The following is a 230686-nucleotide window of genomic DNA, read 5'->3' as shown; positions in this document are numbered from 1 at the left end:
TGGATCTCCGGAGCCCAGATATTGCTGTGGTTCCAGCCCTGTTCGGGAGCTTTCCAGATTTGGATCGTTTCACCCCAGTCTGTCAATTTATCAGACTTTGAGATTCCGATTCCCTTTCCAGATACGGCGCAGGTATAATAGAATCCATCTTTTTGATATACCCAGGGATCTGCCCCGTTGCGAATCGGGTTTGTAAAGATATTGGACTGTGCAACTGCTGACTGAACTTCGAAGTAGAAAGAGGAGACGACAAGCAAAAAAGTGTAAAAGCTGAAATAGCGATTGATAGGTTGAACGGTCGAAAAAAGGTTTTTTGGTTTAAATTGTTTCATTGTCGGCTTTAACGGTCTGAATGGGGAAGCTTACGTCTTTCATGCTTATTTAATTCAACCAAAAGAAATTGAAAAGAAGGCAGCCAATAAGAAGAAGTAACAAGAAAATCAGGTGAGATTTCCAGAAAAATCCTGGGGGATATAGATTATACATGGGTTTATCGGGTTATTACATTAATAAACCTAAAATACCAACTTCATCGGAATGATCCAAATGGTTTTAACTACGCATTGGAAATTCTATAGCATTTTGCAGACTAAAAACGGCAAATTTAAAGGCCGATTGACATTTTGAAACAAAAAAAAGAGGAAAACAAAACTGCTTTCCTCCCTTTGTTAATATTAAACGATTCCTATTGCTTATATACCACAGGATCCGCTATTCCATTCAGGTCATAAACTATTTTCCCGTCTTTGATGGTCATTTGGTTTTCAAAGCGTTTATTCCCCGGTATCTTGTATCCGTTTCTGTCCCAGAATCCAAACTCACCCTCTCGTAGCTGAAGGATGGCGACATCCGCAATGCCTCCTTCTGATAAATTGCCCAACATTTCCCGCTGTATGACTTTTGCAGGCTCCCAGGTAGATGCCTCTATGATTTTGTTTAAATCCGCACCCATAGCCAAGAAGGTTGACATGATATTTAGCATATCTTTCATAGCTGCATTCATACTTCCCTTGTGCAAATCCGTACTAATGGTATTGGGGAAAAATCCTGCTTCCAATGAAGGGATAGCCTGTCTGAAATCAAAACTAGCTCCACCATACCCGACGTCGAATATAATTCCTCTTTCTTGAGCTTCCTTGACAAAGGGCTTAAATTCCCGGGATTCATAATCCACAACGGGCTCTCTGGCACCACCTAACTCAGCAAAGACGTGGGTGTAGATATCCCCAGGACGGAGGTGGTCAAAAAACAATTCTCTTAACCTGAGCGGTGCAAATGACATTGATCCACCGAAATCTATGATTACAGGCATTCCTGCAATATTGCCTGCCTCTACGGCCCGATCCACGGGAACCCAATCCCTTTTGCCATAATGGGCTACTTTAAAGCCTACCACATGTTCTTTGTAGTTGATTGCGGCTTGTGCTGTTTTTTGTGCATTCATGTCGGAGGTGTCCTGTTCATAGGCTCCCCCTCTCATTCCCTCACCTACTATATTCATAAAAGCCAACACCCTTGTTTTGGATGGATCTATGATGTTTTCCTTAAAAACATGCATATTTTTCCATCCCGGACCTCCACAATCCACGATGGTGGTCACTCCTACCCGAAATGTATACCCATCCGGATCCACCGCCGTAAGTCCATCGCTCAGGTAACTGTTTGGCCGAGTTCCCGCAAAGTTATGCCCATGTATGTCAATAAGCCCCGGAACCACAAGCATTCCTGCGGCTTTTACCACTTGCTTGGTGCCCGTAGTAGGGATATTGGGTCCGATTTTGGAAACCTTTCCCGCAGTAATAGCGACATCCATGATCCCATCCAGGCCATTTTTCGCATCAATTACATGACCACCTTTGATTACTAAGTCATAATCTTGCGCATGAAGAAGTCCTGTATATAGCAGAGCTACAAATAACAATATAAGGTTAATTTTTTTCATCATAGTGCTTTTATTTGGGCAATTAGTTAAACTTTTGCGGCATTTAATTCTTCAAGTATTCTCTTGGCCACAATTTTTTCTTCTCCGGGATTCAACATAAAAACTGTGATGCTGATAGAATTGTCAGTACTACCCATGACTTCAATCGAAGGATTTCCAGCACGTAGTTTTTCCTGAAGTTGCTGACGAGTGATATTAAAATAGCTTTTATCCCATTCAATTTGAAGGTACGGAGTGTGGTTGGCAATGGGCGGCACAGTAACGTCAGTTGTTATATTTCCAGCTTTTTTGGCAGTTTCGGAAATATGAAAGACTTTGTCTTCCCACGATTTCCATTCTTTGGCATGGTCTTTTTTGATATACATTTCCAAAGCCACATACATCCCCAAAATTTCCTCCTTGTTGACTTTCATGCCCCGTCCAATTGTTCCACCCCGTGGAGGCGCACTTAATCTTGCGGCCTCGATGAGATCTTTTCTTCCCATAAGAATGCCGGCACTCTGAGGACCCTTCATGGCTTTTCCTCCGGAGACACAGACCAGATCGAAACCCATATCATTATATTTCCATAGGTTTTCCACGGGAGGCACATCTGCAGCCATATCTATCATCGTGGGTATATTGTGCTTTTTGCCCAACGCTACCCATTCTTCGTGCTGAATTTGGCCATCAGGGGCCTGATAATTTAAAAACCACATCATAGCCGTCCGACTGTTAATCGCTTTTTCGACGTCGGCGACAGTTTCAACGGGTATAATTGTAACCCCAGTGTTAGTAAGGGCATGTACATAACCCACATTGTGACTTTTTTGGACGATGACTTCATTTTTCATCCTTTCCAAATTGGGAAGTTGGGAGATCTTTTTTCTGTCCGTTCCTGTAAGCACTCCCGCCAGTCCCAACACCATGGCTGACCAGCATCCCGCAGTCACGGTGGCGGCTTCTGCATGGCAGAGTTCAGCTATTTTGGCACCTACTTTATCCTGTACCTCATCTAGCATGGCGAAGCGTTGACTGGAGGTGACGATTGTATCCATTACTTCCTTGGGCATCAAAGATGCCGTCATTGCGGTGTAAGTCCCAGCGGCGTTGATAAATGTCCTGACGCCTAATTCTTTCAGTACATCCCTTTTTGCTACGGCTTCAGGCAAAGTTTCGGCAAATGATCCACTGAGTGGTATTCCTGAACCAACCAACCCGCCGATTAACGGTAGGGCTGACAGTCTTTTAAGTAAATTTCTTCTTGTAATCATAATACAGTTTCGGAGTGATTGAATCGGGGTTAATCCTCGATTTCTACGATCATTTCAATTTCTACGGCGATGCCGTTCGGAAGGGACACCATGCTCACGGCAGATCGGGCATGCTTCCCCTTTTTTTCACCAAAGACCTCTAGCATAAGATCGGTGAAGCCGTTGATAACAGCCGGAGATTGGACAAAATCCGGGGTGCTGTTTACCATTCCCAATACTTTGACCACTCGTTTTACTTTGTTTAGGTCTCCGATTTCGGCTTTAAGGGAGGTCAATAGTTGGATGCCGGTAAGTCGGGCCGCTTCTTGGCCCTGCTCTACGGTCAGGTCTGCTCCCAATTTGCCTACTACATTGGTTCCGTCGGGTCGGGTAGGACCATGGCCTGACAGAAACACTAAATTACCAGTCCGTACCGCTGAGACAATTTTACTTACGCTTGGAGCCGGCGGTTTTATTTCTATGCCCATTTCTTTCAATTTTTTTTCAGGGTTATAAGACTCCTGTGCCATTGTGGAAAAGGAAATTGTGAGGGCGAGCAAAGCGATGAATGAGTGTGTTAGTGATTTCATAGACGTTTGGTATTAAAGTAAAGTTGATTTAATCGAATATTAAATTGCCAAAAAATTGTGGCAAATGAAAATCTGGCCTTGGGTTTTCCACCAAATTCCAGGTAAAATAATTTGGGTTGCTGGTTCTGCTTCCGGTTTTGTAGAAATTTGCCTTCCATTTCACGCCAGGTGTTGGCGTGGTAACTGGACCAAACTCACGCAACATGTCCAAGGGCACCTTAAACTCAATGGTCCAAACGGTTTCCTCGGTTAGTTCTGGAAATACCTCTCTGGGAAGTGAATGGGCTATTTCTATTTTTTTTATGGCTTCCGGTGCTATGACTTCATAATTCTGCCGTGGTTGCTTGACATAATGCAGTAAAGGAATACCTCCCGCATTTATTTCCAAGTTGAAATACTTTAACGGATTATCGGTGTCGGGAGAAAAGAAGAATTCCACACAGGAGTCGCCGGATACATTTCCGTTTATTTCGAGGACTTTACTTTGCACAAATTTATCCTGTACTCGGAAGATCCCATAGATATGATCTTTGTCGTACATCAGTTTGGCGTGGGTCACCGGGCTAAAGGCAGGCTTTTCACCCATATAGTAAGTCAGTTCCACAGGCTCCACAGATGCCCATATTGGCTTTTCCCAATCGGCATCTATAGTAATAGTGCCGGAAATTGGTTTGACATGGTAAGTATTGTCTGTTTTTTGTGTCATTGCCGTTTCAGGTTGTTTGATAAATGTGCCTAGGACCAAGGCAGTGGCCAAAAACAAATGTGAGGAAAGCGAATAAGCCATGTAAATTGGGATTTAAGGGATGTTAATTTTCCTGCTCGGTCTCAAGTTGTGCTCTGATCCTACTGACCTCAGCGGAAGAAACACTATTTGCTTCATTTCCAAAGCTCTTTCGGATATAGGTCAATACCGAAGCCACGTCTTCATCACTGAGGAAGTTATGAGCAGGCATTATTTGATTATAAGCAACTTCATTGACTACGATTGGACCTTCCATGCCATTAAGCACGAGTTCAATCAGCCTTCTCTTATTTCCAGTCACCCAATCCGTACTGGCCAAGGGTGGGAACCGAGTACCGTCACCTTTGCCATCCCGTTGATGGCAGGTACTGCAATATAGGTTGTAAATTTTTGCTCCTGACTCAATCATTCCGACTTCCAAATTATCTTTTTCAGGGTCTGGATTTTTGATATTTGTACGGGTATTTTTCCGTTCTTCCAACTTCGCCAATGCACGCTCGTCGAAATCACTCTTTTTACCTTTATACATCACACGCCAGACTTTTCCCTGCACACTTTCGGTAATATAAAGAGAGCCGTCAGGTCCCATTGACAAGCCCATAGGCCTTGCCGCAGCATCGCCTGTATTTACGATCGTATCTAGCATGGAGAATCCATCCGCAAATACTTCCCAAGGACCTGAGGGTGTTCCGTTTTCGAAAGGCACAAACCCCACAAAGTATCCTCCCTGCGGATAAGGTCCCCGGATGGTCGATCCGTGGAAAGCCACAAACGCTCCATTTTTATAGCGTTCTGGAAATTGGTCTCCCTGGTAAAAGTGCAAGTCATTCGGGGCAAAGTGTCCGGGAAATCCTACAATAGGAAGGGTAATTTTGTCTGGATCTGCCTCAATAGACTTATCTCCTCCGTACTCCGGGTTTAGCAATTTTTTCCCCTGAAGCTGATCATAATAGTAATAGGGCCAACCGCCATCCGTTCCTTCCTCGACTCTTAGAAACTCCTCAGAAGGCAATAAAGCGCTTTCCCATGGACTATACATTTCTGGCCAAGTCCGGCTAAAATTATCCCTCCCATGTTGCACCACATAGAGTGTATTTTCCGCTTTATTCCATTCCATGGCTACTACACTTCGGATACCGGTGGCGTATCGATAGCCATCCTCAGCTTGAGTTTGGTTCAATTTGTTGGCATCAAAGCGCCAAATTCCCCCATGCCACTCCAACTGGGGGCAGGGGTCCATTCCAGGAGCTCCAGGTCTCCGGTTAAATTCTTGGCAGACATCGCCCGGTGATCCGAATGCTACATAAATATGTCCCTCCCCATCAAAAGCCAACGGTTTGGCAATATGTTCATACCCATAGGTGGCGTTTTTATAATCATCCTTTACAATCAGTTCGGCATCTCCTTCTGGTATCAGTTTATCCATGTTCATTTTCATACGGTACACCTCACCTGCCGTGCTGAAGTATAGATATCCGTTGTAGATTCGCATTCCCGTACCGTAATTACCTGTATCGGGATAATCCCCAAAGTAGACGACGCTATCGGCTTTGCCATCGCTGTTTGTGTCTCTAAGGGCTACCAGGCCCTGTCCTGCTTCATTGGGGACTCGGAGTTTCATGTAAATATCTCCTTTTTCATCTACGGTTAGGTGGCGGGCTCTTCCGACGCTATCGATTACGACAACTGCTTCAAATCCGTCGGGCAAAAAAAGCCCTCCGTTGTCAGGATCTCCATCTGGAAGGGAAGGGGATGTGTTACAAGATGCGGTCAAAAATCCGACTGCGAATAGGAATGTACTTATACGGATAAGTATCTTTAATTTTTGAACGAATTGACTGGTCATTAATGTGCCAAAGTGGTGGAAAGGAATTTAATTTGGGGTGTGCCAAAGGACAAGATAAGCATGTTTTTTACTGGTTAAAGATAACAAACTTTCAATTAACTCCTTAAATTTTGTGATTAGTTCCCTAAAAAAATGTTGAATGGATGTGGCAATACTTTTTTGGAAAAAAATGTAAATCTGAATAGTTCAAAAAATAGCCTATGCCAAACACAGAATTCGTTTAAGCAACATGAGACTTTGTCTGTAGGTATTCCTTAATATCCTTTAGGTAATGCATGACATGTATGTTGGGAGGAAGTTTTAAATCTTTCCCGATGACTTGGTACCCGGATATTAAAACCATGCTGGCCGGAAATCTGGCTCCCAGGGAATTGATATAATCCTGAAGATCTTCTGACGGGGGTGAGGTGGTAATTACTGTCAACAGATATTCCGGCTTATGGACTTGATAGACGGCATTTAAGTCTTCATCCGGTGTGTTTTGCCCTAAGTAAATGACTTGATACCCGTGGGATTTAAGGATGTAGGAGGAAAATAATAAGGAGATTTCGTGCAATTCGCCTTGGGGAAGATATAGGAGAAACTTTTTCCCGTTACTTGGGCTTATCTGACCGTCAATGGCGACAATGAGTTTTTGACGGATAAGGTTGCTGATAAAATGTTCCTGCCCGGGGTATATGGAACCCGTCTGCCATAAAATTCCAATTTTAGAAAGAAAGGGATAGATGATGTTGATCATCGTCATTTCAAACCCGATTTTCAAAATGTTTGTGGAGATGATTTTGTCAAAGCGTGCTTCGTCAAATTCCACCATGGCTATTGTAAGCGCATGAATTTGATCATCATAGGTAAAGGAACGTTCAGTTAAATCGATCACCTCTTGACTTACTTCTTCGCAGGTCATTTTAGCAATTTTACTAATTTTAAATCCGTTTTCGTTCAGCAAGGCGACATTTAAAATAAGCCTCAGGTCTGCGTCATCATAATACCGAATGTTGGTGTCTGTACGCTTTGGTGAAAGTAAATTATAGCGCTGTTCCCATATTCTGAGGGTGTGGGCTTTGATGCCGGACAGCTGTTCTAAATCTTTTATAGAATAATTTCTCACCGTTATCTTTTAGAGTTAAAATATTTTTTAGGCACTACGAATAAACCAAAAGAGACACTTCCGTCCCGTTTGTTAGTAGCGTGGTGTGCTTGATGTGCTTTGAATATCCCCGCCAAATAGCCGTTTTTGGGCTTTTTGAAGAATTTGATACGACGATGAATCAGCATATCGTGCAGAAAGAAGTAACTTAATCCATATACACTAATTCCTATGCCCATCCAGAATCTATAATCCAGCGAACCAACACCCAGGAAAATCAAAATCACAGCAATGGACCCGAAGAACAATGAAAACAAGTCATTTAACTCAAATGGTCCATCTGTATGCTGATGGTGGGTTTTGTGAATGCTCCAAAGTGGTCCATGCATGATAAATTTATGAATAAACCATCCTGAGATCTCCATGATCCCAAATCCCAAAATTGAAAACAAAATTGCACTCATAACCATAAGGCTAACTTTTTGCGTCTGAATTTGTTTATTGTTTATAAAATCACTGACAATATTGCAAAAAAGAGGATTAAGTTCAATAGTAAAAACGCCGATAGCCTGTTTTGCTTTTTGAAATGAAAATGTCTGTAGGCGACTTGCAGTACCAAAGCAATGAAGAACCAGCCCAAATAATTTTCAAGGGGAATGGCTTCTGAAGTCCATGTCCAAAATCCTAGCGAAATAGCTACAGGTTCAATAACAAAATCAATTCCAACCATCAACAAAGCTCCCGAGGCAGCGGCAATCCAATGATTTTCGATTTTTCCGTGGAGCCATTCCCCCGTTAGATATACTAATAAAAACCAGTTAAGGCCAATTATCAGAGGTACTCCCCAAATCTTCGTACCTAAAACCGTTCCGTAATAATAATCCCCGAAAATCAAACCTGTTTGGACACCGACGATTTCAGAAATCATGCCGGTAAAAAAGGCAAGGGCGGAAAATCCTATAAATGATAAATTCCATCCACGATGGAAATACATTAACAGCCCCGTGGACATAAGTAAATGAAAAGGGGTAAGCTGTTGGAATATCGGTTTGCTGATTGGCAGTGCAAGACCAACAATTCCTACTGCATGGAACAAGCTCACCCAGACTTTAAAAAAAGTAAGTTTATTTATAGTCAATGTACCCAGTTGGATTGTTTGATTTTCTTGCATTAGTTTTGTCATTACATCCCAATCCAAAACTGCCGTCTTTTGTTTCGAATCGGAATGGGTTAGTTTTGCATCTTAATTGGGCGCAAAAGTAAGCAATAACTGGTAAATTTATGATTGTATATAATGTTACTGTAAATATCCTAGCGGAGAAAGAAGCTGAGTTTGTGGCTTGGATGAAGCAAACATATATTCCCAGAGTAATGGAAACAGGCTTTTTCGTCGAACATCGCTTTTTAAAGCTTCTTCAAGAACAGGAGGATGGGATAAATTTTGCCGCTCAGTTCCATGCAGAGACTATGGAAAAAATGCTTCATTTTGACAAAGTCCATGCGAAAGAAATTGATGATTTGCTGCATGCAACCTTTCAGAACGAATATATTTCATTCAGGTCCTTACTGGAGACTATAGAATGAACAAGAAAGTTGGAGAAGTGATTAGGCCAATTTCAGTTTTAAATCGCCATTTCTTTTGACAATCTTCACATCGAAGAATTCATTGATCAAACTTTTGCACCTGTTTTCCGCAAATGCGGCTCTTGAAGGGCCGTCATAAAGAAGAGACATCCGCAGCATGGTCTTCACATAAGAATCAATCATTCCTAGTTCCCTTGACCAAAGTTGTAACTGTCTCAACCAGTCATCTCCATATTTTTCCAGATGTGTGCGGCCGTCAAACAAGATTTCCAGCTGATTCGATCCATATTTATAGCGGTAAATTCCACAGAGTTGCTGATAAATGATGGAAACGCTTTCTTTTGGGAAGGAATGCCTTGTCAGGATTTGCCGATAGGTGTCATCCTCCAAGCCCAGGGGATTGTAGATACTGGTATAGGAAAGTTTTAATTCCCCTATCATTAACTTTATTCCCCTTTCTTGCAGTGCAGTTTGGGACTGCCTTAGCATGTAATTCTTGTCTAAAGGGAATAATTTTTTGATCATGACAGTTACATTATGTCACAAAAGTAGTGTTTTAAGTCTGATTTCTAAACCAATCTTAAACAACAATAGTTAAAAAAACAATTTTTTACCTCAATGAAAATGATATATTTGTAAAGATTCACGACTGGTGAACAGTACCGTTGATGCGGATTTAATTTTATTTTTCCAGACAATGAAAGATCTGAACAGATACTTGGAACATACCTTACTGAAAGCAACCACTACGCAAAAAGAAGTTGAAGAACTCATTCTGGATGCCGAGAAATACAATTTTGCTGCAGTCTGTGTACCACCATTTTGGGTAACTAAGGTGAAAAGAGAGCTCTTGGATACAGAAACTCAGGTGGTGACTGTAGTTGGGTTTCCTTTGGGGAATACAACCACCGAATCCAAGGTTTTCGAGGCCCAACAGGCCATTCGGGACGGGGCGGATGAATTAGATATGGTTTGGTCATTGACAGCCTTCAAATCAGGAATGAATTGGCCAAAAATCGAATTGGCTAAAATGGCTTCTGTTTGTCATGAATCCGAGAGAATTTTAAAGGTAATCATTGAGACGGCTTATTTAAATGACGAAGAAATAATCAAGGCCTGTCAAATTTGTGCGAATGCCGGGGTCGATTTTGTGAAAACTTCGACGGGGTTTTCTCCAGAAGGAGCGCGGGTAAGCCACATCAAATTGATGCGGGAACATCTTCCCAGTCAGGTAGGCATTAAGGCTAGCGGTGGTATCCGAGAGCTGGAAAAGGCCTTGCAGATGATTCAAGCCGGAGCCGATCGGATAGGGACGAGTTCTGGTCCGGCCATCATGGAGGCCTTTCTAAACCCTTAGGGTTTTATGGAAATGGCTTTTTTCTAAGTATTTCAATATCATTAATATCGGACATCTCCCATTCCTGGATTTTTTATCATAAGCAGGTAAGTACAGGTAGGTTTATTTGAAAAAAATAAATAGTATTGTATCCATACGCCCTCCGGATATTTCTGGAGGAGAAACGATTAGTTGCATAATTTTGTTTCTAATTACAGCTTGAATGCCCATCGAAAGATTAATATGATGAAATCGAGCATGACGTAGCCGTCACACACTGGGATGACTATCAACCATGCGAGATTCCATGTGACCGCTGAAAAACAATTATAGACACATGAAAAATAACCTCTGCAGATACCCATTTCTTTCTGCCAGCATACTTCCTTTCTTACTTATTTTGAGCATACCTGCACTCGGAGCAACCGAGCAGTCTGGAAGTGATGAAGTTTTTTGGTTGTGGAAGTTTTTGGGGCGATTACACCCGCTTGCCGTTCATTTTCCTGTTGGACTTCTGGTCTTTGCGGCTTTTTTGGAATTGTTTACGATCGGTAAGTTTAATTCCAAACTGAGGCCTGGTATCAATCTATTGATTTTGGCTGGAGTAGGAGGAGCAGTTGTTTCTGTGGCTTTTGGCCTGTTGTTGGCCAATTTGGAAGGATATGGCGGAGATACGCTTTCCATTCACCAATGGACAGGTATAGGAACCGCAGTTTTGGGGCTGGGTTTGCTGTTTATGCTTCACCAAGTATCCAACCGTAATAAATTAAACCACATTGTACCCTTTCGGGCACTTCTATTCGTCACAGGTCTTGGGGTCTCTATAGCGGGACACTTTGGTGCTTCCCTCACCCATGGAGAGGAATATTTAACCAGCGTTTTACCCTGGAATGAAGACGAAGCTTATGCGGCTGTAGATATGGATATTGATTTGGTCTCTTTTCAAACTGAAGAACTAAGTGAAGAAAAACAGATTAAACTTGTGGGGCAGGTAAGAGCGATTTTTGCCCACAACTGTTACAATTGCCACAGTACAGCCAAGATTAAGGGTGATTTGAGGTTAGACGATAAAGAGCATGTATTTAAAGGAGGCGAGTCGGGGGCAGTCATCATTCCGGGTGACCCGAAAAATAGTGACTTGGTTCGCCGAATTAACCTCCCGAAAAATCATAAAGACGCCATGCCGTCGAAAGGGAAAACGCTCTCCAAAGATGAAATTTCCGTCATCACCCTATGGATTGACAAGGGGGCACCTTGGCCCGAGGGAGTCGAAAACCAAAGCGTCTACCGTGTAGCTGAATTGGCTCCCCGACGGCCAGACCTTCCAAGAGCGAAGGCAGGCCTTGACAATCCTGTCGATCTGTTGGTGGATGATTATTATCTACAAAAAAGCCAATCGTGGAAAGATCCGGTAGATGATAAGACTTTTTTGAGAAGAATTTATCTGGATCTGTTGGGTATATTACCTTCACCTCAGGAGTACGAAGCATTTGCATCGGATTCTCAATCCGATAAGCGGGAATTATGGGTGGAAAAGCTGTTAGCCCGGAATGATGATTATGCTATCCATTGGATGACGTTCTGGAATGATGCCCTCCGAAATGATTATACCGGAACGGGATACATTACCAAGGGTAGGTTTGCCATTACTGACTGGTTGTATGCTTCTCTCAAAGAGAACAAACCTTACGATCAGTTTGTAAAGCAGCTTCTCAATCCGGATGAAAAGTCTAAAGGATTTATTGAAGGAATCCGGTGGCGAGGAGATGTCAATGCCAGTCAGGTAACAGAAATGCAGGCTGCCCAAAATGTGGGGCAGGTTATATTGGGACTTAATCTGAAATGTGCATCCTGTCACGACAGCTTTATCAGTGATTGGAAGCTGGAAGAAGCCTATGCTTTTGCCAACATATTTGCCGATACTACACTGGAAGTGAGCCGATGTGAAACGCCCATTGGAAAGAAAGCCAGTACGAAATTGCTATGGGAAGAACTGGGGGAAATTGACAGCACTGCTAATCGCTCTGAAAAGCTGCAACAACTGGCTGAATATCTCGTTCAACCGGCAAACGGGAGGATGTATCGGACCATAGTAAACAGGGTCTGGAAACAACTGATGGGACGGGGACTGGTAGAGCCTGCAGATGAAATGGACAACGAGCCATGGAGTCAAGACCTTTTGGATTGGTTGGCTTCGGATTTTGCGGATAACGGGTACGATCTCAAAGATCTAATTAGAACCATCGCTACCTCTAAGGCCTATCAGCAGCCTTCCATAGGATTCGATGATCCACTCGCTTTGATTGATGAAAATTTCGTATTTGAAGGTATGGTGAGAAGAAGGCTCACGGCGGAGCAATTTTCCGATGCGGTAAGCAGAATCATTTACCCGCTGTTTGAGGAGAAACAAATCAAATATGATCCGTTCCAACTTGTGGCCTCAGAACAGCAACAGTTGGAATATCCCCGCGCGTCTTTGGTAGCCAATAACGATTTTCTGAAAGCCCTAGGCCGACCAAACAGGGAAATCGTATCTACGAACAGAGATTCCCAGGCGAGCTTACTTCAAGCGCTCGAGCTCACTAATGGAGAGACGCTAAACAGTGCGCTTAGAGACGGGGCCAAACGCTGGAAGGAAAAATACCCTGACGGAGATATATTGATCCATGAGATTTACAGACAGCTTTACGGTCGGGATCCGCAGCAAAATGAGTTTAATATCTCCAGTGAAGTGTTGGGTGATACCCCTTCGGAAGAGCAAATTCAGGACTTCTTCTGGGCTCTGCTACTATTACCGGAGTTTCAATTGATTTATTAAGATAATATATAGGTTATGAAAACGGATTGGAAGAGAAGAGAATTTCTTAAAAAGACCAGCGCAGCGGCTATTGCCACTATGGGGCTGGGTACTCCTTTTACAGGGTTGCTATCCTCTTGTTCCGGTAATCAAGGGATGCCCTCTACCGCAGACAGCGTCATTTTGTTGTATATGGCAGGAGGTATGGCCCATACCGAGACATTTGATCCGAAAAAATACACTCCTTTTCGCAAAGGAATGGAATCCAATGAAGTGTTGAGTACGTTCCCCTCTGTGCCGACTGTCTTGGATGGTATTCATTTTTCGGAAGGATTGGAAAAGATTGGACAGATTATAGACCGGGGGGCTTTAATTCGATCCTACGTGGCGGCGGACTTAGGCCATATCCTTCATACCCGTCATCAGTACCATTGGCACACCTGTTATGAGCCACCGCAGTCCGTCTTAGTTCCCCATATGGGTTCATGGGTAGCTAAAGAGCTCGGCCCCTTGAATCCGGTCATCCCGCCGTTTATCAACATCAATCAGCGCTTTACCGTAGGCGAAGGCGAAGAACTTAAAGCATTTCACAGTGCAGGCTTTTTAGGCAGTGAGTATGGCCCTTTTTTGATACCAGACCCTACTGGGGGTCTTGAAAGTGTACGACCCCCGGAGGGAATGAACACCAAGCGCTTTGAATCCAGAAACCAGCTTTATGAAAGACTGGTACAGGAGAGTGCATTGGGTGAATATGGAAGCGATTACCAGAAGGAATCGCTAAAACGCTCAATGGAACAGGCCTATATTTTGCTGAATTCTCCTGAGGCAAAGGCCTTTGACTTGACCGAAGAGCCAAAAGAAAAATACGATATCTACAATACCGGCCGGTTTGGATTGGGTTGCCTGATGGCTAGGAGGCTGGTAGATGAGGGTGCTAGGTTTATTAGTGTAACGACTGAATATGAGCCTTTCTTTGGCTGGGATACACATGAAAATGGACACACCCGACTGGTGGATATGAAAAAGATGATTGATTCCCCCATCGCGCAACTAATTAAGGATCTTGATGAAAGTGGTCGGTTGGAAAGGACCTTGGTAATTGTAGCCAGTGAGTTTAGCCGGGACATGATGACCGAAGGCCGCCCGGATCTGAAGGTTAAGGACCAGGTGGAGGTACCGGATTTTATAGAGGACATGAAGAATTATGGCATGCACCGTCATTTTACGGACGGATGTTCCATGTTGATGTTTGGCGGGGGGATTAAGCGGGGCCACGTTTTTGGCAAAACTGCCGATGAGCGTCCTTGTAAAACCGTGGAAAATCCAATCAAAATTGACAGCGTACATCAGACCATGTATCATGCCCTGGGTATTGATCCTGAAAAGCATTATGAAATTGAAAAAAGGCCCTTTTACACTACTCCCGACGGCTTAGGGAAGCCTGTGATGGATTTACTTGTGTAGTTTTAAGCTAAAATTCCCTAAGAAATTGATTTCGGTACACAAAAAAAAACTATTCAAATTTTGTGTTTTTAAAGATTTTAAGAATATAATTGTTAAACCGTTAAGACTTATTTGGTTATTTGATATGTCTATCAACGTTTCGCCTACACTATTAGCATACAAAATAATCCCAGCTTACTAGCATATGAAAAACGAAAATAAATCCAGAAGAGCGTTTATAAAGAAAACCGGTGTTGCAGTTCTCGCAGGTGCTGTTGCGCCAACGATAATTATCAATAAATCCCACGCTATGAAAAAAGAAACGATATTAGGCCACGGATCGCACCAATACCGAGTCATTGAAGGTTGGGGGATACTGGATGCAGGTAAAAATCCAGTCAATGATTGCCACGAAATGGTGGAGGATGCCAAGGGCAGGCTTATAATGCTTACCAACGAAACAAAAAACAATATTTTAATCTACGACAAATCAGGTAAATTGTTGGATTCATGGGGCACCACCTATCCAGGAGCACATGGTTTGACATTGAGTAAGGAAGGTGGCGAGGAGTTTTTGTTCATTACTGATACCAATAGAAACCAGGTTATCAAGACGGATTTGAAAGGTAAAGAAGTAATGAAACTCGATTATCCTCGGGAAACGGGTAAATATGATTTTCCCAATCAGTTTGTACCGACAGAGACTGCTATCAATTCGGCTAATGGAGATATCTATGTCGTGGATGGTTATGGTAGAAATTATGTAATGCAATACAATGTAAAGGGAGAGCTTATCCGTCATTTTGGTGGTCCGGGAACTACGGATGATACGTTTAACTGCTGTCATGGAATCGTAGTGGATACCAGGGTAAAAAATAATCCTACCTTAATGATTACCGACCGTGCTAATATGCAATACAAGCGGTTCACCCTAGATGGAAAGCACATCAAAACCATTCCCATGCCTGGATCCTTCGTATGTAGACCAGTGCTTAAAGGTGACAACATCTATGCGGCGGTCTATCGCAGTACCACGCAGGAATATCCAAATTCCGGTTACATTACCATTTTGGATGCCAACGATAAGGTAATTTCAACTCCAGGGGGCTCTGCTCCGGAGTACGTAGGCGGAAAATTGCAGGAGCAGCATAAAGACCGGTCCTTTATGGGTTTTATGCATCCGCATGATGTCTGTGTAGATGGGGATGGAAGTATATATGTGCCTCAATGGGCTTCTAAGAAAACCTATCCGGTGAAGTTGGAACGCATCTGAGACTGCTTAAAACAACTTGATCTAAGTCCCCCGATTCCACAGTGAGTCTGGGGATTTTTTTATATAATAGGCTTTTTATGTTTATATAAGGCAAATATTAAATAATATTATGTTTTTAGTTTTAAATGACTGTTTTTTGTTTGACCTATAATTATTTTGCAGTAGGAAATATTGCTGAAGCAGGATAGTGCAGGATAGTCTTTAAATAAATTGTTTGTTTCTTGATCGATAATTGTATCCATTAATTAAATTAACAAACTCAAATTAATTGCAATATGAAAAAAATTTACGAACAGCGTATACGAAGGCTGCTAGGTCTTTGCTGTATGTTTTTGCTTACTGTAACACCCCTCCTTGCACAGCAAGCCGGACAGATTACCGGTAAAATCGTTTCTGAGGAGGATTCAGAACCAATTCCTGGGGTATCTATACTGGTCACTGGAACCAATAGGGGGACAGTAACCAATATGGACGGGGACTTTACTATTCAAGCAAGTTCCGGAGAAACACTCACCATCAGTTTCATTGGTTTTCAAACCAAAGTGGTACCCGTAACTGCCGGACAGACAGTGTACCAAATTCCCTTAGTTTCATCGATAGGCGACTTGGGTGAAGTTGTCGTAGTAGGCTACGGTTCACAGCGTAGGGCAGATATTACCTCCGCCGTATCCGTCATCAATATGGAGAATATTGGTGATGTGCCAACAACCAACGCTACCAGGCTCATTCAGGGGCAGGCTGCCGGTGTCCAGGTTAGGCAGCGTTCAGGTAGACCGGGTGAAGAAATGGAAATTACCATCCGTGGTCTTGGTTCCTTAGGTGCGGGCAGTCAACCTCTGTTTGTTGTCGATGGCTTTCCTATAGGTACCTCCTTAGGTCAAAATCTGAACCCAGCCGATATTGAAAGTATCACTGTGTTAAAAGATGCGGCATCGACCGCTATTTACGGGGCACGCGGATCGAACGGAGTAATTTTGATAACCACTAAATCGGCCAAGGAAGGTCAGGTGGGAATCGATTTTGTGGTAAACCAAGGATTTGCAAACATCCCCGATTCGAGAAGGACTAAAATGATGAACGGAGTGGAATTTGCACAGTTCAAAAAGGATAGTTTTGAAGACAGAATCCGGTATTTCGACCAAAGAGAGCCTTCACTTGAAGAAGTTCCGTTGGAATTCCGATTTCCTGAGCAAACACAACACAATACAGACTGGTTTCAGGAAATCATGAATCAGAATGCCAGATTCTCCAATTACAATGCCACGTTGACGGCGGGTAAAGGAGATATTCGTTCCTTAGTGTCCGTAGGATACATCAACCAGGAAGGAGCTGTTTTAAATACCAATTTTGACAGGTTTAACGTTCGGGCTAATTTGGATGGAAAAGTAACTGAGTGGCTCAGCATGGGCTGGAACATCGCCGCTTCCCATTCCCGCGAAAATTATGCTTCCACGGATGGAAGGGATGCATTGATAGGCCGGGCTTTATGGGCCGATCCTCGGTATCCGGTTTACAATGAAGACGGTTCCTACAATTCCTACATTGGCGGGACGAACGGTGTTTTTGGGACAGCTAACATTGTGCAGGAACTGAATGAAATGGAGCGTACCTTAAATACCAACAATATCCTTTCCAATGGATACCTGGAATTCAGCTTTCTCAAGGATTTCAAATTCCGTACTTCGGTAAACGCAACGTTAATAGGCACGGAACAAAAGGAATACCGCCCCTCCACACTTGCGGGAACTGGATTTAACCAACCACCACCAAGGGAAGCAAGTTTAATTCAGCGGGCAGACAACGTAATTAATATTGCAGCTGATCAATTGCTCTCCTATTCCAAAGTTTTGGGAAACCATCGGATTGATGGCTTGTTGGGGTATTCTGCACAGGAAGAAACCTTTAAGAGACTGCAGGGAAATGCAAACGAATTTCCAAACGATGTAACACGCTATCTGAATTCAGCTATACGGCAGGTATCCAGTTCAGGAGAAAATTCATGGAGCTTGATGGCTTATTTTGCAAGAGCCAATTACTCCTTTATGGACAGATATCTATTTTCTGCCTCTATGCGAAGAGAAGGAAGTTCCCGATTTGGAGCCAACAACAAATGGGGAAATTTCCCGGCATTCTCTGCGGGATGGAGGATATCAGAGGAATCCTTTATGCCTCAGACCACTTGGATTACCGATTTGAAAGTTAGGGGTAGTTATGGGATTACGGGCAACAACGCCATTGGAAATTATTCCAGCTTGTCCAACATGGCAATATCTAACTATGTATTGGGAGGAAATATTGCCAATGGGCAGCGTCTGGCAAATTTTGCCAATGCCAATTTGGGATGGGAGCAGTCCGAGCAGACAGATATTGGTTTGGATTTAGCCATGTTTGACAACCGGCTGATATTTACCGCTGAATATTACAACCGGCTGACAAATAACATGCTCCTATCCGTAGAGATGCCTATTGTGTCTGGATTTGGTTCTTCATTGGATAACGTGGGACAGGTTAGAAACCGCGGAGTGGAATTGGCCTTGGACTATCGTACCCGAATTAGTCAGGTAAACCTGAGAAGTAACCTAAATTTCACCTTGAATAGAAATAAAGTATTGGAAATCAGAGGCGATAACGATGAAATCTGGGCTGGCGGTTTTTATAGTGTGTACAATGTCTCCAAGGCAGGCCGCCCTATGGCCATGCTACATGGATTTAAGATGATGGGAATTTTCAATACGGAGGAAGAGATTCTTGCTTGGCCCACGCAAGATGGTGCCATTCCCGGGACATATAAATATTTTGACGCAAACGGGGACGGGGTTATCTCCTACGATCAACAAGATATGGTTGAAATAGGCAATCCGCACCCGGATTATATTATTAACATGACGATTGGAGGAGATTACAGAAAATTTGATTTTAATGTCCTCTTTACTGGAGCTTTTAACTACGACGTGATGCGGAATATCGAAGCCACCACTATGAACATGGACGGGGTGTTTAATATTCTTCACTCCGGTATAAACCGCTGGAGGTCCGCTGAGAATCCAGGCGATGGAGTAGGAGCAACCACCAATACATGGAAATGGCAGCGTGAGTCTAATTCCAGATACATTTACGACGCCTCCCACGTGTGGCTCCGAAACGTCAGTTTAGGATATGCCATACCGAATAATCCGGTCATCCCCAATGCGAGGTTGTTTGTAAGTGCGGAAAACCTGTTCCTGATTACTTCTTATCCCGGATCCAATCCGGAAGTGAACCAACGCGGTGGGATCAATATCGGTGTGGATGATGAGCGTTATCCTGTGCCACGTACCTTCACTTTAGGCGCAACCATCAAGTTTTAATTCCAATCCTAGCTATCATGAAATCGAGCATGACGAGTACGTCACACACTGGGATGATTATCATGGCGAGATTCCATCCCGATGAATCGGGACAAGTCATGGCCGCTAAAAGACAATTGTAAACATATGAAAAATACAAAAATATATTCCATACTTGCGGGGATCATGTTAATAATGAGCTCTTGCGGAGAAGATTTCCTGAATAAAACGGATCCGACGGTGCTCGTTGCCGAAGGGTTTTATTCCAACGAGAAAGAAATAGAACAAGCTGTTGCCGGAGTTTATGGCATGTTAAGAAATCATTTTAACAGTGAATGGCAGTTCAATGAGTACATTTCGGATAACACCACACTTCATTTTAATGTGGGAAACAGAGGCAACGGTCCAGCCTTAGAAGCCATTGAGTTTTGGCAATACAATGCTGCTACACCAAATGTAGCCAACCTGTACAATACGATTTATAGTATAATGGTCAACATCAACACCACTTTAAAGCGACTTCCGGATTCAAATGCCAGCGATGAGGTGAAAAGAAGAGCAGAGGGGGAAATGAAGATGATTCGTGCCTACCTGTATTTCCAACTGGTTCAGCATTTCGGAGATGTTATCATCGTGACAGAACCTGTCACCACTCCTTCGGAGGCATTTCTTTTGGAAAGACAACCTGTTGAAACTGTCTATGCGCAAATCATTTCCGATTTGGATCAGGCTATTACAGCACTTCCTCCATCCCATCCAGCAAACCAATTGGGCAGAGTTACCAAAGGAGCTGCGTTATCCTTAATGGGAAAAGTGAGGTTGACCAGAAAGGAATACTCGCAAGCAATAACTGCCCTAAATCAAGTTACTGCCTTAAATTACGAATTGCTGAACAATTACGCTGACATTTTCCTTCCTGCCAATAAAAATCACCGCGAGTCAATCTGGGATATTCAATATCAAGGTGATAATCTGTTTGGCGTGCATAGTAGTTTTATTTATACCTTTGCTCCTAGAGAGTCGGGGGGAGCTGTGATAAACTTTCCCGGACAAGAGGGAGGGGGATGGAATACACCAACCAAGGATATAATCGAGGCCTATGAGGCCGGCGATTTGAGGAAAGATGCATCCTTGAAGGAAGGATATTTTGACCTCCAAGGTAATTGGGTTCCCGTCCCCTTCATTAATAAATATAATCATCCGCACAGTATTCGGGGCATAACAAATGACAACTGGCCGGTAATTCGATATGCAGATGTGCTCCTGATGCTCGCAGAAGCCATAAATGAAGAGAGCGGTCCGACAGGAGATGCCTATAACCATCTGAACAAAATTCGTGAAAGAGCGGGATTGGATCCGGTTAGCGGTTTAAGTAAAGATGCATTCAGGACGGCAGTCCTCAATGAAAGAAGATTAGAGCTTGCTTTCGAAAATCACCGTTGGTTGGATCTAAAGCGTACCATGACGGTACCGGAGTTAGTCAGCTTTCTAAATGCTTACGGCCTTAGGGAAAGAGCGGACCCGACTACATCAAGGGGAGGAATTCCGTTCTCCAACGATGATTTTATCTTCGAGGCCTATCAGGTACTTTTTCCAATGCCGGAAGTACAGATGCGGATCAATTCTTCGCTAAGACAAAATCCGGGATATTAAAGTTTTCTACTAAAGTCAATAAACTTAAAATAATGCCATAGATAGTTTTGTAAATAGGTTATCTATGGCATTATTATTTTTTTAATGTTAATTTTTCCGTCATGCAGTACAGTACAGGATGGTATATATATAATAATATATTTAAATTGAGCCAAAGTTATTGGTCAGTAAAGGTCAATACCAAAATTATCTATTACTCATATAACCAAATCATTATGAATCGAACTCATTACTTAAAAATGGGAAGTAAGTCATTGCTTCTTAGTACGCTGGCTATGCTCCTAGCAATAGGCAGCTGGGCGCAATCTACGATATCTGGGGTTGTCCGTTCCGAAGGGGACATGGAAACCATACCGGGAGTGTCGGTATTGGTGAAAGGTACTACCAGAGGTAGTGTGACAGACCTCGACGGAAGGTTTGAAGTAAATGCTTCTCCTGGAGAAGTTTTGTCAGTTAGCTACATAGGCTATACCACAAAGGAAGTGACGGTACAGTCAGGTTTGACTTCCTATGAAATTGTATTGGCATCTTCCATGAGCGACCTGACAGAGGTCGTAGTTGTGGGTTATGGTAGCCAGCTCAAGAAAGAGATTACAGGAGCCGTTCAAACTATCTCCGGTGATGATCTGATCGATATACCAGTACCATTAATGGCTCAAAAACTACAGGGTCAATTGGCTGGTGTCCAAATCAATCAGACTACTGGTAGGCCTGGGCAAGGCATGAATGTCCGGATTAGAGGGCAGCTATCCGTATCAGCGGGAAGTGAACCATTGTATGTAATTGATGGCTTTCCCATTACCGGAAATATAAATACATTGAACCCGGATGAAATTCAAGACATCACGGTTCTAAAAGATGCCGCATCTACTTCCCTTTATGGATCAAGAGCTGCAAATGGCGTAGTTCTAATTACTACCAAAAGAGGAAAAGCTGGACAATCTTCAGTATCCTTGAATGTTTATCGAGGTGTACAAAATGTACCCCATTATAACCGATTGGAAATGATGGATGCGGTAGAATTTGCTCAGTTTAAGAAGGAATATTTTGAAGATGCAGGGCGGCCTGTTCCAGATATGTTCCAAAACCCCTCGCAGTATGAAGGTCAGACCCAGGATTGGTACGATGCTTTGCTTCAAAGCGCTCCTATTTCCAACTATAACCTAACAATAAATTCCAACACGGAAAAAATGAGAACCTCCGTGGTTTTGGGTTATTTTGATCAGGAAGGTGTTGTGTTGAATACCGACTACGAGCGTTTTTCACTCCGAATCAATTCCGATTACAAAGCTTCTGATAAGTTAACATTGGGATTTAATTTGGCTCCCACTTACATTCGGGACAATACTCCCAGAACAGATGGGTCCAGAGGTACAGGTATTTTATTTAATGCACTGCATACTTGGCCAAATATGCCTATTTACGATGAAGCTGGAGAATTGACCTATTTTAACCGATTTCCGGGGGAAACTGGAAATATTTTCGCATATCCAAATTACGTAAGATCTGCTTTAGAAATTACAAATGAAACCAAGCAAACCAATTTGCTTTCCAACGCCTATGTGCAGTACGAGCCAATAAAAGGACTGGAATTCAAATCGACATTCAATGCTGAAATTCGAAATAGTAAGTATTTCTATTTCAACCCTTCGACTGCCACTCCCGGTATGAATCAGGCTATACCTACTGTTGCTTCATCGGTTCGGGATAGCAGGGAAGATTTTAGCTGGTTGAATGAAAATACAGTTACTTACACCAAATCCTTCAACGATCACAATTTTCAATTACTTGGAGGATTCACCAATCAGAAGTTCCGTATGGATCGGACACAAATTGCAGCCAATACCTATGCGGATGATCGACTTCCAACTGTTCAGGCGGCTATTAATTTAAATAGAGGATCCACCATTTCTGATGTTCAGGAATGGGCACTTACTTCCTTCCTTAGCCGACTGACGTACAATTTCCAAGGTAAGTATTTGTTGACTGCTGCCATACGTGCCGATGGGTCTTCCCGTTTCGGGTTTGAAAACCGTTGGGGGGTGTTCCCTTCTGTATCCGCAGGATGGGTCATGTCTGACGAAGGATTTTTGAACACCAGCGATAAAGTATCCTTTATGAAACTAAGAGGTAGCTACGGTGTGACCGGTAACAACAATATAGGTAACTATACCCAATATGCGTTGGTAAATAACACGGTAAACCACGTTTTCAACAACTCAGTGGTTCCAGGTGCAGCCATTACGTCATTGGCTAATCCATTTCTGGGATGGGAAACTACGCAGCAGTTTGATATAGGACTTGACTTGGGATTGCTTGAAGACCGCATTCAGTTTGTCTACGATTTCTATACCAAAAATACTTCCAACCTATTGTATAATGTCCAGATTCCGCAGGAAGCCGGATTTGGTAGTTTCACCGACAACATTGGAGAGATTAAATTCTGGGGACATGAGTTTTCAATCATTACCCGGAATACACAGGGCAAACTATTGTGGACAACGAACGCAAACATTTCCTTTAATCGGAATAAGGTTATGGCACTTGCAGAAGGCATTGATCGTGTTTATGGTCAATTCCATATCACGCAGGTCGGTCAGCCCTTTGGACAGTTCTACGGGTTGAAAAAACTCGGGAATTATATGAACGAAGAAGATTTGAACAGTTCTCCACAGGTACCCGGCCGATCTACGGTAGGTTCCATTAAGTTTGAAGACATCAATGAAGATGGAATCATTACTATAGGCGGAGATAATGACGATCGAACAATTATTGGAAACCCATTTCCTGATTTTACTTACGGTATTACCAATAATTTCCGTTATGGAAAATGGGATATGAACATTATCGGATCCGGATCCCATGGAAATCAGCTATACATGAGGCACCTCTTTAGTACCGCAAACCTAGACGGTGTTTTTAACATGGTGAGAAAAGCCAACGACCGATTCCGTTCTCCCGAGAATCCAGGTGACGGTATATTTGGTACGACTGTAGGTGGAGGAAACGTGACGGGTATAGAAAGAGACTGGGCAAACAGTAACTTTGTCTACGACGCATCCTTCTTTAGCATCAAAAACATTACCTTGGGTTTTAATGCTGGAGCAATTGCAAATGTCGTGAAGTCCGCCAGATTCTACGCATCCGTACAGAATGTATATATTTTTACCAAATACTGGGGAGGACCCAATCCTGAGGTTAGCCAACAGGATAATGGTCAAGGAGACGGAGGCAACTTAAGCCCTGGAATAGACTTAACGGGTTACCCCGTTCCACGTACTTTCACATTAGGAGCCAACTTTACGTTCTAAAGAATCTTTTCATCTATAATTGACTGAAAAATGAAAAAAATAAATATCCTCATAGCATTTCTGGGAATCATGCTTTCAAGCTGCGAAGACTTCTTGACCATAGCCCCTGAAACCGCCCTTAGTTCTGCTACCTTCTATAAGACGGAAACTGATTTTCAACAAGCTGTAAATGCGGCCTATGCTCCATTGAGAACCATTACCAACGACCGGTCCTGGTTATTGACCGAAATGCGTTCTGATAATACAATCTATGCACGGAACATCAATTTTGGAGCTACCGAGCAGCAGGAAGATCTATCAGATCACGCATTACCAGAAGCACAAGGGATTACCACCAATACCCACGTGTTGAATCAATACCGACAGGATTATCTGATTATTGCGAGAACAAACCAAATTCTGACGTTAATTGATGATGTGGAGTTCAACCAGGCTAGTAAAGACAATCTGAAGGGGCAAGCACTTTTCCTTCGTGGTTACGCGTATTATGAACTGGCCCGTTACTTCGGAAGTGTGCCGCTACACCTTACTCCTGTAACAACTAGGGAAGAAGCTGCTTTGCCATTGACGCCGGAAGCGGATATATACAATCAATTAATTGGGGATATCCAGGCTGCTATTAATTTATTACCCGTGCGGTCTCAGCAGGGAGTTGGCAGGGCATCCAAAGGAGCAGCACAAATGTTATTGGCGGACGTATTTATGACCCAAAAGAGATGGGCTGAAGCAGAAACGTTACTTAAGGCGATCGTCAGTAGCGGAGAGTATGAATTAATTGCAAATTACGAAGATGTGTTTTCAGAAAGTGTTGGAAATAAGAATACGAAGGAATCCCTTTTTGAAATACAATACTTGGAAGGCCCGGAAGGCTTACAAAGTAGTTTCTTGTATGCCTTTATGCCTAGACCCATTTCCCTTCAGGAGTTGCAGCCCATTACAGGAACTTCCAATCCTCAACCGCTAGACGGAGAAGGGAACAATATCCCTACTCCAGATATAATTGCGGCTTATGAAGAAGGTGATTTGAGAAAGGACGCTTCCATCGACTATGTGGAAATCTCCGGAAGTGACAGGGCTAATAAGGTATATCCGTACATTAAAAAATATGCCAAGCATCACGATTTACATGGAGTTCACGGGATTAACTGGCCTATTTATAGGTATGCCGAGGTCTTACTTTTCCTAGCAGAAGCACTTAATGAGCAGGGTAAAACAACAGAGGCTGTAGGACACCTGAATGAAATTAGAAACAGGGCTGGATTAGCAAATACCACGGCATCGGGACAGGCGGAAATGCGAGAAGCCATATTCAAGGAAAGAAGGGTAGAGCTTGCTTTTGAAAACAAAAGGTGGTTTGATTTAACCCGAACTGACAGGGTGCAGGAAATCATTGGGGCTTTTGGGGCTAGGGCTTTGGCTAATCCGTTGGATTATTACTATCCTGCTGGAAATACGTTCCGGTCAATTGCCTTTACCAATATAACCAAATATTATGCGCTTCCTGCTGCAGAAGCGGAAATTACACCTCACTTCTAATTCTATGGGTTCGGCATAAATTAAATTTGAAAACCATAAGCACCGAAAAGATCGAACACCTCCTTCTTTCGGTGCTTATTTGTATTCAAGCTGATTCTGGCATTTTAGGCCTCCTTTATTATGACTAAAGGTCCATTTACCATATATTTGGTTTTAATATTCCCGTAAAAAAGGGTAACTTTAATGGTTAATTAAAAACCTAATTTGATTTATCCACCTTTCTTTGCTTCAATTAAAAAAACCATGAATTATAAAATTTCACTAAGAAAATTTCTCTTACTACCGCTTTTAGCTGGCCTCCTTTTTGGCTGTGCTAAAGAGGAAGCTAAAGAGCCCAATCCCAAAGTAGACAAATTAAAGCTGCCGACAGGTTTCGAGGCCGAACACCTATACAGTCCTGGAGAAAACGACCAAGGTTCTTGGGTAGCTATGACCTTTGATCCAAAGGGCCGCATGTTAACCGCTGACCAATATGGGTCCATTTATCGGTTGGAAATACCTGAAATCGGAGCTGACTCGCTTACACCCAAAATAGAAAAACTAAAAATAGGCCCTAATGGCGAAAGCAAAATCGGTATGGGCTTTGCCCAAGCTCTGTTATATGCCCATAATAGCGTTTATGTGATGGTCAATCATAGGGCTAACGATGAGTTTGATAAGGATACCGGCCTTTATCGGATTATCGATACCAACGGAGACGATCAGTTTGATGAGGTGATTGAAATAAGAACATTTACAGGAAGCCCCGGAGAGCACGGTCCCCATAGTATTGTACCTTCTCCGGATGGTAAATCACTCTATATAGCAGTAGGTAACCATATCGATGTTCCAGAAATGAACCGATATCGCATACCCCGAGTATGGCAGGATGACAATGTTTTTCCTGAAATCAAGGATCCTAGAGGTCATGCCAACAACAGGGGCGCACCAGGCGGATGGATAGCCAAAATCGATCCCGAAGGAAAAGACTGGGAATTGATCAGCGTTGGATTTAGGAATGAATTTGATCTTGCCTTCAATGAAGTTGGAGATATCTTTACTTATGATTCGGATATGGAATGGGATTTCGGGATGCCTTGGTACCGTCCTACCCGAATCAACCATGTCACCAGCGGCAGTGAGTTTGGCTGGAGAACGGGTAACCAAAAATGGTCACCCGATTACACCGACAACCTTCCTGCAATATTAAATATTGGACAAGGTTCGCCTACCAACGTGGTTTCCGGTGCAAATGCCAATTTCCCCGACAAATACAAACGATCCATCTATGCCTTTGACTGGAGTTTTGGCATTATCTACGCCATGCAAATGACGCCTGAGGGAGGAACCTATAAAGTGACTGCCGAAGAATTTATTTCCGGTTCTCCACTTCCTCTTACAGACGGAGTATTCGGACCGGACGGCGCCTTTTATTTTCTTACAGGTGGAAGGAGATTGGAATCCGATCTATATCGGGTTCATTTCACCGGTGATCTTAGCAAGGAATCCGGAAATGGGCTAACAGAAGCTGGCCTTCCTGAGGAACACAAAATTCGAAGGAATTTGGAAGCTTTGCACGTCGGACCTAAAGCTGGCGCATTAGACATAGCTTGGCCTCAGTTGAGCCATGCAGACAGATTTGTCCAATATGCAGCTCGGATTGCCGTAGAGCATCAACCCGTAAGCGAGTGGCAGGCAAAAGCACTGAGTGAAGAAAACCCACGGGCAATTGCTCAGGCAATGATTGCACTGGCGCGACATGGGAACAAATCCCAACTAAATGCCATGGTCAATACGCTTACTAGACCTGATTTTGGCTCTTTAAATGAAGAAGACCAAATGAACCTTACCCGAGCAATAGAAGTAACGATCTATAGAATGGGAAACCCTTCTGGAGCTGCGAAAGCCAAGTTAATTTCCTATTTGGATGATCATTTCCCTGCATCCACCAACAGGCTTAACCGTATCATGGGTAAAGTATTGTCTCGATTGGAGGCACCTTCGGCTGTGCCCAAATTACTTGCCCTGCTTGAGGATGCAGCTGATGACCCCGAGTACCAGAAGACCTTTACTTCTTCCTCTGACTTGATCATGAGAAACCCCCAATACGGGTTGGATATCGCAGGCATGCTGGCAAACGTACCGCCAGCTCAGCAAACCTATTATGCTACCATTCTTGGAGGGGCAAAAGCGGGATGGTCCGATGAGAATTATGACAGATACTTTACATGGATAAACAATGCCTTTCAATATAAAGGAGGTAGAAGTTATGTCGGATTTATCGACCGAGCCAGGAAGATGGCACTTGAAACGGTCCCCAAAAGCAAATTTGACCACTACAATGCACTTTCCGGTGCAGATAGGCTGACTGGAACAGGAAATGACCTCGTCGTTGCAACAGTTCAGCCCGAAGGCCCTGGGAAAAGATGGACAGTGGAGGAAGCTTTACCCGTGGTTGAAACACTTGCAGGCAGGGATTTCGAAAAAGGCCATGCCATGTATCAGGCAACCCTTTGTCAGTCATGTCACGCAATGGCGGGCGACGGAGGGGCGGTAGGACCGGATTTAACCCAACTGGGAAGCCGATTCTCACACAAAGATATTCTTGATGCAACGATTAATCCCAGTGCTGAGATATCTGACCAATATGAGGCTACCGTTTTTACCATGAAAGATGAGTCTTCCGTAGTAGGTAGGTTGATCAGCGAGGATGACGGGAAGTATTTTGTGTCCCAAAATCCATTTGCACCGGATGTGTTGAGGGAAATTCCAAAAGCAGATGTAAAAAGCACGAAAGTTTCTGATGTCTCAGTGATGCTTCCGGGATTGATAAACCGATTGAATGAAGAAGAACTGAAAGACCTGATGGCCTACCTTGTATCAGGAGGTAATCCGGATCACGAGGTATTCAAATAATACATATTATAAGTCAGGTGATATCCTGGTTGGTGGATTGAGGCATTTACTGTCTTTCTAGACTCCAATAGGGTTTTCTCCTGACTTTTTTTATTTTATATAAACCAGCACCATGAAGAATATATCTAGTATCCTATTAATGGCCTTAGCGGCAATCTTTTATAGTTGTGGGGAATCCAAAACGACGGAGGAAACTGACTTGGGTTCGGAAACATCAGCAGCCGGAGACGGATTTGTGTCCATCTTTGACGGAAGTACCCTCGATGGATGGGAAGGTGATCCAGCTTATTGGCGCGTAGAAGGGGGTAATATTGTTGGAGAATTAACGGCAGAAACCCCCCTCAAAACAAATACCTTTCTAATTTGGACAGGAGGTCAGCCGGCGGATTTTGAATTGAAAGGAGATTATAAAATTACAGAAAGTGGGAATTCTGGTATCCAATACCGTAGTGAAAGGTTGGATGACGTTCCCTATGCGTTGAGGGGATATCAGGCAGATATTGACGGAAAAAACTCCTATACAGGCCAAAACTATGAGGAAAGAAAACGTACTACGCTTGCTTACCGAGGACAGAAAACCACCATTCGTCCGCAGGAAGGCACGGGAAGTTTACGGGATAATATTGAACGCAACGCATGGAAAGGACTTGAAGTTACGGCAGAATTGGGTGATAGAGATGAGCTGAAGACCAAAATTAAAGCCGAAGATTGGAATTCATTCCGACTTGTAATCAAAGGGAATCGGCTGCAACACTATATCAATGATGTTCTGATGAGTGATGTTACGGACGAAGATGAGGTGAATAGGGCCATGTCTGGTTATCTGGGCGTTCAGGTTCACGTAGGTCCGCCCATGAAAGTGGAACTCAAGAATTTATATTTAAAAGAGCTATAATCCAAAGCGAGGTATAAAAATTTACCCGACACAGCAGGACAGTGATTCCCCCTTCATTCCGTATATTGGGGATTGAAATTGAATGCATTCATGGCAGATTTAACCGAAGAACTACAACAAAGGCTAAAAGGCAAGGTAGGTAACCGCGCCCAAGTTGGTGGAATTGAAATTTCCGTATTGGACAACGGTCCCGGAAAAGGAAGCCGTATTGCCTGGATCGATACGGGCGGAGGGTTGCGCTACAAAATATTGATAGATCGGGGAATGGATATAGGAGAGGCGTTTTATCTTCAACATTCCCTTGCTTGGATTGGCCATTCTGGAGTGGTAAGCCCCCAACCTATGTCAGACCGGGGGATCGATTGGCTGCGTACTTTCGGTGGCGGTCTGCTTACGACTTGTGGACTTAGTCATACCGGAGGTCCGGAGGAGGATTCCCACGGAAGCCGTGGACTTCACGGACGGATCAGTAACACCCCTGCCGAAGTGATCCAAATCGATCAGCCTGACCCGCAACTAGGGAAAATGGATTTCTCCATTACGGGAGTCATGCTGGAAACTCAGGTTTTCGGACCCCACCTACGACTCAAACGAAAAATAAGCGGTGCCTTAGGAAATCCCCATCTTCGGATAGAGGATACAGTAGTCAATCGAGGAAACGCGGTTGCCCCGCATATGTTGCTATACCATGTGAATTTCGGCTGGCCTTTGATTGATGAGGGAACAGACTTGATATGGTCTGGGAATTGGACTTCCCGGGATCAAGATCCGAATAACCGCATTTTCAATGCGTCTAACAATTATAAGAAATGTCCTGCACCTCTTCCGGCGCACCGTGCAACAGGAGAGGATGTTGCCTTTATTGATCCATCTACAGATTCGGATGGGATATACACAGCTGGGGTTTACAACTCCAAACTTTCTTTTGGTCTCTCCATGGAAGCAGTTAAGAGCCAACTTCCTTGGCTTATCAATTGGCAACATTGTGGTGAAAATGAATACGTGGTAGCTTTGGAGCCGGGAACCAACCCGCCGATTGGGCAGGCGAAGGCCCGGGAAGAAGGCGTTTTGATTCAAATGGAGCCGGGCGAAAGCAAGGAATACCAACTTGACTTTCGGATTGTGACTTCCGAAGAAGATGTGAAAAAATTACTTTCAATAAATACTATCTAACAAATAATCAACAATAAATCAAATACTACCTATGAGTTTGGCAAAAAAAGCGTTAGAAGAAGGTCAGGGAATATTGCGCCTGGCTCCTACTTGGGTTCCAAGATCTTTTTGTGTTCCCGGAAGAAGAATTAAACTTCATCCGGACGATTACTACGTACTGGGGGGAGAACGTGGAGGTATTGACGAACGATGGTTTTCTTCAACCACCCCTGCCCAAAACGGCCCGCTTACAGGCAAAAACGAAGGGTTAAGCCAAGTCGTGGTAGGTGCCGACGGAAAAGAAGAGCAGATCTTGCTTCGGGATGTTATCGACGAGCTGCAAGGAGACATCATCGGCGGTCGGATATGGGATGAGCATAAAAGCTGGCCCATGTATTCCAAATTTTTTGATAATATGGGACCACTTCCCCATCACATCCATCACAATGACGAGCACGCAGCCCTAATTGGCCAAAAAGGCAAACCAGAAGCTTATTATTTCCCGCCTCAGGTAAACAACCACGGAGGAGATTTTCCATATACCTTTTTTGGAATTGCCCCAGGCACGACAAAAGAGCAGATTAAAACCTGCTTGATGAACTTCTCTAAAGGGGATAACAAAATCACCAATTATTCCCAAGCATTCAGATTACAGCCCGGCACCGGTTGGGATGTTCCTCCGGGAATGCTCCATGCACCGGGTAGTTTATGTACCTATGAGCCCCAGAAAGCGTCGGATGTGTTTGCTATGTATCAGTCCTTGGTAAACGAAGCCATTATCCCCGAGGAGCTGCTATGGAACGGAACGCCAAAAGACAGAATGGGAGATTTCGACCAACTGATGGAAGTAATCGACTGGGAACTTAACGTTAACCCCAATTTACTTGAAACCCGATTTATGGAGCCATTACCAGTGAGTCCTTTGGAGGAAATGGAAGCTGCAGGCTATATAGATAAATGGATTTGCTATCGGTCCGCTGACTTTTCTGCTAAGGAACTAACTGTCCTTCCCGGTCAGACGGTAACGATAAAAGACAGCGCAGCCTACGGCATGATAATGATGCAGGGTCATGGTACCATGGGTGTATGGGATATTGAAACCCCTTCGCTGATCCGTTATGGACAGTTGACCCATGATGAATACTTCGTGACCGAGAAAGCTGCGATGGAAGGGGTGAAAATTACCAATCTTTCCAAAACTGACCCTATCGTGATGCTTAAACACTTCGGTCCAAATAATCCGGACCTAAAACTTTAATCGACAATGTAGCTAAAAAAAGCACTAAAGTATTCATTGGTTCTGAATTAAATGATTTATTTTAGTGCTACTAGCTATCGTCGCAATCAATCTATTTATAAACATAAAACCTAACAAAGTTATGTCCCAAAATAATTTTCCAAAATTACACAATGCTACCTGGCCTGGAATAGTTGGAAAAGGTCCCGATTCCGAGCCGGTAATTTCTTTTGACGAAATGCTTCAGTTTACCTCAAAAGCCGAAGTAAACGGAGTTAAGTTTGACGGGGTGGACGTAGGTCTTTTTGATCCGCATATCAACTTGGATGGCGGCGATGAGGAAGCCAAAAAGCTTGCCGACAAAGTATCCGGACTTGGCCTCTCCATAGGAAGTGTCGTAGCTCCGATTTGGGCTGGCCCTATCTTGGGTTCAAAAGAAGACCGAGCTACTTACCTAGATCTCCTAGAAAAATCCTGCAAGTTTGCCAAAAAGCTTAGAGAGTTGGGTGTAAGACCTTATGGCATAGTACGTATAGACACCGCCAGTAGTCCTGAGGCGTGGTCAAAGGATCCGGCAGGAAGCCAGAAAATAATTGTTGAAACCCTAAAAGAAGCCTGTAAGATCGCTGCGGACAACGGCGAGCGATTGGCGGCAGAAGGTGAAATTTGCTGGGGCGGTATGCATAGCTGGAAGACCATGCTGGACACGCTGGAGTCAGTAGACAGTCCACAACTTGGATTCCAAGCGGATATGGCCCATACGCTTTTGTACACAATGGGATATAACTTCCCCGAACATCGTATTCTGCCTGAAGGGTATGACTGGGAAGACAGGGAAGTCTTCAAGTCTGCGCTGAAAACAATGACGGATGCCCTTCGTCCTTGGACGATTGACTTCCATGTGGCTCAAAATGATGCCACCGTATTTGGATCTGGATCCCATGACAAGACCGGACGCCATTGCTTGGCCAATGATCCTAACGGCAAGCTTCATATAGCCGAAGACGCTGGCTATTGGTTGCGTGACGGTAGCGGTGAATTGACCAAAGCTTTCAAGCATATCTGCTGGGACGGCTGTATGTTCCCCAATGCCGTGATGGGCAAGCAGGAGACGTGGAACAATATTCTGGCAGCCTTGATCAGTGTGCGGGATGCACACGGATGGAGCGAGTAGGAAAGCGGTAGCTGTCCAATTCATTCATTTTATCATCAATTAAAACCTTAAAATATACCATGAGCGAAAAAAAGCCAATACGAATAGCCATGATAGGCACCGGCCTGATGGGAAGGATACACACCAACGGGTATAAGCGTTTGGGGGATTTTTTCCCGGAATATGAATATAGACCTGTCCTGCAAGTCGCTTGCTCCCGTAGGGAAGATAAGATCAAAGCCTTTGCCGAACAGTGGGGCTATGCATCCTATGAGACAGACTGGAAGAAAGTAATAGAACGTGACGATGTGGATGCCATAGACATCTGTACGCCCAATGATACCCATGCGGAAATTGCCATTGCCGCCGCCGCTGCGGGTAAAATGATTCTATGCGAAAAGCCACTCGCCCGAACGCTGGATGAAGCCAAGGAAATGGTGGAGGCCATTGAGAAAGCAGGTGTTAAAAATACAGTATGGTATAACTACCGAAGGATTCCGGCTGTAACGCTAGCAAAGCAAGTGATAGATTCAGGAAAACTCGGTAAAATATTCCATTACAGAGCCAATTTCTTGCAGGACTGGACCATCAGTCCGGACTTGCCTCAAGGAGGTGATGCTTTGTGGAGACTTGATGTAGATGCCGCCGGTTCCGGAGTTACCGGAGATTTGTTGGCTCATTGTATCGACACAGCCATGTGGCTTAACGGAGGCATTAAGGATGTTTCCGCTATGACCGAAACCTTTATCAAGGAGCGGGTTCATCAGGGAAGTGGAGAAAAGAAAAAGGTTGGTATAGACGATGCCTGTCTCTTCCATTGCCATTTCGACAACGGATCTTTGGGACTCTTTGAAGCTACCCGGTACGCCCGAGGTCATAAGGCTTTATATACCTTTGAAATTAACGGGGAACACGCTTCCCTGCGCTGGGATTTGCACGATATGAACCGGTTGGAATACTTTGACCACAGCGATGAGTCTATTGTAAGGGGTTGGAGGTCTATCCATGTCACAGACGGAGACCAGCCTTACATGGGTCGTTGGTGGATACCAGGTACCAGTGTGGGTTATGAGCATTCCTTTATCCATCAGGTGGCGGATTTCTTCAAGAGTTTAGAAGGAGATGCACCATGCCACCCTACCTTCCGCGACGCCTACGAAACCCAAAAGGTGTGTCAGGCGGTCTTGGATTCGGCTTCATCCAGAAGCTGGAAAGATACCGGCGTGGACTGGGTGGAAAAGTAAAAATTTAAGTAGAATGGCCGATAGGATCGGTTTGTTTTAATAGATATAGGCCCGGGACAGTGTTCCGGGTTTTTTTGTGGGAAATTAATTGGAGTTTTGCTGTAATGGTTATGTACTTTTATCCGACTGGCAGGCCCTAGAAGTTCGTGGAATGATTATATTCACCCTTTAATCAACGAAAAGGTAGTCCAGAAATTCCAGATAGAACGTAGCGTCCACTGTCAACTTAGGGGCGTAGCCCTGACATCATAGTAGCAACGAGCGTGAAATTATAGCTCTAGGGGCGTTAGCCCTGACATCTATATAACAGCATTCAAAGATCAAAAAAACAAGGACAAAGGAACAGCAAAGTTTTGATCGAATCTGCCCTGGATTGGAAATGAATTGTTGATTTTATCCGTAGAACAGCGGATGATTTATACCGTTTTTAGTCGAATGTTAGGACAGGGAGATTTCAGGGCTACGCCCCTCACGATCAATCAAGAACGGTCTTGATGCTACTAAGATTATAGGGCTACGCCCCTGGGATTTGGTAGTAAGATTTTATATTTTCGTTTTAATCAATAATATTGTAAAAGGACCGTAGCCCAGAAACTCTAATAGAACATATAAATCCAACGAGAATCTATTGCCAAATTATGGGCAAAGCATTGAAATCTTATTTGCGGCACTGTAGGATTAACATAAAAAAAATTAAAACAAAGTCCTAATCCCAAACTCAATTCCCATGGCAAACACTTATACGCAATTATATGTTCAATTCGTTTTCTCTGTCCAAGGACGTGGAAATTTCATCCGGGAGTCATTCCGTGACGAATTGGAAAAGGTGATGTGTGGCATCGTTGCTAACCATAAATCTAAATGTTACGCTATCTACTGTAATCCTGACCATACACACCTTTTCGCAAGCATACACCCGACCATTTCTCCGTCCAAATTAATGGAACAGGTCAAATCGGGCTCTTCAAAATGGCTAAACGACAAAAAATATTACCAAGGGAAATTTGTTTGGCAGGATGGGTTCGGCGCATTTACCTATTCGAAGTCGCATATTGACAAGGTGGTGAAATATATTTTGAACCAACCTGAACACCATAATGTATAGGCCCCCTAAATAGTCGGACGTAATTATAGTTAGAATCTGTAAATTTACGTCGATGAAAAAGAGAAGATTTGTCAAAGAAGAGAAAATTAAGATCCTGGAGGAGGCTAAGAAAAACGGAGTTCAGCCCACCCTGGACAAGCATGGGATTTATCCGGCAACCTATTACAGCTGGAGAAAGAAATTCGAAAGTATGGGCGATTCCGGTTTCCAACACGGAATGACTCCGGCTCATTTGAAGGAGATCAGACGGCTTGAGAAGGAAAATGACCTGCTCAAGAAACTTCTTGCCGAAAAGGAGATAGAATCACACCTCAAGGACGAACTGATAAAAAAGAAGTATCCCTGGCCGAACGGAAAGAACTAGCCGCGGTTTATATTGGTCAGGGACTTACAAGGGACAGGTCACTTGAGTTGTTGGGGATCAGCAGGCATCAGTATTATTACAAGCCCAAGGCAGGCAGGAGGGGCCGGAAGAAGACCCCCACCACCGCCAGATGGACCGCCGGGGGAATGGTGGACTGTGGCAACAGGGAAGTAATCGAGCATATAACAGTGATCCAAAAAGATCCCGATACCGACTACGGCTACCGGAAGATGACCGTTCAGCTTATGATACTTGGCTTCCTTATCAACCACAAGAAGGTTTACAGACTCATGCAGGCCGCACAGCTCCTAAAAGCCAGGCACAAGGGTTCCGAAAGGGAATTCGCCAAGTTCAGAACTGTAAACCCCTCAGCGCCGCTGGAGGTCCTTGAGATGGACATAAAGCAGGTCTGGATAGTCAGGGACAGAAGATATGCCTACATTCTCACCATACTGGACACATTTACCAGGGCCGTGCTCTACTGGGGAATGGGGTTCCACATGAAGAAAGGCCAGGTAAAGTCGGCATGGGAGCATGTCGTGATAACGCACCTTCAGCCTGCCGACCTGCTCGCCAGGGGGATACACGTGGAGGTGAGAAACGACAACGGGCCACAGTTTTTGGCCAAGTTGATCCAGGCGTTTTTCCTTGAAAACCACATCAACCAGGTGTTTACACATCCGTATACACCCCAGGAAAACGGACACGTGGAGAGCTTCCACAGCATACTGAACCATGCGGTGGGAAAGCAGGTTTTCTGGTCCTTTGAAGAGCTGGAAAAAAGGCTGGAAACCTTCTATGACGCATACAACAACAAGCGTCTACATGCGTCCATAGCTTACCTTTGGCCCATGAAATTCTGGGAGCTGTGGAATGGGGGAAAGATCACAAGAGTTGAAAAAGGAAAAAATAAAGTTAGATTTACACTCAACATCCCTTACCATACCATATCGGGTAATGGGAATCTGAGGGAAGTTTCCTGCTCAAATTTGAACCCCCTAGATGGGGGTGAAAATTTGGAAAACCAAGAAGTGAATGGGCCCAAACGGGACGCCGGGCCCAACACTCCAATATTAACGCCATCGGTTCAAAGGTCACCTTCGGTCGTTTCCTGCTGATGCAAAGATACATGCCGTTGGACCCATTATACAATACCAAAATTAAAATTGTCCGATTAATAGGGGGCTAGACCAATAAGAAGCAATCGTTCAGAGATGAATATCTGCTGCTGCTTGAGAAATTTGACGTCGAGTATGACCCTAAATATTTATTTGAGTGGTATGATTAAGCAGGAATTCATTTGAGGAGTTAGGGGCGTTAGCCCTTATATCTTTATGGACTGGTATGTTGAATCGAGCGGTTCAATCGGTTGGAGAGGAACATTTGTGCGTTTTTGGTAGGCCGGGAGATGGTATGTTGTTTTTTATGGGCAGGGCAGTAAAGATTTCAGGGCTACGCCCCTCAATTTTACGGACACCTACTTTTACTACTAAGATTACAGGGCTACGCCCCTGGATTTCTTTTGGAGAAGACTATCTGAACGAACCGGACTAATCCATTGAAGTCAACTTCAAAAGAATAGAGTATCAATACAATACATTAGTAAAAAACGATTATATAATCGAAGCAATAGGGGCGCAGCCCTGATATCTTAGTAGAAACGAGCATGTAATTAGAGATCTAGGGGCATTAGCCCTGATATCTTTATGTACTTGTATGTTGAATCGAGCGGTTCAACTGGTTGGAGAGGAATATTGTGGCGTTTTTGAAAGGCCGGGCAATGGTTATTTGCTTTTATCCGACTGGCAGTGCAGTTAAGATTTCACGGCTACGCCGCTCATTGTTAACCAGACCTATTTGTTTCTACTAAGATCACAGGGCTACGCCCCTGGGTTTCGTCAATGTTACTCAACTATTACCTCCTTATTTACATAATCTTACCAAGATTAAAAATAGTCTAAAATTAACTTTTTAATTCAATTTTAATTTTTTAGTTTTAGCGTAATCGTAAAATCAGTTCCTGTTTAGCAACTACTGGTTAATAACATCAATAGCGCATATTGTTCAGTTTTGGCATTTACTCCCCTATAGATGAGAGATATTTTGGTTTCCCTTTTTTGTTTATCGGCTTTCCTTTCCTGCGATACAGAGAAAGGATTGGATCCGGAACCTAGAACGTATACCGAAAGCATGACGTTGGTTCCCACCGACACGCTTACATTCCCAATGGGTTACAGGTCAAATGTATACAGCAGGTACGTCAAGAAATGTGAAATAAACGGAAGCAGTTACCTCGGTGTGGTCAATCAAAACACCAATGAAATTGAATTCTATTCCTTGACTAGACGTGAAGACGACTTCAAAATCCACTTTCAGGAAGAAGGTCCGAATGGCGTAGGTTCGATAAGGGCCTTTGAACTTATATCTGATTCAACGGTGCTAATCGGAAGTTCCTATCGGATTCGGCTTTATGTTACCGATTTGGAGGGAAATCTTCAAAAAACATTAAATACACATCATGCAGAACGAACCGGTTTTCCTGCTATACAGCTTTACTATACCCAACAGCCTTTGATGGTTGACAAGATAAAAGGGGATCTCTACATATTTGTTAGAGGGAATTCGGATTATAATGAGCCTGGGAAATGGTCAGGAACCATGTTTTTGAAAATATCGGATATGGATGAGGAATCCGCAATGCATATGTTTGAACTTCCAGCCCATTTGTACAAGTATGTCCACGGGGCTTATTTTAGCCACAGTTCTCATGTAATGAAGGATAATCGGTACATAGTCTTTGGAATTCCCTTTTACAACAATGTGTTAATTTATGATTTGGAAACAGGGGAAATGGGGGAAAAAGCAGCCGGAAGCAAGTACTTTGGAGATGCCTTACCTTGGGACAATCCGCAGATGGATGGGCATGAGGAATTCTACGTCACCTCCAACTCCTACCGGGAACTGGCCTACGATGAGGAAAATCAATTGATCTACCGCCTGGCTTACCGTAAAGTGGATTACGCAGGACCGGGTGGGAAAAACCGGACTTGGGATAATAAGATCCCTTCCGTAATCATATTAAACAGTGATTTCGAAAAAGTCGGGGAAGTGGATTTGCCTGTAAATACCATTTATACCCGTATGTTTTTTACGCATGACGGCAAACTGTACCTTTCCCTCAACCATCCCGACAACAACCCCTCAGAAGATCAGATGGTATTTGTGGGGTTTAAGCCGGAGAAGATAAAATAAGAAGATTGAGAAGACATAATTTATTTAGCACTAAACTAGGTGGATTGGTGATCGTTGTATTTACTTTAATTTTTCCCTTTTCTGGTGTTTTCTTACTGAAATATTCTTAGTCTTCCTTTTCTTGGCAAAATAATCACGCAGTAAGACTTTTTCGACTTCGGTAAGTTCCTCACCGCCAATAAAGTCTACCTTTAATTGATTTTTGTTGTTTTCCTTATCCATTATGAAAGTATCTATTTATAAGTTTAACGGCAGCATTTGTTTCAATGATCATCAATCGGCCTCCAAAGTGAATTGCTCCTAATGTTTTTACGTAGTGGGCTATAAGTTGGGTTTTCGATATAAATGCTACGTTGCCTTCATGTCCCCTTTGAAAGGAAAGCTTGCATGCGAACGCCACCAAGTTTCCTGCTACTCCTGAATATACTTTATTTTCCCCTTTGTTGAACGGGGCATTTTCCACAAGGTGCATGTAGACATGATCTTCTTTGACTTCAAGGCTAATTAATCCCTGAATAACAAGAGGATTATTAACGATGGTAAGTTTAAAAACATCTCTTTCCTTATTTCCGAACTCCGTTTTCCAATTAAAAAGCCATCCTTTTTTTTTGGTTACAATTTCAAGGTCTTGTGAACTGATTAAACTAATTTCTGTTGGAAAACTGTCGCCAGTAATGATATTCTCAATTGAACGAGTTAGTTTATCAATTAAAAACTCAAGTCCAATTTCTCCAGTTTTTTTCATTAATCCTAAAATACGCAAATTTCACTTAATTCACCTTTCGTTTTGAATTTTTTGGGCAAATAGTTTTGCGCAATTACAGAAGGTACTTCGATGTTTACCACATGATTGGGAGAATCTGCTTCAAGATGCCGTTAGGTCAATCCACTACTTTAAGATATATTCCAAAATCAAAATAACCTACAATTAACTTTTTAATTCAATTTTAATTTTTTAGTTTTAGTACAAGTATAAAACCAGTTCTTGTTTAGCAACAACTGCTTATTATCACCAATGGCGCATATTGTTCTGTTTTGGCATTAACTCCTGTATAGATGAGAGATATTTTGGTTTTCCTTTTTTGCTTATTGGCTTTCCTGTCTTGCGATACGGAAAAAGGACTGGATCCGGATCCGAGAGCATACACTGAGAGCATGACGTTGGTTCCCACCGACACACTTACATTTCCAATGGGATACAGGTCAAATGTATACAGCAGGTACATCAAAAAATGTGAGATAAACGGAAGCAGTTACCTCGGTGTCGTCAACCTAAACACCAACGAAATTGAATTCTATTCATTGACTAGACGTGAAGACGACTTCAAGATTCACTTTCAGGAAGAAGGCCCAAACGGGGTAGGTTCTATCAGGGCATTTGAACTGCTATCCGACTCAACCCTACTTATCGGAAGTTCCTATCGAGTCCGGCTATATGTTAATGATTTGAAAGGAAATCTTCAAAAAACCTTAAATACACATCATGTGGAGCGAAAGGATTTTCCTGCTATACAGCTTTACTATACGCAACAGCCTTTGATGGTTGATAAGATAAAAGGGGATCTCTACATATTTGTTAGAGGGAATTCGGATTATAGTGCGCCAGGGAAATGGTCAGGAACCATGTTTTTGAAAATATCGGATATGGATGAGGAATCCGCAATGCATATGTTTGAACTTCCAGCCCATTTGTACAAGTATGTCCACGGGGCTTATTTTAGCCACAGTTCTCATGTAATGAAGGATAATCGGTACATAGTCTTTGGAATTCCCTTTTACAACAATGTGTTAATTTATGATTTGGAAACAGGGGAAATGGGGGAAAAAGCAGCCGGAAGCAAGTACTTTGGAGATGCCTTACCTTGGGACAATCCGCAGATGGATGGGCATGAGGAATTCTACGTCACCTCCAACTCCTACCGGGAACTGGCCTACGATGAGGAAAATCAATTGATCTACCGCCTGGCTTACCGTAAAGTGGATTACGCAGGACCGGGTGGGAAAAACCGGACTTGGGATAATAAGATCCCTTCCGTAATCATATTAAACAGTGATTTCGAAAAAGTCGGGGAAGTGGATTTGCCTGTAAATACCATTTATACCCGTATGTTTTTTACGCATGACGGCAAACTGTACCTTTCCCTCAACCATCCCGACAACAACCCCTCAGAAGATCAGATGGTGTTTGTTGGGTTTAAGCCGGAGAATATTTAACTTGGATGATGAACAGATTTAAGAAATCATGCACCAAATTCTGTTAATCAGTTGGTTTTTGTCTTTGATTGTGAATATGGGTTCGCCAGTCAATTTTCCATCTGACGAAAATATAGAAATCAAAATCCCGGTATTTTTTGACTACAATAATCCCAAAAAGGGTAAATCTGACATATCAGTGATAAGTCTCATGCAGTTTGATGCAGAAAAGGAGACAATTGTAGTCGTTACGGATGTTTTTTCCGACTATGCTGAAAAGACAAGTTATTTTGACAGCTATTCTGAAAACTTCAATTTCTTGATTGTCAAAAACCGGGGAGCTCATAAATCCTTTGAAGAAAAGGCTAGGGGAGAAGCTGAAAGAGATTTGTGTAGTGCATACACCCTATTTTCAGCATTTCAGTATGTGAATGACATTGAGTCTATCCGAAAATCACTGCTTAACGATAAAAAAGTCTATCTCTTTGCAGCTGGTTCGGCAGCATCATTAGTTCACCAGTATGTTACGCTTTTTGGAGATCATGTGGGTAAGTTTGTCACGTTGGATCCTATCATCGTAGACCTTAACTCAGCTATTGGATACTACAAGAGTTTTGAAAGTTTCAATGAGCTGTTTAAGCAGTTACCTCAAAATAACATATCCTATCAAAGCACTCCATCCCAGATTTCGGATCACAACGACAATACGTTTTCAAACAATTACCAGAACGATGTCGAAGATTTTGACAACCTGTCCCTAAAAATCCGATTTTATGAACTTGTCTTTCCCTATATACGGGATGTTGGTTTGGATGAATCTGTTGGGAAATTTGCGTTTGACGTTTCAACATTGATAACCAAGGTGGATTGTCCCCATTTTACTTTTTCCGGTACAAACTATGATAAGTTGTTACAATATATAGGAAAGGGGGTTATCGTTAGTTCTATTGAAAGTGCCACAGCAGATCACCGGGTTTCCCAGATTCTGGCCGAATACTACCAGAATTGCTCGCTGCTGTTATTGAACGATGTGAGCACGATCTCTCTATTAAAAAACAGCAATGATCTGGCTAATTACCTGCATGCGTTTTTTGCCGGAGATATTGATGCGATGGTGTTCCTATACGATAAGTTGCTCGAAGCGAAAATAATTTATACGGATTATGGAGGGTGAAACATTTTTTCGTTGACGATAAACCTAATCACTGACCCAGGCCTAAAGGGCCTGAACAACAATAACCGTGGGTGCCAACCCTCGGCAACGTGGCAATCTCGAACTCCCAACCCCGTATGGGGTTGAACCTGACGTGCCCAATAGCAGCTCAACTAATATGGAAATGAACTCATTTTCTCGGACTTATAGCAGAGGTGATCATATTCTTAAAGTGGATACATAATCTGAAGGACTTGTTCAACCCGCTATGGGGTTGCGGGCAGGATGTATGTTCCTGCTATCCCCGGGTTTCACCACGGGGTTATTGTTGTTGAAGCCCTACAGGCTTCGGTGGCGAAGAAGCATATAACTTGGATAAAAAATTCTATTGTTAGTGCAAATGATTGAAATGCAATCATATTTTATTTCTCAGATATGCTTTCGACTGGGATAAATCTGTTGGCCACCCCAGGTCTAAAGGGCCTGAACAACAGTAACGGTGGGTGCCAACCCACGTCAACGTGACAATCTCGAACTCCCAACCCCGAGAGGGGTTGAACATGGATAGATCATTTAAAACAGATACCGCTCATCGAATTCAATTCCATTTTCTACCAACAACCGTTTATATTCGTCCAAAAAGGATTCCTTTTTGTGATGTTCTTTTTGGCCTTTTATATAGGAAATGAGTCTGCCTTTGTCTTTATAAACATTTTTCTTTTAGGGTACTGGTTTAAGCCATATTTGATTAGAAAAATGAACTCATTGCCTCGGTCTGATGGCAGAGGTGATCACATTCTTAGAGTGGATACGTGATCTGCAGGACTTGTTCAACCCACTACGGGGTTGTGGGCGGTGGGGATGTTTCCTGAATCCCCGGGTTTCACCACGGGGTTATTGTTGTTGAAGCCCTATAGGCTTCGGTATCGAAGCAGTATATAATTGGAATAGCGAAACAGACATCAATTTATGCGATAGAATTGGAAACAAATGTGATTTCCCGTAGTCACAATTTCGGACGGAATAAATTGGTCTTTCTACCCAGGCCTGAAGGGCCTGAACAACAATAACCGTGGGTGCCAACCCGCGGCACCGGGACAAATCTCGAACTCCCAACCCCGTATGGGGTTGAACATTGTCCGCTTGTCAAAAACCCCTTTCTTTTGTCCCAACCAAGACAAAATAATGCTAACTTTACACATTAGTTACCAGTACACCGAAATTGATGGAAAGCGTATTTGATTATACCCGGATAACCGCCTACTTGCTTGAAATTATAAAAAAGCAGGCTGATGCAACTGCTTTTGAGTGGCTGCAAAGGCAAGCTGAAAAGATTGCTGGAGGTGAAAAGAGTACTAGCTTGTTTCTCTCCTTTAGCCAAGCCTCCCGCTTTTTCCCAAAAGATAATCTCACACTTAGTGACAGTGATATAGCTAGAAGTTTGAGAAAAGATTGGCGACCGGAGACATGGAATCTGTTGGTGGCGGCAAGGGCCTATTTGGCCATGCATGTGCCTGCCGAACCTGTAGAAAACTGGCGTAAACAACTCAGCCGGCTATTTGAAACCGGGGATATATATGAGCAGGAAGCGTTGTATTCAGCCTTGTGCATTCTCCCCCATCAGGAACTGCTTGCCTCCCGTGCTTCCGAAGGTCTAAGATCAAATATGACCACCATATTCGATGCAGTGGCATTAAACAATCCATTTCCTGCGGAACAACTTAACGAAATGGCTTGGAACCAGTTAGTTTTAAAAGCCATTTTTCTCCAGCGTCCCATGTACCAGATTATCGGTATAGATGCCCGCAATAATAGGGGGTTGGCCGAAACACTTTTGGATGCCGTGCGGGAGCGGTGGTCAGCCCACCGAAGTGTAATGCCCGAGTTGTGGAGGTTTGTGTCTCCCTTTATTGACGACACGAATGTACATCTGATCAAAAAGCTTTTCCAAAACGGAAATAGTCTTGAAATTCAAGCAGGAATGCTTGCTTGTAAGGCAAGCAAACACCCCGAAGTAATGGAGCTTGTAAATAGCCATCCAGATGTAAAGGAGAAAATTGAAACGGGTGAAATCACTTGGGAGACGGTGGGTAAACAATATGTGCCGTTTCAATAGTTACATAAGATAAATACCAATTAATTGAACCTGAAACCTACTAATCTCGGTTGTTTTTGTATTGATGCAGAAAATAACTAGGTTAGCAAAAACAACAAAGCGATGCAATATATAGATCCACACATACATATGATTTCCCGGACTACGGATGATTATGTGGCCATGAAAGCGGCAGGAATTGTTGCCGTCATTGAACCGGCTTTTTGGCTGGGTCAGCCACGTACTACCGTTGGCAGCTTCCAGGACTATTTTAGCAGCCTTGTAGGCTGGGAACGATTCCGTGCCAAGCAGTTTGGCATTGTCCACTACTGTACCATTGGCCTCAACAGCAAGGAAGCCAACAACGTGGCCTTGGCAGAGGAGGTCATGGAATTGCTCCCCCTCTATGCCGGCAAGGAAGGCGTAGTAGCCATAGGAGAGATAGGCTATGACGATCAGACGGAGGCGGAAGATCGCTTCTTTCGGCTTCAACTCGAATTAGCGAAAGAAATAAATCTGCCGGTAATGATCCATACACCCCACCGCGACAAGCGGAAAGGGACACTTAGAAGTATGGACGTGTGCATGGAACATGGACTTGATCCCAGCATGGTGGTCATCGATCATAATAACGAGGAGACCGTAAAAGATGTGCTGGACCGTGGATTTTGGGCGGGATTTACTATTTACCCTCATTCCAAGATGGATAGTGAGCGGATGGCTGTGGTCGTGCAGCAATACGGCCCCGAGCGAATTATAGTAGACAGTTCTGCTGATTGGGGAGTAAGTGATCCGCTTTCTGTACCGAAGACGGCCAATATCATGCGCCAAAGAGGTATCCCGGAGGAACACATTCACACCACCTGTTATCAAAATGCCCTTAGCATCTACGGAAAAAGTGGTCAGATCAAGGAAGAGCATTGGTTACAGCGGGAAGCTATCAATCAGACAGAGCTATTGGAAGGAAACTCCGTATTGCGGGGTCAGACTCCATTGGTAGAAAGCAGCACCGCCGAATCGGTGAAGCGATAATTCCTCCATGGAAAAACTTCTGGCATACCTGCGGCTAACCCGGCCTGCAAACATAGTCACCGCCATTTCGGATATTTGGGCCGGATTTGCCATAGCAGGTGCGACAGCCTTTCTACTAGCTGGTCAAACAGAGGAATATCTGGCTCCTTTTCTTTGGTTGACCCTTGCTACTATTGGTTTGTATGGGGGTGGGGTTGCATTTAACGATGTCTTTGATGCGGAGTTGGATAAGGTAGAAAGGCCCGAACGTCCCATCCCAAGTGGTCAAGTCCCCTTGGGAAGAGCTATTTTACTGTCATTGTCCTTGCTTTTGATGGGAATTATTGCCGGGTTTAAGGTGTCCTATTGGAGCGGGGAATTGGCCGTTTTCGTTGCTGCGTTCGCTGTATTATATGATGCATGGGGGAAACACCAAAGGATATTTGGCCCCATAAATATGGGGCTTTGCCGTAGTGCAAACCTGCTCCTAGGTATGAGCGTCATTCCCGAATCTATTGGTGATTATTGGTATGTTGCCTTAATTCCACTTGCCTATATATCAGCTATCACGATGATAAGCCGAGGGGAGGTACACGGTCAAAATAAAATAGCCCTACAAGCAGGATTTGGGTTATATTTGCTTATACTGGTTTCTATATTGACCATTTCCTTACGTGAAAATGGAATGGGTGCTTGGCAGGTACTTCCTTTGATCGTCCTCTTTGGCTATATGATCTTGCCGCCACTTTGGAAAGCGATGCAGCGAGAGGAACCTGCCCTAATTGGGAAAGCGGTCAAATCCGGCGTCATCGCACTAATCGTCATGAATGCGGCATTAGCGGCTGCTTTTGCCGGAATTTGGATCGGGTTGGCAATTTTGCCATTACTTCCCATTTCGCTGTGGCTTGCGAAAAAGTTTGCCGTAACTTAATCTATCCATATTGAGTTAATTTAAATAGTATATTAGAAAACGATCACCCCTGCTATTCCGGTCACCGGAAGTCTAAACCTATGAAAAAAGGGAACCATACCGTACTTAATCAGACATTCAGCGTACCCTTTAGGTACCCTGTCTATTTTGATGAAAATATTTTTGACAAGGAAAACACCCTTCTTGCCGATACCTTGAAGGGAGATAAGATTCCCAAAATCTATGTAGTCATTGATCAGGGTGTGAGTGACGCCCACCCTGATCTCCTGGATAAAATACATACCTATGCATCCGCCTTTTCGGATCTGTTCGTGTTGGCTACCGACCCGCTTATCGTACCTGGCGGCGAGCAAAGTAAAAACGACCAGAAATCCTTCCAGCAAATCTTGGACGCTACCAGCGAATTCGGCATTGACCGCCATTCATTTATTATCGGGATAGGCGGTGGGGCTGTATTGGACATGGTAGGATTTGCTGCTGCTATTGCCCATAGAGGTATAAGGCATATCCGTATACCTACCACAGTGCTTTCCCAGAATGATTCTGGTGTAGGTGTAAAAAACGGAATCAATGCCTACGGGAAAAAAAATTACTTGGGGACATTCGTTCCTCCCTATGCGGTAATCAACGATTTTACTTTCTTACAAACCCTTGATGACAGAGATTGGCGTTCGGGAATATCAGAGGCGATTAAAGTAGGGCTGATAAAGGACGCTACATTTTTTGCTTGGATTGCGTCAAACGCCAAGGCATTGGCCAATAGAGAGCAAGCACCAATGGAAACCTTAATTATAAAATGTGCTGAGATGCATTTGGCGCATATTGGCGGTAAGGATCCTTTTGAAACGGGTTCATCCCGTCCCTTGGATTTTGGACACTGGGCAGCCCATAAGCTTGAGCACCTGACGGGCTACCAAGTTAGGCATGGAGAGGCTGTAGCCATAGGGATCGCTCTTGATTCTACCTACTCCTACCTGAAGGATATGATAAGCCAGGAGGATCTCCATCAAATCGTTTCCGTTATCGACACCTTGGGTTTTGAACTATATGTGCCTGAGTTATCGGGCGAAATGCTATTAAAAGGTCTGGAGGAATTTCGGGAGCACCTGGGCGGAGAGCTTACCATTATGTTGTTGGAAGAATTAGGTAAAGGCGTAGAGGTACATGAGATGGATACGGAGTTAATACTTCAGGCTGTCGAAAAATTAAAAATGTTCCAATTGAAACGTCAAGGGGCTTAATTGATTTAGAAAGGACTATTCGAGAAATAAAATATACCCGAAATAAGCATGCAGATCAACAACCACCATTTAACCTACTGTTCAAATATTCATCCCGGAGAAAGCTGGAAAGAGACTTTTGAAAACCTAGAAAAATATATTCCGGAAATAAAGAAAAATCTTAATATAAAAGCCCCTTTCGCCATTGGCTTAAGACTATCTAATGAAGCTTCTCTAGTTATACAGGATAAAGAAAAGTTGGTAGCTTTTAAAAAATGGTTGGATGATCAAAACTGCTATATTTTTACATTCAATGGCTTTCCTTATGGAAGTTTTCACCGAGAAGTAGTCAAGGATGACGTACATTCTCCAGACTGGACTACTGAGGATAGAAAGGCATACACCCTCCGTCTGTTTGATATATTAGCCTTTCTACTTAGAGAAGGCATGGACGGAGGTATATCTACTTCCCCACTTTCTTACCGGCATTGGCATTCTCAACCAAAAGATTGGGAATATGCGATGACGAAAAGCACCGAGCAAATGGTGGAGGTAGCTATTCGGCTGTATGAAATCAAGCTATCGCAGGGCAAAACACTACACCTGGACATCGAGCCAGAGCCTGACGGAATGCTGGAAAACTGTCAGGAAACCTTGGATTTCTACAGAAACTGGCTTTTGCCCATTGGTATTCCGGCATTTATGGAGCGTTTTGATCTCACAGAAAAAGATGCTGCCCTTGCGTTAAAAGACCATATCCGGATTTGTTATGATGTATGTCACTTTGCGGTGGTTTACGAGAATCACGGGCAGGTTTTCAAAGCGTTTGAAAATGAAGGCATCAAAATTGGTAAAATACAAATCAGTGCTGCCCTAAAAATTCCCATACCAAAAACACCTAAGGCAAGGAAGGAAGTTGAAAAAACACTGTTTCCTTTCGTGGAATCCACCTATCTTCATCAGGTAGTAGGTAGAAATTCAGCTAATGAGCTTTTCTCTTACCGGGATTTACCAGATGCGCTGGTCTCATTGGCTAACACGGACCAAGTGGAGTGGAGGATTCATTTCCATGTACCCATATTTTTGGATACTTATGGGCAGCTTTCCTCCACACAAGACGATATTTTAAATGTACTAGGGCTGATTAAGAAAAAATCAGTCACCCCCCACCTGGAAATTGAAACCTATACTTGGGAGGTATTGCCAGAAGATATCCACCTGACGCTGGGAGAATCCATTTCCCGGGAAATTCAGTGGACGATCGAAAATATGTAAACATGAAGAAAACTGTTGTATTGGATGTGGTGGCGCTATCCGCCCGGCTTGTGGGAACTGACACTCCCTTTTTAAGTGATTGGATCAGCAAAGGTACCCAAGCTGCTATCAAGCCGGTTTTACCCGCTGTCACTTGTTCCTCCCAGTCAGTCTACTTGACCGGAAAGAGGCCTTCAGAAAACGGAATCGTGGGAAATGGCTGGTATTTTAGAGATGAATGCGAGGTCAAATTTTGGAGACAATCCAACAAGCTGGTACAGGGATCAAAGGTTTGGGATGAGCTAAAGGCCAAAGACAGCAGCTTTACCTGTGCCAATATGTTTTGGTGGTACAATATGTATTCCTCAGTCGACTACGCAGTAACTCCCCGGCCCCTCTATCCCTCTGACGGGCGAAAACTTCCTGATGTCCACTCACAACCAATGGAACTCAGAGACAGGCTACAGCAGGAATTGGGACAATTCCCCCTATTCTCATTTTGGGGACCGAATGCCAATATCGCATCCACCCGCTGGATCGCAGACGCATCCATGAAAGTGGACGAATGGTACGATCCCACCCTTACCCTGATCTACCTGCCGCACTTGGATTACGGTTTGCAAAAACATGGGCTGGATTTTGACAAAATAGGAAAGGACTTGCGGGAAGTAGATGCGGTTTGTAAAGATTTGATCACCTATTATGAAAGAAAAGGCGCAGAGGTGCTTTTGTTATCAGAGTACGGAATCACTTCAGTAAATCAACCCATCCATATCAACCGGATGCTTCGCCAAGAAGGGTTCATTGAGGTGAAAAATGAATTGGGTCTGGAAACCTTGGATGCGGGTACTTGCCGAGCTTTTGCGGTTTCAGACCATCAGTTGGCGCACGTATATGTGGAGGATAAAAATGATATTCCGCTGCTCAAGAACCTACTGGAAAAACTTCCAGGCGTAGAAAGAGTGCTTGATGCAATTGACAAGGAGGCCTTTCACATCAATCATGAAAGGGCTGGTGATTTGATTGCGGTGGCGGATAAGAACTCCTGGTTTACCTATTATTATTGGTTGGACGATGCGAAAGCTCCTGACTATGCCCGAACGGTAGATATACACCGTAAACCGGGATATGACCCGGTGGAGATGTTTGCCAATCCGGATATTAAGTTCCTGAAAGCAACCATTGGTTGGAAACTGATTCAAAAGAAACTGGGCTTCAGATATATGATGGACGTGATACCGCTCGATCCGAGCCTGGTGAAAGGTTCTCATGGAAGGATTCCGGAAGATAGCTTGGATTGGCCTATACTGGTTGTAAAGGATTCCACTTTGATAAAGGATGCCCAGGTAGACCCTACCCATATTTTTGAATTAATTATGCAACTTGTGGAAAGACCCTAAGTAGGGTGGAGGGTTGTTTTTAGAGTATTGATTCATTTTGTATGAAATCTTATGATTTAAATATCTACAAAAATAAATATGAACGCTAAATTGAAAAATTAATCATCTGTAAAGGTTATTTCTGTGGATATCGAAAGACTACACCATATTGCCATTATATGCTCTAACTACGAAAAGTCTAAGAAGTTTTACACCGGGATTTTGGGGTTTAAAGTTGAAAGGGAAGTCTATCGGGAGGACAGGCAGTCGTATAAGCTTGACCTTTCGCTGAACGGAACCTATTTAATTGAATTGTTTTCCTTTCCAAACCCTTCCAAAAGACCATCCCGGCCGGAGTCAACTGGGTTAAGGCATATTTGCTTTGGAGTTGCTTCTATTGAAAAATCAATCGAATTCTTGGAATCAAATCAAGTAAGTGTGGAACCCGTTCGAATAGACGAATACACCGGAAAAAAATTTACATTTTTTTCTGACCCGGACAATTTGCCTATTGAGATTTACGAATTATGATGACTATAGACCGATACGTTCAGGGATTTCCCGATATATTTTTGCAGGAAGCTTCCTTACACCCCTGGGAAATAACCGACACGCTTGAAGAAATTATCTTTCGGAAATTGGGGGAATTAGGTGAAGATTATAATATAGAAAACAAAGTGGCTATTCATAAAACGGCAATAATAGAACAGGGAGTAGCGCTAAAAGGGTCAATAATTATATCTGAAAACTGTTTTATTGGCGCTAACGCGTATTTACGTGGCCCGATATTTTTAGGATCTTCCGTAAAAATTGGACCAAGCTCTGAAATCAAACAATCTATAGTTTTTAGCCATTCTGCTATCGCACACTTTAACTATGTAGGAAACAGTATTTTGGGAAGCCAGGTAAATCTAGAGGCAGGTTCAATCTGTGCCAATCATTATAATGAAAGACAGGATAAAAGAATATTTGTTTCGTTGGGAGGCATAGTCATTGATACTAAAACGGAGAAATTCGGTTCCATTATTGGTGACAACTCAAGGGTAGGTGCGAATGCAGTGCTTTCACCGGGAACGATATTGGAAAAAAACAGCGTGGTTAAGCGGCTCGAATTGATTGAACAGGTAAAATGACATAGCGAGAGTTAGGTGCCATCCTCGTTGAAACCTCAACAGCTTACTTTTATCAGTATAAATTAAGTACAAAGACAATGGATGAAGGAACCTAGGCGAAAAACTGACTGCTGCAAAACTTTTGTTCAATCTCTATGAATTTATTAAATTCGAGAAAAAATTCTTAAGATAAGTTCAATATGAAAAAAGGATGGAAAATATTCTTTGGGCTTTGGTGCTTGCTGTTTCTTTTGTTTGCCTTTTGGCAGATCAATGATCCCGACCCGGAATGGTGGGTTCCTGCTTATATTGGAGGCGCTATGGTTTGCGGATTGGCTGCGGTAAACAGGTTTCCTTTACAAATTATAGCCGCATTGGCAGCAGCCTATTTGATCGCCTCCTTTTTCTTTTGGCCCCAAGAGATCTTTGGGTGGGTGTCTCAGGAAGTAGAGCAAAAAGACTTGACTATGAAAACCCCGGAAATGGAAACAAACCGGGAGTTCTTTGGCTTGTTACTTTTGGCCCTGGTGACAGGCTTGGCTTTTTGGCAGGGAAGGATACAAATTTTGACAAAAAAATAACTGATAATGATCAAAAAATACAACGTTACAGGGATAGGAAATGCTTTGGTGGATATAGAATTTACAGTTTTGGATTCCTTTCTGGCTGATTTTGGTATAGAAAAAGGACTTATGACGCTCGTAGATGAGGAACGTCAGACAACCCTGATGAAGGAAATTAACAAGGCTACGGCCAAGATGCAGTGTGGCGGATCGGCAGCGAATACGGTTATCGCATTAAGCCAGTTCGGGGGAAATGCCTATTATTGTTGCAAAGTCGGGGATGACGAATTGGGAAGGTTTTTTATGGAGGACCTACAGGAAGCCGGAGTTTCCAATAATCTTCTGGCAGATCGGCTGGAAGCGGGCATTACCGGTAAATGCCTTGTCATGGTGACGGATGATGCAGAGCGCACCATGAACACTTTTCTTGGAATTACCCAGAATTTTTCAGTTCAGGAAGTGAACGAAGCTGCTATTAAAGATTCCAGTTACCTCTATATTGAAGGTTATTTGATTCCTTCTCCCAATGGAAAAGAAGCCATGCTACATGCCAAGAAAGTGGCAGAATCCAATGGAACAAAGGTGGCATTGACCTTTTCAGATCCGGCAATGGTCAAGTATTTTGGTCCAGCATTTGACGATGTCATTGGGCCGAGTGTGGATTTGCTTTTCGCCAATGAAGAGGAGGCTATGCTGTTTACAAAGAAAAGTAGCTTGTCCGAAGCGAGAGAAGAGCTAAAAAAATCAGCCCGCCATTTTGTGATCACACAGGGAAAGAACGGTGCCATGGTATTTGACGGAGATACGTTCATTGACATAGAACCCTATGCTACGAAAGCAATCGATACCAATGGAGCAGGAGATATGTTTGCCGGGGCATTTCTATACGGCATCACAAATGGACATTCCTATGCATCCAGTGCCAAACTGGCGAGTATGGCTTCGTCTAAAGTTGTCAGTCAATTTGGCCCACGATTGAAATGGCATGAAGCCAAGGAAATATTAAATAGGCTGCATCCCTAAGAATTTAATTTGACAAAGCGGGTATTTTTAGGATCAATTAGTTGGTTATCAGTTGAAATAGTGGTAAATTATCAGCTTATTGTTAAACCCAAAAAAATACTATTATGAAAAATTCAACTTCCTTGTATAGCCGTTTAGGGGTAATGCTCTTGGCGGTTCTTTGTTTTGCTTATTTCTCTACGCATGCCAGTGAAACCAATGGAGATGGTGAAGAAATTAATGTAAGCGGAGAAGTATTGGACATGTCCTGTTTTATGGCAAGTGGTGCCAAAGGAGAGGGGCATAAAGGCTGTGCTGAAAAATGCATCAACAACGGGATGCCAATTGGGTTGCTTGGTACTGACGGCAAGGTTTACCTTCTCGTGGAGGACCACAAAAATGCAGATCCCTATCAATCCCTAAAGGCATTGGCGGCTGAGAATGTCTCTGTTACAGGAAAATATTTTGTAAGAAACGGCATGCCTGCCATTGTAATAGGTAAGGTAAAGAAAGCTTAGGTATTTGAAATAGAACTACTGTATATTTTTAAAAGTTAAAGCCCCTTATAGGGGCTTTTTTTATTTTGATAGACTACATTATAATGTTTCTTAAAAGATTGCCAGTCTTTTGTTTAGGGCTATAATCTTTAAATGCCATTTCTTTCTTCTTTTTTGCTGCAGGTATGTCAACTTCAAAACGATTGAATAGCAACCTGATGGTTTTTAGGGATTTTTATTTTCACAGAAGATACATTAATTCAGAAAATGGTTATCTTTGAAGTTTATAAAAATAGGGTGGAGGATATTCGAGATTTCTGGGTCGAATTATGAACAATGGCGGCAAACAAAAATCACCTATTTAAGCTGGTTGTTTAACTTTTCCATATCCTGGCATTATTATTTTCCGTAGAATGCAAGTCTTGGTTGAATAGAAAACTAATTTCGTGAATGAAAAATTTTGGAGTTATAATTACTTGCTGTGAAACAGATTATTGTTTTGCAAAGGGGACCTGTGCGAGTGTGAAGTATTTTATGCCCAATACACCTATTTGCTTCCTAGTAGATGGGGAGTTTGATCTGGGCGAATTCCCAGAGGATTATGATATCACTGTTCTGAAAAAAGAAAATTTAAAAAACGATTTTCTGAAGGCAAATAGTTGGGGTTGGGGATTGACTAAGATGAATGCGTTTTGGGAAAGCCCTTTTGAGACATTTTTGTTGTTGGATGCTGATACCGCATTGTATGGGGATATGAGCAGATATGCTGACTTTTCGAAGTTTGATTTTATAATTGACGATCCGAAGGTCGAGTACACGGTAGACAAATTGAGACGTTTCTTCTTCAACCCGGACCACATTGAAAAATACTTTCCTGGATTTTCCTATCTATCAAATCCATATGTTTGTACTGGAGTACTTTTTGGCAAAAGAGACATTTTGAGAATTGAGGATTACGAAAGGTATTTTGAGATTAAAGCATTGCAGCCTGATTTTTTCGTTCTAGCTGAACAAGGATTTTTAAATGTCCTTCTTTTTCAAATGGCTCAAAAAGGTGATATTAGGTTGGGGAGTCATGATTTTCAATATGTTATTCCTGATTTCTCTTACGAGGAAAGTAAGAAAAATTTCCCTGTCCCGTTAATCAAGGATGTCTCACCCCAAGTAATTCATTGGGCAGGAAGTATTAAGCCTCTACTGCAAAACAGGAAGAATAGATATGGTGAGCCTCTGATATTTTTCAGGGAGAAATATTTAAAAGATTTAGGCATTACAGATCCAGCTGCGATAGAGAGGATTTTAACTGAGGAAGACAATTTCCATGTAGCAAATGTCAACAGTAGAACCTTGAAGGGGAGAATTAAAAATCATATTAAAAAATTTAAAAATATATTTTCATAATCAGGGATAAATAATTACCCTACGAATATAGAAATATAAACCGGATCAGATTCAACTCTGGAAGGGATTAGGCAACTGGAAGAGCCGTGTTTTTTTGAGAAAAATATGCAGTTTTTTTTATTTTGCTCCCCCAGCCAGTCACGCTTTTATTCGCAGATACCGATAGAATTAAATCGGACCTTGAATTTTTGGTGAAACTTCAACAACCAACCAATAAACCAAATTTACCCCCCTTCCATAATCACATAAGAATACGAAAAAGTTGTTTCAATTAAGGTGTCAGCAGCTGCCGGTTCGTAGTGAAACCTAAAATCCACCCGGTTTAAGTCCAAGGCATGGTTGATCACCACCTGATATTTTTGGTCTTCAACAGACGTAATCACATATTCAGGGTCATTTTCCAGCTCAATGTTCATTTTTCCCTGATAGGGAAAAGGAAAGTAAACTTTCAAGTAGTATTTATCTTCAAAGAGAAAAGAGTCCTGAATCCTAGGTAGAAGCCTATTGTCGATTTTCCGCTGATCTTTATAAGTAGCCTCGTAGATAGATCGGCCGTCTTTCACCAACGTATGGATTGTAAGATTTCCCTCCTCGTCCACAAGGATGTTATTTCCTTCCTCTAGAATTGTCGGTTTCTCTTCTGCGGGAATCTCTAGTGCTGTTCGGCTTTCTATACTTTTAAGCTTTTGCTCCTTATTGGAAGTGTCAGGAGCAGACTTTTGCCCACATCCAAAAATGACGGCTAAGAATAAAAAAGCACATTTTGATTTTAGGACAGTTTCCATGCCCGTATCATTTCTTTCTTTCCCGGCGGGCCCGGTACTACATCCAACGTAAGCCCCAAGTCTTGCAAGTACTTTTTTACTTTTGCTGCCGCACAATATGTCACAAATACCGCATTCGGATTCATAGCACCCACCACCTTGGCGAGAAGTTCTTTTTCCCAGACTTCCGGTTGCTTTTTGGGGGAGAATGCATCAAAATAAACAATATCTGTCCCATACATGATTACATCCTCCAGTTTCACCTGTTCCTTTTTGATGTTGAAATAATCTGTCATCGGTTTTCCGGAATCCCAATCCATGTTATGTAGCCGTTGAAACTGATTGTTGTAGTGGGTGAGGGTTTCGTCTATTTGGGTATAGTTAAGCTGCGAATAAATTTCTTTTTCCAAAGGAAAAGGCTCGATGGTATGGTAGAGGATAGGGACATTGTTTTGCTCTGCCCAAATAAGGGTAAGCCATGCATTCAGACCTGTTCCAAATCCTACTTCAAAGATACGCAAAGGAAGTTTGTCCCTATTTCTGGCGTACCATGCCTCTAATCCATAAAGAAGAAAAATATGGATGGCCTCCCGATACGCTCCGTGAGAACTGTGGTAGCTTTCGTTGATCTCCGGAAGATACACCGAATGGGAGCCGTCATCCGTCACTATAATTTTAGGGTCTTTATTCATTTTTCTAAACCTTATAAATCAATACCACACAATACGCAGATACCCCCTCCTGCCTACCGACAAAGCCAAGTTTTTCCGTTGTGGTGGCTTTGATTGATACTTGATTGGGTTCGATCCCCATCACATTAGCCAGGCAGGCTTTCATGTCGGGAATATGTGGGTTTATTTTTGGCAGTTGAAGGCAGATAGTGGAGTCAATATTGCCAATGGCGTACCCTTCATCACGTAGAAGTTTCATAACATCTCTAAGGAGAATCTTGCTGTCTATGCCTTTGAATTTGGGATCTTGGTCCGAAAAATGAAACCCAATATCCCTAAGGTCAGCAGCTCCAAGCAGCGCATCACAAATGACATGAATAAGCACATCCGCATCCGAATGTCCTACCGCACCCTTATCATGGGCTACCTCAATGCCCCCCAACCAGAAGGGAACCCCTTCTTTCAACTGATGTACATCATACCCAAAACCAACTCTAAATCCTTTCATGCCTTACTTTTATTATCATACTCTATAATATGAGGAGATGTTTTTTTCATTTGAATTTTAGCCTTACTGACCGAAGATAAGCAATGGATTTTGCTGATATTATTAAGCAATAACAGATACATTTCCCTCAGCTCAATATCCATTTCTAAGCTGTATGCGCTAGGTCTTCTGTTTTACGCTTATAATATACTACCGAAGAATTCTCATCGGTCATGAGTTCTCTGGCTGTCTGGATGATGGTTTCGCCTTTTATTTTTAGCTTTCTTTCGTATTCTTCTTCATACAGCTCCGGCGATCCCAAATGGGCATAGTAGGCCAACTTCATGGCCCGGTTTAGCAAATGAACCGATTCGTAGGTTTTCATGGCATCTGCCTGATTTTTCACTTTTTGCAATACTTTTGGAGAGATGGTGGATTGCTTAAATTCTTCAATTACCTGATCCAATAGTATCTCGGCATCTTCCGCATTGTGACCTTTCTCCATTTTACCGGAAATGATCAACAGGTTGGGATCAATGCTTCCCAGGACATAGGCACGACAGCTGGCAAATACATCTGTGTTGCTAACAAGTTTTTTCTCTAGTAGGGATGACCTGCCAAATCCCAGCACGTCGGTAATCAGGTCCGCCTCCAAATATCCCGGCATTAACCTGCCGGGTATATGATATACTTTATACAATGCGTCCGTGGGCACATCTGATTGCACGGTTCTTGTCTTTTTTTTACATTGTACCGGCTCAGTAGGCGGAGCATCTTTGGACATTTTCCGTGCAGGGATATCTCCGAACCATTTCTCAGCGAGAGTCAATGCTTCGCTAGCTTCGATATTGCCAGCGACAACCAATATGGCATTGTTGGGAACGTAATGGCTTTGATAAAAATCAGCCACATCAGCTTCCGTGAAATTTTCAATGTCCGCAAGCTCTTTACCAATGGTAGGCCATTGGTAGGAGTGCTTTTCAAAGGCAAGTTCACGCACGTGATGCATGGCATCGCCATATGGTTGGTTGAGGTAGCGTTGTTTAAACTCTTCAATGACGACCTCCCGCTGATTTTCAATTGTTTTCTCCTGCAAATTGAGCGAAAGCATTCGGTCGGATTCCAACCAATAGGCGGTCTCTATATTGACAGCGGGCAGACTGATGTAATAGTTGGTGATATCGGTGTTGGTAAAGGCGTTGCATTCACCGCCTACACGCTCCACTGCCGTATCAAAAGAAGGAACATGCTGTGATCCTCCAAACATCAGGTGCTCAAAATAATGCGCCAATCCAGTTTTTCCCGGGATTTCGTTTCTAGACCCAACCCGGTACAAAACATTCAATACGGCCATTTCTGTCGTCTTGTCCGTATGGACGTAGAGTTGAAGACCGTTCTTTAATTCAAATTTCTGGTAGTTCATCATGCTTATTGGAAAGCAAAATTAGCAAAAATTGCCGCTTTCCTACACCTTCTATCGGATTGATTCTCCACTATATCCCGCTCGCTGTAGTGCTGCCTTTACATTTTCCTCTGTTGTCTCCCCTTCTACCTGTAGGATTCGGTCAGGATGGGAAAGATCTACGGACCATTTGGTAGCTTTTAGAGCATCCATTTCAGGCGTGATTGTGGCCACACAGGCCCCACATTTAACGTTTTTTTTTAGTTTTATCATAATGAGTGGTGTTGTTTTATACAATGAATTATTGGGAAAATAGAGTAAAATATCTGGATATCAACGGCTATAGTTAAGACGTAGACTGTTGGTTACTACTGATACATAACTCAACTCCATAGCTGCCCCCGCTATCATAGGATTCAATAGAAATCCAAAAGCAGGATATAGGACTCCCGACGCAATGGGTATTCCAATAATATTATATATAAATGCCCAAAACAGGTTTTGACGGATGGTGTTCACCGTATTTGCTTACAAACGCAATAGTTGGGGTATTTCGGTAAGGTTAGAGTGCATCAGCGTTACCTTGGCAACCTCCATGGCAATATCTGTGCCATGGGCCATGGCGATGCTCGCTCTTTGACTCAATTCCGGCAAAAATGCCTCAAGGCTTCCTGCCTGGATGGTATTTAGACCAGATAACCTCGTGCACGATTGGTTTTCCTTCAGTAATGGTTCCGGTCTTATCCAGTACCAGGGTGTCAATTTTTTTCCCGTTTCCAAACTTTCGGCATCCTTTACCAAGATACCCATAGACGCTGCCTTCCCCATGCCTACCATTATGGCAGTAGGCGTAGCTAGTCCTAGCGCACATGGACAGGTGATGACTAACACCGTAATCGTAGCCAACATTCCCATCAAATAGGCGTCTTGAACACCGCTTATGCTCCAGATATTTCCACTTAAAAAGGCTACTGCCAGCACTATAGGTACAAAATATCCAGTTATTTTGTCCACTGTCTTCTGAATGGGTGCTTTAGACCCTTGGGCTGCTTTTATGCGGGGAATGGTGTCTGAAAGCAGAGTTTGATCAGCAGTATGGGTACCAATAACCTGAAGGCTGCCTTGTTGATTAATGGTGCCGGCGAATTCTTTCTTCCCTTATTTTTATTGAGAGCTAAAGGTTCTCCGGTCAACATGCTTTCATCGACATAGCTATCTCCTGCCGTTACTTTTCCATCCAGAGGAATCTTTTGCCCTGGCTTTACCAAAAACACCTATGGATTGGATCGCTTTTTTTAATGTTGACAAATCTACCTCCTCTTTTTCGAGGACGACCTGTGCGCTTTGGGTGGCATAGTTGACCGAAGCGGATCGAACCCCGTCCATGTGGGAGAGGATGGACTATCGATTTAGCCATGGGATTTCGGGTATTTGATATTTTGTTACAAATTTAACTCCTTTCCTAATCCGGATATGTATAGAATTTTTCGAATTAGTTATACCCGTTGTTATTTAAATGTAATGGATCGGCGGACAAAAAGACATTCACCCGCTTTCATAGCATTGGAAAATTAAAAACCAGTAACTTTACCATTCCTGTAAAGGAAGCGGTGGTATGAACTATCCACCTTCTTATCAAGTTTAATCACCATGTCTTCCAACAATAAACTGAAAGTTCATTCATGAAGAAATCTACTGTAGAGCCGGCCTGTACCGGATTGTTTTCTCCACTATTTTTAGATTATTTGGATCAAAAAGAAGCCACCGCTTCCTTGTATACAGTTTATCCCAGCCTTGAGAATTTCAGGCAACTTCTGGATAGGCGAAAATTCGATTCAAAAAATCGTGCAGTTTTGGTGGATGTATTGGCAGAGCAGTATCGTGGATTGGAAAGCAGGGAAGCTGTAAATGAAAACATTGAACTTTTGGCCAAAGAAAACACCTTTACGGTGACCACCGGACATCAGCTTAATTTAATGACCGGGCCGCTTTACTTTATTTACAAAATTGTATCTACCATCAATTTGGCCAATAAGTTACGGCACGAGTACCCCGATAGGAATATAGTCCCTGTCTATTGGATGGCTTCGGAAGACCATGATTTTGAAGAAATCAACCATTTTGTTTTTGATGGGAAAAAATATACTTGGGAAACAGATCAAAAGGGAGCTGTCGGGGAATTCGAGTTGGACAAAAACTTACAAGATCTGTTGGCCAAAATGCCGTTTGTCCCTGATTTCTTTACGGATGCCTATCGGGATTCAGCCAACCTTGCCGAGGCTGTGCGTAAGTATGTTCATTATCTGTTTGGCGAAGAGGGGTTGGTAGTCGTAGACGCCAATAATCCACTTTTGAAGGCGTTGTTTGCTCCTATCATAAAAGATGATTTGTTGCATCAACGGGCTAACACATTGGTTCAAGAACAGAATAATAAGCTTGAAAAGCTTGGATATAAGCCGCAGATTTTTCCAAGGGAAATAAATTTTTTCTATTTAACAAAAGGGCTCAGAGAACGTATAGTATACCAAGAAGGGTCTTATCACGTGATGAATACCGATATTACTTGGACTGAAGAGGAACTCATGGAAGAATTGAACCATTTTCCGGGGAGGTTTAGCCCCAATGTGGTGATGAGGCCATTATACCAGGAGTTTATTCTTCCCAATGTTGCCTATTTGGGCGGACCTGCTGAAGTCGTGTATTGGTTTCAACTCACTTTGATATTTGATCATTATGAAGTGGATTATCCGGCCGTGATGCCTAGGAATTTTGTGGTAATTGTTCCCAAAGTACTCCATCGAAAAGTAAAAAAGCTGGAATTGGCAGCAGCGGATATTTTCAAACCGATTGATCAGTTACGTATTACATACACATTGGACCATGCTGAAGCAGACCTGAGTTTGGATGAAGAAAGAAAAGTTTGGGAAAATCTGCTGGATCAAATAGCTTCAAAAGCGACAAAAAGGGACCCTACTATTGGAAGCTCAGCGAACGCATCTAAGGTTCGTGGGTTGAAGATATTGGACCAACTAGCCAGAAAATTACGTAAGGCAGAAGAAATTAAGCACAGCACGGCGATCCGACAGCTGAGAGATATCAAGGAGGGTCTTTTCCCGGGAGGCGTTCCTCAGGAACGAAAACTGAATTTCTTAAATTTTTATCTTGAAAATCCGAATTTTATCCAAGAGCTACTTCGGCAGCTGGACCCATTGGATTTCAATGTTGTAGTATTGGAGGCTGATGAGAACTAAAGGGGAAATTCGTTCCCACTATATTAAAAAACGAAAGGACCTTGGAGCGTTGGAGCGTCAGCGTTTATCGCAGAAAATTGCCGATCAAGCAATACTTTATTTGTTAGAAAATCAGTGGGTGGAGCACATACATGTGTTTTTACCTATTCAAAAACTGTATGAAATAAATACTTGGTTGCTTATTCAGGAAATGTTTAACTTGCGAAGGAATGTGTATACCTCTGTCACCGATTTTGACATGAATGTCATGCGGACGGTTTCAATAGATACACATTCTGAATTTACAACAGACAAATTTGGTTTACCTGTACCTATAAATCCATTATTTATTGGAGAGGGGCAGCAGCTGGATTTGGTCTTTGTTCCGCTTTTGGCATTTGATTTGAAGGGGGTGCGTGTGGGGTATGGAAAAGGTTTTTATGATCAATTTTTTGCAACAATGAAGGGGGATGTCCGCAAAATAGGCTTGTCTTATTTTCCAGCGGCGGATTTACTTCCCCAAGAAAGTCACGATGTTTTATTGAATGGATGCATTCTGCCGGACCAAGATTTACATTTTAAAAATTAACAGGTTAACTAAGATTAAGGTTTTATGGAAAAGAAATTTATCATTGTCGCAATGGCCTTTTTGGCTATTTTGTTTACATCAGAAGTAAGGGCACAGTCTTATGCCACAGGAATAGGGTTACGCTCCGGAGTGAGTAACGGGCTAACCGTAAAGCATTTTATTCAAGAGAATGTGGCATTGGAAGGTATACTGCACACGCGATGGAATGGATTGGTGATTACAGGTCTGTATGAAGTACACAAGAACATATCAGAAGTTAGAGGACTAAGATGGTTTTATGGAGGTGGTGCACATATCGGATCGTGGAATGGACGAAGAAGCGACAGGAGAAATCCCCCTTGGGCCGATTCAGACTTTAATGGTGCTACCGTTGTAGGTTTAGATGGCATTATTGGGTTGGATTATATATTTACAGGAGCTCCTATTAATTTGTCCTTGGACTATAAGCCTGCATTTAACTTGACCAACAATGCTGGATTTTGGGGGGATGAAGTTGCTTTGTCTATTCGCTTTGCTTTTTAAAGATTTAAAAAATTAAACCACAAAAAAAGCTCCCAACAAATCGCTGTTTGTTGGGAGCTTTTTTTGTGATAGGATTTTTTAACCCTGAGGTATCAGTTTTATCAATAATCCGGTAACCTCAGTTACCGCATAGATGTATCCGTCGGGACTTTGGGCAACGTGCCTTACCCTTCCGATGTCCTGGAATAATTTTTCCTCTCCCACATAAACTTTACCATTCAATTCTACACGTGCGATGTGCTGTTTGGCTAGCGCACCTACCAAAAGGTTTCCCTTCCAGTTGGGATACTTGTCTGAGGTGACAATAGTAGCGCCGCAAGGAGCAATAGAAGGTCTCCAGAAGTGTATGGGCTGTTCCATTCCTGATTTGACAGTATCTTCAGTGATGATGGAGTCATCGTAGCCAATGCCGTAGGTAATCTCCGGCCAACCGTAATTCTTTCCTTTTTCGATCAAATTAATTTCGTCTCCTCCTTTGGGTCCGTGTTCGATGCCCCAGATGAGGTCATTGGCTTTGTCATAGACTAATCCTTGTGGATTCCTGTTGCCATAGGTCCATATGGAAGGGATGGCACCCGCTTCATTTACAAATGGATTGTCGGTTGGGATCCGACCATCATCATGGATCCGGTGAATTTTGCCATGTGAATTTTTAAGGGTTTGGGCGTTTTCAGGATTAGCTCCCCGTTCGCCGTTACTGAAGTAAAGAAAATTGTCCTTGTCGAAAATTATTCGGCTCCCAAAATGTCTTCCCCCTTCTACAGCGGGAGTAGTTATAATAAGATCTTCTTGTTGAACTAAAGAATTTCCTTCAATCTTAGCGCGCATAATTGCGGTAGCACCGCCACCTTCTACAGGTTTAGCATAAGAAATATAGATCCAACCGTTTTGGTCATAATTTGGGTGAAGTTGAATATCCAGTAAGCCTGCCTGACTGACTTCGTGAACGGCCGGTACTCCCTCTAGCTTATTCCCTGTGAAGGTGTCGTTTTCAAAAATCAGGATTTCACCTTTTCTTTCAGTTACCAACATTCGGCCATCTGGTAGCCAGGTCATGCCCCAAGGATTTTCCAGTTCAGTATAAAGGGTGTCTACTTTGATAATGTGTTTTTCTGTATTAACCGCAAAGGAATCTACCTCCACCTTATCAAGCTCATTGCTCGATCCCGTTGTTTTTTCCTGACAGGCAGCCCAGAGGAAAGTGGAAATCAGAAGAATGTGTAGTGTTTTTTGGAATTTCATAGATTAGTTTTTTAATAACTGCAAATATAATGAAATAAAATCATTATTGTTTTGGTAAGACCAATTCGATTAGCGTAGCTTACCAACATAGAGATATAAAGGTTTGGATTAAATGAATGGTCACTAACTCCTTTAATATGGGCGTAAAAAGCAAATATAAGCTTATTAACCATTTACAGTTAATAAAAAATGTATTTGATAAACTGAAAATTGCTGAATGACAGAATTAAGTATCATTATATCTATATAATCAAAATTAAATTTTATTTATTCAAGTTTTTTATTTAATTTCATCACACCAACAGTACTTGTGGAAATCATCCCACCCAGGCAATCCGTATATCGGAACAACGTACCCGAATTTAAATCCGAATCCCAGAATCCGTTCACAAGGAAAAAGTTTTAACCCTAAATATTTAGCATTCAACCCCAGTATAGGTCGATTGATCGAATATATCCCAACCAAAAATAAATCGTGGCGATATTTGAATCAGAAAATAAACGACAGCTAACAAATAATCTCATTAAAATGAAAAAGGCAATGAATAATTTTTGGAATGGAATAGTAGGCTTACTGCTTCTTGCAATGCTACCTTCCTGTTTACCGGAAGCTATTGAAGACAAACCTATATTGGAGGATGGTGTGTCCACGCTTGTAGCCAGTCCTACATTTGAGTGGGCTACTACGAAGTCGGTGGAGATTAAATTAAATGGGCTGACGCTCCCTGTAGACATCTCTCGAAGACTTACCTTAAAAACGGCAGATGGAGATATATTCTATGCCAATTCCCATAACATAAAAGACGATCTTACGCTTCGATTTTCTCTGCCAAACCATGTTAGCCAAATCAAAATGGTCTATGGTACATTGGAAAAGACACAGGATATCAAAAACCAAAAGGTAGTTTTTGATTATGTAGTGGAAATAGATAACAGTGACATTAAATAACATTTTTAAAAAAAAATAAAATGAAAAAGCTATTTATAATACTATTTGCGTCGTTTTTTTCAGGCGCTGCAAGTTTTGCTCAAAATTTTCTGACTGCAGATGCTGAGGAGGGAAACCGGGATGTTTACTTTGCGAAGTGCTGGTCAATGGGTGGGATTTCAGTAAGTAACAATTCGTCCACATTAATTGATGGAAGTTTCAGTTTCCGAACAAATCAATTGACAAACAAAAGTAATACAGCAGCTTGGATCACGTCTCCATGGATGTTGTTGGAGGCTGGCTCGATAACCTTCAAAACAAGGCTTGACGGTGAAGCGGGGGGCAATAGGGATATTTTAATTCAGTATATCCCCTATGATGCAAACGAAACGGATCATGGCCACGGAGCCGCGGTGGAGTTTGATAAGTTTGATTTTCCAAATCCGATTAATAAACAAACCACCATTCACGAGGTCAGCATAAAAATACCTGAGGAAATTATAGGCACACCGCATAAGATTTTCATCAGTTTTGTAGGTTCGGGAGGTTCTGCCCGTGCTGGTTTAGACAACCTAAAGATTCCCGGCAAATACAGTGCGGATCCCTCAAATGCTTGTAAACCTTTGGAAGAAACGCAGCCTGACAGCGATGGAGACGGTGTGATTGATGAAGAGGACGACTATCCAAATGACAAATACAGAGCATATAACAACTATTTTCCAGCCAAAGATTTCAGTACCCTAATGTTTGAAGATTTATGGCCATCCTTGGGGGATTATGATTTCAACGACTTGGTGGTAGATTACAGTATCAACCGGGTCACGGATGCGAAAGGAGAAATAGTGGAAGTAATTGTAGATCTTAGAACTAGAGCTGCTGGTGCTGGATATAGAAACGGTTTTGGTATTGAATTCACCGGCATTGACCCATCGAAAGTAATCGAAGTAGAAGGAACAAAAATTAAAGGCGGCTCTATTCATAAATTTGATGAAAATGGGTTGGAGTCAGAGACAAAATACGTCACTGTGATTGCTTATGATGATGTTTACAATGTGCTGCCTCATTTAGGCCAAGGAACAACTGGAGTAAATACAACTCCGGGGGGCCCGTTTCAAGAAATTAATTTGCAGCAGATTGTCATTAGATTCAAAAAGGATGGTGAAGTTGGTAAAGGAGGTCCGGTTTATTTGACAGAGATTGGTTATGACAATTTTAACCCCTTCCTAATAGCCAACCAAAAGAGAGGATATGAAATACATCTTCCTGGTAAACAGCCCACAGCTTTGGTTGATAAGAGTCTATTTGGAACAGCAGATGATTCTTCCAGTGAAGGAGCGAAAAGTATGTACCGAAGTAAAAATGGAAATCTTCCCTGGGCTTTGGATGTGACAGAAAACATTCCCTACTTGAAAGAGGGATATAATTTTAACAAAGGATACGTAAAGTTTACCGAATGGGTAAAATCTAACGGTAGCCAATATGAAGATTGGTATCTGGATAAGTCAGGATACAGAAATAGTGAAGCATTACTAAATATCAAATAGTTAGTTAAAGGTTGTTTGCGTGATTAGTGAAGGTGGAATGGATTCTTTTTAATTGAAACAATAAAGAGGCCTTCTCATCTGATTATTGAAAGGAGTTAGAATTGTGCAGTAGGGAATAGATGGGAGATGGTAGGGGGACAGAATATAAAAATATTCTGTCCCCCTTTATTGTCCACGATTTTAAAAAAAATGTGTATGTTTACATTGATGTAACTTGATTACACCTTTTTAGGATGGTTTACATCATGGCAATTATCGATTTTAATAATATTTTAGGTGTTTGATTAGCAATTTACAGCGCAAATCAAACAAATGTTTTTACGAATAAGTAAAGGTATGAAGAAAAATTACAAGACCTCTGGAAGCACTTTTTTAATGAACATAAAACGAGTAATTTACCTTTTTATTGCTTGTGGGCTTCTAGTAATGACAGATCTACAGGCTCAAACTGTAACTGTCACAGCCACGGAGAATAATTTACTCATCGAAAGGTTGACACTGGATGTCGACGGAGTAGAAATTGTCCAGACATCTCCAACTGGGAATGTGAATCCTGCTCCATTTGACTCCCGCGTACTTATCAAATCGCTGGAGACGAATGATGGGAGGAAAATTTTTGCAACTACCCGGAGGCCTACGGTGACTAGGCTTAACCCATTGTTGGGTTCTCAGGAAATAGAACCAGCTAGGGTACAAATTGTTAAATTTGACGATGAGATCATAAGCCACCGGAGCCCTGATTTTTTAGCCGGCTTTGAGGAAGTTGTTTCGTCTCCTGATCTACGATCTTATTGGGATATTGGTGCTCAACCATCTATACCAGCAGGCGAAGCTTTTGCCGATTTAATGTGGGCTGACCAAGTAATCACATCGGGATTTCTTCTTTACACAGAAAGAAATGGTAACTCAGCGACTGATTTTATAGCTCTTCGAGCAAACGGGGATCCAATTCCTGGAGCCAAAATTATCCAGGTGAGAGGTTGGCAATGGGATACAGGAGTGAATCACATTACGAATATACCAACTCAAACCCAGTTTTTAGTTCTTTTTTCTCCCATGATTTTTGAATCTCAGGAACCCATTCACGGGATTCGGGTAATCAGCGTCGACGAGCCGGATGGTAAAATGGTGTTTTTTGTGAACGCGTTGTTTGCAGCCTCTGATTTTGCCTTTAGGGTTAACTCTGAGACCGGGGAAGATGCAGTAGTAAATATTTTCGAGAATGATGAACTGAACGGTTTTGCGTTAAACCCTATTGATGTCCAATTGACCATTGTTGAACCATTTCCGAATAATACCCTAATTCTTAATCCCAACGGGGATGTGGATGTTCCGCCGAATACAGAGCCGGGACTCTACAAGATGGTTTACGAAGTAAGAACTGGGGAAGGAGAAGTCTCCAGAGCTACGGTCAGTGTGCAGGTTATTGAATACCGGCCTTACGCCTATGATGACAACGTTAGTCTTGATGATAGTTTTGGACTTGAGAATGCGGTTAATGTAATAGACAATGATTCTTTGAACCTTCTTCCCACCACTGTGGATGAGTTGATTTTAACTGAAGTAACCAATGCAACTAATGGTATATTAACCCTAAATGCTGACGGATCAGTAGATGTAGCAGAGGGAGTTCCCAGTGGGACTTACACCTTAGTATATCAAATCTGTGATAGGGCGAATCCCGTAAAATGCGACCAGGCTACTGTTACCGTTTTTGTGAATGAAACTGTTATCACAGCAGTAGATGATGATTTTGGGATGATTAATGTGACTAGAGGTGGTCAGATTGGAAATGTTTTGGACAACGATTTACTTAACAACGAGCCTGTGGATAAAACTAGGGTTTTTGCTGAATTAACTGATTCGGCTGGACTTACAGGTGTAACCCTATCGCGAGACGGTATTCTAACGCTACCTGTTGACCTTCCCGTTGGAATCTATACGCTTGAATATGATATTGTCGAAACCGTTAATCCACTTAACAGAGATCAGGGACTTATAACATTCGAGTTAGTTAACCCTAATATCTTTGTTGTCGATGACAACGCTGTCACCAATCAAAATGAATCGGTGAATATCGAAGTTCTGATTAACGATGATATTGCCGTAGGATCCCTCGACCCAGAAACCCTTACAATCACTGTTAACCCATTGAATGGAACAACAGTTGTTAATTCCGATGGAACTGTTACCTATACGCCTAACGACAATTTCTTTGGGGAGGACGAGTTTACTTATGAGGTTTGTGATGGGACTGACCGATTAATATGTGATACGGCAATTGTAAGAATAACAGTTAGACCTATTCTGTTGGAGTTAGCCAAGACAACCGATCTTACAGAGATACAAGTCGGTAGTATGCTTACCTATACTATAGAATTAACCAATAATTCAGTTTTTGATTTGGTGGACGTTACTGTAACTGATGCATTGCCTTCTGGATTTATGTTTTTATCTGCCAACCCGGAGCCGATCTCTTCTGATACTTGGGAGATTGCGAGCATTCCCGCAGGAGGTTCTTCTTCTATTATTATAGAAACAATGGCAACGGCTCCTGGACAATTCGTGAATTCGGCTCAGATTGCCATCGGACCCTATACGGATGAAGTAACGGCATCTCCGGTAGTAATCGGACAGAGGGGAGTAGATATTGCAATCTCCAAAACTTCTTTTGGCATTGAGATATTCGAGGGAAATGATTTTGAATATGAAATAGAAGTCACCAATTCCGGAACTACCGAAGCCAATCAAATACTTGTCACGGACAACTTGCCAAGTAACGTGGAATACGTATCATTCTCCTCTTCCGGATTTGACGGTACTCCTACGGTAAACGGAAATGCGATATCTTGGACTATTCCATCCTTGGCAGCTGGGAGTTCGCTTACCTTTGTCATTCAGGTACGTGCCCTACAAGCCGGGCCAGTAACTAATACGGCAAGCCTTTCCGTACCGGATGATCAGGTGTTAGTGTCCCCGGGAGCAGCGGCAACGGATACTAACCAAATCAGAGCCTTCTTTATACCTAATGTGATAACTCCAGGCAGGCTGGATGGTAAAAATGATCAGTTTGTCATTAACGGTATAGGAAGGTTTGCGAGCAATAAGCTGACTATCTTCAACAGATACGGTGATCATGTGTTTGAACAGGACAATTATGCTAATAATTGGTCAGCAGAGGGACTTACAGGGGGATCATACTTCTATGTTTTGACCACGCAAGACTCGGCAGGAAATGAGCAGACATTTAAAGGTTGGGTTCAGGTAATTAAGTAAGAAAATAGAGTGATCAGGACAAGCACCAGTCGGGCAGAAATTCGATTCCGGTGATTTGCTTGTCTTTTAGGATTGCTTTTGGATAGCGAACGAAAAAATACAGATGAATGAAACGCACTTTTAGAATTTTAGGCATTGTATGGCTGCTAGCAATTACAGCAGGGGAAAATGTCCACGGGCAGCAGCTCCCGCAGTTCAGCCAATACATGTTCAATGGACTCCATATTAATCCGGGATATGCGGGCTATAAAGGAGAGCATTATTTGCAATCTACATATAGAAGCCAATGGGTGGATTTTCCCGGAGCACCCACTACCTTTACAGTGACTGCGGATTTCAGTGCCAATGAAGGAAGGATGGGGTTTGGAGCCTCATTTTTATCCGACCAGATGGGACCTGCCAAAACCAATGGAGCTATGATATCATATGCCTATCGAATACAGACTGGATCGGAATCTTTCTTGGGCTTTGGAGCAAGTGGTGGGGTAGTTGAATATGCCATAGACGGAACCATGTTTAACCCCAACAATCCGGATGATATCGATGTGCCTCAGGGGGTGGTGAATATCTTTACCCCCAACCTGAATACAGGGGTATTTTTCCATATGCCATCATTCTATGCGGGAATTAGTGCCTATAATTTAGTCGGGAGAAACAAATTGGCAGATGAGGCGATTTCGCTGGCCTACCATGATGTGCACTATTACCTCACTGCCGGAGGATTGATCCCACTCTCTGATGCGGTGACTTTCAAACCTTCATTTTTGGTAAGGCATGCCAACGTAGGGCCTAGCAACGTTGATCTTAATGCCATGCTATTGTTTATGGAGAGGTTATGGGTTGGAGCATCCTACAGGACCAATGTGAAAGTTGGACAGGAATTATTACCGGCCAATCTTAGTAATAGAAATGCCGTTGCATTTATTATGGAGCTGTTTGCATTGGACAATTTAAGGCTGGGATATGCCTACGATTTACAAACCAATGTATTGAGTGGTCTCAGGAACAATTCACATGAATTTTCCATCGGCTATTACATCGCACCCAGAAAAGTCACTATGAAAAACCCCAGATGGTTCTAGATATGAAAAAGATTTTTACACTGATAGCCGTATTGGCCCTTTCAGCTACCTTTTCTTGGAATGCTTACAGTCAAAAAGGACTATTGAGATATGCTGACCACAAACTGGAGCAGGGAAACTACTTGGAAGCGGGACAGGGATTTGAAAAAGCCTATTCAAGGAAGCCAACTTATCAGGCTGCCGTGGGTGCAGCAGAAGCGTATAGTAAGCTCAGGGATTACCAAAAGATTTATCAATGGCGGAAAAATGCCGCCTCATTTGACGAAGCGGATGCTGATGATGTCCTGTTTTACATCGCCGGTGCCAACCAAGTGGGGAATTTGGAGGAGGTAAAATCTGCTTTGGATTCGCTACGGGGTAGGCAGTCGGGACCTATTGAGCACCTTCAGCTTGATTCACTAAGGCACTGGTACACCCATCCTTCAAATGCCGAGATGGTAAATGTGCCAGCGATCAATACCGCAAGTTCTGAATTCGGAATGACGAAAGATAACCGAGGCAATACGTACTTTTCTTCGGATAGAGGCACTGCGGCTCTTCCCATAAAGCGGGCCATTCGAATCGATAAGGGGCATAAGTATTATAACCGCAAAGCTGATTTTACTGGAAGGGATTTTTTGGGAATCTATAAAGTAAATTCGGAAGGAGCTGTAGAAGAGTATGTTTCCCCAGTTCCGGATGTATTTCACTTGGCAGATCCCTTTTTTATGGAATCGAAGCCTGTGGTGTTCTATACGGTAACTAGAGCCATAAAGAAGTCTAAAAATTATGATGTTTATCCCGAGGTGTATTTCAGTCAGTTGGATGATGCCGGAAAGATGACAGATTACACAGCCTTTCCCGTTAACTCCGCCACTGACTATGGGGTGATTTCACCCTTTGTGGACGAACAAGCCAAGCGGGTTTACTTTTCTTCCAATATGGAAGGTGGACAGGGTGGGTATGACCTCTATTATGTTTCCTATGATGAAGACATGAAATTCGGTGATCCGGTTAATTTGGGTGCTGTAGTTAACACTCCAGGAAACGAAAGGGATCCTTACCTGAATGAAAACAAATTCTATTTTTCTTCGGACGGGCATATTGGTCTAGGTGGATTGGACATGTTCGTGTCTCATCTGGAAAATGGGGATTTTCGCGGAGTAAAAAATCTGGGAATTCCCTACAACTCTCCTCAAGATGATTTTGGCTTGTATTTCTCTGGTGAGGGAGATGTCTATTTAGCTTCAAACAGACCTGAAAGCCGGGGCTTGGATGACATTTTCCTGATGGCGGAGCTATATAAAAGATTTCAGGCCCGAGTGCAGGGATGTGATGGAGAGCTGATAGATGGTCAATTGGAAATTCTGCTAATGGAAGGCAAAGACCGGGTTAACAGGGAGACTTCCCAAGATGGAAAAGGATTCTTCAGTGCTGAACTTGCACCCGATGCTGATTTTGAAGTAGTCATACGAAAAAGTGGTTATTTCGCTTTAAAAGACAATCAGTTGACAACCAGGAACCTTCTTGCGGAGGAGTTGTCCAAAACTTATCAACTTGTCCGTATTCCATATCAAACGGCTGTGTACGTGGATTTGGTGTATTATAATTTAGATGAATCTGCCATAAGAGAAGATGCCGAAGGGATTCTTGCCAAAGTGGCAGAGTTGCTAAAGTCCTATTCATTTATTGATATTTCTATACGTTCTCATACTGACGCACGTGCGTCGAATGCATATAATGAAGCATTGAGTGAACGTAGGGCAAATGCAGTAAGAGATTATTTAGGCCAATTTGGTGTGGCCAGATCGAGGGTCCGTTCAGAGTGGTTTGGAGAGGAGCAATTGGTCAATGACTGCGGAGACGGAGTTCCCTGCCCAGAGCCGGAACACCAGCTTAATCGGAGATCCGAACTGATTTTATTGGCTTTCCCAGAAAAGGATAGGGCATATGACATGCCACCTGAGTTGGAAGGGATTGATCTTTGCGACATATCCAATATACAAGTTCCAATGGATATGCCTACTGTATACTTTGGCTTTGACCGTGCGGATTTAAAACCGGAGGATAAGCAAGCTTTGCAACGTGTAGCCTTAATGCTGGAAAATATGCTGACTCAGCGCCTTGCCATCAAAGGACATACTGATAACAGAGGAGGGGATAATTACAATCAAAAACTTTCTGAGAAACGGGCTTTGGTTGTAAAAAAATACCTTGAAGGTAGGGGTATAGCCTCTGACAGGATAGTCTATGAGTTTTTTGGCAAGTCCAAACCCATCAATGACTGTGATGCCTTACCCTGCACTTCTGAAATGCACCGCATCAACAGAAGGACGGAGCTTTCTCTTCCTGAATTGAATTCCAATTGGATGAAGGATAAAGAGTAAAAGGTTCGAAACTTTTAAACCAAATAAAAAAGCGGGAACATCTTTGAAAGATGTTCCCGCTTTTTTTACCCAGGGTATCGTTTTCTAAGCGTCTTATTTTTTTTTAACCTTCGTACTGACATGCAAAAGAGTATCTACCTTCCGATGTCTGCTACTAATGAGCGCGTTGTTTAGTTAAGCTATATTTCGCTTGAACAGGATAGTGAAATTCATCAAATCTGACTTAACACCACACTATAGGTGATAGTTTGACACACAGATAGAGCTGAATTTCAGAGGAGCATTATTTCATTGCGGTCAACAGGTTTGTGACATCGGTATAGGGGATTGCCGCAAGCGTTTGGACTATCCGTAACTTGGCATCTGCAAATGCAAGTTTGTTTTCCTCTGCTATGGGTTCAGCCGGTGGAATTTTTTCTTTAAGCCAGTCGACTTGCTTTCCGTGTTTCCAAAATCTAAAGCAAAGATGGGGACCTGTCGCCAATCCGGTGCTCCCTACATACCCGATAACCTGCCCCTGTTTTACACGGGTTCCTGACTTGATGCCACTGCCAATCTTGGACATGTGGAGGTATTGGGTGGTATAGGTGGCATTGTGCTTGATTTTGACATAGTTGCCATTGCCTCCCGAATAGCCGGCTTCTACCACTGTACCTTCTCCAACAGATCTGATTTCCGTGCCGGTAGGAGCTGCATAGTCAGTACCTAGGTGCGGCTTATACCTTTTCTGCACGGGGTGGAATCGGCTTAGGTTATACCTTGAACTGATTCGGGTGAACTTCAATGGGTCCCTCAAAAAGGCCTTTTTCAAACTTTCACCATGCTGGTCAAAGTAGGACATTTCACCGTTTTGTAAGAAAGGGATAGCGTGATAGGGCTCGCCCATATGTTCAAAATACGCCGCTTGAATGTCTTCTATACCTACAACATGATCATCTATCAATTTTTCGTTAAAAATCACTTTGAACTTATCTCCTTCCTGAAGCCGCTGAAAGTCAACCACCCACCCATACAAGTCAGCAAATTGATCAATAAGATCTGGAGTTAGACCTAACTCCACCATATTGACATACAATGATCGGGTGATGGTCCCGCCAATTTCCCGTTTGCGGATTTCAATGGGCCGGCTTTCTTTATAGATTTCCCCCTCATCCAATTTGAACACCACAAATTCCGTGGGATTAGGCTCATAGATAAAATACTGGGCCATCAGGGTGTCTTTAGCAGTTAATACCGTAAATTTCTTGTTGAAAGCGATTCTCTTGACGTCAAAGATATCCTTGGACTTTTTGGCGATTTCATCGATCATTTGGTAGGAGACATTAAACGGACTCAATATTCCTGATAATGTCTGATTCCGCTCTACGATACCTTCTACGACTTCAAAATTGTCGATGTTGATACCAAAAAGGAGATTTTCTTCAATTTCAATGATTTCTTCCGTGATAATTACCAGTTCTTGTTCTTCAGAGGCTCCTTGTTTAAAATGATAAAAAACTAAGCTTGCTGCTGTTAATAACAGCGCTGATAAGATAATCCAGTTGAATTTCATTCGAGATACTTTAGAGTTCGGTGAGTTAGCAATTACAAATAAGCCTTTTTTTTCAATAAATCGCAAAACTAAAGGTATAATTTTGTGGTGTCCGACCCCTAAACTTTGTAAACCGAAATAGTAAACTCTAAATCGAATGATTATCTTTGTCGACTAAATTCGATTAAAACCAAATAGAATATGCTTAGAACACATACTTGTGGAGAATTACGTCTTGCGGATATCAACAAGGAAGTCATTTTATCTGGCTGGGTACAGCGGGTAAGAAATAAAGGAGGGCTTCTTTGGGTGGACTTGAGAGATCGGTATGGGCTTACCCAATTGATTTTCGAAGAAGGAGACAGTTCCAAGGAGTTGTTGGAAAAAGCAGCAACACTGGGTAGGGAATTTGTGGTTCAGGCGAAGGGTTTGGTGATAGAACGAACCTCAAAAAACGACAAGATTCCAACTGGTGAAATTGAAATTAAAACTAAAGAGTTGACTGTCTTGAATCCATCTAAGGTTCCACCTTTCATCATTGAGGATGAAACGGACGGGGGAGAGGACCTTCGCATGAAATACCGTTACCTGGATCTAAGGAGGAATGTCATTCGTGAAAAGCTACAGCTTAGGCACCGGATGATGCAAGAGACCAGAAGATATATGGACGGACAGGACTTTATAGAAGTGGAAACACCCGTTTTGATAAAGTCTACTCCCGAAGGTGCAAGGGATTTTGTGGTGCCAAGCAGAATTAATCCAGGGGAATTTTACGCACTTCCCCAATCGCCACAAACGTTCAAGCAGTTATTGATGGTAAGTGGCTTTGACAGGTATTTTCAGATAGTAAAATGTTTTAGAGACGAAGACTTGCGGGCAGACAGACAGCCCGAATTTACCCAAATAGACTGTGAAATGTCTTTTGTGGAGCAGGAAGACATTTTGAATACCTTCGAAGGCCTAATAGGGCATCTTTTTTCCAGTGTTAAAAAAGTCGATTTGGGGACCGTGGAACGGATGAGTTATGCAGATGCCATGACCTATTATGGAAATGACAAGCCGGACCTTAGGTTTGACATGAGATTTGCCGAGCTCAATGACTTGGCGCAGGGAAAAGGTTTTGGGATTTTTGATGCTGCGGAATTGGTGGTGGGATTCTGTGCTACCGGAGCTGGGGAATATACCCGAAAGCAAATAGACGCTCTAACTGAATGGGTAAAGCGCCCTCAGATTGGAGCCAAAGGATTGGTATATGTCAAGTGCAATGGCGATGGATCCTTTAAATCTTCGGTAGATAAATTCTATGGACAATCGGATCTTCAAGCATGGGCGGAGCGAATGGATGCCAAACCAGGTGATCTTTTACTGGTATTGTCTGGCGATGTACAAAGCACGAGAAAGCAGCTTTCCGAATTGCGGTTGAAGATGGGAGAAGAACTTGGTTTGAGAGATAGGAATGTGTTTAAACCCCTCTGGGTATTAGACTTTCCATTGCTGGAGTGGGACGATGAATCCAAGCGTTTCCATGCCATGCACCATCCTTTTACGTCTCCGAAAACCGAAGATCTTAAACTTTTGGAAACTGATCCTGGAAATGTTCGGGCAAATGCGTATGATTTGGTAATCAACGGAGTTGAGATAGGCGGTGGGTCTATCCGTATCCACGACAGGGGTGTTCAACAGACTATGTTTACCCACTTAGGTTTCTCTGATGAGGAGGCCAAGGATCAGTTTGGGTTCCTAATGGAGGCCTTTGAATTTGGGGCACCACCCCATGGGGGAATTGCCTTCGGCTTCGACCGACTTTGTGCCATTTTCGGAGGAAGTGATTCCATCCGGGATTACATAGCATTCCCAAAAAACAACTCAGGGAGAGATGTAATGATAGATTCCCCTTCAGCTATTTCCTCGGAGCAGTTGAAGGAATTGAATATCGCTCTTGATAAAAAATAATCTTTTAACAAATCAAATTAAGCCTGCCGGAATCAGTCCGGCAGGCTTTTATGTTTTTATGGAGACGATATGGCTCCTGATCCCCATCAAAATAAGCAATTGTGCCATCATATAGGTGCCCATAATCATTACCCCTACATCTTCTATAGGCTGGAAAAACCGATTCAGGGCCAGAATACCATCGGAGGTCATAAATAACAACGCCCCTATAAATACCTGCCAAAAACTGGAAGCATTAGTCCGTCCAAACCGCTCCCGCGCAATAGTGACCATCATAACAATCACCATGATGTAGATGATCACGGGGATTTTGAGTTCATATAAGTTGTTTTGAATCAAAAAATAAATGAAAGCTGCGGCGATATAAATAGGCAGGTTGTACAGGAAGATTTTAACAAAATTGACCTTCATCAAGTTGATAGTGTGGTTTTGGGTAAGTTTGAAGGCAACGATGTAACAAATATGAGTCATTAAAAAGGCTCCCAATCCGTATAAAAACATCCCAGGAAATAGTAGTAGTGTATCTCCAATGAGAGAGAACACCAAAGCGGCAGTTACACTTTTTCTCAAAATACTGCCCTTAATTAACGTGGTTGTTTGGTGGAAATATAAGAGTAATCCTATAATTATTAACGGTTTGCTGTAATATCGGTATTGTTCCAGATTTTGGGTAAGAAATGCCATATCTACAATGGCAGCTCCCAAAAATAGGTACAGCCAGATAATTCCTTTTCGCTGCATGGATGGTGGTGTTTCGGTTTAATTTCAAATATAAAGAGAATATTTTGGCCAAGGGAATATATCATGGATTTATGTCATAGATATCGGGGCTTCCTAGAATAAGGTATGGAATAGCCTGAATGTTAACGAAATATAAATTAACTAAAGAAAGTAAAAACATTACTACACGGTCTTAAAGTGGCCAAAATAGGGTTGTAAAAAATTTCTTTTGTTAACTTATATTAACACAATGTTACCTATTTTTGCGGCAGGTTCTGGAAACATAACAATTTCCCAAAAGGAATGAATGTCATTACCCCTACCTTTGCATTGCCCAAAAAACCTAATTGAATTCTTAGGGGTTATTTTAATCGAATCGATAAATATAAACAAAATGAGGCAAAATTTACTTAGAAAATTATTGGCAATTGTCATCTTGGTATTCTCCGTGAATATGTTGATGGCACAAGGGTTGACCACTTCCGGATTGTCCGGAAGAGTAGTTGACGCAAGCGGAGAAACGCTACCGGGGGCAAATGTTTTAGCAGTTCACATCCCATCTGGTACGCGTTATGGAGCGGTCACCAACATGGATGGAAGATTTCAGATTCCTAATGTACGTGTAGGTGGACCCTATACCGTGACTACCTCTTTTATTGGTTTTGAAACCGATGTCCAAGAAGGAATAATGTTGGCTTTGGGGCAAACGTTAAATTTGAGTGTTACATTGAACGATGATGCAGCCGATTTGGATGAGTTTGTGATAACAGCCGGGAGAGGCGAAATCATTGACGGCAACCGAACGGGTGCGGAAACATCAATATCCAATGAGCAAATTCAGTCCATGCCAACGATAAGCAGGGGCTTTAATGATTTCACAAGAATGACTCCACAAGCCGATATTAAGGGTGATGCTATCTCCATCGGTGGAATGAATAATCGGTTTAATCAGGTGACAATAGATGGAGCTGTAAGTAATGATGTTTTTGGATTGGCGGCTTCCGGGACAAATGGAGGTCAGACCGGCACATCCCCTATTTCTTTGGATGCCATCGAAACGTTTCAGGTTCAGATTGCACCCTTTGATGTTACTCTGGGAGGTTTTGCAGGTGGTGGTATCTCTGCGGTGACCAGATCGGGAACCAATGAGATTTCAGGTTCGGTTTATCATTATTTCCGAAACCAAAACTTGGCAGGTCTTACCCCAACCGATCAAGAAGGGCAAGAAAGAACCCGATTTGCGAGCTTTTCTGATAGGCAAACGGGTTTTAGAATTGGAGGTCCTATCATCAAGGATAAATTGTTTTTCTTTTTAAATGGTGAAATTACGGACAATACTACTCCTCTAGGCTTTATGCCTGGAACACCGGATTCAGAGATATCAGCAGATGCCGTGAGGAGGGTTGAAAACGTCCTCAGGAACCAATACGGATATGATCCAGGATCTTGGCAGGATCAAAACGCTACTTCTGCTTCGGAAAAACTTTTTGTCAGATTTGATTACAATATCAGCGATAGACATAAGTTGACGTTACGTCATAGCTATAATAAAGGGGAGGCTGTACAATTGAATAGAGGGCAGCGAGCGCTAACATTCTCTAATGGGGCTATACTTAGATCTAGTCCAACCCATTCATCAGTACTTGAACTTAGTAGTAGGATCTCTAATGAAGTTTCCAATAAACTATTGATCGGTTACACCAATATCCGTGAGCCTAGATCTGCTCCAGGAGCGCCTTTTCCGAGAGGATCCATTAACCTTGGTGGTACCCAAGGAACCATCAACTTTGGTACTGAACCCTTCTCCACAGTCAATCAGTTGAATCAGGATGTTTTCACAATTACAGATAATTTGGAGATCTATAAAGGGAAACACACCATTACGTTGGGTACTCATAATGAATTTTACCAGATTTATAACGCATTTATAGGTGAAAATTTCGGCACATATCAGTTTTTTACAATTGACAATTTCGAGCGGGGATTAGCCAGCAGGTACTCTTATCAGTATTCCATAACAGATAATCCAAGAGAGGGTGCTGAATTTGGAGCTATGCAATTAGGTGCTTATGCCCAGGATCAATTTCAGATAAATGAGAATTTCTCCTTAACGGGAGGTGTTCGTTTGGATGTCCCTATATATAATGAAACACCAAGAACAAATAGTGACTTCAATAATTCTGCATTAGCTAGAGAATATAACGTCCAAAATGACCAATTGCCAAAGCCAGCTTTTATGTTTTCTCCAAGGGTAGGGTTTAACTACAATGTAAACGGAGAGAGCAATACTCAGCTAAGAGGAGGTACTGGCATTTTTACCAGCAGGTTTCCATTTGTATGGATGAGCGGAGCGTTTACACAGAGTGGTGTATTGCTGAACATCAACCAGGCAGGCACCAACAACGATCCAGATCCACAGATTACTTTCAATCCCGATCCATTTAACCAAACCCCCAATCCGGGTGCACAGGGTCCTGGAGGACGAATGACAGTTGTCGACAGAAATTTTAAGCTTCCTCAAATATGGAGAACAAATCTAGGGGTTGATCAAAAACTACCTGGTGGACTGATTGCCACAGTGGACTTGATGTATTCCAAAAACTTAAATGCGTTCCGATTTGAGCAAATTAACCAGATTCCCTCTACCGGTAATTTAATTGGGAGCGAAGACAACCGCCCTATTTGGCCTAATCCAAATAATGATAAGAAAATACTTACTAATTATGGTGAGGTAATATACATCACTAATACCAATGCGGGTCATGCGATGTCAGGTACCTTTCAGTTACAAAAGCCATTTGAAAACGGACTTTATGCATCTGTAGCCTATACATATACAAGCTCGAAGGACCTTTTTCCGGGTACTTCTTCCCAAAATCACAGTAATTGGAGACCATTGCCTACGGTAAATGGAGTAAACCAAGCGGAAGTGGCGAATTCTCCCTTTAATGCTGGAAGCAGAATAATAAGCTCAGTGTCATATAGAAAGGAATACCTTAATAACTTTGCCACCACGTTCTCAGTTTTCTATTCTGGCCAGTCTGGTTCTCAATTTTCTTACGTGTACAATGGTGACCTAAACAGGGAAGATGTCTCTGGAGGGCAAAATACGGACTTGCTTTATGTTCCAAATAACGCACTTGACCCTAACGAGATTCGTTTCTTGGAAAATTATAGCAGAGCTGGAGTGATTATTTCCGCAGCCCAGCAAGCTCAAGAATTTGAGGACTTTATCAATTCCCAAAAATATCTGCGGGATAGAAGAGGACAGTATACGGAAAGAAATGGTGCCCGTCACCCGTTCACGCATCAATTTGACGTGAAGATCATGCAGGATATCTTCACCGATTTTGGAGGCAAAAGAAACGTACTCCAGATTACCTTTGATGTGTTCAACGTCGGTAATATGATCAACAAAAACTGGGGTAGACAGTATACATGGGGCAATGGATATTTTGACAATACCTTTCAAACCCTTCAGTTGAGGAATCAGGCGAACCTACAGACCGAACAACCGGTTTATTCATTTGACCCGGTAAGGGATAATAGTCCCTGGACAATTTCCGACGCTGCGATTGGAGGGTCTAGATGGGTAGGTCAGATAGGTATTCGTTATATCTTTAACTAAGGAAATTACTGATTTCTTACAAAATATAATTCTAATGGACTATTTCAAATTTTGAAATAGTCCATTTTTTTGATAGAATAAACAACTTGAAAACAAAATAAGTGCGTTCAATAAAACGAATAGGGTAATTTTTTAAACCTAATTTTAAGGAAATCTTGAATAATTTGTAATATTAGGTTAGTTTTGAATCTTGTTCTTCCGATAATATAATAATAACCATTTGTCTCCTTCTAATGCCACCTGTATTTATTTACTTTATTTGAGTTTCAAAATAGACTAAATTGCCTATTAAAGTGAGAACTTTGATGGATTTTAATACCCTAAAATAATCCCATACTTCGCAGTGTTAATTTTACCTACAAATTTGTAGATGAAATATTAGGCCCCTTATTTTATTTACTAATAGGGGCACTAATAAACTAAACGTATTGAGAATCCCTAATGAAGAAACAAACCAAATTTATTGTAATCCTTATAATCGTGTTGGTTGTTGCGGTTACTTTTTTTTATCCCCGGTTGGATAGATATTTTGCCAATACCGATGAGGACAGCATAGCTCCGAATCAAATGCAAGCCTCCAATCAAGGCTTGCAGGTAAACGTTATCGAGATCAAACCGGAACCACTGGAAAATAGTCTTAATGTGACGGGAAGTTTGATACCCAATGAAATGGTTAATCTCAGGCCGGAAGTCGCAGGTTTGGTGCAACAAATCACATTTAGGGAAGGTGAATTTGTAAAAAAGGGTACCCCGCTTATCTATTTGAACGATGATGAATTAAGGGCGCAATTTGACCGCCTTGAGTACACAAAGAAACTTTTTGAAAGTCAGGAAAACCGACAAAAGCAACTGTTGGAGCGGGAGGCCATCAGTCAGGAGGAGTACGATATTGCTCTCAACCAATTCAACACCAACTTGGCTGATTTGAGACTTATTGAAGCCCAGCTTAACAAAACCGTGATTCGGGCACCCTTCGACGGAGTGCTGGGATTGAGGGAAATTTCCGTTGGGGGTGTGATTAGCTCTGCCGATATTATTACCACCATCGTTAATATTGACCCCATAAAGATTGAATTTTCGATCCCGGAGCGGTACTCCAATGAGATCAAAGTCGGAGCACCGATCTTTTTCCGCTCCAATGTTTCCTCCGAGGAAGCTAAAGGAACCGTCTATGCCATAGAACCGAATATTGATGCCACGACCCGGACCCTAAAATTACGGGCAGAGAGTCCCAATGCAAATCGACAGTTTTTGCCGGGAATGTTTGCCAGGGTTCGCTTAGTGCTTAACGTGGAACAAAATGCTGTGTTGGTGCCCTCAGAATCCATCATCCCTGAATTGTCCGGATACAAGGTTTTTGTAGCCTCAGCTGATAACAAAGCGGAATCAAGGGTAGTTACCATCGGAAAGCGTACAGAAAGTACTGTACAAATCTTATCTGGGATCAAGCCTGGGGAGCGTGTTCTGACCACCGGAATTTTGCAAGCAAGGGACGGTACCCCACTTACCATAAATCAAATTAATTGATCTGCCATGTCCAGTTTGTCCACCATTAGTATTAAAAGGCCTGTCCTCTCCATTGTGATGAGCCTTACTATCATGATCTTTGGGATCATAGGTGTTTCCTTTTTGGGAGTACGTGAATATCCAAGTGTGGACCCGCCAATCATCAGTGTAAGAACCACATATGTCGGAGCTAATGCGGATGTCATCCTTGCGCAGATAACCGAGCCACTTGAAGAAGCCATTAATGGCATTTCGGGAATCAAGTCCTTGACGTCAACTAGTAATGACGGGAATTCCAATATTACTGTAGAATTTGAGGTTGGCGGGGATATGGAAGCGGCGGCAAACGATGTTCGGGACAGAGTATCCAGAGCCCAGAGAAATTTGCCCCCCGATGTAGATCCGCCCGTTGTCACTAAGCAGGATGCCGATTCGCAGCCTGTGATTGTTCTCACTGTGGCAAGCCCTCAGAGAAATCTGCTCGAACTAAGTGATATTGCTACCAATATTTTTAAGGAAAGGCTTCAAACCATTGAAGGAGTAAGCGAAGTTAGAATCTGGGGGGAAAAGCAATATGCCATGCGACTACGCATGGACCCCTTGCTTATGGCGTCTTATGGGGTTACTCCTACCGATGTGTTGAACAAGGTCCAAAGTGAGAATGTGGAACTACCTTCTGGTAGAATTGAGGGTTCATCCATAGAATTATCCGTGAGAACTAAGAGTCGGTTAAGTACTCCGGAAGAGTTCAACCGCCTGATCATTCGTGAGGAATCAAATAACGTAGTCCTGTTTCAAGATATTGGTAGAGCGGAATTGGCACCCTTGAATGAAAGAACAGTGCTAAAACGGGATGGAATACCCATGGTGGCGGTAGCCATTTCCCCACTTCCTGGATCCAATAGTATAGAAATAGTGGATCAATTTTATGAAAGATTGGAGTTTATAAAAAAGGATCTCCCCGGGGATATTGAGTTAAGTATTGGTTTTGACAATACCCAATTTATCCGTAAATCTATCAGTGAGGTTCAGGAAACTATCGCATTGGCATTTTTTCTTGTGGTTTTGGTGATATTCACATTTTTAAGAGATTGGAGAACTACCTTTATCCCAGTACTTACCATTCCAATAAGCCTTATAGGTGTTTTTTTCATTATGTATTTGATGGGTTTCTCCATTAATGTGCTGACGCTTTTGGGTATAGTTCTTTCCATAGGATTAGTGGTAGATGATGCGATCGTTGTGTTGGAGAATATATATACCAAAATAGAGAAAGGAGAAACACCTGAGAAGGCTGCCGAAAAGGGAGCGGAAGAAATATTTTTCGCTGTCATCGCAACAACAGTTGCTCTTGCGGCGGTGTTCCTTCCGGTAATTTTTCTAACAGGAACAACAGGGCGGCTTTTTAGGGAATTTGGTGTTGTTGTTGCCGGCGCCGTTATCATTTCTTCTTTTGTAGCCTTGACTATGACCCCCATGTTAAGCTCCAAATTACTTAAGAAAAGGGAGAAGCAAAATTGGATTTATGCGAAGACAGAGCCATTTTTTTTGTGGATTAACTCCAAATATGAAAATGGCCTGATCAGGTTTATGAAAGTTCGGTGGATGGCCTTAGTTATTATAGCTGGGATGGTTTATGGAATTTATTTTCTATTTGGGCAAATACCTACTGAACTGGCACCTATTGAGGATAGGGGTCAAGTGAGGGTAAACTTAACTGGACCGGAAGGTGCTACATTTGCTTATATGGACCGGGTCGTTGATGAAATGACCGAAGAGCTTATGGAGTTGATACCTGAAGTAGATAGAGAAGCGATTATTGGAATAACCTCCCCCGGATTTGGGAGTGCCAGTTCAAATTCTGGCTTTTTTCGAATAGTTTTAAAAGATGCCAACCAAAGGGAGCGAACTCAACAGCAGGTTTTTGACGATATCAATGAATATCTGAAAGGTAAAACGGCCGCCAGGTCATTTGGGGTTCAAGAACCCTCCATCGGAGATCGAAGAGCAGGACTTCCCGTGCAGTACGTTATTCAAGCTCAGACGATCGAAAAATTGAAAGATGTAATCCCTGAGTTTATGAACAGGGTAAATGAAAGTAATGTATTCAACTTTGGGGATGTAAACCTAAAATTCACGAAGCCGGAAATAGAGGTTGAGATTGACAGGGAAAAGGCACGGAACATTGGCGTTTCGGTTCAGGAAATAGCCCGGACGCTACAACTTTCCTATTCGGGTCAGCGGTTTGATTATTTCATCATGAATGGCAAACAATATCAAGTAGTTGGTGAAATGCAGCTGGAAGATAGAAATGAGCCCATTAATTTAAGAATGCTCTACGTGCGTGCCGAGAATGGACAGCTTATACAGTTGGACAATTTGGTTACGATTACCGAAAGAAGTACCCCTCCTTCCCTGTACCGCTTCAACCGTTTTGTCAGTGCGACCGTTTCGGCTGGCTTGGCTCCGGGAATGACAGTCGGAATGGGACTGGATGAAATGGATCGCATAGCGGCGGACGTTTTGGATGAAACCTACAGTACCGATGTGGCGGGACTTTCCAAAGAGTATAGAGACAGTTCCAACAGTTTGATATTTGCTTTTATATTTGCTTTGATCTTGATTTACCTAGTGCTCTCAGCACAATTTGAAAGCTTTATGGATCCGCTGACTATCATGTTTACCGTTCCTTTGGCTATATTTGGTGCATTGTTTTCACTATGGCTGTTTGATTATACGCTAAATGTATTTAGTCAAATTGGCATTATCATGCTGATAGGTTTGGTAACTAAAAACGGTATCCTAATAGTAGAATTTGCCAACCAACGCAAGGCTCAAGGCATGAGTATTCGGGACTCGATTGAAGGGGCTGCATCGGCTAGGTTTAGGCCAATCCTTATGACTAGCTTGTCTACCATATTGGGGATTTTACCTATAGCCATGGCTTTGGGAGCCGGAGCGGAAAGCAGGGTTCCTATGGGAGTAGCGGTTATTGGCGGGATGCTAATTTCTACCGTATTGACTTTGTTTGTCATTCCCGGTGTCTATACGTATTTAACATCCAAAAAAGGCAGGTTAGCAAGAGTCTGATATGAAAAGATTTTTATTACTGAGTATATTATCGACCACCGGTATGGGAGTATTGGCCCAGGAACGTGAAGAAATCAATTTTGAAAAGGCGGTTGAGATTGGTTTGGAGAGAAATTTCGATGTAAAAATTGCTACGAATGAAGTGATTTTGGCAGAAAATGAGGTCAGAATTGGTAACAGCCTTTTATTGCCCACCCTGGATGTGTTCAATACGAGGGCTTACCGAAGAGAAGATACGGAGCAGGCTTTTTTTAATGATCCTGAGAATCCCAGAATCATTGACGGTGCGCAAACCAGGACCAATAATTACTCCATCGTTGCCATATATGGGTTCAGTGCTGATTTAGTGGTAGCTTTGGAGCGTTTAGGAAAGTTGGCTGAGGTAAGTGAGTTGGAGGCCAAGGTGGTCATAGAAAATACTGTTGCCGCCATTGCCACCAATTATTACAGGTTAGTGCTGGAGTTGCAAAGGTACAATGTACTGAATACTACCCTGGAATTGTCCAATCAGCGTATTGAGATTGCCAAAGCTCAGTATGAATTTGGAAGGGCCTCCAAAAGGGACTTTTTGGCCGCTCAAGTAGATTATAATACAGACCTTACCGCTTTGGTCACACAGGAGCAGGTGATCCAAAATTCACGGGTTAACCTGAATGAGCTTTTGGCCGTGGATCCCCAGCAGGACTTTATCGTCAATGATACCATCACCATCCGTGAAAACTTATTTTTGGAAGATTTGAGAGAAGACGCATTTGGAAACAATAAGCAACTTTTGGCCACCCAGGGACTTCAGAACGTTGCCTACCTGCAGATGAAGGAATTGAGGGCCCAAAGGTTACCTACCATTGCTTTAACAGGAGCCTATAATGACAATACCTTCAGGTCGGATGCCGGCTTTTTGTCATCCAATCAACAGCAAGGGTTCAACCTTGGTGCCACCATGAGCCTGAATCTCTTCAGCGGTTTTTCCCTGAACCGAAGAATTCAGGCAGCAAAAATTCAGATGAACAACCAGAAATTCCTTTTGGACCAATACGAGGTTCAAATGCTTTCCGCCTTACAGCGGACATTCAATACCTATGAAAACAGTAAACGCCTTTTGGAAATAGAGCAAAGCAACTATGAGGTGGCGGTAGAAAATTCAGAAATTGCACTTGACAGGTTTAGGTTGGGGATTGCCAATTACCTAGAATTCAGGGATGCCCAGGTAAACAGGTTACAAGCAGAAAGTAGGCTTATTGAAGTTTTATACAATATAAAAGAAAATGAAATCGAATTGATGAGGTTATCTGGAAGGATCTATTTCAAAAACTAATACGAAAAAATATATTGATTTTTTGAAATATATAAGGGTTTAATTCAGCTTTAACGGGGTTTATTCCGCAAAATTTGGTTTAATGTAATTAAACCGCTAATTTTGGAGAAATCAATTCCTGAGTTTCAGGGTTTATTGCATGAAAAAGAAACCATGGCATATTTTCGTTCTTGGAATTCTATTTTTTTCTCTACCTTCCTGCGATCAATCATCAGATCAAAAAGAGATAAATTTTTGGGAAAATCCGGCTGAAATAGATCTGGATGCTATCAAGGAGCGAGGTTTTATACGGGTCGTAGTGGATAATTCTTCCACCAGTTATTATATTTACCGGGGGAGAGCTATGGGCTATGAATTCGAGCTACTTCGGAATTTGGCAACTAGGCTTGGAGTATCCCTTCGGATTATTGTGAGTAACGGCATCGAGGAGTCATTTCGGTTTTTAAACGAAGGCAAAGCGGATATAATTGCCATCAATTTTGAGGTTTCTGAGGATAGAAAGAAGTACGCTGAATTTACCTCTTCCATTACGGATATCAGTACAGTACTTGTGCAGCAGAAGCAAAATGAAATGATTCAGTCCGTAGAGTCCCTTGCGCACAAGCCAATTCACATAAAGAAAGCTACCATTTATAAGGACAAATTGAAAGTCTTGAATGATTCATTAGACCTCCAAATGGAAGTTCTTGAAGTAGACGAGAATCTGGAATCACTAATTCTCAAAGTAGTAAATGGGGATATAGCTTATACAGTGGTAGATAACGACATAGCTCAAGTCAACGCAACGTATTATGACAATATAGATATAAGCCTTGCTATCAGCCCTCCGACCCGTGTGGGATGGGCTGTAAGAAAAAATGCACCCTTACTCTTAAGTAAGGTAGACGAATGGATTGAACGTATTCACCGGACAGGATATAGCGCCATCCTGTATGATAAGTATTTTATCAATAAAAAAAACAGCTATTTCCGAAATAACTCCGCCTTTTCTTCTGTCTCGGGTGGCAGGATTTCGGCTTTTGACGATATAATCAAAGAAGGTGCAGATCAGCTTGGCTGGGATTGGAGACTTTTGGCATCTTTGGTGTATAAGGAAAGCCGGTTTGATACTTCGGCTATTTCTTACGCAGGTGCCGTTGGGTTACTGCAACTAATGCCTGTTACCTTGAGCAGGTTTGGTGTCAAAGATCCCAACAATCCCATCGAAAGCCTACGCGGAGGGGTGAATTACCTTAAATATCTTGATAGGTTCTGGATGGAGCGTATTCCGGACAACACTGAGCGGATCAAGTTCATTCTTGCTTCCTACAATGTAGGGCACGGACATGTTCAGGATTCATGGAGGTTGTCTATAAAGTATGGTAAGGACTCCCGGATGTGGGATAATGTGGCTTTTTATCTGGAACAGAAATCGAAACCGGAAGTATATCGGGATCCACTGGTTAAAAGCGGCTATGCCAAGGGACACTTAGCTGTTCAATATGTTATCGACATCCTCATTCTTTACGAGTCCTATAAGGTTCTTGTTGATCCTTGATTAATTCATTTTTGGGTTTTTGGGGACAATAATCTCAGTCATTATTTTTGCCGAAAGTAAGCAAAGCGGAATGCCTCCTCCAGGGTGTACACTACCCCCACAAAAATAAAGGTTACTGATTTCAGAGGAAAAATTGGCATGCCGAAGAAAAGCTGCGTATCGGTTGTTAGAACTGTTTCCGTACAAGGCCCCCAATGCACTGGAAGTCTTTGATTCAATGGTTCGCGGATCCAGTATTTCCTCTACTTCGATAAGCGGTTCAATATCCGTATGTAGGATGCGGTTTATTTTTTTAATAATATTTTGCCTTGCCGTCTTAATCATTTCATCCCAATCTTGACCTTGGTTATTTGGGGTATTGACCATGGTAAACCAATTCATTCCACCCTTTGGCGCGTCGTCGTCCTTATAGACAGAAGTGATGTTGATATAGACGGTTGGGTCGCTAGAGATTTGACCTTGTTTAAATATATGCTTGAATTCACTTTCATAGTCCTCACTAAAGAGAATGTTGTGTAAATCCAGTTCAGGAAACACCTTTTTAATACCCCAGTAGAAAATAAGTGCGGAACTTGATTTTGGCTGCCTCAATAGCATCTTAGGCTGTTTTTGGTCGCTAAGTAAATGCTTGTAGGCATTGACCATATCCATATTGTTTATGACGATATCCGCATCGTGACTTTCTGTGTCGGTGCTAATGCCAACCGCTTTTTTGTTGGCTACTAATATTTTTTGGACTTTAGTGTTGAAATGAAACTGTACACCAACGTCCTTTGCCAATTGATACAGACTTTCGGTGATCGCATGCATTCCTTTCTTTGGAAAAAAGGCACCAATGTTGAATTCCAAGTGTGGGATGATATTCAGCGTTGCCGCTGTCTGGTAGGGGTCAGAGCCATTGTAGGTGGCGTATCGGTTAAACAATTGCACTAGCTTGGGATGCTGGAATTGTTTTTTATTGGCACCGTTCATGGTATCGAATATTCCCAATTTCCCCATTTTCAGATACGATTTAAGCGCATGCGGCGAAGTCCATGTTTTCCACCTATGCAGGGATTGATGCATAAATAGAGGGGATAGATGATCGTAAATATAGGCAGACCTTTCTAGGGACTGACGAATATGATCTGCCGGTTCCCCCAATTTGGTTTCAACCTCCTCCGCAAAAGCATTGATATCCGCATAAGCCTTAATTTGCTTGCCATCCTCCCAGAAGTAATGGCAGGCAACCGGCAGCCTGATGTATTCGAAGTGGTCCGCTGGATTTCTACCCGTTAGCTTGAAGAGTTCATCCACCTGCTCCGGAAGGGTGAAAAGGGACGGGCCGGTATCAAAACGGTAGGCGCCAAGTTGTATTTCCGACAGCTTTCCCCCCGGGTATCCATTCGCTTCAAACACCTCGACTCGGTATCCCAGGTGTGAAAGGCGAACAGAAGCAGCCAAACCAGCTATCCCTGACCCTACGACAATGGCCTTTTTTTCCATAGCAGTAAAACTAGGATAAATCCGAAGTGTTTCAGAGTTTTTCGAATATTCGCCGGAAACTGCAGGCCTGGCTCAACCGCTGGTGGAGCTCTGAAATAGGCACTCGCTCCTGCTCCGTCGTATCCCTATGCCGAATGGTAACCGTATTGTCCTCCAAAGTCTGATGGTCAACAGCGATGCAGAAAGGAGTTCCAATCAGGTCCTGACGGGTGTATCTTTTACCGATTGAGGCGGCATCTTCATAGATAATATTGAAGTCATATTTTAAATCCTCTACGATTTCCTTGGCTTTTTCCGGTAATCCGTCCTTTTTGGTAAGGGGTAGGATGGCCGCCTTTACAGGAGCCACTGCCGGGTGGAACTTGAGGTAGGTGCGCTGCTTTCCGTCCACCGTTTGCTCTACATAGGCATTGCACAAGGTCATCAAAAACAGCCGGTCGGCACCGATGGAGGTCTCGATCACGTAGGGGATATAATTCTGATTGATCTCCGGGTCGAAGTATTGTTGTTTCTTTTTGGAGTATTCTTGGTGGCTTTTTAGGTCAAAATCGGTTCTGGAGTGAATTCCTTCCACTTCTTTGTTGCCAAATGGAAACGCATATTCGATATCCAAGGCGGCATTGGCATAGTGGGCGAGTTTATCGTGGTCATGCCTACGGATTTTATCTGCGGGAATTCCCAAGGCAAGGTGCCATTTCACCCGTTTATCAGCCCATTCCTTATACCATTCCAATTCGGTGCCCGGTCGTACGAAAAACTGCATCTCCATTTGCTCAAATTCCCTCATGCGGAAAATGAACTGTCGGGCAACAATCTCATTTCTAAAAGCTTTTCCAATCTGGGCGATTCCAAAAGGAACCTTCATCCTTGCGGTTTTCTGAACGTTTAAGAAGTTCACAAATATACCCTGTGCCGTCTCCGGACGTAAATAGATGGTACTGGAATCATCTGCCACAGACCCCACTTGAGTTGAAAACATTAGGTTGAACTGTCGGATTTCTGTCCAGTTGCTGGTGCCGCTGAGCGGGCAGGTTATGCCTTCATTGATCATCAGCTCCCTTAGGCTTTCGAAGTTCTCTGCATCCATCAATTTGCCCATAGCGGAGAGAAGAGATTTCGATTTTTCAATTTCCCCTGCAAGTTCATATTGGGCAGCCTTTTCTTCGATCAGCACATCGGCCCTGTAGCGCTTTTTGCTGTCCTTATTGTCTACCATCGGATCGTTGAAGCTATCGACGTGTCCCGATGCTTTCCAAGTGGTGGGATGCATGAAAATGGCAGCATCAAGTCCGACGATATTTTCATGCAATCGGGTCATGGATTCCCACCAGAGTTTCTTGAGGTTGTTTTTCAATTCTACCCCGTATGGTCCGTAATCGTAGACGGCTTGGAGACCGTCGTATATTTCTGACGAGGGATAAACAAACCCATACTCCTTGGCATGGGCAATTATATCTTTAAGTACGTTGACTTCTTGGATCTGTTCAGATTTTGCCATAGTCGCAAAATTAGTCAAAAAGTGCCATTGTACAAGGAATTCCTCGACTATCCCTTTAGTGGCTATTAAGACCGTAATGGAATCAAATAGGGATGTCTTCGGACTTACCGGGTTGATTGGCCGGGTGGACTTGATCTTGATGAAGTAGGACGGTGGAGGTTGGGTAGGCAATGCGGATATTGTCTTCAGGTCCCAACCGCTCCAAGATGGACTCTATAATGGTATGGGCCATCATACGTCTTTTTTTCGGATTACAGAGGTAGCGCATGGATAGCTGAATACCTCTCTCGGTGATATCGGTAAAAATCATCGGGGTAAACTGCTTGTAAACAATAAGATGCTCATGTTTGGCTCTTAAGAATTCCTTTTCCGCCAATTTAAGTTCGTCCTTTAGGTGCGTATTCAGTACATCAAGAAGGATGGCCTTGGCCTTTTTGAAATCACTTTTTAGGGTGATGTAAATGACCTGTTCGTTCCAGATGTAATTAAAGCCAATCGAATAATTAGCTTGCGCATCGGTAAATACTTTTCCATTAGGGACATGTATGACCCTCCCTGTACTTTGATCTGCATCCACCCAATTTCCGATTTCCAACAAGCTAAACTGAAACAGTCTAAGGTCGATGACATCGCCCTTGACATCGCCGATCTGTATGCGGTCCCCCACATCAAAGGGTTTGCGCAGGTAAATAAACGCCCATCCGGCAATATTTACAAAAATATCTTTTAACGCAATGGCAATACCGGCGGAAAGTAACCCAAGAAACGTAGTGACGGATTGAAAATTACTTACCCACAGGTTGCCGATGATAAGCAGACCGATAAAAAAAGTCGTGTATTCGATGAACTTGCGGAGGTGGTATTGCTTCCGCATTTCTTCTGAATTCCCGCGGTATAAAAATCGGACGGAGAGTTTATTAATTAACCAGATACCAACAATAATGAGAACCGTTTGAATGATTCTATTTAGCAATTCCTTCTCTATATTAAATAAATTTTCAAACATGAAGGGGATAACTTTTTCTTTGATATTTGCTTTGACACTCCAACGTCTAGGTCCGTTTATCTTCTATTTCCAATCCACACACCCAAGATAACGGTCAATATACCTACATAATGCCATAGCAACAAGCTCTCTCCGTCAATTACTCCCCAAAAGATGGCTACGATAGGTATAAGGTATGTCACCGAGCTGGCGAAAACGGGAGAGACCAACTTAACCATGACATTGAAAATGATCAAGGCAAGGGCTGTTCCCACCACTCCCAGCAAGGTAATGTATCCAGCAGCGAGCCATCCTCCCGGGACATGAATCAATTTAAAGGAAAAATGAGTAAAGGCGAAGAGGTAAATAGCTGCCACGGGTAACACCATCATTAGAGAAATGGCGGTAATGGCTACTGGCTTTAGCTTGACAAATTTGTACTTGATAATATTAACGTTGAACCCGTAGCAGACTGTGGCGGCCAGCACAAAAAACGCATAGTAGTTTATACCCGAGAACACATCCCATCCGCTATCGGACTGAAAGAGAACAAGGATGCCTACTCCAAGAAATGCGATCAGTAAACCCAACCCATTTCTTCTGGAAATCGTTGATCCAAAAAGCAGGGAGCCAATGACAATCACCATAAGTGGGGTGAGGGCATTCAGCACGCCAGTAAGTGAACTGGATAGTTGAGTCTGTGCTTTGGCGAATAAAAATGCGGGAATAAAACTTCCTACCAAACCGATGATGATTAAGTATTTTACCTGCTGTCGGTTTAATTGCTTAAGCCTGGGCATTGACAAGGGAAGCATCACCAACCCTGCGGTTACGATCCGAAAGGCACCCACTTCACCGGGAGAAAATACCAGTAGTGATTTCTTGATAAGGATAAATGAACTTCCCCAAATCAGCGCTAAGAGAATTAAAAGTAACCAGCTTTTTAGCGGCTGGCCAGCGGTTGGTTCGGCTTCCATGAGCTATTTTAAGGTTGTCAGCTTGGTCAAAGATTTTAATCTATCCAAAAGATGGTGGTTGTGAACGGCAGTTGCGTTTTCAAGATAGGGGTTAAAATTCATAATCTGCATAGACATTGCCCACCTCTTCCAAGATTCCCAAGACATGGTCGTAGTTTTCCGAGGTGACTAATTCAGTTCGGTAGGGTTTGAAATTCGGAATCCCCCGGAAATAGTTGGTATAGTGTCGGCGCATTTCCAACATCCCCAATTTTTCCCCTTTCCATTCCACGGAAAAGTCAAGGTGCTTTTTTGCTACGCGTATACGCTCTTCCAAATCCGGGGCAGCTAACTTTTCTCCTGTGGCAAAATAGTGTTTGATTTCATTAAAAATCCACGGGTAACCAATACTTGCCCGTCCGATCATAATGCCATCCACACCGTACTTATTTCGGTATTCCAATGCTTTTTCCGGAGAATCCACATCCCCGTTCCCAAATACCGGAATGGTAATTCTTGGATTTCGTTTTACCTCAGCCAAATATTCCCAATTGGCAGTGCCCTTGTACATTTGCTTTCGGGTTCGGGCATGAATGCTGATGGCCTGAATGCCCACATCCTGCAAGCGTTCAACCACTTCCTGAATGCGGATGGTGTTTTCATCCCAGCCAAGGCGGGTTTTTACAGTCACTGGTATATCAACCGCATTGACAATTTCTGCTGTCATGGCGACCATTTTATCAATATCAAGCAGAATGCCCGCCCCGGCACCCTTGCAGGCGACTTTGTTGACGGGACAACCGTAATTGATGTCCAATATGTCCGGTTTAGCGGCTTCTACGATGGAAGCAGCCTCCCGCATGGATTCTATCTCATTGCCAAAAATCTGGATTCCAATAGGGCGTTCGTAATCGAAAATATCCAATTTCTGCACACTTTTGGCGGCGTCCCGGATTAATCCCTCCGAGCTGATAAACTCCGTGTACATCAGGTCCGCACCATTTTGTTTGCAGACAGCCCGAAAAGGAGGATCACTCACGTCTTCCATGGGAGCCAACAAAAGCGGAAACTCTCCCAGCGATATATTACCTATTTTGATCACAGTTTTAAAATTTTTGCAAAGGTCAGAGTTTTTGATTGATTTATAGCCCTTTAACCCCGTCAATTTTACCGTTAACCCACAAAATGATATTCATTTTCCATTGCTGTCTTGTGGTCATGGCTATTTGGTGTAAATTTACTCCAATTATGGAAATATATGAAAACAGAAATGTACCTGCGGTAAATCACCCATGGCTGCTTTCTTTAACCATTTTGGTGCTATTGGTTTTTGGTGCGTTAGCTGTTGCCCAATCCATTGCGGTTGCCCTCTCGACTGTTTTGTTTGGGATCCCTTTTGAAGATTTGATGCCCCTCCTTACCGGTAATCTTTCCCATCCCAACGCCCGAATAGCCTTTTTGTTTATCCAAGGGATTGGAGGTGGCGGGGCCTTTCTGCTTGGTGGCTGGCTATTTATCCGACTTGTGGATAAAAAGACACTGATGATCAAACAGCAAATTAGCCGGGTTAAGTTCACCGGGATTTTAGTCATGATTCTACTTATGGTTGGATTTATTGCATTTAATTCCCTGATCGTATATTTAAATACAAATGTCCATTTTCCAGAATTTCTCTCTGGATTTGAAAAGGCATTAAGGGATAAAGAGGATGAACTCATGCTCCTAACACAATATATCACCGATTTTGACAATGGACTGGAGTTTTTTGTTGCACTTTTGGTAATAGGCATAATGGCGGGATGGGGAGAGGAATACTTGTTTCGAGGTATCCTTCAACCCAAAATGCATCAATATACCGGCAATGTACACCTAGGAGTTTGGATCACTGCATTTATTTTCTCTGCCATTCACCTGCAATTCTACGGACTGTTTCCCCGTATGTTTTTGGGAGCCTTGTTTGGTTACTTATATGTATATTCTGGAAGTCTTATTTATCCTATCCTAGCCCACACTTTAAATAATGCCCTGACTGTAACCTTGGTTTATCTGGGGAAAATTGGGGAAATAGATTTCGATATTGAAGGTCCTTCAGAAATCTATTGGCCCTATGTGTTAATTGGTTTGGTTGTATTTGTAGTCGGATTCAGGTATTTTGTGGCCATGCATCCTAAACCCGAAGAAAATGGCGAAGTGGCACAAAGTGTATGAGACCGATTCACCAATTCGAGCGGAGATCATCAAAGGTGTGCTTACAGATAGAGGTGTTATAGCGATAATCCTTAATAAGCGGGAAACAGTGTACCACATCCATGGCAATTTTGAAATCATGACATCCACGGAGGATGTCGTGCAGGCGATTAATATCATCGATAATGAAATCACGTTTTAGTATAAGTAATTATAGTAATCTGGCACAAAGGGTGATAACCGCTCTCATCGGGGCGGCGGTTATCATAGGCAGCTCCGTCTACAGTGAATGGGCTTATTTTATTGTCTTTGCAATCATCCAATCCTTTACTCAGATGGAATTTTATAAGCTTTCCGGATTGGACGGTATGTTGCCGCTGAAAAGTTTTGGGACCTTTATTGGTCTTTTGATTTTCACGTTTACGTTTTTGGAGGAAATGAAGATTATCCCCATCGAGTACTATTTTTTGGTTTTCCCCCTGGTTTCCATGATTTTCTTTATTAAGCTTTACCGAAAATCAGACAAGAAGCCATTTACCGGTATTGCTTTCACCATCTTGGGAATATTCTACGTGGCAGTACCATTCTCCCTGCTGACTGTAGCAGCGTTTTCTGCCGGAGGATCTTTTCATTTCGAAATTGTAGTCGGTTCGCTATTTATACTTTGGGCCAGTGACTCAGGTGCCTATTTTGCCGGAACCAAATTCGGCAAGACAAAGTTGTTCGAACGGGTATCTCCGAAAAAATCATGGGAGGGCAGTTTGGGAGGTGCAGCTGCCGCCGTCATTGTCACATACATCATGGCACAGTATTTCACCGTTTTACCTGTATGGCAATGGTTCAGTATTGCAGCCATCATCATCATTGCGGGTACATATGGGGATCTGATCGAATCTCTTTTCAAACGGAGTATAGACATCAAAGATTCCGGAAGAGGGCTTCCGGGACACGGTGGGTTTATGGACAGGTTTGATGGATTGTTGTTGTCGACTCCCTTTATTGTAGCTTTTTTGAAGATTTTCTAAAAGTGGTAAAAAAGACCTATTATTGTGATGAAATAGGAAGCTAACGCAAACCAAATATATAATGACAATTCATAAAGAAGGTAGAACGCTTTTATTCTGGTTGCTGATAATTTTTGCGGCCATTAACTTTGGTTTACATCAAGTTTTTGGGGAAGGAAACGAAACCATGTTAAATGTAGTGTTATTGGTTACGATAGTATTTTACTTGCTCGTTCTTCAGTTTTTTAGAAATCCTGCTATCCCCTTACCCAATGATCCAGATTTGGTATACGCACCGGCAGACGGCAAGGTCGTAGTCATCGAACAAACGGAAGAATCCGAGTACTTGAAGGAACAGCGGATACAGGTGTCTATATTCATGTCACCGATAAATGTTCACGTAAACCGATCCCCTATCACTGGTTTGGTCAAGTTTTTTAAGTATCATCCGGGTAAATACCTGGTAGCTTGGCATCCGAAGTCAAGTACCGAAAATGAACGCACCTCTTTAGTCATCGAGCACCCCAGTGGTATTCAATTGATGGTAAGGCAAATAGCGGGCGCAGTGGCCAGGAGGATTAAGTGGTATATCAAGGAAGGAGATCCTGTAGCACAAGGCTATGAATTTGGGTTTATCAAATTTGGATCCCGCGTGGATGTTTTCCTGCCGCTTGATGCAGAGGTTCTGGTAGCAGTAGATGATGTTACTAAGGGAGGTGTAACGGCTATCGGAAGGCTAAAGCTACCCTAATCGGTAGTTTTTTAATTCTAAAATGGCCTAATCTGCCTTCCGTAGGAAATACCTAATACCTAAATTTCCTCTGAAGTAGACAGAACTATATGCCACAAAAGGCGTTGCTTCTAGAATAAGCGAGAAATTTTTATTGCTCTGAATGGGTTTGATTGTAAAAAAAGCAGGTAAACCCACTCGGGCATCGTCAAACTCATGGTATCCCACCATCAACCCGGCGGAAAAGTTGTACCAGTCGGATTGCTTGAAATTTCGCTGGCCGATTACTTCCGCCCCAAAAAAGTGGTTCAACACATCCCCTGCAAATATTCTTGCCTCTCCAAAATAGCGTTTTTCTGGATCCGTGCCTGCGCCTAAATAAGTAAAAACTCCGCTTTGGTAGATCCCCACACTGACTTGGGCCTCGGCCGATAAGCCTAGACCAATAAGTAATAATCCCGCAACAAATAGCTTTTTTATCATTGTTAATCGATTAAAAATAGATAATTAGTAAGTTAGTGAATAATTTGAATAGCGTCTATCCAAGTCCCATGTCTATGGCTTTTTTGATCAGTTCGGCGGAGGAGGAAACGTTCAGTTTGGCATGAATGTGCTTTCTGTGAGTTTCCACAGTATGCACACTTAGGTGTAAGATTTCGGATATTTCTTTATTTGTTTTCCCTTTTGCTATATAGCTCAGAATTTCAAACTCCCTTTTGGAAAGTTTAAATTTTAACGCATAGGTATCTAGGTGGTCGAATGGGTTATCTGCGGCTTGGTAAAGCACATGTTGAAAATTAATGATATGGCGTTTTTCTATAACTTCGTGTATGGTATATATGAGTTCTTCCGGATCGGCATTTTTCAGCACATAGGCACTGATTCCCTGTTTTACGCAGTTTTTGAAAATCTCCTCATCATCATACATGGATAATACAATAATTTGAATTTTAGATTTTTGTTTTTTGAGTTCCTGAATCAGGCCAATTCCATCCATACCGGGCATGTTCATGTCCGTGATCAGGAGGTCTGCTTCCTGCTGTTGTAAATGGGAAAGCACCTGCCTTCCGTTAGTAAAGATCCCCACGATGTCAAAGTCGGGTTCCCGGTTCAAGATATTGGCCATGCCTTGCGCAAACATCTTATGGTCATCAGCCATTATTATTTTTTTCTTTTGCATCTGCGGGTGAAAAGTATTATTTCTTGAGCGCTCGATCAAACTGTCAGAGAGATTTTGATTTGAGTTCCTTTCTGGAGTTCCGATTGGAAGCTTATATCTCCATCAATGGCATTCATTCTTGATTGGAGGTTTCGAAGGCCCAGCCCCTGTGAGTACTGTTGCGTGTCAAAACCCACCCCATCATCGTTAATGGAGAGCTCTAGCAAGGGGGCTGTGTGATTTATTTGGATTTTAATCCAAGTAGGCGAAGCATGTTTGATGGCGTTATTGAGACATTCTTGGACCACACGTATCAAAATAAGCTTCTTATTGTCATCCGAAATTTCTACCGAGGAATCAGCAGGAATTAAAGCTGTTTGGCAGAAACCACTCCTTTCAATTTTCTCTAATTCCTCACTAAGAAAATCTCCAAATTTAATGTCTTTGAGATAGTCTCTGTTAATTGACTTGGAAAGACTCCTAACTTCTTTGATAATTTGATTGATAAGCTTTTTCCCTTCCAAGACGGCGGAAGGTTCCGGGTTGGCTAACACCAACTTTGTTAATGAAAGCATCTGTCCAATATTGTCATGCAGCTCCTGACTGACGTAAAGGAGTGTTTCCTCCCGGATCTCTTTCTCCACATTTAATAGAGTCTTTTCATAGTCTGCTTTCATCAGTTCTATCCGGTGTTTGTTTTTGACCTGCCGCTGACGGTGGACTACCACAATGGCCACAATAAACCCCGACATCATAAACATGAGGAAAATGCCAGAAAGCAAAACGAAAAACAGTTCGATAGAATCACTTTGCATATTCTGCTGTTTGAAACAAAGGTGCGTAGTAGGAAAATCCCAACACTATATACATTGTCCCGGCAACAGAGCGGTTAACAGATCCCAGTATGTTTATTAAGTTTGGATCAAATTCATGTAGAAAATTTAATGAAAGAAAATACAAAAATGCCGTACTATAAAAAATAAGTAGTATCGAGGTATTCCAAAAATGCGGTAGTGACCAAAGTGGTCTTTCGAAGTATTTGTTGTTTTTCGCTATCCCGAAGATAAATAAAAGACAAAAAGAAAGAATACCCAAGCTGGCTATCAGGAAAGAATAGTTATGCATAGTCACCCAGATATCTTGGATAAAAAAGCTGTTGACAATCCCCCAAATCAAATAAACTACTGAGAAGTATAATATAAGTTGTCTTATTTTTTTGGATTGATGTATAGTATACAAGTAACCCATTAAAAAAAATGTTTCTAAGTAATAAAAACAAACATTATATACGATTACATTATGTTTCCCATTTTTCACCAAATAAATGGCATACAACTCAAAACAGGTCACAAAAATAATCAACCCCAAAATCAAATGCTGGGTGCTGGAATATTCCTGGCCTTTATTTATTTTCAGAGCATAAAACAATCCCCCTGCCAATCCTAGGAATATTGAAACAAGATAAATAGATAGTGACATTGGTTTGGAGTCTCAAGATCTAATTGCAATCTGGAGGACATACTTTTCCCCCATTTACTACCATTGATTCGACCTGAGGGTCTTGATTGTCATCAGATGCGGCCAGAATCACTGTAAGCTTACCATCTAGATCCCTTTTATTAGTGAGGGCGTGTGATTCTGCCAGAGTTTCTTCATCGTATTTGCCGAAGAAGATTTTTATTCCCCCTGTTTTGGGATCAGTCTGTTCTAATAACTCCTCAATGGTATGCCTGTCAAACCACACGGAACGAGTCTGCTGCATAGCTTTCCCGCCGTCTGTGTCCTTTTCTGCTTTGGCAATATATTCCTCATACTGCCTTTTAAGCCGGTCAAATTTTTCGAAATCCATTTCTTTTGGGTGTATTTAAGTATCGCTGTTAGATCAAAAATACATAATCTTATTGATTTGGACATAAAAAAAGATAAAATTCGCATTTTATCTTTTTTTAACGGTTGTAAAATTCCGCTTAGCTACTTGTTTTCGATAAACTGCTTCTGAACATCGTCTTCCTCCTGTGCTTTTTTCTCCTCATCAAAAAAACGCTTTTGAAAGATTAGAATAATAGCTACGCCCACAAAAATCGACGCATCGGCGATATTGAAAATTGGCCATAAGGCCGTGTACCCACCACCAAAGATTGGTATCCAATCGGGGATAAAGCCCTCCCAAATATCGATGTAAAACATATCAATCACCTGCCCGTGAAACCAAGGGCTTGGTGCATCATAAGGTGCATTTCCCAGCCAGGCACCATAAAACACACTGTCAATCAGGTTACCTATAGCACCGCCCAATATAAGAGATATACAAAAGATGTATCCAGGATGGGCTGATTTTGAAATCAAGAGATACAAGTAGTATCCAATTCCAAACATGGCGATAAGCCGGAAGCTGGTTAGAATTAATTTACCGTATTCCGAGCCTAGCTGCATACCGAATGCCATGCCGGGGTTGGTTGTATAATGAAGCTTAAACCAGTCACCAAAGACTTTGATCTGACCCACGGTGCCAAAATCCATCTGATAATGGACGACCATTTTCACCACCTGGTCTATAACAATGATCAGCAGGGTAATTCCGAAATATTTTATATAGTTCATAAGTTATACTTTCTCTACAAGCACAGTGAGTTCGAATTCGTCCATATCCAGTAGGGTTCCCTCTGGCAATTCTCTTACAAACGTCAATTCCAACGCCTGGGTTTCTGTTTGGATGTACTCGGAAAATGCACGGATTGCCGTATCTATTTCCTCGCTTTGGTTTGCTAAGGTAATGTGAATTTTGTCCTGTACGTCGAGACCCATGTCTTTTCTCAGGTTTTGAATCCTGTTGACCAAATCCCTTGCAATTCCCTCCTGCTTAAGCACCTCCGTAACGGTGACATCCAACGCCACGGTCAAACCACTCTCTGTAGCAACTGACCAACCCGGTATATCCTGTGAACTGATCAACGTTTCTTCCAAAAGAATGTCAACCTGATTGCTGCCAATACTGATTTGGATTTTTCCTTCCTGCTCGATCACTGCTATTTCATCTTTCCCCCATCCCTGAATCTTCTGGCTCACCAACTTCATTTGTGGCCCATATTTCTTCCCAAGCAGGGCGAAATTGGGTTTGATGCTTTTCACCAATATCCCAGAAGTGTCATCGATGTAGTCGATGGCTTTTATATTTACTTCAGAAAGAATTAACTCTTCTACATGTTGGATCTGTGCCTTTCTTTTTTCCGATAACACAGGGATAAGGATTTTCTGAAGGGGCTGCCTAACTTTGAGCCGTTCTTTCTTACGAAGAGAGTGAACTAAGGAAGAAATATCCTGAGCCAGCTTCATGCTTGTCTCCAAGTCATCTTGTATCCAATCTTGGTTGGCGGCTTGCCAGTTTGTTAGGTGCACGGAAGTTGCCAAATCCTGCCCTTCTTCCCGAGCTCCAGCCGTAAGATTCTGGTATAACCACTCGGCATAGAAAGGTGCCACAGGTGACATCAATTGTGAGATTGTCTGAAGGCATTCGTAAAGTGTTTCGTAGGCCGCTTGTTTGTCAGGGTTCATATCTCCCCTCCAAAACCGTTTTCTGGCCAACCGAACATACCAGTTGGACAACTGGTCTACGGTATAATTCATGATAACCCGGGTGGCAGGAGTTGCGTCGTAGTGGTCTAGGGATTTCTCCACATCCTGAATTAATGACTGTAGCTTGGAAATGATCCACCGGTCCAGTTCAGGCCGCTCGTTGACCGGGATGGCTCGTTCAGTATCATAGGTGAAGTGATCCAAGTTGGCGTATAAAGCAAAGAAGTTGTAGGTGTTTTGAAGCGTACCGAAAAACCTTCGCTGTACTTCTGCGACACCTTCTTCATTGAATTTTAGATTATCCCACGGGTTGGCATTGCTGAGCATGTACCAGCGAAGCGCATCGGGTCCGTACTCCTTTAGAGTCTTGAAGGGATCCACGGCATTGCCCAAGCGTTTGGACATTTTGTTGCCGTTTTTATCCAGAACAAGCCCGTTAGCAATGACGTTTTTAAAGGATATACTGTCAAACAACATCACGGATAGTGTGTGCAGTGTGAAAAACCAGCCCCTTGTCTGATCCACGCCTTCCGCAATAAAATCCGCCGGATAGTTGGCCTCGAAGATTTCCTGATTTTCAAACGGATAGTGCCACTGGGCATAGGGCATTGCCCCCGAGTCAAACCAAACATCGATAAGGTCTGTCTCCCGGAACATTCTTTGGCCGCTTGGGGACGCCAACACCACATCATCCACATAGGGACGGTGCAGATCTACTTCTTTACCTTCATAAGGGGATTTTTCCATAAAGCCCTTAGAAATTGCGTCAGCGATTCCTGCTTCCAGCTCAGAGATTGAACCGATACATAATGTTTCGGATCCGTCTTCAGTTCTCCAGATAGGAAGAGGAGTTCCCCAGAATCGTGATCGGCTTAGGTTCCAATCTACCAGATTCTCCAGCCAGTTTCCAAACCTTCCCGTTCCGGTAGCTTCCGGCTTCCAGTTGATGGTTTTGTTGTGGGCGACCAGCTTATCCTTGTAAGCGGTGGTTTTGATAAACCAGCTTTCCATCGGATAATAAAGGATGGGCATGTCCGTCCTCCAACAGTGAGGGTAGCTGTGTTCGTATTTTTCGACCTTAAAGGCCTTGTTCTCGTTTTTCAGAATGATCGAAATGATTACGTCCGTAGATTTGTAGTCCGGATTGGCTTCGTCATCTTTCGGATAATTTTTGACATAAAAATCATCCACACCCAGTTCCTTGTGACCGTATATCCCGTGCTCCTTCATCTTAGCCAGCAGGTACTCACCCACAACCGGGATAAACTTTCCTTTTTTATCCACTATGGGAATATCGTTACCCAGCTCGTCTTTGACAAAGATGCCGGGTACGTTTTGTTGAACTAGGGTCCTAAAGTCATCAGCTCCAAAAGCTTTCGCCAGATGAACGATGCCAGTACCGTCTTCGGTAGTGACGTAGTCAGCTGTGATTACGGTGAAGGCAGGGTGGGGTAGTGCAAGTGTTTCTATTGGAAACAGCGGTTCGTAAGCCAAACCCAAAAGATCAGTCCCTTTGACGGTCACTAAGACCTTATAGGGTATCAGCTTATCTCCCGGATTATAGGCTTCCAAAGAGATGTCCGCTGCCTTTGGGTTAAAATACCCGGCCATCCTTTCTCTTGCCAAGATGACGGTTTCTGGTTCAAACGTGTAGGGGTTAAAAGTCTTAACTTTTACATAATCCAATTTTTCTCCTACTGCCAAAGCGGAATTGGAGGGGAGGGTCCAAGGTGTAGTGGTCCAAGCGAGTATATAGGTATCTACTTCTCCTTTTACCTTAAATTGCGCGGTGATAGACGTGTCTTTGACATCCCGGTAGCAACCCGGCTGATTGAGTTCATGGGAACTTAGTCCGGTTCCGGCTGCCGGCGAATAGGGCTGTATGGTGTAGCCCTTATAGAGTAAATCTTTATCGTATAGTTTTTTTAAGAGATACCACAAGGTCTCCACATATTTGGCGTCAAAGGTGATATACGGATCATCCAAATCTACCCAATAGCCGATCTTTTCCGTCAGGTCATCCCATTCGTTTTTATAACGCATTACCGTTTCCCGGCATTTTTGGTTGTATTCCTCCACAGAAATGCTTTTTCCAATATCATCCTTGGTAATCCCCAGATCCTTCTCCACCTGCAGTTCTACAGGCAAGCCATGGGTATCCCATCCGCCTTTGCGCTTTACCTGAAATCCCCGCAGGGTTTTGTATCGGCAGAACACATCCTTGATGGTACGTGCCATGACGTGGTGAATCCCAGGGGTACCGTTAGCGGAAGGTGGACCTTCGTAAAAAGTGAAGGTCTGTGATCCCTCCCGGCTTTCGACAGACTTTTCAAATATCTGATTTGCTTTCCAAAATGCTAATATGTTTTCGCCAATTTCAGGGTATTGCACCTGTTTGAACTCCTGATATTTTTTCACCGTATTGATTTAGTTTTGCACTCAGTTGCTCCAGTTTGGGAGAACATAATTTTCCCCAAGGAAAATCAACTCATTCAAAAGAAGGCGTAAAGTTAATAGAAATGTGGATCAAGTTCATTGCTATTATGTAAAAAACTATCTAAAGAGGCAATGGTAAGTTTGTTTCAACTTACTCGGGATGAAGTAATTTTTCCAATTCCTCCTCAAACATAGGCCCCATGCCTATCTGCGCCCTTTTGATCGCCTTTCCATGCTTCAAATGAAAGGAATGAAGTACCTTGTATGTGGTATTGATGTATTTTCCTAATCATGTCCCCGGTATTGTAATTCCTTTAACTCTGCGATACAGAGAAAGGGCGTATTTGTCGGTCATTCCGGAAATAAAATCCATGAGGGACCGCAACAGCATATAAGGAGGTGTATCCAATTCAGCGGGAAATTCCGGTGGAAGTAAGCGTAGGATGCTTCTGTCCTGTCCGGAAAACCGGTTTTTCTCATATTGATTATGGTAGAGGGCTTTGGAGAAAACCTCCAGTAGTCCTTCCAATACCTGAAATCCCGCAGCCTCCTTCTCTAGCACTGGCTGTGACCGGTAGATTTTTGCCACGGAAAGAGTACTTATCCTGTTGAGGACCTCAGTAGATGGCAGGATATCCGTCAACGCCTGATCGAATTCACCGGAAAGCATCTGCGCTTCTTTTTCTTTAAAGGCTTCGACCGTTTCGGTGATCAGTTGCTGTATGGCCATGGCCCGTAAAATAGCCAGTTTCTGTTTATCTGTTTTATATTCACTTAGTTTTTCTTGGGAAAAGCGCTCCCCGATAATTGCTGCCAACAAAGAAATGGTCTCTTCCAAGCTTACGAGTCCGAGGGTGCAGCCATCTTCCAGATCAATAATGCTGTAGCAGATATCATCCGCAGCTTCTACCAAGAAAGCCAAGGGGTGCCTCATCCAGCAGTCTGCCGCAAGTGATTCAATACCCAACGCCTCTGCCAGATTCGCATACGTGCTTTTTTCATCTGCAAAAAAACCGTATTTTTTTTGGCTTCGTCGATTCGGGAGGGAGGATGTTGCTAGGGCGGGTTTGGGATATTTCGTAAAAGCGGCCAAAGTTGCTGCTGAAATGCGAAGCCCGTTTTCCTTGGCAACCAACATGCGGAATCCCTGCGCATTGCCCTCAAAACGCACCATATCAGCCCATTCGGCAGCTGTGAGAAATGGTTTCCAAAGCTGTCCGTAAGGATGAAATTTGAAAAAATCAGAAATCGCTTCTTCCCCTGCATGGCCGAAGGGAGGATTGCCTATGTCATGGGTCAGGGCCGCGGCGGATACAATAGCGCCGATATCGGTGGCGGTAATCTGGGTGTCAGCTAGCTTTGAGTAAGTTTGAATCAGGTAGTCGCCCGCAGTTTTGCCGAGAGACCGTCCTACCGAAGCCACTTCCAGGCTGTGTGTGAGCCGTGTGTGAACGAAATCATCTTCGGGCAGGGGAAATACCTGTGTCTTATCCTGAAGGTTGCGGAAGGGAGCTGAGAATACAATTCGGTCAAAATCCCGTTCAAAAACACTCCGGAAGGCAGATGAAGCGGCTGATTTTTGATGGAGCTCCACAGGCCGCAATAATGTTTCCCAATGCATCATGTGCCAAAATTACAAAGGCAAGGAATATAATGAGGCATAAATGTGAAGTATTTTGCCAAGTCTATTCCCATCCTCCACCCAAGGCACGGTATAGGTCTACCACGGTATAGAACATTTGTCTGCGGGTATTGGTCATGCTCAATTCTGCCTCTAGTACCCTCGACTGAGCTGTGATTACTTCCAAATAAGTCGCATATCCTCCTCGGTAAAGTTCATCGGCCGTGGTAACGGCATTCAGCAATACGGCTGTTTCCTGATCCCGGAGGCTGTATATATTCCTTAGGTTTTCAACCCGCTGAAGCTTGTTCATAACTTCCTGATACCCGTTGAGAATTGCTTCCTGATAATTATATAGAGCGATTTTATTGGAAGAGGTGGCTATTTGGAACTCTGATTTGATTCGGTTTTGCGCGAAAATTGGAGCCGTTATTCCTCCCAATAGACCCACGGAAACGGCACCCGGAAACTGAAACGCCGCTGGAATACTACGGTCATTCAGACCAATGTAGGGCGTAAGAGAAAAGGAAGGTAAAAATTCTTTTCTGGCGGCTTCAACATTGAATTCGGCTGCCCGCAGTTCGAATTCGGCTTGTTGGATATCAGGCCTTAAAAGCAACATATCGGATGGCATACCTACTTCAGCGACAAAGGGCAGTTTAATTTGCATCAGGGATTCGGCTCGGGGGATTTGCTGGGGAAACCTTCCCAGCAAGAAGTTGAGGTAATTTTCCGTTTCGATGATTTCCTGCTTTTTTTCATACTGCATGCTTCGGGTGGAAAGGAGCTGGGCAGAAAATTGCTGAACCGCCAGTTCAGTGGCTCTTCCTGCGGATTTTTGAATTTTGATCAACTCCAACGCCATTTCTTGAAAGGCAATGTTTTTTTCTATAGTAGCAAGTTCTATATCCTGGCCCAGCAAATCGTAGTACAAGGTGGCAATTTCCGCAACCAGCGTAGTGGTGACCAGCTGCTTTCCTTTTTCTGTTGCCAGTATATTAAGAAAAGCGGCCTCTTTTCTATCCCGAAGTTTACCCCACAGGTCAATTTCCCAAGTGCTTTGAAAGCCGACAAAATTATTTTCGACACGGTTAATCACATTCCGATCGCCATTCACGGTCCCATTGAACAGGTTTGGCCGAATATCCCCTGACCTGTACCGTACGATGGCGTCCATAGTGGGAAAGAGCAATCCTCTTCCTATTTGAAATTGTGCCTTTGCTATCTCTATCCGTTCTAAGGTACTTAGAAGGTTAAGATTATTTTTCAATGCAGTATCTATCAGGTTGATTAAATTTGGATCATTGAAAAAATCCCTCCATGGAATCTCCGCCATGCTGCTGCTATCCTGATAGTTTAAAAAAGCATCCGGTACCTCATCCAACGACGGCATGATTGGAACCTCCATGCTTTTGCAACTTAAGAAGGCGAACATGCCACTCAATATGATGAGGTATGTTACTGATTTATTCATGTAAATTCAGCTAAAATGTGAAATCAGATAGTTAATTGTTCTTCCCGTTCAACAAGCTTAGGGGTTTCAACAGGTTTGTTTTTGCCGGTGAGTTGGGCGAAAATCACATACAGGCCAGGTATGATGATCAAACCGAAAATGGTTCCGATCAACATTCCACCAGCCGCTGCTGTGCCAATAGATCGATTGCCAAGCGCACCTGCGCCGGTGGCCATAGCCAAGGGAATAAGACCTGCTATAAAAGCAAAGGACGTCATCAATATAGGTCGGAGTCGTGATACAGCTCCTTCTACAGCTGATTCTACTACCGAAAGGCCTGAAGCGCGTCTTTGGATAGCGAATTCCACGATTAGAATAGCGTTCTTACCCAACAGGCCAATAAGCATTATCAGCGCCACCTGGGCATAAATGTTATTTTGAAGGCCGACTAGGTACAACATAAAGAATGCTCCAAAAACCCCCGTAGGTAAAGAAAGAATAACGGGAAGCGGAAGCAAGAAACTCTCGTACTGCGCTGCCAACAATAAATAAACAAAAAGGAGGCAAATGGCAAAAATGATAATGGCCTGATTCCCGGAAGTAACTTCCTCACGGGACATCCCGTACCAGTCGTAATTGAATCCTTGGGGGAGATTTTCAGCGGTAATGCGCTCTATGGCGGCGAGGGCATCTCCACTACTGAAGCCGGGTGCTGGACTTCCTTTTACGGTTGCCGAATTGTACATGTTATGGCGTGTGAGCTGTTCTGGACCATAAGCTCTTTCCATCGTAAGGAAGCTGGATATAGGAACCATTTCACCCACATTGTTTTTTACGTGAAGCTTAAGCACGTCCTCGGGCTTGGACCGATATTCTGGGGCTGCCTGTACCATCACATCGTACATCTGTTCAAAGCGAACAAAGTCAGACACAAACATACCTCCCAATAAAATCTGCATGGTATTCATAGCTTTTTGGATAGTAATGCCTTTTTTCGCAGCCATGTCCTGGTCGATATGCACCATAAATTGAGGAAAACTGGGATCGTAATCCGAATAGGCATTGTTGATTTCCGGCGCAGCTTCCAGTGCTTCGATTAGATCATCGGTTACAGTCCCAAGTCTTTCTAGGTTCCCAGTGCCTGTCTGGTCTAATATACGCATCTGAAAGCCACTTGAGTTCCCAAATCCAGAAACAGTTGGTGGCAAAAAGAAGTCAATTTTGGCATCAGAAATATCCTTTGTTTTTTCCCTAAAGGCTTCCATGGTCTGCTGAATGGTTTCTTCACGTTCATCCCAAGATTTGAGATTGATCATGGCCATACCAAAAGAAGCACCCGAAAGTCCGTTGGATAGGGAATATCCCGCCAAGCTAGAAACAGTTTGCACCGCATCAACATTCTCTATTATCCGCTGCATTTCATCCAGAACCCGCTCTGTCCGCTCCACGGTGGCGCCAACCGGAGTAGTTACGTTCACATAAACCATACTCTGGTCCTCTGTGGGTATAAAACCTGTGGGGAGAATTTTGCTAATTCCCCATGTACCCACAAAAAAGAAGAGTAGGATTAGGGTTGTCACCCCCTTTTTGGGTGTGAGGTAGGTAACATATCCGAAATACTTGGTCTCGAAATAGCCATAAACCCGGTTGAACCAGTCAAAGAACCGCTGTAAAAGCCCCGTTTTTTTTATGTGATCTTCACCGTAGTGATTCTTAAGCATAATGGCGCAAAGAGCAGGGGTCAACGTCAGGGCATTGATCCCCGAAATAACGATTGCTATGGCCAGGGTAATGGAAAATTGGCGGTAGAAGATGCCTACAGGACCGGACATAAATGCCACCGGAACAAAGACCGCGGACATGACCATGGTGATGGCGATGATAGCACCACTGATTTCTTTCATCGCCGCAAAAGTAGCAGGCATGGGTGCCATGCCTGTTTGCTGCATTTTGGAATGAACAGCTTCTACCACGACGATGGCATTGTCTACTACGATTCCTATCGCAAGCACCAAGGCAAACAGCGTTAACAAATTGATGGAAAAGCCGAGCATTTGTATGAAAAACAAGGTTCCTATGAGCGCAACCGGGACCGCCAATGTAGGAATAAGAGTGGATCTAAAATCCTGCAGAAATATAAATACAACGATAAATACAAGGATAAATGCTTCGACCAAGGTAATCAATACTTCTTTGATAGAAGCATCCAAAAATCTTGATACATCATAGGAGATTTGGTAATCCATACCGCTGGGAAAGGTATCACCCTTGAGTTCAGAGATGCGTTTTTTCACGTTTGCAATTACTTCACTGGCATTGGATCCAGGCCGCTGTACAATCATGATGGATGCGGCGGGCTTGCCGTCCGTTTTGGAAATCCGACCGTAGTTCAATGATCCAAATTCAACGTCTGCAACGTCCTTTAGTCGGAGGATGGATCCGTCGGCATTGGCACGAATGACTAGGTTTTCATATTGTTTGGGTTCAAAAAACTTACCCGTGTAGCGAAGAACATATTGCAGCATTTGTGATTCCTTACCAGAGCTAATGCCCAACTGCCCTGGAGCTGCTTCTACGTTTTGATTTCTAATAGCTTCCACCAACTCATCCGTAGAAACCCGATAGGAAGTCATCCGGTCAGGCTTCAGCCAGATACGCATGGAATAATCCTTAGTACTCATAATTTCGGCCAAACCCACACCGTCTACTCTCCGAAGCTCCTGCAAGACATTCAGGTCGGTGAAGTTATAAATAAATGCCTCATCCAAGGATGTGTCTTCACTGAACACATTTAGGTACATCAGAAGGCCTTCGACCTGTTTTTCCACTGTTACGCCGGCTTTCACTACTTCTTCAGGTAGTTCGTTCACGACAGTAGATATTCGGTTTTGGATTTCCACCGCCGCCAGATCAGGATTTGTTCCAGCCTCGAAGTAAACCTTGATGATGGTGGTACCCCGGTTGCTGGATACTGAGGTCATGTAGGTCATTCCCGGCACTCCGTTGATAACCTTTTCCAGTGGAGTAGCAACTGTTTTGGCGCAAACCTCCGCATTTGCACCCCGGTATTTGGCTTTAATTGCAATGGAGGGCGGAGCAATATCCGGAAATAATTCTACAGGTAATGAAAAAAACGAAAGCATCCCCAGCAAAACGAAAAACAAAGAAATTACAATGGAAAGGACGGGCCGCTTTATAAATAGATCAAACATACTTAAACCTTTGCTGATGAATAATTACGGGAAGGAAGTGTTGACAATCGAGGCCGTTGCTTCAGTGTCAGGCTCGGTCTCAAAGGCGATTGGTTGTGGCAAAATGGACATGCCGGGTTTGATGGTTTGTATCCCCTCGAATATCAACCGCTCACCAGGTTCCAAGCCTGATTCGATGATGTAATAATGGGAGAAACGTGCTTTCGGAAATATACTTCTTATTTGAACCTGATCGTTTTCATCGACGACATACACAAAACTTCTGTCCTGAATATCAAATACCGTTTTTTGAGGGATAATGATTGCATTTCTTATAGTATTGGTGAGAATTACCTTTCCTGTGGCCCGGTGTTTTAGAATCTTGCTTGGGTTGGGGAATTTTGCCCGAAAAGCTATCGATCCGGTATTTGCATTAAACTCTCCCTCCATCGTTTCTATAAGGCCATCGAATGGGTAGGGAGAACCATCTGCAAGTACCAATTGTATTACATTATTCTGGGCTCTTTCATCTGCACTGGACTTGATATATTCCAAGTATTCTATTTCCGAGACATTGAAGTAAACATGAACCGAACTTACATCGGAAACCGTAGTCAATAAGGTCCCCTGGTCGATAAGGCTTCCAGTTCGTTGTGGAAAACGATCTAGGGTTCCGTTGAAAGGGCTTCGAATTTCGGTATATGAAAGTTGTACCTGGGCGTTTTGCTCTGCTGATTTGGCTTCTTCGATTTTGGCTAATATGGCTTCATATTTGGCTTTGGTCATATCTAATTCCGATTTGGAAATGACATTTTTGTCCACCATGATTTTGAGGTTATCTATCTCAAATTCCATTACTCTGGCTTCTGCCTGTGCGCTTAGCAGATTGGCCACAGCTTTGGCCAATTCGGCTCTATGTTCCTGATCGTTTGTTTTGAATAGGAGCTGGCCTTTTTGTACCTCCATGCCCTCGTCCACATAAATTTTTTCCAGAAAGCCGGGAACACGGGCCCTTAATTCCACATTTTGGATAGCCATGATTTCTGCGACATATTGCCGATGTAATACGGTGTCCTTGGCCACCACCTGGATCACCGGGAATTCTCTTGGTTGCTGACTTGCTGCTGATTCTTTATTGTCAACGCCTTTGCAATTTGTCAATACCAACAGCAGGACAATTGAAACAATGTTTGTGGACAGAGGGCATTTGAATATGGTACCATTCATCATTTTTGGTCAAATAATATGTTTCAATAAATTATATTCGTTTTCGAAAACGAGTAGTTCCGTTTCTCCCTTTAGTTGAAAAGTAGGTGTTAACCGATTATTAAAGGTAGAAAAACCTACATATTTGTAAAGTTGTAATTTTATAAGCGGGCATTCGCAGTTTTTCAAAATGAAAAAGAGGGACGGGAAATGTTTAACTTTAGATGTTTAATTAAATCTAAAACCTATCACCTATTCCTGATTATAGTATTATATCAGTATTTTACACTAATTATCCGATGTCAAGTCAAATGAAAAAATTCCTTCAAACATGTACTTTGGTGGTTTTATCAGGAGTGTTCCTTTCCGAAAATATAGCCCAAACGGATTCAGCTCCAAAAACATATGTCAGCTACCAAAGCCCTACCAAACCTATTATTGATGGAAAATTGGATGATGCTGTTTGGGAGTTGGCACCCTGGTCGGATGCGTTTGTAGACATTCAAGGAGATGAGATGCCTAAACCGACCCATCTTACCCGTATGAAGATGTTGTGGGACAAGGATTTTTTTTACATCGGTGTAAAACTGGATGAACCCCACCTTTGGGCCACCTATACGGAGCGGGAATCGGTTATATTTCATGAGAATGATATAGAAGTATTTCTGGACCCCGATGGAGATACCCACAATTATTACGAATGGGAAATCAATGCGCTAGGTACGCTTTGGGATCTGCTACTGACAAAACCATACAAGGATGGTGGTAAACCGATCAATGGATGGAATATCAACGACTTCGAATTTACTGTTCATTTGGAAGGAACTCTAAACGACCCCTCTGATACGGATGTATACTGGTCTGTGGAGATGGCCATTCCCTGGAGTTCCCTCACGCAGCGTTCCTCACCTCCAAGCGACGGGCACCAGTGGAGGATCAATTTTTCCCGCGTTCAATGGCAACTTGAAGTGAAGGACAATATGTACACAAAAGTAATCAATCCAGAAACCGGAAAACATTTTCCGGAGGACAACTGGGTATGGTCTCCCATTGGCGTGATAAACATGCATATTCCCGACCGCTGGGGATATGTTCAGTTTTCCGAAGTGGAGGTAGGTACAGGTACTGTTCCTTTTGTAAAACATGCTGACGAGCAAATAAAAACCAATCTTCGAGACTTGTATTATGCACAGAAGGCCTTTTTCAAGGAGCATTCCAGGTATGCCGAAACAGTCCAGGAACTGAATTCGGTAGAAGGAACTGTACCGACCGGAATCGAGGTTGAATTTGAAGTTAGCCGAACCCGCTTTAAACTTTCCATTCCGTCAATCGATGATTCCAGCAAGAACTGGTTCATTACCGAAGACGGTAGGATCTGGAAACAGTAGGTTGCTATCAACCATTCCCTTATTTTTGCGTTGAAAAATAAACATGCGTTCAACCAAAAAATCATTTGCCAGTGAATATTCCAAAACAGTTGTCTGTAAAAATTACAACGGGGTTATTTCTTTTTTTTGGAATCCTTGCAGGCTGTGAGAATAGCAGTTCCGACAATAAGGCGCTTATCAATGTTTTACTGATAGATGCGCCCGGTGATTTTGACGAAGTATGGGTGGAAGTATTGGGAGTGGAGGTGTTGCCTGCGGGAAGTAGGGGCTTGGAAAATGGGGAATGGGTGTTTTTGCCCTATACCCCTGCGGATAAAACCGTCCGATTAACAGATCTTGTGGGTAGTCAGCGTTTGCTGCTGGGAAGGAAAGAGGTGCCTGCGGGTATCGTGACCCAAGTTAGATTACTACTAGGTGATACCCATTATTTTATAAAAAACGGTGAGCGGTTCCCCCTTCAACTCGCCAACAATATCGAAAATTTCCTCACAATGAATCTTCAGTCCAATGCCGCCGCAAATTTTGCGTTGGATATTTATATAGATTTTGACTTGGCGTCTTCCGTCAAGCCGGGAGCTTCGGATACGTTTGTTTTAGAGCCTGTGCTTAGGGCTTTCACCCTCGACCGCACGTCAGAAGTAAGGGGCATTGTGCAGCCGTCTGCGGCTAGGCCCTATGTTTATGCCATCCATGAGGCGGATACGTTTTCTACAATAACGAGCGGAACGGGAGAGTTTAGATTAAGAGGCTTGCCTCCCAATCTCTACCGACTTCTTATACGCCCAAGAGTCTCGCACCTCGACAGTGCTCTCAATCTTACAACTTTTGCTGATTCAGTAATAAATTTGGGAAACATTTCCTTAAAACCAGTCGCTAAAGAATAACAGATCACCGATGGAAAAGCATGAATTATTTATGCGCCGTGCGTTGGAACTGGCTGAATTGGGTAGAGGCAACGTCAGTCCTAATCCGATGGTGGGCTGTGTCATTACGGTCGACGATCAAATCATTGGCGAGGGTTACCATGAACGCTACGGCGGACCACATGCCGAACCCAATGCTGTTGCGGATGTCAATAATCCTGATCTACTTGAAAAGGCCACCGTTTATGTTACGCTGGAGCCCTGTGCCCATGTAGGAAAAACACCACCCTGTGCTGATTTGTTAGTTGGAAAAAAAGTTAAGGAAGTTATTATTGCCGCGGTGGATTCGAATCCACTGGTCGGCGGAAAGGGGATTGCTAAATTGCGGGAAACCGGTATCCCTGTGGTAACGGGAGTTCTTGAAAAAGAGGCACGCAGTCAAAACCGCCGCTTTTTCACCCAAATGGAAAAGAACCGTCCCTATGTCCTACTCAAGTGGGCACAGACCCGGGACGGGTTTGTTGCCCAATCCGACTACGACAGTAAGTGGATCAGCAATGCCCACAGCCGGCAACTTGTGCACCGATGGCGGGCAGAGGAAGATGCTGTATTGGTAGGTACTAAAACGGCCCATTACGATAATCCCAAGCTTAATGTACGGGATTGGAGTGGCAGGGATCCGCTGCGGATCGTTATCGACAAACAGTTGACCTTGGATCCTAATGGTTATCTCTTTGACCAAACCCAGCCTACTATCTGTTATAATCTGATCAAAGAGGAAGAACTGGAAAATCTGCACTATGTCCAATTGATGCCGGATTTTCAGGTAGGTGATCTCTTGGCTGATTTACATCGGCGAAAGGTGCAGAGTGTGTTGGTGGAGGGAGGCAGTATCCTGTTGCAGCATTTTATAAGTCAGGATCTTTGGGATGAGGCCCGGGTATTTACCGGAAAAGTAACCTTTGGATCGGGGATTCCCAGCCCGCATCTGAACCTGGTTCCAAACCAAACACTGGATATTATGGGAGACCGCCTAGATGTCTATTACAGGTGATTTCGAAATTTAGCTCCGTTCTTTTTATTGTGTGAGAAGATTGATTTCTGAGACGAAGAAAATAAAATTAAAATCTATAAAATTATATGTCCAGCAGCCTATATATTCCATCCGATGTTTCCAAAGACGAAGTTTACAAAGCTTTGCTTCCGCAGTTGGAGGCCTTGATCATCGATGAGCCTGATCTTATAGCCAATTTGGCAAATGTCAGTGCCGTTCTAAAAGAAGCTTTCGACTTTTTCTGGGTGGGATTTTATCTAGTGAAGGGGGAGCAACTTGTGTTGGGTCCTTTTCAGGGCCCCGTGGCCTGTACCCGGATTGGATTTGGAAAAGGTGTTTGTGGGACGGCATGGGAAACTGGGAAAACCCAACTGGTACCAGATGTGGATGCCTTTCCTGGACATATTGCCTGTAGCTCTGCTTCAAGGTCCGAAATCGTTGTTCCGGTAGTTCAGGACGGAAAGGTAATGATGGTCTTGGATGTGGACTCCGAACAACTCGATCATTTTGACACCACTGACCAAGTTTATTTGGAGCAGTTGGCAGATTTGCTGGCAACGACTATTCTGAAATAAAACCTTCAAGGTTTATTTAAAAGTAATTTTGAAACTGAACCTTTGGCTAAAAACCTTGAAGGTTTTCTGACAGAATCAATTTATTTGACCTCCCACTTGGGAATATATTTCGGGGTATACGCCGCCATTCGCTCCAGTAGCCACTCCGCATCGTCGGAGACAATCAGGCTATCCAACTGTTCCTGTCTCAGAAAGCCCTCCTGACTCGAAAAACTTAAAAAGTCCAGAAGTTTATTATAGTAGCCTTTGACATTATATAGGGCAAGAGGTTTTTGTATATACCCCAGTTGGTTGAGCGTCATGATTTCGAAGAGTTCTTCCAGCGTGCCTATACCTCCAGGCATGGCAATAAAGCCATCCCCTTTTTCAGCCATCAGCCATTTTCGATCCCGCATGGTTTCGACAACGGTAAGTTCTGTCAGTCCTAAGTGGGCCACTTCTATATTGACTAGGCTTTGGGGAATAATTCCATAAACCTTACTTCCTGCCCGCAGCATTTCATCCGCTATGATTCCCATTAATCCCACCTTGCCGGCTCCATAGACAAGTTCGAGGTTTCTTTTGATCAGCTCTTTAGCAAGGGTTTTTGCGCCTGCTTCAAAGGCCGAATCCCTTCCTTTGTTGGAACCACAGTAGACAGTGATTTTTTTCATGATGGGAAATTACGGAAAAAACTGCCCTTCCCATCCAAAAAATAGATATTTTCGGGCATGAAATCGAGCATGACGAGATCGTCACACAGTGGGATGATTATAATTGCGAGATTCCATCTGACCATTGAAAAAAGAATTATAAACAGATGAAAAACATATGCTTTGCAAGTAACAATGCCAAGAAACTGGATGAAATCAAGTCCGCACTGTCTGGAAAGATCGGTATCATCTCCCTTGAGGAACTCGGCTGCAAGGAAGAATTGGCCGAGACTGGGGATACCCTATATCATAATGCCTTTCAAAAGGCCCGATATGTATCCGAAACCTATGGCGTGGATTGCTTTGCCGACGATACCGGGCTGGAAGTAGTTGCGTTGGATGGCGCACCGGGGGTGTATTCCGGAAGATTTGCCGGGGAACCACGCAGCGACGAACGGAACGTAGAGTTGTTGCTAAAAAGAATGGAGGGAAAGGAAAACAGAAACGCTTCCTTTCGCACCGTGATCGCCCTTATCTTGCAGGGCGAAGAATATTCTTTTGAAGGTAAAGTGGATGGAGTGATTACTGAAGAACGTTTTGGAGAAAAAGGATTTGGCTACGATCCGGTATTTCAGCCTGACGGATATGACCGCACCTTTGCGGAACTATCCATGGAAGAGAAGAACCAGATCAGTCACCGGGGTAGGGCGGTAGCGAAATTGGTGCAGTTTTTATTGACAAGGGATTTTTGAGGAAGGCATTTTTCCTTCGCTGACTTGTCGGTAGTTGATAGAAATCAACATTTACAGATTGGCCAAATACTTCGATTATCGGATAATTGCCCGTTCCTTTTGGTGGATCTAGGTCCAATTTCTAATGCTTATCGGGGGCTATTCCAAAAATTGAGTTACTTTTGTCTCCCATGAAGAAGCCCTATATCGTTGGCATTACCGGAGGAAGTGCATCGGGGAAGACCCTCTTTCTGGATAAGCTGCTCCATGCGTTTGATTCCAGTCAGGTATGCTTGATTTCCCAGGATAACTACTACAAGGCTAGGAATCTGCAGCCGCTTGACAACAAAGGGATTTATAATTTTGACACGCCCCATTCCATCGATTTTGAAGAATATGCAGGTGATATTCGGAAGATTCAGGCTGGAGAAACGGTTTTCCGCCAGGAATATACCTTCAACAATCCCAACAAAACCCCCAAAATCCTTGAATTCAAACCCGCCCCTGTGGTGGTGGTGGAGGGGATTTTTGTGCTTTACTACCCCGAATTAGCCAATTTGCTTGACCTGAAAGTTTTTATAGATGCCAAGGAATACATCAAACTCAAACGCCGCATAGTACGTGACAAAGTTGAGCGGGGATATGATTTGGATGATGTGCTTTACCGCTATGAGATGCACGTAATGCCAACTTATGAAAAGTACATTGAACCCTTCAAACACGACGCTGACCTAATTGTTCCGAACAACAGGGGATTTGAAAAGGCACTGGAAGTGCTTAAGACTTTTTTAAAGGGAAAGGTGTCATAAGTGAGTTCCTAGGGAAAAAGGGGTGACTATAAAGGGCACGGAGGGTACACGGAGGACACAGAGATTTTATGTTGGTTTTGAAACATGGTTTTTTTGCATGTAAAAGGGTAGCCACATAGGGCGCATAGAGCACATAGTTTTTGATTCAGCGTCGAAGTTGGAGTTTCATTTGCAGTTTGGATTTTTAAAGATAACCAACATGACTTGAGGCCACGACGATATTTATAAAAAATCCGCTTTATCGATCTCATCCGGATCATCCGTGTTCTATTCCACCTCTAGAAAGGAAGGTCCGCATAACTTGTCCCGGTTTTTCGGGATTACGCTGATTTACGCTGATTATTTTTATTTATGTCGAGGTTTAATTCAATACAAAAAAATCCGCTTTATCCGTGTCATCCGCTCCATCCGTGTTCTATTTTACCTCGAATCGAATGGAACGCAGATTTGGCGGATTGAACGGATTTCTTTTATTAGCCTCGAGAATTAATATAAAACAAAAACCCGCTTTATCGGTGTCATCCGCATCATACGTGTTCTATCTCACCTCCAGAAAGAATTGCCCGCTGACTTGAGTTGATTTCCGCTGATATTTTTATTGACATCGAGGTGTAATTCAATACAAAAAAATCCGCTTTATCCGTGTCATCCGCTCCATCCGTGTTCTATTTTACCTCGAATCGAATGGAACGCAGATTTGGCGGATTGAACGGATTTCTTTTATTAGCCTCGAGAATTAATATAAAACAAAAACCCGCTTTATCGGTGTCATCCGCATCATACGTGTTCTATCTCACCTCCAGAAAGAATTGCCCGCTGATTTGCGCTGATTTGCGCTGATATTTTTATTGACATCGAGGTGTAATTCAATACTAAAAAACACGCTTTATCCACGTCTACCTGCTACTTTGCATTTTTTGCGGTTTAAAACGGCAAGGGAGCATAAAAAAAGGAGTTCTTAGCTCCTTTTCTTGTTTCTGCTATCTTCTTTTATCTTTTTAATATAGGATTTGATAACATTAATACGCTGTTTTTCAGGAAGGACTTCCTTCTGAAACAATCCATCGATACTATAATACATTGGGCGATTATTTAGGTTGTCGTAAATATAAACGCTTTTCGTTATGTAAATGTTTATTTGACAAGTTTTTTTTACCAATGGCGAATATTGCAGATATGTGCAAAAGTAATGGGTTGACAATCGTTGGATTTTTCGTCTTTTTTTACTTCATTACCGTACCTGTAGGTAACTAAACCAAACCCGGCCATGATAAATACCATAGAATCCAAGGCTACCTTTGCTGCCCAAAAACAAAAATCGCTAGAAATCCGGGACTCCTCGGTCTTACAGCGAGTTGCCAAACTAAAGACCCTGCAGGGCTGGATCACCGAAAATGCGGATGATATCCGAAAGGCCCTCTATGCGGATCTAGGCAAATCCGCATCCGAGGCGGATATTTCGGAACTTTCCATGGTTAAGGGTGAAATCAGCCATGCAATTTCCAACTTGTCCTCCTGGATGGCACCTAAAAAGGTTAAAACCCCAATGCATATGCTCGGGAGTTCTGCTTACGTAATCCCCGAACCCAAAGGTTGTGCACTAATTATTTCCCCTTGGAACTATCCCTTTAACCTTTGCATCGGACCGCTGGTTTCGGCTTTAGCTGCGGGATGTACCGTATGGCTCAAGCCTTCCGAGATGGCACCCCACACGGCGGCCTTGATCCGGAGATTGGCGCAGGAGCTTTATGAGCCGGATGAAGTAACTGTAAGTGAAGGCGGGGTGGAGGTGTCAGAATTGTTGCTGTCCCTCCCCTTTGACCATATATTTTTTACAGGCAGCCCCGCTATTGGCAAGGTGGTGATGAAGGCTGCTTCCAACCACCTGACTAGCGTCACCTTGGAGCTGGGAGGCAAATCTCCCGTGATTATAGACAAGGATTGCGACCTGAAGGATGCCGCAAAAAAGGTCGCCTGGGCAAAGTTCCTGAACTGCGGGCAGACCTGCGTCGCACCAGATTACGTATTGGTGCAGGAAAGTGTTTATGAGGAATTTAAGGCCTACTTGCAGGAAAGCCTAGAAGCCATGGGAAACCCCAAGGGAAAGGGCATACATAAGAGTTCCGATTACAGTCGCATCATTAACGGGAGACATTGGAATCGGTTAAAGAAATTGCTGGAAGAGGCGATAGCAAGTGGTGCGAAGGTAATTTATGGGGGAGAGATCGATGAGGCAAAAAACCTTTTTTCTCCTACACTGATACAAGGGGCGGACGAAAGCACGGGTGTGATGACCGAGGAGATATTTGGACCCATTCTGCCACTCCAGGCCTACACCTTGCTGGATGAGGCGTTGGCTATTATCAATAGCCGGGAAAAGCCGCTTGCCCTGTATTTGTTCTCCACCGAGGAGTATATCCAAGAGCAGGTTGCTGCCAAAACCAGCAGCGGGGGATTATGTTTCAATGACTGTGCGGTACACTTTGCCCATCCTTCGCTGCCATTTGGCGGGGTAGGGCAAAGCGGGATGGGCAAGGCCCACGGACAATATGGATTTTTTGCCTTTTCCAATGAAAAGGCGGTATTCAAACAGCGGCCTGGCTTTTCCCCGACAAAGACGTTTTATCCTCCGTATACGATGAAGACTAAGAAGCTGATCAAGTATTTTATGAAGTGGGTTTAGTTTAGCGAGGGGAGAGATTGGTTTTAGTTAGTATTAGAACAATTCTTGTTCGATTTCTTTGATGCCAGGGTTTGTAGAAGAAATAATATATCGAATGGACGGAATTGATGTTACCCAGACAGTTCCAAACCAAATTCTTTCCATATCAGGATGGTTTTTAGTTGCAATAGAAACTTTGCACGCATTTTTACCAAAATTCATTCAAGACAAAATTGAAAGAGTGCTTTCAGAGAAACTTAGCCTAAGAGAGGATGAGCAACGTTCTGTTATTCCAACAAACGGAAATTCCTTTGTTTCTTCATTACCGTTTCCGCAAAAATTGATAATGCCTATAATATTGAGGTTTTTTGGAACGAAACCACCACAAAAATCAATAGAAAGAGAACTCTGCAACGACTTGACATCCGAACAAGCTTCAAAAATAGTGAAGGATTTTACTCCGGAGTCAAAAGTACTTTATAAAACAAAAATAACCTTTAACTTACCTGACACCAAGCGACTGTATATTAAGTTGGAAAATGATAAGGCCATGCGGGGTGATTTCCAGGATAAAATGGCAAAGAATCTAAAGGCGGAAAAAATTATTACTATTGATAGCGGACATTTACCGATGATAAGTAAAGCTAAAGAATTGGCAGCTATCTTATCCGATTTTGTAGGTGAGATTGGACAAGACGAAAGAACTGACGACTCCTAAAATTGGGGTTCGACTACGCTCAATATGAACAGACATATTATTTTAGATAACCTCACCATTTTATTAGAAACATTAAATCTTAAATCAAAGCACCTATGAAACACTTTAGGATACCACTAATTTTACTGCCAATAGCTCTTATCACCTTTCAATGTCAGGAAACTTCAACTATGAAAGTTATAAAGGATCTCCCGCCTGAGGTGGTGGAGACTATTGAAAACCGTATAGAGGGAAACGCTACACCAAGTATCTCCATAGCGGTAATCGACTCCACGGGAATTCATTATTATAATTTTGGCAAAACTGCCGTTGACGGTAAAGCAGTGGACGAAAATACCATCTATGAAATAGGATCTATTTCCAAAGCGTTCACGGCGATACTTCTTGCACAACAAGTACTGGATGGGAAACTCAAGCTGGAAGATGAGATAAATAAATTTTTACCGGATAACTTCAAAATCCCTGTGATGGGTGATACAGAAATTACATTCGGCAACCTAACCGACCATACCTCCGGCTTGCCAAGGATGCCGGACAATTTTGCCCCCGCTAACCCCAGCAATCCTTTTGCAGACTATACGGAAGACCTGATGTATGAATTTATTTCAAACTATCAACCAGTCCGGGAAGTAGGTGCTGAATATGAGTATTCAAATCTTGCCCAGGGTCTTTTGGGGCACTTGCTTGCCATGAATTCCAACAGTGCTTATGAAGAATTGATTGTTCAAACTATTGCCGATCCTTTAGAAATGGAGGATACCAGAATCCGGTTGACTGATAGCATGAAGGAAAACCTGGCCCTTGGGCACAGTGGCGGCAAGGTTGTTGAAAATTGGGACATCCCCACACTTGCCGGTGCAGGTGCAATCCGAAGTTCATCATCAGATATGGCCAAATTTATTTCTGCTAATTTGGGTTATGTGAAAAGCCCCTTGGCGGCGGCTATGGAATTAACCCATAAAGCTAGACATCAAAAAGCAGGGGAAATGGGAGTAGGAATGGGCTGGCATATTAAAAAGGGGGAAGATGGAGATGTAATCTGGCACAATGGCGGCACTGGTGGTTACAGAACTTTTGCCGGATTTGTAAAAGAAACAAGGATCGGTGTGGTTCTTCTCACTAATTCATCCACAGGTTCTGATGATATTGGTTTCTACTTACTCGATCCGAGTTCGGAATTGGCGGACATGAAATTCCTAGGAGATGCAGTTGACCTACCTGAATCCGTCCTTGAACAATATGTTGGTACCTACGAGTTAGCGCCGGAATTTAAAATCTCTATCACCAAAGAAGGGAAGCAGTTGTTTGGACAACCAACAGGGCAGGAAAGGGTTGAAATATACCCTGAAAACGACACGATTTTTTACCTAACTGTTGTTCAGGCAAAGATTTCCTTTCAACTAAAAGATGGTGTTGTGGAGAGCTTGACCCTGATTCAGGGCGGACAGGAAACGCTGGGCAGGAGGATTGAAGAGTAAACCCAAATGATCGCGCCTCAACCCAAATAAACTAGACAACGTTACCAGGAAACTATGTTTTTTACAATTTAATTGAGAGGCTTCATTATTTGACTGTTTCAGACGGTAATTCAGAACTTCAAACAACAACGGGCTAAAAAATGGAAAAAGTAGCCAATCGGCTACTTTTTCCTTCTTAGGTACTTCAAATTAATAACTTCCTTTTCGGTCAAAAACCTATATTTGCCACGCGGCAGGTCTTTTTTTGTTAGACCAGCGTAGGTGACCCGGTCAAGGGCGACTACATCATATCCGAAATGGGCAAAAATCCGTCTCACTATCCGGTTTTTTCCGGAGTGAATCTCCAGCCCCAGAATGGTTTTATCCTTGGAGAGTATCTGCAAATCATCGACTTTCGTAGGTCCGTCCTCCAATTCTATCCCTTCCATAATGATATCAGCATCCTTTTGGGAAAGTGGCTTGTCCAATGTAACTTGGTAGATTTTTTTGATATTGTTGGATGGGTGGGCTAGACTTTCGGTCAATTCACCGTCGTTGGTAAACAGCAGCAATCCAGTCGTATTTCTATCCAATCTACCCACGGGAAAAATACGTTCGTCGCAGGCATTCTCCACGAGCTGCATAACTGTTTTCCGCTCATAGGGATCATCGGTAGTCGTAATAAAATCTTTGGGCTTGTTGAGCAGGACGTACATTGGCTTTTCCGGATTTAGCGTCCTGCCATTGTAGAGGATCTTGTCTCCGCGCTGTACTTTGTAGCCAAGTGAGGTGATTACCTGTCCGTTTACTTTGATTTCTCCTCCTTCGATTAGCTTATCCGCATCACGCCGGGAACATATACCGGCATTTGCGATGTACTTATTGAGGCGAATCTCGTCCGTATCTTTATTTTTATTCTTACTCTCTACTCCCTTGAAAGTATATTCTGGCTTCCTTTCATCCGATTTAAATTTCGCCTTAGATTTGATCGGAGAAAATGGCTTTTTAAAAGCTGGTTTTTTCTTTTTCGGAGCCTCGTCAGACCACTCATATATCGGTTTTTGATCCTTTCCTCTCCCTAGATATAGTTTCTTCGAGCTATTTTCTGGTTTTTGGTCTTTTCCAAAAGAACCCTTTCGAGGTGTACGGGATTTTTTTTTGTCACCGAATTCGGGTGAATGGGAAGGCTTGTTCCCTTTGTTGTCTTTTTTCATTGTCCTGCAGCATCTCTGCTGTATAATTTGTGTAAAATGGTTTTGTTAGGGAGATAATTTTTCTCCTATTTTTTTTTCGGAGTTCAAAGATACGTTATTGTTGTTGCATTTGGTTTTTTTGGGAAGTAAAAATATTGATCTTCATCCCTTTATCACAAAAGATGTGCTGATTTGTCGAGTCAAAATACCAATATGTAAATTCTATCGTAATATGAATTTGTAAAAATGGTGCATTAAAAAAGTATAATTGATGATTTTCTTTATTCCTTCTGTTCCCCGATTTCATTCGATTCCTGAACGAAATCTTTTGGCTGCGGCAAGTCTTTGATATCATTGATTCCAAAGTAATCCATGAATTTCTGGCTGGTTCCGTAAAGCAGTGGTCTTCCAAGACCAGTAGACTTACCCGTAATAATCACCAATTCCTTCTCCAACAATTTGTGCACAGAATAGTCACAATTGACACCCCGGATTTGCTCCATTTCAGATTTGCTGATAGGTTGTTTGTAGGCAATAATCGAAAGCGTCTCCAACTGCGCCGTGGAAAGCCGCTTTTGAGACTGATGTTTGAGTAGGATGGAAACACTGTTTTGGTATGCGGGTTTGGTTAAAAATTGAAAACCACCCCCTGATTTTTCCAACGCAAACGAAAAGTCATCAGCAAGGTATTTTTGCTGAAGGGCCTCTATGGCCTGGTGGATGTGCTCATCGGGTATCTCTGATTCAAACATTTCGCTCAGGCACCGTTGGATATCCGGCATAGCCAGAGGCTCTTTTGAACAAAAGATAAGTGCTTCTATGTGTCTGTGCAGAAAATCCACCCGTTATTTTTTTGCCAGTTTCGCCTCGATGCTGTGCATAGTATGGGGAACCGCCCGCAAGCGCTCCTTGGCAATAAGTTTTCCGGTGTCAACACATACGCCATATGTACCATTTTTAATTCGACGGAGGGCATTTTCCAAGTTTATAATAAACTTTTGCTGCCTAGCCGCCAATTGACTTAGGTTTTCCCGCTCCAAGGTATCGGCACCGTCTTCCAGTAATTTTGACGTAGATGCCGTGTTGTCGGTACCACTGTCGTTACTTTTACTCAGCGTTTTCTTGAGCTGGGACAATTCGTCCTTTGCTAGAGTTAATTTTTCCTGGATGAGGTCCTCAAATTCCTTGAGTTCTTCCTGGGAGTATGAAGTTTTCTCTTCCTGATTCATGGTGTGTTGGGTAAACTATGTGTTTTAAACTTAGGTCTATCTTTGTTAAAAATTTCTCTAAAATACGGCTAGCATTTTAAATTCAAAACTATTTAAATTTTTAATTTATACTTGCTCTACGGATAGCAGCTAACAGGGTTGCAGTCGGCCTATTTATAGTTGAATCCAATTTTTTATTTTAGGAATAAATTATACCGTTTAAAAAGATTAATTTGAAAACTACTTCATAAAAGTGTACTTTTAAGATTATTTACAGTTTAATAAACCTTAATAATATGAAGAAATTAATTTTAATGTGCTTGGTTGTTTTCGTCTCAATGACCTCTTATGGTCAGAAAAAAGACAAGGACGGCTGGTATACAATATTTGACGGGAAGACCCTTAAAGGTTGGACTGTAGGTGCCAATGCATCATCCTTTCAGGTAGTGGATGGGGCTATTAAAATAGATGGCCCGAGGGCACATTTGTTTTACACAGGTAAAGTGAACAAGGGGGAGTTCAAAAATTTTGAATTCCAGGCAACTGTCAAAACCGAAGAAAAGGCGAATTCCGGAATATTTATTCATACAGATTATCAGGAAGACGGATGGCCCGATGTCGGATATGAGATTCAGGTCAACCAGTCCCACGGTGATTGGAGAAAGACAGGAAGCGTTTATAGCTTCAAAGATGTAAAGGAAACATTCGTGAACGACGGTGATTGGTACACCAAAACCATCCGAGTAGAAGGTGATAAAATTACTGTTAAAGTAAACGGTAAAGTGGTAAATGAGTTTGTGGAGTCTCAAGACAGGGGAGATATTGGCGACAGCAAAAAGAGGCTAAGCAGCGGAACTATAGCCTTACAGGCCCACGATCCCCAAAGTATTATCTATTATAAAGACATCAAAATAAAGCCATTACCATAAGCATTTAAGCCAATGGCTGCACGAGTGTGCAAACCCTATAATCCAGTCTGTTGTCCCTTTATTTGGACAATGGGCTGGAATTTTTTTTGTCATCTATAAACTCCTTCCCTCTATGAATAAGTTGATTTTCAATCCTATAGCACTTAGGGGCTTTGTGGAAGAAATGTTTGCGTATTTTGGTATTCCATCTGAGGATTGCAAGTTGGCCGCAGACGTTCTTGCCTATAGCGATGAACACGGTATTGATTCCCACGGGGTGGCCCGCCTGATCACCTATTATGACTTGCTGAAAGTGGGGCGAATAAATATCCATCCTAAACTGAAAATTATCCGAGAAAAAGGCAGCGTCGCCACGATCGATGGGGACAATGGCCTAGGATTGATCATTGGTCCCAAATGTAATGAAATAGCTATGGATAAAGCGGAAATCCATGGATCGGGATGGGTAAGTGTATGTAATACCAACCACTATGGCGCAGCTGGTTACTATCCTGTAAAGGCCCTCGAAAGAGACCTGATTGGACTTTCTCTGACCAACACTACTAAAGGCGTGGTGCCTTTTGGCGGTAGGGAGAAAATGTTGGGGACAAACCCGATTGCAATTGCATTCCCTTCCGGGCAAGAGCCGCCTATGGTCATTGACATGGCCACGAGCACCGTGGCATATGGAAAGGTGGAAATAGCGGACAGGCAGCAAAAGCCAGTGCCAATTGGCTGGTGTTTGGACAAGGATGGTCAGCCTACAGTTGATCCTTTGGCGATGATTAATGACGGAGCATTGTTGCCGCTAGGTAGCGATATTGAAGGAAGTGGTCACAAGGGATATTGCTTGGCAGCTATGGTAGACGTACTTTCTGCGGTACTTAGCGGTGCTAACTGGGGTCCGTTTGCAGTCCCCTTTGCCATCCGGTCTGATGGACAACCAATTACTCAGGTGGGAAAAGGGATAGGCCACTTTTTTGGGGCCTGGGATATAACGGGCTTTCAGGACTTGGAAGTCTTTAAAAAATCAATGGATGCTTGGATCAGAGTGATGCGGGAAACGCCTCCCTTGGAAGGGACACCCCGTGTGCTGATTCCCGGCGATCCCGAAAGGGAGGCCTATGGGGTTCGGATGAAGGACGGCATTCCGCTGGATGGTATTGTCTGGGAGAGTATTTGTAAAATAGCAAAAGAGACGAAAATTCCTTTACCCAGTCCCCAATAAACAAAGTTCTGCCGTGCCTTTTAGAACCGGAAGAGGCACAATCCTGTTTATCGGTATATGATGGATTGGAAATACCCGTATCAACCCCGGTTCTCTTGAAAGCAGAAAAGCTCGAATCTTACCTGCCTATTTCCACAATGGAGTTATTGGCTCATTGCTCCCGCTATGTTGGAGTCTTGATAGTCCTATGCTGTCCATTTTTTAGTTCTGCCCAAAGTCCCCTGGCTTCCTCCATAGAACCAATTGCGCTGAGAACAATTCCACTGCCCTTTACTCCAAACGAGTTTTACTTTCATAATGTAATGGATGTCCGATCCGACCGATCCCCCGTTGCCTTCCTTGTCCCGATATCCAGCGATAGGGGTTCCAACTTGGAATTGGTAGATCTCAAAGGTGGTATGTTGCCTGCCATTGAAGCATTCGTGACCGGAAGTCTTTCCCAAAACCTAAGCTTGCGGCCGGTTGTCATCAAAATTAAGGATTGTAAAATCGTTGAAAAGCTGGTGGACAGCAGCAGGGGGGTGATAGAAGGTGAGGTCTATTTGGATTTTGGCTTTCATTTGGAAAGGGGGGATGATTTGGTGCATTTATTGGATTTTCAGGGTGGAATGTCCTACAAACGAACTGTTCGTCAAATTTCGGTCATAGAGCCCATTTTCAGAAAATCGCTTAGCAATGCCCTTAAATATTTTCACGACTGGATGGAAAAAGAAGCGGGTAAAAATGAAAAATTGGCACATTCCGTAAGGGTGAATATGTCCGATTATCGGGTAGATTTTAAAGATGACACGGTTTTTTATGATCCAAAACGTCCCCTAACTTGGGCAGATTTCACAGGAAGGCCCAGAATGGGTAATTATGCGGCCTCTATTTTCGCGAGCATCGCATATGAAGGAGACAGTAGGTTGGTTGATGGAGAAGTGGAAATCGATCTAGTTTTCAAGACCTATATGTTAAAAAACTCCTCTTGGGTCAAAGGGGTTAACAATACGTATGGCCTCAATCATGAACAGCGACACTTTGACATTGCGCAGCTTATCACAGAAAGGCTCAAATCAAAGTTATCAAATATGACCTTATTGCCGCATAATTTTGACCGGGTGGTGTCTTTTGAATTTCTGGAAGCATATCGGGAAATGAATCGTCTTCAGGAAGAATACGACAGGGAGACGGCCCATGGCATGAATAGCGCTGCTCAGACACGCTGGAATACCAGAATTGACAATGAACTCAGGGAGTTTGGAGTCATTCCATAATCCTCGAACATGAAAGTGGAGTTTACCCCCTTTCCTCCTCGGTCTTGTTCATCCAAGAAGGGGCTGTTGTAAACCACATGATAGTCCCGATGGTCATTAGCACTTTGCAAGTATCCGGTGTAATGCTTTGCTGAAATACCAGAATGGCTGGAATAATTGATAACCCCAAGCCAATAAAGGAAATTATCTTTACGAGTGTTTTCATAAGTATGTTTTTTAGGCTACAGGTTGTGGGGATTTTACAATGGGGCGTTTTTGGTTGATTTTACTGGCTACGATGTAGACCAATACGGCGACAAACCACCCGGGTAATCCAAGAAAGAACACTTCAATTCCTCCATAGATATTTAGCGCAAGGCAAAATACTAGGGTGATTCCCCAGGTCAATGCCGCAGACCAGTTCATTTTTGATTTAGATACCAAGGCATAGTTAGACCGCAAGCCGATTTTTTCCAATACATAAATATCAATAAAGATAACCGCTCCTAAAGGCATTAAAATAAGCCCATATAGTGCCACGAATTCCAGCAGCATCATTACCAAAGCAGGGAAGCAGGCAGCGATAGTCGTGATGAATCCAACAAAAAGCGTGACTTTCCAAGTTTTCCACTTGGGATTGATGGATTGTATGGCAAGACCTGCCCGGTAAAGGGTAGGGTTTGCTGTGGTCCATCCTGCAATTATCACGCAAACGGCTCCCGCAATGCCCACAGCACTGTAGGCAATAGGTCCTGGGGCGAAGGTTAGGCTATTTTGGGACTCTATTAAAAATAAGGAATAAAGAATTCCTGATGCTATCCATGCTATGAAATGACCCAAAAACACACCTGTTGCGGAGGAGAACCCATAGGTCCATTTTTTGGCATAGCGGAGGATGGACATATCCGCCAATCCGATATGCATGGCCATATTGCAAAACCAGGCAAAAAACATAACATGCCAAAATGTAAATTTACTTTGGCCCTCTAAAGGAATTCCAGTCCAGATCACCTCTTGCGCCACGGGCCAAAATTCGCTTACCTGCGTTACTCCCAGCCGGGGTAGGGAAGCAATAGCGGCCGCAATAAAGACCATAATCATCCATGGAGCGGCAACATTGGCAAACTTGGAAACTTGATCAAAACCAAACATGGCCACCACAGTCGTAATGGCTCCAATGACAAAGACAGTGATAATCCAGCCTATGCTATTGGGATAAATATCGGTAAGTTGCGGCATAGCCAAATCAAACGGGATACCCACGGCGGTGGCAGATACAGCTATCATTGCACCCGCCAGAAAACAAAACAAACCGGCATTTACCAAATTGTAAATAGTGGTAAATTGGTGTCCAGCGATTTTTTCCAACTGGTAGTAGAGGGTAATTCGGGTTTTGACGGCGATTTTACCCGTATAAAAAGCCCAACAAAGGATCGCCAAAATATTTCCGACAATCAGTCCGGAGACTAAATCCACCGCACTTGCCCCGTGGGTGACAAATAAGGGGCCGATTACGAATTCCGTTCCGGCAGTGTGTTCCCCTGCATATATACCCAAAAAACTTTTCCAACCTTTTAATTTATTGGTTGGGATTGGCTCTTGTTCATACTCATTGACTGCCTCCAGCTTTTGCACCAAAGCTTTTTTATTCCACATGTATGTCTCGTCGTTTTAAGGTTTGGGAAATAAAGATAGTTTGTAAAGGCTATAGCGAGCCTCTATTGATAAAATTGAAGATATTTTTGACACACTCTTTTTTGTGTTTTCGGATCATGTAAGCTGCGGTTTCTCCCATCAGTTTAAAATCGGTCGAAATTACAGTAATTCCGAGAAGTTCTTTAAGTGGGGTGTCATTATATGACACGATGCCAATATCTTTCCCCATCGTATAGCCCTGTTCCCTGACCTGCTTGACCAAATTGACCAGGTCATTTTCCTCTATCAGAATGTAGGCATCCTGGGGACGAAGTTCCATGTCCGTATAGATGGTCTCTAGAACTTCATTGTCAAACTCAAAGTCTGTACAAAACTTTTTGAAGCCATCGAGAATCTCCTTAGGATAGGGGTAAACCGTCTCTTTAGGATAGACCAGCATCAGTTTGTCATAGTGCTGCAACTCAAAGATCCCCTCACAAAGGGCATTGTATATATCGTGTTTGAAATCCTGATATACAGAAGCAAATCTGTCGCTTAAATCAGGCAAATAATTGTCTAAAATAAGCAGTTTGTCCGAAGGGATTTTTTTAAGGGTACTGATTACCTGTTGATCGAGGTTATAATGGTTTTTGCTTTCATCTTTAAAGTGGGGCATGATCACATAATGGTCGTATGCACCCATGTTCTCCTCCAAAATATTCAACAGAAGTTTGGGGTCGCAATGGTAGATTTGTAAGTCCACATAGGTGGAAGAGCCCATGCTGTTGACAAAAGAATTGTATATCTTAAGCTTATAATTGCTCAGTTTATTTATCAGAAACAGAACGGACACCTGAGAGTGTGAAACGTTTCTTGCTACATAAAACCCCTTACCCTTTACAGATACTATGATTTTCTTTTCTTTCAGTTGATTATAGGCTTTTTCAACAGTATCCCGTGAGAGGTAGTACTCTTCACTAATTTCATTGATGGATGGGATTTTGTCCCCGACATTCAGAAGTTGTCCTTCGATATCCTCAATGATCGAATTGACAATCTGCTGATATTTTGGGATTCTGGAATTTTCATCCAGGCGGATTAGTGTTTTAGCTGCTAACATAATCAGGTTATTTAGGGAATTGCCGTTTGGGTATACAGTGATTGTTCTAAAATATCAAGTAATGTTGGTAAATCCGAATATTCAAGGAAGGATCTTTTAGGAGCGTCAAATAACTACGATATTTGACACCTTGCCGCCAAAGTTACATTAACGGTAAATATCAATGCTTGTCGGTCCTGCTAACCCGGAGGGCATTATCTCCCAGTTGGAGGCATCGAACGGTTTATAGTCAATATTTACAAAGTTTATCTCGTGGTAATTTCTCCAGACCAACCCTTTTCTGTCCATGTCCCGGATACGGTTGGCCATGAGATTGGCCACTTCAATACGAACAGTGTTTTCGCCTGAATGTATCCACTCGGTAATGTTAAGCTTAAAATGGAGACCAAAGACATGGCCGGATTCACTGCCATTAATCCATACTTTTGCACTTTCGTGAACCGTACCCAAGTTTAGTATATATACTTCGGCGGGATTTTTTTCAATGGTAAAATTGCTCTCATAGGTGCCTATCCCAGAAAAGGATTGGGTGCGTTTATCCTCCAATTCGGTCCAGGGCATCAATCTTTCCAGCGTTTGATCTTCGGGTTTATCGGGTCCCCCAGCACCGAAACTTAATTTCCATGGACCATCAAGAGCCAATATTTCCTCCTGACTATTTATGTAAGGCCAGGCAGTGACATTGTCAGCCGAATTAGCTAACACCTGAACGATTAATGATTCTCCGGAGGGAATCTGCACACGTACGTTCCATGCTTCTTTTTCAGTTTTGCTTTCGGCCATTCCTATTGATCCCTGTTGTGGATCCAGTAATATGGCTGATTTTCCCTTATGCCGTAAAGGAATCCATTGATCAATTTTCTTTGCCGTATGGTTTACCAGATAATAATACGTTCCTTGATCCGATTCCCGTCGGATAAATTTCAAACCTGTGTCGGTCAGGGATTCCCGGTATATCCCCACGGATTCCAACCCATTCTCAAAATTTTTAGTGAGAATGATTTTTCCTTCACCCAAGCGCGCAGATTGGATTCCATTGGTGTGTAAATCGAAATCAATGTTATCCCACATTGATTCAAGTTGCCGAAGCCGCACTTCCACATCAAGAAATCCCGGGACTTGCTTTGGCACTTCCTGAAATATAACTGTTGCTCCCTGACGGACCAACTCAAGTAATCTTTGAAGGGTTTCCAAAGGCATGTGTTCCGAAGAGGGTATGAGGATTGCTTTGGCCTTGTTCCCTCCAGATAGTATGGAATTGTCTTGTATCCTCAATTGGTCCAACAACGCATCCGAAACAAAGTCGATAGCATACCCTTTCTCCATCAGCATAGCTGACTCTTTATAAAAGGGGGTTGGTTGGAGCCACTCGTCGATATTGTGAACGGTAATCATCCTGGAGAGTCCCTTGGGGTCTGCCCACACATCGTAAATGGGCCAATACATAAGCAGTTCCTGAGAGGGATTTCCAGATTGAAGTACTGCTTGGCTGCGGGCTACAAAATCATTGAATCCCCGAAAGTGAGACCATAGACTGTTGTGGGTGGTAAGATTTAGCGACGCATAAAACAACCAGCCTGGAAATTCAACATCCTGTGGGGAATAGGTAATGCCGTGGTAAAACATGTGATTGATACCCGCCAAAAAGGCTTGCTCCAATTCAGGCTTTGCCTGTGAAAAAGAAGACTTGAAATGTTCCCCCAACCAGGTGAAGGTTTCGGTAGAAACCAGTTTTTTTCCGGTAAGGTGGGCTGCCGATGAAGCAAACTTCAACATAATCGGGTCTGGGTCTACATTGCGGATATCCGCACTGTCTCTACGTAAGCCTGGTATTGGAAAATGACTGGAACCAAAAGTTTCTGCTTCGGGGATATCTACCGTAGCATATAAATCCAACAGATTTCCAGGAGATCCGTGGGCCTGATTTTTGGTCTTCCTACCATGCTCATGTGCCCAATTGGTCCATTGTTGGGTAAAGTTTTCCAACAGCATCTCGTGGATGGTTTCTCTGTAATCGGATTTCAGCCTTGCACTTGTTTGATTAGGTTCTTTGGTTAATAATTCCGGAAGGTGACGTTTTAGATCGTACCCCCGTTTTTTCTCAAAAAATTCGAAAAAACCAGCTGTAAAATCAGCTCCATAAACTTCAAAGCTGTCATTATAGAAAGCTCGTATCCCGGGGAATTGGTCAACAAACGATTGGTCAAAATGAGATAGGTAAGATCTGACTGCTTCCGCCGAGTAATGATCCAAGGTAAAGCCTTGGCCTCCGGGTGCGGCCCTTTTGACCAGCTGTCCAGTCTGGGACCTGAAGATGGCCCAGAGGCTCCAATTTCCAATTTGCTCCCAGTTTAGAGAACCATCTAGACTAACCTTATCCGTGACTTCCAACGCCTCTCCGTGTTCAGAAAAAGCCATTAGTGATTCCAATTTGTAAGCAAATCGTTTGGCCCGCTCATCCTGAAGTTGGATAGGTTGGTCAAGCTCGCCATCTCTCCAGGAATGCTGTTGCACCATCATGCGGGTCGCTGCCATTTCGGGTGTTACCATGGGCCCTCCAAATGGCCAACCCGTGCCTTGGGTAAGGTCAATGCCCATTTCGAGACTATCGGCTACCCCAACTGTATAATGAAGCATTTCCAGCCATTCGGGAGATAGGAATTCTATAAAGCGATCTTCATAACCTTTGGCTCCGTAAATGGGTGCGATTTCGAGTCCGCCGATTCCAGCTTCATGGTATTCTTTAAGCAGAATGCTCAGATTTTGTTTATCCACAGCGTTGCCCATCCACCACCAGCGGGACCAAGGTTTGGCCGTAGAAGTAATTTCCGGCCATTCTCCCGCAGGAAAATCATCATCTACTTGGGCGTCAGAATGGCAACCGAATAGATTAAGGCCGATCAGCAGTGCCGTAAATACAAAAAGGAATGGGATGTCTTGGGTAATTGTTCTATTCATATGTCAAAAATCAGCTTATTTCAACGAGAATACCTTTTTTAGCGGCGTGGTTACGGGTGAATGATCCGCATTGGTTTCCATAATGTCAGCCATATATGCCCACCATTTTTTGACAATATCCGTACTTCCCAAATCTTGGGAGGAGCCGGTTCTATCTACCTGTTGAAAGGCAAAGAGGGTGTTGGATTCACTGTCTAAAAATATATGGTAATCCGTAATTTTAGCTTCTTTAAGCAGCCTGACGAGTTCCGGCCAAATTTCTTCGTGCCGTTTTTCATATTCCAAAGCAAATCCCGGGTATAACTTCATGGAAAAGGCTACTTGCGTCATAGTGGGAGAGAATTTGGGTTTTAAGATTCGAAATGAATTAAGAAAGGTTAAATTAACAAATAAATTTTTTATAAACTATCCTGCACTTGCATGATTTCAGTTTTGCTTGCCACACGCGCATTTTCCGCTACAATGTTGTCCTACTGTTTTCGCAATTAATATTCCAAAAAATCCATAGACTTTTTCCGTAACCGGGTAGTCCTTATGAAGATAAACCTTCCAAGTTTCATCTGTTTAATTTGAACAAATAGCGGATTATCCAGAAAAACTGAAAGGGTTGCGCATTCTGGTATTAATAAAAAGCAGAAAAAACAGCGTCGATTATTGAAAATCGGATAGTCGGTTATGAATAAGTTAAAGGCATGTAGTAGATTAGCGGCAAACTTTACAATTACCAAAATGACCCAAGGAAGATTTGAGAATCAGGTAGCCGTAGTAACTGGAGCGGCAGACGGTATCGGCCGGGCAATTGCCGAACGAATTGCAGCAGAAGGGGGAAGTGTAGCCCTTTGGGATTTGAAGGAAGACCTGATGGAAATTCGCAAAAAGGAATTTGCCGAAAAAGGATACCCCGTGATGACCAAGCGGGTTGATATATCTGATGAAAACCAGGTAAGGGATGGTTTTTCCGAAATTGCGAACAAGTTTGGAAAAATAGATATTCTAATCAACTCAGCGGGTATTGTAGGCCCCACCCAAACTAAGATTACGGAATATACAACCGAAGCATTTGATGCAATATATAAGGTAAATCTTAGAGGATCATTTTTGACCTGCAAGTACGTGATTCCATATATGGAGCACAACAAATACGGAAGAATAGTGATGATCGCATCCATAGCAGGGAAGGAAGGGAATCCAAACATGATTGGCTATTCTGCCACCAAAGCCGGCGTGATCGGATTGGTAAAAGGTCTTGGGAAGGAATACGCAGACCAAGGAATCACCGTCAACGGCATAGCCCCGGCCGTAATCCAATCCCCAATGAATGCAGATACAGGCCCGGAGCAGCTTGCATACATGGCTTCCAAAATACCCATGCAACGCTTTGGGACCGTAGAAGAAACTGCTTCACTCGCCTGTTGGATTGCGTCAAAGGAAGCTAGTTTTAATACCGGGTTTATTTTTGATCTGTCAGGTGGGAGAGCGACCTATTAAAATTACACATATAGTTTCCAGCCCAGTTAATCAAGAAAATAAGGTAATTTAACATACCGTTTCGTACAAAACTGATGGCTGACAGGACTTAACAAAACATTAAACCTATATTGCACCAAAAATCAAAACCTATGAATGCATTGAAAAGTCAGTTCAAGGTCCTTATGACCTTGATACTGGGAATACTTGTGGTGTCTGCATGCTCCACAAGATCTGGCAAGCCAAAAATACTGGTATTTAGTAAAACTGCCGGATATTACCATGAGTCCATACCTGATGGGTTGGCAGCCCTCCAAAAATTGGGAGTGGAAAACGGGTTCGATGTGGATACCACCAAGAACTCGGATTTTTTCACCGAAGAGGTTTTAAAGGAATACAGTGCTGTTATATTTTTAAGTACTACCGGAGATGTATTGGATCATTATCAGCAGGCAGAATTTGAAAGATATATCCAAGCTGGGGGAGGTTATGTCGGTATACATGCCGCTGCCGACACCGAATATGATTGGCCTTGGTATGCCAAATTGGTGGGCGGCAACTTTTTGGACCATCCCGGTATTAACGATCCGCATCCAAATGTACAAGACGGGGTTTTGGATGTGATAGATAGAAAGCACCCTACTACATCCTTTTTGCCAGAAAAGTGGGGACGAAAGGATGAGTGGTATACCTATAAAAACTTCAATGAAGCGGTAAATGTACTGATGACCATTGATGAGGACAGTTATCAGGGGGGAGCGAATACGGGCTACCATCCGATGGCCTGGTACCATGAGTATGATGGGGGACGTGCCTTTTATACTGGCGGGGGTCATACCAGGGAGTCCTTTGAAGAAGAACTATTTTTGAGACATGTCTTGGAAGGCATTAATTATGCAATTGGCAAAAACAAAAAACTTAACTATTCAAAGGCTATTAGTAAGCGGGTTCCGGAAGAAGATAGGTTCGAAAAAAAAATATTGGTGATGGGTGAGTTTAATGAGCCCACCGAATTCACCATCCTACCCAATCTGGATATATTGATTGCCCAACGAAGAGGTGAGATAATGCTGTATAAAAACGGCGACTCAACAGTCACCCAGGCAGGGCTGCTGGATGTGTATTGGAAAACAGAAACTCCCCGCGTCAATGCGGAGGAGGGGCTTTTGGGATTAAAAGCGGATCCGAATTTTGCGGAAAACAATTGGGTGTATGCCTTCTACAGCCCGGTGGATAAATGGGTAAACAGATTATCCCGTTTCAAATTCGAAAACGACAAGATTAATATGGGTTCCGAGCAGATGATTTTGGAATTTTATTCCCAGCGGGATATCTGCTGTCATACTGGAGGTTCCATAGCTTTTGACAAGGACGGATTACTTTATGTGTCAGCAGGGGACAATTCTACGCCATTCAACCAGGCAAACTCACCGCATATACTGCGGGGCTATGCGCCGATAGATGATCGTTCAGGTTTTGAGCAATACGATGCCGCGAGATCTTCGGGAAATACTAACGACTTAAGAGGAAAAATCCTGCGAATTAGGGTCAATGAAGACGGCAGCTACGATATACCGGACGGAAATCTTTACCCCGTAGGCACGGAAGGCACCCTTCCGGAGATTTATGTTCAGGGTAACCGAAACCCATACAGGATAAGTGTTGAGCAAAAGACCGGTTACCTTTATTGGGGAGAAGTTGGCCCTGATGCCCGAAACGACAGTTTGGGTGTAAGGGGACCAATGGGATACGATGAAGTCAATCAGGCAAAAACTGCAGGGAACTTTGGCTGGCCCTTCTTTGTGGGAGACAATTATGCGTACACGGCCTTCGATTTTAACACAGGCAAACCCGGAATTACCTTCGATCCGACAAAACCGGTGAATCTTTCCAGAAACAATACAGGTTTAAAGGAATTACCACCCGCGCAGCCGGCCTTTATTTGGTATCCGTATGTGGAATCCCCTGAATTTCCCCAAGTGGGAACCGGCGGGCGAAATGCCATGGCCGGTCCGGTGTACTATTCAGATATGTATCCCGATGGAGGAGGTTTGCCTGATTATTACGATGGCAAATTGTTTATATACGAATGGATCAGGGGCTGGGTCAAGGTAGTCACCATGGATGAAAACGGTGATTACGAAAAAATGGAGCCTTTTATGCCGAGCGTGAAAAATAATGCGCTGATAGATATGGAATTGGGGCCGGACGGAAAGCTATATTACTTGGAATATGGTAACGGTTGGTTCTCAAGAAACCCGGATGCAGCCCTTTCACGAATTGATTTCAACCCGGGAAACCGTGCGCCGGTGGTCTTGGTAGCCAAGGTAGATCAGACTTCTGGAGCCTTACCATTTACCGTTAACCTGACAGCGGAAGCAAGGGATCCTGAGAAGGACCCATTGACCTATCACTGGGATATGGGGAATGGAGAGGTTGTGGAGACCGAAGAACCCAATCTTGCTTATACATATGATCAAGTAGGTGAATACACCATACAGTTGCGGGTGAGTGATACGGAGAAGCTCACCACCAATGCCATGCCACTGGAGGTCTATGCGGGGAATGTAGCCCCCCTTGTGCACATACAGGTGAAAGGCAACCAAAGTTTTTACTTCCCCAACCAACCCGTGTCCTATGAGGTGATAGTAACAGACCCGGATGATCCCAGTGCGGGTTTGGATTTAAGCAGTCTATTTGTGATGGCGGATTACATCGAAGGATTTGACCGGGCGGAGGCTGCCCTGGGGCATCAAGTAATGTCAGACGCCATGACTGGAAAGAGTATCATGGAATCCCTAACCTGCAAAACCTGCCACAAAGTGGACGAGCCTTCTGTAGGTCCCTCTTATGTCGATGTAGCTAAAAAATACAGGAACAATTCCTCAGCCGTAACCCATTTGACAAATAAAATCATCAAGGGTGGTTCTGGGGTCTGGGGTGAAACGATGATGCCGGCCAATCCTGCTGTAAAAGAAGGCGATGCCAAAAAAATCATCGCTTGGATTATTTCCTTGGGAGATGATTCCGGTACGCTACCTTCTCTCCCTCCAGCAGGCATAGTAGAGCCAACTTTGGGGAAAGCAGTATCTCCTAATGGGGTTTTGCAGATCTCAGCTACCTTTACAGACAGGGGAGGAGATAATATCAAACCGCTGACGGGAGGCAATACTGTCTACCTACGTAACAGTCTCTTCGACCTTTCGGAAGCAAGTCTTCAGGGTATATCGAAGTTAGCCGTAGAAGGCAGGACGATTTTGCTGGCTCCTGCTGATCAATCGGCCAGCGCCAGTTTCCAATATATCGATTTATCAGGCATCTCGGGAGTGAATATCGGCCTATCCTCTCAAAAGCCATTTGACTTTGGTTATCAATTTGAACTTCGCCAAGGCAAACCTGAAGGTGCGTTGGTGGGACGGGTAGTGGTAAGGCCTAATGAAATGAAGGCAGGTGCTTCGAACAGGTATAATGGTGAAATTGTGATTCCTGTAGATTCATCAGCAGGTGATACTATTCAGGATCTCTATTTGGTGACCAAACCACTAAATGATGAAGAGTCTGTAAATCTGGCACTGATTTCCATGGAAGTAAAATCCATGTAATTTTCAGTCAAATTTCATTTGTTAATGAATAGCCCTTTGAGATCCGGATAGGTTTTTAAGGGGCTATTTTATGCTTTGATTTTTTATTCGACAAAAGGAAATGATAATTGAACCCGGAATATGCATTTGAATTTCTGCTGCAGACCTAAAACGCTTTAAAATCAGCCGCTACGCTTCACTTTTCGAGTTCCCCTTAGGGGTGGTTGACTCTCCAAAGTGACTGATTTTATTGCGTTTTAAGCCCTTCCCGACTTGGTCGGGACAGGCTGCAACGAACCCTAATACATAATCCGGGTTGAATTTGAACTTATGTATAGGCCGATTAGTTTGATCATAAGTAAAAAAATTAAACCAACATGCAAATTCAACCTGTTTTAGAACCCCTAAATTTGGGCGCCATAAAATTAAGCAACCGTGTGATCATGGCTCCCATGACCCGATCAAGGGCTTCAAATCCCGAAAATAAACCAACAGAAATCCACGTAACCTACTACACCCAGCGTGCTTCCGCTGGACTGATCATTACCGAAGGTGCACAAATTTCCAAAAGAGCTGTAGGATATATTAACACTCCGGGAATTTATTCAAGTGAACAAGTAGAAGCATGGAAAGAGGTTACCCAAGCGGTCCATGAAATAGGGGGCAAAATATTTATCCAATTGTGGCATGTGGGAAGGATTTCTCACCCGGACTTCCATAACGGGGAGCTTCCACTTGCTCCCTCTGCGATCAATCCACAGGCCAAATCCTTTACTCCAAAGGGTTTTAAGGAAACAGTGACTCCAAAGGAAATGTCTCTTGAGGAGATTAAACAGACGATAGAAGATTTTAAGCAGGCAGGCAAGAATGCCATGGAAGCAGGATTTGACGGGGTGGAAATACATTCATCAAATGGCTATCTTTTGCATCAATTCTTCAATCGAACGTCTAACGTCAGGGGCGATGAATATGGTGGAAGTATAGAAAACCGGGCCAAAATTCTTTTTGAGGTAATTGAAGCCATTAAGACATATGTTCCAGAAAACCGGATCGGAGTAAGGCTCAACCCATCGCTGCATGGTGTTTTTGGAATGACCATGGACGAAGAGACTATTCCAACCTTTGATTACATCATAGATCGCTTGAACTCCTATGACCTGGCCTATCTTCACCTTTCCGAGCCTTTCACAGATGTATCCAGTTTGCCTTTTGCGGAGACAGATATAGCAGGGAGATATCGGCCCATGTACCAGGGAACGTTGATTATCAACAGTGGATTTGATCAGGAGAAAGCGAATTCTTACATACTTGAAGGCCAGGCGGATGCTGTGGCATTCGGAAAGCCATTTATTTCCAACCCTGATTTGGTAACTAGGTTTCAGGAAAATGCCCAGTTAGCAGATTGGGACCAGGATACCTTCTATACTCCAGGGGAAAAGGGGTATACCGACTACCCTTCACTTTCTGAAGAAAAAGCGGAAAATAAAAATTAGTCAACGCCAATCCGAATAAATTCACACAATGTGTTTAATTGCATTTAACTGGCAAAATCATCCTGATTACAAGATGGTATTGATAGCCAATAGAGACGAATATTTCGAGCGGCCCTCTGCTTCCCTACATTTGTGGGAGGAGGGCTTTTATGCAGGTAAGGATTTGAAGGGAGGAGGTACCTGGATGGGTATGCACCCTAACGGAAGGTTTGCGGCATTGACCAACTACAGAGATATCTCCAATGAAAAGGAACGAACCTCCAGTAGGGGCGAATTGGTTGTGGACTTTCTGAAAGGAGAGATGACTCCATTCGATTATTTAGAATGCCTGCAGCAAAGAAAAAACGAGTATAACGGCTTCAGTCTACTTGTTTCTGATGGTACTAAAATGTTTTTTCTTTCCAATTATCAAGAGGAAGTACAGGAAGTTGATTATGGGTTTCACGGGTTGAGTAATGCACTTTTGAATACGCCTTGGCCCAAAGTTCAACGTGCTAAAAGTGACCTGTCAAATTATCTACATGAGACCCATATCCCTGAAACTGAAACTATGGTTGGTTTGCTGCAGTCTGTAAAGACTGCCCCAACCGATAAGCTCCCCAATACGGGGTTAAATCCATTGATTGAGAAATCTGTTTCGGCTCAATTTATTACTTTAGATGATTATTACGGAACCGTAAACACTACTGCTGTTTTGTGGAAACATAATGGAGAAGTACAGATACGGGAAGTTAGATTCATATCCGACCAAGAAGTAAATACCGTTCAATTTTTGGTCAAAACTTCCTAACTTGGAAAGCTTATTATTGTGACAGCAAAGAAATAGCATATGATAAAATTAGATGTACTGATTATTGGAGGAGGTCCGATTGGACTTGCCTGCGGCGTTGAAGCACAGCGTGCCGGACTTAACTACTTGATTGTAGAAAAGGGTGTTCTTACCAATTCCATTTTCAATTATCCGTCTAATATGACCTTTTTTTCCACTTCGGAAAAATTGGAAATGGCAGGTATTCCCTTCATGTCCATATCCAATAAGCCAAATCGTACAGAGGCCCTCGAATATTATCGGAGGATTGTGAAGCATTATAAATTAGCCATTCATTTATATGAAGAAGTTAAACAGCTGCAACGAACGCCTGAGGGTGAATTTGAGGTTTTGACGTCAAAAGCGAATTATCTGGCAGAAAAGCTGATCCTAGCCACTGGGTTTTATGACTTGCCAAACACCATGGGTGTGCCGGGTGAAGACTTGCCCAAAGTATCCCATTACTACAAGGAACCATGGCCTTATATAGGTCAAAAATTAATAGTAGTCGGTGGTGGTAATTCTGCGGTGGATGTAGCACTTGAAACATGGCGCAAGGGTGCGGAAGTGACTATGGTGGTGATGAAACCGACCATTGATCAGACGGTCAAATATTGGGTTTTGCCGGATATAGAGAATCGTATTAAGGAGGGTTCAATCAGAGCTTATTTTGATTCCAGCATAAACTCGATTGCCGAAGATTGCGTAGAGATCCAGACGCCAGAAGGCCCGGTAGTATTGGAAAATGATTTCGTGTTGGCAATGACAGGCTATAGGCCAAATTTCGCATTACTTGACCAGTTAGGTGTTGAACTCAGTCTGGACGATCGAAAACGTCCTTGCTTTGACATCGAAAATCAAGAATCAAATATACCGGGGCTTTATCTGGCGGGAGTAGTGTGTGGAGGGCTGAACACCAGGGAATTTTTCATAGAAAATACGATCGCCCATGCCGCCGCGATCATTGAGGATATTAAAAAGAAGAAGGAGTTGACGGCTTGATAATTTTTCCCGGCTCTTCAACAACATTCGGAATTCTCAGCATAAAGCTGCTTCCCATTCCCAAGGTGCTCTGTACCGTTAGCTCCGCTCCGATTTTTATTGCATTTTGATAGCAGAGATGAAGCCCCATTCCAGTGCCTTTCTCCAGTGCTGTCCCGTAGGTAGGTTTTATCTCGAGTTGAAAGATGTCCTTAAGTTGTTTTTCGGACATACCTATTCCGTTGTCTTCCACAGAAATAAGCGTTTCATTTTCATCCTGACCTATTTCTAGCTTTATTTCCCCTCCCACCTGTGTGAATTTGATGGCATTTTGAATCAAATTTCGTAGGATAAGCAGTAGCCGGTCTGATTCCAGTGTTAAAGCTGGATTGCTCAGATAATTAATATGCAGATTGACTCCCTTTTGATTTGCGATCGTTTTCATGATTTCCAACGTATCCCCGAAGAGGCTTTTTAAGTCAACATCTTTGATTCGGCTGTTTTGGTTTTTAAGTTCAAAGGAAGACCACTCCAAGATATTTTCCATCATGGCATAGGTTCGTTGGGTGTTTTTTAAAAGCTCCGAATGAATAAAAGCCAATTCTTCCTGAGTCAATTCGTCTGTCTCATTGATGAGCTCAAGTGTTTGTACAATGGATTGCAGCGGGTTTTTAAGGTCATGGGTTAGGATAGCGATAATTTTGTCTTTTTGAAAATTGGTCTTAGTTAGATCTCTGTTGACCATCATCAATTCATTCTTATTTATTTCCGTTTTACTTTTTTGTGTTTGGTAAAATATCCTAACGGTCATCAAAATAAAAGTCATCCCCAATACAGACCCTAAATAAGTAACACTGTGGTCGAAAAATCGAGAGGTTTCATTCGTGTAACTCGTAGGAATAATTTCCGGATGATAAATTCCCAAATAATACAGGCCTAAAAAGTAAACTACATTTACCAAAGTCAGGCCAAAAATCCATCTGACTGGAACAATACTAGCCATTACCAAATTCATTAAAATAAATACATATGCACTTGAGCCATGAATGCCATCATTTAAGTAAAAATTTGCAGACAGAACCGGATAAGCCACAAGTCCAAATAGAATAAATGGGGTGATAAATTTATTTTTGTACCTGAGTAAATAGTATAAATAGATTAAAAATGGAATGCAGGATAAAAAAATGGAGGCAAGCACATATTGTCCTGTACTTACTGTAAGGATACTCATGACAAAAACGTACAGCCCAATTATGACAATTGTAGCATTGAATATTTGCTTCTCCATCACCGGTGATTTTTCCCAGAAGAAAATCGCCTTCCATTTCCTCGATACCCACTGCCTGTATTTCATTTAACTAATTTGTCAATTGAATGTTTTAAACATCATCTGATTTATGTAAAGGTACAAATTCAAACCTTTCACCGTCGAACAGTCCCAAATCGCTGATTTTCAGTGATGGGATCACCAGAAGTGCCATAAAACTTAACGACATGTAGGGAGAAGCCAACGTCGCCCCCATTTTTTTGGAAAATTTATCCAATTCTGTATACGATTTCGCTACTTCAAACCCGTCCCCTGTAGTCATTAGGCCGGCTACGGGCAAGGGTAACGTCCTGACATCCGTACCGTCAAATGCTGCCAATCCACCCTTGGAAACAATAACGGCGTTGGCGGCAGTTTTCATCGATTCGTCGTCAGTTCCTACAACAATTATATTGTGGGAATCATGGGCTACCGAGGACGCTATGGCTCCGTTTTTTATCCCGAAATTCTTGATGAAGCCTAAAGCCACCGGGCGGGTTTCATATCTATTTATAACCGCAATTTTCAGGATATCTCTACCGATGTCTGCTACCAAATTCCCTTCCTCAGCTATCATAAAGGCTTCTCCTTCCTTGGTCACTAACTGACCGTCTTCGACTTCAATTATTCGTGTTTCTCCCGAATTACCGTGAATCTGAAAAGAATCCGACGTAACCTCGGGTATCAAAAATTTATTAATAGTAATGTTTTTAACGGAAGAAATCAAGGTTTGGCCATTGGAAGCGACTAATTTTCCATTAATATAGGTTTGAAGTACCTCAAAATGCTTTAAATCTTTGACCAAAATAAAATCCGCAGGATCATTTAGTTGAAGTGAGCCCACTTCCAGGCTATAATGTTCTATAGGATTTAAGCAGGCAACCTTCAAAACATCAAAAATGTCTTTCCCCTTTGCCACAGCTCTTGCTACCAGCGTGTTGATATGCCCTTCTAGTAGGCTGTCGGGATGTTTGTCATCGGAGCAAAACATCAAATTTTCCGAATAGTCATCCATTAGGTCTATGAGCGCATCGAAGTTTTTGGCGGCACTTCCTTCTCTGATAGCGATCTTCATACCCAGTTTCAATTTTTCAAGCGCTTCTGTATAGGACACACATTCATGGTCTGTGGAAATGCCCGATAGGACATATTGGGCGGCTTTTTCCCCCCGAAGACCCGGGGCGTGGCCGTCTATGGGTTTGCCGTACTTTTTCGCCAGGGCAAGCTTCTGTTCTACCAGAGGATCGCTAGCCAGTACTCCCGGCCAATTCATCATTTCAGCTAGGTAGTTGATTTCAGGGTCCTGAAGGAGGGTCTCAATATCTTTCAGGCCGATACTTCCCCCTGCTGTCTCGAAGGTGGTGGCCGGTACACAGGACGGGGCTCCGAAATAAAATTTAAAATTCACCTGTTTGCCGTTTTCGATCATATACCTTACCCCTTGCATACCGCAGACATTGGCGATTTCATGGGGGTCCGACACCGTAGCAACTGTGCCATGTACCACAGCCATTCGGGCAAATTCTGTAGGTACTAGCAGGGAGGATTCTATATGTACATGGGCATCAATAAAACCTGGCATGATATATACCTTAGGAGCATCTGCGGTGCGTTCTATGGCGGCAATACACCCATCTTTGACTGAGATGCTTACAGGGTAAATATCATTCTGAATGATATCAACCAATTGACCTTTAATGTTAAAATGAGTATCGTTCATATGATTTTTCTACGGGAATTTCAAAATATTCTTTTCATTTCCTAAAGGAAATAAAAAGCTATTAAGAAGGCAATTATTACCATAACTGTTTTAAAACTACTATATTTGCACCCGAATAATCACTTAGAGATACTCGCTACTTTTCCTTAATGAAAAAAATCATTATAGCTATTGATGGACTTTCGGGTTGTGGAAAAAGCACAACGGCCAAATCGGTTGCCAAAGCGTTGAAATATGCTTATATCGACTCCGGATCTATGTATAGAGCTGTTACGCTTCATTTTTTAGAATCCGGCACGGAGTTAACGAATAGTGAGGATATTCGCCAATCCTTAGAAAGCGTACAGCTGGATTTCCGAACGCTGGAGGAAGGCGGATCACAGCGGATTTTTTTAAATGGAAGGGACGTGGAGGATGAAATTCGTGACATGGAAGTCAGTGAACTGGTAAGCGAAGTCAGTAAAATAAAGGAAGTTCGTGAGAAACTAGTCGCCATTCAGCGCAATCTTGGTGAAAATCGGGGCGTAGTAATGGATGGAAGGGATATTGGAACGGTGGTGTTCCCAGGGGCTGAACTTAAAGTCTTTATGTATGCGGACTTGAACGTGCGGGCAGATCGCCGGCGTAGGGAGCTGCTTGATAAAGGAAAGTCAGCAGCTTTTGAGCATATAGCACGAAATTTGAACGAAAGGGACCATATTGACTCTACCAGAAAGGAAAGCCCACTGTTAAAAGCTGCAGATGCGGTGGAAATGGATACCAGTCACCTGACTTTTGATGATCAGGTGGAGCAGATACTCGATTTGGCAAGAGACAGGATGAACTGAAAAACAAAAGAATGGAAGTTACAATAGATAAAAATTCCGGTTATTGTTTTGGGGTGGAATATGCCATCCAAATGGCTGAAGATGAAATGGAGGGAAGTGATAAACTCTATTGTCTGGGAGACATTGTGCATAATGACATGGAGGTGAGGCGCCTTAGCCAGAAAGGGTTGGAAGTCATCGACAGGGAACAACTCAAATGCCTGACCGATTGTAAAGTATTAATCCGTGCCCACGGCGAGCCGCCGGAAACTTACAAATTGGCCATTGAAAACAACATCGAACTGATAGATGCTTCCTGTCCGGTCGTTCTAAAATTACAGCATCGGGTTAAGAATGCCTTTGATAAAATGGAAAAGGAGGACGGTCAGATCGTAATTTATGGCAAAAAGGGGCATGCGGAGGTAATTGGACTCACTGGTCAAACCCTTGAGAAGGCCATCGTAGTCATGGAGGACTCCGACCTGGAGCATATTGATTTCACCAAGCCGGTGACACTTTTCAGTCAAACTACAAAAAGTACCAAAGGCTTTTACGAGCTAAAAGAAAAGATAAGTGATCGAATTCAGGAGGCTAAAGTTTCGCTGTCTGAAATTGATTTCAATGCCAATGACTCCATTTGTAGACAAGTTTCCAACAGGGAGCCTCAGTTACGCAATTTTTCCGCAGCAAATGACGTGATTATTTTTGTGTCCGGTAAAAAAAGTTCCAACGGAAAAGCACTGTACCAAGTTTGCCTTCAAGTTAACCCGCAAAGCTATTTTGTGGAAAGTGAGGAGGAAATAAACTCCGCATGGTTTAGGTCAGCAGACAAGGTGGGAATTTGCGGAGCAACTTCCACTCCGATGTGGCTTATGGAGCAGGTAAAGGACTACATAAGTAGCTTAAAGGGTGAATTAGTTATGGCAGAATAGGAAATAAGTGATTGTTTTAATCCAATTGTAGAAATAACGAAAACAAATTATAGCGGATTTATCTTCTAATAACTGATGTAATTTATTAGATTTGAGCCGATTTTCAAAGATCATATAGTTTTAAAAATTCAATATGTCAAAACTAGTTAAGCTTAAGAAAGGGTTTGATATACGTCTGGCTGGCAAAGCAGAAAAGCAAATGCATGATTTCCAGCCCGTAAAAACCTTTGCCATAAAACCGACGGATTTCATCGGCATGCAGAGACCGAAGGTTCTTGTAAAAGAAGGTGATACTGTAAAGGCAGGTACCCCGTTGTTATTTGATAAAAAAATGGAAAAGGTCCAGTTCGTGTCACCTGTTTCCGGAAAAATAGTCGAAATTAAACGGGGTGAAAAAAGGAAACTTCTAGAAATAAAGATCCTTGCCGATGATGTTATTGAGTTTGAATCCTTCCAGAAATATTCCTCGTCCGAGTTACAATCAGCTAGCCGGGAGAAAATAATTGACCACCTGGCTGCGTCAGGAGTATGGCCTCAGTTAATTCAGCGTCCATTTGGCGTCATCGCAAATCCGGACGACACCCCGAAATCTATTTTTATTTCCGGTTTTGACACCCATCCGCTGGCACCGGACTACGAAGTCTTGTTAAAAGGGCAGGAGGAAGCTTTTAAACTGGGTATTGACATATTGAAGAAATTAACCAAGGGCAAAATACATCTAGGTGTGCCTGCGGACAAGGCAGCTCCTGCCGTTTATTCAAATTTACAGCAAGTCGAAATAAATAAATTTTCAGGTCCTCATCCAGCTGGAAACGTAGGTGTGCATATACATCACGTTGATCCCATCGGAAAGGGGGATATCATTTGGACAATTAATCCTTATGGAGTTGTCCAAATAGGCAATCTTTTATTGAAAGGAGTGTATGACGCATCTAAAATTGTAGCCATCACAGGCTCCGAAGCAAAGAAAGCCTGCTATACGCAGACCTATTTGGGAGCTTGTGTTGACAGTTTTGTAGCGGAAAACATTAAATCGACGAATGTGAGAGCCATATCCGGCAATCCACTTACGGGCCAGAAGATTAACTTAGACGGTTATTTAAGCTATTATGACCATCAACTGTCGCTATTACCAGAAGGGGACTATTACGAATTTCTCGGATGGATGAAACCTACCTCGGATAAGTTAAGCTATCATAAGGCCTTGGGCCTATTATCCTTCCTTTACCCCAAAAAGGAGTTTGTTCTTGATACCAATAATAGGGGAGAACCTAGAGCATTTGTTTCTACCGGAGTTTTTGAAAGTGTCACGCCAATGGATATCTTCCCTGTTTATCTTATGAAAGCCATTATGGCGGAGGATTACGACGATATGGAGGAATTGGGTATTTATGAAGTTATAGAGGAGGATCTGGCTTTGTGTGAATTTGTGGATGTTTCCAAACACCCCGTACAAGAATTAGTTAGAAAAGGTATAGAACTAATACAATATAGTTAATCCATATGAAGTTTTTACGAGATCTGTTAGACAAGCAGAAGCCGCTTTTTCAGAAGGGTGGTAAATTAGAAAACTTGTACTACCTGTATGAAGCAGGAGAAACCTTTATGTTTTCTCCCAACCATACCACTAGTCCAAGAGGAGCACAGATAAAGGATGCGATCGATTTGAAGCGGATGATGATTACCGTTGTAATTGCTATGATCCCTTGTCTGTTGTTCGGTATTTACAATACCGGAAATATGCACTATTTAGCCATCCAAGATGCCAGTGCAACTTTCGGTGATAAATTTCTCCAAGGCGCAATCTTGGTATTACCAATCGTTCTGGTTGCGTATGCTGCGGGGGGAATAGTAGAGGCTGTTTTTGCTGTTATCAGAAAACACCCCATTAATGAGGGATTTCTGGTTACCGGGATGTTAATTCCCTTGATTGTTCCAGCCACTACCCCGTTATGGCAGGTGGCCGTTGCAACGATTTTCGCTGTGGTAATAGCGAAAGAGGTATTTGGAGGTACAGGAATGAATATCCTGAACGTGGCCATGACTGCCCGTGCGTTTTTGTATTTTGCCTATCCGGCACAACTCTCAGGCGATACCGTTTGGACCTATGTGGGAGACAATGCTGCTGCTGATGGTTTTTCAGGTGCAACGGCACTCGCAGTAGCGTATCAGGCTGGCCAAGAAGGGCAAAACGCAGTTGCTGAGCTAACTCAGCACAATGCATCCATTATGGAGGGAATGTTTAGTTTTACGAATATGTTTGTAGGTTTTATTCCCGGTTCCATTGGTGAAACCTCGACGCTCATGTGCTTGATAGGAGCAGCTATACTCCTGTTTACGGGGGTGGCTAGTTGGAAAATTATGGTTAGTGCCTTCGGCGGAGCCTATCTTATGGGACTTGTAATGAATCTGTTGGCCGTAAATGAATATATGGCTTTACCTTCGCACTATCACCTGGTGATGGGGGGTATAGCATTCGGAATCGTTTTCATGGCAACTGATCCCGTTTCTGCTTCTCAAACCGAATCCGGTAAATGGATTTATGGGTTGCTTATTGGGGTGCTGACCATTATTATCCGGGTAACCAACCCGGCTTACCCGGAGGGCATTATGTTAGCCGTTCTATTTATGAACGTCTTTGCCCCGTTGATTGATTATTATGTAGTACAAGCAAATAAGAAAAGGAGGTTACAACGTGCAACAGTCTAATGCTTATGTGATTACATTTTCTGTAGTCTTAACAATCGTTTTAGGTTTATTACTTTCCGGTACATCGGAGGTCTTGAAACCAATCCAGCAAAAAGCTGAGGCCCTAGATACCAAAAAGCAAATTTTGGGCGCTGTTATGCCTGTTGAAGAGATAGCAGCGATGAAGCCTGACGAGATAGATGCTTTCTATGAAAGTAGAATTTCGTCCAAGGTAGTAAACATCGACGGTGAGGAAGTTACCGAACAGGATGGAGCAACCGTGACAGCCGAATCAGTGGATGTAGGCAAGAATTATAAAAAAGATCCTGCGGATAGGCTTTATCCAGTATTTATATTCCACGAAGAAGGAAATGCGGACGACGCAATTTCCTATATCTTTCCAGTTTACGGAAATGGACTTTGGGATAATATTTGGGGTTTCTTAGCCTTGCAGACCGATGTCAATACAATTGAAGGGGTGACATTTTCCCACGCTGGCGAGACCCCCGGGTTAGGAGCTAGAATCACATCACGGGATATTCAAAATAGGTATGTTGGGAAGGAAATTTTTGATGACAGCGGAAATTTGGTTTCAGTCGATATGCAGAAAGGAGAAGGAAGGGACTATTCTGGCGAAGACCACATGGTAGATGGTCTTTCAGGAGCTACAATCACAGCGGTAGGTGTAAACAAGATGCTGAGAAACTACTTGCAAAATTACCAGTCCTATATGGATAAGATTAAGGAAGGTAACGAAGTTGCTTTAAAATAAGGATAGTTTAACGTTTCAAGACATAAAATTATGAGTACAGAAACAGCTGAAAAAGTCGTAGAGGAAAAAAAGGACGTCGAAGCCCTTTTGTCCAAAAGACGTAAAAAACTAATTACTGATCCCTTGGTAGATGACAACCCAATTACCATTCAGGTATTGGGAATTTGCTCGGCATTGGCAGTTACCACCCAACTGCAGCCGACTATGATTATGGCACTTTCTGTGATCTTCGTAATCGTAATGGCAAATTTGGTCATTTCCGTTCTAAGAAATAAGATTCCCAGCAGGGTAAGAATCATTGTCCAATTGGCGATTGTAGCCACATTGGTAACCCTTGTTAACGAAGTGCTCAAAGCCTTTGCCTATGATATGTATAAAGAACTTTCCGTGTTCGTCGGATTGATAATTACCAACTGTATCGTTATGGGTAGGTTAGAAGCGTATGCCATGGGAAATAAGCCATATGATGCGATCTTGGACGGCTTCGGAAGTGGTTTGGGATATTCTTGGATAATTTTGGCAGTGGCGTTCTTTAGAGAGTTATTGGGATCAGGATCCTTGTTTGGGGTACCTATTTATGATTCCATCTCCGGACTGTTTGGAGAGGATTTTAGCCTTGCAACAAATGGTTTGATGGTGAGCCCTGTGGGGGCTTTTATCATTCTGGGATTGATTATTTGGGTGCAGCGATCCAAAACAGGTTATGTTGAACACTAAATAGAAAGAAAAATGGAATTATTTAACTTAGGAATCCGGTCAATCTTTATTGACAATATGGTATTTGCCTACTTTTTGGGTATGTGTTCTTTTCTTGCCGTATCTAAAAAAGTAAGTACCGCCCTTGGTTTGGGTGCCGCTGTCATTTTCGTGTTGACAATCACCGTACCGCTAAACTGGGTGCTGAATGAATTTGTATTGAAAGAAGGGGCACTTGCTTTTGCAGGTGAGACATTTGCCGCAGTCGATTTGAGCTTCCTTAGATTTATCATGTTTATCGCCATCATTGCGGCAATGGTGCAGCTTGTGGAAATGATCATAGAAAAATTTGCTCCAGCCCTTTATGGAGCCTTGGGTATATTCTTGCCTCTAATTGCAGTGAACTGTGCCATTTTGGGCGGATCATTGTTTATGGCTCAGCGGGATTATACGCTGGCTGAAGCAACCGTATACGGCTTTGGTTCGGGAACCGGGTTTTTTCTAGCCATTGTTGCACTTGCCGCAATTCGCGAAAAACTGAAGTATTCACACGTGCCGAACGGCTTGAAAGGATTGGGTATCACTATGCTCATTACCGGCCTGATGGGCATCGCGTTTATGTCATTTATGGGCATTGATTTATAAAATTTTGTTAAAAATGACAAAAGGCTCTGTTTTTTATAAAGCAGGGCCTTTTTTTGGTACAATTTTTATTGACCTGTAGGAATACATCTTTACTTAGTTATTATGTCCAGCTTCACATCTAAAAGAATCTTAGGTTACTTTTTAAGAGGTTTGCTCTTTGTTGTACCCTTTGCCCTTACTTTTTATATTATTTTGCTTGCTGTCCAATTTTTAGATAATATCATTCCGATAGATATACCTGGTTTGGGTATAGTGTTTATGTTTTTGATAGTCACAGCAGTCGGGTATATGACTAGCATTTTCCTGACCCGCTCTATTTTTGAAGAGTTGGAAAAGGTTGTCTTTAAAATACCCTTAGTCAATATCCTATACACCAGCATCAAAGACCTGATGTCGGCTTTTGTGGGGGATAAGAAGAAGTTCAATACTCCTATCGTAGTCAAACTATCTGATAATATGTCCAGGTTGGGTTTCATGACGCAAGATGATTTGGCACCTTTAGGAGAGTTGGATCTGGTTTCCGTTTATTTTCCCCATTCGTACAATTTCAGCGGCAATCTTTATTTGGTACCCAAAGAGAATGTGAGGGTGTTGGAAAACGTCAACAGTACAGAAATTATGAAGTTTATTGTTTCGGGAGGAGTTTCTCAATTGACACCGACGGCAATGCCTGGTACATCATTGGACAGCACACCGATAGTTTGATGTTGGCATGTGTAAAAATAGAATTATCCAAGCATAGAGTGAGCCATCTTTTTTTTACCTAAGGGCGATGGAGGAATGTTGAATCTATTCACCGATTTAAAAATTAATCAATAAAAAAGCCCTTCGAGAGGGCTTTTTTATTGATTAAAGTTGAGCTTCAATTTTTTGACTCAGAACCGATTTTGGTACGGCACCGATTTGCTTGTCGACGATTTCGCCTCCTTTGAATATCAGTAGAGTAGGTATACTCCTAACACCAAACTTTCTTGTAATTTCCGGATTGGAATCCACGTCCAATTTGCCTATTACCGCTTTACCTTCGTACTCGCCGGCCAATTCTTCAACTATTGGTCCGATCATTTTACAAGGCCCACACCACTCAGCCCAAAAATCCACTAATATAGGTTGATCCGACTGAAGGATATCTTCAAAATTGGAATCTGTAATTTCTATTGCTTTTGTCATTTTTATAGTTTTCAATTGAATACAAAATATACTAATAAAGTCTCTCAAACCTTATTTAGTTCCTGCACATTGCGATTTTTTATTAAATGATTTTGTAAGCAATTTCAGGGATAGCCCCTAAGGCACTGATCATTTCGTTTGAAGGATCAATCAGGTACTTTTTAGACATGAGGTCCAAGGTGATATTTTCCTTGTTGTCGATGACATTTATGTAAAGCTTGGCATCGCCCTTATAGGTGGTAGTGATTGCCTCCAGCTTTTCCATAAGGTCAAGCGTCAAGTCATCTAACGCAATATGCACCCGAAGTCCTTTGATCATTTTACCCCTAAGTTCATTCAATAGAGTAATTGCGTTTATCTTAAACTCCAACTCTGTGGGCTTAAATCTGTTGGGATAAATGCCGCCTGTAATATACAAAAACCACCCGGTCATAAAGTACTCTTTATACCGGACATAGTCCTCTCCGAAAATAAAAAAAGTATGACCTCCATGATAGTCTTCTACCGTCAAGGTTCCAAATGGTTTTCCTGTTTTAGTAGTTCTATGTGCGAAAGAGGTAACTGCTCCAGCCAGTTTGATTTCTCCCCGCCCTTTGATCACATCTATTTGAGCCATCTCCGGCAGCTTGGTATTGGTAAACGCCTCTATCTCGATTCTAAACTGATCCAGGGGATGGCCTGAAATATATAACCCGACTACCTCCTTTTCAATGTTAAGTTCCTGTAGCTGGCTGAATGGCTCCATACTAGGGACAGTTGGTACAGGGATTGCCATGCCCGTACTTCCCCCGAACAGGGAAACCTGGTTGCTTTCTTCTTCCTGAATGATTTTCTGCGCATACTTGACGGCTTTTTCCAGTAATGGAATTTCTCCTTCTGGCGCTTCTAAGTATTGCCTTCTATGATGCTCCTTGAAGCAATCGAATCCGCCAGCCATAGCTAGCACCTCCATGGTTTTCTTATTTACTGCCCGAAGGTTCACCCGTTTGACAAAGTCGAAAATGTTCTTATAGATTCCGTTTTTGGTTCTCTCTTCGATAATGGCACTCACCGCTGCCCCTCCGGCGCCTTTGATTGCAGCCAATCCAAACCGTACCTGTCCCTCCATGTTTACGGTAAATCCACTGTTGGATTCATTGATATCCGGACCCAAAACCTGAATGTTTGACCGTTTACACTCCTCCATGAAGAAGGTAACTTGGGTTAGGTCATTCATGTTGTTGCTGAGCACCGATGCCATGTACTCCGCCGGGTAGTGTGCTTTTAGATACGCTGTCTGATAGGCAATCCAAGCGTAGCAGGTAGAGTGGGATTTGTTAAAGGCATAGGAGGCAAAGGCTTCCCAGTCCTTCCAGATTTTTTCCAGCTTGCTTTTATCGTGTCCTTTAGCACCTGCCTGTCCGATGAATTTGGGCTTCATTTTATCCAGCACGTCTTTCTGCTTCTTACCCATTGCTTTTCGCAATACGTCAGCCTCACCTTTGGTAAATCCGGCAAGTTTTTGAGAGAGTAACATCACCTGTTCCTGGTAAACTGTGATTCCGTATGTCTCTTTCAGGTACTCCTCCATATCGTCCAGATCATACGATATGGGCTCCAATCCATGCTTCCTGGCAATAAATTTGGGAATATATTCCAGCGGTCCGGGACGGTACAGGGCATTCATCGCAATAAGGTCGGCAAAAACCGTGGGTTTAAGTTCCCGCATGTACTTTTGCATCCCCGCGGATTCATACTGGAATATACCAACGGTTTCTCCCCGCTGAAAGAGTTCATACGTCTTTACATCCTCAATGGGGAATTCCTCTGGGTCAAGGGCTACCCCATGTCTTTCTTTAATGATCTTGACGGCATCTTTGATAAGCGTCAGGGTTTTTAATCCCAAAAAGTCCATCTTCAGCAATCCCGCACTCTCCACGACGGAGTTGTCAAACTGGGTACAGACCATCTCTGAGTCTTTGGCCAAGGCGACGGGCACGTAGTTGGTAATATCATCTGGAGTGATAATAACCCCACAGGCGTGAATACCTGTATTTCTTACTGATCCTTCGAGAATTTTTGCTTGATTTACCGTTTTGGAGTTGTCGTCGCTTCCTTTGGAGATACGAATAAGCTCCATCGCCTTTTGTACGTTTTCGGAATTGTTTTTGAGCTTGTCCGAAAGCTTGGCGTGATCCTTCGCAAGATCAAAAAGAGCCTTAAGCTTGATATCTGGAACCAACTTGGCCAAGCGGTCAGCCTCCGAAAGGGGGAGATTTAGAACCCTCGCAGTATCCCGGATAGCGGATTTTGCGGCCATGGTTCCATAGGTAATTATCTGTGCTACCTGATTGGCTCCGTATTTCTGGATTACATAGTCAATGACACTTTGCCTTCCTTCATCGTCAAAGTCAATATCAATATCGGGAAGGGATACCCGGTCGGGGTTCAGGAATCTCTCAAATAGGAGGTCATAAGCGATGGGGTCAATATTTGTGATCGCTACACAATAGGCCACTGCGGACCCAGCGGCTGATCCCCTGCCCGGCCCAACAGCTACGCCCATATCCCTGGCTGCCCGGGTGAAATCCTGGACAATAAGGAAATATCCGGGATAACCTGTCCGCTCAATGGTAGCCAGTTCAAAATCCAGGCGTTCCTGGATTTCCGGCGTAATCTCCGGATATCGTTTTTTGGCACCTACATAGGTGAGGTGGCGTAGATAGGCGTTTTCTCCCCGTTTTCCCCCATCAACCTCATCCTCCGGATGTATAAATTCCTCCGGAATGTCAAACTTTGGTAAAAGTACTTCCCTGGCCAATTTGTAGGATTCGATCTTCTCCGCAATCTCCTGCGTACAGATAATCGCCTCCGGCATATCGGCAAAAAGCTTTTTCATCTCCTCGGGGGATTTCACATAGAATTCCTCATTGGGAAATCCAAAGCGGAATTCCCTACCTCTTCTGCCAATATATTTTTTTGGTTTTTCAACTAACTCTCCGTCCTTGACGCAAAGTAGAATGTCATGGGCATTGGCATCGGATTTTTGGTTGTAATAGGTGTTGTTGGCAGCAAAGTACTTGACCTTATATTTATGTGCTAGCTGCAGTAGCACTTCATTTACTTTTTCTTCTTCGGGGATGCCATGGCGGTTTAATTCGACGTAAAAGTCCTCTCCAAAAATTTCCTTCCACCAGACAAAGGCCTCTTCGGCCTGCGTTTCGCCCACGTTCAGGATTAGAAAAGGGATTTCGCCCCAAAGGCCGCCAGTAGTGGCTATAAGGTGGTCCTTGTATTGGAGTAGGAGCTCCCTGTCTATGCGGGGAAGGTAATAGAATCCCTCCGTATTGGCATAGGAAGCGAGTTTTGCCAAGTTGTGGTAACCTGCCTTATTTTTGGCAAGAAGTACAGTTTGATAGCCGTCGTCTTTGGTTGATTTGTTTTTTCGGTCTTTGGTGATATTGAACTCGCAGCCTAGGATGGGTTTGATATCATTTGCCAAGGCTTCCCGTACAAAGTTAAAGGCCCCCATCATGTTCCCATGGTCTGTCATGGAGATGGCAGGCATATTCATTTCTTTGGCCCTTCTGATTAGGCTGGGGATTTCCGAGGTTGCTTGAAGTATGGAAAACTGCGAATGTACATGCAGGTGAACAAATGGAACTCCGGCAAGGTCAGAAATATCAGCCCTACCAGCCGCCTTTAGGACATCTTTTGCTGCTGCTTTTTGATCGTCTACCGCAAATTCAAAGTTAGCAGCTTCTAAATTTGGAGCCTCATAGATTACTTCTGATATGGAAATTCCTTCTTTAGGTGGGAGTACAGCTTGGGTGATCAAACCAAAAAAGCACTTTGCTGTCGCATGCACATCATAGGCAGCATCATGGGCAGCATCAAAGTCGGCTCCAAAAAGCTTCCGATGTAATTCTGTCAACGTAGGCCACTTGAACTTGCCACCTTTCCCGCCTGGAATGGCGCAATATTCCGTGGAAATCTCTTTGGTATCGAGGGTCTTTTTCTCGATAAAATTTGTCGTGACTCCTTTACGGAGAAATTCTGCCCCAGTGACTTTTACGTCAAACTCCACGTTATGCCCGACCATGAAGTTGGCCTTTTCCATGTCCTTCTGAAAAAACGAAAGAACCTCCGTAAGTGGCTTACCTTCTTGTTCAGCCCGCTTTGTAGAAATCCCGTGGATTTTTTCAGCATTGTAGGGAATTGTAAATCCTTCCGGCCTTACAATGTGGTTTTGTTGCGAAAGGAGCTTCCCTTTGGCGTCATGCAGCTGCCAAGCTAACTGAACAAGTCTTGGCCAGTTGTCAAGGTCCGTGATAGGCGCATTGTAGTTACCGGGCAACCCGGTGGTTTCTGTATCAAAGATAATGTACATGGGAATTTCCTTTCCGTTGGAAATTCTAAAATACGGCTATTCTTTCTGATCTGCTACCCTCAATCCCAAAAAAAAAATTCCATTGATTCAGTAAGGCTGAGTATCAGCATAAAGTTATAAATGCTAGGGTTTGGAAAAACCTTCCAACCTTAACTTTTCTATTTTTCGATAGAAAATTGATCAACTACCTCCCCATCTAAATTGTAACTGGTATACCGGAGTTTTTTACCATCGATTTCCATGTGTTGGTAAAGAAACTCTGCTTCAAACTGCACATCTGCATATTCTCCTTTTGGAGCTTCTTTATTTTTCCCTTTTGTTCCGATGGAAATAACATAACGGGTTCCCACGGAAGGGTCTGAAGAAATTTTACTATCCACTAACGGTTTGGAGCGCATATAATAATGAAAATGCCCTCCCATGACCATATCTACGCTGTACTTATCAAACACGGGAACCCATTCTTCAATAAGGGTCTCATAAGGTTCCACCGCATTGTAGGGAGGGAAGTGAGTGACGACAAATACCCAATCTGATGTATTTTCCTGCAATACTTTTTCCATCCATGCTGTTTGTGGGGCGTTCGGGAGAGTTGCGTCCAGCATTAAGTAGAGGGCATTTTGATAGGTAAACGAATAGGTCCGTTCAGGATTAAACCCATCAGGGCCATTGTCGGGAAAGCTAAACATATCCTCATACATCCAGGCTCCCAATCCATCCTGGCTGTCATGGTTTCCGGGTACTGCCATCAAGGGTCTTCGGGAGATAGTTTTTCCGGCATAGCCAAAAAGTTGATCCCAATCATCCCTATGTAGGCCTGTATTTACCAAGTCGCCGGCGATAATATAAAATGAGTTATCAGGATGTTTTTCGTCCGCCTGATGAATCAGGTCACCCCAAGTGTCGGTATTATGCACGTCACCAAACCAAACAAAGGAAAAAGGACTTGGTGATTGTGCTGCTGTTTTGAATGTTTCAGCGTCAGTCCATACTCCTTGGTCACTTCCCACCTGATACTGATAGGTTGTTCCGGGAGTCAAACCGGAGAGGTTAGCTGTATACCGCTGAATATATCGGTCGTTTTCCAATAGGCGGTCTTCCATTATTTTGGCATTACCACTTTGGGTCAACGTGTCTGAATTTTCTGCTTTCCAATAACGTACCTGGCTAGACTGAATTTCAGGTGCTGTCCGCCACTGTATATCAACGGTGGTGCTTGGTTCACCGCTCCAGGTAAGCATAACTTGATCAGGACTAGTAGAAGATGGGAAATCAGAATTTCGAAAGGCTCCAATCAGATGCGCTTCCCTGGCACGGCCCCTGATTGTTGTAAGCAATTGATGGCCTTTCAACTGATCCGGCACTTCTGTAAGGGTGAGCCCGTCCCAGTCGTGGTAGGTAAAGGCACCTACGTCAAATGTCTCGATGTGTTGATTTTCTGGAAATATGGGGGTAATGGTAACTTCATCCCTTTCATTTTGCGGCGCCACACCCACAAAATAGACAGGTCGGTGTTTGTCGAACCCGTTGATCCCCAGATCAACGGAACCTTGATTGAATTTTTTTTGCCAGACTTCATAGGTGGAATGGGAGTTTTTAACGGTCAGGGCCGTCTTTTCAAATCCCGATGGTGCAAGCCAAAAAGGGATTGTTTGCTGGTCTTTGTCCCGCATGATGGAGACGGTGACCGGTACATCTACCTCAAAATTCCAATAACGTGTTGAAAGGACTTCTTTTTCAGAAGGAGAAATATACTCGTGGATAAAAGCGTCGGAAATGGTATCCAACGTCGGCTTTTCAAAGCTCTCATAGAATCGGGTCACTAAGTCATCCATGGTTCCGGAGAGGGGGCCGGTTGATATATCTTGAGATTCATTTTTGCAGGCAAAAAGTAAAAGGAGGGTTATTAGGTGAAAGTATTTCATAAATCTTGTGCAAAATCGTCTGATGGATAATTACTGTTTTACGCTTAAATAATTACTGAATAAAATTTCGATTGTACTACTCGATTGGATTTAAAAGACAATATTTTTTCTTAGGAGAGATTATCACTCAATACTGCGCTTTTTCTACAAAGAATTTTGGCAAATGCGATAGTCCTTTTAATGTACCCTAATGTATATCTTTTCAGAAGAGCAAGTCAATGAAAAAGTTAAAAGCAGATGCGTTGATTCAGAACCTCGTCTCCAACAAGATTTCTAGGGAGGAATTTGAAGAATTTCTAGGCGGCTTGGAGGATGAAAAGATGGTGATCTATTTGGAGACGAGTTTGAAAAATCATTTTGATTCCATCATGGAAGAACACGCTGCCAAGATTGAGCAGCCGGGAAATATCCCGAAAACTGATTAAAATTTCCAGCCAAATATACCAGTTCAACAGTAATATTTTCCAAAAAATAAAATTAATCCAAATTTAATCTCAGTAATAAAGACGTCTTAGCTTCTCTAGATAATTTAGCCTAGTGAAGAGTCATCGCCAACGGTTTGGAAACTTGCTTTCCAATAAAAATTTACCTCAGAAATAAAAAATAATGTAAAGCTAATTATCCAAGAAAAATGAAACAACACCGTACTAGCAAAATGTATAAGTGGATGGTTCCACTTTTATCGTTTGGCCTTTGCTATGGAAGTCCATACGCAACGATGGCCAACACGTCATTCAGTGCTGACGCATCCGTCAGTACTACTGGCGCCTCCATTCTGGAGAGGCTGGAAGAAAATATAGAAGCCGAAGCAGTCACTGTAAGAGGAAGGGTTACCGCCGAGGGTGACGACTCAGGCTTGCCTGGCGTTACCGTAGTAGAAAAAGGCACCAACAACGGCACCGTGACGGATATTCAGGGTGCTTATTCGATTGAAGTAGTTGGGCCTAATTCAGTTTTGGTGTTTTCCTATGTGGGTTTTGAGACCAGTGAGGTACAGGTTGGCAATTCAAGTACTATAGATGTTTCCTTGCAGGAGACCATGTCTGCTATGTCAGAGGTTGTGGTAACCGCATTGGGCATAGAGCGGGATCAAAGATCTTTAGGGTATGACGTTTCTAATGTCAAAGGAGAAGACCTTACTCAGGTAACTCAGGAAAACGTGTTGGGTGCGCTTGCTGGTAGGATGGCAGGTGTGTCTATCAACCAAACCAGTGGTCCTGGTTCTTCCATTAGTATGGTTATCCGAGGTGCTAACTCCCTTACGACTGACAATCAGCCGTTATTTGTGGTAGATGGGGTTCCGATGTCGAATTCGTTGAACAACATTCGTCAGAATGGAGACGGAAATCAGGTGGATTATGGAAATGCTATTTCCGACATCAATCCTGATGATATTGCGAGTATTTCCGTTTTAAAAGGTCCGAGTGCTGCTGCCCTTTATGGTACCCGTGCGGGAAATGGCGTGGTGATTATCACCACGAAGTCAGGCTCCAAGCAAAAAGATCTTGGGATTTCTTTCTCTACAAGTAACGTGTTTGAACAGGCGACACGGTTAGTTGATTTCCATTATCGATTCGCCAATGGTCAGCGTGAAGGTGTATTTAACGCCGGTTCAGCTTATTGGGGCGGGCCTCAATTGGATGTAGGAAATACAGCCATACAATGGAACAGTCCAGTGGGCCCTGATGGAAACCAAATCCCAACAGAATTGCGCTCGTATCCAAACGCTATGAGGGATTTTCTACAAACCGGCGTAACTTCAACTAATAATCTCGCCATCAATGGGGGGAATGATAAAGGATCTTTTAGAGTTTCCTATTCGAACATGTTGCATGAAGGCATTATCCCGGGTTCTGATTTGTACCGAAACGGTTTGTCGACCGCTATTTCTTACAAATTGCTCGATAAGTTGACCTTTAACACCAACTTTAATTATAGCAACAGCATGTCCAACAATCGACCAAGTACAGGTGATCGACGGGCGAACCCTCTGGAAGCGGTATATAATTCTTCTTATATCGACTACAATGAAATGAGAGGGATTTGGGTTCCGGGTCAAGAAGGTATTCAGCAAATCAGAACCCCTGTCGGTGATAATCCCTACTTTATAGCTTACGGAATTCAAAACGGATTTAATAGAGACAGAATCTACGGGAATGTTTCCTTAAACTACGAGATTGACGAGAATTTTTCATTGACAGCCAGATATTCCATGGACCGTTCCAATGAAAATAGAGAGACGAAAATTCCGTTTAGTTACAGCAGGATGAACAGAGGTGGCTATTATGTTTCTGAATTGTTGACTCAAGAGTCAAATACGGATTTTTTGGCTAGTTACAAAAACGATTTCGGAAAACTTGATTTCAATGCGTCTGCTGGCGGAAACATTATGCGACGTTTTGGAACCAGTTTGGATGCTGGTGTTGGGGGAGATCGGAACAATGGCTTGGTTGTCCCGGGTATTTATAACCTAGATAACATACCTGCAACGAACAGGTCAGTAAGCAGTGGCTATTCCGATCGGTATATCTATAGTATTTATGGATTAGCATCTTTTGGATATGATGATCAGCTGTACTTGGACTTGACAGCAAGAAATGACTGGTCCAGTACCCTTCCAGCAGCCAACAGGTCCTACTTTTATCCATCAGCATCTTTGAGCTGGTTGGCTAACTATACCTTGGGAATGTCAGAAAAGATAGATATGTTGAAGGGTCGAGTAGGTTGGGCCCAAGTCGGTAACGATACTAATCCCTACCAACTATTGCAGACATTAGGTACAGGTCTATACAATTCAATCAATACTGCCACAGTTCCTGCCGCATTGTTGAATCCGGACTTAAAGCCGGAGCAGGCGACATCCATAGAAGGGGGAATTGACTTAAATATGTATAGCAACCGATTACGATTCACAGCTACTTATTATACGGTCGATAACAGAAACCAGATTTTTGCTGTAAACTTGCCAAGGTCTTCTGGATATAGTGCCAGATTAATTAATGCAGGTTTAATTGAAAGCCGGGGATTGGAATTTACCCTCGGTGGTACTCCCGTTTCAAGAAATGGTTGGAATTGGGATATTGACATCAACTGGAGTAGAAACAGAACAACTGTAAAGGAACTTACCCCGGACTTGAATCGCCTAAATCTATGGACTGAAAACGGTGGAGGTGCCATTACATTCGTAGGACAACAAATTGGAGACCTATATAGTGAGGGTTATGCATATGTAAAAGACCCATCTTCTCCCTATTACAGATGGCCAATCTTAAATAACGGCGGATGGCAGCGGCTTTCTGGCGATGAAAACTTAGTGAAAGTAGGAAATTTTAACCCCGACTTCATCCTTGGTATGCAGTCTGCTGTTAGCTATAAACGTTTTACATTAAACGCAAGTTTTGATTGGAGACAAGGTGGCGAGTTTATGTCCCATACCTATCGCTATGGAGAATCTGATTGGAAATCCCAACGTCAATTGGACAACTTGATTCCCGGTGGATTATACAGTACCGAAGAAATGATAGCACTGTTGAAGTCGGATCCAGAACAATATATCATACCTCAAAACGGCAATTTCCCCAGGGTAGGTGGTCATACTGCAGCAACAGGAGGGCTTCCATTTGATGAAAATGGGCACGATGGTGCCTTTGTACCTGGTGTAGTGCAAACTGCGGGGCAGAACACCCCGGATGATTTTAGCGACGATGTCTATAGCGAGCATTTGGGAGGGGAAGGTACAGTTGTCCGTCCTATAACGAATACCTATGCTTGGAACTACAATCAACAAGTAACTTTCGATGCGTCGTTTATCAAATTGAGAGAATTGTCTCTTTCTTATAGGATTCCAAATGTTAGTGTATTTAGAAATGCCTCCATTTCCGTTTACACCAGAAACATTATGCTTTGGACTAAAGCTGACATCGGAGTTGATCCAGAGCGTGCATTCTGGGCAAATTCAGGTGCTCAAGGCAACACAGCCAGTCAATTCAGACAGGGAATTGAGCGGCAAAATGTTTTACCTTGGACTGTTCCTGTTGGTTTCAAACTGAATTTTAATTTATAAAGTCCATTAAAATATTAATCATGAAAAATTTACTTGAATTTAGAAAGATTGCTATTTTCCTTTTAGGGCTTTTCCTAATGACAGGCTGTGAGGAAAATCTAAATGAAGCAAATATCAATCCATATGCCATTGACCCGGCTAATGCAAACCCTAACTTGCTATTGCCTACAGTATTGGCGTCATCGGCGCAAAGCTATGTGGATTTAGGCTTTAACGACTTGGCTGGTGCTGTACAGCATACCCAGAAAAACGGTTGGTACAGCTCCCATAACCATTACGATTGGGGTCCAAGAGATTGGTCTGGATGGTTTGATATCCTTAGAACGAATGAATTGATGTATAAAAGAGGTCAAGAGCTAAATAACAATTTCTTCGTTGGTGTTGGTCTGACTATGAAGTCATTCGCCTTCGGAAATATCACTGACTTATGGGGTGATGCGCCCTATACGGATGCACTTAAAGGCGACCAAGGAGGTGAACAATTTCAGCAACCTACATTCGACAGCCAAGAAATCATTTATGATGGTATCATTCGTGATTTGCAGCAGGCTTCTGAAATCCTCGCTACCGCAACGAACGAAGGGGTAACTACAGGAAACGACCTATACTTTGGAGGAGATGTAAACAAATGGCATCGTTTTGCCAATTCCCTGTTGTTAAGATACTACATGAGGATTTCTGCCAAAAAACCTGAAGTTGCAAAGGCCGGGATTGAAGCCATTTACTCCAGCGGAATTTACATACAAAGCCCAAGTGATGATGCCACTTTGGATTATACAGGAGGCTCCAACGATATTTGGATATCTAGGCACATCAGACTTAATCCAGATGGTTTTCAGCGTTGGCAGGCTTGTCAGACATTCGTGGATCAACTATCAGAAACCATGGATCCTAGGTTGACCGTTTGGTTTGATTCAGTTAGGGTGCAATGGGTTGCTGACCCCGCATTGGATGCGGATTTTGAAACTTTTATAAGAGCGGACGGTGAGCCTATTGGCGCATTGACCTATACCTTTGATGAGTTCGAAGAACAACATGCAAATGTTAAGTTCACGCGCCATTTCAATCCAAATAGAGTAACTAGGAATACGGATTTATATGTCGGACTTCCTCCAGGTATAGATGTTCCTGAATCATATAATGGGAATCCGGCTCCAGGTCAAGGCACCCAAAACCAACACGTTTCCCAACTAGCTCCTATCTATGCTACCGCAGGTGCTCCTGGTGATATATTGAAAGCAAGAATAATTTCCTCCGCGGAAGTTAGCTTTATTTTAGCAGAAGCTGCGCATAAAGGCTGGGGAGTGGGTAACGCTGCTGACCATTACAACAAAGGGATAGAGAATTCCCTTTCCACTTGGGGAAAAGCGGACACTTATACTAGTTTCATAAGTAATCCTGAGGTAGCATTCAACAATACCTTGGAACAAATCATCACCCAAAAATGGGTGGCAAGTTGGACTACTGGTTCAGAGGCTTTTGCGGATTATAGAAGAACAGGGTTACCAACCCTTGAGGCAGGGCCTAGAGCAGCCTCACCGGCGGTAGCGTTGAGGTTCCGATATGGAAATGATGAGTATAACAACAATACCGACAATATCAGTACTGCAATCACCCGATTGGAAGTTACGCCGTTTTCCGGAAACTTCGGATCTGACAGTCCATGGTCCAAACCATGGCTAATCCAAGGCACAGGTAAGCCTTGGTAGCTATTTAAACTCAAATTTTTTCAGCCCTGGTTTAACAAAACCAGGGCTTTTTTTTCGCTTTCATTCCTATAGATTCATTTTATGAATTCAGCTGTATAGGTTTTTGGATCATCTCGGAGAACAACTACACTTCGGTAATTCTCGAGAATCAGATAGCCGATACGGGTCTAAATCAAGTATTATATACAGAAAAAGGAGTATCCAAATACCCTTTTCATCCATATGAAAATCATTGAAAATGAAAACAACCCCAAAAGAAAAATTTAAAACCTTTTTTTGTTTCTTTCTACTGTGCATGAGTTTGTTTATCGGCGTAAATGCCCAAACGGCCGTTGCGGTAAGTGACCAACAAAAGTCTTATCTGCCTACCTCGATTCCAGACAGAATAATCCTAAACCTATCTGATTCGCCACTTTCGACGCTTAATGTTAATTGGCGGACTTCGGTAGATCAGCAGCATGGAAAGGTGGAATGGGCGGAAGCGATGCATTCGAGCGCATTTTTGGAAAATGTTGTTGCGGATGAAGCTAAAAGTGAATTTCTCTCTGTTAGTCATGAAACCAATCCAACCATTGAAGCCTATTACCATGCAGCCCAGATGAGTGGTTTGGAACCGGGGAAGACCTATGTCTATCGGGTCGGAATGGATGATAATTGGAGTGAATGGTTTCAGGTGAAACTTCCCGATCCAGAGGCCAACGGGATTAGTTTTATTTACTTGGGCGATGCACAAAACGGAGTGAGGGATCATTGGTCCAGGCTTATCCGCCAAGCATATAAGCATCATCCCCAGGCTGCTTTTTCCCTTCATGCCGGAGATCTTATCAACCGACATGACAATGAATTTGAGTGGGGCGAATGGTTTCAAGCTGGAGGATTTATCCATGCCACTATTCCCAGTATAATGACTCCCGGCAACCACGAGTATGGCAAGGATGGGCTTTTATCCCCACAGTGGCAACCCCAGTTTAACCTGCCGCTAAACGGTCCCAAAGGATTGGAGGAAACTTGCTACCAAGTTAACTATCCAAATTTGAAACTGATATCATTAAACGCTGAGGAGATAGAGGAATCTCCGTTTCTCAAGCAAAAACAGGTGGAATGGCTTGATTCCCTGCTTTCCAATGACCCTAGGGAATGGACGGTGGTTACCATTCACCACCCCTTTTACTCCACCAAAGACAACCGGGACAATACAGATCTAAGAAATCACTTTAAACCGTTGATGGATAAATATAAAGTGGACTTAGTGCTTCAAGGCCATGACCATGCTTATGGCCGGGGAATGGTTGGTCCAAGTCAGAACGGTACAATGACTGGGGTGACTGCGGAACAGGAAGGTACCGTGTATGTTGTGTCAATGGCGGGAATAAAGATGTATGAAGCGGGAGACCATCCGTGGATGGAACGAAAAGCTTCCAGAACCCAAACTTATCAACTGATCCATATCTCCGCAGACCAGAAGTTGTCATACGAGGCCTATACGATATATGGAGAACTTTACGATGCCTTCGAACTGCATAAGCGGTCAGATGGAAGTAATGAACTAATAAATAAGATTCCCGATACTCCGGAATATGAATAATTGGTGTAGATTGATATTTATTGATAGTTGATATGGGTGGATATTAAGAGGTAGAAATACAATTGAAATATGGTGGATATATGGCCTACGGCCGAAATATTAGGGAATTGAAATTGATGGATATTAGATATAAATTGATATAAATTGATATTTGAGATAGACCCGAGGGTATATTAAATGATTATCCTAGTGCAGCACCTTGGTTTGGAGACTGCCAAAACGGTGAAAGATAATTTCTTTTTTCTGGATTTATTATTCAAATCTTCGGTTCATGCCAGGCACCTCACCGTGGGTATTGATTGCAATGAGCGTCAATACGGCTATCACGGCGATAATCAGGAGCAAGGCATAGGTCCATTTTACCGGAGCAATCGGACGGCCTGAAAACGTTGGTTTTAATTGGGGTAATGCCCACACGATTACGATAAAATTCAGGATATATAGAAATTGTTCGATTCGATAAAAACTCAAAAAGGATCCTGTAACGAAAATTGTAAAAAGGATATAGATACCGAAATAGCCCCAAAAAAGGTGCTTAATAGGCGGACGCTTAATAGATGTAAGCCCAGCTGATTTAAACTCGGCAAACTGCCTGATCCAATAGATAGCCGGAAGCAAAAACACGAAAAATACTAACCACTGCACTAATCTAATCAAGCTGGCAGGATTTTCCACCTGTAAGCGTTCCATGGTAGGTAACAGGTCTTTCATTATAAAAGATTGCTGCCATACAAAAAACGGGATCAACAATACCAACCCTACCAGTGGAATCAGCAGGTTTGAGTTTTTTAGTTTTATTGCCTCTTCTTTTGGCCAAGAAGATGTAAAGGTTCCATATGCCATGCCTGCCCCTCCAAAAAATCCAAGGGAATATTCCATCACGTTCCACATATTAAAGCTAACTTCGGCCGCATTTCCTAATACTTGTAGGAAATTACCAAAGGCAAAGCCAAACCCACCACCAAGTCCGGCAAAAACTGCAACCCGTAAGGCCCCATGTTGTCGGGTGCGAACCATATAGTAGAGTAGTGCAATGCCAATTCCCGCACATACACCCCATGCTTCTGAACGCGGCGGGGTCATCTGAATGCCCAATTGCTCGATAATGAAAAAGTAGAATATCAATCCGCCAACAGTCATTTCAATGACTACCTGATGCCACCTGACTTTTTTGGCTTTATGATCGGCTAGTACCAAGCCAAACAGTCCTCCTCCAATAAAACCGTATAAGCCGCCAATAATAAGAAGCATTAACAATCCGTAATACACATTGACAAAATCCACTCCACGCCCATAACCGACAACGGCTCCATAGCTCATCATACCTCCCAATCCCCATCCCACGGCACCCGCAAAAGCAGCCTTGATTCCCTTGGTGTACCAATCGGTGCGTTTGGAAAGCAAGATGATGGATAGGGAGCCTATACCCCCAGCCCAGGCAGCGCCCTGTTCGTGGCCAAATTGGCCACGAATAGCCCAAGCTGTGCCTAAACTCATGCCGACAATTATCATGGAAAGTATTGTTTCTTTCGTAAGACGTTTCATACTTGATTTAAATATTTGTGAATTCCAGAGATGCAAAAAAGGCAGTGATTGCCAAATTTGTTTGAACAATATACGGTGATTGCAGGATATGTACTACCTGTTTTTGTAAATATTGGAAAGATAGAATTGGTTTTTTGCTAAACGGCTTAAAGTCCTTTTCGTTTGGGAATATAGAATAGGAATGCCTGAAAACTAAGCTCCTTTTATTTACCCGCCAAATACTGCTTTCTATAATCAATGGGATTGCAGCCTTTCACCTGTTTGAACTGGCGGGCAATGTTTTTACTGTCAGTTAGCCCTAGGTCCATAGCGATTTCGAAAATGGTTTGGTCCGTTTCGAGTAGTTTTTGGGTAAACTTCTCTATTCTTAGATTAAAGATGTATTTGTAAATGGGATAACCGGTGATTTGTAAAAATCGCTTTTCCAGCGTTCTTCGGGATAAGGGAACCTGCTTTACCACTTCGTCAACTTGAAGGTTTTTTTCTATGTTTTTATGGATGTATTTTAGGGTGGAGGCTATATAATCGTCATTGGTAGCGTAGATGTCGGTGGATTGGCGCGTTATGACTTGGGTAGGTTTTACAAAAATGTCATAGTGGTCATCATGTCCGTTTTTGATCATGTGCTCCATTAGCTTTGCGCTGTCATAGCCTCCCTTTTCGATATCTAAACCGATACTTGAAAGTGGGGGGTCAGATAGTTCGCAGAGCATTTCATCATTATCTACTCCGAGTACGGCAACCTCCTCCGGTATCCTTATTTTGTTTTGTTTACAGGCTTCCGTGATATGGAGTCCCTGATTGTCGTCGCAAGTCATCAAAGCAATAGGCTTGGGTAGGGACAGCAACCATTTACTTAGGGAGTTGCTTTTAAAATACCACAAGTCTGTCGACCTAGACTTCCGGTGTTCAAAATAGTGAACCTTATATCCTACCGATTGAATTTTTGCTTCAAATCCTTCCGCCCGTTCCCTCGACCACACGATGTTGTTGAAGCCATAGAAGGCGAAATTCTTAAAGCCCTTCTTTAAAAAATAAGAGGCACCCATCAATCCGGCTTCCCGGTATGACCCTGTAATGTTTGGGAGGTCTTCGAACCGCTCCTTGAAGTCCTGAGCAATGATTGGGATTTTGGAATCCAGGATTTTCTGAATATCCATTTCATTGTAGAGCTGTCCGATAATTCCATCGGCACCCCAATCTTTTGCCCATTCCAGGATGCCTTCTATACCAATCGTCTCTCGGTAGTATAAGGGCATGCGGCAGTAAGTCCAAGGACCATGTTCCGCAGAGTATTTGGAGATTCCTTTCAGTAAACTTTTACTGTATTCTTCCGCAAAATCCAATAACAAGATAATCTTATACATGGCTTTTTGGATTAGTTAATTGAAGATGTCTCTGATATTCTTTACAGTGGCATTGGTTACTAAAGGCTTGGCCCAAATGCCTATGCTCAATACATACCCTAATGTAACTAATAAAAAGAGCATAGCAACTTTTAAGCCTACCAGTTCGGCAATGCCCCCTACAACTAGGGGTACAACGGCACCACCCGCTATTCCTGTACACAAAATGCCAGAAAAGGTTCCGTGATGTTTGGTCACAGAATTGAGTGCCAAAGAGAAAATAATGGACCACATTACGGAAGCGAAAAAGCCAGTCAGCGGAAAGGAAATAATCGCCACCTGGGTCGGGCCAAACAAGGCTGCCAAAAGGGCAATTATGGCTCCCGAAGTAAAGAAAATAAGCACTTTTCGGCTGTCAAAGAACTTGAGCAACACTAAACCTAACAGGCATCCAACGGTCAGCAAACCCCAGAAATAGGAGATAACGGATGCGCCGGTCGTAGCTGGATCCACTCCATGATAATCCTGCAAAAACTTTGACGTCCAGTTGGCTATTCCCTGTTCCGTACCCACGTAGCAGAAAATACCCAAGAAATAGAGAATCACCATTTTGTCTGAGAGCAACTCTTTCAAGGAAGACCCGGCGTCGATTTTCTCATCCTCTTTCAACTCAACGGTTGGGAATTTGGCAAACGAAATGATCAGTACCATCAATAAAGAAGTCACTGCGAAAACCCAATAGAGGGAAACCCATTTTAGGTTTTCTGGTACCAAGCCATTTAGCGTTGTAATAATGGCGGAAACATCATCCGTGTGCATATTTGTTACCAGGTAGCTGTATAGCAGTGGACTAAGAAAGCTTGCCGCACCGAAGGCCAACTGGCCAAGCACTGAATTAAAGGCAAAGTGCTTGTCACCCCCTGCCGTACGCAGCAGTGGATTGATTACCACTTGCAACATAGCCATGCCGATTCCAATGATAAATAGAGAGGAAAGCGCAATGCCAAAACTGGGGATGAGGGCAAATAACAAAGCTCCTAGAAAAGCCATGAGAAAAGCTGTCACCAATATTTTTTTCTCACGGTATTTTTCTACCAAGATGCCCGAAGGAATGGACATCACAGCGTAGGCCACAAAAAAGGAGAATGGTAAAAACCCTGCTAATCCAATACTGAGGGTAAAACTGTCTATGATATCCGGAATAATCGGCCCGAGTATATTGGTCAAAAAGGAAATAACAAAAAAGATCAATAGGATCAGGGCAACGATTAAGTTGTTTGGTTTCATAGCTGTCTTTTTTTCATGACTTCAAGAGCAAATTACAATAATTTAAATTAGGCCGTAGTGGATTTTTTTAAGCGGCAACCTGCGTATACCGAACGTTGAGGGAAGGCGGCTTTTTTTCTAGGGATGCACAGATTTTACTACCCCACTGACATGTTCCATGGATAGGTCAACCAAGGCTGCCGCACCGAGGAGGGCAATGTTTTCATTTTTGGAAACAAATATTTTCAGTTTTTTGATGGATTCCGGATAGATGAATTCTGAGAAACTGGCTTCCATGCTATCCTTAAAAAACTCGTAGGCCTTGGCGATTGATCCGCCTAGAACGATTGCCTGAGGGTCGTAGGTGTATAATACAGCTTGTACCGAAACGCCTAAATGGTGGCCAAATTCCTTCCATTGACGAAGAGCTTCTTGATTTCCTTGCTTGGCAGATTTATAGGCATCCAAGGCGGTGGTGTCGTAAAAACTGCTGAAAAAATTCCCACTGGCGTAGAACTCTATATTCTTGTCTTTGTAGGGCAAAAGGCCTATTTCCCCCGCACCACAATTGACACCTGCATACAATTTATTTCTTATAATAATACCTGATCCAAGGCCTGTGCCTATAGACATGGCCACTAGACTACTGAATGGTTTGCCGACTCCGAATTTGTGCTCTCCGAGAGCCAGGCAGTTTACGTCATTGTTGACAAAAACTGGCAATGAAAACTCCTTTTCGAGGATTTCCTTTAACGCCACCTTTTTCCAAGACGGGATATTGGTCACATTATATACAATGCCTCTTTCTATATCTACAACAGAGGGGACACCGATTCCTATGCCTTCGACCTTATATTCCATATAAGGTTTGATATATTGTATGACCTGATCGAGCGTGGAGGAAAGACTGTCCTTTTCTTTCAAAAGGCCCTTTGTTTGATGAAGAATTTCACCGTCTTTTTCTATACCGACTTGGATTTTTGTTCCTCCTAAATCAATTCCTATGTTCATTTTATACTAAGTAGGTGAAATATTTCTTCAAAAAGATAACTACAAATATATTTATACCATTGCTGTTTACCAATTGAAAGAAGAATATCTTCTTCAATTGAAATGTGAAATTACTTGATATTCAGTTTCTCAGGGGGTAGCTCCTGAATTACCTACTCTTTTTATACTTGGAAACAGATTTTCGGACTATCTGATTTTTTAAATATTTAACAATAGCCCAAATGGGGCGAATAAGGTATATAATACGGCATATGGTGGTTTTTTAACCTGTCTATTAATAAATCTCGTAGTTAAGCTCATCTCTGCATGGAGTAGAACTTATCAGTTTGAATTCGTAATAGGCAGATAATATAGGCGAATTCCACAAATGGTCATCCCCCATTCATCACAATATGATAACTTTAGGTTTTTATCAGGTGTGTTTGGAAATCCTAAATTTGAAAAAAAATATAAAATAATATGAAAAGAAGAGATTTCTTTAGGAAAGGAATGTTCGCCTCCCTTGGGGCAACTGCTTTAGGGACTGGTGCCGCATTTGCAAGCAATACAGAAACCCCCTTTCGGAAAGTAGCAAAAAACGTGATTTTTTTGGTTAGTGATGGAATGAGTACAGGAACGTTAAACATGGCGGATCTGCTGCTAAAGCAGAAAGAAGGTCGTAGAAGTCGATGGATTGGAGCTTACCAAGGCAATATGATGAAGCGCTCACTGATGGAAACTGCCTCCACTAATTCTATTGTAACCGACTCCGCAGCCGCCGGAAGTTCATGGGGCTGTGGAATGCGTGTTCCTAACGGATCTCTGAATATTGGACCGAACGGGGAGGAACCCATGCCTATTTTGCAAAAATACAAAGCAGCGGGTAAGTCCGTCGGGTGCGTGACTTCTGTGCAGATTGCCCATGCCACGCCGGCCTCATTTTGTGTGAATGAAAAAAGTCGGAGTGCCATGCCAGCGATTGCTGAAAAATATAAGGATTTAAGGTTTGACGTGATGATGGGGGGAGGTGATGAACTTTTCAATTCCGCACACCGGGCAGATAAAAAGGATTTGTATCAGGATTTTAAAGCCGCTGGATTCACCGTTGCCAAAACACGGGATGAACTTATGAAAGTCCAAGGCAATGGGCCATTGTTGGGCATATTTTCAGAAGGGGGGTTACCCTTTGCGATTGATCGTGAAAATGATCCCGAAATCAAAAAGGCGGTGCCTACTTTGGGGGAGATGGTAACAAAGGCCATTGAGCTACTCAGTAAAAACCCCAATGGCTTTGCCATGCAGATTGAAGGTGGAAAAGTAGACTGGGCTGCCCATGCCAATGATGCTCCCGCTTTACTATACGACCAGATTGATTTTGATGAGGCGGTGGGAATTGCGCTGGACTTTGCGTCAAAGGACGGAGAAACACTTGTCATCATGACCACTGATCACGGCAATGCAAACCCGGGGTTATTTGATGGAAGCGTAGAGGGGAAATTCGGAACGCTATTCACATCCACCCGCTCCAACGAATGGGTTTTAAAACAGCTGAACGGAGATAATACACCTTCCCAAGTTGTTGACCTAATCAATTCTTACCAGGGAATTACGATCAACTCGGAAGAGGCTACGGCTATTTTGAAAAATTATCAGGTAGTAAATGAGGATGGTTTGTACGACACGGGAAAGATTCCCTTGAAATTGCTTTCAGAAATTCAGGTTCCTTATACAGGGATCAGTTGGGCAGGCACCGGGCATTCTTCAGACCATGTGGAGTTGGCTATGTATGGGCCGGGTAGTGAAAATTTGCCTGCCTTTATAGAAAATTATAAACTACACAATTTTATGCTTAACGCCACCCACGTGCCGGCTATGGCCTATGCGTGGTAAATTGGATTTAGCAGGGGGTCGTTATTGCTCCCTGTCTTTTTGTTATCAGCTTTCCCTATTAGCCAGTCAATTTACTTAAAAAAAAATAAAAACAAGATCAGCTTCTTTTACTCTAAGATCTTAGCCAAAATAACATAGTATGAAAAACATCCAATTTGCACTTTGGAAAAAATATTGCCTTTTGGTCTACTTAGTAGCCGTATTCAGTATTTCTGCGGCCTCGGCACAGCAGGAGCCCACAGGGATTTTTTTGACATGGAAAGAAGACCCCCTCACCTCAATGGTGGTTGATTGGCACCTTGAATCTTCTACTTCCGAAGTTCTTCATGTACAAGAACAGGGAACGGACACCTGGGCCCAACACCAAAGCGAAGTAAATCCTTTTCCCCATTCGGAGCGAAAAATTCACAGGGTTGCTCTATCAGGATTGAAACCGGGCACCTCATACAGCATCAAGTTTGGAGATAGGAACAAGGAATATTATTTCAACACCATGCCTGCGGATATTGCCAAAGAGTCAATCCGGATAGCCATTGGCGGGGATTCCATGCATGATCAGGCGTTTATGGAAAAAACCAATACCCAAGTGGCGAAATTCGATCCGCATTTTGCAGTGATTGGGGGTGACTTGGCCTATGCCAACGGAGATTCCACTAATGTAGGTCGGTGGTATCAGTGGTTTGATGCGGTAAAGAACACGTTGATTCGGGAAGATGGAAGAATCATCCCACTAATACTTGGAATAGGCAATCATGAAGTTCGAAAGGCTGTTTTTGAAGAAGGTGAAGAGATCATTTTTAACGATGAAAACCGCGCTAAAATGTCGCCATTTTACTACGGCTTATTTGCTTTTCCAGGACAGCCTGGCTATGGGGTGTTGGATTTTGGAAAGTACTTCAGTTTTTTCCTGCTTGATTCCGACCATTCCAACCCCATTATTGGGCCCCAGACGGATTGGTTTAAAAGAGAGCTTAGTATTCGGGATGACGTAACTCAAATTATTACCATGCATCATGTGCCTGCCTATCCTTCTGTGAGGGATTTTAACGGGACCACACAAGCCAGGGTAAGAGAGCATTGGTTGCCCTTGATCGAAAAAGCAGGAGTGAAGTTGGTCTTTGAAAATCATGACCATGCCTATAAGCGCACCTTTCCGATTAAAAATAACCAAGTGGACAAAGATGGAGTGGTTTTCATAGGGGATGGTTCTTGGGGTACCAGACCTAGAGAAGTTCACGATCCCGAGACTACTTGGTATTTGGATAAAGCAATTTCCATTCGTGCCTTTACGCTAGTTACCCTTCAGGGAAGCAGTTTTAATATTATTTCCGTCGATGAAGACGGTAACGTTATCGATTCTTATCCACCTAATCCGCTTTTAAAGTAATGAAATCGAGCATGTGAAAAACCTCACACGGAGGGATGATTATCAAAGCGAGATTCCATGTGACCATTAAAAAACAATTATAAACACATGAAATCGAGCATGACGAAAACGTCACACAGTGGGATGATTATCAAAGCGAGATTCCATGTGACCATTAAAAAACAATTATAAACACATGAAATCGAGCATGACGAAAACGTCACACAGTGGGATGATTATCAAAGCGAGATTCCATGTGGCCATTAAAAAACAATTATAAACAGATGAAATCGAGCATGACGTAGCCGTCACACACTGGGATGACTATCAACCATGCGAGATTCCATGTGACCGCTGAAAAAAAATTATAGACACATGAAACAAACTGTATTGGCTGTACTATCTACTGCCATGATATTAGGAGCTACATCCTGTGGCAATTCAAGTTCTGAATCTTCACAACAACAGGGACAAGTGGTTGAGTCCAAGATAACAGGAATAAAAACCTTGGAATACGAGCATATTTTCGGAGATGACCGCCCCTTTGCGCAATGTCATGCCTCGACGATTGCCCCAGTCGGTGACGGGACCTATATGGTTTCCTGGTTTGCGGGTTCCTATGAAAAGCATGACGATGTGGGGATTTGGCTTTCCCAAGGAAAGTTAAATGATTGGTCGGAACCAAAGTTGGTAGCCAAAATCCGAAACGACCCCCACTGGAACCCGGTACTTTTCAACGCCCCCGACGGAAAAATGTATCTTTATTTCAAAGTAGGGAAAGAAATCGATGACTGGGAAACTTGGGTACAATACTCGGCAGACAAAGGTAAAACCTGGTCTGATGCTCGGGAATTGGTACCGGGTGATACCGGTGGCCGTGGGCCGGTGAGAAACCACATGTTAGTCCTGTCAAACGGAACTTGGCTTGCACCGGCTTCGCTGGAAGACAACAAAGTATGGGATGTGATTATAGACCGAAGCGAGGACGGAGGAAAAACCTGGACAGCTACGGATAAACTAGAGCTTGACAGGAATGAGGTTACCGGCGAAGGCGTTATCCAACCTGCACTTTGGGAATCCAAACCCGGCCATGTTCATATGCTGATGAGAAGCTCGACAGGACAAATCTGCCGTAGCGATTCGGAGGATTATGGAAAAACTTGGTCCAAAATTGAAAAGACGGATCTGCCAAACAACAACAGCGGGATTGATATCGCTCCGCTTGGAGGGGAAAAAATTGCTTTAATTTTCAATCCTGTATCCGGCAATTGGGGAAAAAGATATCCCATCACCGTGGCCATTTCCGAAGACAATGGAAAAACATGGCCCGTCAAGTTCGATATCGAAAAGGGTGAAAATGAGAATGATGAGCTTTCATATCCCGCTATATTCTATGAAGACGGGAAATTAGTGGCCTGTTATACGTGGAATAGGCAGCGCATTGCGTTTTGGAAAGGAGAGATCGAAAGATCACTCTGACTTTAGGTAACCGTTATATCAGTTAGAATGAAAAAATTTTGTAGTGGATTGCTGCTTTCTTTGGGGATTTTAAATACAAGTATTGCCCAAAATACCCAAACCTATGCCGAAAAACTGGGCTATCCGTCCGGTACCAAAGTGGTGATTTTCCACGTGGATGATGCGGGAATGTCGTATGAGTCGAATACCGGAACCATCCGCTCTATTGAAGAGGGGGTGGCCACCTCCTGCAGCATTATGATGCCGTGCCCGTGGTCGGCGGCGTTTACCAAGTACGCTTTGACCGAACCCATGGACGCCGGTATCCACCTCACGCTTACGTCTGAGTGGGGATCCTACCGCTGGCATCCAGTCGCCGGCCGGGAGGTTGTTCCCACACTGATCGATGAGGAAGGTGCGTTGTGGTCTTCGGTACAGGAAGTGGTCCAGAATGCGTCACCGGACGAGATCGAGATTGAGATCCGTGCCCAAATAGATCGGGCAATGGCCATGGGCTTGAAGCCCACTCATTTGGACAGTCATATGGGAACCCTATTTTACCATGCTCCTTTTATGGAAAGATACATTAAGGTTGGAGCCGAATACGGAATCCCTGTGATGTTCCCCGGTGGCACAAATCTAAAGTTATTGGGCATGTCGATGAATGAAAATGTCATCAAACGCTTGAAAAAAGAAGGCAAGTACACGGCAGGCATGAAGCTTCCCAAAAACGACCTTATGATTCAAGCACCTGCAATTGGGCAAAAGATATGGAGTCTGGGGTTGCCAGTTTTGGATGATTTACATTCGGTGAGTGGAGGATGGAAGCCCGATGGAGACCCGACTCCGGAAGAATGGGGGAAATATAAAACAGAGCAGTTCAAGGAAGTACTAACCGAAATGGAGCCGGGGCTGGCGATGATCATTATCCATAGCAATGGGGACAATGAAGTTTTTGGAAGAATTAGCGGGTCAGGTGGTTCCCGCTATGCCGATATGTTAGCAATGGTAGATCCGGAATTGAAAGCGTTTATTGAGCAAGAAGGAATATTGCTGACTACCTGGAAGGAAGTGATGGAGCGGAGACAGGCTGTTAAGTAGTTTCCCAAGCTAGTTAGATCTTTCCTTTTACAAAAACAAAATTACATAAAATCCAGCATGTTGTTCGTCACACACAGGGATGATTATCCAAGCGAGATTCTCCCGAGAATGGGGCAGGCTATACCGGAAAACCGGGACAGGGTATCGCCTTTAACAGACAATTATAAACATATGAAACAATTTCTTTTACTTTTTGCATTAGCTTACTTTGCGGCAGATGTAACCATTGGCCAGATCGTACCTAAGGAGGATGTGGTAGAAAATGAGCTATTGATATTTCCTATTCAGGGGGAACATGCCCATGGCAGCACCTTGGTAGAACTGCCCAATGGAGATTTTTTGGCAGCCTGGTTTCAGGGTTCCGGAGAGCGTACGGCCGATGATGTACGCATTATGGGAGCCAGACTTAGAAGACGGGACAACCAATGGGGAAGTCCCTTTCTGATGGCAGACACACCCCATCTTCCGGATTGCAATCCGGTATTGTTCTTAAATGGGGAAGGCAAGCTGTTCTTGGTATGGATCGCCGTACAGGCAAACCGATGGGAGCAATCCATCCTGCGGGTTCGGACGTCCACCAACTATGCCAATGCGGGAGCACCCATTTGGGATTGGCAGGATAATATCTTTTTAAAGCCAGGGGCGGAATTTGAGGAGGAAGTTAAGCTGCGTTTCAAGGAACTTCCGGACACTCAATTGGGCTGGGCAGAATATGCGCCTTCCTATGATGATATGATTATAGCCGCAAGCAGCGACAGCAAAAAAAGCAGCATAGGCTGGATGACCCGGATTAAGCCCTCGATTTTACCGAATGGGCGGATTTTATTGCCGCTTTATTCTGATGGATTTAATTTCTCAATGGCAGCCATTTCAGACGATGACGGAATTACCTGGACGCCAAGTTTACCCATCGTAGGGCGAGGACCAATTCAGCCCGCTTTTGCAAGGAGGGAAAACGGAGACATAGTAGCCTATATGCGGGATAGCGGAGACGCCCCTTCCCGGGTACACAAAAGCATTTCTAAAGATCAGGGCTATACATGGTCAGCCACAGAAAAAACAGACATTCCAAATACAGCGAGCGTGGAATTGCACGTGCTAAGCTCCGGTCATTGGGCATTTTTAGGAAACGATGTGGATGATGGCAGGTACAGGGTTGCATTATACCTTTCCGATGATGAGGGAGAAACCTGGAAATGGAAAGTATACCTGGAGGACGGGGATAAAGATAAAGGCGGCCATAGCTACCCTAGCTTAATTGAAGACCGTAGAGGCAACCTGCATTTGACTTATTCCTTTCATCCGGATAAAAATGAAAAGTCGATTAAATATATCGTGGTTAATCCTAAGAAGATTCTGAGGTATAATGAGTAGGGTATTGGGGGTCTGGTAGGAAATCAAAGGTTTCTAAAAGGGTCCCGCAGATTGCGCTGATTTTCGCTGATGTTTTTCTGCGTACATATGCGCAATCTGCGGGAAAACCATCTCTCTCTAGGTGTAGTATCCACTACACCTTTCTATCAGCAATCTCCATTGGAGTTGGAATTTGCTAAATGCCATTTGCAATGGCTTGTGACAAATATTCGTTGGCATTAAAAATAAGCCCCCACAACCTCTGAATGGACGAAGTTGGGTTGGTTCGAGTAGTTCCCGCAGATATCGCAGATCTCCGCTGAGTGAGAATTTTCTGCGTTCATTTTCGCAAAAAAGATATCTAGGTATACGTATAGTTTCGACCGTACATCTCAAGTGAAATTTGGAACAGGGCTGGAACTACTAAGGGATTGTTTTTGATTTTTTTAACCAGCCTTTTGAATTCATTCTCAAAATAAAAACATAAATAGTTACCAATTAAGGTAACTATTGTTATCTTTGAAGCGTATGAGGATCATTAAAGAGAAAACGCTGACTGAGTATTGCAAGCAGAGCAAATACCAAAAGGCCGAAGAATCTTTGAAGGCTTGGATTTATGAAGTCAGGTCTTCCTCTTGGAAAAACTCAAGTGAATTAAAAGAGAAATATGGCAATGCCAGTATCATAGGTTCAAAGAGAGTAGTTTTCAATATAAAAGGTAATGACTTTCGTTTGATCGTTGAAGTAGAATACAAATTAAGGATAGTTTTTGTTATTTGGTTTGGAACTCATGCAGCATATGATAAAATTGACGCAACCACAGTACGATATGAAAATCAAAATACTTAAGACGGAACAGGAATATGACGATGCTTGTGATAGAATCTACACATTGATTCACAGTACGGAGAAGGCTATTGAGCCTGATAGTCCGGCGGGTGAAGAATTGGAGCTCTTGTCATTGCTTGTGGAGAAATATGAGCAAGAACACTATCCAGTTGGTGCGCCGGATCCAATAGAAGCAATTAAGTTTAGAATGGATCAGATGAGTTTAAAGCAAGTGGATTTAGCGCCATTATTGGGAGGAAAAACTAGAGTGTCGGAGATATTGAATAGGAAGCGTGCATTGACTCTTAAAATGATAGTTTTATTAAATAAATATTTGGGAATACCTTTTGAATCTTTGATTGCAGGTAATATGGATATACAACTGGAACCGGAAATCTTAGAAAAGCTCCTAAGTAATGCATCAATAAAAGAATATTATTCCGGCTCTAAGACTGCCTTATTGCATTAGATATTTTTAATCTGTGAAGAAGAACTAAGGTCTCGCAGAATTTGTCCCGGTTTTTCGGGATGTCGCTGATTTCTATCGTTGGTGTAATGCTGAGTATAACTGCGCAATCCGTGGTAAGAAATCCTGCTACGGGTGGTATAGTTGAAGAAGCATTTTGAAACGGATGTCGGATGTATTGTAGAATGGCAAAATTATGACTTATATTGGGGAATTACTCTGTCTAGGTGTAGTATCCACTACACCTTTTTATCAGCAATTTTCATTAAAATCGAAATTCCCTAAATGCCATTTGCAATGGCTGACGACAAATTTTTGTAGACATTAGAATTAGCTCCCACATCCTCTGAATGAGTGAAGTTTGGCTGATTTCCGCAGGATGTCTTTCTGCGCACATCTGCGAAATCCGCGGGAAAAAGAATCTCCCGCAGATCCCGTTGATTTTCGCAGATCTCTTTACGTGATAATCTGCGCAATCCGGAAAAGCCGGGACAAGTTTTGCCGGAAACAAGCATTCCGGACCGGAGGATAGAAGGAAATAAGTTTAGAAAGGGGTTCAGATAACTTGGAATAAAAGTTCTAAACCATGCCGTTTTTAACGATTCATTCAAAGCAGTGAATCAGAAAGTCAGGAAAATTGTTATCTTTATCTATGGAAACGATACTAAAAGATATTTTAAAGCTCAGTGTAGCTGAAAGGATTTTCTTGGTAGAAGCTATCTGGGATACTTTGCCGGAAGAAACTGAAATAGAATTTACTGAAGCTCAGAAAAAAGAAATTGATAGGCGTTTAGATTTATATGAAAAGGGTGAGACGAAGACTTATTCTTGGGAGGAGGTAAAGCAAAGTCTAAAGCTAAGCAAATGAGATTAGAGTTTTCAGAAGAGGCACGTTTAGATATTCAGGAAACAATTGATTGGTACGACTCCAGAAAAATGGGTTTAGGGAAGGAATTTTTGTTAAGCTTGGATGAGACCATTAACAATCTTCAAAATAACCCATTTCAGTACCCGTATCAACACAACGAAGTTCGGCGTATACTTTTGAAACGCTTTCCATATCAGGTTATGTTTGTAGTTGCCAACCAAAACATAGGTGTACTTGGCGTAATTCATACCAGCAGAAATCCTACTATTTGGAAAAAGAGAGCAAAGGGATAAATTGTATTCATCTATTATAAAACGTTCGGGGCTATTTTCATTTTTATCCAAATGCCTCTCTTTCAATGATGTCCATATAAACTATGATTTTAATTGCATTTTTTCTTTATCTGATAATTGTATTGATTTGTTTTCGTACCGTTTATAAAAATGGTAAGGAAATATCTACTAATTTTAAGATAGGAATTGCTTTTTTATCTAGCCTTATGACCTTTTTAGTTTTCTTTTATTTTCAAGATTTTATAAATTTTATTACAGTAGTGTGGTTGGATCTTATTTTTAAATTCATTCTAGTTTTACTGATGCCATATATTGTTACATATCTAATTGTTTCTATCATCAGAAAGCTTTTTTACTGAGTTTTAGATGCCAAATTTGATGTTTCTTCCACTAGGCCGTTTTTTCTGGGAATTTCTTTTTATGGTTAATCTCCTAATGCCATTGGCTGATGATAAATTTTTGTAGGCATTAAGATAAATACCCACAACCTTAGAATGCGTGAAGTCTAGTTACTTGGATTAGCTCCCGCAGATCCCGTTGATTTTCGCAGACCTCTTTACGTGTTCATCTGCGCAATCCTGAAAACCTGAGACAAGTTTTGTGGGAAAAATACTTCAACCCAACACATATTTTTTCCCCAGTCCAATAGTACGAAACATTTACAAATCGGTAATACAACCGAGTGGGAGGATTTATTTCCACCTACATCACTAGTTTGGTTTGGTAGATTTGTCCGCTTGTGGTCTAAAACCGGAGCGGACAATTTCTTTAACCACCCAAAACACTGTATTTATTTAATTACCCCTATCAAACATGAAGAAAACACTTATCGGCTGCTCGGTAGCCCTAGGCCTTTTTGCCGCATTTTCCTGCAGCAGCCCCGACAAACAAGAACAAGGTACCGAAAAAACCGTCCACGTGGACATTCCATTTTTACAGGAAGTCAGTGTGAAGTATTATTTCGAAGAGCCCAGTGTAAACTTGGAAAAAGTCTTCATGGATAGAAATGGTACGTTACAAGTCCTTTCAGATCAAGGATTGTTAAGACCGCATGATGGGCAATTTTTATATCCGGGCACCATGGTGAATGACCGTACCTACCTTCCGATGAAAGACAAAAACCTGAAGGATATGGGTATCTTTCAGGATCAGTTTGTCTACCTGGACGATAAGGCGGTCCTGAGCAACGCATGGGCAGGTGCGGTTTATGTACCCCACGGGCTGCCTAATGCCAAGCATTTTAAGGCAGGAAAGGATTTTTCCTTTCTGGTGTCCGACGGCAGCCAAGTTGCATATCTTGCGGATCCCAGTTTGGTTTGGAAAGGAAATATTCCAAGTGGAAGGGTGTTGGACCTGACCTATGATACTGCCAATGACCGGTTTTTTATCTTGACATCAGAAAAAATCTATAGCTATCAGATCGGGGCGGACAATGTAAAAGAAGGTTTTGCTGGTTCTGGATTTACCAGCTTCGCACTAGTAGAAGAAGGGAAGAATCTTATTGTTGGAACCAATGATGGCTACTTCACCGTCAGTGTATCTACCCAACAGCAAGTAGGCGATCGGCAAAACAAACTGCCATGGCCCGTCCTGACTACAGTTGCCGAAATCCATGGAAACCTCTGGTTCGGTTCTGAAAAGGGTGCGTTTATGAAAAAGGACGATGGGAAATATAACTACTATTTCGGCGAACGCTGGCTTCCCGGAGATATAGTCAAGCACTTGGCCCCCGGCAAAGACAACGATGTGTTGATTTTGACAGATAAGGGGTTGAGCAAACTGGAATTTTTCGAACATACTCTACAGCAAAAAGCTGAATTTTTTGACAAGCAGGTTCGGGAACGCCATATTCGTTATGGATTCAATTCCTCCTTGGTGGGTATGGAAAAAGGGAACATTAATACCGGACGCTTGGGTGACTCAGACAATGACGGCTTGTGGACATCCATGTACTTGGGAGGGGAAGCCTTCCGCTATGCGGTAACCGGAGAAGCCGAAGCACTTCAAAATATCCGTGAATCCATGGATGCCATGGAAAGACTATACACTATTAATCCGGTAGAAGGGTTCCCATCCCGATCCTTTGCCCGCAGAGGATATATAGATCAGCTTTCTGATCCCGACCGTTGGCAGCATGCAAGTCATCCGGAGTGGGACTGGAAGGCCACGACAAGTAGCGACGAAGCCATCGGACATATATTTGTCTTTGGCGTAGTGGCTGAGTTAGTGGAGGACAAGGAACTGAAGGATCAGGCGGTGCGTCTGATAGATGCCCTGATGCAGCATATTGTGGACAATGACTGGTATTTGATTGATTACGACGGCAAGCCCACCCTTTGGGGCAAGTGGCATCCGGACTATGTGAACAATTTCCCACGCATGGTAGGCGACCGAAAACTTAATTCCTCCAATATCGTGGCCATGTTACAGACTGCCTATCATTTTACACAAAAGGAGATTTATAAAACCAAAGCCTTTGAGCTGATGGAGGACCATGGTTACTTGGAAAATATGATGGTGCCCATGGAGCAAATTGGCAAAGCTGAGGAGGGAACGGATGAATGGGCGGAAATGCTCTCGGAATCCTGGAATCATTCGGATGATGAAATGTACTTTCTCGGCTATTGGGGGCTGTATCGGTATGCCTTTAATGACACCCTCAAAGCAAAATACAAGGAATCCATCATCGACCACTGGGAGTCGGAAAGGCCAGAGAAGGAAGGACTTTGGAATATCTTTACAGCGCTGGTAACTCCTGACAATTTTGACCGGGAGGAAGCTATATGGTATCTTCAAGAATACCCTATGGATTTGGTCAACTGGTCGGTAAGTAATAGCCACCGCAAAGACATTGAGCTTCTTGAACAAAACTTCCGACGGCAGACTACGGCTGAGGTATTGGCTCCGGATGAATTGCCGATAAGAAGGCACAACGCCAACCGCTTTGGATTGGATGCCGGTGGTATGGGCCGCTCAGAAAGCAGTGCAGGGGATATTTGGCTGCTGCCCTATTGGATGGGACGATATTTGGGGGTAATTTCCGGCCCGGAGATAACGGATTAAATTGAAAAACATATGAAGTTTCTTACCAAGATTAAAGAAGGAAAGCGGGTTTTCGGTACCTGCATTACATCTTTCAACCCCCTATGGCCAAAAGTTTGGAAGGGGGTTGGGTTGGACTTCATATTTATCGACACCGAACATATTGCCCTTGACAGGACTCAGGTTTCGCACCTTTGCCAGGTGATTGCGGCGTCGGGTATTTTTCCCATTGTCCGTATCCCCAATCCGGATCCGTTTTTAGCCTGTCAGCTAATAGATGCTGGCGCTAAGGGGATCGTTGCTCCCTATTTGGAATCCCCGATGCAGATTCGGGAGTTGGTTGGTGCCACGAAATTCCGGCCTTTGAAAGGCCGGAAATTGGAGCGGATTTTGTCTGGAGAAGAGATTGTCTCCCCGGATTTGCAGGCCTATTTGGATCGGTATAACAAGGGGAACTGGTGCATTGCCAATATAGAAAGTGTTGCAGCATTGGACCGCTTGGAAGACTTGCTGGAGATACCCGGTTTGGATGCAGTGTTTATCGGACCCCATGACCTGTCGGTCAGTATGGGATTGCCAGAGCAATATGACCATCCTGATTTTGAAGCTGCAGTCATACGAATAATCAATTCCTGCAGAACCAGAAACCTCAGTGTGGGCATTCATTTTTCCGAAGGACCCGAAAGACAGATCCGATGGATGGAAGCTGGTGTTAACCTAGTGCTTCACAGTTCTGACTTTGCCTTATTTTACCAGCGTTTGCAGCAGGATATGCACCAATTGAAATCGGCTATTGGAGAAAGTTTTAGTCAAGGCAATGATTCCCAAGCCATTTAAGATAATTCTAGAAAAAAACATGACAAAAATTACAGAACAGGATTCCCTTTATCGGCATTTGGAAAAGATGTCCGTGGAGGAGTTAACGGCAAGTATCAATAGGGAAGATAAAAAAGTGGCTTTGGCTATCGAAAAGGCACTTCCTCAAATCAATGCGGTGATAACGAAGATCGTTTCCCAACTTAAGAATGGGGGCCGCTTGTTTTATTTGGGCGCAGGTAGTGGGGGTAGACTTTCTGTATTGGACGCCATCGAGCTTCCGACGACCTATGGGATTTCCAAAGGTGTAGTCAATGTAATCCTAGCTGGTGGAGTTGACCAATTGATCGAGGCAAGGGAAGAGGAAGAAGACAATATAGAAGCAGGATGGAAGGCCTTGGAAAGCCATAATGTATCCACAAAGGACTTTGTATTGGGAATTTCGGCAAGTGGAACTACACCATTTGTGTTGGAATCTCTAAAAACCTGTCAGGCAAAGGGCATTCCCACCGGATGCTTGGTAAGCAATCCGGATACACCCATAGCGCAGTATTCGGATTTACCTATTGAGGTCATTACCGGACCGGAATTTATTACAGGAAGTACCCGAATGAAATGCGGTACGGCCCAAAAAATGATATTCGATATGATCAGCACCACTACCATGGTACAGTTGGGAAGGGTGGAGGACAATAAGATGGTGAATGTCTTACTGATCAATGACAAGATTACCGACCGTGCGGTGAAGATGCTGATGGCGCGCTCTGGAATGGAGGAGTATGACTTAGCCAAGCAACTTCTTCTCGATAGGGGCTCCGTTAGAAAAGCGTTGGATCATTTAGGTAAATAAATTTCTCCTTAGAGAAGGTATACTATTCATTACGTAAAAATAGGGGGAATTTCCCCCCTATTTATTTATCTAGTGCACTGGTGCAATAATGTGAGGCGTAATAATTCCATCCCTAGCTTTGCTTAGCTTCATTTTTACCAGTATCTCATGCAGCGTTTCCGCCGCCAATCCGTGTAATACAAGCCGATATGCAGCACTATAAGTGGTCACAGGCACCATAGGATGTTTGTTGTTTACCAAACCCAAATGAGCTGGAGTTGCCAGAATTTGCGAGGTGTAAATGGCGATTGTTTCATCCAATTGCAGTGAATTGGATGCCCGGATAAAATCATTAGACGTCAAAAACAACTGATAGAAGGGCGTAAATAGCTCGATGGCCGACCTAAGGTCTAATATATTGGTCCATTTTTTCGGAAAATCGATATGATCAAACCGATCTTCGGTGATCATGCTTAAATTAATTTTTTCGGGTGGTCGGATCGACAAGCCTTTTTGTTTCAGCTGTTTGTTCAGGTTGATGACAAAATTATACAGGTTCAAGTCATGCTTCAGAAACAAATCATCCTTTATACTTTCAAAATCTTTAGGTTTTAATGGATTTCCAATCAATTCTATCCCCGGAATATTTCCAGCGATAAACTGTAGGATTTCCGTGCCGACGTGAAAGTGGCGGAAGATAAGCAGATTGGCATCCGGGCTTACGAAATTCTTCAACCCCCAAGCCAAGATTCGATGCAGTACGCTGGAGGAATTAATTCCTCTGGGCACGAAATACTTGAAAATATGGATGAAGAACATGGTTACTTTAGACCATACTTCAATAATTGGTAAAAGGTACCTTACCGATTTCGATGAGTTGTCCCGCATCAAGGCCAACTTGGTGGTGGGATTTATTGGAATGCTGTCGTCAAGATATAGTGCTAACCAAGGGTTAGGGTCTCTTTCATCGTGGATTAAATGATCCATAGTGTAGTTTTTTTACCGTGTTTTAATAATTGCCCAATTCTTCCAACTGCATGATATACAGTTTGGCTGTTGTTTTTGCGGTTTTAACAATCCGCTTGGCTATATCCACATTCATCTGTGGATGATCCAGGGCTTTTTCCAAGTTATGAAAATGATTTTCATCAGCTACCCCGTGATAGGTAAAGAAGGAAACCTGATCGTCATTTAGGTTGAGTTGGTCCTGAATCATCCTTCCCCAGTATCCCGCCAGCCGCTTCCCAATTCCTTCTATGATAAACATTGCGCCCAGCAAGTCAATTGGATTGGGTTTGCTGGCTTGTTGAAACATAAATGAGGTCAACGCCACCGAGCCGATGTTTTTTTCTCCAGATCTGATCGTTTCAATATCCTCTCCGAGTGCTTCATAATTTCTTTCCAACATCTGATAATCCTTATGTTCGGCTGCAGTATGTCTAATAAAGGCCGAACGCAGCTCAAAAAGCCCGATATCAATATGGGAAGCCGCTCGGGAAATCCACTGGGAGCCGTCAATTACCTGTTGACGGAGGTCTGTCAACAAGAGCTTGTAATCGGATAGACTTAATTTTCCATCATGGATTTTGGTGACCACCGGTACCTTAAGCAATTCAGTTTCAAAGTCAATCCATACCTGCGCCAAGTTGCGAACCAGCCATTCTGAAGTTTCAGATTTTGCTATCTGTAATTCAGGCGATTCTATTTCACGAAGTGGATACGCTTTTCCTTTCGGCTCTTTGTCTCCGACTACCGTGAGGTGCATGAACGATGTAATAAAGCGGCCGCTTTCCGGAACCATACACAGGATTTGATCTCCGACTTTTAACCTGCCGCTATAAATCAATTCATCAAGCATAATAAAAATAGAAGCAGCTCCCGTATTTCCTTTTGTTGTGAGATTGCTAAACCATTTCTCCTCGGAAATTTCTCCACTCCCTTTTTGCATTAATTCCTTAATAGGCCCCTTAAACACTTCCGAAGAGTAATGACAACAGAACCAGTCAATCTTTTCACTGGAGATTTTTCCTTCATTAATCAATTCAAAAAAATGGGCCACGCCTGTTTTCACAAGGCTATCCAGAAGTCTCGGATCCTGACTCAGGTTGATGGCACCAGCTTTTGACGCGGCCTCATAACTGGGATAGTCCAGCCAGGTCTGCTCGGTTTCATTCTTATTGTCCGTCTTTCCAGTAAACATGCAGACTGGAAATTCATTGGCATGGGACTTTATGTCAATCCACTCAATTCTTAATGAAATTCCAATCTCATTTTTTTTATTTTGAAGCACAAATGCGCCAGCGCCATCTGAAAGCATCCACCTCAGAAATTCTACCGAAAACGGAAGGCTATCCACTCCCTGAGCCTCAAATCGGGAGGCTTTGAAAAGCCTGCTTGCAAACTCACTTCCCACACAAACCGCATTTTGCTTTTCTCTGGATTTAATTTGGGCAAAGGCATTTTTCAACGCCATGATCCCGCTGGCACAAACACTTTGGTGGCTTGCAACCTCACAGCGGTGAAAACCCAACCCCGCATGAACCATACTGGCAAAGCCCGGAATGGGTAAATCCCCTTGGGTAGTTCCGGTGCACAAAAAAGCCACATCAGCAGACCTAAGGCTACTTTTTTGCAGCGCGTTTTCAATAGCATTTACGGCCATTTGGGCGTTGGAATGGGTGGTTTCCTGTTGTTCGTTTAAAGCGTAATAACGGCTTTTGATCCCGTTTTGCTTTAGCACCCGCTCTTTGTTGCGGCTATCTTTGCCATTAATCCGCCCCAAAAAATCCTCCATCTGTTCGTTGGAAACAGCCGAGTTTGGCATAAATGAACCTGAACTTGTTATATATACTTCGTGCATTGTGTCCTACTTTGCTTTGGAAAATAATTTATCCAAGAAATTTAACGCAAAACCATAGTTTCTCCTCCCTTTGGTATGGTGCTCATTGTGCGCTGTCCCAAATAGCCTCCAGCTATCGCCCTTTCCATCCCCAAACCGGTAATTGCAGTGGCCTGCAAAATTCAGCAGAATGCTTACTGTTGGATAAATAAAGACCGCTACCATGGAAAAGGGAATAAAAGGCACTATGGTCAATGGAATGGTGCTTAGCAAAGCCGCCTCAAGCCAGTGAAAACTGTATACGGCATATACCGTCGGTATGGTTGATTTGTGGTGAATGTAGTGAACATGTTGCATCATAAATTTGTGATGTAACATGCGGTGTACTACGTAGAAATGCACCTCATTCCATAGAGTTAGAATAACAAGGCCCATGAGAACGTAAAACCAGATGTTGGGCAAAAGTTGGATAACATCAATTCTTACGAGGTATATTATTGGAAGAACCGACAGCCCAAAGATTAGGATAGACTGGACGGAGTGCTTGATTTCGAATGTAAGCTGTTCCTTTGGGATCTCTCTTTCCGATATTTTATGCAGAAAATTTCTACTTTCGAGGAATCTACAGGCTTGTAAAAACAAGGCACCGACACCGAAGTAAAGGATCGCAAAATAAGCTACCGCCAACCCAAACAAGGCCAGGTAGGTATACTGGTAAAGGATGCGTTCTAATAGGGCTTCCATTGATTGTGAGCGGGGAGACTGACTAGACGTGGGATACGTGGCTTCCGTTGTGAAGATAGGTGAAAAAGTTGATTGCTACAATGGAGTAGCGTTTGGGAGCATGAGGCTTTTCATCCAGCAGGTATTAGCTTGTTTTCCATTTTTTTTTATGTAATTGATCATAGGGGAGAAAGATTAATATTACAACCCTAAAAATACTTTAAAAAATGTAAATCGGCTATTAACCCCAAAAAGTAGTACTGGCTTCTAAACGGAAAACGCCTTCCATAATGAAGACACTTCCAGATCCATTCCTCGGGGCCATATTGGAAATTCGTCAGCCAAATTTCACTCAATACGAGCTGAAATAACGCCGAATCTGAAATAATTTAAGAATTCAACCGCAGTGGAAAGGCGTTTATAAATGTCCAATGTTGAAAGGAGTAATACATCCTAGTTACCGAAAAAATAATTCTATGCCCGGATCCTTTTAGAAACTTTAATTGGACCGATTTGTGTAACTTGGCTATCTGGTAGTTTATTCGTAGGCTAATTTCCCCACAAAAGTCGTTTTACGCAATTCGTATTAAATAATCATCAACCGTATAATATGGAATGTATTTCTGTTTTTGATATGCTTAAGATAGGAGTTGGGCCTTCAAGTTCGCATACCCTGGGTCCTTGGAAGGCTGCCTTGCTATTTTTGGATGAAATGGGCTCCGATCGGCTTGAGTTTGTGGAAGGGATTAGGGTTGAATTATACGGTTCCTTATCCCTGACGGGAAAAGGCCATGCCACCGATCTTGCGTTGATGTTGGGACTTAGCGGCCTACATCCGGAGACATTTCCTATTGACGAAATTGATGCTACTATTGGCAGGATAAAGGAGACTCAAATACTTTCGCTCAAAGGGAAACATGATATGCCATTCGATCCGGATGAGGACATCGTTTTTCTGAAGAAATTTCTCCCTTATCATGCTAACGGGATGAAATTTCAGGCTACCATTCAGGGTGAGACCATAGAATCAGTTTATTATTCCATAGGGGGAGGATTTGTCCAACAGGAATCAAACCCGCAGGATTTGGAGGAAACGTTCAAAAGTTTTCCCTTTCCCATAGAAAAGGCCAGTCAACTTTTGACCTATTGCGACCAGGAAAACAAGCCTATTTCCGAGATCGTTCTGATGAATGAGCTCAGTATAAGGGATCCGGATAAAGTGATGGAAGGGTTGGATAAGTTGTGGGATACGATGCTGGAGAGTATGTATATCGGTTGCCACAGCGAGGGACATTTACCTGGAGGGCTGAATGTCAAGCGCCGTGCTTATGACCTTCACAAGGGCCTAATCGGGATAGCCATTTATAATTCTGCTCAGGAATGGATGGAGGCCATTCGGCATATTCATGTAGATTTTCGTAAAGTATTAAAATGGGTCAGTTGTTTTGCCTTGGCGGTCAATGAGGTAAACGCAGCTTTGGGAAGGGTTGTGACAGCTCCTACCAACGGAAGTGCTGGCGTAATCCCTGCGGTTTTGCTTTACTATCTCGTCATTGAAAACAAGGAGGCCACAAAGGAAGATATAAGAAAGTTTTTGTTGGTTGCAGGGGAACTTGGTTCCATTTTCAAAAAGGGGGCAACGATTTCAGCAGCCATGGGAGGCTGCCAGGCCGAGATAGGAGTGTCCAGTGCAATGGCAGCCGGGGCCTTGTGCGAGATGATGGGTGGAACGCCAGTTCAAGTACTTATAGCTGCTGAAATAGCCATGGAACATCATTTGGGATTGACTTGTGATCCGATCGCTGGGCTGGTTCAAGTCCCATGCATCGAACGAAACACCATGGGGGCGGTTAAAGCGATAAATGCGGCCGAGCTCGCGTTGGAAACTTCGGCCGAGCATGCAAAAGTTTCTTTGGACAAAGTTATCAAAACGATGTGGGAGACAGCAAAAGACATGAATGGAAAATATAAGGAGACTTCTGAGGGTGGCTTGGCCTTGTCTGTAAACTGGGTGGATTGTTAAAAAAAAAATTGCCGGAGTTTCATGTAAACACGAAACTCCAGGCAAACCCTACATTGAAAAATAACCAACTACAAAAAACTGAATCCTACTTTGAAATCCAAACATTCATTCCAACTTCACAAAGCGGCTTTCAGATTTTTTGTATATTCAAATGTAAATTGATTTTACAGATATAAAAAACAATTTACGAAATAAAACACTAATATTATTAACAAAACATATTTAATATTTTAAGGTTCAATTAAAATGCCTTCAAATATAATGTATGCCTATATATGGTTTTCCAATATGGAAAAGAGTAGGTCATATGAAAGACATTACAAAAGACGCAGGATTAATGACGGTAATTTTCTTCATTCTTAATCCGTGGCATCATTTTTCGACCTAGTTCGTCGAAATACTGTAGACTGGAGGTAGAATTTAAGTTAGATTAAATTTTATGGGAAAACAAAAAAGCACTGCCCGGGACGAAGGTTTTGAGAGAAGACATTTTCTGAAATATCTCTTAAACGATTTGGAGGCACTTGATTTGATACTGAAAAAGGGGCTAATCGAGAAAGATCGGCAACGCATCGGTGCGGAGCAGGAATTGTCACTGGTAAATAAGTACTTCAAGCCTTCCCGTGTAGGGCCCTCTGTCCTAAACAGGCTTAATGACACCCATTTTACTACTGAACTGGCCCTCTACAATTTGGAGATAAATCTGGATCCTTTGGAGCTTAAAGACCAATGTTTTTCACTTATGGAAAAGCAACTCAGACAGCTTTTGGGAAAAGTAGATGAAGCTACCCGCGAATTTGGCAGCCAAGTTATCTTAACAGGTATCTTGCCTTCTATAGATATACGGTCGGGGCAAATGGACCACATGACGCCAAATCCACGCTACCTCGCTCTGGGAGAGGTTATCAAAAAACTCCGGGGTCAGGATTTTGAGTTAAATATTCAGGGAGTAGATGAATTAATTCTTGCCCACACGAATATTCTCTTTGAAGCCTGTAATACAAGTTTTCAGTGTCATCTACAGGTATCAGCAGAGGACTTTGTGGATCAATATAACTGGGCCCAGCTTATTTCTGGCCCCGTCTTGGCCATTTGTACCAACTCTCCCCTTTTATTTGGGAGGGAGCTTTGGAGCGAAACGCGGATACCGCTTTTCCAGCAAAGCATAGATATACGAAGTAAGGGGTACCACCTCCGAGAAAGGCAACAGCGGGTGTCCTTCGGTGATCGGTGGATTCGGGAAATTACCGAAATTTACAAGGAAGACATAGCACGGTTTACCTTGATACTAACGAACCTGACCGAGGAGGATTCCCTAAAAACCCTTGAGTCAGGAAAGATTCCACGGCTGAAGGCCCTCAATCTCCATAATGGAACTATTTGGAAATGGAATCGGCCTTGCTATGGTGTGACTGAGGGGGTCCCGCATTTACGGATTGAAAACCGTTACTTACCGGCAGGACCTTCAGTCGTGGATGAGATTGCGAACTTTGCTTTTTGGGTGGGATTAATGAAAGCGATGCCGCAGAATTACCGCAGAAATTGGGGTAAGTTGTCATTCGAAGATACCAAGGGTAATTTTTACAAAGCGGCGACAGCAGGCATTCAGAGCAGCATGATTTGGGAAGGGAAGGTAGTTCCTGCGCTTCAGCTTGTAGTTGAGACGCTGATATCCATGGCTCGGGAGGGTTTGGCATCTATAGGTATAAGTCAAAAAGACTCGGATAAATATTTATCTATTATCGATGCAAGGGCAAGATCGGGGAGAGACGGAAGTAGTTGGCTAACGAAGAGTTTTCGGAAGATGAAAAAGGAAATGAACAGGGAGGAGGCCATGGTGGCAGTCACCGCAGCGATGCAAAAGCGGAGGATGAGTCGTCAACCTATCCATCAATGGTCCATAGCTACCGCCAAAGAAGGTGCTGAGATCCCCATTTCCTATGATTGGATAGGCAGTGTCATGTCTACCGACCTTATTACGGTGCAGGAGGAAGATCTGGTTGAGTTGGTGGCCAAGATTATGACCTGGAGGGACATTCGGCACATTCCGGTTGAAGATGATAAAGGAAATTTGAAGGGGCTTGTTACACGTAAAAATATAGATAGGCATCTTGCGGAAAAAAAGGGGGATGCATTAATAACGGCAAAAGAAATAATGCAAAAGGATTTGATAACCATCGGACCCACTGTAGATGCAAAATATGCCATGTTGCTGATGGTAGATAAAAAAATCAGTTGCCTTCCGGTCGTGGAGGGAAATCACTTGATAGGATTAATTACAGATAAGGATACCCAGGAGATCTGGAAAAAACTTCAGAAAAATGTTGAATGAGTTTAAAAAAAAAGAACAGATAGACGAAATAAAGCAGCAACGTGTTTTAAGAAAATATATTAAGGGAAACGATTTTCCTACCCTGGTCATAACGGTTTGCATGCATGGCAATGAACCGGCCGCTTTGGCCGCCATGAAATTACTTTTTTCTTCAGACCGAATCCTGGAAGGAGATTTGAGGGGAAATATTTATGTGTTGATCGGGAATGTGGAGGCACTAAACCGCTCGCAGCGATTTGTTCACAAAGATTTTAACAGGGTTTGGAGTAGGGAAAACTTGGACCTGGTAAGGCATGCTCCTAAAGAGGAATGGCCTGAAATACACGAACTTCATGAGCTAAAATCAATGGACCACCTGATAACTTCCATTGTGGCTAAGCACGGGGTACTGCCTCTGGTATTTTTGGATTTGCACACTACTTCCGCTGACAGTGCACCCTTTATCCCTTTCAATGATGCCATAATGAACCGCAAGCTGGCGGAAAATTTCCCCATTCCCCTTATTCTAGGTATAGAAGAGTTTCTAGATGGCCCCTTGATGAGCTATGTCAATGACCTGGGATTTCCGGCGTTGGGCTTTGAGGCGGGAAGGCATGATGATCCTTTCTCCGCAGACAGGCATGCGGCTTTTGTAGAGCTATTCTTATATCATTTGGGAATGATTTACTTAACTGAAAATCAGATCCATGAGCTGAAAAACACCCTTATACTGGGATTTAAATTTTCTGCAGGATTCTACGAAATCATTTATAGGCATGGCGTCTTCCCATTTTCAGGGTTCAAAATGGCCCCAGGATTTCGTAATTTTCAAGAAGTCGAAAGAAACCAAATCTTGGCAAGTGACCAATCCGGGGAAATTTCCGCAGTTCAGTCTGGGTTGATATTTATGCCCCTTTATCAAACTGAGGGGGATGACGGCTTTTTTATCATTAGGCCGGTCTCCGGATTTTGGCTATGGATTTCGACACAGCTCCGGAGATTGAATTTACTAAGATGGATTGCCTATTTGCCTGGAGTAAGAGTGGATACCCTAAATCCTCGTATTTTTTGGGCAAATCCCAAAATAACCCGATTTTTTCCCAGGGAGATATTTCATCTTTTGGGCTTTAGAGTCAAGCGGACTTCGTCTGATCGGCTAATGCTTGTTTTCAGGGAATAGTTGCCTTGAGTTCTATATAATCAATTAGCAGGTGCATTCTCAAGGATAAAATTGAGTTCGCTTTTCTTTATTTTAAAGGCTGTTCCATGCCGGGTGCCTTCCGGAAAGCTGATTTCGTCCGATATATCTTCCCAGTTTTCCAGATCCTCAGAAGCCACAGCTCCCATTTCATGGTTGATGTATTTATCAAAATACACGATCCAACGATTGCCTACTTTGGCTACAGTCGGCCCCTCTGCCCAGTAGTCGCCTGTGATGGGAGGACCTGCTGGTCCATAAGGTCCCGTAACCCGATTGCTTCTGGCTATTCGGATATTTTTCTGGGCAGGTTCCCGTGTTTCATCTTTTACAAACAGCACATAGGTACCATCTTCTTTGACCAGAGTACCGTCGATGACATTGAATCCAGGTTCGTATAAAAGTTTTGTTTCGGAGTATGTTTTGAAATCCTTTGTAGTCACATAGTATTGACGGTGGTTGTACCCACTTTCCTCCTCAGATTGGGTTCCCGGATACAATCCACTTATGGTGGTCGCCCAATAAATCATATACAAATCCTCTGTTTCATCATAAAAAACCTCCGGTGCCCAAGTGTTTCTGGCATTTTCCTCGTGCTCCATCACAGGGATAAACTGCTGCGAAGACCAGTTTACCAAGTCCTCCGACGATGCGTATCCCAGTCCCTTTTCATTCCAGCTGACGGTCCAAACCATATGAAACTTTCCGTCCTTGCCCCGGATGATACAAGGGTCCCGCATTAACTTATCATCGCCTGCGGTGGGCATGAGAAAAGATTTTCCATCTGCCAAAGCTTCCCAAGTATATCCATCGATAGAATAGGCCAGATGGAGACCGTCTTCCCCGTTACCTATAAAATAGGAAAACATAAACACCTCTTGATCAGATTGGTCGGATTTTTCCTTTTGGAGACTGCCACAGCTTACGGCTAATACAGCAAGCAATAGAATAACGGGAAATTTGAAAATTGACGGTGGGATCATGGTGATTTTGTTTTTATTCTGTTGAATTCGGTCTGCAAATTACAAAACTTCATTAATTCCGGGGTGAATTCTTTGGCAGAATGAGATTAAAACAGGCTTTTGTTACCTAGCAAAGTAAGATTGGCTGCGGAAAACCGTAAAGGATGGGTTTATTTGATAAAAGGTAGTTTTGACAAATATTTATTGATTTTCTTTTTTTGACCGGTATCCTTTTACAGTTTTTATAACTCTCAAGAGCCTGATTTATTGGGAAATACATACTGAAATAGTAATGAGCAGGATAGTGCAGGATGGCTGTAGTCAAAAAATTTGGTTGCTTTAATGTATTAATTATTTTATTTTAGTATTAAGAACAAAATAAAATTAAAAAATTAGTATTAACCAAATAAACCCAATTGTTATGATGCAAAATTTATTTAAAAAGTATAAAAGCAAACTCTTGCTTTTATCAATGTTCAGCCTATTTTTGGGGGTATCCACATATGCCCAAGATATGCGAACGATCAGAGGTGTGATCAAATCACAGGCAGACCAGGAATTGATTCCGGGCGTGTCGGTATTGGTCAAAGGAACCCAACGAGGTACGGTTACCGATATTGACGGGGAGTTTTCTATTCAAGCAGCAGACGGGGAAGTAATCGTTGCGAGTTTTATAGGGTATGAAACTAAAGAGGTAACTATCTCCGGTGGCATTACTAATTTGGATATAACATTGAATTCCTCTTTTTCTGACCTTAGCGAAGTGGTAGTAGTAGGGTATGGAACACAGCGGAAGTCTGACTTGACCGGATCCGTGGGTTCAGTAAGCGGGGAAGCACTGCAGGAGCGTCCATCCGCATCACTGAATCAGGCCCTGTCAGGAAGGATACAGGGTGTAAACGTGTCGATCAATTCCGGTAGACCAGGCGGTAGGGCCAATATTCGAATCCGGGGAAATACTTCGGTAAGTATAGCGAATGATCCCCTCTATGTAATCGACGGTGTAATCATGCATTCTACCGGTTTGGCCAATGGCAGTACCCCTATAGATTATATCAATCCCAATGATATTGCTTCTGTAGAAGTGTTAAAGGACGCCTCCGCAACTGCCATATACGGAGCAAGGGGTGCGAACGGGGTAATCTTGGTCACGACCAAAAGAGGTAGCAAAACGGGTGGAATGATCACTTATGACGTTGATTTCAGCGTGGGTGTATTGCCGAGGAAGATCCCTCTTTTAAATTCCGAGGAATTCCTTAGGGTAGAAGATATTGCTTATCAAAATGCGCAAAAATATGATCCAAATGGGTGGGCTAACGGGATATATAGAGACCCCCGTCTAAAAAGAACCGATCCCCGCCTATTTGATTCAAACGGACAACCACTGTATGATACTGATTGGCAGGATGAATCCTTTAGACAGGCAATCACCCAAAACCACCAGTTGGCTTTTACGGGAGGAAATGAGAAGGATAGTTACGGGGTATATCTGAATCACAGAAATGAAGAAGGATTGATGCAGGGATCCTGGTTGAAGCGGTATGCAGCCCGATTTGTATTTGACAGTCAGATCAAGGACTGGTTGAAAGTAGGAGGTTCGTTGAGTTATAATGACCAAAAGGAAAGTCAAGTTGACCCATTGGGTGCCGGAGGTATTATTGCCATGAGGCAAGTATTGGAGGCATTGCCGATTATACCCGTCAGATATCCAGACGGATCTTGGGGGGGAAATGAGCATTATCCCGGTATGGAAGGTGGTAATAGCCCGTTACAGGTCGTAAGGGAGCGGATATATGAATTAAATACCCAGACGCTTTTGGGCAACGTATTCGCCAACTTTTACCTGGCGAAAGGCTTGGAGTTTCGATCTATTCTTGCAACAAATATAATCAATCAGCGGACTGATTATTATGGAGGCAGAGCATTGAACTTTATTGCCAGAAACCAACAGGGTGATGCGTCCGTTACCAATGATAGACATAATTCTTGGCAATTCGAAAACTACCTGACTTATAATAAAGAGATCAACGAGGATCATTCGTTTAACGCACTGTTGGGTATCTCCTGGCAACATGTGAATAGATTTAATTCTATGGCAAGGTCGCAAAATTTTCAGGATGATTACTTTTTGTTCAACAACCTGGGTGCGGGAGCCAATGTATTCCAAACTCAGTCGGGAACATCCGCATATGGCTTGAACTCTTATTTTGGTCGGTTTAACTATAACATGAAGGAAAAATATCTGGCTACTTTCACCGGTAGGATAGACGGTTCGTCGAAATTTGGTGAAGCAAACAGGTATGCAGTGTTTCCGTCTGCTGCATTTGCTTGGAGAATTTCTGAAGAGGACTTTCTAAAAGCAAGCAATACCGTGTCAAACCTAAAGTTACGTTCCAGCTACGGTATTACGGGCAACTCAGAAATTTCCGCCTACCAAGCATTGGCAGGCATGGGCAACTACACCGTCATATTTGGCGATCAGCGTGCAATCGGTCTTGGAGTCAACAGGCTTTCCAATCCTGACCTGAGGTGGGAAAGAACTTTCCAAACGGACATAGGATTAGAATTAGGCTTATTTAACAACCGACTGACCTTTGAATTGGATCTTTACAGGAAACTAACCAAAGACATGTTGCTAAATGCCCCGGTACCTTCCAGCAGTGGATACACCACGGTTACTCAAAACATCGGAAGTATGGAGAACAAGGGAATCGAAATTGCCCTGAACTCGGTGAATGTAGCGAACCAAGATTTCAAGTGGGATACGCACTTCAACATATCTTTGAACCGAAATACCGTGTTGGAGCTTACAGGAGGTGCCGATATCTTCACTGGATCTACGATAATTAGAGAAGGTGAGCCAGTAGGAGCATTTTTTGGATTTAATCATTTAGGTACTTGGAATCTGGATGAGGCAGATGAGGCAGCTAGTTTCGGCAAACGCCCAGGCGACATCAGGTATGAAGACACCAACGGAGATGGTGTGATCAACGATAGGGACCGTGTGGTTATGGGGCAAGGGATACCTAAGGGTTTTGGAACCCTGATGAATACATTTGGGTATAAAAATTTCGAACTGACTGTAGACTTGCAATTTATGTATGGGAATGGAGTGTTGTGGAGGAGCAAGCACTCGGCCGAGGACCGTCAGGGTATAGCCAATAGCTTTGCTACCGTATTGAATGCTTGGACTCCCCAAAATCAAAACACAAACATAGCAGAGTTGAGGCCAATGTCAGCCGGATATAATACCTTTAATGATACAGACAGGCTCCAAGATGGATCTTTTCTAAGAGGAAGAAACTTACTATTGGCCTATAATTTTGAACCAACGCTTATTCAGCGGCTACATTTAAGTAGACTGAGGGCATTTGTGTCGGTGCAAAATTTCTTCTTAACCACTAAATTTCAGGGATATGATCCTGAAGTATCTACCTCTGGAGCACCCTTTGACCAAGGGGTGGATTTGTATGCCTATCCAAAACCAAGAGTTTTCATGCTAGGACTTAATATTGGGCTGTAAGGACAAAGGAAAAATTGGAAAACATGAAAAAATACATAAAAAATATATCTAAGATAATGATCATTGGCCTTTTAATGGTCACAGGTTGGTCCTGCTCGGACTTTCTGGAAGAAACGGATAAGTCTAACTTCACGCTTGAAAATTATTTCACGCGCCCCGAGCATGCTACTAGCGTCGTCAATACAATCTATGCAGGTTTATCTCCAATTATGTCGAGTGGTTTTGGTGGTGGTCCTTGGATGATGATCGAATTTTCCACTGGGTTGGCAGATACCGAACTGGGCCAAGCGCAAAACAGTTTATTTGTTCGTTCGCTTATTAACAACTCTGATAATGGATACGGCCAGACGTATTGGACAACCTATTATCGGGGAATCGCAAATGCCAACTTGGCCATCGAAAAGATTCCTGAAATAGAAATGGATCAGGCTGCCAAAAACAGGCTACTTGGTGAAGCTCGATTTTTGAGGGCCTACTATTATTATCACCTTGTCAGGATATTTGGTCAAATTCCATTGATTACCAGTGTTATCGACCTTACTTCGCCTGAAATGTATCCGGAGCCGTCCACAGTTGATGCTGTCTACAATCAGATTGTAGAAGATCTTACTATTGCTGAGACACTAGGATTGCCGTTCAAAGAGGTTACCGGAAGGGTTTCAATGGGTGCGGTGAAGAGTATGTTGTCGAGTGTTTACATGACCATGGCTGGCTATCCCTTGCAAAAAGGTTCCGAATATTATCAATTGGCCGCCAATAAAGCCAATGAAGTAATTCAGTCCGGTCAGTTTTCTTTATTCGAAAGCTATAGTGGATTGAATACAGTAGAATTGAAAAATCAAGTTGAACACATCTTTATGATTCAATATGCTGCATTCATTTTGCCTAATACTGTACAACAAGCTATTTTACCATACAATAGGGGTATAAGTGCATACAACGCTGAGACGGGTGGAATCTTTGCCAATAGGGATTTCATTGCGACCTTTGAAGAAGGAGACAAGCGGGTTCAGGAAAAGCAGTTTTTCTATACAGAGTACACTACGAGAACGAATAGAAATGAGAGCATGCCATTGGGAGATTATTATTTATGGAAGTTTTTTGATGAGGAAGCACAACTAAGTACGACTAGCAGCGGGATGAACTTCCCCGTTTATCGTTATGCGGAAGTCTTGTTAACCTATGCCGAGGCGATTAACGAAGCTTCCGGACCCACTGCGGAAGCATATCAAGCTGTAAATCTTATAAGAAGGAGAGCTGAATTGCCGGATTTGTCAGGTTTATCTAAGGATGAGTTCCGCGATGCCGTGCTCAAAGAAAGATGGCATGAGCTCTGCTATGAAAATAAGACCTGGTTTGATATGGTTAGGTTGAGGCAGGCGTTGAATTTGGAAACTAACGAATTTGAGCCCTACGTTGGGCATCAGTTTTCCTATGGACCTACCGTTACCGCCAGAGAGTTGTTGTTCCCTATTCCAACTGCCGAAATAAGAAACAACACTAAATTAACTCAAAACACAGGTTATTAGTACCCGAATTTTAATCAGGAAAATGTACCGTTGTAGCCGTCTCCGGGCATTTTTTCCTTGCGAGGATAGAGGTCTAAAGATTAACTGACCCTGCCGTTGATTATGGATTTTAATAATTATGGGATATATTGAGTTTTCAAACGCTCAGTATATCCCTTTTTAGGTAAGAAGGTATTGGGTTACGGAAAAAATCCTAAACCAAATCCTTACCTTTATTTAAATAAGATAAAACGATAATCCCTTCAATAATGAAAAACCTAATGAATGGCTTTTTTGCCTTTAAAAACTGGAGAAATACCGGTTTATTGATGTTGTTCAGCCTGAGCTTTTGTATGGGGCAACACGGAGAAAAATGGCTTGAATTTAAAGGCAACAGTGGACCCGGAAAAGGTAAAAAGATCGTGTTGATCAGCGGAGATGATGAATACCGTTCGGAGGAAGGACTGCCCATGCTGGGTAAAATCCTTGCTCAGCACCATGGATTCGACTGTACGGTGCTTTTTTCGATTGATCCAGAAAAAAATGAAATCAATCCAACTTTCAAATCCAACATTCCCGGCTTGGAGCATGTGGCTGAGGCCGACCTGGTAATTATGCTGATGCGGTTCAGGGAACTTCCTGATGAGCAGATGAAGTATATTGACGACTACATCCAGGCAGGAAAACCAATTATTGGGCTCAGGACATCTACCCATGCATTCAATTATGGTAAAGACAACGAAAGCAAGTATAAAAAATACCACTGGATGAGTGATGATGCTAACTGGAAACAAGGTTTTGGGCGGAAAATTCTAGGAGAAACTTGGGTTGCACACCACGGACACCACGCTGTTGAAGGGACTAGGGCGATGCTCGATGGGTTGGCCTCCGAGCATAAGCACCCCATACTAAGGGGAATCAAAGATATCTGGGTAGCTTCCGATGTATACACTGTCCGTAATTTGGGAGATAATGCCGAAGTGTTGATTCATGGAGCAGTGACTCATGGAATGACACCGGATACCCCAGTTAATTGGGAAAAGGCACTTATGCCTATCGCTTGGGTGCAATCGTACACCGCCGAAAGTGGAAATTCAGGTAAAGTATTTACAAGTACTATGGGCGCATCCGTTGACCTCGAAAGTGAGGATCTGAGAAAGCTGGTCGTAAACGCTGCCTACTGGTGCCTGAATATGTCTGATAAAATCACCGAAAATACAAAAGTGGATTATGTGGGAGAATACAAGCCCACCATGTTTGGTTTTGATAACTGGCGGCGCGGGATGAAGGTGTCAGATTTCAAATAATGCCGTTGATTCTTTAAAACGAATAAATAATTAACTACCCAAAAAATTGAGTAAAGAATGAAGAATAAAATAGGATTCAACGTATTGGCTTGGTCTGCGGCGGTGTCGGATGATTTGAAACCGATCATCGACCGACTGAAGACAATCGGATATGACGGTGTGGAGTTTTTAGTTGGGGCACCTGACGAAGCCGCCTATAAGCGGATCGGAGAACATACCCGCAGCCTAGGCTTGGAAACAACGACAGTTTTCGTATTGGGAGCAGATGAAAATCCGATAGACCCAGATGCCAAAATCAGGGCAAAGGCGCTGGATAAAATCAAGTGGACCATTGACCGATCACATGATTTGGGAGCCAAATTGATCTGCGGGCCCTTTCATTCCGCATTTACGGTTTTTGCAAAACGCGCTCCGGAAGAGGATGAATATGAACGGAGTGCCGAAGTATTACATGCTGCCGGCGATTATGCCAAGCAGGCAGGTATAATCCTTGCCCCGGAGGCATTAAACCGATTTGAATGCTACCTGTGTAATACGATGGACCAATTGACGCATTTGCTGAAAAAAGTCAATCACTCGAACGTCAGAGCCATGTTTGACACCCATCACGCCAACATCGAAGAAAAAAAACTGGGTGATGCAATTCGGAAAATAGCGCCGCTCTTAGGGCATGTTCATATTAGTGAAAATGATCGGGGGACTCCCGGATCAGGACACGTACCCTTTGACGATACCTTCTCCGCACTGGCTGAAATCGGATATAATGGATGGCTGACAATAGAAGGATTCACCCGAAACGATCCCGACTTTGCCAATTCAATTGGCGTATGGAGGGAGTTTTCCCAACCATGGGAGATGGCGGAAAACGGCCTAAAATTCATCAAAGCCATGGGTGAAAAACACGGTTTGTAAACACCCGCTTTTTAGGAAAAACTCAATTTTAACCAAATCATAAAATCTTATAACCAATTCAAAACATGTCCAACCTACCATTCCGCTTTGGAGCTGAAGTATATACCTGGTTTATGAGTGGCAACGGCGAAACCCACAAAGGTCAGCTGGCTCATATGATTGATATTATAGCCGAGGCCGGTTTTACCGGGATTCAACCCATTTTTACATGGATGGGTCCACTTTCCGATCCAAAATTGTTGGCAGACAAGCTAAGGCAGCGTAATATTGAGCTGGCGGCTGTGGCACTTGCATTGGATTGGAACGGATCATCGGAAACGGATGAGGAAAAACGGATTGCCAATGATGCCATTACCATGCTTGAGCAATTTCCAAATTCCGTCCTGTGTACGGTACAAATTCCCACAGGCAGACATGATCTGGAAAGCCGTAGAAAAAGCCTAGTGAACATTGTCAACGAAGTATCGAAAAGAGCGGCGGACCGGGGGGTTGTCAGTAGCTTTCACCCCAACTCGCCCCATTCTTCCATTACCCGAACGGAAGAAGACTACAAAGTAATCTTGGAAAGCCTTGACGCTTCCGTAACCGGCTGGTGTCCCGACGTGGGGCATATCATCAATGCAGGTATGGATCCACTGGCGAAAATGAAAGAATATCAATCGCTGATTAATCATGTTCATTACAAAGATTGGGATGGTAATCCTGAGTTTACTTTAATGGGTAAGGGGAAAGTGGATTTGGTAGGTATTACTCAGTGGCTAAAGGATATTAATTTTCCCGGCTGGATCATATGTGAGGATGAAGGGAAGGAAGCGCTTGACGATCCCGATTTTGTGACTCTCCATGACGGAAAATGGGTACAGGAAGAATTGATTCATCAGCTTAAATGACTAGAACATGCCGAAAATAAGCGCAAACGGAATTAATATTTTTTACGAAACCCGCGGAAAGGGAGAGCCCCTCTTATTGATCATGGGGATTACAGCACCGGGATCGGTTTGGGAAAAACACGTAGCTGCCTGGGAGAAGGATTTCCAATGCATTATGCTTGACAACCGCGGAGTTGGACAATCAGACAAGCCTATGGGGCCCTATTCCACGGGTATGATGGCGGACGATTGTGCGGCCTTATTGGATGAGTTGGGAATTCCTTCCGTCAAGGTTGTTGGGGTATCCATGGGAAGTACCATTGCCCAACAACTAGCCATTCGCCACCCCCAAAAGGTTAAATCAATGGTGCTAATGTGTCCTTGGGCACGCTGTGACAACAAAACAAAGGCAATATTTGAATTGATGGTTGACTGCAAGGCACGTTTTAGGCCGGAGGAGTTCAGTAGATTTGTACAGCAGTTGATTTTTTCTAAGGCTACTTGGGATGATCCAGAAGCATTTGCCGGATTGCTTGAGGACCGAAAAAATGCTGCATATGATACCAATCCCCAACCTCTGATTGGCTTGGAAGGGCAGGCCGCTGCTTGTATCGACCATTCGGTGTTGGATCAATTGGAGAGGGTCAGCGTTCCGACTTTCGTAGTGGGTGGGACAGCGGATGAATTTACCCCTCAATGGATGACTGAGGAGGTCGCAGCAGCAATTCCCGGTTCTACAATTCATATTTATCCAGATAGCGGTCACGCCTTTCATTGGGAAAACCTGGATGATTTTAATAACCGGGTTAGGGACTGGCTAATAAATAATTAACAAAAAAAACGCAAAAGTACAGGTCTCTTAATATTAAACTTTGAAGTATGTATATAGGAATAATAGGTTCTCTCTTGCTAATGTTTGTAGAATTTGCAAACCCAAAGCCGGTTACATTTAGAAAGCAATTCATCGCTATGGAAAGTGCCGAGTCAGCAGGCGTATTTGACGTCAACAATGACGGGCATCTGGACATTGTATCTGGAAGCTACTGGTATCAGGGACCTGATTTTAAAAAGAAACATTTTATCGCCGTATTTGATAGGGTAGGTGAATATTTTGATGATTTTTCCACAATTCCAATGGACGTTAATGGAGATGGCAAAATGGATTATGTCACGGGTGGCTGGTTTGGCGCAACGCTGGTGTGGATGGAAAATCCCGGTAACAACCAGGCATGGACTACCCATGAAATAGCCAAAACGGGAAATGTGGAAACGACTCGTGCCTGGGATGTGGATGGTGACGGTTATGATGAAATCGTACCAAACACACCAAACAAACCGCTGGCCTATTATAAGCTTCTCCGCGACAATACCGGAAAAGCTACTGGGAAATTTGAACGTGTTGAGGTAGCACCAACACATGGACATGGTTTGGGTTTCGGGGATGTCAATGGAGATGGTCGGGGAGACTTTATACTATCCAATGGTTGGCTGGAAGCACCCGAAGATATGAAAAATGGCACTTGGAAGCTTCATGAGGACTTCGATTTGGGGGGCGCCAGTATACCTGTCCTCGTACAGGATGTTAATGGCGACGGATTGAATGACTTCATTGTAGGGCAGGCACATGATTATGGCTTGGATTGGTATGAACAAAAGAAGGATGGAGATAATATAACTTTTGAAAAGCATCCCATAGACCCCTTTCAGTCACAGTATCATTGCCTTGAATGGGTAGATATTGACAATGACGGCGAAATGGAATTGGTTACGGGAAAGAGATACCGTGCGCACAATGGCAATGATCCGGGAGGTCATGACAATTTGGGCATGTATTATTTTAAGTGGAACGGAGAGTCGTTTACAAAAAACGTAATCAGCTATGGGCCTTTTGGAGAAGGAAAGGGAGCCGGCATTTATTTTGCTATTGAAGACTTAAACAATTCCGGATTTCTCGATATTGTAGTTGCAGGAAAGGACGGATTGGCTGTTTTCTTTAATGAGGGTAATTAAATCTTAAACATTACTTAACAGTAGGGTTATCTACATCCGGGCTAGTCAGACTAATTTGCGTCAAAATCCAACACTCAATTCTTATGAAACGAATTCTTTTGATCATGTGCCTCCTATGGGTTTATCTTCCCATAGAGGCACAACAACAAGCTACTGGCTATGTTTACCATGATGCCAACAACAACGGAAAAAAAGAAAGGAGGGAAAAGGGAATTCCAGGTGTTGCCGTCAGCAACGGATTGGATGTGGTATTGACGAATAATCAGGGAAAATATACCCTGTCTATAACAGATGACACGCCTCTTTTTGTGATTAAGCCGAGCGGATATTCGGTGCCCCTTGACGAGAACAATTTGCCTCAATACTATTACCTGCACAAGCCTAAGGGATCACCGGAATTTAAATATCCTGGAGTAGCTCCTACCGGTGAATTGCCGAAGTCGGTGGATTTTGCGCTATATCCCAAGGAAGAAAAAGATTCTTTTACCGCATTGGTTTTTGGAGACTCTCAGCCATATTCAGCGGACGAGCTGGAGTATTTTAGAAGGTCAGTCGTGGAGGAAGCAAAGAATGAAACCAACATGGCTTTCGGCATTACTTTAGGGGATTTGGTAGGGGATGCATTGGATCTTCACCTTCCTTATGCCAAGGTCATGAAAGCGATGAATTTGTCTTGGTACAATCTGCTGGGGAACCACGATATGAACCTTGATGCTACTTCCGATAATCTGAGTGATGAAAGTTTTGAAGCCACTTTTGGACCTGCCAATTATGCGTTTAATGTTGGCCAGGCCCATGTTATCGTATTGGATGATATACTTTTCCCCGATCCAAGAGATGGACAGGGGTATTGGGGAGGTTTTAGAAAAGATCAGTTGGACTTTGTGGAAAATGACTTGAAGCATGTGGGAAAAGACAGACTGGTCGTCGTAGCCCTTCATATTCCATTAATGCATCAAGATGAAAATTCGTTTAGAAACAGCGACCGGCAACGGCTATTTGACTTGCTTAGGGAGTATCCCAACGTAGTAGCCTTCTCGGCGCACACGCATTTGCAGCGACAAAATTTTTATACCTCTGTAGATGGTTGGCAAGGGACTAAACCATTTCATGAATATAATGCTGGCACTACGAATGGTGATTGGTATTCTGGTCAGTTGGATGATAATGGATTGCCGATATCCACCATGCGGGATGGTACTCCAAAGGGCTATACCCGGCTTGTTGTCGATGGAAATAAGTATACTTTGGATTATCAGGTATTGGGTAAGCCCAAAGATTACCAAATGCACGTTTTTCACCCTAAAATAGTAGCCAACAACAGAGGAACCCAAGCTGGCATTTTTGTCAATTTTTACATGGGGACTAAAGATGACAAGGTTGACTATCGCATAAACAGCGGAGAATGGAAATCCATGACCTGGATAGATGCCGCCGACCCGGAATTTGTACGTCAGGTTATGGAGTGGGATACCACGGATAAACTGATGCCCGGACGACGCCCTTCCAATCCGGTCAACAGTACGCACCTTTGGAGAGGAGCCATCCCGGCAAATCTACAAGAAGGCTCACATACCGTAGAGGTTAGGGCTACCGATATGTTTGGAAGAACCTTTATACAATCAAGTACCATTAAGGCTGCTCCTCCTGCGACGTTAACCACCGCAAGGTAGTTGGCGATAACGATGTACTAGCTAAAAGTAGTGGGATATCTCATTCAGATCTAATCCCCTACAAAAGACGACATAGAAAATTACGCTGATCCTGTTTTAAAATGCAAAGAACTATCCCGTCGGACAATCTCTGACGGGTTTTTTTATTACCTTACGAGTACCTAAATTGAAAAAAAATGTCGAAGAAATTTGTACTGGGAAGTTCAGAAGCAGGTGCAAGGGAGCTTTTCCCTGAAAAGAAGATTCGCCAGGTTCAGTTGGGAGAAATAAAGATATGCGTGGTCCGGATAGGAGACGAATTTTTTGCGTTTGAGGCCCTATGTCCACACCGACTGGCCAGTCTGTCAGAAGGCGCCGTTACAGGCTTTGGGGAAGTTGTGTGCCCCCTTCACCATTATCGGTTTGACGTAAAGACTGGAGCCATAAAGTCTGGAGATTGTAGGGATTTGCGTTGTTATCCTACAGAAATTACGTCATCCGGCTTGGTGATCAATGCCTGACAATGCATTCATAAAGAATCCATTTTGCAGACTTTAATTTTGTATAAATACTTTTATATAGGAAAAAATAGTCTTATATTTCTGATATTCCCTACAAGATAAAAGTTTTTAAAGATGAAATTCAAAGATTTTCGGGTCTGGATATTTATATTTGGATTGGTTTCATTGGTGGCGGTTTACCTTTATCAGCAATCCAAAACCAACCGGGAGCAACTTGAATTTCAGTCCGTAAAAGCAATACATTTAGCCAAACAGAGCTTTCTTGAAAATTACTACAATTACAACGTGCAATTGGAGGAATTTTTAGCCAGGAATTTTTTCCGAATAATAGATCCTGACCCCGACAGTCCAGCAGCTCAAATGGTCGCCATCATTGATAGGGATAAAAAGTTTAACATCTCCCAAATTAGAGCCATTCCCGCCAGCGAAAAGATGCAGGCTCAAATGCTTCAGCCAACCATAGATGTAATCCAAAAAGATACCCTCGGTTACTTTACCATCCTGAATCAATTTTTCGATTTTTCCCAGCGCTTAATCAATGTTCAACAGTTGGATTACAATAGGCTGGTAAATCAATTTCAAGAGGCGATTGCCGGAGAAATTGTGGAAGAGAGAGCTGGGGATTCCAAGTCAGGGATATTTCAGATTGACCATATTATCCCAATAGATGAGTTAATGAAGTATAATTTCCAGACTTATTTTTTCGATGAACTGTATGTGCTCAATGATTCAGGGGAGGTTTTATGGCCGGGAGAGAGCAGGGGAATTCAGCTATTAACTCCGGAAGAGGAAGCTACAGAGCCTCCCGGAGAAGGATTGTCATTGACCAATAAGGGGCAAGGCAAGGTCAAGTTGCTAATAAATACAGTTCCATACGAAGGGTTTGTTTCACCATTTATGCTCGGGGATAATTCTTTTTTCCTACTTGGTGTAAAAGATAGCAGCGAGTTTCGGCAGGTGGCTTATCGGATTGACTTCTCCGTGTTAAATGTCTTTCTCCTAGGGCTGGTACTAATTTTTATCAGCATTCCCCTCATCAGTATATTCACGATGAGTGAGGGCGATGTGCTGACCAAGGGTAGGATGTTCGGTGTGGGGCTTTCTTTGATAGTGCTGACCCTAGTGGTTGGGTTTGCGCTTGCCTTTGTTCAGAATCAAAGGGCGACCCTGAGCTATGACAATATTATTCAGGAGATAGAAGATACGTTTTCTATCTCTATAAATAGTTATGATGATAAATTAAGTCAATTTCACAAGGAAATAGACCTAGGTCCTTTAGATTCTGTCCTTTCACCATTTCCTTCGGAGATTAATGAATTCATTCATTTTTCCTATGATGGGAAAATATCCAGTCTCGCTTTTCCAACTTCGGAAAAAAAATTAAAAAAGATTGATTTTAAAACCAATCCCTTTATTTCCATCGCCTCAAGAGATTATGTGAAAGAGATAAAAGACAGTCTTAAAAACTCATTTATTAGTGCCCATTATTCCAAATCTAACGGGGAACTCGAAGGAGTGATTAGCCAAAGAATGACGGAAAATGAAGGTAGGGCGATTACATTTAAGATGTCAGGCGGGAATAGCACCTTGGGTAGCCAACATAGGTTCCTTGTCTTTAAACCAAATGGTCAGGTATTGTTGAAAAGTGCGAAAGTAAATACCCCTGTAACCAATCTGCAGAATGTAATTGGGGAAAATAAATGGGCGGAATTACAGAAGCTTGTTGAAAACAATGATAGTTCAAGTCTAGACCACGTATGGAAAATACCCATTTATGTCAATGGGTTTGAATACCTCGCAACATTAAAGAGAATGCCTTTGGATAATTTTTCCACATCTATCTGGTTAATCTTCTTGGTAGACGAGCACCTTCAGGACACGCTATATGTATTGACTACATTTGAAGCATTAGCCGTTTTAATTCCTTACACGCTAGTATTGGCCATTTTGGGCGTTTTAATCACGCTGGCCAATCCGCTAAATACTTATTTAAGTGTCAAAAAATTCTCCTTTTCATGGTATAGCCCTTCATTAGCCAAACGAGGACAGTTTTTACTGGCCAATTATCTGTTGGCTTTTCTGATTGGACTCTATTTGATCGTTTATTGGTATATCCCGTTGAATATTTTCACCGTATTTCTTTGGGCCATTGTTTTCTCATCTCAGGGCGGCCTTATTAATTTTATCTTAATTCACCCGCAGGGAGTAGGGAAATATGGAAGTAGGGAATTTAATTTTATGGCTCCCGCGCTTTTTATGTGGCTGCTTGTGGTGTCCGGACTGTTGTATCTTTCTTTCGTGAGTTTAGATTTAGTATACTTTTTCGTTAATCTATCCATAGTTCTGGCTTTGTTAGCCATACTGGGAGTGTGTTTTTATGTCATGCTCAAAAATCAGCTTCCGCAGTTAAACTCAGATTTTTCAAGGAAAGGCGAGAACATGTCGCCCCTTAAGTCCATCCATTTTAGACTTACGAAATTCTGGAATTTCATAACTCAAATTCGGGTGGAAAAAAGGATTTTTTCCCTGAATTTTCTGCTTTGGCTATGTATAATTGGGCTTATTCCCGGATATGTTATTCACCGCCAGGTGTTTTTTCAGGAAATATACTTATGGGATGATGATAGTTCTGGATATCAGGAGAAACAAGTGCAAATAAATGGCGATGGTTTTTTTCTCGATTTGATTCTTAATCACGAGAAATTAAGAAGGCTTAATTTTAGTAGAATTGCCAATAATGCCGAAGAGCGGGTCTATAAATTTATTTCACCTAACGTAGAGAAGTTGATCGCATCTTTCAGTCTTGATAAGAACTGGCTAACGGAACAGAATGATAAAGCACCAAAATCAATTCTGGATGTGGTAATCGGAAAATTTGGGGATAAGCCTTTGTTTTTTATTGGTGTCCTACTTTTGTTGCTCCTCTTTTTTAACCTTCTCCTAAGGTTAACCAAACGGATATACCTGACTGATTATTTATTTTCATTTTATATCAAAAAGTTACCTTCTGCTTGTTTGATTAGAAAATACAATTTCATTATCAGCATCGACAATCAAAAGGCAAAGGAATGGATAGACTTTCATTTTAGATTTTCAGACAAAAATCGAATGGTTATTAATTGTTCGGCGGGTACCCCGGAGCTTCCGCATTTACAAGAAGGGATTGACGCTATCGTGATTGAGAATATTCATAACTTGATGGAAACGGAAGATTTATTAACCCTTATGTATCAATTCAGAGAAACGTATTTTTTTTCGGGCCGATCCATTTTTTTTACCTCGGGTATTTCACTACAGGATATGTTGGAAAGTATTAAATCTTCAAAACATCGGCTTCTGCTAGCTGAATTGATGCAACCCTTTTTGTTTTACATCGTACCGCTGAATTTCAATAATAAAGAGGCCTCCATTCCTTTCATAGGAGAGTCCTCTGAGGGACTTCCGGCTGAGGAAGTGAACCGGCTAAATAGCATGATAAAAAGCCGTCTATTCAATGACACAAAAACCTTACAGCTCAATCAGGAAATCGGGTATGGAAACAATAGTGAAGCCTTGGCTTGCCTACTTACTGACGAAATAGGCACAGACGACTGGGAAGGTGAAATGGCGGCAGAAAGGTATGAGAAGACAATATTGTCTATTCAACGTTTCAACAAAGCATATTTTATTACAGTTTGGCAGAAGTTGAATCTAAGGGAAAAAAAGATGGTTTACTATTTCGCTTCTGAGGGCTTCATCAACTATACCAATAGGGAAACAATGACCGCTTTATTACAAAAGGGCGTGCTCATTCTAAATTTTCAGCAGGATTATATTACGCTTTTTTCAAAGAGCTTTCGGAATTATGTCCTATTAAACACGAGTCCTGATGAGTTGGATGCTTTTAAAAGGGATGAAAGAAGGAGAGGAAACACCAAGCTGATACAAGCAGCTGCAATTAGTTTTGTTTTCATCTGCATTGCGATTTTAAGTTTTTATGATCCGAATATTCTCGACACCACTTCCGCATACATCAGTGCGGCTATTGGATTGGCGGGGACGGTTTATAGTTTTTTCTACAAAGGATTCAGAAATATCTGGAAAAATGAGGAATAGATTTGGTACGGTTATTGGCTATCATAAGTCGAACCACCCAAACCAAACTTGCTGCTGAGATGGTTTTAAAATTATATCTTGTTAATGGTCAAATGGACCATATTTTAAAAGGTAAATTCCCAGATTTTAAAGGTCAAGCAGTAATCTTTCTTTTGGGTTTCATCGTATATTAAATAAGCTAAATTCTTGAACCTTATGCGGAAAAGCATATCTCTTGTTTGAATTCAAATGTCATTTGCAAAAAAATAGAAAATTGATTGCTTCATAAAATCGTATTCTATACATTTGAAATCACACAAAGATTGATTTTCACTTAAGATAAAGATAATATGGACTAAAACTCTACGTTAAATAAACATCAGTTTTATGAGTAAAAGGGTAGGACCTAAAGACAGTGAACTTATTGCCCAATATAGAAATGGTAGCGAAGCTGCTTTCGAATTGTTGGTGGATAGGTACAGATCCAGAGTATATTCGACTATCTTTATGATAGTCAAAGAACAGGGCGTTGCGGAAGATCTCTTGCAAGATGTATTTGTGAAGGTAGTACAAACACTTAACTCAGATAAATATAACGAAGAGGGGAAATTCCAGCCATGGCTTATGCGAATTGGGCATAATTTAGCCATAGATCACTTCAGAAAGATGAAGCGATATCCGTCAGTAGTCATGGAAGATGGGTCCAACGTATTTAATACCCTTATGTTTGCGGAAGAGAACGTAGAGGATATTAAAGTGAAGGAAGAAACCCATGCGATGTTGAGACGTCTTGTGGATGAGTTGCCGGAGAATCAAAAGCAGGTTTTGATTATGAGGCATTATATGGATTTAAGTTTTCAGGAAATTGCCGAACAAACAGGAGTGAGTATAAATACCGCACTCGGTAGAATGCGGTACGCACTAATTAATTTAAGGAAAAAACTTAAACATATAAACGTAGCCTATGACAAAATCTTTTACCCAAAATGACCTGGTAAGATATATTTATCAGGAAATGACGGCAGCTGAAAGTGAACAATTCGTTCAATTACTTCATGTAAATCCGCTAATGATGCAGGAATATTTGGAGGTTTTGGAAACCATAGAACAATTGGATTCACTGTTGATGGAACCTTCGGAGAAGATTTCCACCGAAATTAAAAATATGGCCCAATCTGCCACAGGATTGGAAAAAGTTTGAAAAACCACACCACACATCATTTTACCTGTCAGTTTTGATTTATCATAACTGACAGGTTTTTTTTGCCCATACCTGATCTAAATTAAATTCAAATTAAACAATACTATCTTTTTGAAGTATTTTTACCAACTAGGAAAAGACTTCTATGCTTAAAAAAGAAAGATACCAAGCTTTTGTAAATCATTTCTCCGATCAGATGCCTTTACCTGAAACGGAACTTTTTTATGAAAATCCCTATCAGCTGCTTGTAGCCGTAATCCTTAGCGCACAGTGTACGGATAAGCGGATTAACATGGTGACGCCGGCTATTTTCAGAGATTTTCCGACACCTCAACACCTTGCGACTTCTAATTTTGACGAGCTTTTCCCGTATATTCGATCTGTGTCTTACCCCAACAATAAAACCAAGCACTTACTTGGAATGGCCAAAATGTTAGTGGAGGATTTTGGCGGTGAGATACCTTCTACGGTTAATGAACTTATCAAACTCCCCGGGGTAGGAAGAAAGACGGCCAATGTTATCACAAGCGTAGTCTGGAATCAACCGAATATGGCAGTCGACACCCATGTGTTTAGAGTTTCCAAACGTTTGGGATTAGTGCCTGCTTCTGCCAACACTCCTTTGGAAGTTGAACTGCAACTCACCAAACATTTGCCGAAAGAGGTCATTCACAAAGCCCATCATTGGCTCATCCTGCATGGTAGATATACGTGCTTAGCCCGAACTCCCAAATGTGATTCCTGTCCCATCACTTCCATTTGCAGGTATTTTGAAAAGAATCAAAAGATGATGCAAAAGATGGGATTGATTGAAGGAAATAAACCTACCTAAATATGTGCGGGGTAAATTTGGTGCTCCACTATCCGGAGGATCAGGCAGGGAAAGCAATTTCTAAAATGATGGAGGCAACCCAACACAGAGGGCCGGACTCAAGTCACTTTATGCGCATCGGGACGGGTACCTATTTATCAGGAAACAGACTAAAAATTTTGGATCTATCTGACCGTTGCAATCAGCCGCTTCTTACTGCAGACGAAAAGGGGATTCTGGTTTGGAACGGAGCGCTTTATAATTATCAGGACCTTAGAAATGAACTTCTGAGTTTGGGGATTTCGTTTGCAAGCCAGTCGGATTCGGAAGTTTTGTTGTATTGGCTGTATACTTTTGGGAAAAAGGGAATGGCACGCCTTTCTGGAATGTATTCGTTTATTTTTATCAATAGAAATAGTAACAGCATTCTTATCGCACGTGATCCTTTGGGACAAAAGCCGCTGTATTTTCATCAGGATGGAAATAAATGGCTGTTTTCATCCGAATTTAGGGGAATATTCGCTTCTGGGTTAGTTGGAAAAAGCTGGAACACGAGCCAATATCATCCTTACTTCTATTTTAGACACACCGCTCCAAGGGAAACTTTCCATGGCGGCATACAGCAGGTTTTACCGGGTGAGGCATTAGAGTTGAATTTTGAGGGCGAAATGCTTGAAAAGCAAATGTTGGATGTTCCATCAAAGCCTATTTCACTTCCCCAAATTGATCGGTTTGAAGAATTAATTGTAGATGCTGTTCTCAAACACTTCCATGCAGACGTGCCCGTAGGAATGATATTGAGTGGAGGAGCGGATAGTGCATTGCTTTACCAAGTTTGGTTCAGAGAAACTGGAATCCCTTTACATTCCTATACGGCAGTTTTTGAAAAAAAATATCAAAACAAGTTTCAGGATTTTCGCTATGCGAAGCGTCTGGCAAAAAACTGTCACGGAAAACATCGGGAAATTTTAGTTAAATCGGAGGATTTTCGGAGGCATTGGCCGGCGTATTTGGAAACATTGGATCATCCGGTAGGAGATACGGCCGGATTTCTTACTTGGATGATTTCCAGGGAGGCAAGCCCTGAAGTAAAAGTATTAATAGGCGGAGCAGGTGCAGATGAGCTTTTTGGAGGATATAATCGGCACAAGGCATTTTTGTTGTATCTTAAATATTATAAGATTGCCGGGTATCTGAAAAAAACACTAAGCCCCCTTCCTGTTTTTCCGCGGATGTTTCAGAAATTAATTAAGGGTATCGGTGCTTCGAATATGGAAACCTACCTGAATTTTGCCGCTCTACAATCGGTCCCTCCAGGATTATTCGCTGATTTCAACAAGTGGTTTGTTCCAGAAAATAACCCCTATAAAGCAGCACTAAACTGGGATCGCGACGTTTATTTGATACATGACATACTCAAAGTGTTCGACAATGCAACTATGGCCCATGGTATCGAAGGGAGATCTCCTTATTTGGACATGCCGCTGGTGAATCTAAGCATGTCGATGACGGAGCAACAGCATAAATCATTAGGCCCAAAACAATGGATAAAAGAATTACTTGTGCAATACGGATCTGCTGAAATAGCCAACAGAAAGAAGCTGGGATTTGGGTTGCCCGTTGGAGAATGGCTTCGGGATGATGCCAGATTCAGGAAGGAAGTGTTTTCGATGTTAAGGCAATTTGAATCGGAGTTTGGAGGAGATTTTCCAGTCGAAATGCGTAAATTGGCTCAGAAACCGGAGGCAGGTATCCGGCAAAGTTTTCTTCAACTTTGGAATATGTATCTGCTGGCGTCTTGGAAATACACACACAACTTATGAAAATAATTTATATCCACCAATATTTCCTTACTCCTGAGGAAGGAGGTGCCATCCGTTCCTACCACTTGGCAAAGGGGCTGGTTGATGCTGGCATTGAGGTGGAGATGATTACTGCCCACAATGAACGTACGTATGACATACGACTAATTGAAGGCATAAAAGTACACTATTTGCCTATCCAATATGACAATAATTTTGGGTTTTTACGAAGGGTCTATTCATTTTTGAGTTTTGAGAGAGCAGCCAAACAATTAGTCAAAAAATTACCCCGACCGGATTATCTGTATATTACATCCACCCCACTCACCACGGGGATGATTGGGAGATGGGCTAAAAGAAAATTTGCTATCCCTTATTTTTTTGAAGTGAGAGACTTATGGCCGGAAGCTCCCATCCAAATGGGAGTCATCAAAAACTGGGCTATAAAAAAAATCCTTTACCGGCTAGAATGTCAAATTTACCGAGATGCTTTTCATCTAGTAGCTCTATCTCCGGGAATCAGTGAATCCATTGAACGGACTTTCCCAAACAGGCCTATTACCATAATCCCCAATTTTTCCGACCCGGAGTTTTTTGATCCGGCGATTGCTTCTGAAAAAACCCGTATTGATGGGATTGCATCTGACAAAATCACAATCTCCTACGCTGGCGCTATCGGTCCTGTCAATGGGTTGGGTGCATTTTTAGACTTGGCAAAGGCAGCCAGGGATAAAGGTTTTAATTGGCAGTTTGTGATAATGGGTAAAGGGGGGGAAATGCAGAAAATTTCACGAGAGAAAGAGAGAATGGAATTGGATAACCTCTATTTGAGGCCATTTGGAAATAAATATGACGTGCGGGAATTATTGGCAATTAGTGATTTCATTTACCTTTCCTTCCTGCCCCATCCGGTTTTGACGACTAGTAGTCCCAACAAGTTTTTTGACGCCATTGCTATGGGAAAACCAATTATCCTCAATTTTAAAGGATGGATACATGACCTTGTAGTCCAGTCAGGTATCGGAATTTATCACGACGACAATAATGCTGAAACTGTCCTTGATTATATCAGTAAAGTTTACATCAACCGAGATATAAATTTTGCCATAAAGCAAAGAGCGAGAACATTAGCCTGCACCCAGTTTTCTAAAAAGCAGGCATTGAGGGTACTGATTGAAACATTAAAATCTAAGAAATCTAAAAAAGCTAGCGGGGTTTATACCCTGACTGCCTGAAAATGTTGGCGGCACTGGTTTCAGCCATCAATTCCTGAAGGCTAATACTGTTGTTCATCTGGTAGTCATCTACAATATTCCACCCTATCCATCTGCCGAGTCTCCCCGGTGCGTCCATGCTAATCTCATCCGTAAATGGTGCTTCGCCCGTGTATTTGCGTATAATGAATGGATTGGTCTCGAAAAAAAGCTCGTTTTCTATGAAATGTGAATAGATCAGCGGTTCGTTGGCATAGCTGGCTGCTATATCTTCGGAAGTATAACCAATTATATACTCATCAGGCGTACAGGGAAGGATGGTTTTAACGAAGTGATAGGACTTACCATAAAAAACCATCTCCGCCAGCAGGGTATTGTCCGTGAGGTCTGTTTGATTATAGGCTGATGAAATGGCCATTACAATGGTCGGTATCAAATGATTGCGATCATATCTTTTGGCAATATATGTGGGCAGGTCCACGGGTTGAAACCGATGGTCAGCTGGCAAGAAATAATCAAGTCCTATTACCAACATGTCTTTTGACAGTGAAATATCTGTTGTAAAACCGCTGATATAGGTGTAAACTTTCGGAGGAGTAAAATCAGGGTAATAATAGGAAATAGCTTTAAAAGCATTTTCCAGCTCTTTTGCGATTTCGGAAATATCTGAAAAATGGGTCATTACTTCATTGTACAACTCTTGCATGCCAGGGTCGTTGTGAAGCAAAGATATTTCCTTGGCAAGTTCCTCCTTGCTTTCAAATTCGTTTTGCAACAAGTAGCCTTTGCTAAATTCAGGATATTTATTCAGTAAGGATAAGATTTTCTCCTCCGATGGGCTATCGAAGAACTCCATCTCAAGACGTTCGATAGAAACAGAAAGAGGTATGGAGCTAATTTCCTCTGGTAAATTGCAATCAGGTTGGCTCTTTTTGCAGGACGCAAAGCTAAGTAGAACAACGAGAAGATTTATCAGTGGGTTTCGCATGGTGCAAATCTAATTAATTATTTGAAAAACAAAGGAGGGACAAGAGAAGCAAGAATGTCTCAACCAAAATAGGAGGTAAAAATAGGTAAGAAAAACACCTATTTTTATCAGTGAAAAGTTATTTTCTTGCAAAGATAATCCGGAATGAAAAACGATACAGAAATTGTTTAGACATTAAATTTCATTTACAAAAATGATTTGTTCAAAACAAATCATGTACTTCTTGACTCATTTTATAAACATTAATACAAATGGGCTGTTCTGTTGAAGATGTGCTTTATTTAACTAAACCAATATTTATTATGCAAAAATTAAAAAAAACTATTCATTCTCTTTTGGGGCTAATGGCTATTTTGGGAATGATCATAATCAGTTCTTGTTCCAACGACGATGATGGGCCAATGCCTCCCGCACCTGAAAATATTGTACAGGTAGCCAGTGGAGCAGACCAATTTTCCACACTTGTAGCCGCGGTACAGCGAGCAGGTTTGGTAGAGGCGTTATCGGCTCCTGGTCCGTTTACTGTATTCGCACCAACTAATCAGGCGTTTACTGCTGCGGGAATTACTAATGTGGCCGATGTGCCTGTTGATCAACTTCGTGACATTCTGTTATATCATGTACTTTCAGGACGGGTTATGGCCAGCCAAGTAACTTCCGGAAGTGTACCAACCTTATTGGAAGGTGAAAACCTTACCTTTGCGGTTAGTGGTAGCTCTATTACAATTAATGAGAGTGTAGGCGTTGTAACAGCTGATATTGACGCATCCAATGGTGTTATTCATGCTATCGACAATGTATTAATGCCGCCCACTGAGGAAGAAACCAATACCATTGCTGATATAGTTATCGGAAATGAAGATTTTTCTACGTTATTAGCTGCCGTTATGGAAGCGGATCTTACCGGTGCTTTGGCAAATGTTGAGGGAGAATATACCGTATTTGCGCCTACAAATGCTGCATTTGAGCGGTATTTAACTGATAATGGGTTGACTGCCGAGGCACTTTTGGCTTCTCCAGATTTGGCTACTATATTATCTTACCATGTTGTACCCGGTTTAGTTCCATCCTCTGCTGTAGAAGCCGGAGCTGTCACTTCACTTGCTGAACTTCCTTTTTATGTTAGTATAGATACAGAAGAAAATGTGTGGATTAATGGAAATGCTAAAGTAGAGACGGTCGATGTAATGGCGGACAACGGTATTATCCATATCATAGACTACGTTATCACTCCTCCGACCCAATCAATTGCTGAAATAGCTGTCGGTTTTTCACAGGCCGCTGAGCCCCAATTTACTCAGTTGGTTGGCGCATTAAGCCGTGCTAATTTGGTAGATGCGGTAAGTGGGGATAGTGAAGATAACCTGACCGTTTTTGCCCCTACCGATCAGGCGTTCCAAGCACTATATACTGCATTGGGAGTTGACGGTTACGAGGATATTGACCTTGACCTTTTAACAGCAGTACTTACTTATCATGTTGTTCCTGCCCGAGCATTCTCACAGGATCTGCGTGATGGAGCTGAATTACCGACCTTGAGCGGTGATAATGTTTTGACGGTTAATTTGGGAGATCTTGAGATAAATTCTTCGGGATTGATTGAAGAGTTGCTTAACGTGCATGCTACTAATGGTGTTATTCATGTAATAGACGAGGTTTTATTGCCTCCAATGGATTAAATAAAGTAAATACTTTTTTAAGAAAGGGTCTGATTTTTCAGACCCTTTTTTTTGTTAGCTACTACAATTGAACATTTAATGAGTCGGATAGACTCCAGAAAGAATGTAATAATTATCTTTACGCGAGATTTTGTCAAAAGAAACACCGTTCATTCAGTTTGAAAACTCATCGGAGTGTGGCTGAAGAGGCGAAGCTATGGACAAACTTTCTTAATAACAGGCGAAAAGTTAACTATGATTAATCGTATACCTATGGACTTGAGGTCCATCTTCATCCTCTTTTTTATATGGAGTTTAATTTTTATACTCCCCAAAGACGCAAACGGGCAGTCATTGCAGGATATATCTTCTATCAAGGTGGATGACCTAACCGACCAACAGCTCCAACAATTAGTTAAACGTGCAGAAGAGTCTGGTCTTTCAGAATCAGAACTGCTTCAGATGGCCCAGGTTCGGGGGGTGCCTCAGGAAGAAATAGATAAGTTAAGAGAACGCCTTGAGAGTTTGGCTCTAACCACGCCTCTATCATCGGGAAGCAGTATGGGGCCTTCCAAACGAAAACCACGTCAACAAGCCGATTTAAACTCTATTACACAAGGAGTCCTTAATCCCCAGCAGGCAATGCAATCTGACAGGGAAGATTCTCCTTATTTTGGATTGAATTTATTTTATAGTAAGGACCGTAGACTGACTTTTGAGCCCAACCTTAATATGGCCACTCCCAAAAATTATATCTTGGGACCTGGAGATTTGGTGTATATTGATATTTATGGCCAGTCAGAGAAATATTATGAAGCCTATGTCACAGCAGAGGGGAATCTGCTTTTGGAAAATATAGGACCGATCAATGTATCCGGATTGAGTGTGGAAGAGTTAACTAATGTGTTAAAAAGCCGTCTTTCGAGGTTTTACTCAGGAATAAGCGGCGCCAATCCGAATACATTTCTGCAAGTTAGTTTAGGTAATTTACGAACCATAAAAGTACACTTGGTCGGAGAAGTTCGGCTGCCGGGCACTTTTTCGCTGAGTGCGTTCAGTACGGTCTTTAATGCCATGTATGCAGGTGGAGGACCGAATGAAAACGGGACTATGCGGAACGTCAAATTGATTCGAAACAATCAGGAGATAGCAGTTATTGATGTGTACGATTTTTTGCTGAATGGAAAGGCAAATCTCAATCTGCAGCTTCAGGATCAAGATGTTTTACTCGTACCTCCATTTTTAGGAAGAGTTACTTTAAATGGGGAAGTGAAGCGCCCGGCAATTTTTGAAATCAAAGAAGGAGAAAGTTTCCGGGACCTTTTAGACTATGCGGGAGGATTCACCGATGAGGCTTTTCGGGATAGGGTTAGTGTAACAAGGATAACATCCCGGGAACGGGCTGTTTCGGATGTGTTTAATGACCAGTTTGGGATGTTTCTGGTGAAGGGTGGCGATACCTATGAAATTGGTAAAGTATTAAACAGGTATACCAATCGAATACAGATAAAGGGTGCTGTTTTTCGCGAAGGAAATTACTCCATGGAAGAAGGGATTACCCTTCAACGCTTAATCACAAAGGCAGAAGGACTGAAAGGAGATGCCTATTTAAAGCGGGCATCTATCTTGAGAACCAAGGAAGATCTAAGCAATGAGTTAATTCAAGTCAATTTGGGCGAGATAATAAATGGAAATCTACCGGATATATTGTTGCAAGCAGAGGATATCGTGCGCATTGCCTCCATATATGATCTTAACGAGGATTTTTATGTTAAAATAGCCGGGGAAGTTAGAAACCCAGGTACCTATCCCTATTCTCAGGATATGACCGCTGAGGACCTTATTATTTTGGCTGGAGGCCTAAAAGAGTCCGCATCGCTGACAGAGATAGAGATTGCAAGACGGTATATGGGCAGCAATGCGCGGGATTACGCCGATATCATTCCAGTTTCCATTTCTCCCGACCTCGGCCTAGGTCTTTCCGTCACACCCTTAAAGCCTTTTGACAACATTTCGGTCCGTAGAAAACCCAATTTCACCTTGGAAAAAATGGTGCAGGTGGAGGGGCAAGTGAATGCCCCGGGAGAATTTTCCATTGCCCATGCTGAAGAAAGAGTTTCGGATGTGATAAGGCGTGCCGGAGGGCTTACTGATTTCGCCTACGTAAAGGGGGCCACCCTTATTCGCAGAACTGAGTTTTATCAAGCCGAATCTGAAATGCAACGCAAAGAAATGAATTTGAGGGATTTGTTGGAAAATCTAAATATAGACCAAATGGATCCTACTGAATCGCAGACATTGTTGTTGCAAAGATTAGCGAGGTCGATCAGTAATAAAGCATCCTCCAAAGAGACAGAAGCTGGAGAAATGGTAATTGACGCCCGTTCGGAAATATTGAAAGAAATATCTGAAAATAGGTTAGGCATAGGGCCGGTAAAGATAAGGGAAACAGAGGCGATAGCCATCGACTTGGAAGCTGTACTATTGAATCCGGGTTCCAGGTTTGACCTTATCTTGGAAGAAGGAGACATCATCACTATACCCCGACAGCTTCAAACGGTAAGGTTGAGGGGGGACGTAATTTATCCGACAACTGTACGGTATGAAGAACTTAGGGGAATGAAGTATTATATCAACAGAGCTGGTGGTTTCGAGAACCGGGCCAAACGAAAAAGAACTTATGTAATTTATGCCAATGGAGAAGTTGCAAGGACCAAGCATTTTTTGGTTTTCAACGTTTTTCCAAGTGTAGAGCCTGGTGCTGAGGTAATTGTTCCTTCCAAAGGTCCTAGAATTCCGATCAGGCCGGGCGACCTGTTGGGAATTACCACAGGTTTGGCAACTATGGCCCTAATTGCAACTCAGATTTTTAACCAATAAGTTAATGGCAGATTCAAAACACATTCTCGAAGACAAGTTTACTTTCAGGGAATTGGTTATTAGTTTTCAGGGATGGATCAGGGTTTTTGTTTGGAATTACCGGATTCTTCTTGTAGCCGCAATACTGGGAGCAGCTCTTGGCGTCGCTGCTTCCTTAATTAAAAAACCTGTTTATTCAGCGGAGACAACATTTGTATTGGAAGAATCTGAGATGGGGGGATTAGGGGCCTTGTCTGGATTGGCATCTGTGGTAGGATTAAATATAGGTTCCTTGGGATCAGAAAATGGGTTGTTTTCCGGAGATAATATTATTGAACTGTATAAGTCCAACCGAATGCTTTCTACCACGCTTTTGGCTCCTGTCACTACCGAAGAACCAAGTAAGTTACTAATTCACTCATACATTTCATTTAATAAACTGGAAGATAAGTGGGGTAAAAAGGTGGACTTTACCATTTTGGATTTCAACCAGCCTAGGGAGAACTTTACCGTGCAACAGGACAGTGTCATCAGGGAAATTGTGAAAGAAATAAGAAAACGCAACCTTGCGGTAGATAAGCCTGATCGAAAACTCAACATCATCAAAGTTGCAGTTACCTCCAAAGACGAAGCTTTTTCAAAAGCCTTCAACGAGACCTTGGTGGACAACGTAAACACCTTCTATAGAGAAACCAAGACCAAAAAAACCTCTGAAAATCTTGCCATCCTTCAGTCTCAGGCGGACAGCGTTCGCGTGGTTTTGGACAGAAGTATACAGGCATTTGCCCAATCCCAAGATCAGATTCCAAATCCAAATCCGCTTCTACAGCTAGGGACCGTACAGACTAGAAGTCGGCAGGTGGATATTCAGGCATCGTCGGCCGTATATCAGGAAGTGGTCAAAAACCTAGAAATTGCAAAAATTAACCACCGCAACAATGCACCATTGATACAGATAATTGATTCGCCACGTCTGCCCTTGGAGGAATCAAAAATTAAGTTAAAAGTCGGTATTCTAGTTGGGGCGTTCCTTTTTTTAATGGGGGCGGTTTTTTACATCTACTTGAAAACGCTGTACCGGAGATATGTACAGGAAGTAGCATAAGGCAGGTCCATCTCCATGATAGAGCGCTTTGGACATCTTCCGTTTTTTCACTTTCTAAAAAACCCGGCACTTCAGAATTTTATTTTTTTACTGGTCATCCAGTCATCTAACATTCTGATAACTCTTATTTCCATGCCGATCTTGATCCAGGTACTGGGCGTGGATCAATTTGGTCTGATTAGTTTGGCATTATCAGTAGTTTTTCTGGCCAATTATTTTGTTGACTTTGGCTTCAGCATCAACAGCCCCAGGGAGGTCGCCCTACTCCAAGACCAAAAACCTGAGCTTTCCCGAATTTTCTCAACCCTTTTAATTGGGAAAGTTTTGTTGGCGGGCTGCGCGTCGGGGTTGATAATTCTTCTCATCTTCCTATTTGGCTTTTTTGAGGAATACCAAACCATATTGGTGTTTTCCCTTATCCTACTATTCTCAGAAGCGACCAATATGGCTTGGTTTTTCCAGGGAATGGAAAAGCTAAAGCTCGTATCTCTTGCGAATATTGTAGCAAGAGCTATGTTTCTACTCGCCATTATCCTTTATATACAGCATCCTGATCAGGCAAAATGGGTAAATTTCACTATGGGTTCGGCCACCTTTGTTATGAACCTTGCGGTAATTTTATACGCTGTACGTTCATTTGATCTAACGTGGATAATACCAAAGGCCCGTGCTTTATTCGACTTGATGAAAGGGAATTTATCCCTCCTTCTTTCCAATTTGGCTATTTTCGTTTCCACAAAAGGTTCGATTATTATTTTAAGTTTTTTTTCTACCGCTGAAATGTTAGGGATGTTCAGCCTTGCTGAGAGGCCTGTGATGGTGATCAGGCTTATACCCAGCCTGGTAATTCAAGCCATATTTCCAAGAGCGTCCCGGTTATACCTACATGAGCCGGACAAATTCACCAGTTACGTGAAGAAGTCCTACGTTTACTGCATTGTTTTTGGACTGATAATATCTCTACTAACTTTTCTATTAGCTCCTTACATTGTCTTTCTGCTTTCGAAAAGAAACCTTCCAGAGGCTGTGTTTTTCTTAAAATTGATGGCTTTTGTTCCATTTTTGGCCAGCCTGAATGTCGTCAATATGGTGGTCTTTCTGGTGAAAAACCAGAAAAGCATTTTGATGAATGTGTCCTTTGCCCTCTGCGTGTTTATGATTTCTGTCACTGCAATATCAATTCATTTGGTTGGTCCAATGGGTGCAGCAATTGGCATACTAGCTACGGAAGCCTTCGTTTTTGTATTGGGAATTTATATAAACTATAAAAAAAACAAACCTGTATTTGATGGACTACTCCGAGGAGCCTTCCGTAGCGGTTATCTTGGTTAACTGGAACGGGTATGCTTTTACTTCCCAATGCATCAAATCACTGGAAGCTGTGACCTATACCAATTTTCATGCGATAGTGGTAGATAATGGATCCACGGACGATTCTCTCAGCCGTTTGGAAGAGGAATATACCTATCCCATTTACTTAAAAAGCCCCGAAAACCTCGGTTTCGCTGAGGGAAACAACTTAGGGATCAGATACGCCCTGGAAAAAGGCTATGACTTTATACTTCTTCTGAATAACGACACAGAGGTGGAACCGGATTTCTTGTCTCATCTTGTCGACTACATGGTTGAACACCCGGATAAGAATCTTGGCGTTGTCCAACCGTTGATCATGTTTAACCATGACCGGAAAACCATTTGGAGTGCAGGCGGTAAATTCCACAAAGCATCTGGGAACTCACAAACACTTATGGGAGGTAAAACCAATGTAGACTTGTCAATTTCTTACCCAATAGACTGGGTTACCGGATGCTGTATGTTGTTGACAGCTTCTTGCATACGTGAAACCGGACTTCTGAATGCCTCTTATTTTGCTTACTTCGAAGATGTGGATTGGTCCTTGAGGATCCGGTCTCTGGGGTATAGCCTATATTTGATACCCAAAGCAAAAGTCTATCACGAAGCTGGAGCATCTTCTAAGAAATCGCATGAAGAAGGAACACTTCATCCAATAGTATTTTACTATACGTCAAGAAATCAACTCTTTCAGATACGGCAGCATATTAGATTCCCTTACTCTTGGATCGCCTGGCCATTTCAACTTATAAAGCTGGGATTATGGATGGCATATTTTCTGCTGAGAGGAAGGCGTACAAAACTTGCGGCTGTTTTTTGGGGTATCCGTGATGGTATTTGGCTGAATCCCGAAGGAGAAATACCGGTGTCATGGAGAAGGAATTTTTTCAAATTAAGGTGACCATTTACCTGACATGATATATCCCCTTATTTTCATAGCCATTTTGATACTGGTAATCTTAGGGTTACTTTGGATTCTCAAAAAATGTGCATTTGAGGGCAAATGGGAATATGTAATATTCTTCCTTATGCTCTACCTTCCGGCATACAATACGATTCTCAGTTTAATCCTCCTGGCCACAGATTCGAGGGAAATCGTAATGGTTTTTCAGTTTTTTAAAGAAGGGGTCATCTTGTTGGGAATCGGCTCTTTCCTGCTTTTTACTAAAAACCTCACTGAATTCCCTATCCAACTCAATGCTGTCGACATTCTTTTTTTAGCCTTTCTGGGGTTGGCATTTTTTTATGTCCTAATTCCTTTAGGTGAATCTGCGCCTTTAAACAAGGTACTCTATCTTAAAAACATGTTACTCCCCGGAGCATTTTACTTTTTAGGCAGAAATACGTTTTTCAGCACTAAAGAGGAGGGTAGAGTTTTCAGGATTATCTTTTTTATCGCTTTTGCAGCATTTGTGGTTAATCTGGCGGAGAAGGCATTAGGGATCCACTTGCAAAATTTGACGGGTTACGCCTATTTCAATCTATTAGTAAATGACACACCTGTAACGGGTAACTTTGGATTGTCCTGGACGTTTGAAACGCAGGCCATGTCCAAAAGATTTGCGTCGTTTTTTTCAGATCCCTTAGAACTGGCCAGTTCTGTGCTTCTTGGCTTTTCTACCGGACTGATTTGGTATTTGACTACCAAGAGAGATTTTTCCGGGATATATTTGTTGGTGCTGGTCTGCTCTTTTGGAAGTTTGCTTTTTTCGTCATCTAGAGCTGCATTTGCTGCGTTTTTTGTCATGTTGTTTTTCATTGCTATTGTTTTTAAGTTGAAAAAGCTAATTCTACTTGCAGCGTTTTTGGTCCTCTTATTTGTAGTATGGGTTGTTTATTTGGCTCCTGAGGAATTTTATTTTTTCGTTTTGGATACCCTTACCTTCCAAAACCCATCCAGTGCGGGTCACTTGCTGGAATGGCTTCTGTCATGGAGTTCCATGCTCGAAAATCCATTGGGAATAGGTCTTGCCATGAGTGGAAATATGTCCAGTGTGGAAGAAGATTTACGGTTGGGGGGTGAAAATCAGTTTTTGATCTATGGTGTTCAACTGGGGTTTTTAGGAATGGGCCTGTATATCGCTTTGCTTTTTGCGGCCATCCTGCTTTCGATCCGCGTTTTCTACCGAACAGACGATGTCATGACAGCCCGGTTTGCTTTTGTCGGTGCCACGGTAAAAGTAGGCATGTTGTTGCCTCTATTTACTGCCAATGCGGACATGTACGGATATGTGAGTGGGGTGTCTTGGTGGATGATTGGATATGCCTTAAAATCTTATTTTCCATTAAAACTTCCCCATGACTAAGAAACGAATTTTGGTAGATACATTTTATCTATATGTGGCCCAAACGGGCATACGTACTTATATTCGGACTTTTTGTGGGCAAGCAGAATCACAGGTGCTTGAAGATGTCACTTATATTTTCACTCCAGACTGGAAGAAGGCAGAGAAGAATATGTTTTTTAAGGGAAAGACCTCCAAGTGGAAGAACTGGCTTTTTCAGGGGATCTATTTTTTTAGAAAATTGATTATCCTTCCTGTCTTGTCCTATTGGCACCGGGCGGATGTTGTGTTTTCCCCGGATATCCTTTCACCTATTTGGTCCAGAGGAACAAAGGTATCAGTAATTCATGATGCGTTTTTTTGGGAAAACCCAACTCATTATAACAGCAAGTGGTTGCGCATTTTTATTTTTTTCCTTTATAGAGGATTGAAGCGAAATACCACAGTGGTGACCATAAGTAATTATTCGAAAAGACAATTAAGGAAATATCTTCCATTTCCAGCGTTGCCCATCATTGTGGTGTATCCCGCAACACATTTTAAGGCTTCGGAGATAGCCCCAATTTCCTCCCCGCCCGTTGCTGGGCCGTACTTTTTACATGTTGGGGTGATGGAAAAAAGGAAGAATTTGCCTCTATTGGCAAAAGCTCTGGCAATTTTGGTTCAAAAGCCACAATTTACAACCTATAAATTGGTGTTACTTGGCCAAAGGGGCCCCCGGGAAGAGTTGGATGATTATGATGAGATCATGACTGCTATCTCTGACTTGGGTATAGAAGCGCATGTAGTGTTTCCCGGATATGTAGATGAGTCGACGATGGCGGGATATTATCAGCATGCTGTTGCCTATCTCTTTCCTTCCCTAAGTGAGGGATTTGGTATGCCGATTTTGGAGGCGTTTTCTTATCGTTTGCCGGTGATTGTCTCCAATCAAGGAGCCTTGGTTGAGATAGGGGGCAATGCTGTCTTGGAGGTGGAGGATACAACTCCCGAGGGCTTTGCCAACGCTATGGAAGTTATTGCAACCAATCCGAACTATAGAGAAGAGTTAGTCCAAAACGGTTTAGAGCGGTTAAAGAAATTTTCCGAAGTAAATTTTCTTCAATCTCTACATGCCTGTTTTGTAAGGGATATAGAAAAAAACCCAAGGTAATATTTGGACATCCATATTTTTAGAATTTTTCTTTAGCGCCGTATTTTAATGCTATTGTTTACGGGTGACCGCTGGGTAGATATATTTTCAATCGAAGTTAAATTCCAAAGGAGGGTTTTATCCACTTTCAGGTGAGTGAATTCGTATAATTAATTATTTATAATCGATTTTAAAAATATGACGGCAATAAAAGCCTGTTGGGGGTGCGGAAACACGGGAAGTTTTAGGTATTTCAAGGCCTTTGAAAGGATGTATGGCTTAAAGCAGGAATTTTTATATTTCGAATGTCCAAAATGCCGATCAATTCAGATTGACGAAACTCCAGAAAACTTAGGGGATTTTTATTCTACCGATTATTATGCGTTCACTCCATTAAATCGGAGCAGTCCCATTAAAATTGTTTTAAAAAAATGGAGATGGAAGCTATTCAAATCCAATATAATTAAATGGAAAATTCCTGAATATTATGATTGGATTAAAAATTTGAATATTCTGCCTGAAAGCAAAATAGCGGATATTGGCTGCGGGAATGGACAATTACTTTATGAAATGCGATCCTGTGGATTTACCAACCTCTATGGATACGATCCCTTTTTACAGGAAGAGTACGACGAATCCGGCTTGAAAATGATAAAAACTGATTTTATGTCCCTTGATTTGCAATTTGATGCGGTGATGCTGCATCATTCTTTTGAGCACATGTCTGACCCCACAAAAGTTATGGAGAAACTGTCAACTTTGCTTAAGAAAGGCGGAGAGCTATTGGTTCGGGTGCCAGTTTCAGATTCCCAAATTTGGCAAGAGGAAGACATTAATTGGTTTCAACTTGATGCACCCAGACATTTATTTATCCCAAGTGTAAGGTCATTGAAAGCAATGGGCGATAAATTTGGATTAAAACTCAAGAAATTAATCTTTGACAGTAACGAATTTCAGATTTTAATTACAAAGCATTACAAAAAAGGAGGGAGCTTGGTGAATTTCAGTATTGAGAGTTTCACCTCCGAAGAGATCACGCAAGCCATGGAAATGGCAAAGAAATACAATGAAAAGGAAGTTGGTGATCAGGCTTGCTTTTATTTTGAAAAATTGTAATGGGGTTTGAGGATATTATTTTTTTTAGAAGATTTGGGGAAAGGTAACCCTCCCAAGGATGAAAAACGACAAAGATCTTCGCTAAAGATAACTTTTTCCTATCTTTGCAAAATTATTCCAAAAAACATTGAATGGCAGGTAATTTAGACAAAGCGCTGACCTCCATGACAGGCATTGATCTGGCAGGACGATTTGGTCAGGGCTGGGATTCAATTTCCACTTTTGGAGTAATATTTAGGATGGGGATTTGGTGGATACGTGGATGTTTTTCAAGACTTCGATTTGGTTCATCTGCCGGATTGATGCTCTTGGTGGGGAAAAACGTAACCATAAGGCAGCCCAAATATCTTCATGTCGGCAGTAATTTTATAGCTCAGGATAATTGTGAAATCAACTGTCTTTCGGAAAAGGGGCTGACATTTGGGGATAAGGTGACGGTGGGGAGTTATTCCATAATCAGACCAACGAACCTATATGGGGGTCCCCCTGGTATCGGTTTGAAGATCG

180 protein-coding genes and 2 pseudogenes (2 of these 182 only partly in view) are annotated in these 230686 nt (G+C 42.8%); 120 read left to right on the top strand and 62 right to left on the bottom strand.

Annotated features, from left to right (window positions below):
* From FQ608_RS01175 to FQ608_RS01135, 9 genes are all read right to left on the bottom strand, one after another.
* A protein-coding gene (locus tag FQ608_RS01175) for a glycoside hydrolase family 43 protein (RefSeq protein ID WP_158855968.1) crosses the window boundary here: on the bottom strand, nucleotides 1-332 show its beginning. 751 nt of this gene lie to the left of the window's left edge; 332 of the gene's 1083 nt are visible here — the first part of the coding sequence; the start codon lies at nucleotides 330-332; its stop codon lies off the left edge, out of view.
* 353 nt (nucleotides 333-685) lie between these two features.
* Entirely contained in the window at nucleotides 686-1942 is a 1257-nt protein-coding gene (locus FQ608_RS01170; protein ID WP_234364028.1) for an amidohydrolase/deacetylase family metallohydrolase, read from the bottom strand.
* A gap of 26 nt (nucleotides 1943-1968) precedes the next feature.
* Nucleotides 1969-3195: an aminotransferase class V-fold PLP-dependent enzyme gene (locus FQ608_RS01165; RefSeq protein ID WP_158855966.1), complete on the bottom strand. Its 1227-nt coding sequence runs from the start codon at nucleotides 3193-3195 to the stop codon at nucleotides 1969-1971.
* A gap of 29 nt (nucleotides 3196-3224) precedes the next feature.
* On the bottom strand, nucleotides 3225-3764 hold the full coding sequence (locus FQ608_RS01160) for a RidA family protein (RefSeq protein ID WP_158855965.1): 540 nt from the start codon (nucleotides 3762-3764) through the stop codon (nucleotides 3225-3227).
* Between the two features lie 28 nt (nucleotides 3765-3792).
* Nucleotides 3793-4551, bottom strand: a complete 759-nt coding sequence (locus FQ608_RS01155; protein ID WP_234364001.1) for a carbohydrate-binding family 9-like protein — start codon at nucleotides 4549-4551, stop codon at nucleotides 3793-3795.
* Nucleotides 4552-4573: 22 nt separating this feature from the next.
* Nucleotides 4574-6355: a c-type cytochrome gene (locus FQ608_RS01150; protein ID WP_158855964.1), complete on the bottom strand. Its 1782-nt coding sequence runs from the start codon at nucleotides 6353-6355 to the stop codon at nucleotides 4574-4576.
* A gap of 220 nt (nucleotides 6356-6575) precedes the next feature.
* Entirely contained in the window at nucleotides 6576-7463 is an 888-nt protein-coding gene (locus FQ608_RS01145) for a MerR family transcriptional regulator (protein ID WP_158855963.1), read from the bottom strand.
* Between the two features lie 2 nt (nucleotides 7464-7465).
* Complete coding sequence (locus tag FQ608_RS01140; RefSeq protein WP_158855962.1) at nucleotides 7466-7906, bottom strand: sterol desaturase family protein; 441 nt, start codon at nucleotides 7904-7906, stop codon at nucleotides 7466-7468.
* 41 nt (nucleotides 7907-7947) lie between these two features.
* The gene (locus tag FQ608_RS01135; RefSeq protein WP_158855961.1) at nucleotides 7948-8613 is read right to left on the bottom strand and encodes a carotenoid biosynthesis protein; all 666 of its coding nucleotides are present in this window, start codon (nucleotides 8611-8613) and stop codon (nucleotides 7948-7950) included.
* Nucleotides 8614-8723: 110 nt separating this feature from the next.
* On the opposite strand from FQ608_RS01135, the gene FQ608_RS01130 reads away from it, so the two are divergent.
* Nucleotides 8724-9026, top strand: a complete 303-nt coding sequence (locus tag FQ608_RS01130; protein WP_158855960.1) for a DUF4286 family protein — start codon at nucleotides 8724-8726, stop codon at nucleotides 9024-9026.
* A 21-nt stretch (nucleotides 9027-9047) separates the two neighbouring features.
* On the opposite strand, the gene FQ608_RS01125 is transcribed toward FQ608_RS01130, so the two are convergent.
* Entirely contained in the window at nucleotides 9048-9551 is a 504-nt protein-coding gene (locus FQ608_RS01125) for a hypothetical protein (protein WP_158855959.1), read from the bottom strand.
* Between the two features lie 172 nt (nucleotides 9552-9723).
* Here FQ608_RS01125 and deoC point away from each other — a divergent pair, with 172 nt between their 5' ends.
* The 19 genes from deoC to FQ608_RS01025 all read left to right on the top strand — a co-directional run bounded on the left by deoC (nucleotide 9724) and on the right by FQ608_RS01025 (nucleotide 38998).
* On the top strand, nucleotides 9724-10383 hold the full coding sequence (gene deoC / locus FQ608_RS01120; RefSeq protein ID WP_158856322.1) for a deoxyribose-phosphate aldolase: 660 nt from the start codon (nucleotides 9724-9726) through the stop codon (nucleotides 10381-10383).
* Nucleotides 10384-10699: 316 nt separating this feature from the next.
* Complete coding sequence (locus tag FQ608_RS01115) at nucleotides 10700-13180, top strand: DUF1549 domain-containing protein (protein WP_158855958.1); 2481 nt, start codon at nucleotides 10700-10702, stop codon at nucleotides 13178-13180.
* 15 nt (nucleotides 13181-13195) lie between these two features.
* Nucleotides 13196-14623, top strand: coding sequence for a DUF1501 domain-containing protein (locus tag FQ608_RS01110; RefSeq protein WP_158855957.1), 1428 nt, complete (start codon nucleotides 13196-13198; stop codon nucleotides 14621-14623).
* Nucleotides 14624-14807: 184 nt separating this feature from the next.
* Nucleotides 14808-15875 (top strand): twin-arginine translocation signal domain-containing protein, encoded by a 1068-nt coding sequence (locus FQ608_RS01105; RefSeq protein ID WP_158855956.1) that lies wholly within the window; start codon nucleotides 14808-14810, stop codon nucleotides 15873-15875.
* A gap of 275 nt (nucleotides 15876-16150) precedes the next feature.
* Entirely contained in the window at nucleotides 16151-19222 is a 3072-nt protein-coding gene (locus tag FQ608_RS01100) for a SusC/RagA family TonB-linked outer membrane protein (RefSeq protein ID WP_158855955.1), read from the top strand.
* Nucleotides 19223-19348: 126 nt separating this feature from the next.
* On the top strand, nucleotides 19349-20854 hold the full coding sequence (locus tag FQ608_RS01095) for a RagB/SusD family nutrient uptake outer membrane protein (protein ID WP_158855954.1): 1506 nt from the start codon (nucleotides 19349-19351) through the stop codon (nucleotides 20852-20854).
* A gap of 215 nt (nucleotides 20855-21069) precedes the next feature.
* Nucleotides 21070-24165: a SusC/RagA family TonB-linked outer membrane protein gene (locus FQ608_RS01090; RefSeq protein ID WP_158855953.1), complete on the top strand. Its 3096-nt coding sequence runs from the start codon at nucleotides 21070-21072 to the stop codon at nucleotides 24163-24165.
* Between the two features lie 30 nt (nucleotides 24166-24195).
* Nucleotides 24196-25701 (top strand): RagB/SusD family nutrient uptake outer membrane protein, encoded by a 1506-nt coding sequence (locus FQ608_RS01085; protein ID WP_158855952.1) that lies wholly within the window; start codon nucleotides 24196-24198, stop codon nucleotides 25699-25701.
* A 243-nt stretch (nucleotides 25702-25944) separates the two neighbouring features.
* Nucleotides 25945-28596, top strand: a complete 2652-nt coding sequence (locus FQ608_RS01080) for a c-type cytochrome (protein WP_158855951.1) — start codon at nucleotides 25945-25947, stop codon at nucleotides 28594-28596.
* 112 nt (nucleotides 28597-28708) lie between these two features.
* Nucleotides 28709-29491, top strand: a complete 783-nt coding sequence (locus FQ608_RS01075) for a 3-keto-disaccharide hydrolase (protein WP_199856282.1) — start codon at nucleotides 28709-28711, stop codon at nucleotides 29489-29491.
* Between the two features lie 90 nt (nucleotides 29492-29581).
* Nucleotides 29582-30664, top strand: coding sequence for an aldose 1-epimerase family protein (locus FQ608_RS01070; protein ID WP_158855950.1), 1083 nt, complete (start codon nucleotides 29582-29584; stop codon nucleotides 30662-30664).
* Between the two features lie 31 nt (nucleotides 30665-30695).
* Nucleotides 30696-31901: a hypothetical protein gene (locus tag FQ608_RS01065; RefSeq protein ID WP_158855949.1), complete on the top strand. Its 1206-nt coding sequence runs from the start codon at nucleotides 30696-30698 to the stop codon at nucleotides 31899-31901.
* A 121-nt stretch (nucleotides 31902-32022) separates the two neighbouring features.
* Nucleotides 32023-33054 (top strand): sugar phosphate isomerase/epimerase family protein, encoded by a 1032-nt coding sequence (locus FQ608_RS01060; protein ID WP_158855948.1) that lies wholly within the window; start codon nucleotides 32023-32025, stop codon nucleotides 33052-33054.
* A 59-nt stretch (nucleotides 33055-33113) separates the two neighbouring features.
* Nucleotides 33114-34277, top strand: coding sequence for a Gfo/Idh/MocA family protein (locus tag FQ608_RS01055; RefSeq protein WP_158855947.1), 1164 nt, complete (start codon nucleotides 33114-33116; stop codon nucleotides 34275-34277).
* A 727-nt stretch (nucleotides 34278-35004) separates the two neighbouring features.
* Nucleotides 35005-35382, top strand: a complete 378-nt coding sequence (gene tnpA, locus FQ608_RS01050; RefSeq protein WP_199856281.1) for an IS200/IS605 family transposase — start codon at nucleotides 35005-35007, stop codon at nucleotides 35380-35382.
* 52 nt (nucleotides 35383-35434) lie between these two features.
* Nucleotides 35435-35746, top strand: a complete 312-nt coding sequence (locus tag FQ608_RS01045; protein WP_158855946.1) for a transposase — start codon at nucleotides 35435-35437, stop codon at nucleotides 35744-35746.
* Between the two features lie 47 nt (nucleotides 35747-35793).
* The gene (locus tag FQ608_RS01040) at nucleotides 35794-36864 is read left to right on the top strand and encodes a DDE-type integrase/transposase/recombinase (protein WP_234364000.1); all 1071 of its coding nucleotides are present in this window, start codon (nucleotides 35794-35796) and stop codon (nucleotides 36862-36864) included.
* 226 nt (nucleotides 36865-37090) lie between these two features.
* Entirely contained in the window at nucleotides 37091-37300 is a 210-nt protein-coding gene (locus FQ608_RS01030) for a hypothetical protein (RefSeq protein ID WP_158855945.1), read from the top strand.
* 537 nt (nucleotides 37301-37837) lie between these two features.
* Nucleotides 37838-38998, top strand: coding sequence for a DUF4221 family protein (locus tag FQ608_RS01025; RefSeq protein WP_158855944.1), 1161 nt, complete (start codon nucleotides 37838-37840; stop codon nucleotides 38996-38998).
* A 60-nt stretch (nucleotides 38999-39058) separates the two neighbouring features.
* Here FQ608_RS01025 and FQ608_RS01020 read toward each other — a convergent pair whose 3' ends face one another.
* Together FQ608_RS01020 and FQ608_RS01015 are read right to left on the bottom strand one after the other, a co-directional pair.
* Nucleotides 39059-39220, bottom strand: a complete 162-nt coding sequence (locus FQ608_RS01020; RefSeq protein ID WP_158855943.1) for a hypothetical protein — start codon at nucleotides 39218-39220, stop codon at nucleotides 39059-39061.
* Nucleotides 39213-39761 carry a hypothetical protein gene (locus tag FQ608_RS01015; RefSeq protein ID WP_234363999.1) on the bottom strand — a complete coding sequence of 183 codons (549 nt, stop codon included), beginning with the start codon at nucleotides 39759-39761 and terminating at the stop codon, nucleotides 39213-39215. Before FQ608_RS01015 ends, FQ608_RS01020 begins: the two co-directional genes overlap by 8 nt.
* A 293-nt stretch (nucleotides 39762-40054) precedes the next feature.
* On the opposite strand from FQ608_RS01015, the gene FQ608_RS01010 reads away from it, so the two are divergent.
* Entirely contained in the window at nucleotides 40055-41212 is a 1158-nt protein-coding gene (locus tag FQ608_RS01010) for a DUF4221 family protein (protein ID WP_158855942.1), read from the top strand.
* A 28-nt stretch (nucleotides 41213-41240) separates the two neighbouring features.
* Nucleotides 41241-42365: a hypothetical protein gene (locus tag FQ608_RS01005; RefSeq protein WP_158855941.1), complete on the top strand. Its 1125-nt coding sequence runs from the start codon at nucleotides 41241-41243 to the stop codon at nucleotides 42363-42365.
* Nucleotides 42366-42917: 552 nt separating this feature from the next.
* Here FQ608_RS01005 and FQ608_RS28195 read toward each other — a convergent pair.
* A pseudogene (locus FQ608_RS28195) lies at nucleotides 42918-43028 on the bottom strand (transposase); the annotation flags it as partial.
* 541 nt (nucleotides 43029-43569) lie between these two features.
* On the opposite strand from FQ608_RS28195, the gene FQ608_RS01000 reads away from it, so the two are divergent.
* From FQ608_RS01000 to FQ608_RS00945, 12 genes are all read left to right on the top strand, one after another.
* Entirely contained in the window at nucleotides 43570-44460 is an 891-nt protein-coding gene (locus FQ608_RS01000; protein ID WP_158855940.1) for an EboA domain-containing protein, read from the top strand.
* Nucleotides 44461-44562: 102 nt separating this feature from the next.
* Entirely contained in the window at nucleotides 44563-45471 is a 909-nt protein-coding gene (locus FQ608_RS00995) for a TatD family hydrolase (protein ID WP_158855939.1), read from the top strand.
* Between the two features lie 7 nt (nucleotides 45472-45478).
* On the top strand, nucleotides 45479-46381 hold the full coding sequence (gene eboC / locus FQ608_RS00990; protein ID WP_158855938.1) for a UbiA-like protein EboC: 903 nt from the start codon (nucleotides 45479-45481) through the stop codon (nucleotides 46379-46381).
* An 80-nt stretch (nucleotides 46382-46461) separates the two neighbouring features.
* A complete protein-coding gene (locus FQ608_RS00985) occupies nucleotides 46462-47622 on the top strand; it encodes a 3-dehydroquinate synthase (RefSeq protein WP_158855937.1) in 1161 nt (386 codons plus the stop codon).
* Nucleotides 47623-47670: 48 nt separating this feature from the next.
* Nucleotides 47671-48876 carry a metabolite traffic protein EboE gene (gene eboE / locus FQ608_RS00980; protein ID WP_158855936.1) on the top strand — a complete coding sequence of 402 codons (1206 nt, stop codon included), beginning with the start codon at nucleotides 47671-47673 and terminating at the stop codon, nucleotides 48874-48876.
* 2 nt (nucleotides 48877-48878) lie between these two features.
* Nucleotides 48879-50255: an alkaline phosphatase family protein gene (locus FQ608_RS00975; protein WP_158855935.1), complete on the top strand. Its 1377-nt coding sequence runs from the start codon at nucleotides 48879-48881 to the stop codon at nucleotides 50253-50255.
* Between the two features lie 123 nt (nucleotides 50256-50378).
* Complete coding sequence (gene gloA2 / locus FQ608_RS00970; RefSeq protein WP_158855934.1) at nucleotides 50379-50765, top strand: SMU1112c/YaeR family gloxylase I-like metalloprotein; 387 nt, start codon at nucleotides 50379-50381, stop codon at nucleotides 50763-50765.
* Complete coding sequence (locus FQ608_RS00965) at nucleotides 50762-51367, top strand: DapH/DapD/GlmU-related protein (RefSeq protein ID WP_158855933.1); 606 nt, start codon at nucleotides 50762-50764, stop codon at nucleotides 51365-51367. The genes gloA2 and FQ608_RS00965 overlap by 4 nt, the downstream gene beginning before the upstream one ends.
* 179 nt (nucleotides 51368-51546) lie before the next feature.
* The gene (locus FQ608_RS00960) at nucleotides 51547-51927 is read left to right on the top strand and encodes a transmembrane 220 family protein (protein ID WP_158855932.1); all 381 of its coding nucleotides are present in this window, start codon (nucleotides 51547-51549) and stop codon (nucleotides 51925-51927) included.
* A 6-nt stretch (nucleotides 51928-51933) separates the two neighbouring features.
* Nucleotides 51934-52932 (top strand): adenosine kinase, encoded by a 999-nt coding sequence (locus tag FQ608_RS00955; protein ID WP_199856280.1) that lies wholly within the window; start codon nucleotides 51934-51936, stop codon nucleotides 52930-52932.
* A 104-nt stretch (nucleotides 52933-53036) separates the two neighbouring features.
* Complete coding sequence (locus tag FQ608_RS00950) at nucleotides 53037-53429, top strand: hypothetical protein (RefSeq protein WP_158855931.1); 393 nt, start codon at nucleotides 53037-53039, stop codon at nucleotides 53427-53429.
* A 429-nt stretch (nucleotides 53430-53858) separates the two neighbouring features.
* A complete protein-coding gene (locus FQ608_RS00945) occupies nucleotides 53859-54809 on the top strand; it encodes a hypothetical protein (protein ID WP_158855930.1) in 951 nt (316 codons plus the stop codon).
* A 224-nt stretch (nucleotides 54810-55033) separates the two neighbouring features.
* Here the strand turns inward: FQ608_RS00945 and FQ608_RS00940 are convergent, their stop codons facing one another.
* The 7 genes and pseudogenes from FQ608_RS00940 to FQ608_RS00910 form a co-directional block, all read right to left on the bottom strand.
* Nucleotides 55034-55594, bottom strand: a complete 561-nt coding sequence (locus FQ608_RS00940) for a hypothetical protein (RefSeq protein ID WP_158855929.1) — start codon at nucleotides 55592-55594, stop codon at nucleotides 55034-55036.
* Complete coding sequence (gene mnmD / locus FQ608_RS00935) at nucleotides 55579-56265, bottom strand: tRNA (5-methylaminomethyl-2-thiouridine)(34)-methyltransferase MnmD (RefSeq protein WP_158855928.1); 687 nt, start codon at nucleotides 56263-56265, stop codon at nucleotides 55579-55581. The genes FQ608_RS00940 and mnmD overlap by 16 nt, the downstream gene beginning before the upstream one ends.
* A gap of 4 nt (nucleotides 56266-56269) precedes the next feature.
* A complete protein-coding gene (gene ispF / locus FQ608_RS00930; protein ID WP_158855927.1) occupies nucleotides 56270-56752 on the bottom strand; it encodes a 2-C-methyl-D-erythritol 2,4-cyclodiphosphate synthase in 483 nt (160 codons plus the stop codon).
* A 145-nt stretch (nucleotides 56753-56897) separates the two neighbouring features.
* The gene (locus tag FQ608_RS00925; protein ID WP_158855926.1) at nucleotides 56898-58157 is read right to left on the bottom strand and encodes a M16 family metallopeptidase; all 1260 of its coding nucleotides are present in this window, start codon (nucleotides 58155-58157) and stop codon (nucleotides 56898-56900) included.
* Nucleotides 58158-58205: 48 nt separating this feature from the next.
* A complete protein-coding gene (locus FQ608_RS00920) occupies nucleotides 58206-58406 on the bottom strand; it encodes a heavy-metal-associated domain-containing protein (protein WP_158855925.1) in 201 nt (66 codons plus the stop codon).
* Between the two features lie 60 nt (nucleotides 58407-58466).
* Nucleotides 58467-59401, bottom strand: a pseudogene (locus FQ608_RS27950) (HAD-IC family P-type ATPase); the annotation flags it as partial.
* Complete coding sequence (locus FQ608_RS00910; protein WP_158855924.1) at nucleotides 59346-59519, bottom strand: cation transporter; 174 nt, start codon at nucleotides 59517-59519, stop codon at nucleotides 59346-59348. The pseudogene FQ608_RS27950 and the gene FQ608_RS00910, both read right to left, overlap by 56 nt.
* Nucleotides 59520-59815: 296 nt before the next feature.
* Here FQ608_RS00910 and bshC point away from each other — a divergent pair, with 296 nt between their 5' ends.
* The 3 genes from bshC to FQ608_RS00895 are packed head-to-tail and all read left to right on the top strand — an operon-like array spanning nucleotide 59816 to nucleotide 62474.
* The gene (gene bshC / locus FQ608_RS00905) at nucleotides 59816-61384 is read left to right on the top strand and encodes a bacillithiol biosynthesis cysteine-adding enzyme BshC (protein WP_158855923.1); all 1569 of its coding nucleotides are present in this window, start codon (nucleotides 59816-59818) and stop codon (nucleotides 61382-61384) included.
* A complete protein-coding gene (locus FQ608_RS00900; RefSeq protein ID WP_158855922.1) occupies nucleotides 61374-61952 on the top strand; it encodes a 5-formyltetrahydrofolate cyclo-ligase in 579 nt (192 codons plus the stop codon). The genes bshC and FQ608_RS00900 overlap by 11 nt, the downstream gene beginning before the upstream one ends.
* A gap of 24 nt (nucleotides 61953-61976) precedes the next feature.
* Nucleotides 61977-62474: a hypothetical protein gene (locus FQ608_RS00895; RefSeq protein WP_158855921.1), complete on the top strand. Its 498-nt coding sequence runs from the start codon at nucleotides 61977-61979 to the stop codon at nucleotides 62472-62474.
* A gap of 78 nt (nucleotides 62475-62552) precedes the next feature.
* Here FQ608_RS00895 and FQ608_RS00890 read toward each other — a convergent pair whose 3' ends face one another.
* On the bottom strand, nucleotides 62553-63716 hold the full coding sequence (locus FQ608_RS00890) for a PQQ-dependent sugar dehydrogenase (RefSeq protein ID WP_158855920.1): 1164 nt from the start codon (nucleotides 63714-63716) through the stop codon (nucleotides 62553-62555).
* Nucleotides 63717-64245: 529 nt separating this feature from the next.
* Here FQ608_RS00890 and FQ608_RS00885 point away from each other — a divergent pair.
* The 5 genes from FQ608_RS00885 (at nucleotide 64246) to FQ608_RS00865 (ending at nucleotide 72912) form a co-directional block, all read left to right on the top strand.
* Nucleotides 64246-64665 (top strand): hypothetical protein, encoded by a 420-nt coding sequence (locus FQ608_RS00885; protein WP_158855919.1) that lies wholly within the window; start codon nucleotides 64246-64248, stop codon nucleotides 64663-64665.
* A gap of 20 nt (nucleotides 64666-64685) precedes the next feature.
* The gene (locus FQ608_RS00880; RefSeq protein WP_158855918.1) at nucleotides 64686-66188 is read left to right on the top strand and encodes an LruC domain-containing protein; all 1503 of its coding nucleotides are present in this window, start codon (nucleotides 64686-64688) and stop codon (nucleotides 66186-66188) included.
* Nucleotides 66189-66563: 375 nt separating this feature from the next.
* Nucleotides 66564-69464, top strand: coding sequence for a T9SS type B sorting domain-containing protein (locus FQ608_RS00875; RefSeq protein ID WP_158855917.1), 2901 nt, complete (start codon nucleotides 66564-66566; stop codon nucleotides 69462-69464).
* Between the two features lie 107 nt (nucleotides 69465-69571).
* A complete protein-coding gene (locus FQ608_RS00870) occupies nucleotides 69572-70546 on the top strand; it encodes a PorP/SprF family type IX secretion system membrane protein (RefSeq protein ID WP_158855916.1) in 975 nt (324 codons plus the stop codon).
* A 2-nt stretch (nucleotides 70547-70548) separates the two neighbouring features.
* On the top strand, nucleotides 70549-72912 hold the full coding sequence (locus FQ608_RS00865) for an OmpA family protein (RefSeq protein ID WP_158855915.1): 2364 nt from the start codon (nucleotides 70549-70551) through the stop codon (nucleotides 72910-72912).
* A gap of 283 nt (nucleotides 72913-73195) precedes the next feature.
* Here FQ608_RS00865 and FQ608_RS00860 read toward each other — a convergent pair whose 3' ends face one another.
* Nucleotides 73196-74464, bottom strand: a complete 1269-nt coding sequence (locus FQ608_RS00860; protein ID WP_158855914.1) for a M23 family metallopeptidase — start codon at nucleotides 74462-74464, stop codon at nucleotides 73196-73198.
* A gap of 180 nt (nucleotides 74465-74644) precedes the next feature.
* On the opposite strand from FQ608_RS00860, the gene aspS reads away from it, so the two are divergent.
* Nucleotides 74645-76396: an aspartate--tRNA ligase gene (gene aspS, locus FQ608_RS00855; RefSeq protein ID WP_158855913.1), complete on the top strand. Its 1752-nt coding sequence runs from the start codon at nucleotides 74645-74647 to the stop codon at nucleotides 76394-76396.
* 48 nt (nucleotides 76397-76444) lie between these two features.
* Here aspS and FQ608_RS00850 read toward each other — a convergent pair whose 3' ends face one another.
* Entirely contained in the window at nucleotides 76445-77137 is a 693-nt protein-coding gene (locus FQ608_RS00850) for a lysoplasmalogenase (protein ID WP_158855912.1), read from the bottom strand.
* A 373-nt stretch (nucleotides 77138-77510) separates the two neighbouring features.
* Between FQ608_RS00850 and FQ608_RS00845 the strand changes: the two genes are divergently transcribed.
* From FQ608_RS00845 to FQ608_RS00825, 5 genes are all read left to right on the top strand, one after another.
* Nucleotides 77511-80744, top strand: a complete 3234-nt coding sequence (locus tag FQ608_RS00845; RefSeq protein WP_158855911.1) for a TonB-dependent receptor — start codon at nucleotides 77511-77513, stop codon at nucleotides 80742-80744.
* A gap of 441 nt (nucleotides 80745-81185) precedes the next feature.
* Nucleotides 81186-82271, top strand: a complete 1086-nt coding sequence (locus FQ608_RS00840) for an efflux RND transporter periplasmic adaptor subunit (protein WP_158855910.1) — start codon at nucleotides 81186-81188, stop codon at nucleotides 82269-82271.
* A gap of 6 nt (nucleotides 82272-82277) precedes the next feature.
* Nucleotides 82278-85340: an efflux RND transporter permease subunit gene (locus FQ608_RS00835; RefSeq protein WP_158855909.1), complete on the top strand. Its 3063-nt coding sequence runs from the start codon at nucleotides 82278-82280 to the stop codon at nucleotides 85338-85340.
* A 1-nt stretch (nucleotide 85341) separates the two neighbouring features.
* The gene (locus tag FQ608_RS00830; RefSeq protein WP_158855908.1) at nucleotides 85342-86655 is read left to right on the top strand and encodes a TolC family protein; all 1314 of its coding nucleotides are present in this window, start codon (nucleotides 85342-85344) and stop codon (nucleotides 86653-86655) included.
* Nucleotides 86656-86794: 139 nt separating this feature from the next.
* Nucleotides 86795-88192, top strand: a complete 1398-nt coding sequence (locus FQ608_RS00825) for an MltF family protein (RefSeq protein ID WP_158855907.1) — start codon at nucleotides 86795-86797, stop codon at nucleotides 88190-88192.
* Here FQ608_RS00825 and crtD read toward each other — a convergent pair whose 3' ends face one another.
* The 5 genes from crtD to dusB all read right to left on the bottom strand — a co-directional run bounded on the left by crtD (nucleotide 88193) and on the right by dusB (nucleotide 94218).
* Nucleotides 88193-89677: a 1-hydroxycarotenoid 3,4-desaturase CrtD gene (gene crtD / locus FQ608_RS00820; RefSeq protein ID WP_158855906.1), complete on the bottom strand. Its 1485-nt coding sequence runs from the start codon at nucleotides 89675-89677 to the stop codon at nucleotides 88193-88195.
* A gap of 31 nt (nucleotides 89678-89708) precedes the next feature.
* A complete protein-coding gene (locus FQ608_RS00815) occupies nucleotides 89709-91175 on the bottom strand; it encodes a glycine--tRNA ligase (RefSeq protein WP_158855905.1) in 1467 nt (488 codons plus the stop codon).
* An 82-nt stretch (nucleotides 91176-91257) separates the two neighbouring features.
* The gene (locus FQ608_RS00810) at nucleotides 91258-92181 is read right to left on the bottom strand and encodes a mechanosensitive ion channel family protein (protein ID WP_158855904.1); all 924 of its coding nucleotides are present in this window, start codon (nucleotides 92179-92181) and stop codon (nucleotides 91258-91260) included.
* Between the two features lie 56 nt (nucleotides 92182-92237).
* Nucleotides 92238-93137, bottom strand: a complete 900-nt coding sequence (locus tag FQ608_RS00805) for a DMT family transporter (protein ID WP_158855903.1) — start codon at nucleotides 93135-93137, stop codon at nucleotides 92238-92240.
* A 91-nt stretch (nucleotides 93138-93228) separates the two neighbouring features.
* Nucleotides 93229-94218 carry a tRNA dihydrouridine synthase DusB gene (gene dusB, locus FQ608_RS00800; protein WP_158855902.1) on the bottom strand — a complete coding sequence of 330 codons (990 nt, stop codon included), beginning with the start codon at nucleotides 94216-94218 and terminating at the stop codon, nucleotides 93229-93231.
* 146 nt (nucleotides 94219-94364) lie between these two features.
* Here dusB and FQ608_RS00795 point away from each other — a divergent pair, with 146 nt between their 5' ends.
* The 4 genes from FQ608_RS00795 (at nucleotide 94365) to FQ608_RS00780 (ending at nucleotide 97058) form a co-directional block, all read left to right on the top strand.
* Nucleotides 94365-95324, top strand: a complete 960-nt coding sequence (locus FQ608_RS00795) for a CPBP family intramembrane glutamic endopeptidase (protein WP_158855901.1) — start codon at nucleotides 94365-94367, stop codon at nucleotides 95322-95324.
* Nucleotides 95299-95505, top strand: a complete 207-nt coding sequence (locus tag FQ608_RS00790; RefSeq protein ID WP_158855900.1) for a putative signal transducing protein — start codon at nucleotides 95299-95301, stop codon at nucleotides 95503-95505. The genes FQ608_RS00795 and FQ608_RS00790 overlap by 26 nt, the downstream gene beginning before the upstream one ends.
* Nucleotides 95489-96328 carry a phosphatidate cytidylyltransferase gene (locus FQ608_RS00785; RefSeq protein WP_158855899.1) on the top strand — a complete coding sequence of 280 codons (840 nt, stop codon included), beginning with the start codon at nucleotides 95489-95491 and terminating at the stop codon, nucleotides 96326-96328. Before FQ608_RS00790 ends, FQ608_RS00785 begins: the two co-directional genes overlap by 17 nt.
* Nucleotides 96329-96389: 61 nt before the next feature.
* Nucleotides 96390-97058 (top strand): phosphatidylserine decarboxylase family protein, encoded by a 669-nt coding sequence (locus tag FQ608_RS00780; RefSeq protein WP_158855898.1) that lies wholly within the window; start codon nucleotides 96390-96392, stop codon nucleotides 97056-97058.
* Between the two features lie 27 nt (nucleotides 97059-97085).
* Here FQ608_RS00780 and FQ608_RS00775 read toward each other — a convergent pair whose 3' ends face one another.
* The 10 genes from FQ608_RS00775 to FQ608_RS00730 form a co-directional block, all read right to left on the bottom strand.
* Nucleotides 97086-97520 carry a hypothetical protein gene (locus FQ608_RS00775; protein WP_158855897.1) on the bottom strand — a complete coding sequence of 145 codons (435 nt, stop codon included), beginning with the start codon at nucleotides 97518-97520 and terminating at the stop codon, nucleotides 97086-97088.
* 55 nt (nucleotides 97521-97575) lie between these two features.
* Nucleotides 97576-98217, bottom strand: a complete 642-nt coding sequence (locus FQ608_RS00770; protein WP_158855896.1) for a response regulator transcription factor — start codon at nucleotides 98215-98217, stop codon at nucleotides 97576-97578.
* Nucleotides 98218-98252: 35 nt separating this feature from the next.
* Nucleotides 98253-99011: a sensor histidine kinase gene (locus FQ608_RS00765; RefSeq protein WP_158855895.1), complete on the bottom strand. Its 759-nt coding sequence runs from the start codon at nucleotides 99009-99011 to the stop codon at nucleotides 98253-98255.
* 683 nt (nucleotides 99012-99694) lie between these two features.
* Complete coding sequence (locus FQ608_RS00760) at nucleotides 99695-100045, bottom strand: hypothetical protein (protein WP_158855894.1); 351 nt, start codon at nucleotides 100043-100045, stop codon at nucleotides 99695-99697.
* Nucleotides 100046-100167: 122 nt separating this feature from the next.
* Nucleotides 100168-100797: a lipoprotein signal peptidase gene (locus FQ608_RS00755; protein ID WP_158855893.1), complete on the bottom strand. Its 630-nt coding sequence runs from the start codon at nucleotides 100795-100797 to the stop codon at nucleotides 100168-100170.
* Between the two features lie 3 nt (nucleotides 100798-100800).
* Nucleotides 100801-104187 carry an isoleucine--tRNA ligase gene (gene ileS / locus FQ608_RS00750; protein ID WP_158855892.1) on the bottom strand — a complete coding sequence of 1129 codons (3387 nt, stop codon included), beginning with the start codon at nucleotides 104185-104187 and terminating at the stop codon, nucleotides 100801-100803.
* A gap of 307 nt (nucleotides 104188-104494) precedes the next feature.
* The gene (dgt, locus tag FQ608_RS00745) at nucleotides 104495-105829 is read right to left on the bottom strand and encodes a dGTP triphosphohydrolase (RefSeq protein ID WP_158855891.1); all 1335 of its coding nucleotides are present in this window, start codon (nucleotides 105827-105829) and stop codon (nucleotides 104495-104497) included.
* A 61-nt stretch (nucleotides 105830-105890) separates the two neighbouring features.
* Nucleotides 105891-107300: a TolC family protein gene (locus tag FQ608_RS00740; protein ID WP_234363998.1), complete on the bottom strand. Its 1410-nt coding sequence runs from the start codon at nucleotides 107298-107300 to the stop codon at nucleotides 105891-105893.
* A gap of 23 nt (nucleotides 107301-107323) precedes the next feature.
* Nucleotides 107324-110491, bottom strand: coding sequence for an efflux RND transporter permease subunit (locus FQ608_RS00735; protein WP_158855890.1), 3168 nt, complete (start codon nucleotides 110489-110491; stop codon nucleotides 107324-107326).
* Nucleotides 110492-110515: 24 nt separating this feature from the next.
* Nucleotides 110516-111700: an efflux RND transporter periplasmic adaptor subunit gene (locus FQ608_RS00730; protein WP_234363997.1), complete on the bottom strand. Its 1185-nt coding sequence runs from the start codon at nucleotides 111698-111700 to the stop codon at nucleotides 110516-110518.
* Between the two features lie 287 nt (nucleotides 111701-111987).
* Between FQ608_RS00730 and FQ608_RS00725 the strand changes: the two genes are divergently transcribed.
* From FQ608_RS00725 to FQ608_RS00710, 4 genes are all read left to right on the top strand, one after another.
* Nucleotides 111988-113064, top strand: a complete 1077-nt coding sequence (locus tag FQ608_RS00725; RefSeq protein WP_158855889.1) for a carbohydrate-binding family 9-like protein — start codon at nucleotides 111988-111990, stop codon at nucleotides 113062-113064.
* 71 nt (nucleotides 113065-113135) lie between these two features.
* Nucleotides 113136-113948, top strand: a complete 813-nt coding sequence (locus FQ608_RS00720) for a DUF4382 domain-containing protein (protein WP_158855888.1) — start codon at nucleotides 113136-113138, stop codon at nucleotides 113946-113948.
* Between the two features lie 10 nt (nucleotides 113949-113958).
* Nucleotides 113959-114981, top strand: coding sequence for a bifunctional diaminohydroxyphosphoribosylaminopyrimidine deaminase/5-amino-6-(5-phosphoribosylamino)uracil reductase RibD (gene ribD, locus FQ608_RS00715; protein WP_158855887.1), 1023 nt, complete (start codon nucleotides 113959-113961; stop codon nucleotides 114979-114981).
* Between the two features lie 86 nt (nucleotides 114982-115067).
* Complete coding sequence (locus FQ608_RS00710; RefSeq protein WP_158855886.1) at nucleotides 115068-115556, top strand: GAF domain-containing protein; 489 nt, start codon at nucleotides 115068-115070, stop codon at nucleotides 115554-115556.
* A gap of 80 nt (nucleotides 115557-115636) precedes the next feature.
* Here FQ608_RS00710 and FQ608_RS00705 read toward each other — a convergent pair whose 3' ends face one another.
* Nucleotides 115637-116209 carry an LOG family protein gene (locus FQ608_RS00705; RefSeq protein ID WP_158855885.1) on the bottom strand — a complete coding sequence of 191 codons (573 nt, stop codon included), beginning with the start codon at nucleotides 116207-116209 and terminating at the stop codon, nucleotides 115637-115639.
* A 146-nt stretch (nucleotides 116210-116355) separates the two neighbouring features.
* On the opposite strand from FQ608_RS00705, the gene FQ608_RS00700 reads away from it, so the two are divergent.
* From FQ608_RS00700 to FQ608_RS00680, 5 genes are all read left to right on the top strand, one after another.
* Nucleotides 116356-116940 (top strand): non-canonical purine NTP diphosphatase, encoded by a 585-nt coding sequence (locus FQ608_RS00700; protein ID WP_158855884.1) that lies wholly within the window; start codon nucleotides 116356-116358, stop codon nucleotides 116938-116940.
* 170 nt (nucleotides 116941-117110) lie between these two features.
* On the top strand, nucleotides 117111-117728 hold the full coding sequence (udk, locus tag FQ608_RS00695) for a uridine kinase (RefSeq protein WP_158855883.1): 618 nt from the start codon (nucleotides 117111-117113) through the stop codon (nucleotides 117726-117728).
* A gap of 1267 nt (nucleotides 117729-118995) precedes the next feature.
* Nucleotides 118996-120411 (top strand): aldehyde dehydrogenase family protein, encoded by a 1416-nt coding sequence (locus FQ608_RS00690; protein ID WP_158855882.1) that lies wholly within the window; start codon nucleotides 118996-118998, stop codon nucleotides 120409-120411.
* Between the two features lie 94 nt (nucleotides 120412-120505).
* Nucleotides 120506-121108: an alpha/beta fold hydrolase gene (locus FQ608_RS00685; RefSeq protein ID WP_158855881.1), complete on the top strand. Its 603-nt coding sequence runs from the start codon at nucleotides 120506-120508 to the stop codon at nucleotides 121106-121108.
* Nucleotides 121109-121278: 170 nt separating this feature from the next.
* A complete protein-coding gene (locus FQ608_RS00680; RefSeq protein ID WP_234363996.1) occupies nucleotides 121279-122586 on the top strand; it encodes a serine hydrolase in 1308 nt (435 codons plus the stop codon).
* A gap of 161 nt (nucleotides 122587-122747) precedes the next feature.
* Here FQ608_RS00680 and FQ608_RS00675 read toward each other — a convergent pair whose 3' ends face one another.
* The 3 genes from FQ608_RS00675 to FQ608_RS00665 all read right to left on the bottom strand — a co-directional run bounded on the left by FQ608_RS00675 (nucleotide 122748) and on the right by FQ608_RS00665 (nucleotide 124987).
* Nucleotides 122748-123779 carry a pseudouridine synthase gene (locus FQ608_RS00675; RefSeq protein WP_158855879.1) on the bottom strand — a complete coding sequence of 344 codons (1032 nt, stop codon included), beginning with the start codon at nucleotides 123777-123779 and terminating at the stop codon, nucleotides 122748-122750.
* 260 nt (nucleotides 123780-124039) lie between these two features.
* Nucleotides 124040-124600: an SMC-Scp complex subunit ScpB gene (scpB, locus tag FQ608_RS00670; protein WP_158855878.1), complete on the bottom strand. Its 561-nt coding sequence runs from the start codon at nucleotides 124598-124600 to the stop codon at nucleotides 124040-124042.
* A gap of 3 nt (nucleotides 124601-124603) precedes the next feature.
* Entirely contained in the window at nucleotides 124604-124987 is a 384-nt protein-coding gene (locus FQ608_RS00665; RefSeq protein WP_158855877.1) for a TraR/DksA family transcriptional regulator, read from the bottom strand.
* 275 nt (nucleotides 124988-125262) lie between these two features.
* Between FQ608_RS00665 and FQ608_RS00660 the strand changes: the two genes are divergently transcribed.
* The 3 genes from FQ608_RS00660 to FQ608_RS00650 all read left to right on the top strand — a co-directional run bounded on the left by FQ608_RS00660 (nucleotide 125263) and on the right by FQ608_RS00650 (nucleotide 128358).
* Nucleotides 125263-125895 carry a 3-keto-disaccharide hydrolase gene (locus FQ608_RS00660; RefSeq protein ID WP_158855876.1) on the top strand — a complete coding sequence of 211 codons (633 nt, stop codon included), beginning with the start codon at nucleotides 125263-125265 and terminating at the stop codon, nucleotides 125893-125895.
* 112 nt (nucleotides 125896-126007) lie between these two features.
* On the top strand, nucleotides 126008-127102 hold the full coding sequence (locus FQ608_RS00655) for an Ldh family oxidoreductase (RefSeq protein ID WP_158855875.1): 1095 nt from the start codon (nucleotides 126008-126010) through the stop codon (nucleotides 127100-127102).
* A gap of 95 nt (nucleotides 127103-127197) precedes the next feature.
* A complete protein-coding gene (locus FQ608_RS00650) occupies nucleotides 127198-128358 on the top strand; it encodes a hypothetical protein (protein WP_199856278.1) in 1161 nt (386 codons plus the stop codon).
* 22 nt (nucleotides 128359-128380) lie between these two features.
* Here FQ608_RS00650 and FQ608_RS00645 read toward each other — a convergent pair whose 3' ends face one another.
* The 5 genes from FQ608_RS00645 to rhaM form a co-directional block, all read right to left on the bottom strand.
* A complete protein-coding gene (locus FQ608_RS00645) occupies nucleotides 128381-128563 on the bottom strand; it encodes a hypothetical protein (RefSeq protein ID WP_158855874.1) in 183 nt (60 codons plus the stop codon).
* Nucleotides 128564-128574: 11 nt separating this feature from the next.
* The gene (locus FQ608_RS00640; RefSeq protein WP_158855873.1) at nucleotides 128575-129993 is read right to left on the bottom strand and encodes a purine-cytosine permease family protein; all 1419 of its coding nucleotides are present in this window, start codon (nucleotides 129991-129993) and stop codon (nucleotides 128575-128577) included.
* A 49-nt stretch (nucleotides 129994-130042) separates the two neighbouring features.
* Nucleotides 130043-131092: a GntR family transcriptional regulator gene (locus FQ608_RS00635; protein ID WP_158855872.1), complete on the bottom strand. Its 1050-nt coding sequence runs from the start codon at nucleotides 131090-131092 to the stop codon at nucleotides 130043-130045.
* A gap of 147 nt (nucleotides 131093-131239) precedes the next feature.
* Nucleotides 131240-134050 carry a glycosyl hydrolase gene (locus FQ608_RS00630; RefSeq protein ID WP_158855871.1) on the bottom strand — a complete coding sequence of 937 codons (2811 nt, stop codon included), beginning with the start codon at nucleotides 134048-134050 and terminating at the stop codon, nucleotides 131240-131242.
* A 15-nt stretch (nucleotides 134051-134065) separates the two neighbouring features.
* Nucleotides 134066-134380: an L-rhamnose mutarotase gene (gene rhaM / locus FQ608_RS00625; protein WP_158855870.1), complete on the bottom strand. Its 315-nt coding sequence runs from the start codon at nucleotides 134378-134380 to the stop codon at nucleotides 134066-134068.
* Nucleotides 134381-134779: 399 nt separating this feature from the next.
* Between rhaM and FQ608_RS00620 the strand changes: the two genes are divergently transcribed.
* From FQ608_RS00620 to FQ608_RS00600, 5 genes are all read left to right on the top strand, one after another.
* Nucleotides 134780-135538 (top strand): SDR family NAD(P)-dependent oxidoreductase, encoded by a 759-nt coding sequence (locus FQ608_RS00620; RefSeq protein ID WP_158856315.1) that lies wholly within the window; start codon nucleotides 134780-134782, stop codon nucleotides 135536-135538.
* Between the two features lie 131 nt (nucleotides 135539-135669).
* Entirely contained in the window at nucleotides 135670-139119 is a 3450-nt protein-coding gene (locus FQ608_RS00615) for a ThuA domain-containing protein (RefSeq protein ID WP_158855869.1), read from the top strand.
* Nucleotides 139120-139475: 356 nt separating this feature from the next.
* The gene (locus FQ608_RS00610) at nucleotides 139476-140591 is read left to right on the top strand and encodes an alkene reductase (RefSeq protein WP_158855868.1); all 1116 of its coding nucleotides are present in this window, start codon (nucleotides 139476-139478) and stop codon (nucleotides 140589-140591) included.
* A 28-nt stretch (nucleotides 140592-140619) separates the two neighbouring features.
* Nucleotides 140620-141381, top strand: a complete 762-nt coding sequence (locus FQ608_RS00605; RefSeq protein WP_158855867.1) for an NRDE family protein — start codon at nucleotides 140620-140622, stop codon at nucleotides 141379-141381.
* Nucleotides 141382-141420: 39 nt separating this feature from the next.
* Nucleotides 141421-142401 (top strand): YpdA family putative bacillithiol disulfide reductase, encoded by a 981-nt coding sequence (locus tag FQ608_RS00600; RefSeq protein ID WP_158855866.1) that lies wholly within the window; start codon nucleotides 141421-141423, stop codon nucleotides 142399-142401.
* Here FQ608_RS00600 and FQ608_RS00595 read toward each other — a convergent pair.
* Together FQ608_RS00595 and ade are read right to left on the bottom strand one after the other, a co-directional pair.
* Nucleotides 142373-143734 (bottom strand): sensor histidine kinase, encoded by a 1362-nt coding sequence (locus FQ608_RS00595; RefSeq protein ID WP_158855865.1) that lies wholly within the window; start codon nucleotides 143732-143734, stop codon nucleotides 142373-142375. The genes FQ608_RS00600 and FQ608_RS00595 overlap by 29 nt on opposite strands.
* Before the next feature lie 25 nt (nucleotides 143735-143759).
* A complete protein-coding gene (gene ade, locus FQ608_RS00590) occupies nucleotides 143760-145406 on the bottom strand; it encodes an adenine deaminase (protein ID WP_158855864.1) in 1647 nt (548 codons plus the stop codon).
* A gap of 149 nt (nucleotides 145407-145555) precedes the next feature.
* Between ade and cmk the strand changes: the two genes are divergently transcribed.
* From cmk to FQ608_RS00550, 8 genes are all read left to right on the top strand, one after another.
* Nucleotides 145556-146233, top strand: a complete 678-nt coding sequence (cmk, locus tag FQ608_RS00585) for a (d)CMP kinase (protein ID WP_158855863.1) — start codon at nucleotides 145556-145558, stop codon at nucleotides 146231-146233.
* Nucleotides 146234-146244: 11 nt separating this feature from the next.
* Entirely contained in the window at nucleotides 146245-147144 is a 900-nt protein-coding gene (locus FQ608_RS00580) for a 4-hydroxy-3-methylbut-2-enyl diphosphate reductase (RefSeq protein ID WP_158855862.1), read from the top strand.
* Between the two features lie 133 nt (nucleotides 147145-147277).
* Complete coding sequence (locus tag FQ608_RS00575; RefSeq protein WP_158855861.1) at nucleotides 147278-148642, top strand: Na(+)-translocating NADH-quinone reductase subunit A; 1365 nt, start codon at nucleotides 147278-147280, stop codon at nucleotides 148640-148642.
* Nucleotides 148643-148647: 5 nt separating this feature from the next.
* Nucleotides 148648-149853 (top strand): NADH:ubiquinone reductase (Na(+)-transporting) subunit B, encoded by a 1206-nt coding sequence (locus tag FQ608_RS00570; protein WP_158855860.1) that lies wholly within the window; start codon nucleotides 148648-148650, stop codon nucleotides 149851-149853.
* A complete protein-coding gene (gene nqrC, locus FQ608_RS00565; protein WP_158855859.1) occupies nucleotides 149840-150604 on the top strand; it encodes an NADH:ubiquinone reductase (Na(+)-transporting) subunit C in 765 nt (254 codons plus the stop codon). The genes FQ608_RS00570 and nqrC overlap by 14 nt, the downstream gene beginning before the upstream one ends.
* Before the next feature lie 30 nt (nucleotides 150605-150634).
* Complete coding sequence (locus FQ608_RS00560; protein ID WP_158855858.1) at nucleotides 150635-151321, top strand: NADH:ubiquinone reductase (Na(+)-transporting) subunit D; 687 nt, start codon at nucleotides 150635-150637, stop codon at nucleotides 151319-151321.
* A 12-nt stretch (nucleotides 151322-151333) separates the two neighbouring features.
* Nucleotides 151334-151945 (top strand): NADH:ubiquinone reductase (Na(+)-transporting) subunit E, encoded by a 612-nt coding sequence (nqrE, locus tag FQ608_RS00555; protein ID WP_158855857.1) that lies wholly within the window; start codon nucleotides 151334-151336, stop codon nucleotides 151943-151945.
* Between the two features lie 102 nt (nucleotides 151946-152047).
* Nucleotides 152048-152650, top strand: coding sequence for a DUF502 domain-containing protein (locus tag FQ608_RS00550; RefSeq protein WP_158855856.1), 603 nt, complete (start codon nucleotides 152048-152050; stop codon nucleotides 152648-152650).
* Between the two features lie 144 nt (nucleotides 152651-152794).
* Here FQ608_RS00550 and trxA read toward each other — a convergent pair whose 3' ends face one another.
* From trxA to FQ608_RS00535, 3 genes are all read right to left on the bottom strand, one after another.
* Nucleotides 152795-153115, bottom strand: coding sequence for a thioredoxin (gene trxA, locus FQ608_RS00545; protein ID WP_158855855.1), 321 nt, complete (start codon nucleotides 153113-153115; stop codon nucleotides 152795-152797).
* A gap of 82 nt (nucleotides 153116-153197) precedes the next feature.
* Nucleotides 153198-157484: a DNA polymerase III subunit alpha gene (gene dnaE / locus FQ608_RS00540; RefSeq protein ID WP_158855854.1), complete on the bottom strand. Its 4287-nt coding sequence runs from the start codon at nucleotides 157482-157484 to the stop codon at nucleotides 153198-153200.
* A gap of 158 nt (nucleotides 157485-157642) precedes the next feature.
* A complete protein-coding gene (locus tag FQ608_RS00535; protein ID WP_158855853.1) occupies nucleotides 157643-159409 on the bottom strand; it encodes a purple acid phosphatase family protein in 1767 nt (588 codons plus the stop codon).
* A gap of 218 nt (nucleotides 159410-159627) precedes the next feature.
* On the opposite strand from FQ608_RS00535, the gene FQ608_RS00530 reads away from it, so the two are divergent.
* The 4 genes from FQ608_RS00530 (at nucleotide 159628) to FQ608_RS00515 (ending at nucleotide 166766) form a co-directional block, all read left to right on the top strand.
* Entirely contained in the window at nucleotides 159628-159834 is a 207-nt protein-coding gene (locus FQ608_RS00530; protein WP_158855852.1) for a hypothetical protein, read from the top strand.
* Between the two features lie 206 nt (nucleotides 159835-160040).
* Nucleotides 160041-163472, top strand: coding sequence for a SusC/RagA family TonB-linked outer membrane protein (locus FQ608_RS00525; RefSeq protein ID WP_158855851.1), 3432 nt, complete (start codon nucleotides 160041-160043; stop codon nucleotides 163470-163472).
* 20 nt (nucleotides 163473-163492) lie between these two features.
* A complete protein-coding gene (locus tag FQ608_RS00520) occupies nucleotides 163493-165181 on the top strand; it encodes a SusD/RagB family nutrient-binding outer membrane lipoprotein (RefSeq protein WP_158855850.1) in 1689 nt (562 codons plus the stop codon).
* Between the two features lie 238 nt (nucleotides 165182-165419).
* Complete coding sequence (locus FQ608_RS00515) at nucleotides 165420-166766, top strand: purple acid phosphatase family protein (RefSeq protein ID WP_158855849.1); 1347 nt, start codon at nucleotides 165420-165422, stop codon at nucleotides 166764-166766.
* A gap of 252 nt (nucleotides 166767-167018) precedes the next feature.
* On the opposite strand, the gene FQ608_RS00510 is transcribed toward FQ608_RS00515, so the two are convergent.
* From FQ608_RS00510 to FQ608_RS00495, 4 genes are all read right to left on the bottom strand, one after another.
* The gene (locus tag FQ608_RS00510; protein WP_158855848.1) at nucleotides 167019-168311 is read right to left on the bottom strand and encodes a hypothetical protein; all 1293 of its coding nucleotides are present in this window, start codon (nucleotides 168309-168311) and stop codon (nucleotides 167019-167021) included.
* 203 nt (nucleotides 168312-168514) lie between these two features.
* Nucleotides 168515-169678: a DNA-binding transcriptional regulator gene (locus FQ608_RS00505; RefSeq protein WP_158855847.1), complete on the bottom strand. Its 1164-nt coding sequence runs from the start codon at nucleotides 169676-169678 to the stop codon at nucleotides 168515-168517.
* Nucleotides 169679-169693: 15 nt separating this feature from the next.
* Nucleotides 169694-170944: an MFS transporter gene (locus FQ608_RS00500; RefSeq protein WP_158855846.1), complete on the bottom strand. Its 1251-nt coding sequence runs from the start codon at nucleotides 170942-170944 to the stop codon at nucleotides 169694-169696.
* A 117-nt stretch (nucleotides 170945-171061) separates the two neighbouring features.
* On the bottom strand, nucleotides 171062-171934 hold the full coding sequence (locus FQ608_RS00495; RefSeq protein ID WP_158855845.1) for an ROK family protein: 873 nt from the start codon (nucleotides 171932-171934) through the stop codon (nucleotides 171062-171064).
* A gap of 459 nt (nucleotides 171935-172393) precedes the next feature.
* Between FQ608_RS00495 and FQ608_RS00490 the strand changes: the two genes are divergently transcribed.
* From FQ608_RS00490 to FQ608_RS00435, 12 genes are all read left to right on the top strand, one after another.
* Nucleotides 172394-173803: an alkaline phosphatase gene (locus FQ608_RS00490; RefSeq protein ID WP_158855844.1), complete on the top strand. Its 1410-nt coding sequence runs from the start codon at nucleotides 172394-172396 to the stop codon at nucleotides 173801-173803.
* Between the two features lie 139 nt (nucleotides 173804-173942).
* Complete coding sequence (locus tag FQ608_RS00485; RefSeq protein WP_158855843.1) at nucleotides 173943-175190, top strand: fibronectin type III domain-containing protein; 1248 nt, start codon at nucleotides 173943-173945, stop codon at nucleotides 175188-175190.
* Between the two features lie 354 nt (nucleotides 175191-175544).
* A complete protein-coding gene (locus FQ608_RS00480; RefSeq protein WP_158855842.1) occupies nucleotides 175545-176648 on the top strand; it encodes a sialidase family protein in 1104 nt (367 codons plus the stop codon).
* Between the two features lie 27 nt (nucleotides 176649-176675).
* The gene (locus tag FQ608_RS00475; protein ID WP_158855841.1) at nucleotides 176676-177728 is read left to right on the top strand and encodes a polysaccharide deacetylase family protein; all 1053 of its coding nucleotides are present in this window, start codon (nucleotides 176676-176678) and stop codon (nucleotides 177726-177728) included.
* Nucleotides 177729-177785: 57 nt separating this feature from the next.
* Nucleotides 177786-179102, top strand: coding sequence for a sialidase family protein (locus tag FQ608_RS00470; protein WP_317168873.1), 1317 nt, complete (start codon nucleotides 177786-177788; stop codon nucleotides 179100-179102).
* Nucleotides 179103-179609: 507 nt separating this feature from the next.
* Nucleotides 179610-179930 carry a type II toxin-antitoxin system HigB family toxin gene (locus tag FQ608_RS00465; RefSeq protein WP_158855840.1) on the top strand — a complete coding sequence of 107 codons (321 nt, stop codon included), beginning with the start codon at nucleotides 179610-179612 and terminating at the stop codon, nucleotides 179928-179930.
* Nucleotides 179911-180378, top strand: coding sequence for a helix-turn-helix domain-containing protein (locus FQ608_RS00460; protein WP_158855839.1), 468 nt, complete (start codon nucleotides 179911-179913; stop codon nucleotides 180376-180378). The genes FQ608_RS00465 and FQ608_RS00460 overlap by 20 nt, the downstream gene beginning before the upstream one ends.
* A 649-nt stretch (nucleotides 180379-181027) precedes the next feature.
* Nucleotides 181028-181243, top strand: a complete 216-nt coding sequence (locus tag FQ608_RS00455; RefSeq protein ID WP_158855838.1) for an addiction module protein — start codon at nucleotides 181028-181030, stop codon at nucleotides 181241-181243.
* A complete protein-coding gene (locus FQ608_RS00450) occupies nucleotides 181240-181536 on the top strand; it encodes a type II toxin-antitoxin system RelE/ParE family toxin (protein ID WP_158855837.1) in 297 nt (98 codons plus the stop codon). The genes FQ608_RS00455 and FQ608_RS00450 overlap by 4 nt, the downstream gene beginning before the upstream one ends.
* 813 nt (nucleotides 181537-182349) lie before the next feature.
* Nucleotides 182350-184599 (top strand): ligand-binding sensor domain-containing protein, encoded by a 2250-nt coding sequence (locus tag FQ608_RS00445; protein WP_158855836.1) that lies wholly within the window; start codon nucleotides 182350-182352, stop codon nucleotides 184597-184599.
* A 12-nt stretch (nucleotides 184600-184611) separates the two neighbouring features.
* Entirely contained in the window at nucleotides 184612-185415 is an 804-nt protein-coding gene (locus FQ608_RS00440; RefSeq protein ID WP_158855835.1) for an HpcH/HpaI aldolase family protein, read from the top strand.
* A 19-nt stretch (nucleotides 185416-185434) separates the two neighbouring features.
* Nucleotides 185435-186244, top strand: a complete 810-nt coding sequence (locus FQ608_RS00435; RefSeq protein ID WP_158855834.1) for an N-acetylmuramic acid 6-phosphate etherase — start codon at nucleotides 185435-185437, stop codon at nucleotides 186242-186244.
* A gap of 69 nt (nucleotides 186245-186313) precedes the next feature.
* On the opposite strand, the gene FQ608_RS00430 is transcribed toward FQ608_RS00435, so the two are convergent.
* The 4 genes from FQ608_RS00430 to FQ608_RS27945 all read right to left on the bottom strand — a co-directional run bounded on the left by FQ608_RS00430 (nucleotide 186314) and on the right by FQ608_RS27945 (nucleotide 190171).
* Nucleotides 186314-187210: a DUF6999 family protein gene (locus tag FQ608_RS00430; protein WP_158855833.1), complete on the bottom strand. Its 897-nt coding sequence runs from the start codon at nucleotides 187208-187210 to the stop codon at nucleotides 186314-186316.
* A gap of 22 nt (nucleotides 187211-187232) precedes the next feature.
* Nucleotides 187233-189083 (bottom strand): 3-oxoacyl-[acyl-carrier-protein] synthase III C-terminal domain-containing protein, encoded by a 1851-nt coding sequence (locus tag FQ608_RS00425; RefSeq protein WP_158855832.1) that lies wholly within the window; start codon nucleotides 189081-189083, stop codon nucleotides 187233-187235.
* A gap of 6 nt (nucleotides 189084-189089) precedes the next feature.
* Entirely contained in the window at nucleotides 189090-189806 is a 717-nt protein-coding gene (locus tag FQ608_RS00420; RefSeq protein WP_234363994.1) for a sterol desaturase family protein, read from the bottom strand.
* Nucleotides 189807-189994: 188 nt separating this feature from the next.
* Nucleotides 189995-190171, bottom strand: coding sequence for a DUF418 domain-containing protein (locus tag FQ608_RS27945; RefSeq protein ID WP_394351619.1), 177 nt, complete (start codon nucleotides 190169-190171; stop codon nucleotides 189995-189997).
* 224 nt (nucleotides 190172-190395) lie between these two features.
* Here FQ608_RS27945 and FQ608_RS00410 point away from each other — a divergent pair, with 224 nt between their 5' ends.
* The 3 genes from FQ608_RS00410 (at nucleotide 190396) to FQ608_RS00400 (ending at nucleotide 195299) form a co-directional block, all read left to right on the top strand.
* The gene (locus FQ608_RS00410; protein WP_158855830.1) at nucleotides 190396-191808 is read left to right on the top strand and encodes an L-serine ammonia-lyase; all 1413 of its coding nucleotides are present in this window, start codon (nucleotides 190396-190398) and stop codon (nucleotides 191806-191808) included.
* Nucleotides 191809-192247: 439 nt separating this feature from the next.
* The gene (locus FQ608_RS00405) at nucleotides 192248-194140 is read left to right on the top strand and encodes a CBS domain-containing protein (RefSeq protein ID WP_158855829.1); all 1893 of its coding nucleotides are present in this window, start codon (nucleotides 192248-192250) and stop codon (nucleotides 194138-194140) included.
* Complete coding sequence (locus tag FQ608_RS00400; RefSeq protein ID WP_158855828.1) at nucleotides 194130-195299, top strand: succinylglutamate desuccinylase/aspartoacylase family protein; 1170 nt, start codon at nucleotides 194130-194132, stop codon at nucleotides 195297-195299. Before FQ608_RS00405 ends, FQ608_RS00400 begins: the two co-directional genes overlap by 11 nt.
* Before the next feature lie 20 nt (nucleotides 195300-195319).
* Here the strand turns inward: FQ608_RS00400 and FQ608_RS00395 are convergent, their stop codons facing one another.
* Nucleotides 195320-196300 (bottom strand): glycoside hydrolase family 43 protein, encoded by a 981-nt coding sequence (locus FQ608_RS00395; protein WP_158855827.1) that lies wholly within the window; start codon nucleotides 196298-196300, stop codon nucleotides 195320-195322.
* Nucleotides 196301-196700: 400 nt separating this feature from the next.
* Between FQ608_RS00395 and FQ608_RS00390 the strand changes: the two genes are divergently transcribed.
* The 15 genes from FQ608_RS00390 (at nucleotide 196701) to FQ608_RS00320 (ending at nucleotide 217704) form a co-directional block, all read left to right on the top strand.
* Nucleotides 196701-199802 carry a SusC/RagA family TonB-linked outer membrane protein gene (locus FQ608_RS00390; RefSeq protein WP_158855826.1) on the top strand — a complete coding sequence of 1034 codons (3102 nt, stop codon included), beginning with the start codon at nucleotides 196701-196703 and terminating at the stop codon, nucleotides 199800-199802.
* 23 nt (nucleotides 199803-199825) lie between these two features.
* On the top strand, nucleotides 199826-201331 hold the full coding sequence (locus tag FQ608_RS00385) for a RagB/SusD family nutrient uptake outer membrane protein (protein ID WP_199856277.1): 1506 nt from the start codon (nucleotides 199826-199828) through the stop codon (nucleotides 201329-201331).
* A gap of 248 nt (nucleotides 201332-201579) precedes the next feature.
* Complete coding sequence (locus FQ608_RS00380; RefSeq protein WP_234363993.1) at nucleotides 201580-202617, top strand: ThuA domain-containing protein; 1038 nt, start codon at nucleotides 201580-201582, stop codon at nucleotides 202615-202617.
* A 57-nt stretch (nucleotides 202618-202674) separates the two neighbouring features.
* Nucleotides 202675-203529 carry a sugar phosphate isomerase/epimerase family protein gene (locus FQ608_RS00375; RefSeq protein WP_158855825.1) on the top strand — a complete coding sequence of 285 codons (855 nt, stop codon included), beginning with the start codon at nucleotides 202675-202677 and terminating at the stop codon, nucleotides 203527-203529.
* A 65-nt stretch (nucleotides 203530-203594) separates the two neighbouring features.
* Nucleotides 203595-204419: a sugar phosphate isomerase/epimerase family protein gene (locus tag FQ608_RS00370; protein WP_158855824.1), complete on the top strand. Its 825-nt coding sequence runs from the start codon at nucleotides 203595-203597 to the stop codon at nucleotides 204417-204419.
* A 7-nt stretch (nucleotides 204420-204426) separates the two neighbouring features.
* Entirely contained in the window at nucleotides 204427-205230 is an 804-nt protein-coding gene (locus FQ608_RS00365; protein ID WP_158855823.1) for an alpha/beta fold hydrolase, read from the top strand.
* 47 nt (nucleotides 205231-205277) lie between these two features.
* Complete coding sequence (locus FQ608_RS00360; protein ID WP_158855822.1) at nucleotides 205278-206408, top strand: FG-GAP repeat domain-containing protein; 1131 nt, start codon at nucleotides 205278-205280, stop codon at nucleotides 206406-206408.
* 83 nt (nucleotides 206409-206491) lie between these two features.
* Nucleotides 206492-208081: a calcineurin-like phosphoesterase C-terminal domain-containing protein gene (locus tag FQ608_RS00355; protein ID WP_158855821.1), complete on the top strand. Its 1590-nt coding sequence runs from the start codon at nucleotides 206492-206494 to the stop codon at nucleotides 208079-208081.
* A gap of 176 nt (nucleotides 208082-208257) precedes the next feature.
* The gene (locus tag FQ608_RS00350; protein ID WP_158855820.1) at nucleotides 208258-208581 is read left to right on the top strand and encodes a Rieske (2Fe-2S) protein; all 324 of its coding nucleotides are present in this window, start codon (nucleotides 208258-208260) and stop codon (nucleotides 208579-208581) included.
* 114 nt (nucleotides 208582-208695) lie between these two features.
* On the top strand, nucleotides 208696-212676 hold the full coding sequence (locus FQ608_RS00345) for a hypothetical protein (RefSeq protein WP_158855819.1): 3981 nt from the start codon (nucleotides 208696-208698) through the stop codon (nucleotides 212674-212676).
* Nucleotides 212677-213042: 366 nt separating this feature from the next.
* The gene (locus tag FQ608_RS00340) at nucleotides 213043-213645 is read left to right on the top strand and encodes an RNA polymerase sigma factor (protein WP_158855818.1); all 603 of its coding nucleotides are present in this window, start codon (nucleotides 213043-213045) and stop codon (nucleotides 213643-213645) included.
* Nucleotides 213620-213856 carry a hypothetical protein gene (locus FQ608_RS00335; RefSeq protein ID WP_158855817.1) on the top strand — a complete coding sequence of 79 codons (237 nt, stop codon included), beginning with the start codon at nucleotides 213620-213622 and terminating at the stop codon, nucleotides 213854-213856. Before FQ608_RS00340 ends, FQ608_RS00335 begins: the two co-directional genes overlap by 26 nt.
* Nucleotides 213857-214001: 145 nt before the next feature.
* Nucleotides 214002-214688 carry an endonuclease III gene (gene nth, locus FQ608_RS00330; protein WP_158855816.1) on the top strand — a complete coding sequence of 229 codons (687 nt, stop codon included), beginning with the start codon at nucleotides 214002-214004 and terminating at the stop codon, nucleotides 214686-214688.
* Nucleotides 214689-214690: 2 nt separating this feature from the next.
* The gene (gene asnB / locus FQ608_RS00325) at nucleotides 214691-216490 is read left to right on the top strand and encodes an asparagine synthase (glutamine-hydrolyzing) (RefSeq protein ID WP_158855815.1); all 1800 of its coding nucleotides are present in this window, start codon (nucleotides 214691-214693) and stop codon (nucleotides 216488-216490) included.
* Nucleotides 216487-217704 (top strand): glycosyltransferase family 4 protein, encoded by a 1218-nt coding sequence (locus tag FQ608_RS00320; RefSeq protein WP_158855814.1) that lies wholly within the window; start codon nucleotides 216487-216489, stop codon nucleotides 217702-217704. The genes asnB and FQ608_RS00320 overlap by 4 nt, the downstream gene beginning before the upstream one ends.
* Here the strand turns inward: FQ608_RS00320 and gldB are convergent.
* Entirely contained in the window at nucleotides 217676-218671 is a 996-nt protein-coding gene (gene gldB, locus FQ608_RS00315) for a gliding motility lipoprotein GldB (protein WP_158855813.1), read from the bottom strand. The two genes, FQ608_RS00320 and gldB, sit on opposite strands and share 29 nt — an antisense overlap.
* Before the next feature lie 302 nt (nucleotides 218672-218973).
* Here gldB and FQ608_RS00310 point away from each other — a divergent pair, with 302 nt between their 5' ends.
* The 9 genes from FQ608_RS00310 to FQ608_RS00270 all read left to right on the top strand — a co-directional run.
* On the top strand, nucleotides 218974-220350 hold the full coding sequence (locus FQ608_RS00310; RefSeq protein WP_158855812.1) for a fasciclin domain-containing protein: 1377 nt from the start codon (nucleotides 218974-218976) through the stop codon (nucleotides 220348-220350).
* Between the two features lie 234 nt (nucleotides 220351-220584).
* The gene (locus FQ608_RS00305; RefSeq protein WP_234363992.1) at nucleotides 220585-223209 is read left to right on the top strand and encodes an SLBB domain-containing protein; all 2625 of its coding nucleotides are present in this window, start codon (nucleotides 220585-220587) and stop codon (nucleotides 223207-223209) included.
* 4 nt (nucleotides 223210-223213) lie between these two features.
* Complete coding sequence (locus FQ608_RS00300) at nucleotides 223214-224293, top strand: GumC domain-containing protein (RefSeq protein WP_158855811.1); 1080 nt, start codon at nucleotides 223214-223216, stop codon at nucleotides 224291-224293.
* 15 nt (nucleotides 224294-224308) lie between these two features.
* Nucleotides 224309-225625, top strand: a complete 1317-nt coding sequence (locus FQ608_RS00295; RefSeq protein ID WP_158855810.1) for an oligosaccharide flippase family protein — start codon at nucleotides 224309-224311, stop codon at nucleotides 225623-225625.
* On the top strand, nucleotides 225582-226547 hold the full coding sequence (locus FQ608_RS00290) for a glycosyltransferase family 2 protein (RefSeq protein ID WP_158855809.1): 966 nt from the start codon (nucleotides 225582-225584) through the stop codon (nucleotides 226545-226547). Before FQ608_RS00295 ends, FQ608_RS00290 begins: the two co-directional genes overlap by 44 nt.
* Before the next feature lie 13 nt (nucleotides 226548-226560).
* The gene (locus tag FQ608_RS00285; protein ID WP_158855808.1) at nucleotides 226561-227952 is read left to right on the top strand and encodes an O-antigen ligase family protein; all 1392 of its coding nucleotides are present in this window, start codon (nucleotides 226561-226563) and stop codon (nucleotides 227950-227952) included.
* Nucleotides 227945-229084 (top strand): glycosyltransferase family 4 protein, encoded by a 1140-nt coding sequence (locus FQ608_RS00280; RefSeq protein ID WP_158855807.1) that lies wholly within the window; start codon nucleotides 227945-227947, stop codon nucleotides 229082-229084. Before FQ608_RS00285 ends, FQ608_RS00280 begins: the two co-directional genes overlap by 8 nt.
* Before the next feature lie 177 nt (nucleotides 229085-229261).
* Nucleotides 229262-230179 (top strand): class I SAM-dependent methyltransferase, encoded by a 918-nt coding sequence (locus FQ608_RS00275; RefSeq protein WP_158855806.1) that lies wholly within the window; start codon nucleotides 229262-229264, stop codon nucleotides 230177-230179.
* Between the two features lie 131 nt (nucleotides 230180-230310).
* Nucleotides 230311-230686, top strand: partial view of an acyltransferase gene (locus FQ608_RS00270; RefSeq protein WP_158855805.1) — the 5' portion only. The gene runs 335 nt beyond the window's last position; the window shows 376 of its 711 coding nt (coding positions 1-376); it begins with the start codon at nucleotides 230311-230313; its stop codon lies beyond the right edge, outside the window.

Source organism: Lunatibacter salilacus (assembly GCF_009797935.1).
In the GTDB taxonomy this organism is placed as follows: Bacteria; Bacteroidota; Bacteroidia; order Cytophagales; family Cyclobacteriaceae; genus Lunatibacter; species Lunatibacter salilacus.
The sequence above is the reverse complement of the archived record's forward strand: the minus strand, read 5'-3'. Positions and strand labels throughout refer to the sequence as shown.

Coding starts and splice junctions, on each gene's coding strand:
- FQ608_RS00435 (WP_158855834.1), top strand. CDS start 185,435: ATGACAAAAATTACAGAACAGGATTCCCTTTATCGGCATTTGGAAAAG.
- FQ608_RS00485 (WP_158855843.1), top strand. CDS start 173,943: ATGAAAAACATCCAATTTGCACTTTGGAAAAAATATTGCCTTTTGGTC.
- FQ608_RS01095 (WP_158855954.1), top strand. CDS start 19,349: ATGAAAAATACAAAAATATATTCCATACTTGCGGGGATCATGTTAATA.
- dnaE (WP_158855854.1), bottom strand. CDS start 157,484: ATGTACATTATCTTTGATACAGAAACCACCGGGTTGCCCGGTAACTAC.
- FQ608_RS00690 (WP_158855882.1), top strand. CDS start 118,996: ATGATAAATACCATAGAATCCAAGGCTACCTTTGCTGCCCAAAAACAA.
- asnB (WP_158855815.1), top strand. CDS start 214,691: ATGTGCGGGGTAAATTTGGTGCTCCACTATCCGGAGGATCAGGCAGGG.
- FQ608_RS00920 (WP_158855925.1), bottom strand. CDS start 58,406: ATGATAAAACTAAAAAAAAACGTTAAATGTGGGGCCTGTGTGGCCACA.
- FQ608_RS00810 (WP_158855904.1), bottom strand. CDS start 92,181: ATGTTTGAAAATTTATTTAATATAGAGAAGGAATTGCTAAATAGAATC.
- FQ608_RS00845 (WP_158855911.1), top strand. CDS start 77,511: ATGAGGCAAAATTTACTTAGAAAATTATTGGCAATTGTCATCTTGGTA.
- FQ608_RS00885 (WP_158855919.1), top strand. CDS start 64,246: ATGAAAAAGGCAATGAATAATTTTTGGAATGGAATAGTAGGCTTACTG.
- FQ608_RS00830 (WP_158855908.1), top strand. CDS start 85,342: ATGAAAAGATTTTTATTACTGAGTATATTATCGACCACCGGTATGGGA.
- FQ608_RS00680 (WP_234363996.1), top strand. CDS start 121,279: ATGAAAGTTATAAAGGATCTCCCGCCTGAGGTGGTGGAGACTATTGAA.
- FQ608_RS00975 (WP_158855935.1), top strand. CDS start 48,879: ATGAAGAAAACTGTTGTATTGGATGTGGTGGCGCTATCCGCCCGGCTT.
- FQ608_RS00675 (WP_158855879.1), bottom strand. CDS start 123,779: ATGAAAAAAGACAACAAAGGGAACAAGCCTTCCCATTCACCCGAATTC.
- FQ608_RS00530 (WP_158855852.1), top strand. CDS start 159,628: ATGAAAAAGTTAAAAGCAGATGCGTTGATTCAGAACCTCGTCTCCAAC.
- FQ608_RS00940 (WP_158855929.1), bottom strand. CDS start 55,594: ATGGAAACTGTCCTAAAATCAAAATGTGCTTTTTTATTCTTAGCCGTC.
- FQ608_RS00560 (WP_158855858.1), top strand. CDS start 150,635: ATGAGTACAGAAACAGCTGAAAAAGTCGTAGAGGAAAAAAAGGACGTC.
- FQ608_RS01025 (WP_158855944.1), top strand. CDS start 37,838: ATGAGAGATATTTTGGTTTCCCTTTTTTGTTTATCGGCTTTCCTTTCC.
- FQ608_RS00425 (WP_158855832.1), bottom strand. CDS start 189,083: ATGCACGAAGTATATATAACAAGTTCAGGTTCATTTATGCCAAACTCG.
- dgt (WP_158855891.1), bottom strand. CDS start 105,829: ATGATGCATTGGGAAACATTATTGCGGCCTGTGGAGCTCCATCAAAAA.
- udk (WP_158855883.1), top strand. CDS start 117,111: ATGAAGAAGCCCTATATCGTTGGCATTACCGGAGGAAGTGCATCGGGG.
- FQ608_RS00320 (WP_158855814.1), top strand. CDS start 216,487: ATGAAAATAATTTATATCCACCAATATTTCCTTACTCCTGAGGAAGGA.
- FQ608_RS00825 (WP_158855907.1), top strand. CDS start 86,795: ATGAAAAAGAAACCATGGCATATTTTCGTTCTTGGAATTCTATTTTTT.
- FQ608_RS01075 (WP_199856282.1), top strand. CDS start 28,709: ATGAAGAATATATCTAGTATCCTATTAATGGCCTTAGCGGCAATCTTT.
- gldB (WP_158855813.1), bottom strand. CDS start 218,671: ATGCGAAACCCACTGATAAATCTTCTCGTTGTTCTACTTAGCTTTGCG.
- FQ608_RS00605 (WP_158855867.1), top strand. CDS start 140,620: ATGTGTTTAATTGCATTTAACTGGCAAAATCATCCTGATTACAAGATG.
- FQ608_RS01140 (WP_158855962.1), bottom strand. CDS start 7,906: ATGAGTGCAATTTTGTTTTCAATTTTGGGATTTGGGATCATGGAGATC.
- FQ608_RS01005 (WP_158855941.1), top strand. CDS start 41,241: ATGCACCAAATTCTGTTAATCAGTTGGTTTTTGTCTTTGATTGTGAAT.
- aspS (WP_158855913.1), top strand. CDS start 74,645: ATGCTTAGAACACATACTTGTGGAGAATTACGTCTTGCGGATATCAAC.
- FQ608_RS00515 (WP_158855849.1), top strand. CDS start 165,420: ATGAAAACAACCCCAAAAGAAAAATTTAAAACCTTTTTTTGTTTCTTT.
- FQ608_RS00665 (WP_158855877.1), bottom strand. CDS start 124,987: ATGAATCAGGAAGAGAAAACTTCATACTCCCAGGAAGAACTCAAGGAA.
- FQ608_RS00480 (WP_158855842.1), top strand. CDS start 175,545: ATGAAACAAACTGTATTGGCTGTACTATCTACTGCCATGATATTAGGA.
- FQ608_RS00770 (WP_158855896.1), bottom strand. CDS start 98,217: ATGCAAAAGAAAAAAATAATAATGGCTGATGACCATAAGATGTTTGCG.
- FQ608_RS00450 (WP_158855837.1), top strand. CDS start 181,240: ATGAGATTAGAGTTTTCAGAAGAGGCACGTTTAGATATTCAGGAAACA.
- FQ608_RS00400 (WP_158855828.1), top strand. CDS start 194,130: ATGTTGAATGAGTTTAAAAAAAAAGAACAGATAGACGAAATAAAGCAG.
- FQ608_RS00875 (WP_158855917.1), top strand. CDS start 66,564: ATGAACATAAAACGAGTAATTTACCTTTTTATTGCTTGTGGGCTTCTA.
- FQ608_RS00740 (WP_234363998.1), bottom strand. CDS start 107,300: ATGAATAAATCAGTAACATACCTCATCATATTGAGTGGCATGTTCGCC.
- FQ608_RS00660 (WP_158855876.1), top strand. CDS start 125,263: ATGAAGAAATTAATTTTAATGTGCTTGGTTGTTTTCGTCTCAATGACC.
- FQ608_RS00630 (WP_158855871.1), bottom strand. CDS start 134,050: ATGAATAGAACAATTACCCAAGACATCCCATTCCTTTTTGTATTTACG.
- FQ608_RS00765 (WP_158855895.1), bottom strand. CDS start 99,011: ATGCAAAGTGATTCTATCGAACTGTTTTTCGTTTTGCTTTCTGGCATT.
- FQ608_RS00725 (WP_158855889.1), top strand. CDS start 111,988: ATGAAAAAATTCCTTCAAACATGTACTTTGGTGGTTTTATCAGGAGTG.
- FQ608_RS00850 (WP_158855912.1), bottom strand. CDS start 77,137: ATGCAGCGAAAAGGAATTATCTGGCTGTACCTATTTTTGGGAGCTGCC.
- FQ608_RS00865 (WP_158855915.1), top strand. CDS start 70,549: ATGAAAAAGATTTTTACACTGATAGCCGTATTGGCCCTTTCAGCTACC.
- FQ608_RS00295 (WP_158855810.1), top strand. CDS start 224,309: ATGATAGAGCGCTTTGGACATCTTCCGTTTTTTCACTTTCTAAAAAAC.
- FQ608_RS00840 (WP_158855910.1), top strand. CDS start 81,186: ATGAAGAAACAAACCAAATTTATTGTAATCCTTATAATCGTGTTGGTT.
- ribD (WP_158855887.1), top strand. CDS start 113,959: ATGGAAAAGCATGAATTATTTATGCGCCGTGCGTTGGAACTGGCTGAA.
- FQ608_RS00575 (WP_158855861.1), top strand. CDS start 147,278: ATGTCAAAACTAGTTAAGCTTAAGAAAGGGTTTGATATACGTCTGGCT.
- FQ608_RS00995 (WP_158855939.1), top strand. CDS start 44,563: ATGCAATATATAGATCCACACATACATATGATTTCCCGGACTACGGAT.
- FQ608_RS00780 (WP_158855898.1), top strand. CDS start 96,390: ATGACAATTCATAAAGAAGGTAGAACGCTTTTATTCTGGTTGCTGATA.
- FQ608_RS00380 (WP_234363993.1), top strand. CDS start 201,580: ATGAAAAACCTAATGAATGGCTTTTTTGCCTTTAAAAACTGGAGAAAT.
- FQ608_RS00950 (WP_158855931.1), top strand. CDS start 53,037: ATGAAAAATTCAACTTCCTTGTATAGCCGTTTAGGGGTAATGCTCTTG.
- FQ608_RS01090 (WP_158855953.1), top strand. CDS start 21,070: ATGAATCGAACTCATTACTTAAAAATGGGAAGTAAGTCATTGCTTCTT.
- FQ608_RS00275 (WP_158855806.1), top strand. CDS start 229,262: ATGACGGCAATAAAAGCCTGTTGGGGGTGCGGAAACACGGGAAGTTTT.
- FQ608_RS00775 (WP_158855897.1), bottom strand. CDS start 97,520: ATGATAAAAAAGCTATTTGTTGCGGGATTATTACTTATTGGTCTAGGC.
- FQ608_RS01070 (WP_158855950.1), top strand. CDS start 29,582: ATGGCAGATTTAACCGAAGAACTACAACAAAGGCTAAAAGGCAAGGTA.
- FQ608_RS01030 (WP_158855945.1), top strand. CDS start 37,091: ATGTTGAATCGAGCGGTTCAATCGGTTGGAGAGGAACATTTGTGCGTT.
- FQ608_RS00685 (WP_158855881.1), top strand. CDS start 120,506: ATGGACGGAATTGATGTTACCCAGACAGTTCCAAACCAAATTCTTTCC.
- FQ608_RS01045 (WP_158855946.1), top strand. CDS start 35,435: ATGAAAAAGAGAAGATTTGTCAAAGAAGAGAAAATTAAGATCCTGGAG.
- FQ608_RS00615 (WP_158855869.1), top strand. CDS start 135,670: ATGAATGCATTGAAAAGTCAGTTCAAGGTCCTTATGACCTTGATACTG.
- FQ608_RS00440 (WP_158855835.1), top strand. CDS start 184,612: ATGAAGTTTCTTACCAAGATTAAAGAAGGAAAGCGGGTTTTCGGTACC.
- FQ608_RS01125 (WP_158855959.1), bottom strand. CDS start 9,551: ATGATCAAAAAATTATTCCCTTTAGACAAGAATTACATGCTAAGGCAG.
- FQ608_RS01060 (WP_158855948.1), top strand. CDS start 32,023: ATGTCCCAAAATAATTTTCCAAAATTACACAATGCTACCTGGCCTGGA.
- FQ608_RS00550 (WP_158855856.1), top strand. CDS start 152,048: ATGTCCAGCTTCACATCTAAAAGAATCTTAGGTTACTTTTTAAGAGGT.
- FQ608_RS00525 (WP_158855851.1), top strand. CDS start 160,041: ATGAAACAACACCGTACTAGCAAAATGTATAAGTGGATGGTTCCACTT.
- FQ608_RS00335 (WP_158855817.1), top strand. CDS start 213,620: ATGACAAAATCTTTTACCCAAAATGACCTGGTAAGATATATTTATCAG.
- FQ608_RS00985 (WP_158855937.1), top strand. CDS start 46,462: ATGAAAAAAGGGAACCATACCGTACTTAATCAGACATTCAGCGTACCC.
- FQ608_RS00470 (WP_317168873.1), top strand. CDS start 177,786: ATGTTGTTCGTCACACACAGGGATGATTATCCAAGCGAGATTCTCCCG.
- FQ608_RS00445 (WP_158855836.1), top strand. CDS start 182,350: ATGAAGAAAACACTTATCGGCTGCTCGGTAGCCCTAGGCCTTTTTGCC.
- FQ608_RS00960 (WP_158855932.1), top strand. CDS start 51,547: ATGAAAAAAGGATGGAAAATATTCTTTGGGCTTTGGTGCTTGCTGTTT.
- FQ608_RS00405 (WP_158855829.1), top strand. CDS start 192,248: ATGGGAAAACAAAAAAGCACTGCCCGGGACGAAGGTTTTGAGAGAAGA.
- FQ608_RS00395 (WP_158855827.1), bottom strand. CDS start 196,300: ATGATCCCACCGTCAATTTTCAAATTTCCCGTTATTCTATTGCTTGCT.
- FQ608_RS00390 (WP_158855826.1), top strand. CDS start 196,701: ATGATGCAAAATTTATTTAAAAAGTATAAAAGCAAACTCTTGCTTTTA.
- FQ608_RS01055 (WP_158855947.1), top strand. CDS start 33,114: ATGAGCGAAAAAAAGCCAATACGAATAGCCATGATAGGCACCGGCCTG.
- FQ608_RS00580 (WP_158855862.1), top strand. CDS start 146,245: ATGGAAGTTACAATAGATAAAAATTCCGGTTATTGTTTTGGGGTGGAA.
- FQ608_RS00655 (WP_158855875.1), top strand. CDS start 126,008: ATGAATAAGTTGATTTTCAATCCTATAGCACTTAGGGGCTTTGTGGAA.
- FQ608_RS01130 (WP_158855960.1), top strand. CDS start 8,724: ATGATTGTATATAATGTTACTGTAAATATCCTAGCGGAGAAAGAAGCT.
- FQ608_RS00710 (WP_158855886.1), top strand. CDS start 115,068: ATGTCCAGCAGCCTATATATTCCATCCGATGTTTCCAAAGACGAAGTT.
- FQ608_RS00370 (WP_158855824.1), top strand. CDS start 203,595: ATGTCCAACCTACCATTCCGCTTTGGAGCTGAAGTATATACCTGGTTT.
- FQ608_RS00430 (WP_158855833.1), bottom strand. CDS start 187,210: ATGGATCATTTAATCCACGATGAAAGAGACCCTAACCCTTGGTTAGCA.
- FQ608_RS00955 (WP_199856280.1), top strand. CDS start 51,934: ATGATCAAAAAATACAACGTTACAGGGATAGGAAATGCTTTGGTGGAT.
- trxA (WP_158855855.1), bottom strand. CDS start 153,115: ATGACAAAAGCAATAGAAATTACAGATTCCAATTTTGAAGATATCCTT.
- bshC (WP_158855923.1), top strand. CDS start 59,816: ATGAAGAAATCTACTGTAGAGCCGGCCTGTACCGGATTGTTTTCTCCA.
- rhaM (WP_158855870.1), bottom strand. CDS start 134,380: ATGACGCAAGTAGCCTTTTCCATGAAGTTATACCCGGGATTTGCTTTG.
- FQ608_RS00465 (WP_158855840.1), top strand. CDS start 179,610: ATGAGGATCATTAAAGAGAAAACGCTGACTGAGTATTGCAAGCAGAGC.
- FQ608_RS01020 (WP_158855943.1), bottom strand. CDS start 39,220: ATGGATAAGGAAAACAACAAAAATCAATTAAAGGTAGACTTTATTGGC.
- FQ608_RS00870 (WP_158855916.1), top strand. CDS start 69,572: ATGAAACGCACTTTTAGAATTTTAGGCATTGTATGGCTGCTAGCAATT.
- FQ608_RS00635 (WP_158855872.1), bottom strand. CDS start 131,092: ATGTTAGCAGCTAAAACACTAATCCGCCTGGATGAAAATTCCAGAATC.
- mnmD (WP_158855928.1), bottom strand. CDS start 56,265: ATGAATAAAGACCCTAAAATTATAGTGACGGATGACGGCTCCCATTCG.
- ispF (WP_158855927.1), bottom strand. CDS start 56,752: ATGAAAGGATTTAGAGTTGGTTTTGGGTATGATGTACATCAGTTGAAA.
- FQ608_RS00900 (WP_158855922.1), top strand. CDS start 61,374: ATGAGAACTAAAGGGGAAATTCGTTCCCACTATATTAAAAAACGAAAG.
- FQ608_RS01100 (WP_158855955.1), top strand. CDS start 16,151: ATGAAAAAAATTTACGAACAGCGTATACGAAGGCTGCTAGGTCTTTGC.
- nqrE (WP_158855857.1), top strand. CDS start 151,334: ATGGAATTATTTAACTTAGGAATCCGGTCAATCTTTATTGACAATATG.
- FQ608_RS00310 (WP_158855812.1), top strand. CDS start 218,974: ATGCAAAAATTAAAAAAAACTATTCATTCTCTTTTGGGGCTAATGGCT.
- tnpA (WP_199856281.1), top strand. CDS start 35,005: ATGGCAAACACTTATACGCAATTATATGTTCAATTCGTTTTCTCTGTC.
- FQ608_RS00620 (WP_158856315.1), top strand. CDS start 134,780: ATGACCCAAGGAAGATTTGAGAATCAGGTAGCCGTAGTAACTGGAGCG.
- FQ608_RS00925 (WP_158855926.1), bottom strand. CDS start 58,157: ATGATGAACTACCAGAAATTTGAATTAAAGAACGGTCTTCAACTCTAC.
- FQ608_RS00945 (WP_158855930.1), top strand. CDS start 53,859: ATGAAAAATTTTGGAGTTATAATTACTTGCTGTGAAACAGATTATTGT.
- FQ608_RS00345 (WP_158855819.1), top strand. CDS start 208,696: ATGAAATTCAAAGATTTTCGGGTCTGGATATTTATATTTGGATTGGTT.
- FQ608_RS00495 (WP_158855845.1), bottom strand. CDS start 171,934: ATGAACATAGGAATTGATTTAGGAGGAACAAAAATCCAAGTCGGTATA.
- FQ608_RS00705 (WP_158855885.1), bottom strand. CDS start 116,209: ATGAAAAAAATCACTGTCTACTGTGGTTCCAACAAAGGAAGGGATTCG.
- FQ608_RS01170 (WP_234364028.1), bottom strand. CDS start 1,942: ATGAAAAAAATTAACCTTATATTGTTATTTGTAGCTCTGCTATATACA.
- FQ608_RS00500 (WP_158855846.1), bottom strand. CDS start 170,944: ATGAAACCAAACAACTTAATCGTTGCCCTGATCCTATTGATCTTTTTT.
- FQ608_RS01065 (WP_158855949.1), top strand. CDS start 30,696: ATGAGTTTGGCAAAAAAAGCGTTAGAAGAAGGTCAGGGAATATTGCGC.
- FQ608_RS01160 (WP_158855965.1), bottom strand. CDS start 3,764: ATGAAATCACTAACACACTCATTCATCGCTTTGCTCGCCCTCACAATT.
- FQ608_RS00640 (WP_158855873.1), bottom strand. CDS start 129,993: ATGTGGAATAAAAAAGCTTTGGTGCAAAAGCTGGAGGCAGTCAATGAG.
- FQ608_RS01080 (WP_158855951.1), top strand. CDS start 25,945: ATGAATTATAAAATTTCACTAAGAAAATTTCTCTTACTACCGCTTTTA.
- FQ608_RS01150 (WP_158855964.1), bottom strand. CDS start 6,355: ATGACCAGTCAATTCGTTCAAAAATTAAAGATACTTATCCGTATAAGT.
- FQ608_RS00790 (WP_158855900.1), top strand. CDS start 95,299: ATGGCGAAGTGGCACAAAGTGTATGAGACCGATTCACCAATTCGAGCG.
- FQ608_RS00795 (WP_158855901.1), top strand. CDS start 94,365: ATGGAAATATATGAAAACAGAAATGTACCTGCGGTAAATCACCCATGG.
- FQ608_RS00895 (WP_158855921.1), top strand. CDS start 61,977: ATGGAAAAGAAATTTATCATTGTCGCAATGGCCTTTTTGGCTATTTTG.
- FQ608_RS01110 (WP_158855957.1), top strand. CDS start 13,196: ATGAAAACGGATTGGAAGAGAAGAGAATTTCTTAAAAAGACCAGCGCA.
- FQ608_RS00420 (WP_234363994.1), bottom strand. CDS start 189,806: ATGGAAGCCCTATTAGAACGCATCCTTTACCAGTATACCTACCTGGCC.
- FQ608_RS01085 (WP_158855952.1), top strand. CDS start 24,196: ATGAAAAAAATAAATATCCTCATAGCATTTCTGGGAATCATGCTTTCA.
- FQ608_RS00520 (WP_158855850.1), top strand. CDS start 163,493: ATGAAAAATTTACTTGAATTTAGAAAGATTGCTATTTTCCTTTTAGGG.
- FQ608_RS01165 (WP_158855966.1), bottom strand. CDS start 3,195: ATGATTACAAGAAGAAATTTACTTAAAAGACTGTCAGCCCTACCGTTA.
- eboC (WP_158855938.1), top strand. CDS start 45,479: ATGGAAAAACTTCTGGCATACCTGCGGCTAACCCGGCCTGCAAACATA.
- FQ608_RS01010 (WP_158855942.1), top strand. CDS start 40,055: ATGAGAGATATTTTGGTTTTCCTTTTTTGCTTATTGGCTTTCCTGTCT.
- FQ608_RS00280 (WP_158855807.1), top strand. CDS start 227,945: ATGACTAAGAAACGAATTTTGGTAGATACATTTTATCTATATGTGGCC.
- FQ608_RS00290 (WP_158855809.1), top strand. CDS start 225,582: ATGGACTACTCCGAGGAGCCTTCCGTAGCGGTTATCTTGGTTAACTGG.
- FQ608_RS00340 (WP_158855818.1), top strand. CDS start 213,043: ATGAGTAAAAGGGTAGGACCTAAAGACAGTGAACTTATTGCCCAATAT.
- FQ608_RS00600 (WP_158855866.1), top strand. CDS start 141,421: ATGATAAAATTAGATGTACTGATTATTGGAGGAGGTCCGATTGGACTT.
- FQ608_RS00835 (WP_158855909.1), top strand. CDS start 82,278: ATGTCCAGTTTGTCCACCATTAGTATTAAAAGGCCTGTCCTCTCCATT.
- FQ608_RS00305 (WP_234363992.1), top strand. CDS start 220,585: ATGATTAATCGTATACCTATGGACTTGAGGTCCATCTTCATCCTCTTT.
- FQ608_RS00880 (WP_158855918.1), top strand. CDS start 64,686: ATGAAAAAGCTATTTATAATACTATTTGCGTCGTTTTTTTCAGGCGCT.
- FQ608_RS00505 (WP_158855847.1), bottom strand. CDS start 169,678: ATGTATAAGATTATCTTGTTATTGGATTTTGCGGAAGAATACAGTAAA.
- nth (WP_158855816.1), top strand. CDS start 214,002: ATGCTTAAAAAAGAAAGATACCAAGCTTTTGTAAATCATTTCTCCGAT.
- crtD (WP_158855906.1), bottom strand. CDS start 89,677: ATGGAAAAAAAGGCCATTGTCGTAGGGTCAGGGATAGCTGGTTTGGCT.
- ade (WP_158855864.1), bottom strand. CDS start 145,406: ATGAACGATACTCATTTTAACATTAAAGGTCAATTGGTTGATATCATT.
- FQ608_RS00815 (WP_158855905.1), bottom strand. CDS start 91,175: ATGGCAAAATCTGAACAGATCCAAGAAGTCAACGTACTTAAAGATATA.
- FQ608_RS01155 (WP_234364001.1), bottom strand. CDS start 4,551: ATGGCTTATTCGCTTTCCTCACATTTGTTTTTGGCCACTGCCTTGGTC.
- eboE (WP_158855936.1), top strand. CDS start 47,671: ATGCAGATCAACAACCACCATTTAACCTACTGTTCAAATATTCATCCC.
- FQ608_RS00610 (WP_158855868.1), top strand. CDS start 139,476: ATGCAAATTCAACCTGTTTTAGAACCCCTAAATTTGGGCGCCATAAAA.
- FQ608_RS00375 (WP_158855825.1), top strand. CDS start 202,675: ATGAAGAATAAAATAGGATTCAACGTATTGGCTTGGTCTGCGGCGGTG.
- FQ608_RS00300 (WP_158855811.1), top strand. CDS start 223,214: ATGGCAGATTCAAAACACATTCTCGAAGACAAGTTTACTTTCAGGGAA.
- FQ608_RS00890 (WP_158855920.1), bottom strand. CDS start 63,716: ATGAAATTCCAAAAAACACTACACATTCTTCTGATTTCCACTTTCCTC.
- FQ608_RS00805 (WP_158855903.1), bottom strand. CDS start 93,137: ATGGAAGCCGAACCAACCGCTGGCCAGCCGCTAAAAAGCTGGTTACTT.
- FQ608_RS00645 (WP_158855874.1), bottom strand. CDS start 128,563: ATGAAAACACTCGTAAAGATAATTTCCTTTATTGGCTTGGGGTTATCA.
- FQ608_RS00460 (WP_158855839.1), top strand. CDS start 179,911: ATGAAAATCAAAATACTTAAGACGGAACAGGAATATGACGATGCTTGT.
- FQ608_RS00910 (WP_158855924.1), bottom strand. CDS start 59,519: ATGGACGGGGTTCGATCCGCTTCGGTCAACTATGCCACCCAAAGCGCA.
- cmk (WP_158855863.1), top strand. CDS start 145,556: ATGAAAAAAATCATTATAGCTATTGATGGACTTTCGGGTTGTGGAAAA.
- FQ608_RS00355 (WP_158855821.1), top strand. CDS start 206,492: ATGAAACGAATTCTTTTGATCATGTGCCTCCTATGGGTTTATCTTCCC.
- FQ608_RS00730 (WP_234363997.1), bottom strand. CDS start 111,700: ATGATGAATGGTACCATATTCAAATGCCCTCTGTCCACAAACATTGTT.
- FQ608_RS00535 (WP_158855853.1), bottom strand. CDS start 159,409: ATGAAATACTTTCACCTAATAACCCTCCTTTTACTTTTTGCCTGCAAA.
- FQ608_RS01115 (WP_158855958.1), top strand. CDS start 10,700: ATGAAAAATAACCTCTGCAGATACCCATTTCTTTCTGCCAGCATACTT.
- FQ608_RS01000 (WP_158855940.1), top strand. CDS start 43,570: ATGGAAAGCGTATTTGATTATACCCGGATAACCGCCTACTTGCTTGAA.
- FQ608_RS01105 (WP_158855956.1), top strand. CDS start 14,808: ATGAAAAACGAAAATAAATCCAGAAGAGCGTTTATAAAGAAAACCGGT.
- FQ608_RS00760 (WP_158855894.1), bottom strand. CDS start 100,045: ATGGATTTCGAAAAATTTGACCGGCTTAAAAGGCAGTATGAGGAATAT.
- FQ608_RS00410 (WP_158855830.1), top strand. CDS start 190,396: ATGGAATGTATTTCTGTTTTTGATATGCTTAAGATAGGAGTTGGGCCT.
- deoC (WP_158856322.1), top strand. CDS start 9,724: ATGAAAGATCTGAACAGATACTTGGAACATACCTTACTGAAAGCAACC.
- FQ608_RS00510 (WP_158855848.1), bottom strand. CDS start 168,311: ATGAAACGTCTTACGAAAGAAACAATACTTTCCATGATAATTGTCGGC.
- FQ608_RS01135 (WP_158855961.1), bottom strand. CDS start 8,613: ATGCAAGAAAATCAAACAATCCAACTGGGTACATTGACTATAAATAAA.
- FQ608_RS00385 (WP_199856277.1), top strand. CDS start 199,826: ATGAAAAAATACATAAAAAATATATCTAAGATAATGATCATTGGCCTT.
- FQ608_RS00755 (WP_158855893.1), bottom strand. CDS start 100,797: ATGAACTATATAAAATATTTCGGAATTACCCTGCTGATCATTGTTATA.
- FQ608_RS00365 (WP_158855823.1), top strand. CDS start 204,427: ATGCCGAAAATAAGCGCAAACGGAATTAATATTTTTTACGAAACCCGC.
- FQ608_RS00735 (WP_158855890.1), bottom strand. CDS start 110,491: ATGTTTGATCTATTTATAAAGCGGCCCGTCCTTTCCATTGTAATTTCT.
- FQ608_RS00285 (WP_158855808.1), top strand. CDS start 226,561: ATGATATATCCCCTTATTTTCATAGCCATTTTGATACTGGTAATCTTA.
- FQ608_RS00350 (WP_158855820.1), top strand. CDS start 208,258: ATGTCGAAGAAATTTGTACTGGGAAGTTCAGAAGCAGGTGCAAGGGAG.
- FQ608_RS00570 (WP_158855860.1), top strand. CDS start 148,648: ATGAAGTTTTTACGAGATCTGTTAGACAAGCAGAAGCCGCTTTTTCAG.
- FQ608_RS00860 (WP_158855914.1), bottom strand. CDS start 74,464: ATGAAATTCAACTGGATTATCTTATCAGCGCTGTTATTAACAGCAGCA.
- FQ608_RS00785 (WP_158855899.1), top strand. CDS start 95,489: ATGAAATCACGTTTTAGTATAAGTAATTATAGTAATCTGGCACAAAGG.
- FQ608_RS00490 (WP_158855844.1), top strand. CDS start 172,394: ATGAAAAGAAGAGATTTCTTTAGGAAAGGAATGTTCGCCTCCCTTGGG.
- FQ608_RS00455 (WP_158855838.1), top strand. CDS start 181,028: ATGGAAACGATACTAAAAGATATTTTAAAGCTCAGTGTAGCTGAAAGG.
- FQ608_RS00965 (WP_158855933.1), top strand. CDS start 50,762: ATGATGACTATAGACCGATACGTTCAGGGATTTCCCGATATATTTTTG.
- FQ608_RS00700 (WP_158855884.1), top strand. CDS start 116,356: ATGAAAAACATATGCTTTGCAAGTAACAATGCCAAGAAACTGGATGAA.
- FQ608_RS00595 (WP_158855865.1), bottom strand. CDS start 143,734: ATGAAATACAGGCAGTGGGTATCGAGGAAATGGAAGGCGATTTTCTTC.
- FQ608_RS00360 (WP_158855822.1), top strand. CDS start 205,278: ATGTATATAGGAATAATAGGTTCTCTCTTGCTAATGTTTGTAGAATTT.
- FQ608_RS00475 (WP_158855841.1), top strand. CDS start 176,676: ATGAAAAAATTTTGTAGTGGATTGCTGCTTTCTTTGGGGATTTTAAAT.